Consider the following 230,686-nt stretch of genomic DNA (forward strand, 5'->3'; position numbering starts at 1 on the left):
TTTCTTAATCCCTGATGTTCCGTTTACCTTTGAAACACTGCAAATTATTTTTCCTTATTCAATTGCTTTAGCGTTTGTCGGGTTGCTTGAATCTTTGCTGACAGCGCAGATTATTGATGAAATGACGGATACGGACAGTGATAAAAATAAAGAGAGCCGCGGACAAGGAATTGCGAATATCGTGACTGGATTCTTTGGCGGAATGGCAGGCTGCGCTATGATCGGACAATCTGTCATTAATACAAAAGCGGGCGGTCGCGGACGTTTGTCAGCATTTGTTGCCGGTGCTTTTCTGATGTTTTTAATTGCGGTGTTAAGTCATGTCGTGGTGAAAATCCCAATGGCGGCGTTAGTAGCTGTAATGGTTATGGTGTCTGTCGGCACTTTTGATTGGTCTTCTTTAAAAGGTCTCAAAAAAGCGCCGCTCACGGACTCGATTGTCATGGTTGTGACTGTGGTTACGGTTGTTGTGACGGATGACTTATCTAAGGGTGTATTTGTCGGTGTTCTTTTAAGTGCCGTGTTCTTTGTAGCAAAAATCTCGAAGCTGAAAATCGTTTCTCATGCAGAGGATCAAAAGCTTAGAACGTATCAAGTGAAGGGGCAAATCTTTTTTGCGTCAGTGACTGATCTTACGAATGCGTTTATATATCAAGAGGATATTGAGCGGGTTGTGATTGACTTAACTGAAGCTCACGTATGGGACGATTCTGGTGCGGCCGCACTTGATAAGATTGTTGCGAAGTTTAAGGAACAAGGCATTGAAGCTGAGTTAAAAGGTTTGAATAAAGCGAGTAAATCTCTAATGAAACAGATGGCATAAAATAGAGAAGCCCAGATGAATGAGATCTGGGCTTTTTTATATAACATACACTTAAGCAGCATTGATATAATAGAGAGAAGAGAAATTTTAAATAGGGGACTTGCATATGATGCTTCAGAAGCTGAACCGTGTATTGGGGAGAGTGATGCCGCTGTTAACGCCGACTAGTGTGGTGCTGGGCGTGCTGCTGTCTCAGTTTTTAAATGGGTATGAATGGGCTGTGCCTTGGATCTTTGCTTTTATTACGTTTGCAGGCAGTTTGAGCGCGAACTTTCAATCTTTGAGACATGCATTGTCTCACCCTCTCCCTATGATTCTTGCACTATTCGTTCTTCATATTTTCATGCCGCTTTTTGCTTGGGGCAGCGGCCATCTTATATTTAAAGGTGATCCTTTGACGATTACCGGTTTAACATTGGCTGTTGTGATTCCTACGGGGATTACAAGCTTGATTTGGGCAGCGATGTACAAAGGGAATGTCGGTTTGACACTTTCGATTATTTTAATTGATACTGTGCTGTCACCGCTAATCGTACCGCTGAGTCTTTCATTGCTGGCCGGCGCTCAGGTTCATATGGATGTGTGGGGAATGATGAAAGGTCTGATTGTAATGGTCGTGATTCCTTCTTTTCTGGGCATGCTGTTTAATCAGATGTCATCTCCAGAAAGAACTGCGTCTGTGAGCAGTGCGCTGTCGCCTCTTTCAAAGCTTTGCTTGATGGCAGTGATTGCGATTAACAGTTTCAGCGATTGCTCCTTATTTCAAAGCCATTGATTTGAGATTTGCAGGAATAGCTGTAACAGTATTCTTTATCGCGTTAACAGGCTATGCCGCTGCTTGGCTGATCGGAAAAATGATGAAAAGGCGCCAAGAGGAAATAGTCTCTCTTATTTTTACGGGAGGCATGAGGAATATAAGTGCCGGCGCAGTTCTTGCCGTTACGTTCTTCCCGTCTCAGGTTGCCGTTCCTGTTGTGATCGGCATGCTGTTTCAGCAGATATTGGCTGCTTTGTTTGGCTATATGCTGAATCGTTTTGAATTAAAACCAATGTTGCAGAAGGCATAAAAAAACCGCTCATAGGGTTGAGCGGTTTTTTCCGTATAGCCATTCGAGCGCGTTGATGAACTGTTTGCAGAAATACTTGTGGTGGTGCACCGCTCCTTTTTCAATTGAAAGACACAACTGGTCTTCAGTGAAGCCTTTTTCTTTTAGACTTTGATGAACTTGCTTTGTTTTTTTCAGCATATGTCGCTGAATGGATTGTTTTTCACGGCCTTCTTCACTCCCGATAGACATGAAAACACGTGCAGTGCCGGGCTTTAAAGAAGATATATGAATGGTTTCCGCTGCGTTCTCGTACCAGTATGAACCTGATATAGAGCCTATTTTCCCGAACATTGACGGATATTTTAATATGGCGAACATTGAGATGAGGCCGCCTAATGAGGCACCGATCATTCCTCTTGACTGCGGTTCCCTGGTGACGTTCCAGTTTTCTTCGATTAGCGGAATGAACTGGTTCGTTATATCAGACAGATAGTGATATCCCATTCCGCCGAAGTCCGTGAACCGATCACTGAGTGATGCAGCCGGCCATGGGGTGTATTCATCAAGCCGGTTTTCGGGTTCGATACCGATCAGCACGAGTTCAGGGAGCCTTTGCTGTTGAAAGGCGCTTTCTAGTAATTCGATTTGGTTTTGGAACAAAGAACTGCCATCCTGCACGTAAACAGCAGGAAATCCCCCGCTGTCTGTGCTGTAGGAAGGAGGGAGGTACAGCGTGAACCTCCTGTTGCCGGCTTTGTGTTCTGAAAGAGATCCTTTCAAGCATTCTCCCCCTTTTTTTGCTTGAAAAGCAGATATAAGAAATAAGGAACTCCGAGGATCGCCAAAATGATGCCTGCGGGCACTTCTGCGGGCTGAAAAAACAGTTTTCCGGCAAAGTCTGCGCTTATCACAAGAAGCATCCCGATTAAACCGCTCAGTGGCAGGATATAGCGATGTTCGACGCCAGCCAGTCTCCGTGAGATATGGGGAGCAATTAAGCCGACAAACGCCATACTTCCCGCTACGGAGACACAGGCGCTGATGATTGCTACACAGGCAACGAGAAGGATGGTTTTTTCTTTATTTGATGAAATGCCGAGGCTTCTGACTGTGTCTTCATCAAAACGAATGGTGTCGAGCAGGCGGGATTTGCCGATAAGAATCGGTATAAACAGCAGCATCCATGGGAGTACAGCTGTAATATACGTCCAGTTGGCAGACCAGATGCTTCCGTTTTTCCACACCATGGCCATTTGATAGTCTTGCGGGTCCATTTTTAAAGATAAAAACAAAGACAGGGCGCTGAATCCTGAATTGATCGCAATCCCTACCAAAATAATTCTTCCTGAATCTAAATTGCCTCTGTGCCATGCAAATATGTAAATCAGGATCGCCGCGATGAGCCCGCCTATCAATCCAAAGAGCGGCATTCCCATCGCTGCAGCTATGGATGTCACTTCCTTCTGGCCTTGGAATAAGAGCATAAACGCTACAATGCCAGCTCCTGCCCCTGCGTTGATTCCGAGAATTCCAGGGTCAGCAAGCCCGTTTCTCGTGATGGCCTGGATAACAGCGCCTGCAATGCCAAGACCGAGTCCAATAATAGCAGCCATGACAACCCGCGGCAGTCTTAAATCGAACAGCAAAATTTCATACTGCGGATTCGGGTCGATTTGAAAAAGAGTGGAGAGCAGCTCAGCAGGACGAACAGAAAATGATCCGCTCGTTAAGCTGAAATAGCTGACAACAAGAATCAAAGCGATGAACAATGCATATTTTTTAGCCATTTTGCTCCCCTCCTTTTCGTTTAATTAAATAAAGGAAGAAAGGTACGCCGATAATGGATGTTACGACCTCAATCGGTGTTTCAAACGGATAGTTGATAAATCTGCTTGCGAGATCACACAGGGTTAAAAAGATTCCGCCCAAAATACAGGAACACGGAATCAGCCTGCTGTAATCAGAGCCGACGAGAAATCTCGTGATATGCGGAACAACCAACCCGACAAACGCAATTTTTCCGGCCAGCGCTACGGCACTGCCGGTTAAAATGATGACGGAAAGCATCGCCATGATTTTAATGGTTTTTTTCTTTTGCCCCAGGCTTTTAGAAATGTCGTCCCCTAATGATACAGCGGTTACCTTTTTGCTGAGAGAAATGGCCATTATAATGCCAATCAGGAAAAACGGAGCGGCAAGCTTCAGGAAATCCGGACTCATTTGATGAAGTCTGGCACTGTACCAGAAACTGAGATCCTGAGAAATTTGAAAATAAATCGACATGGCCGCTGATAAGCTGCTGAGCAGCATGCTTGTGACTGTGCCGATGATGGCGAGCTGCACGGGGGTAAATCCGTTTGGCATCATGGCGGCAAGGCCGAATACTAACACCGCTCCTAACGCTGAGCCGATAAAAGAGTATATCATCATTTCAATCGAAGATGATTGCGGGAGCAGAACCATGCAAAGCGTAATGATAAACGCTGAACCATCTGAAACACCCATAATGGATGGCGAAGCTAAATAATTGCGCGTAATGCCCTGCATAAGCGCTCCAGAAACAGCAAGGGCTGCCCCTATGAGCAGAGCGCCGGCAGCCCTTGGAATCCGGGAATGCCATATAATTTGATGGTCTGTGTTTCCCGGATCGAAATGAATAAGAGATGTAAAAACAATATCTGTGCTGAGATGCTTTGCCCCATAAAGGATTGAAAGCAAAAGTGACAGCGCTATAGCAAATGGAGAAGTAATCAATATGATACGTGTCCACTGTTTTGAATACATACAAAAACCTACTCTGAATTAGTTTTGTGTCAATTTTTCAGCAGCCGCTTTCAGGAAACGGACTTTGCTCCAAGCTGTGCCGCCTTGTGCGAGAGGGTCCACTGAGTTGACATACACATGGTCTTCTTTGACTGCTTTAAGGCTTTTCCAGATTGGATTTTTCTCTAAATCTTTTAAGGCATCAGGTTTGTCTGCATTTTCATCATCAGAAAATTGGACGAAAATATGGTCCGGGTTCATTTCACTTAATTTTTCTAATGAAATCAGCTCTTGCGCTTTTGCAGCCTTTACTTCGTTCGGCGCCTTAAGGCCTAAATCACCGTATAGTGTGGAGTTGAAATACACCTGTTCAGGGTAAATGTAAATGTTGCCTTGTCTGATTCTGATGACAAGCGCTTTTGAATCTTTCGCTTTATCGTTGATTTTTGTTTTTGTTTCTTTTAGATCCTGTTCATAGTCTGCAATAATTTTCTTTGCTTTTTTCTCTTTTCCAGTCAGCTGGGCAAGAAGCATCATGTTTTCCTTCCAGTTTGAAGAGATATGAGAAACTGGGATCGTCGTGCCTGCTGTGCTGATTTTTTGCAGCGTTTTTTCCGGAAACTTTGTTGAAGCAAGGATAACATCTGGCTTCATTTCAAGAATCTTTTCAATATTTGGCTCCATTTTTTCTCCGGTTGGTTCGGCTTTATCAGTGATGTCTTTGAACATATCAGGGAATTTGCCGGAGAATGAAATTGCGCCTTGCGGATGAACGTCAAGCAATTTCGCGTCTTCCATTGATTCAACGCTTCCCGTAATGGCAATTTTGTCTGTCGGTACAGTTACTTCATATGTTTTATCAAGGTATTCAATTTTCTTCTTCTCAGATGCTGTGCCGCTTGCCTTGCTGGCAGTTGATTCATTTTTGCTGCCGCAAGCTGCCGCCGTCAGCGCGAGAAGTAAGATTAATAAGGTAAGAGATATCTTTTTCATCTATAGAGCCTCCTGTTCAATTGATAACTATTATCAATTGGAATTATAGAGAATGAACAGATATAACACCATGGACAAATTCCTGATTTATCATGGACAATCTCCGGATAGTAAAGAAACAGTTTGCTGAACGATGCGTTCGTGCCCGCAAGCTGAGTATTCATTCCACGGGTCAAGGGATAGAAGATAAACACGGTTATCTCGTACCGCGCTTAGGTTTTGCCATGCTTCTGTCTGCTGTAATTGCTGGTAGTAAGCTATGGTCTCCGGCTCTTTAAAAAGAAAAAGCATCATACAGTCAGCTTGGTAATTTGCGATATTTTCTAACGAAATCGCTTGTTCTGAAGGTGTGTCAGCCGTTGTTGCCGAGCTGAATCCTAAATCCCCAAAGAAAACTTCGCGGACACTTCGGTTATGAGCCAGATAGAAGTTTTGCTTATGCAGCCTCAAAAAGAGAAAACGCAGCCCTTGAACGTGCTGAAGTGTTTTTTTGGCGGCCGTTGTCTGCTGGTCATAATCCGCTAGCCACTTTTCTGCTTCGGACTCCTCCTTTAAAAATGAGGCAGTTTGCAGAAAGTGGGTTCTCCAGCTTTCTTCTGAAGGAAGGTACATGACTTCTGCGATGCGATTCAGGCGATCTTGTTCTTCTGGAGAAATAGAATCCATGCTGACAATCACATCTGGTTCTGCCTGTGATAACGTGTACAGGTTTTCTTCCCACTTTTCATTAAACCGGTATGCACTGAGCTGGACGGGTATATCTGTCGAATAATGCTGATAGTAGTAAGACGTCCATTTCGGATGCAGAGCGGCCGCAAAAGGTATGTGGTGAAGAGGGATGAGATGGCCCATTGTGCCCCTTCCGTATGCGGCGATTTTCTTTCGGCGTTTTTTCATATAGCTTGTAGGTGAACAGCCTGTATATTTTTTAAAGATTCTGCTGAAATAAAATTCATCTTGATAACCGGTTTGGTGTGCGATTTCTTTCAATTTGCAGTTTGATTTTGCCATGAGCCGTTTTGCCTTTGTGATTCGTGTTTTCGTAATAAATTCTGTTACGCTCTGTCCTGTCCATTTTTTAAAGCTTTCACTGTAGTGTTTGGCACTGATTCCTGCCATTTGCGACAGCTGGGCAAGCGTGATTTTTGTATCGGCATGGGTTTCGATATAGTGTTTTGTTTTTTCGATTGCTGAATGTGTATCCGTTTGATCAGATAAACTGGCAGTAAAGAGGTCATAAATCAGGCTTTGTACTTCAATCACACATTTAAGCTGAGAAAGCTGAGACGATTCATTCCATAGTGCGGCAAGCTCTTGAAGCCGGACTGCAAGATTCTCGATATGCGAAACATTCATAAGCTTCAGGTTGGCTAATTCCGATTCTGTGCACGGTGTGTAAATATCTTGGCCGGCTTCCTTGATATAGCTTTGAAGCCTGATCAGACAGGCATCTATATGTCCATCGGCTGCTGGCGTAAAGCCAAAGGTCTCGTTAGGCGGACAAACATAAAGTGTCTTTTTTTGCAAAGGATTGGTGTTTGTTCCGATCGAAATATAGCCGTTTCCTTTTAAATGAAAAATCAGCACGAATGAATCGGCTAATTGCTGTTCTGAGAAGAGATCACTTGTCTTTTTTAGATATTCAATTTGTACCGGTTGATAAATCACTGCATTTTGCACGAGTAGACCACCTTTTCAGAAACTTTCAATTGATAATCATTTTCAATAAAAATTGTACCAAATAAATGAAAGTTTTCCTATATAAAGCGGGTGGGTTTTTAGCATGAAAAAAACCCTTACTTATGTGTAAAAGTAAGGGTCTTTCGTTCAGTAAGAATATGTTACACGTGTAACATACGATGCTTACGTTCTAATAAATGAGATATTTTTTTCTTGTTTTGCTGAATTGTTGGAGTGTTTTTTCATAGCTGTTTATGATGTCCTCAACCGAAGTTCCATTTTCAATTTTTGTCCTGATCCAGCCGTTGCCTGCCAGTTTATCAAATGAACCTGTTGACAGGAACTCAAAATCCTCAGGATAGAGATCGTGTATGGTTTTAATGACTGAAAGACCTGTTTTAACGGCTTCAAACTTATCTCTGTCTGTCACATAGAGCTGCACACCGTGGCAAAGCGTTCCTTGATGTTTAGAAAACGTCGGTGTGAAGGATGCTGCCCTAAATGTAACGCCCGGCAAATGGAGGCTGTTTAATGTTTCTTCAAGTTCTGTGCTTTTGATAAAGGGAGCTCCGATCAATTCGAATGGTTTTGTTGTCCCTCGCCCTTCGGATATATTTGTTCCTTCAATCAGCCCGGTTGCAGGATAAACAAATGTGCTTTCCACCGTCGGCATGTTAGGCGAAGGGAGGACGAAAGGCAATCGGGTATCGTCAAAATCCATTTTTCGTTTCCAGTGTTTCATTTTTACCACTGTAAGATCGGCATCAATATCAAATTCTTTGTTGAACAGTAAAGCCAATTCGCCTATCGTCATCCCATGCTTCAATGGAATGGGATACAATCCGACAAATGAGGCGTATTCAGGTTCTAAGATTGGTCCTTCAATATGATTCCCGCCTTGAGGATTCGGACGGTCCAGCACCATAAATGGAATGCCGTTTTCTTTAGCGGCTTCCATTGCGTATGCCATTGTATAAATGTACGTGTAGAAACGGGTCCCGACATCCTGAATGTCAAACATTAGAATATCGACATTTTTCAGCATTTCTGGAGTCGGTTTTTTCGTTTTTCCGTAGAGGCTGTATACGGGAACCCCGGTTTTTTCGTCAATGTAAGAGCCTACTTCGTCTCCAGCCTGGGCGTCACCGCGGACGCCGTGTTCAGGGCCGAATAAAGCTGTCAGTTTGATATCTGGGTTCTCGTAAAGAATATCGACACTGCTTTTCAGAGATGCGTCTACTCCGGTTGGATTGGTGATCAGTCCGATGCGTTTTCCCTTGAGCTGTTTTTTATAGTTTGGCAAGAGCGTGTCTATACCAGTCTGGACTTTAGGCTTTTTAGCCGTTTGATTCTTTGAATCGGGTGAAGCAGAGGCAGCGGTTATCGTTCCGAACATCATGAGCCCTGTCAGAAAAGCGAATATTGTTTTTCTCATGTGTCCCTCCTTATTAAAGCGGTCTTCCCGTTTTGATATTTAATCCGTAGCCAAATGGGTAAAGGGTGTTCCCTGGTTTCGTGGCTGACGGAATGTCAACTGGAAGTGTGCCTTTAGGTTTTGCCTGGCCGAATATCGCCATCACTCCGGCCGGAATATTAGGTTGAAGATAACGGCCATTTGCGTATCCTTTAAAGCCATAGACTGCAATCAGTGCCTTTGCTTCTTCGAAATTGGCTGCGTCATAGGGGTTGCGCAGACTCATTAAGACAAATGGTTTGTTGTGCTGCAGTGCGGCTTTCATGACAGCTCTCGGAAACACGGTGGCCCATTTGCTTGAATCTGATATTGTGTCGTCGATGACACCGTCGTTGACGACAGGGTCATTTTTGACGACATAGGAGCCGGTTATGATATAATCAGCCTCTTTTACTTGTTTTTCATGCTCGGCCTTAAATACTTGGTTGGCAAAGTTCATTTTGCTGAGGGATACGGGTTTGATTTTCTTTCGCTTGATGAGATCGTGAATGGTTTGTTCGATTGAAGCAGTTTGTTCTTCGTAAGGTGCCACAATTAAGATTCGGCTGCCTTTTTTAGGCTTGAATGGCAAAGTGTGCTGTTCATTTTTTAATACAGTTACTGCTTTTTCAGCTATTTTTTTCTCTGCTTTCAGGTGCTGCTTGCTTCCTACGATTTTTTTGGCTTTGGCTATTTTTTCTTTTGTACTGTCGCTGTTTCGCGCTGGATACATGCCGCGTTTTATTTTCAGGGAAATGATTCTTTCAACTGAATTGTTGATTTGTTGTTCAGGAATATCCCCGTTTTTCACGGCTTCTTTCAAAGCTTGAATAACACGTGCGAATTTCTGTTCTTCTTTCAATGAAGTGACTGAGGCTGGCATTAATGCAATATCGACACCAGCTTTTACGGCCATGACCACAGCCTCTTCCTGTCCGAAATGATCTGCGATTGCCTTCATATTGAGCGCATCGGTAACGATGACCCCATTAAAGCCCATTTCCTGACGAAGAAGACCTGTCATCACTTTTTTTGAAAGTGTAGCTGGAACCAGAATGTCCGATCCATCGAGTTTGCTTTTGTAAGTGGTGTCATCAAAGGCGGGAAACTGAACATGGGCTGTCATCACCATATCAGCACCAGCATCAATTGCTTTTTGAAAAGGATAAAGCTCGACCTCACGAAGCCGTTCTTGGCCATGGGAAACGAGCGGCAGTCCATAATGGCTGTCAACGTCCGTGTCTCCATGTCCCGGGAAATGTTTGAGGGCAGACGCGATATCCTGCCGCTGCAACCCTTTCATCGTATATAGACCGAGGCGTGATGTCAGTTCTCGATTGGAGCTGAATGACCGTACGCCGATTACAGGATTATCAGGATTATTGTTAATGTCCACGACAGGGCTGAAATCTGTATTGATGCCTAAGGCAGAGAGCTCTTTCCCGATGATGCTGCCGGTCTGATACCCATTGATTCTGCTTCTGGCTGCGCCCAGCGCCATATTCCCTGGGAAATTAGTGCCCTCCCCTAACCTCGTTACAATGCCGCCTTCCTGATCAATACTCAGCATGAGCGGGATTTTTGGACTTGCCTTTTGGTAATCGTCTGTCAGCTGGACAGTTTGTTTTGTTGTTTTTACATTTTCTGCAAAAAGGATGATGCCTCCGAATTGATATTTCTTGACGAGGCTGGCGACTTCATCATTCATTTCTGTAAGGGCTTGCGGAGAGGACTCGCCTTCCTTTTGCCAATTTCTAAAATCAGGCATCAGCATCTGGCCGAGTTTTTCATCTAACGACATACGATTGACAATCTGATTGGCATCGATTGAACGTTTGGATGCAGAGGCTTCTGTCTGTCTGGCCCCGAAAAAGCATGAAAGAAAGAGAACGGCTGAAAGGATAAGCGGAAAGACAGGTCTCATAGAAACTTCCTCCTATCGTCTAATTATTCACTCCATCGCTTCATAAATCGCGGTTATGACACTTTCATAACTGCCTGTTGCAAATTGATCACCCTCAAAGACGTTTGGATTTTCTTCCGGATCAATAACTGGTGTATGCTTTTTATTTGTTAACAATGCGATGCCTAAATTGTATGCTGGATCAATAATTGTAACTGTCCCTGTCCAGCCGGTATGCCCGTAAGCATTTTCACTGGCATGAGGGCCAAACATCCATTCCATGCTTTTACTTCCGTTCCGCCTCCAGCCAAGAGCGAATGTCGGGTCTGTTGCTGAAGGTGCTGTAAACAGGTCGGCTGTTTTCTGATCAAATAAAGAAATGTTTCGGTATGAACCTTTGTTTAACATGACTTGCAGCAGTATGGCCATATTATCTGCATTTGAGAACAATCCGGCATGCCCAGACACGCCATCCATTGAGTAAAACGCTTTTTCGTCATGCACCTCTCCTTGCAGCGTGTTTGTGCGGATGTTAGGGAATTGAATAACGCCGTCACGTGTATTGCCCATTCGTTCAGTAGCTGCGAACTGTTTCGGTTTAAAGCCCTTTTGCAGCGGATTGTACAAGGTATGCTTCAGCCTGAGCGGTTTGTAAAGCTCTTGCTCCGTGTAGACATCAAGCGGTTTGCCGGTGAGTTTTTCGACAATACACCCAAGTAGCATATATCCAATGTCACTGTATACGTGTTTTGTCCCGGTTTGATAATCGAGCGGAATTTTCGTCAAATATTCAATCGTTTTGTCCCGTTCTTGGGAATAGTACTTGCCGGCTTTTTCCGGCGTGTAAAAGTAAAAGCTTGATGGGAGCCCTGATTGGTGCTGGAGGACATCAATGACACGTATCTTGTCTTTTCCTTTTATGAGGTCACCCGGCTGATCCTTGAAACCCGGCAAATATGCAGAAACTTTTTCATAGACGTCAAGTTTTCCTTGGCTGACTAAGCGCTGCAATGCAAAATTTGTTGCGTACATTTTTGTATTTGAGGCTAAGTCAAACATCGTGCGGGTTTTCATTTTGGCCGGACGGCGCAGCAGTTCTGACCCTTCGTACTTTTTACTGTAGCCGTATGCTGCTTTTTTTATGATGCGTCCATCCTTCACCACCACAAGAACGGCGCCTGGAAATCCTGCTGCAATATCCCGTTCTATCATCTGATCTACCTTCCTTAGCTTCTTCGGCGAGAATTGTGCAGTTTCTGCATTTATGGTTTTCGGCTCAACCAAGTTGTCTGCTGTTTGTGCGAAGGTTTCATTTGGCGCGAATATCGATAGGGTTAAAATGGCACTGAATATGAACAGTGTCTTTGTTTTCACAGGCTAGCCCCTTTCTGTGCTTCTATCCCGTTTACTATCCCTAAAACAGAAACAATTTAATCGAACTGAGAAGCCATTTCATCTTTATATCCGAATGCATAGGTCAATAAAAAACCGGCCGCGTAGGAAATAAAGAGCCCAACGATATACAGGATGATTTGCGAAGGCAGGACTAGAAAAGAAAGCGGCAGTCCGGAGACACCAATCGCAATGGTGGCTACTTGAAAATACGCTTGAAAGGCGCCGCCGATTCCAGCTCCTAAACATGCTGTTAAAAACGGACGGCCAAGCGGCAGCGTGACTCCGAAAATAAGCGGTTCACCAATGCCGAGCAGTCCCGATGGAAGCCCGCCGGCGATTGCTTTCCTCAGTGTTGTTTTTTTCGTCTTCACGAAAACGGCAAAGGCCGCGCCTACCTGTCCTGCACCTCCCATAGCCAAAATAGGGAGCAGAGGATCATTGCCAATTGAATTGATCAGTTCCATGTGCACAGGCGTCAAGCCTTGATGCAGTCCGGTTACGACGAGAGGAAGGAAGGTTGCGCCCAGAATAAAGCCTGCAGCGATGCCGCCGATGTCCAGGATGGACAGAAGGCCGGATGTAATGGCATCAGAAATGAATCCGCCTAAAGGCATAAATACGACATACGTTACGATTCCGGTGATTAACAGTGAAACGGTGGGTGTGACAATGATATCGAGTGATTGAGGGATAAAACGGCGAATAAATTGTTCAGTGTAAGCAATGAATATGGCTGCGAAAAGGACGCCGATCAGACCTCCCCTGCCCGGGAGAAGCTCTTCTCCAAATAAACTGATTTTTGCGATCTCCGGATTGATAATCAAGATCCCGGCCAAAGCCCCGAGTGCGGGTGTCCCGCCAAATTCTTTCGAAGCGTTAATACCGACGAGAATGCCGAGATAAGTGAAAAGCCCTGATCCGATGACTGTCAGGATAACCGCAATTTGTGAGTCTGCAGAGAGCCAGCCTGCTTGAATAATTGCTTTGGTAATCCCAGTAATTAAACCGGAAGCGACTAGAGCGGGAATAAGAGGGATAAAAATGCTGGCAATTTTACGTAAGAAAAGTTTAAAAGGAGTGGCGTTTTTTCGATTGATATCGGCTTTCTTTTTGGCCGCTGCTTCTTTGACATCGGCACCTTCTTCTGCTGACACGAGCTTTGAGAAAGCAGCTGTAACATGATTGACAACTCCTGTGCCGAGGATAATTTGTAAGGTTTCAGCTTCAACGACCCCCAATACGCCGTCAAGCTTTCTTAAAGCCTGAGCATCCGCTTTGCTTTCATCGTAAGGCGTAATGCGCAGGCGTGTCATGCAATGCGTATATGAAGAAATATTGGATTTTCCTCCGCATAGCTCAAGGATTTTCTGTGCGAGATGATGGTAGTTATTTTCTTTGCTCATTAAAACCCCTCCCCTTCAAGATGCCTTATTTTTTTCTCATAGATTGGATGGCTGCTCTTGTTTTATCGATATAACCGGTTGTCATTTCATACTGCTCAGCCGCCATGCCTAAAAACAAAACATCAATTATAAAAAGCTGGGCGAGGCGGGAGGAAGTGGCTGCACTTCGAATCAAGGCTTCATTGGAATGGGCTGTATACAAATGGACATCAGCCAGTGCGGAGACGGATGTCTGACTGAATTGTGTGAGGCTGATCGTTGTGATGCCTTTTTCCTTGGCCATGGCAAACAGTTCAATGATTTCCTGTGTCTCTCCTGAAAACGAAATGGCGAATACGATATCGTCTTTATCTGCATTTGCGATTAAAGATGCCACAAGATGAGTGTCTGTAAACGCGGTTGCTTGTTTATGAATGCGAAGCCACTTTTGCTGGGCGTCCTTGGCGACAATGCCGGAAGCCCCGAGGCCGATAAAATGCACGGTATGAGCTTTGAGAAGCAGAGAAACCGCTCGTTCAAGCTCTTTGTAGTCCATCAGGTCTGAAGTATCCTGAATGGCTTGAATGGCATTGCCGGCCGTTTTTTCGGAAATGGAGGGCAGCGGCTCGTGGGGAACAATATCCCGGTAGCCCTGAGACGTAGGCTTTGCCAGATCGCCCGCTACTCTCATTTTTAAATCTTTAAATCCTTTTAAACCGAGTGATTTGCAGAGCCTGATGACGGCAGCGTCACTTGAATTGGCTAAGGCGCTGATTTCGTTGACCGTGCTTTCGATTGCTTTGTGGGGATGGGCTAGGATATAATCTGCAAGTTTGCGCTCGGATGGAGGGAGCTTATGCTTCATTGATTGGATGATCGCTAAACCGCCTGTGGCCATTCTAGTTCTCTCCTTATCATGGATGGTAATGTTCGATTGCTTTGTCAATGAAACCGTTTGCTTCATCGAGTAATGTCTTTGCTTGTTTCTGATCTGTGCTTGTTTTGAGCATGACGATTGCTGTTTTGACGTGATGATCGGCTTGTTCCAGAGTGTATCTGGCTGTGTCGTATGAAGCGTTTGTAAGGCTTTGGATGATGCTGATGGCGCGTTCTTTTAGTTTTTTGTTGCTGACGTTGACGTCTACCATCAAGTTTTCGTAAACCTTGCCGATTTTGACCATTACAGCGGTAGATATCATGTTTAGAATCATTTTATGAGCGGTTGCGGCTTTCATACGTGTTGATCCTGTAATGGCCTCAGGCCCGACGACAACCTCAATGCTGTGATCCGCATCCTTGCTGATGGCGGAATTTTCATTGCAAGTAAGGGCGATGGTGTGTGCTCCGACTTTGCGGGCGTATCTTAGGGCGCCTGCGGCGTACGGTGTGCGGCCGCTTGCTGCGATGGCAATGACGGTGTCATTTGAAGTGAGCTGTATGTTTCTTAAATCTTCAGCTCCTGCTTCTTCACTGTCTTCAATGCCCTCTGCTGCCTGTAAAAAGGCTTCGGGGCCTCCAGCCATGATTCCGATGACCTGATCTGGGCTTACGCTGTAGGTGGGAGGACATTCAACAGCATCCATGACGCCGAGTCTGCCGCTTGTGCCGGCGCCTGTATATATGAGCCGGCCTCCATTTTGAAACGATTCATATGCGCAGTCTACAGCTGTTTTGATGTCGGGGAGAACCTCCTGAACGGCTGCAGCGACTTTCATATCTTCGTTGTTGATCATTTTGAGGATGCCGAGAGTGTTTGCTTTGTGGATTTCAACTGTTTGGCTATTGCGTGATTCCGTTGTAAGACGGTGAAGGTTTAATGGTTCTGACATGAGGATGCCCCCTGTTTTAAAATGATATATCTCAATATTCAGTATATTCATCTCTGTTATGATATTTCAACTATGTTTTTAAATTTTTGAAATTTTATTTCACTCAAGACTATAAGAAATGATGAAGGATCAACTGTTCTCCAAGCGGGCCGAATCTTCGCCGTCCTTTATCAAGGAACCCGCTTTTCATATAAAGGTGTTTTGCGCGTATGTTCAGATGATTGACGGCCAAGATGATTTCGTCGCACCATGGAAAATATCCGCTCACAAAAGCGGGAAGCAAAAGCATGGCTTTTTTCGCATAGCCTTTTCCGTGATGCACAGAGTTTAAAGACAGGGAGCTGAGCAGTAAAGCAAATCGATTGTTAGAATAAGAAGCAAGCGTTTCTTTTGATGCATGTAAATGAAAAAACCGACTGGAAGGTCGTCTTTTAAGATGACAACCGGGTATCGGTCCTGTATGCCCAGAGCCTGAGACAGCACCTCTTTCGGGAGGGAGGTAAAGCGTTTGTCATCGTTGGTGAGCGTGAATGATTGAAGCTCGGGCAAGTGTTCAGGCTTATAGAAGGATAAAGAAATGTCTTGAGTCATGGGGTGGCCTCCTTACAATATGTCGTCAAGCTCGTTTTCCGAAATGACGCGGTAGCCCGCTTGTTTTAACAGTGCGGCGGTTACTCCGCTGCCGGTGATTTTTTTGCCAGAGAATGTGCCGTTATAGATAAAACCGCTTCCGCAAGATGGACTGTTTTCTTTTAATATGACGGCAGAAGCGTTGATTTCTTCTGCGTAAGCCAATGTTTTCGCGGCGCCTTCCATATATAGTTCTGTGACGTCTTCTCCTGAAGCTGTCACGATTTTCGCTGTTCCATTGAGGACATCCTCGCCGGTGCCTCCTATGATTTCTGCGGGTTCGCGTGGGGTAGAGAAGCCGCCGAGAAGTTCAGGGCAAGCCATGACTGCTTTCTTTTCATCGACGAGTTTTCTGATTTTCTCCGACGCTGCGTGAGAGCCGTTATATCTGCATTCAATGCCTCCAAGGCAAGAACTGACTAGAATCATATTGGTTTCTCCTCTCTTGCTTTGCTTGTCTCTATCATAAAATAAATGGCTTTAGTTGGGAGGCTTTTTCAGTTAAAAAAGGAGTTAAAAAGTTTGAAAATAAAAAATTTAATTTTCCTCTTTACAAACAGGGGGTGACCTGTATATAATAACTTTTGTCAGCTCGACGAGAACACAACGGCCCGTTGGTCAAGCGGTTAAGACACCGCCCTTTCACGGCGGTAACACGGGTTCGAATCCCGTACGGGTCACCATTTGGAGGATTAGCTCAGCTGGGAGAGCATCTGCCTTACAAGCAGAGGGTCGGCGGTTCGAGCCCGTCATCCTCCACCATCTTGCCGGTGTAGCTCAATTGGTAGAGCAACTGACTTGTAATCAGTAGGTTGGGGGTTCAAGTCCTCTTGCCGGCACTGTTTTTTCAAAATTTTATGTGGAGGGGTAGCGAAGTGGCTAAACGCGGCGGACTGTAAATCCGCTCCCTCAGGGTTCGGCAGTTCGAATCTGCCCCCCTCCACCATTATTGGGCTATAGCCAAGCGGTAAGGCAACGGACTTTGACTCCGTCATGCGTTGGTTCGAATCCAGCTAGCCCAGTCACAGACACCTTTGATCAAAAGGTGTCTTTTTTCTTTTCGGGAGAATCATTCCAACTTCTAACTGTTCAGTCTGTATAATAATTTTAAAAATATGTTAAGGTAGTTTATTCACGAATTACCATCTACACCCTGCCAAAAATTTGATAAACTTATTTTATAAAAAAATTGAAACCTTTTGAAACGAAGCTCGTATACATACAGACCGGTGAAGGCAGAGGTTAGATAAATATGGAAATGATGATTAAAAAAAGAATTAAACAAGTCAAAAAAGGCGACCAGAATGCATTTGCGGACATCGTAGATATTTACAAAGATAAAATTTATCAGCTTTGCTACCGTATGCTTGGCAATGTGCATGAGGCGGAGGATATTGCACAGGAAGCTTTCATCAGAGCGTACGTTAATATCGACAGTTTTGATATTAACCGGAAATTTTCAACTTGGCTTTATCGAATCGCGACCAATTTGACCATTGACCGCATTCGCAAAAAGAAGCCGGATTATTACCTCGATGCAGAGGTGGCTGGTACGGAAGGCTTGACCATGTATTCTCAAATCGCCGCAGATGGTGTTTTGCCTGAAGATGCAGTTGTGTCGCTGGAGCTCTCAAACACGATACAGCAGAAAATTTTAAAGCTTCCTGACAAATACAGAACAGTCATCGTATTAAAGTATATTGACGAACTCTCATTAATTGAAATCGGAGAGATTCTAAACATTCCTGTGGGGACTGTGAAAACGCGGATTCACAGAGGCAGAGAGGCTCTTAGAAAACAATTAAGGGATCTTTAAGTGGGGTGATGAAATGAGCTGTCCTGAACAAATTGTGCAGCTTATGCATATGCATCTTGATGGAGATATCCTTCCAAAAGATGAACACGTATTAAATGAACATCTGGAGACATGCGAGAAATGCAGAAAGCATTTTTACGAGATGGAGAAATCCATAGCGCTTGTACGGAGCACATCGCATGTCGAAGCCCCCGCGGATTTTACCGCTAATGTCATGGCAAAATTGCCTAAGGAGAAGAAAAGAGCTTCTGTAAAAAGATGGTTCAGAACCCATCCCGTTATCGCAGCTGCTGCGGTATTCATCATTTTGATGGGCGGGGGTTTTTTTAACAGCTGGCATAATGACCACAATTTCAGCGTGTCCAAGCAGCCGAATCTTGTGGTTCATAACCATACTGTGACCGTGCCAGAAGGTGAGACGGTCAAAGGTGATGTCACTGTCAAAAACGGCAAGCTGATTATTAAAGGCAAAATAGACGGGGATGTAACCGTCGTAAACGGCGAAAAGTATATGGCCTCTGCTGGACAAGTCACCGGTCAGATTGAAGAAATCAATCAATTATTCGACTGGACATGGTACAAGATGAAGTCTGCGGGGAAAAGTGTACTCGATGCATTCAATCCGAACGGAGAAGAGTAAAGCGCGTTAGCCGCTTTGCTCTTTTTTTGCGGGCTGAGAGGGCTGGCACATTTCACTTGCTAAATCGAAATGTGGTATAATGGGCTCGCTATGTAAAGTACATATGCGTAACACGTAAAACACAAAATACGAAATGACTGAAATCTTGGAGGACGAGGAAATGGCTTTTGAGGATATCCCTTTTTTGCAGTACCTCGGCAATGCCGTTGATATTCTCCTTGTTTGGTATGTGATATATAAATTGATTATGGTGATACGCGGCACGAAAGCGGTTCAGCTGTTAAAAGGAATTGTAGTCATCGTGCTTGTTCGTATGGCCAGCCAATATTTGGGCCTCAGCACACTTCAATGGCTGATGGACCAAGCGATAACATGGGGATTTTTAGCAATTATTATTATTTTTCAGCCTGAGCTGAGAAGAGCGCTTGAACAGCTAGGCCGCGGCCGCTTTTTTTCGAGGAGCGGCACGCCTGTTGAAGAAGCGCAGCAGAAAACGATTGAGGCCATTACAAAAGCGATCAATTATATGGCGAAACGCCGTATAGGCGCCCTGCTGACCATTGAGCGGGATACTGGAATGGGGGATTATATTGAGACCGGCATACCACTGAATGCCAAAGTCAGCTCTGAGCTGCTGATCAATATTTTTATTCCAAACACCCCGCTTCATGACGGTGCGGTGATTATGAAAAATAATGAAATTGCCGCAGCCGCCTGTTATCTGCCGCTTTCTGAGAGCCCGTTTATTTCAAAAGAACTGGGCACGCGGCACAGAGCGGCTGTCGGTATCAGTGAAGTAACAGACAGTTTGACGATTATTGTGTCTGAAGAGACCGGCGGCGTCAGTGTGGCAAAGAACGGCGACCTTCACAGAGAGCTTACGGAAGAAGCGCTGAAAGAAATGCTTGAAGCCGAGTTTAAGAAAAACACCAGAGACACTTCTTCTAACCGCTGGTATTGGAGGGGCAAGAAAAATGGATAAATTCTTAAACAACCGCTGGGCTGTGAAAATCATTGCTCTGCTTTTCGCGCTCTTGCTTTATGTGGCGGTTAACAGCAACCAAGCACCGACTCCGAAAAAACCGGGTGAATCTTTCTTTCCGACATCAACAACTGATGAAGCAACTCTGACTGATATTCCGGTTAAAGCGTATTATGATGATGAAAATTACGTCGTGACGGGTGTTCCGCAAACAGTTAATGTCACGATAAAAGGCTCGACAAGCGCCGTGAAAAAGGCTCGGCAGACCAAAAACTTTGAAATATATGCTGATATGGAACATTTGAAAACCGGCACACATAAGGTTGAGCTTAAGGCCAAAAACGTGTCGGATGGGCTGACAATCTCAATTAATCCGTCTGTTACGACAGTGACCATTCAGGAACGGACGACCAAAAGTTTTCCCGTAGAAGTGGAGTACTACAATAAAAGCAAGATGAAAAAAGGCTATTCTCCGGAGCAGCCGATTGTCAGTCCGAAAAATGTGCAGATTACCGGATCGAAAAATGTCATCGATAATATTTCTCTTGTAAAAGCTTCAGTGAATTTGGAAAACGCAGATGAAACGATTGAAAAGGAAGCGAAAGTGACTGTCTATGATAAAGACGGAAACGCGCTTCCTGTCGACGTGGAGCCCTCGGTCATCAAGATTACCGTTCCGGTGACAAGCCCGAGTAAAAAAGTGCCCTTTAAAATTGAACGGACAGGAAGCCTTCCTGACGGTGTCAGCATAGCGAATATTGAATCCAGCCCCAGTGAGGTAACGGTTTACGGCTCACAGGATGTGTTGGATTCTCTTGAATTTATTGACGGCGTCAGCCTAGATTTAAGTAAAATTAACAAGGATTCCGATATCGAGGCAGATATTCCGCTTCCTGACGGTGTCAAAAAAATCTCACCGTCAAAGGTGACTTTGCATATAGAAGTCGATAGTGAAGCGGATCAGAAGTTCGAGAATGTCCCTATCAAGACTGTAGGGCTGAGCAGCTCACAAAACATTGAATATCTTGATCCTGAATCACAAGCGATAGACGTAACGGCTAAAGGCTCTCCCGCGAATATAAAAAAACTGAAAAAATCAGATATTGAATTGTATGTGAATGTTTCAGATTTAGAGGACGGGGAGCATAGCGTGAAGCTTGAAGTGAACGGGCCACAGAATGTAACCTGGTCCTTGGGGCGGAAAAACGCCAAAATCAAGCTGACGTCTAAGAAAAGCAATACATCAACGAATGATAACAGCAGCAATACATCAGGGAACCAGGATGACACAGATAAACAAACAAATGATCAAAAGAACAATCAGCAAGAAGATACAAAGAACACTGATAAAAACAACAACGATCAAAACCAAGACGAAAATAAAGATCAAAACCAAGATCAGGATGAGGATGAATCCACTGCGAATTCACAATCCTCATCGGAATAAAAAAGGAGCGATTATAAAATGGGCAAGTATTTTGGAACAGACGGTGTAAGAGGTGTCGCCAATAGTGAGCTTACACCTGAGCTGGCCTTTAAAGTCGGACGTTTCGGCGGTTATGTGCTGACAAAAGACAAACAACGTCCAAAAGTGCTGATAGGCCGCGATACACGCATCTCCGGCCATATGCTGGAGGGAGCCCTTGTCGCCGGACTTTTATCCATTGGCGCAGAAGTCATGCGCCTGGGTGTCATTTCTACACCAGGTGTATCTTATTTGACAAAAGCGATGGATGCAGAGGCGGGCGTCATGATTTCCGCTTCTCATAACCCAGTGCAGGATAACGGCATCAAATTCTTTGGGGGAGATGGATTTAAGCTTTCTGATGAACAAGAGGCTGAAATTGAGCGCCTGATGGACGAACCTGAAGATAAGCTGCCAAGACCTGTCGGAGCAGACCTTGGACTTGTAAACGATTATTTTGAAGGCGGACAAAAATATCTGCAATTCTTAAAACAGACAGCTGATGAAGATTTCACAGGCATTCATGTGGCATTGGACTGTGCCCATGGCGCAACATCATCCTTGGCGACACACCTGTTTGCTGATTTAGATGCAGATGTTTCTACAATGGGGACTTCCCCGAACGGATTAAACATTAATGACGGCGTTGGTTCGACTCATCCCGAAGCGCTCAGCGCGTTTGTCAAAGAGAAAAACGCGGATCTCGGTCTTGCGTTCGACGGTGACGGCGACCGCCTGATTGCTGTCGATGAAAAAGGAAATATTGTAGACGGCGACCAAATCATGTACATATGCTCAAAACATCTGAAATCAGAGGGCCGTTTAAAGGATGATACTTTGGTTTCAACCGTGATGAGCAACCTCGGCTTCTATAAGGCGCTCGAAAAAGAAGGCATCAAAAGCGTACAGACAGCTGTCGGCGACCGCTACGTAGTAGAAGCAATGAAAAAAGACGGCTACAACGTCGGCGGAGAGCAGTCAGGACATCTTATTTTCCTTGATTACAACACGACAGGGGACGGTTTATTGTCTGCTATTATGCTGATGAACACTTTGAAAGCAACAGGCAAGCCGCTGTCAGAGCTTGCAGCTGAAATGCAGAAGTTCCCGCAGCTGTTAGTCAATGTGAGAGTGACTGATAAATATAAAGTTGAAGAAAATGAAAAAGTAAAAGCAGTTATTTCTGAAGTTGAAAAAGAAATGAACGGCGACGGCCGGATTTTGGTGCGCCCTTCAGGAACTGAACCGCTCGTCCGTGTCATGGCTGAAGCGAAGACGAAAGAGCTGTGCGATGAGTATGTCAATCGCATTGTTGAAGTCGTCCGGTCAGAAATGGGATTAGAGTAACGAAGTCTATTATCAGAGAGTGAACAAGACAAGCGAGGATTACATAAGATAATTGTGAGACATACGGCAAAGTTGTTTAAAAAACAATTGACCGTTTATGCCACATGTTGTAAAATCAAGCTTGTCTTGTTCTTATTTTCTCAATAGGAAAAGAAGACGGGATTATTGCTTTACCTATAATTATAGCGCCCGAACTAAGCGCCCGGAAAAAGGCTTAGTTGACGAGGATGGAGGTTATCGAATTTTCGGCGGATGCCTCCCGGCTGAGTGTGCAGATCACAGCCGTAAGGATTTCTTCAAACCAAGGGGGTGACTCCTTGAACAAAGAGAAATCACATGATCTTCCAAAAACATGTAGGAGGGGACGATTGAAAGTCCCCTTGAAATTTGACTTTCTTCGTCTCCTTTTACAATCTTAGGAGGAAGAAAAATATGTGTGGAATCGTAGGTTATATCGGTCAGCTTGATGCGAAGGAAATTTTATTAAAAGGGTTAGAGAAGCTTGAGTATCGCGGTTATGACTCTGCTGGTATTGCTGTTGCCAACGAACAGGGAATCCATGTGTTCAAAGAAAAAGGACGCATTGCAGATCTTCGTGAAGTTGTGGATGCCAATGTAGAGGCGAAAGCCGGAATTGGGCATACTCGCTGGGCTACACACGGCGAACCAAGCTATCTGAACGCTCACCCGCATCAAAGCGCACTGGGCCGCTTTACACTTGTTCATAACGGCGTGATCGAGAACTATGTTCAGCTGAAGCAAGAGTATTTGCAAGATGTAGAGCTCAAAAGTGACACCGATACAGAAGTAGTCGTTCAAGTAATCGAGCAATTCGTCAATGGAGGACTTGAGACAGAAGAAGCGTTCCGTAAAACACTTACACTGTTAAAAGGCTCTTATGCAATTGCTTTATTCGATAACGACAACAGAGAAACGATTTTTGTAGCGAAAAACAAAAGCCCTCTATTAGTAGGTCTTGGAAATACATTCAACGTCGTAGCCTCTGATGCAATGGCGATGCTTCAAGTAACCAACGAATATGTTGAGCTGATGGATAAAGAAATGGTTATCGTCACTGATGACCAAGTTGTCATCAAAAACCTTGATGGTGACGTGATTACACGTGCGTCTTATATTGCTGAGCTTGATGCCAGTGATATCGAAAAAGGCACGTACCCTCACTACATGTTGAAAGAAACGGATGAGCAGCCTGTTGTTATGCGCAAAATCATCCAAACGTATCAAGATGAAAACGGCAAGCTGTCTGTGCCTGGTGATATCGCTGCCGCTGTAGCGGAAGCGGACCGCATCTATATCATTGGCTGCGGAACAAGCTACCATGCAGGACTTGTCGGTAAACAATATATTGAAATGTGGGCAAACGTGCCGGTTGAAGTGCATGTAGCGAGTGAATTCTCCTACAACATGCCGCTTCTGTCTAAGAAACCGCTCTTCATTTTCCTTTCTCAAAGCGGAGAAACAGCAGACAGCCGCGCGGTTCTCGTTCAAGTCAAAGCACTCGGACACAAAGCCCTGACAATCACAAACGTACCTGGATCAACGCTTTCTCGTGAAGCTGACTATACATTGCTGCTTCATGCAGGCCCTGAGATCGCTGTTGCGTCAACGAAAGCATACACTGCACAAATTGCAGTTCTTGCGGTTCTTGCTTCTGTGGCTGCTGACAAAAACGGCATTGATATCGGATTTGACCTCGTCAAAGAACTCGGTATCGCTGCAAACGCAATGGAAGCTCTATGCGACCAGAAAGACGAAATGGAAATGATCGCCCGTGAATACCTGACTGTATCCAGAAACGCTTTCTTCATCGGACGCGGCCTTGACTACTTCGTATGTGTCGAAGGCGCACTGAAGCTGAAAGAGATTTCTTACATCCAGGCAGAAGGCTTTGCCGGCGGTGAGCTGAAGCACGGAACGATTGCCTTGATCGAACAAGGAACACCAGTATTCGCACTGGCAACTCAAGAGCACGTAAACCTAAGCATCCGCGGAAACGTCAAAGAAGTTGCCGCTCGCGGAGCCAACACATGCATCATCTCACTGAAAGGCCTAGACGATGCGGATGACAGATTCGTACTGCCTGAAGTAAACCCAGCGCTTGCTCCGTTGGTATCTGTTGTTCCATTGCAGCTGATCGCTTACTATGCTGCACTGCATCGCGGCTGTGATGTTGATAAACCGCGTAACCTTGCGAAGAGTGTTACTGTGGAGTAATAAATGTTTAACCCCTTTGGATAAGATTATCTAAAGGGGTGTTTTTATGTCCAAAAGAGAAAGAACGTCTACAGTGGAAAAATGGATTAAAGAAGTTGATGGTACAGGATCCGACTATCGATCGGCCATGGCTATAGATTTAAGATGTTTCCTCATTAGGTCGGTTAACGAGGTTAAAAGGCATTAAAACTTGGAGAGAAACTGCTTTTGCCTAACTGAGTTTTCTGATGTTAATACAGATATTAGAGAGCAGTTCCTCATTATGATACGCTTTTGATAGCAGTTGGAATAAAGCATGCTAGAAATCCGAAAACCGGAGAGCCTATTGGAATGATAACGTGTTTTTTTTAATGTCAATTAATAAAGGCAAAGAATTCTAGAAGTCGCACTTACAATGTACTTGTGGGATTAGGTTTTAAAGCTCATTCTTTTTTTATTGAGTACATTCCGGTTTAAGTTGAAATGATTCAGTAAAGGACACGCCATAAATAAAAGGTAGCGTATGACTCCCATGTTTTCCATGGAACCGATATTTCTAAGATTTCATCTTTCGTAGGCGTTCGATTCATATTACGTAATATTTTTATCGAACGAATTAGACCCACATCATCGATCGGAAAAGCTGTCGGGAACCTAAGGCAGCGCATTAGAACATAATTGGCTGTCCAAGGACCGATTCCTCGTATTTTAATTAAGTTTTTTTCAGCATCTTTAAAGTTCATTTTCATTAATTTTTCCTTCGATAATTTTCCACTTGCCATTAACCTGGCTATTCCAATGATATATTCACTTTTTTTTACTGTCATTTTAATATCTGCCAGATCGGTAGGGGTTAACCGTGCAATTCGCTCATACGGTGGGAACACCCAATACTTTTTACCATTCCATTCAATAGAATCGCCAAATGCTTCTACAAATTGCTTCTTTAAGGAGTACGCGAAGGCTAAGTTAATTTGTTGCCCTAAAACTCCCCAATATAAAGCTTCAAATAAATCGGGAATGCCGATCACTCGCAACCCATAAAATTTTCGGGCAGGCATTTTAAGTAATGGATCTGCTTTCGCCATTTCATAAAATGGTGTTAAATCGTTATCAAGATCAAACCATTCATGAATATATTTTACAATCTCTTCCCGTTTCCACTGCTCAACAGGTCTAGATTCATTTAGGAATTGAACAACCATTTGTTTATTATTGATTACGCTTACCTGCACTAAGGACTGAATTTCCCCAATGGCCATAACTTTTGTAATGATATTGTTCTCTATTTCATACATGCATTCATTTTTATCCCTGGTTAGATAGCCTAGGTTAGCATTCATGTCGAATATTTCAGGTAATGTAATGACGATAACATCATTGACTTCATGCCATGCCACTTTTTCATTCTCCTTATCTTAAATAATTATAAGAAAACTCACGCTGGTTGAAATTTAGTTTATCACATAATCATCTTTACTCATTTTGTTATCTTGCTATTACATTCTAACCACCTTATTTTTTTCTATTTATGAGGTTATAGTGTAGTTATCAAGAATGCTAAACGGGAGTAGATAAAAATGGCCCAAGATATAAAAAAAGCGTGTCAAAAATTTAAATTGGGATTCAATTCAAAATGAATTAGATGAGCCATGTAAGGAGAGATGAGATAAATGCCGGATAGTATCAATAACGGATATAAAGAGAGCCATGATCATAGAATTTCGAATGATGCAGAAATGATAACAGATGAAAAGTGGCAAGCCATTATAAATAATGATGCAGCGTACAATAATCAATTTTTCTACGCTGTAAAATCGACAGGGATATTCTGTAAACCATCCTGTAAATCTCGCGTTCCGAAAAAAGAAAATGTATGCATTTTTCCAAACAAGCTCTCCGCGCAAATTTTCGACCTTGTAAACGTTGCAAGCCTACTAATGAAAAAATGCCTGATAGCGAGTGGGTTGATCTAATTACTGAATACATTGATAAAAATTTCACAGAAAAATTAACGCTAGAATCGTTAGCAGATATTTGTCATGGGAGTCCGTATCATATGCATCGAACATTTAAAAAGATTAAAGGCATTACCCTGGTTGAGTATATACAACAAGTTAGAGTACACGCGGCTAAAAAGTATTTGATTCAGACAAATAAATCGATTGGAGATATCGCTATATGTGTGGGTATAGCTAACGCGCCTTATTTTATTACTTTATTTAAAAAGAAAACTGGACAGACACCAGCACAATTTCGTCAAATGAGTAAAATGGAGGAAACGTACAATGGAAACAAATAAACCAACCCTTTATTGGTCTTTACTAATGTTCAAGGATTGGAATTTTTATATTGCTTCAACTTTAAAGGGGCTTGTGTTTGTAGGTTCACAGAACAAACCAATCGAGGAATTGTTCGAATGGGCTAGGAAACGCTTTCCGGGAAGTCTTCTTGTTGAAGATGATGATAAGCTTGAACCCTATGCCGTTGAAATCACTCAATATCTAGAAGGAAAGCGGAAAAACTTTACTGTTCCAGTTGAGTACGCCGGTACGCAATTTCAGCTAGCAGTCTGGAATGCACTTTGTGAAATTCCTTATGGACAGACGAAATCCTATTCCGACATTGCAAATGAAATAAATAAACCAGCAGCTGTTCGTGCTGTAGGTGCGGCTATTGGGGCTAATCCGGTATTAATTACTGTACCGTGCCATCGTGTAATAGGGAAGAATGGCTCATTAACTGGCTATCGGGGCGGATTCGAAATGAAGACACTGCTCCTCGATCTGGAAAAGCGAGCTTCATCTGAAATGGATGTTCCTCATTGAAAGTGAATCATCTATAATGGGTTGGATTCTTTTAGAGGAAAGTAAAGACCAGTTTACTGATAAACTTGACAACTTTTAAAATTTAGCATATCTTATACGTAACTTAATAATCGATGCAGATGTTTATTTTTCCTTTTAAAATATGTAGGCCTTTAGCATTCTTTTCATATTTAATTTTAAATATTGATAGGATGAAAAAGTATCCTAATAAAAAAGGAAGAGAACATGAGTCGATTTATTTGATAATCAGGACTATATTAAAGGAAATGAAAACATAGCATAAAGTAAAGACCAATAATAAGGTAGCTCTTCAAAAAACTTCGCTGAAGTTAGTTGAAGTGAAGCCGACAATTTTCAGGATTCAATGATCTAACATAATCATTGAAATTTTGAAGTTGTCGGCTTTTTTGTTGGAAAAAAATAGAGATAAATAAAAATTGAAATAAATAATAGACAAATATGATCTGATTGAAAGATCTTTTGACCAATAATGAGTTTTAAAAAAGGGAGAATTTAGAATGTTAGTTTCGCTGAGTTTGTCATCATTATTAACATTATTTTTTATTATGCTTATGGCTTCTGGGATTAGTGGACTATTGTTTTTACATCCGCGAGTACCCTTGAGTTTTGTTCGCATTCATATTGGGATCTTGGCTTTACCACTTTTGGTTTCCTTACTGATTCTTGCCGATAGTGGTGTGAGCGGAAATGTTGGCCCTTGGCACTTAGATTCCTTAGCTTGTTTAATGACTTTCTTTGTTCTTGCAATTGGATTCATCATTCAGCGTTTTTCTGTACGTTACTTAATGGGGGATCGATCTTATCGAAAATATTTTACGCTTTTTACTTTCACAACAGGTGCTGCTTCAATGACATGGTTAAGTGGCGATCTCCGCTTGATGCTTCTATTTTGGGGAGCAACTCTTGTTGGTTTAACCTTACTTATTAGGTTAAACAGTGCTTGGCAAGTGGCTAGTGAAGCAGCCAAGGTTTCTGGCCGCTTATTTTTGTTAAGTTGGTTTTCTTTGTTTTTTGCGATGATGTGGCTTTTTCATGCCACAGGTCAATGGCAGTTATCATTGGTTGTAACAAATGAAAGTTTAGCTGGGCTGGGAGAATGGGAGAGAACAGGGATTCAGCTATTGATTGTACTGGCGGTGATCATTCCTGCAGCTCAATGGCCATTCCAAAGATGGTTGGTTGAGTCTATTGTTGCTCCAACCCCTGTTTCTGCAATTATGCATGCAGGTTTAGTAAATGCTGGAGGAATAATACTAACTCGATTTTCACCTCTATTTCATGGTGGTATCGCTTCGATTATCTTACTTCTGCTTGCTGGCATTTCTGTAATGATTGGAACTGGAATTAGTTTAGTCCAGGTTGATTATAAACGCCAGTTAGTAGGCTCCACGATTGGACAAATGGGGTTTATGCTCATTCAGTGTGCATTAGGCGCCTATATAGCAGCCATTATTCATCTTATTTTACATGGTTTATTCAAAGCTACGTTGTTTCTACGAGCTGGTTCAGCAGTAGGGCGTCATGAAGTATCGGCTCGCACTAATGAAAGAACATCCTATTTATGGGTCATGGCTGGTCGGATTTTATCCTTAGTAATAGGCGTTGCTTTTTGGCTCGCTGCTCCTGGAGAGGGATATCAATTCATTAGTGCGCTGATCTTAGGGTGGTCATTGTCCGTTTCTTGGACTCAGCTTGTCGCTTTTGGAGAGGGCCGAATTGGCCGAATTGCCGGCTTAACTGTTTTAGGAGGAGCAGCCCTCGTATATTTTATTATTCATAACCTTTTCTATAAGTGGCTGCATACAACCATTTTTCAAAGTGTTCAACCTCCAATGTCAGCTGTCATGATTGTCGTATGTCTCTTACTCTTTGGCAGTGCTTTAGGTACGTGGGTTGCTCGTCATCGTTCTTCCGTTTTTTTCGCGGTACTCTATCTTTGGTTAGTCCGATTAGGTGAAGCAAAACCAAAGTCAGTAGAGAGTCACCCAGACTACCTTAAACAATATATTTCATAAGGAGCTAATCTGAGATGGGCATTACATCCGTATTAACGAAAGATAATGTAAAAAAGATAGATACAGATATTGATGTTCAAGAAAGGGATCTTAACGTATTCATTACATCTGCCAGCCGAGTGATTGCGCCACTTTGGCCTATTTCTACATTTGCTGCACGTAATCCGTGGATGGGACTTGAAAACCAATCTTTTGATCAGGTTGCAAGTTGGTTGAAAAACACTCGTGATGTTGATATATACCCTAGTGCGTCTATGATCCGTTCAGCAAAGAATAAAGGTGAGATTGATGAAGATTTTGTGGAAATGGGGCTGCAGCGTTGGCTTGATTCACATTCCTATCACATCCCACGGGACGTGGCAGAGCGATTTTGTCATGCTGCATTAAAGTTAGATCCTCTGCCTTCCGACCTTTTATCATCACATAAGCTGGAGAAATTAGTAAGTGAATGTAGTGGATTGGATCATATCGAGAATGTGTTTATGCAGCCACTAAGTTCGCATATAGAGAATCAAGATGGTGAAAGGCTAGTCAATATATTAGATCATCATGTCATTAAGTGGAGTAAATTATATCTTGATGACTCTCAAGCAGGCTGGACAATGCCTAATCGTGAGGAAGGTTTCTATCGTGCTTGGCAGCATCTCATTCAATATGATCCAGCACTTAGCAAAAAGCAGCGAGAAAGGGTAAAGGGTTGGCCGAAAGAGGCACATTTGGCTTTACAGAAAGCTTTATTCGCACTAGAAATCCCAGAGTCAGAAATCCAGACTTATCTTGAAGGTCATTTACTTTCATTACCTGGATGGGCAGGGATGATGCTTTGGCGCTCCCAGCAATCGAGCCACGAACATGCACTCCTAACAGAATATTTAGCGGTTCGAATATCCATGGAGTGGGCTCTTATAAAGCCATACTTATCTTTGACTAATGAACGATCTAAGAAAAAAATTTCAATTGCTCCCCTTATAGCAGCTTGGATTCATTGGGGTGGGCTTATATTAGAAGAATGGTCACAGATGACGGCCGTTGAACAAAACGAATATTTATCATTTGCCTACAGCTTTGATGAGAAACTTCGCAAGAAACTTTGGTTAGAAGCTTGGGAGCAAACGTACACTGATCGATTAAGCCAGAAGATCATCTCGAAACAACGTGAAACCGGCGGTAAAAAATCTGCATTAGCTCAATTAGCATTCTGCATCGATGTACGATCAGAACCTTTTCGTCGTCAACTAGAAAAAGAAGGCCCGTTTGAAACGATTGGTATTGCTGGTTTCTTCGGGGTGCCGATTGCAACTTGTGAACTTGGCAGTAAACACAGTCATGCTTCCTTGCCGATCATACAAAAACCGCAAAATAAAATAAAAGAGTTCGCAGATGAGGATGTATTCAAAAAATACAATCAACGGAAGCAAGCAATTTATTCTTTAAGCCATACCTTTAAAACGATGAAGCAGAATGCGCTTTCGAGCTTACTACTGCCTGAGCTAAGCGGACCTTGGCTTACTCTGCAAATGGCAGCCCGTAGCTTTGTGCCAAGAAAGGCGGGTCGTTTCATTCGTAATCTCCGTGAGGCTTGGCTGCGCAAACCTGATACAAAACTCTCGCTTCATCATGATACTACAGAGGCAGAAATACCTGTGGGTTTTACTGATGAAGAAAAAGTGAACTATGCTCGCCAAGCATTAAAAATGATGGGGTTAACAGAAAACATCGCACCCTTGGTCGTGATTTGCGGGCATGGCAGTCAAAGTACTAATAATCCTTATTCTGCAGCCCTTGATTGTGGTGCCTGCGGTGGAGCGGCTGGTGGATTCAATGCAAGAGTTTTAGCTGCTTTATGTAATCTTTCAGAGGTACGAGAAACTCTTTTAGCTGAAGGAATTAAAATCCCTGAGGATACGGTTTTTGCGGCAGCTGAACATAATACAACGGTGGATGAATTACATTGGCTTTATGTACCAGAGCTTTCCGAAGCTGCACAAGAAGCATTTGAACAAATTGAAGCTGTTATGCCGAAAGTGAGACATCATGTAAACGCAGAACGTCTGGCCCAATTACCGAATTTCCAATCGAAGCTAAAAAATCCGAAGGCTGAGGCAGACCGATTTGCGGAAGATTGGAGTGAGATACGTCCGGAATGGGGACTGGCTCGTAATGCCGTTTTTATTATCGGTAAACGTGAACTAACTCAGGATTGTGATTTGGAAGGCAGAGCCTTTCTCCATAATTATGATTGGAAGCAGGATGAAAGCGGTGAACTCCTAGCAAATATTATTGCAGGACCTGGAACTGTAGCCCAATGGATTAATTTACAATATTACGCATCAACGGTAGCACCTCATTATTATGGCAGCGGAAATAAAGCAACTCAAACCGTTACTTCAGGTCTCGGCGTTATGCAGGGGAATGCAAGCGACTTGTTAGCCGGACTGCCTTGGCAATCCGTCATGGAATCAGATCACGAGGCCTATCATTCTCCTCTTCGTTTATTGATACTCATCCAAGCACCTAGAGAATATGTAGAACGGTTATTAAATCATGACTCAGCATTTCTGCAAAAAGTTCAAAATGGATGGGTCCGACTGGCTAATATTGATCCAGAAGGATGTTGGGAAAGCTGGTAATGATGAATGTAAGCATTTATCAAATGGATTTGTTATTCAAAATAAAAATGATAAACATAGGGAAGAGGTGTGCTGTATGAATGTAATCCAAAATAAAAAAGTATTGTTTTTGACGGATATTGAAAACGGTTTGGAGCCTATTTTACAAGAAGCGACTAACACTTCTGCAGAGAATATGTTGACTATACAAAGCTATGGTGCCAGTATTTCACATCCTTATGGAGAAATCATGAGGTCTGTTATTTTTGCGATTTACCAGGAAAATGTTGAGGAGATTTTTGTAGTAGGAACAAAAGACAAGAAGACTTCCGCAGGTAATGGACTAACTCAACTTGAAACAATGAAAGATAAAATACAAACATTGGATTATCTCTTTCAAAATTGCAAGCCTGAATTTTTAGGTGGTACGGTCGATGAATGGCTAAATGAAAATAGCAGTGACACCATTGAAAAAAGTGTTGATATGATTCGACATCATCCCCTAGTGCCGTCATATGTTAAAGTTAGAGGTTTATTCGTTCATCATAAGGATGGAAAACCCTCAATCGCGGAGGTTCCTGATGTTAAAACAGGTCAAGCCTTACCTGATCATTGCTTGTCACGATGAAATACAGGTTCAACTTCTAAACGCACCTATATATGGAGAAAGCAGTTCTAAGGAGATTGTATGAGCGCTAATTTAACTGATTTTGTCACGAAAACAATAGAGGAAATGAACTCGTTTGATCGTGAAAATATGGAATGTATGAAAAAACTAATTAGAAAAGCAATTGATTTTTATCATCTTAAATCTTATGAAGAAGTTGAGGAAACCCATTCAGGAAATGTTCGATTTTTGCATGTCCACTCTATGATGGAAGAAAATATGTTATCCAAAATGATAGTGGTCACAAGAAACGGTAAAACTGATTTGGATATTGAAGGTGTATATGAAGGATATGTTGTAAGAGAATATTAATGAGACGAAATCACAAATAGAATATGCCAATTTTTTTGCTCAGGAGATGTATTAGATATGAAAAAGTCGAAGGGTTCTATTGAATCAGAGATCAGTAAGTCCATTACTAAATGGGAGAAGGATTATCTTGGGCGGGGGTCTGTATCTGTTAAGACTGATATACTGCGGGACATGATCATCGTCAATTTAAAAGGGATTTTAACACCGGCCGAATATGTAGTTTGTGGATCAAAAGAGGGTATGTTATCTATCAAACAAACTCGTTCGGAGTTAGTCGAATCAGGTATAGAAGGCCTTAAGGATATTATCTTAAAAATAACCGGAGAAAAAGTGAAAAGTTTTCATACTGATTTAAGCTCCCGGACAGGTGAACGAGTGATGGTGTTTAAATTATGTAATGATCTAGAGAAAAATTTGGAAAAGATCTTATAATCTAAAGAAAATAAATGTTTTGACGGTATGGAATTTGTTATGAATTGAACATATTGAACTGCCGATTCTTTTGTTTTACAATTATGGCATCATTGATAACTTTTATTCATATACGCAAATCAAACATTTCTATATTGATGCAGTAACGAAAAAAGTGTTCAATGAAAGCCTGCATGATGAGGTATTGTTTACTGCGATTGAGCGGAAAATTTTCTTTTATTTATATGAAAATAGAGACAGTATCCTGACAAAGGAACATTTCTTTGAATATCTATGGCAGCTCGAAGATAGAAACCCGAATATTGTCAATGTGCATATTAAAAAAATCAGAGCTAAAATCAATGATCAAGCGGGTGAGATGATTGAAAATATATATGGAGAAGGGTATCGGCTGAATACCGTTGTGAAGAAATGAAGCTCAAGACAAAATATCAGTTGTTATTGTTTACGGCCGTCATTAGTGTTCCGATGCTATTGCTGGCGGTCAGTGTTTTGATGTCTGTGATTTATGACAGCATGTTTAAACCGATGAATCATGGTATGCCCTTTCACAGGTCGTTTGCGTACCCGGCAATGATCGTTGTATTTTTGATATCGCTCTTATTGTTAGCTTTTTTATTTTCAAAGTCGATTCATTCTCTGTTGCATAAAATCAATCTATTAAATCAGACCATTCGGGATTTGGCGAGTGATCAAAGGCTGCCCGATAAAATTGAAGTGAAGCGTGCTGATGAAATCGGGGAACTGATCAAGTCGGTCAATTTGTTAATTGAACGGACGATATATCGTGAACTGGAGCTGAGACAGCAGGAGGAAATCAAAAAGGAGCTTTTGCAAAAACTGCGGCATGACATTAATACACCTTTAACGGCTCTCAGGCTGCAGTTATTTTATTTGGAAGACCAATGTCATGATCAGGCTGTATTCGAATCATTGTATCAGCAAATCGAATATATCTCGGAATTAACCAATGAATTCAATCTATATTCCGCTGAGACGCTGGAAAGCTCTTATATTGTAAATGAAGAAGTGCGTCTAAACGAGCTATTAGAAACAGCGGTGAAAAAGTGGGATTATTTATACAGTATGAGTGGGATTGAGCTGCACTATAAGCCGGCAGATCAAGATGTGATATGGATGAGCAACGCGTTATGGATGCAAAGGCTGTTTGATAATATTTTTCAAAATACGTTAAAGCATTCAAAAGCTGAGAAGATGGAAGTCACGATTGAACATGGCGATGTTTTTATTCGTGATGACGGTATTGGATTTGATCGGAATGAGAGCAGTGAGGGACTTGGGTTAAAGATTATTGAGGATACATGCAGGCTGCTTGCGATTACTTATGAGCTGCATACAAATGATAACGGAACGGGGTTCTTGTTTTCAAAAGAGTGATCCTGCTGATGTTTTTCTTTCTCCTATAAAATTTATATAATAGGGAGAAAGAAATGGGGTGAACATCATATGTTTAAAAAAATCATCAAAACGATTAAGTACCTCTCTAGCAGTTCTAGTGACCGATATCGCAGACATTACAGCAGCAGCCGGCGCAGACATTATCGCAGCTACAGCAGCAGCTCGGGCAAAAGAAGACACTACGACCGTTATGGCGGGAGTCATCGTTACAAACGCCGGAGCTACAGCAGCAGTTAATCCAAAAAAAGTTCTTGTTCCGCTTTTGGGACAAGGGTTTTTTTATGTGACCGATTGAATGGCCCGGTTTAGATCCTCGCGAATGGAAGCGGTGTGCTGATACTCTTCCTCAATGCCCAATAATCTTTTCAGCAGCAAGGTTACTTCCTTTGTCAGTGTTAATTCCTCCATCCAGGTGCCGTTTTTCTTCTTTTTTCCTTTATATTGAGAGTACAGCAGGAATAACAGCGTTTCTCCGAGATCGAAGAAGTCATCCTGTTTTCGTACCGTTATTTCCTCCATTTCTTCAAGAGTCAATTGTTTGGCAAGGCCGAAATCGAGGAGGCAGAGCCTGCCGTCATTGATGATGATATTAGGCGTTCTGATGTCGCTGTGGAAGATAAGGCGATCATGCAGGTATTCTATAATCTCAAGCAGCTGCGAAATCAGTTGTAATGCCATAAGCTCTGTGAACGGCTGTTTTCGAAAAAATAATAATTCTTCTATATTCTCTCCCTCAATGAACTGCATGACATAATAAGCCTGTCCGTCTATGATGAACTCATCTATGAAGCCCGGAATTTGCGGGTGGTGAATGCTTTTGAGCAGTTTTATTTCCTGTTGGAATCGGACTTTCTCTTTTTCCTTTTTCGCTTTTGTCGGCCGAAGCTGTTTTAAGACATAAGGTGTTTGAGTTAGGATATCGGTGCACAAATAAACCAAACCGTAGCCTCCCATACCGAGGCACTCTTCGATTTTGTATTGATGATTTAAGATAACGCCGTTCTTTAGAGGGCGGTCAAATAGCAGTTTTTTTAGAAGTTTTAATGCCATGTCTGCACTTCCCTTGGTTGTACTGACTATAGTTTACCTTCTAGACTGAGAATAAAAAAGAGCCGGATAACCGGCTCGGTATAAGTTAAAACTGCTTTGTCACGTCGTATTCATAATCTATTTTTGCTTTTACGTTGCTCATCGTCGATCTGGCTGTCGCTAATGTATTATATTTAAAACTCCATACCTTTGCCACACTGAGTTGATCCGACAAAGAGATATCATAAGACCCTGAAGTCGAGCTGTTTACAAGGGCACGGCGCCATTCGTTGTTTTCGCTTGTCATGATCAGATGGCGTGTATTTCCCTGGCTTGGTGTTTGAGTGGCGGTTGTCTGAACTCTGGTTACAATGGCATCACGCGGTATCCCGGATTGGTTTGTTATATCAACCTTGATCACGCTGGAATCAGAACCTGAGGGGCTAAGGCTTGTATTTCCTTTATTTTCAGCAACGCCGCTGAATTGGAATGTTCCGCTGCCTGATTTGATTCGGTCTTCAATTGAAAGTGTAAAATACATGTTTCCGGTATAGGTGCCTCGTGACACTTTCACATAAAAGGTATCCGTCGTGTTTTGGGCGTCTGCATTTGCATAAATAAAAGAAGAAAACGTAATAGGGTTAATGACTTCTGTCCCTTGAGAAACAGGTATTCTATTCTTATCATAAATTTCAATTTTCATCCCTGTATACGCGCTCTGGTATGTACTCCTCACGTATACTTTTTCTCCCTTATTAGCCGTAAAAGTGAAATAGGCTTCATCTTGACCAGCTTCCAGTATTGTTGTATCGATATTTTTATATTTCCAATAACCGATCGGCATTGCGGTATCAAATGAATTGTTTCCTGTGATAGCAGTGACTCCGGCAGCTGATGCCGAATACGTAAAGGTGAATAAGACAGACAGCATAACAGCGAATGGAATAAGCCATTTTTTCACCATGCAAACAACCTCCTTTTATTTCCATCCATCATACATATTAACGATTTATGTGTAAATAAATGTTTTTTGAGGTTAATATATACATTATCTTTGCCGATAAAAAAGAATAAGAGAGAATACTCGGGAGGGAATTCAATGCGTCTGAATCGCCAATTTATCCGCACTCAGCTGATGGCACAGAACATATTGAGCAAGAATGCGCCTGCCAAACGGGAGAATGCGACTGAAAATCCAGCGGCAGTTCTGGAAAAGGCATACAGCAGGCTTAAGTCACAATCTTCAACTGGGGGAATCAATCAGTTCAATTATTCTAAAACCAGCGTGTCGGGAAACAGCGGGACGTTCAGCAAAGTGTATCAATCAGCGAATGATCGAACAGTGACAGACACAGGGGAAGAAACAGTGATTCAATCCCAAAACCCCTATGAATCTGAGAGTGATATCAGAATCAAAATACTAGATGAAAAATACAGCAGGATGAATGCGATTAATAAAACAAAGTCTGATCCATTAGGCTATATTAAGGATAAGTACCAAAATTCAAAGTCTCCTTATTTCAGAAGTGATCTGTCAGCTGCAGAAAGACAGGCCGCTTACGATAATGAAACAGAATGGCTATTCAAAGGGAAGGCGCAAAACTATAACCTCCAGGATGCTGCGTTTCGGAATGTCACATTTCATGGGGAAGTGGAAGCTGAGAATGAAAAGGTGTATCAGCGGGGACAGGTTAACCAGCAGCTGCAAGTGCTGTTGAATCGAAACCATATTCATATTCCAGAGGGGACAGAGCTGACGTTTACGATTACGCCTATTGACTATCAGGTGCGGGTGAGCGGGACAGACGACCAGGATCTGATCAACCAAATTGAGCAAGTGCTGCAATCTGGAGACAACAGCAAAGAACTATTTTTGCACATCATGAAAAGCCAAAGCAGTGATTCCACACAATTTTCCGAAGAGGCCTATCAAAAGTATCAGGCAGCTCGTGAGATTTACGAAGTTACAGGCTATCAATTGAAGGATTTAGAAGTCATTGATGGGCGGTACGTCACGCCTGAGGGACGTGACTTAATAGATGTATATAAGGAAGAGCTTGAAAAAGATCCAGTGCAGAAGCAATCGGCTTCTTATGCTATATCTTACTATCGTTCAGAGCTCAGTAAAATCGCTGAAGCCGGGTATAATGCCATTCCGGATTTCATCCTATCAATTGATTACAGCAATGGATCTCTGAGAGATGTGGGACAAAGCAAGAGCTATGGGACCGGAGATACCGGGTGGCTTGAAGCATTAAAGAGTCAAACGGGTGTGAATTATTAGGTAAGCTGTTCATGTAGGACAGCTTATTTTTTATGAGAATCTAAGAGGTGTATTAATTTCAATATTCAAATAATTTTATTATTTTTATATAAAAGATTTTAAAAGAAGTGAACGATTCAAAACTCTGAACAAAGGTGTTTGCCTGAAAAAAACAATTGTATTTTCCAGAGAAATTTATTATGATGAAATAAGTAATTTAGGAGATTATATAACAATTTTAAGTTTGAATTTTCTGATTGTTATCACTGATTCATGTGAAGGCAAGCAGGTCTGCTGTTTTCTCATTTATGAGTATTTTGTTAGGAGGAGGAAGAGGAGTGGCAAATAAAGAATTAAAGAGGGGCCTGGGCGCGCGCCATATTCAGATGATCGCCTTGGGCGGTACAATCGGTGTTGGCTTGTTTATGGGTTCTGCCAGCACGATTTCATGGACTGGCCCATCTGTCCTTCTGGCTTATGCAATATGCGGAATTTTTATCTTTTTTATTATGCGTGCGATGGGTGAAATGCTGTATGTCGAGCCGAGCACAGGTTCTTTTGCGACGTTCGGCCATCAATATATTCATCCGATGGCAGGTTATATAACAGCATGGAGCAACTGGTTCCAGTGGATTATCGTCGGCATGTCAGAAATTATCGCTGTCGGTTCTTATATGAAGTATTGGTTCCCGGATTTGCCTGCTTGGATACCTGGTATCGTGGCAATGGTGATTCTTGGTGCGGCGAATTTAATTTCTGTTAAGTCGTTTGGCGAATTTGAGTTTTGGTTTGCGATGATTAAAATCGTGACGATTATCTTGATGATTATTGCGGGAATCGGAATTATTTTCTTCGGTTTTGGCAATGGCGGAGATGCGATCGGTTTGTCGAACCTGTGGTCTCACGGGGGCTTCTTTGCAGGAGGTTTCTCAGGTTTCTTCTTTGCACTGTCTCTTGTCATTGCAGCCTATCAAGGAGTTGAGCTGATCGGGATTACAGCGGGTGAAGCGAAGGACCCGCAAAACACGCTAAGAAATGCGATTCAAAGTATTATCTGGCGTATTTTGATTTTCTACATTGGCGCTATTTTTGTGATCGTGACGGTGTATCCTTGGGATGAGCTCAACTCACTCGGAAGTCCGTTTGTGTCTACGTTCTCGAAAATCGGGATTACGGCAGCGGCCGGCATTATTAACTTTGTCGTGATTACTGCGGCAATGTCCGGCTGTAACAGCGGTATTTTCAGCGCGGGCCGCATGCTGTATACACTGGGTGTCAATGGACAAGCACCGAAATTCTTTAAGAAGATTTCACGCAATGGTGTGCCGCTGTATGGCACAATTGCGGTGCTGATCGGTTTGGCTGTCGGTGTTGTACTGAACTATATCGCGCCGCCGAAGATCTTTGTCTATGTATACAGCGCAAGCGTGCTCCCAGGGATGATTCCTTGGTTTATCATTTTGATCAGCCATATCGGATTCAGAAAAGCGAAGGGTGCTGCATTAGATAAACATCCATTCAAAATGCCGTTTGCTCCTTTTACTAACTATTTGACGATTGCTTTCTTGCTGATGGTTCTGGTTGGCATGTGGTTTAACGATGATACTCGTATCTCCCTGATTGTAGGCGTGATTTTCTTAGCGCTTGTGGTCATTAGTTATTATGTGTTTGGGATTGGCAAACGCACGCAGGCCAATTTGACAAAAAGCGAACAAGCAGCTGAATAACGATAAAAAAGAGACATTCGCGGATGTCTCTTTTTTTATTTTTTGCGTATGGATTTTCCCTATTTTAGCAAGCTATAGGGTAAAGATAGCAGAAGGAAAGGTGTTCATAAAATGGATGTTACACTCGGTTATTTGCGCGAATCACTTTCGAATCATCTAGAAAATGAAGTCTGCCAGCGTATTTGCAAGAAGATGCTGGCGAAGCGTTATGCAAATGAAGAGGAATTTGTAAAAGACTTAGATGATAATGAAATGTCTTTTTTGAACAATGTATTAGAAAAAGAAATTAAGTATGCCCAGAATGAACAGGATCAAAAACGGGCCAAGGAATTAAACGAGGTGTATGAATTACTGCTTTGAGAAAGGCGGGTAAGAAATGGGAGCAATTGAACGAAGCGGATATACATTTCAGCCGGAGTTTAGCGTTGTCCGTCAAAACGGAGCCATCCATGTGTACCATCAAGGAGAATTTGTGGAAGAAATCGAATTTGAATTTAACGGGGAATATCCCGATCATGATTTGATTGAAGAGCTTGTGAATCATTATTGTTTTGAGCATGAGATTTAGAGCCCTGCCGTGCAGGGCTCTCAGGCTGTCGAGAAAATCTCGTCAGCCTTTATTTTTCCTTAAAATATCCATTCTTCTGTAATAAAATAAAAGAAAGACTTAAAAGGACGGTGTCTTTCTCATGTTCCACACAAGAAACTCTTCTCAAAACACAGCCGAATTTGTTCTGCTTGACCAACTCGTTGAAGAGGATCACCTGCTTCGGAAAATTGATAAACACATAGACTTCTCTTTCATCATTGAAAAGGTGAAACCTTACTACAGTGAAAACAAAGGCCGCCCCTCACTTGATCCGCTTATTTTATTTAAAATGATGTTTATCGGATACCTCTATGGTATCCGTTCAGAAAGACAGCTTGAAAAAGAAATTTACTACAATATGGCGTACAGATGGTTTCTCGGATTGAACATAAACGACCCGGTTCCACACCACTCCACCATCAGCTGGAACAGACGCACACGCTTTAAAGATACAACCATCTTCCAAGACATTTTTGATGAGATCGTTCTTCAGGCCATCAATCATGACATGGTGGGCGGACGAGTGCTATTCACCGACTCCACACACCTTAAAGCCAATGCCAACATTTCTGCATCTGAAACCTGGTGAATATCTAAAGAAACAGTATAAAACAAAAAAGCTTGTAGAAAAAACATCGTTTTCTCTACAAGCTGAGAGCCCTGCCGTGCAGGGCTCTTTTATTTAGGATGTGATCAGGCCATACTTTTTCAGGATATCCACGGTGATGTTTTTGGCTTTTGTGCCGGAATCATCGACATTGGTGACAAAGACATAAGAGCCATGCTCTGTTTTGATGAATCCGACAAACCATCCTAATCCCATATCAGTCAGGCGAGTTCCGGTTTTCCCGTAGAGCGTGTAATGATCGCCTTCCTCTTGAATCATCATGCGCTTGACGGTTTTCATCACCGGTTTGTCAAATGGAAGCTCCTCTTTAAATAGTTTCTCCAAAAAGGTTTCTTGTTCCAGCGGAGATATTGTGAGCGAGCTTTGCAGCCAAAACTGGTCGATTCCCCCGCTGATATCCTCGTTGCCGTAAGATAGTGTATGAAGCCATGATTTCATCCTTTCCTCGCCGATATCTCTCGCTAATGCCTGATAATACCAGATTGCGGATTCGCGCATGGCCGAGCCAAGCGTATGGTCGCGGTTCCATGATTCGAATTCACGCTTGACCCCGTCCCATCGTTTAACATCGTATTCATCTCTTACAGCTTTGACCTGCAAACCGATTAAAGCGTTCACGACTTTAAAGGTGGATTGCGGAGTTTGTCTTTGATTTGCCCGTTTTCTGTTATAGACAAATGTCTGCTCCTTTTGTAAATCGTGAAGAATGAAGGTTCCATCCGTATCCTTGAATTCATCATCGACATTCATTCTGCTGACATTCAAGTGTTTTTCATGAGCAGATGACGCTGCGTGGACGGAGAAGCCGCCGATTCCTGCAATACCCAGCACAAGCACAACATATATCCATTTTTTCATTTTGTTCTCCCCTTTGTTTTGATTAACTACCTTTTCTCTCTTTCGTTTGTTCTTCCTTTAAAAAATAATCAAAAAGCGCTTAAATTTGGTTTTACAAACAAATACTGTTACTGGGTTTATAGTCGGAAGATAACGTGAAAATAGAGGGTAAAAAGGAAGGCAGGGTAAGCGGATGAATGAGCAGATTCCACATGACAAAAGTCTCGATAACAGTCTGACACTGCTGAAGGAAGGGTATTTATTTATTAAAAACAGAACAGAGCGCTACAATTCAGATCTGTTTCAGGCCCGTTTGTTGGGAAAAAACTTTATTTGCATGACTGGCGCTGAGGCGGCGAAGGTGTTTTATGATACGGATCGATTCCAGCGGCAGAACGCTTTGCCTAAGCGGGTGCAGAAATCGCTGTTTGGTGTTAATGCGATTCAGGGAATGGATGGCAGCGCGCATATCCATCGGAAGATGCTTTTTCTATCATTAATGACACCGCCGCATCAAAAACGTTTGGCTGAGTTGATGACAGAGGAGTGGAGAGCAGCAGTCACAAGATGGGAGAAAGCAGATGAGGTTGTGTTATTTGAAGAAGCAAAAGAAATCCTATGCCGGGTAGCGTGCTATTGGGCAGGTGTTCCGTTGAAGGAAACGGAAGTCAAAGAGAGAGCGGCTGACTTCATTGACATGGTCGATGCGTTCGGTGCTGTGGGACCGCGGCATTGGAAGGGAAGAAGAGCAAGGCCACGTGCGGAAGAGTGGATTGAAGTCATGATTGAAGATGCTCGTGCCGGCTTGCTGAAAACGACTCCCGGAACAGCGCTGCATGAAATGGCTTTTCACACACAAGAAGATGGAAGCCAGCTGGATTCCCGCATGGCAGCCATTGAGCTGATTAATGTATTGCGGCCTATTGTCGCCATTTCTTACTTTCTGGTGTTTTCAGCTTTGGCGCTTCATGAGCATCCGAAATATAAGGAATGGCTGCGGTCTGGAAACAGCCAGAAAAGAGAAATGTTTGTGCAGGAGGTCCGCAGATATTATCCGTTCGGCCCGTTTTTAGGGGCGCTTGTCAAAAAAGATTTTGTATGGAATAACTGTGAGTTTAAGAAGGGCACATCGGTGCTGCTTGATGTATATGGAACGAACCACGACCCTCGTCTATGGGATCATCCCGATGAATTCCGGCCTGAACGATTTGCGGAGCGGGAAGAAAATCCGTTTGATATGATTCCTCAAGGCGGGGGGCACGCCGAGAAAGGCCACCGCTGTCCAGGGGAAGGCATTACAATTGAAGTCATGAAAGCGAGCCTGGATTTCCTCGTCCATCAGATTGAATACGATGTTCCGGAACAATCACTGCATTACAGTCTCGCCAGAATGCCGTCATTGCCTGAAAGCGGCTTTGTAATGAGCGGAATTAGACGAAAAAGTTAAATTAAAAAGCTCTCTTCCTTTATCGAAGAGAGCTTTTTGATTACTTCTTTTTTTTATCGTAGTATTGGACGGGATACATGGAGCCTTCTGATACCATTTTGTTGTCCTCGATATCTTGCGGGTCCGGGTGGCCGGCTTTATCAACTGGGAACGTTTCCATGTCTGGCTGTTTTGTTATTTTCATCTTCATGCTGTGAATGAATTCTCTTGCCTTTTGGCGATTTGACGGGTCCTTTAATAGATAAGAAGTGATGCCGACAGTTGAAACAGCGAGACCTGAAAGTAACAGCTTTTGTTTCATGGTGATACTCCTTTCTATTTTAAGAATAGTGTTTCCTGTATCATTACCGTTTTGGAAATAGCTAAACCTATTGTGTTTTTATCATTTGGATTAACAGTAAATCCCATTTAAGAAGAAACTAGTGACTTCATTCCTGTATTGGAAGGTAATATACATTGACTTATTATCGTTTCAGTCAAAATTCGATAAATATTGACAAAGTAAAGTAATCAGAATAATAATATAATTAGCAAGAGAATGTCATCATACATGAAAGGTGTTTACGATATGAATCAATTGCATCGAAGAATGGGAACGTTTTCCCTCATGATGGTCGGGCTCGGATCGATGATCGGTTCAGGCTGGCTGTTCGGGGCTTGGCGTGCGGCTCAAATAGCAGGACCAGCTGCTATTATTTCATGGGTTATTGGAATGGTCGTCATTTTATTTATTGCTCTTTCTTATAGTGAACTAGGTTCTATGTTCCCTGAAGCGGGGGGAATGGTAAAATATACGCAATATTCACACGGTTCGTTTATCGGTTTTATTGCGGGCTGGGCCAACTGGATTGCGATTGTGTCCGTCATTCCGGTTGAAGCGGTGGCCTCCGTTCAATATATGAGTTCTTGGCCTTGGGAATGGGCGAAATGGACAAGCGGTTTGGTGAAGAATGGAACGCTGACTGGGGAAGGACTAGCGTTTGCCTCTGTATTGCTTCTCATTTATTTTCTGCTGAACTACTGGACAGTCAATCTATTTTCGAAAGCGAATTCATTAATTACGATTTTTAAAATTATTATTCCGGGTCTTACGATTGGAGCTTTGCTGTTTGTCGGATTCCACGGAGAAAACTTTACTGGCGGTCAAAGCATTGCGCCGAATGGCTGGGCAAGTGTGCTGACGGCGGTTGCCACTTCATGTATCGTTTTTGCGTTTAATGGTTTCCAAAGCCCGATTAATATGGCGGGTGAAGCAAAAAATCCGGGGAAATCAATCCCGATTGCGGTTGTTGGCTCTCTTTTCGTTGCGACAGTGATTTATGTCCTGCTGCAGACGCCTTCATCGGAGCGGTGAATCCTTCTGATATTGCTCACGGCTGGAGCCATTTGAATTTTAATTCTCCTTTTGCTGATCTGGCGATTGCGCTGAATATTAACTGGCTAGTTATTGTGTTATATGCGGATGCATTTGTATCACCGTCTGGAACAGGGATTACGTATACGGCGACAACGTCCCGAATGATTTACGGAATGGAAAAAAACAAATACATGCCGAGTATATTCGGGAAGCTTCATCCGATTTACGGCGTTCCGCGACAAGCAATGATCTTTAACTTGATTGTGTCGTTCATCTTTTTGTTCCTGTTCAGAGGGTGGGGCGTATTAGCGGAAATTATTTCCGTTGCTACGTTAATTTCTTATATCACCGGCCCGATCACAGTTATGACATTGAGACGGACGGGGAAAGACCTGTACAGGCCTCTTCGTTTAAAAGGCTTAAACGTGATTGCGCCGCTTGGATTTATCTTTGCGTCACTGGTGCTGTATTGGGCGCGCTGGCCGTTAACAGGGCAGGTTCTGTTTATTATCCTGATCGGTCTTCCGATTTATTTCTATTATCAGGCGAAGGCGAAATGGAAAGGGTTTGGCCGGAACTTTAAAGCCGGCGTCTGGATGGTGTTTTATCTGCTGGCCATGATGGTCATTTCTTATTTGGGCAGTGATAAATTCGGCGGCCTGAATGTCATTCATTATGGCTGGGATATGGTTCTGATTGCGATGGTATCACTTGTATTCTATGTGTGGGCGCTGAAGAGCGGCTACCAGACAGAATACTTAAAGGATGCGAAAAAGATAAATTCTCAGCTGCTTAATGGACAGTCAGAAGCTGCTGCCGGAAAAGAATAAAATAAATAAGAAAACCTTGCGATAGTTGGGACTGACCCCATAAGATGAGACAAATAAAAACACCTTCAAGTTTGAATACGGATGATTGTTATCCGAAATTAGACTTGGAGGTGTTTTTTCTATGGGGACAAGAGTGAGTTATCCGGTTGAAGTGAAACAGAAGGCTGTAGAAATGAGATTGGCAGGCGTACCTATGAAAGAGATCATGCAGGAGTTGAATATCAAAAATAATACGCAGATTAAGACATGGGTCAGATGGTATAAGGCTGGTGATACACATCGATTTGAACAGCCTGTTGGTAAGCAATACACTTATGGAAAAGGTCCGGAGTATTCTTCCGAATTAGAGAAACTGCAGGCAGAGAATCGATATCTGAGACAACAGAATGAAGTGTTAAAAAAGTACAACGAATTGGAAAGGAAGTTGATAGCCAAACGTCAGTCGAACTTGTAGAAGAATTGCACAGCACAATGACCGTGCAGGATATCTGTATTCATTTAGGTATCTCTCGCTCGTCTTATTATCGTTGGAAGAAGAATCTGAAGAAAGATCATCCCAAGCGCCATTTAGAAAAACAAATCGGCACGTTGTGCCGAGAGCACCAGTATCGATATGGATATCGAAAAATCACAGCTATATTAAAAAAGAGAATGTGTATTAACCATAAAACGGTTCAGCGTATTATGCAGAAAAATCAGTGGCAGTGCCGGGTTAAGGTGAAAAAGCGCAAGAAGAATGGGCAGCCATATGCCGTGGTCGACAATATATTAGATAGGAACTTTCAGTCTGATCATCCTCTTGAAAAACTAGTAACAGACATCACGTATTTGCCTTATGGACAGAAACAATTGTACCTTTCCAGTATATTGGATGTATATAATGGAGAAGTGATTGCTTTTACGATTGGAGATAAGCAGGACACAGACTTTGTCTTACACACACTTGATCAACTGCCAACACTGCCTGAGAACTGCGTGTTACATAGTGACCAAGGATCTGTGTATACATCTTACGAGTATCAGAAAGCTGTTAAAACAAAAGGCATTACCATGAGCATGTCCCGCAAAGGGACACCCGCTGATAATGCCTCCATCGAATCGTTTCATTCCTCACTAAAGTCTGAAACGTTCTATCTTAACAGCATTGATCGAACCACGACCGCCATCGTAGAACGCACTGTCATAGAATACATTCATTATTATAACAATATTCGTATTCAAACGAAACTAAACAACCAATCACCGATAAATTATCGGCAATTGGCTGTTTAAAAGGTGTTTTGATCCCTGTCTCAAAAACGGGGGTCAGTCCCAGTTGTCGCAAGGTTTTTTGCTTTTATTAACCCTTTTTTACTTTGTGGAAAAGATCAGGATAGTTGGTGAACACTCCTGTTACGCCCCAATCAAGCAGGCGATGCATATCAGCTTCATTATTGACTGTGTAAGGGTGAAGCAGGAGGCCGTGGCTGCGGATCATACGGACGTTTTCTTGATTTAAAGCTTTATAATCCGGGCCCGCACCGACAGCGTATGTTTTGATTTCTTCCAGGGCAGCATCTGTCATTGACGCCATTTGTTTTGCTTCCAGCAATTGAACGGTCGGCAGGTTTGGCTGTAATTGATGGACTTTTACCAGACTTTCTTTGCTGTACGATTGAATGATCACCTGCCCTGGCTTAGAATGCTTCCCCAGTAATTTATGTTTCTGCAAAGAAGCGATCAGTTTTTCTTCCATACCTGGGTAGGTGTCAGGCGATTTTGTTTCAATGTAGTAGTTCGCGTGCTTTCCGAAACGGTCTAATACCTCTTCTAATGTAGGAACTTTAAGGCCGACGTACTGCGGCTTTGCTTTTTCCGGATAGGCTTCATTAAACCAAGAACCGGCGTCAAGCTTCTTAATGTCTGCGAGCGTATGGTCTTTCACCCAGCCCGTTCCGTTTGTGGTACGGTCCAGTTTTTCATCGTGCATGACAATCAATTTCCCGTCTTTTGTCATTTGCAGATCTAATTCAATATAATCTGCTTTCATTTTCTGAGCGGTTTCGTAAGACAGAATCGTGTGCTCAGGCACATATCCAGAAGCCCCTCTGTGCGCGACGGTCAGGATACGGTCAGGTGACAGCAGGTTTCCTTTTGACGCTGCCGACACTGGCGTTACCATAAATAAGAGTAAGCCCAGCGACAGAACAAACAAGGCCAGTATTTTATTTTTTCTCATGATTTCTCCTCCTTATAGATAAGCACTACCTGTCTTTCATATTAAAAAACGGATGTAAACGGCGTGTTGGAAAACTATTAATCTTTTATGTGTCTTTCTTAAACATGCTCTGCCCGTTTTCCTGTATTCCACGTCAAAGCCAAGAAGACGATGGCAAGAATGCAGGATGAGATCAGCATGATAAAGCCGCCGTTCCAGTTAAAACGGTCCACGACAAAGCCCATAATGGCGTTTGCGAAGGCGGATCCGCCGATGTATCCGAAAAATCCGGTCAAACCGGCTGCAGTTCCGGCTGCTTTTTTCGGTGCTAGATCAATTGCTTGAAGGCCGATCAGCATAACAGGTCCGTAGATTAAGAAGCCAATGCTGATCAGGGCGATATTGTCTACGAGCGGATTGCCGGCCGGATTCAGCCAGTACACCAATACGGCAATGAAAACACCCGCCATAAACAAAACGCCTGCCGGTGCCCGGCGGCTTTTGAAGAATCGGTCACTGATCCAGCCGCACAAGATCGTTCCCGGTATGCCTGCGTATTCGTAAAGAAAATACGACCAGCGCGAGTCTTCAGGAGAAAAGCCTTTGGCTTCTGTTAAGTAAGTAGGCGCCCAGTCAACCACGCCGTACCGCACGAAATAAACAAATACATTGGCAAAAGCGATGTACCAAAGAAATTTGTTGTTCAGCACATATTGAAAAAGAATTTCTTTTGTTGTTAATTCTTTTTCCTGATTTTTAAAAGCGTGTTTTGGATAGTCATTCCGATACTCTTCAATTGGCGGGAGTCCGCAGGATTGAGGCGTATCACGAACCAATAAAACAATTAAAAATGAAATGATAATGGCGATGATGGCAGGGAAGAAAAACACGCTTTTCCAAGTGACGAACATCGCGATCCCAAGAGTGACAAGCGGAGCAAGAATACCGCCGCCTATGTTATGAGCGACATTCCAGATCGACATTTTTGTGCCGCGTTCACTTATGGAGAACCAATGGGCCATCGTCCTGCCGCATGGCGGCCAGCCCATTCCTTGAAACCATCCGTTGATAAACATAAAAATAAACATGATGGTGACGCTCGAAGTCACCCAAGGCATTGAAACGAATAGAATATTAACGATTGCTGATAAAAATAGGCCTGTCGCCAGAAAATATCTCGGATTACAGCGGTCAGACACCATTCCCATGATGAATTTGCTGAAGCCGTACGCAATGGACACAGCGGCCAGCACCAAACCCAGTTCTGTTTTCGAAAATCCCTGTTCCTGCAGATAAGGAATGGCAAAGGCAAAGTTTTTCCGCAGCAGGTAGTAGCCTGCGTAGCCAATGAAAATACCAATGAATACTTGCAGCCTGAGCCGTTTGTATGCCGCATCCATCTTTGAATCATCCAGTCTCTCAATGTGAGGAGCCGGTTTAAATATATTAAGCATTAACAATTATCCCCCTTTGCTGTTTGTGCTGGATGTGTGGCGTGCCTCCTTTCCCGAAAAACAAAAAGAGCCAGAAAACACCCCTTGTCAAAAGGGGTTGGATTCCTGGCTCTCCTCATCTCCATCCAAGCTATTAACTTATAATGATAGCGCTTTCTTAAATTATCATAGTCCGGAGCGAATGTAAACGGGTAATTTTCAAATTGGGTCTTAGGAAAGTAAATATTATCCTTTTACTAAATGCAGTTATGTTTTTTTACTAGTAACATAAAAATCTGGAGGGAGGCTGTTTAAAGGTGGATGAATTAGATATCGCATTCTTTATTTTACCGTTAGGAATTATGCTGCTATCGATTGTCGGGACCTGTATTTGTAAAAACTCGTATCTGATGCCAATGCTTAGTTTGGTGATTTCTCTTGTGCTCACCTTTACCATTTTTAATGAATCATTTTTGGGATGGGCTGTTGTCTATAGCTTGGTTTCTCTGGCTTTATCCTATATCACATTGATTGTGGTAAGGAAAAGGAAGGAATCAGGAAATTAAAAAGACCTCACTTTCTAACATATCGTTGACTAAGGCAACTATATGTGATTATAATTGGCTTAGTCAACAATATTAGAAAGTGGGGATTGATTTGAAAACAAGAGAATCATCTGTCGGATTAAAATTCAGAAAGTTCAATCGATTTTATACAAACGTCCTTGGTTTCCTTAATGAGCACATTTACGACAGCCCGTTTTCCTTAACAGAAACACGGATTTTATTTGAGATTTATAATACGCCTAATTGTACGGCAAAAGCTCTTCAGGATAAGCTGGGGCTTGACCGAGGATATGTCAGCAGGATTGTGAAGCAGTTTGAAAAAGAAGATTTGATCTATAAACAGAGGAGCAAAGATGACGCCCGCCACCATTATATTTTTGTCACAGAAACAGGAAAAACGATTTATAAAAAGCTGGAGGAGAAAGCCAACGAACAAGTAGAACTGATGCTGAATGAAATCAACCAAAAGGAGCAGCACAAGCTTGTCGAGGCGATGGCAGAGATTGAAGCGATCCTTTCACAGTCGCTTTCTGCCAGATCATCAGAAATATCGATTAGAGATTATTTTCTTTCGGAGGATCTTCAACTCCTTATTGAGAAACAAAGACAATTTTACGCGGAGGCTCACGGTTGGGATGACACGTTTTTAGCTTATCTTCAGGAGACATTTGACGCTGACATCGAAAAAATATGGATTGCGGAAAGCGGCGGGAAATTTGCCGGCTCTGTCGGGTTGGTCAAGCACGATGAAAAGACAGTCCAGCTCAGATGGTTTCTGGTTGATGCGGATTTTCGGGGCAGGGGGCTCGGCACGCAATTGCTGGAGCATCTGGTTGCATACTGCCAAGACATGAAGTTTGACCGCATTTTCCTTTGGACGGTGAGCACGATGGCTGAGGCTCGTCCGCTCTATGAAAAATTTGGATTCAGGATAAGTGAAGTGAAACAAGAAGCGCCATTATGGGGACAGCAGCTGACAGAAGAACGGTGGGATTTGGAGCTGTCATGAAAAGACTGCATTATGCGTGGATTATCGTCTCCGTCACCTTCTTGATCTTATTGGCGGTTCAGGGGGTGCGGCTGTCGTTTGGTGCGTTTGTGGAGCCGTGGGAACGGCAATTTTCAATGGATAGAAGCACCATCTCGCTGATTTCGACGATGAGTTTTATTGTTTATGGCATATCACAGCCTGTGATTGGGCGGCTTGTGGACAAATGGGGTGCTCGGGCTGTTTTGTCAGGGAGTGCGTTACTGACAGGAGTCAGCATTTTCTTAACATACCTTGTGACTTCGCCTTGGCAGTTGTTTTTGCTTTATGGGCTGGGTGTCTCACTTGGAGTGGGCGGAGCATCGAATGTGGCGGCAAGTGTATTGGTCGTCAATTGGTTCAGCAAAAAGCGGGGACTAGCCTTTGGGATCATGGAAGCAGGCTTTGGCGCGGGGCAAATGCTTCTCGTTCCCGGCTCACTCATGTTGATCCATTGGTTTAGCTGGAAGCTGACGGTTGTGGTGTTGGGACTGCTATTAATCGTGATTGTCTTTCCGGCTGCGCTGCTGATGCTGCGGAACAATCCTTCAGAAAAGAATACAGAGCCGATAGGCGGACTGGCTGCATCAGAAAAAGAAACAGCACCCAAAACAACAGCTCTTTCAGTGGCCGGGATGTTTCGTATGAGGCAATTCTGGTTCTTGATTTTTCCGTTTTTGATCTGTGGTTTTACGACCGTGGGGCTGATGGATACCCATTTGATTCCGTTTTCTCATGATCATGGCTTTTCAACGACAGTCACGAGTGCTGCTGTCAGTCTTCTGGCAGGCTTTAATATTGCTGGCATCTTGCTGTCCGGAATTGTAGCGGATCGGTGGAGCAGCCGGAAAATCCTGTGCTTTTTATATGCGGTGCGGGCGCTGTCGATCGTAATTCTTATTTACAGCCACGAGCCCTACTTGCTTTTAGCCTTTGCGATTCTGTTTGGATTAGTGGACTTTGCAACGGTAGCACCGACTCAAATGCTCGCCACCCAGTACTTTCAAAACTACTCGATCGGCCTCATGATTGGCTGGCTGTCACTCGCCCATCAGATCGGATCGGCACTAGGTGCGTATGTGCCCGGCGTCATCTACACGGTAACGGGTGAGTATACACTGGCTTTTTATTTGTCGATTGGAATGCTCGTGCTTGCGAGCGTAATGAATGTGATGCTGAGGGAGCCAGCGGCGGTTACGCGTGACAGTGCGGCTGTGGTAGACAAGTGATGAGAGCAGAGGATAAGCATCTCTGATTTGGGATTATTCAGAGATGCTTTTTTTGTATTTTTGTTCTAATACGAAGTCGATCATACCGACTATGCGGGCGTTTTCGGATTTTTGTTTGAAGTTTTGGGAGACTTGAATGGCTTTTGCGTTTTTAAAACAAGAGGCAAGCCAGATAAACCCGACAACAACAAAAAATAATCTAGCAAGTAAACTCCCTGCATGGGGTAATTCATTAGTTGTAAAATATAAAAATAGAGTAACTAATGTACCGTAGATTACTGTTTTTATACTATGTATAAGAGTTAGCTGAGGCTCACTAAAGAATACTTTTAGTTGATTCAGCATGATAGAATCCTGCTTGGTTAGAAAAGTCAGGATTTCTTTATCATTTTCCTTGTACTGTTTAATAGTTTCGGCCATTTTTACTGTCTCTTTAAATGTTTGTTGATTTAGAGTCATCCAGTATCCTCCTTAAAAGTAAAGCACTACATGAGGAATGATATAGATCCATAGACCCATGTAGTGCTGATATATTATTTATTTGCAGAAGGGAATAAAGCTAAAAACGCACTTATAAAAGCTACAGCTCCACCTACTGCTAAGGTTTCAGGTATAGCTGTTAGCAAGGCAGCAATTCCTAATACAGCAGCCACTCCAAATGTAATATGAGTGAGAGTAGATTCCCAATCTGGTGAGTATACTTCCTCAGTATCTGGTAAAGTAAAGTGCTTCTGTTTTATTTTAAACGTAATCGTAGTCGTTAGTCCAGTTGTGACATTGTCACCTACTGGAATATCAGGTGTATAGATTTTAATTTGAATGTTTAAAGATTCAGCTGTTGGATTTACATAAACCTCCAAATAACCGTTGCGTACTGATAAGCTCAGACTATTTAAAAGGTTTTGATAAGAGTCGATTTGTGACGCAGTGAGAGACGTTTGAGTGTCGCCCAATAAACCCGTGATATAGGCACCTGGTTTACCATTTGTAATGGTAATTGTGTTTGGTGAACCTTCACTTGGTATGGTTGCCAGAAGTGAAGTTGATAGAATAATATCCAACTCAGGTGATGTGAAAATGGTTTCTGTCGTATCAAATTCAAACATCGCGTTTGCCAGACTTGTTAGATTTTCTAAAGCTGGAATGGTAGATAAAATGTCTGTCAGTGTACGCAGTCTTGCATCATATACCGGATCAGACGGCGGATTTACATTGCTTGCACCTGAGTCTCTTCCTGAATACCCGTCTTTATCAATCCCGATGCTTCCAGAGCCGCTTCCGATGGTTCCTTCATAAAATTGATCAAAGGCCCAATTGTTTGGCATCGGATAGCCGAGATTGCCGCTAAATCCTGTTGACATATTTGCCACAAAACTATACTTTGTCATTCCTGCTTCTGATGTACGGATACAAATGTTTCTTGGTCCGTAAACCCCTATTTCATACTTAGGTGCGGTTGAAAATGTCTGCATTTTTGTAAATGCTGACTTAATCTCTTGGAAATAAGGAATGATTTTATCGGTCACTTCATAATCGTATGCATCAAAATCGACAGCGAAATAAATGGTCGTGCCTGACGGAAAACCTAATCTTCTAGCAGCAGAAGCGGCACTATATGCATCTCTTGTGCCTTGGTCTTTGACAAAATAAGAAGATTCATAGCCGCCGTCTTGATAAATTGGGAAAACCTTCAATCCGGCATCAAGAATAACTGCAAGCTCTTTAGATGTCAGGGCTTTTGATGTGAGGCCGCTGCTTGTCCGCACATTTCCGGTCAAATATCTGCCAACCGTTTTATAACCGTTATTCCGCAGTGTTTGAGCTTTTTCTGCGGTTATAATTGTAGCAGTGTCACAAGCAGAAGCGGCGCGAGTTGTGTCTCCTGAGCTTGATAATAAAGCTTTAATGGTTGGCATATCTGCATAACCTGTTTGCGGCAGGCACATGAACTCTTGAAATGCTTTAACAGCTGAAACAACACCCACACCATATTTGCCGTCAAACTCACCAGGATCGAACGATTTTCCGTTACAATAGAGGGCGTACTGAACAATTAAGACAAATCCTGTTCTTGAATCGCCGGGAGTTAAAGTAGGGCATAAACTTGTGGTGCCGTTTCCGAAAAATCCATTGGCAACACTTGTGCTCATGCCTTCTTCTTTTTGCAGGGCATAAATAAGAGCTTTATTTGTATCGCGGCCATACAGTCCGTCACAAGGCATTAACCCGATATAGTCATTGTAGTCCCGATTTAAGTTTTGTTGAATCTGGCGAATTCTTGAATCACCCCCAGACACCAGCTTAAAAGCGCTCATGTCTAATAAGGCTTTCATAATTAACGTGGTGACAATCCCATCCTGTGTTGTCAGTCCGGCAGCTTTTTGAAATTCTTTTACCGCATTTTCTGTTTTTTCGTAAAAGACGCCTGTAAAACCGCCGGGATTAAAGCCTTTACACCATAAAGCCCCTTGTAAAATAAAATTCATGTTGCTTGGTTTTGAATCTGGAGCTTGGCGCTTAAGAGGCTTAAATAAACGCTGTGTTGTCGGCCCGAAGTTATCGGCTGGCTCTGAGATACCCAATTCAATTTGAAGCGCCCGAGTCAGACCGTAGATCGTATCCCACCCAGTTTTCCCGCTTTCTTCTACAGGGTTATACCCATGTTTGCCGCTGTACGTATCGTTCAGCCATTGCTGTGTGATTAAGACCATTTCATCAACCATTTCGATTCCTCCTTTGTTAGATTGCGTTCATTTATAGGTGGCAAACGTAGGACAAAATAAAAAAATGGATGCCGTTAAGCATCCATTTTACATCCATTCTCCAACAGCTTCGCTTTCGGTTTCATCTCCGAGATGTAGAGGCCTAAAAGCGTAAGGGCGCCTCCTAGAAGAGCGATCCATGTCATGTTTTCATGCAGGATCAGGACGGAGGCGGCGATTGTGATAACCGGGACCAGGTATATATAAGCACTGGATTTGACGGCTCCGAGCACGCCAACTGAATAATTCCAAGTGGCGAAGCACAGGGCAGAAGCGCCAATCCCTAAGAAAAGCATGTTGAGTATATTTGAAGCAGATGAAAATCGGCTTAGGTCAAAATGGAAGTCGAACAAAAATAAAGCGGGAACCATAAACAATAAGCCGTACAAAAATACTCTCTGTGTCAGCTCGATGATGTGGTATTCGTAAGCGCTTAATTTTTTCATGAATATCGAGTATCCGCCAAACACGAGAGCAGCCCCGGCTGCCATGATGTCTCCGAGCGGATTTAGACGCAGTACCACATTGCCGTTAAACGTAATCAATAAAAGCCCGATCAGTGCCGAGACAAATCCAATCAAAAAAGTCAGACGCAGTTTTTCGCCTTCGAGCAGAAAATGGGCCAAAACCGCAGTGATCATCGGTATAATGGACACGATCATGCCGACATTGGATGCGTATGTATAGGTGAGAGCTATATTTTCTAATAGAAAGTATAAGGTTACGCCAAATAAACCAGCTCCGGCAAACAACAGCTCCTGCCGCCAATTTCTGAACGGAATCATGTTGGGACGGACGAGGATAAGAGCGATAAAGCCCATCAAAAACCGATAAAATAATATTTCCATTGGAGAGAAGTCAGCCAGCAGAACTTTTGTCGAAATAAAGGTCGTCCCCCAAATCAGAATGGTCACAATGGCTGCGATATGCCCCGAAGTTTCTCTTTGTATGTTCATCTGTGAAGCTCCTTTTCAAAAATCTTCATGTATTGCTTCGGCGTCAGCCCCACCTGCCGTTTAAAAAACTTCGTCATATGACTCTGATCGCTGAATCCTGTCTGAAATGCCGCATCAATCGGCCTTACCCCTTGTTCAAGGAGTTTTTTGGCTTGATTAATCCGGATTGTTTCCATGTAGCTATTAGGGGTAATGCCTTTTTGTTTTGTAAATGAACGCAATAAATGATACTTGCTCCAGCCTGTTAATTCACTCAAATCATTGAGTGTGACATTTTCGGCATAATGCTCTTCTAAAAATTCACAAACCATTTTGACTTCGTCTGATGGTTCTGGAACGCTGCTAAGGAACGTGACATCTGAATAATGGCGGATCAGCTCCTCTAATAGATGAAGAAACAGCTCCTCCTTACGCAAAGCTTGTTTTTCCTCGGATATCAAAATATGCAATTCCTGCAGGCTGGCTGTCAGCTCATGGCGGAATAACACATGCTGGGAGAAATAAGGGAGATGCCCGGCGCCAGTAATCTCTTTCACCGCCTTCTCCATGATATCCGGCATGACATTGATACACCGATAATCAAGCGTCCGGCCGTCAATCTGTTCACAGCTATGCGTGTCACGGGGGTTAAAGAGGAGAAGATCACCTGGGTTGATGATATATTCTTGATCCTGACAGGCCAGATACCGTAGCCCTTTTTCAATAAATCCAATCACATAATAATCGTGAAAGTGGTTCGGGAATTTTTGCATAATTCCCTTGAAACGGTAGGCTTCTATATGAAGGTGTGGGTCAAGCTGCAGTGTGCGGGTTTCGTTTTGCATGGGATGCCTCCTGTCGGTGTGGTGGTCTTGGATTAAGTGTAGCATGATTTAGGGGGATTTCTTGTATGATGTTGCTGTTTAGGAATAGAGAAAGCAGACCGTTATTGCTGCTTTCGTTTAAGAATTTAAAAGATTTTAACCCTCAATATTAATTTTATCTTTTTTAATAAAAATTTATTTTTCAAATATTTCAGTTATAATGGTTTGGAACAGATAGGAGGGGCAAAGATGTATCAATCAAAGAAGGTTTTATTGTTAGGTTCAGGTGAGTTAGGTAAAGAGGTAGTGATTGAAGCCCAGCGTCTTGGGGTACAGACGGTGGCAGTTGACAGTTACGAGCATGCTCCGGCGATGCAGGTTGCGCATAATAGCTATGTCGTTGATATGCTGGATCACGAGCAGATCAGAGCCATCATTGAGAAAGAAAAGCCGGATTTGATTGTGCCTGAGGTGGAGGCGATCGCGACGGATGAATTGCTGAAGCTTGAAGAGGAAGGATTTCACGTCATCCCGAATGCCCGTGCGGCCAAGCTGACGATGGATCGGGAAGGCATCAGACGGCTTGCGGCAGAAACGCTTGGACTTGCGACGGCTGGCTATGAATTTGCGAATACATATGATGAATTTATACAAGCGGCAGCACAGATCGGTTTTCCTTGTGTCGTTAAACCATTGATGAGTTCTTCTGGAAAAGGCCAAAGTATCTGCCGCTCTGAAGCGGATTTAGAGAGCTGCTGGGAGACGGCGATGGAAGGCGGACGGGTGAAAAACGGCCGCGTGATCGTTGAGGAGTTTATCCCATTCGAATCAGAAATCACACTCTTAACCGTACGTGCGGTTAACGGTACGGCATTTTGCGAGCCGATCGGTCATGTGCAAAAGGACGGGGATTATATCGAATCATGGCAGCCGCATGATATGACAGAGCAGCAAATAGAAGAAGCGAAGCATATTGCGAAAACGATCACGGATGAGCTTGGGGGATACGGCCTGTTTGGTGTTGAGCTGTTTCTTGCGAAAGATAGGGTATATTTCAGTGAGGTATCTCCCCGTCCGCATGATACGGGTCTTGTCACGCTGGTAACGCAAAATTTGTCAGAATTTGCACTGCATGTCCGGGCGATTCTCGGCTTTCCGATTACAGAAATCACACAGCTTTCTCCTGGCGCCAGCAGGCCCCTCAAAGCGCCGGAAGAATTAGCGGATTACACTGTTGAAGGATTGGAAAATGCACTGGCAGTCCCAAAGACTCAAGTGCGAGTCTTTGGAAAGCCGATAACGAAAGCCGGACGTCGTATGGCAGTTGCGCTTTCTGCTGCTGATACAGTTGAAACGGCAAGAGAGAATGCAAAGAAAGCGTTGGACCAGCTAACGATAAAATAGAGTTTGAGCAGGCCTTGTCATCGTACAAGGCCTGTTTTTTTCTTCCTCCGTAAAAGTTTTATCATAAGAATCAGAAACCTGATTATAATGTAAAAGTCTTTCATCAATACGGGTGGTTGACACTAAAGTAGGGAGATGACAAAATGAAATTAGTTCCAAGATTCAGAAAACAACGGTTCGCTTACTTAACGGTTTTGTGTTTGGCTTTGGCAGCAGCGGTTTCTTTTGGCGTACCGGCAAAAGCAGCAGAGAACCCGCAAACTTCTGTATCGAATACCGGTAAAGAAGCTGATGCTACGAAGAACCAAACGTCAAAAGCAGAACAGGTTTCTGCCCCTTATGAGGGAACCGGAAAAACAAGTAAATCGTTATACGGCGGCCAAACGGAACTGGAGAAAAACATTCAAACCTTACAGCCTTCGAGCATTATCGGAACTGATGAACGCACCAGAATCTCCAGCACTACATCTTTTCCATATAGAGCAACCGTTCAACTGTCAATCAAGTATCCCAACACTTCAAGCACTTATGGATGTACCGGATTTTTAATCAATCCAAATACAGTCGTCACGGCTGGACATTGTGTGTACAGCCAGGATCATGGATGGGCTTCGACGATAACCGCCGCGCCGGGCCGCAATGGCTCGTCATATCCGTACGGTACTTATTCAGGCACGATGTTTTACTCCGTCAAAGGATGGACGGAAAGCAAAGACACCAATTATGATTACGGAGCTATTAAATTAAACGGTTCTCCTGGAAACACGGTTGGCTGGTACGGCTACCGGACTACAAACAGCAGCAGTCCCGTGGGCCTTTCCTCGTCAGTGACAGGATTCCCGTGTGACAAAACCTTTGGCACGATGTGGTCTGATACAAAGCCGATTCGCTCCGCTGAAACGTATAAGCTGACCTATACAACCGATACGTACGGCTGCCAAAGCGGCTCGCCTGTTTATCGAAACTACAGTGATACAGGGCAGACAGCTATTGCCATTCACACGAACGGAGGATCGTCATATAACTTGGGAACAAGGGTGACGAACGATGTATTCAACAATATTCAATATTGGGCAAATCAATAAATACAGCAAACTAGCCATATTCATGTCTATTTTGTTTTTATGCGGGTGCAGTTCGCAGACGCATTCTTCTCAAAAAGAAACGACTATTCCTGTCACTCTTCATGTGGAGGATGCTAAGGGGCTGCCGGTCGAAGGGGTTCAAGTGACGATTGTCAAAGCGCCCTCTTCAGATGAGGAGCCGAGTACAGAGATTGGTGAGATACTCGGTAAAACAGACAAAAACGGAGATATCAAATGGGATACTGGCAGAAAAGGCGATTACTCAGTCGCATTGACGAAGGGTGAAACATCAGTAACCCATCAGATCTCGTTAACAGAGGATAAAAAAAATCATGCCATTCTATTAGTCTTCAAAGAATAGCAGTTTCCTTGATTTTAAGGGAACTGCCTTTTTTATTTATTGCAGGAAACCAAACTATATACTGGAAATTTATTATGTGAGATAATAAGAAATAGGTATTTTTTCTTACGAGACAAAAGGGGCGTTATCCTTTATTTTATATCAATCAAACCCGGAGGAAAAAGAAGAAAATGATACAAGATTCAATGCAGTTTGCCGCGGTTGAAAGTGGTCTGCGCTTTTACCAGGCATATGATCAAAGCCTTTCTTTGTGGCCGATTGAGTCGGAAGCATTCTATGTTTCTACTCGTTTTGGAAAAACACATATCATTGCAAGTGGGCCAAAGGACGCACCTTCGCTTATTTTGCTTCACGGGGGCCTTTTCAGCTCTGCGATGTGGTATCCGAATATCGCGGCGTTGAGCCGTCAATTTCGTACATATGCGGTCGATATAATAGGAGACAAAAATAAAAGTATACCATCAGCAGCCATGGAAACGAGAGCTGATTTTGCAGAATGGATGAAAGATGTCTTTGATTCTCTTGGACTTGAGACAGCACACCTGGCCGGCTTTTCGCTTGGCGGGTCCCATATCGTGAATTTCTTACTCCGCGCGCCTGAAAGAGTAGAGCGGGCGGTTGTTATGAGTCCCGCTGAAGCGTTTATTTCATTTCATCCGGATGTCTATAAATACGCTGCAGAACTTACAGGGGCAAGTGGAGCTGAATCATATATCAAGTGGATCACAGGCAACAGTTATGATCTGCATCCTTTACTGCAAAGACAAATTGTGGCGGGCGTGGAATGGCAGGATGAACTAAGGAGCCTGAAGCCGACAGAAAACGGCTTTCCGTACGTGTTCACAGACCAGGAATTGAAATCGATACAAGTCCCGGTACTGCTGATGTTCGGTGAGCACGAGGTCATGTACCATCAGCAAATGGCCTTTGAGCGGGCTTCGGTATTGGTGCCGGGAATTCAGGCTGAAATCGTAAAGAACGCAGGACATCTGTTATCTCTGGAGCAGCCAGAGTACGTCAATCAACGCGTCTTGTCCTTTTTATGCGGGGGGATAAAATAGTAAGGAACATGAAAAGATTGGCATTCATTTTTCAAAAGGTAACAAATGTTGTATAATAATAGAATTTGAATGCTGCTTTTTTTGGGAGCATTCTATGTTATCATGCTTATTGGAGAAAAATTTTTCCTGTAACGCTATTCGATCACTATCGTCAAATAATATAGATGGTTTTACAATTGGAGGTTTGATTACACTGTGAATTACATCCCCTGTATGATTACGATAGGAAACTTCATTTGCGGATTGCTGGCGATTCATTCCTTGCTATATCACAACATTCATTCAGCAGTGCTTTTTATTTTTACAGGCATGTTCCTTGATTTCTTTGACGGGATGGCTGCTCGTAAGCTGAATGCCGTTTCTGATATGGGGAGAGAACTGGATTCGTTTGCCGATCTGGTTACGTTTGGGGTGGCTCCTTCTATGCTTGCTTACAGTGTCGCGTTGTATACCCTGCCATTTATCGGGATCTTATGCGCATTGACGTACAGCATTTGCGGAATGCTTCGCCTCTCTAAATTTAACATTGAACAAAGCAAGCTCCCGACGTTTATCGGTATGCCGATTCCGTTTGCGGGCATGTGTCTCGTTATTCTAAGCTACACCTATAACCCGATCCTTCTGGCAATCGGCACTTGCGGACTCTCATATTTGATGGTGAGTAAAATAAAATTCCCTCATTTTAAAAAACATGCGGCAGAAAACCTGGAGTCCGGGAGATGGAATTAGTTCAGCAGCTCATAGCGGATTACGGTTATCTCGCTATTTTTTTGATGCTGGTATTAGGGATTGTAGGATTGCCGATTCCAGATGAAGTGATGATGACCGTTGTTGGCTATTTCACGCATACCGATGTATTGAATTATGAGCTTTCGATATTGATTAGTTTTGTCGGGGCTTTGTTAGGTATGCTGATCAGCTACATGATTGGCAGAAAAGCCGGACGCCCGTTTATCGACAAGTACGGCAAGTGGGTCGGCTTAAAAGAAAAAAGAATGATGAAAGTGGAAAAATGGATGAAGAAATACGGTCCATATTCTCTTATTTTAGGTTATTTTATTCCCGGCGTCAGACATGTGACGTGCTACTTTTCGGGGATCGGCAAAATGGATCTGAAAACGTATGTTGCGTTTGCGGCAATCGGCGCCTTTTTATGGTGCTTTGTTTTTATTACAATCGGAAGGGTTATAGGGATTATTCATGTTTAATACGGCTGTAAAGATTCTGTATCGATCATTGATAGAGCTGACGAATCATCGTCTGTCATCCTATCTGATTAAAGGATTTTGCGAGTCGAAAATCAGCAAACCGGTCATTCCGCTTTTCTCAAAACATTTTCGGCTGAATTGGGATGATGTGGACGGTACGGCTGCTGATTACGGATCGCTGTCCGAATTGTTCATTCGACAAATAAATCTGGAGCGGCGCCCTGTGTCAAAAGAGGCGCATGCGGTGGTCAGCCCTGTTGATGGTGTGGTTCAGACGGTAGGAATCATCAACCCGAATCAAACCTTTACGGTGAAGGGAAAAGATTACTCATTCGCTGAGCTGACCGGCTGTAAAAGCGCAGACCATCAATACAACGGCGGTTACTTCGTCGTGCTGTATCTAAGCCCGAGGCATTATCACCGTTTCCATTCTCCGATCAGCTGCAGGTATCAAAAGCTGGCCGAGCTCGGAAATCGCTCATACCCGGTAAATCAACTAGGCTTAAAATACGGGAAAGATGTTCTGTCGAAAAATTATCGATTTGTGTACGAGCTGAATAGCGGCAGCCGAAATGTCCTGATGATTCCTGTCGGCGCGATGAATATTAATTCTATCGTGCAGACGAATACCCGTACTAAATTGGAGATCGGCGAAGAGCTGGGATACTTTTCATTTGGCTCAACCGTCATTTTGATTTTTGAAAAAGACGCGTTCCAGCCGTCCGCCCATTTAGCAGAAGGCCAAGAAGTTCAAGTCGGAGAACTGATAGGTTACGAAGAGTAAGAAGAGGAGCTTGCATAAACGCAGCGCCTCTTTTTTTGAAGAAAGGTGAGACTTATGGAGAAACAAATCATCAGCTGGATTACAGATTATCAGAACACCGGAGATGAAGCCGTCCTCCGGCAAGTGCGAGAAGTGTGCTGGCCGATCGTTGAAGCGGTTTTGCAAGAGAAAGCAATAGATGATGAACAAGCGAACAATTTGCGCGAAAAAGGAATCGAGCGGTTTCCATTCATCATCAGCAAATACCAAGCGGATGTGCAGCTTCCAGTTGAGACATTTTTACAAAATACGTATCGGTTTTACTTTCATCAGGTGATGAGAGAATCCAGCTAAAGCTTCTTTCAACAGAGAAGCTTTTTTTGTTGGCAGGAAAAGGAAACTTTTTCTATATCTATCTCGTAATGACTAGAGAACCTAATTGGGGATTCACAGAAGAGCAGATGATCCTTAAGGAACAATATGACGGTGTCATTTGGCTGGAGCATATCACGCCCTCTGTCATTATCAAGTGAGCGGCGACCTCCTGTGCTATAACAGATAGAGTTCACCTTTTGTTTGATAGTTTTCAGATAACTACCTTGATTAGTGAATGAATGGAAAATACTTGTTTGCCATGAGAAACCCTTGTGGTGCTTAGGTTTGTAAGAGCTTGGATATTTTTATCAGTCTGGGCGGATCTGTTCATCTTTGCGGCATTTTCCTGTATGATATAGTAAGAGTGTGTGCATAGCAACTAACTATAATTGAACAGGGTGTTTAAACATGGAAAAACAATACAGAGTATTACTTTACTATAAATATGTTCCGATTGAAGATCCAGAGGCGTTTAGAGAGCAGCATCTGGCTTTTTGTAAGGAGCTTGGTTTGTTAGGCCGTATCCTTGTTTCTTCTGAAGGAATTAACGGTACGGTATCAGGTACGGTTGAACAGACTGAAAAATATATGGAAACAATGAAAGCTGATCCTCGTTTTGCGGACATGGTATTTAAAATTGATGAAGCAGAAGGCCATGCCTTCAAAAAAATCTTCGTCCGCCATAAAAAAGAGCTTGTAACGCTTCGTCTTGAAGATGATGTCGATCCGAACGAAACAACAGGCCAGCATTTGAAGCCTGCAGAATTTTATGAGAAGATGCAGGATCCAAACACAATTGTCATCGACGCGCGTAACGATTACGAGTATGACCTTGGCCATTTCAGAGGTGCGGTCCGTCCTGACATCGAAGCCTTCCGCGAATTACCTGAATGGATCGAAGAACACAAAGATATGCTTGAAGGCAAAAAGATTTTAACGTACTGTACAGGCGGCGTGCGCTGTGAAAAGTTCTCAGGATGGCTGGTGAAGCAAGGCTTTGAAGATGTAGCACAGCTTGACGGCGGAATCGTGACATACGGAAAAGATCCTGAAGTGCAAGGCAAGCTTTGGGATGGCCAGTGCTACGTATTTGATGAAAGAATCAGCGTGCCTGTCAACCGTGTCGAGCATGTGATTGTCGGCAAGGACTACTTTACAGGAGAACCGTGTGAGCGTTATGTGAACTGCGCAAATCCATCTTGCAATAAAAAAATGATATGCACACCGGAAAATGAGTATAAATATATGCGCAGCTGCAGCCACGAATGCCGCACGAACCCAAGAAACCTGTATGTGAAAGAGCATAATATGACAGTAGAAGAAGTAAACGCAAGACTGGCAGCGATTGAAACAGAAGATCACGCTGCTGCTGAATAAAAAAAGAACACCTCGGATTGAGGTGTTCTCAGTTTGTCGACAAAAGGGGTTCGGAATGGTCTCATTCCGAACCCCTTTTTAGCTTTTTATGGGATTTTAAGCTATTTAATAAAAAGACAGACCTCTTCGAGTTCATCATTTAGGCCATTTTTGGACCTTGCCACGTCCAGTTGGCCATCTTCTTCAGGTTCATGGCAGCGAAAGTAAGCATCGCCTGCATCGACAATTTTTTAAGTCCCCTTAACGTTGTCCAACGCATGCCATGCTTTTCTTTTCCATCTGCGAATACACGCTCAATGGTTTCTTTACGTTTGGCATAAATCTCTTTCACCTCTGCGTGATAGCGAAGATGGTCTGCCTCTTCTACGTATTCCTGCCAAATATGACGCGTCACCACTTTCTGGTGGTCTTTACTCTCCGTACATCTGGCTAAAAATGGGCATGTCGCACAAATCTGTTTTGGCGATTTGTACTCCCGATATCCTTCTTTATTCGTTGTCGAGTAGGCCAAGATCTCACCTGCCGGGCAAAGATAACAGTCAAAGTATTCGTCATACACATAGTCATGTTTTCGGAAAAAACCTTTTTTCGTACGTGGTCGTGTGTATGGCAAGGCAGGGGTCATCCCCTGTTCCAATAAGTAACGGGTAATCGCAGGAGTTTTGTACGCGGCATCTGCGGCGACCGCTTCAGGCTTTCCGACTCTCTCTATGACCTTTCCGACCAATGGCTCTAAAATCTGACTATCATGTGTGTTGCCAGGTGTGACCATGGTGCCAAGCACAAAACCGTTACGATCCGCGGCTGCGTGAAAAGAATAGGCGAACTGCTTCGTCCGTTCATCCTTCACATAGTAACCACTCTCTGGATCGGTGGTGCTTTCTTTGATTTCTTTCTTCTCTTCCTTCTCAAACTTGTCCGGAGGAAATGTTTTTTTTCCGTGATCTTCCCGGTCCTGGTTAATCTCTTCTTGAAGGCGTTCCTGATACGCGCGTGTCTCTTTGCGAACGACTTTCTTTTCAAATTTGCGTTTGTTCGCACTCGCTTTAACATGGGTCGAATCCACGAAAACGTGCTCGGCACTGATTAGCTTTTTCTCGGCAGCTTCCTTTAAGATGCGATAGAAAATCTGTTCAAACAGATCGGTATCTTTAAAACGGCGTTCATAGTTTTTTCCGAACGTAGAGAAATGAGGCACTTTATCGTGAAAACCATACCCAAGGAACCAGCGATAGGCCATATTGGTTTCCACTTGTTCAATCGTTTGGCGCATGGACCGGATTCCAAACGTGTATTGAAGGAAGGTCAATTTAATTAAGATGACAGGATCAATACTGGGACGACCGATTTCTGAATACATGTCCTTCACCAAGTCATAGATGAACGAAAAATCAAGTGCTGCCTCTATTTTACGAACCAAGTGGCTGGCCGGTACCAATTGATTTAACGTAATCATTTCTAATTGATCTCGTTGAATGGGATTATGTTTCGAAAGCATGTCAATCACCTCAAGTTATGTAGTACTTCCATTGTAAAATAAAAAAGACTGTAGGCAAACTGGATTTCTTCCAGTTTGTCTACAGTCTGAGAACACCTCGGATTGAGGTGTTCTTTTTTCTATATGCTTTCAGTTTGGCTGTTTGCGGAAACCCATTCTTTTTGGCGGAAGGCCTTTTCCCATTTTGATACCACGATACAGGCGATCGCATGTCCCGGTACGTTCACGCCCGTTCTCGCCATGTCCATGACGCGGTCAACACCCGCGATAATGGCAACGCCTTCAGCCGGCAGTCCTACAGCATTGGCAGTCGCCAGAAGAACTACAAGCGATCCTGAGGGTACAGCTGCAATGCCTTTACTGGTCATCACAAGCACAAGCATCATGAGCAGCTGCTGGGACAATGTCATGTCTACTTGAAAGGCCTGTGCGAGAAAAATACAAGAAACCGATAAATATAAGCTGGAGCCGTCACAGTTCAATGACAAGCCGGAGGGAACGACAAATGATACCACTCGTTTGGGACAGCCGTATTTCTCCATTCTATCCATCAGCTGAGGGAGAATGGTTTCAGTGCTGGTGGTGGAAAATGCAATTAAAAACAGATCCCATATCATTTTCAATACTTCGAAATACTTAATCTGAAAGATGAGACCGACAAGCGGAAAGAGGACAAAGAGGATCAGGAACAGGCCAAGGAATACGGTGCCAACCAGCTTAAACATAGGGAGGAGGAGTTCAATGCCATATTGGCCCACAGAAGCTGCCATCAGGGCCAACACGCCGATAGGAGCAGTGACCATGACGATTTGCGTGAGCTTGAACATAATCTGAGCGGTAGATTCAAAAAACTTCATTACTGGTTCAGAAGCTTTGCCGATACCAGCTGCGGTGACACCAAATAAAATGGCGAAGAAAATAACGGCAAGCAAATCATTTCTGGCCATGACATCAATAATGTTTGTAGGGATAATATCCAGGATCATTTGCTTGAAATCAACAACTTTGTCTGTGTAGCCGGAAAGTTCATGAATATTTTTTTTTGCCAAATGGGAGAGGTCAAGCCCGACACCTGGTTTTAAGACATTCGCTAATAAAAGTCCAAGCCCTAATACCAACGTTGTAATCACTTCGAACCAAATGATCGTCTTGATGCCGAGACTGCCCATTTTTTTCATGCTTCCGCTTCCTGCGGCTCCAATGACAATGGTAGAAAACACAATCGGCACAACAATCATTTTAATCAGGCGGATAAATCCATCTCCGACAGGCCTCAGTGCCATCCCGAAATCAGGAAAAAAGTGGCCGATCACCGCGCCGACAGCCAAAGCGATTAAAATTTGAAACGCGATTAATTTTTTCAAATGAATCCCCCTTTAGAACGATAGAATGTAGGCATATTCATATCATTCGTGATTCAAATGCAAACACCTTTTTCAAGTTATTTTATTTTGACAGCGCTTTCATTATGTTGGCGAAAAAGTCCCCCGCAGCAGGGGGGACTTTTTTACTTCATTTGAATGTGCTTTAGGTCTTCTTAAGAGGTATTTGTGAAAATAACCGGTGTTATGGCTGAAGCGGCATGCTGCTTGATGTAATTGAGATCAAAGGTGAGAAGCAGTTCGCCTTGTTTGACGGCTTGTCCGCTTGTGACATGTGCTTCAAAGCCTTCCCCATTCAGTTTGACGGTATCGATGCCGACATGAATCAGGATTTCAGTGCCACTGGCGCTCATAAAGCCGATGGCGTGTTTTGTCGGAAAAATCGAGACGATCTCGCCGTCCGCAGATGCAACGACTTTTCCTTCTGATGGTATAATCGCAAATCCCTCGCCCATCATTTTTTCTGAAAAGACTTGATCAGGCACATCCCCTAAAGAGACTGTTTCTCCTTTAATCGGATAGATAAAGGTCTCACCGGAATCGGGCTTCTGCTGTTTGTCAGTTAACGTGTCAAGCGTGGCGGCGGTGGAAGGGACGCCTCCGGCCATGATTGTTTTGATGTCGTCTTTTAAGGCATCGGACTTGGTTCCGAATATTGCCTGGAAGTTGTTGTTGACCTCCAGCACACCTACTGCACCAAGCCGTTTTAATTCATCCTTGCTGACTTGGCTTGGCTGATGAACGGTCACACGAAGCCTAGTGATACACGCATCCAGGTTAGCGATATTTTGCTGTCCGCCCAAGGCCTGCAGCACGTGAAAGGCAAGCTGGTCTTTTGCAACTGGAGTTTTCTCCTCATTCTGACCGTCTTCATCTGTCTCACGGCCGGGCGTTTTCAAATTCCATTTCAGAATCGCAAATCGGAACAAATAATAATAAATGAAAGCAAACACGATCCCGACAGGAATGACAACCCAGCCGTTTGTAGACAGTCCGTAGTTCAAGACGTAGTCAATTCCGCCGCCTGAGAACGTATAGCCGTGGCGGACATGGAATAAATCACAAACGACAAAGATGACGCCGGCAAGAATAGAGTTAATCAAATAGAGCACGGGCGCAACGAACAAGAAAGAAAACTCAACCGGTTCTGTAATTCCGGTCAGCATAGATGTGAGCGCCGCAGAAATCATCACGCCGGAGATCATTTTTTTCTTTTCCGGACGCGCGGTATGGATAATGGCAAGTGCAACTGCCGGCAGACAGAAAATCATGTAAGGGAAATCCCCCATCATAAAGCGCCCGGCTGTCGGGTCTCCCGCGAAAAACCTTGTCAGGTCTCCGGTTACGGTGTTGCCTGTTGATGGGTCTGTGTATTCTCCCATCATAAAATAGAAAGGCGTATAAAAAATATGATGCAGGCCAAAAGGAATCAGCAAACGATAGATCGTTGCATAAAAGAACAGGCCGACTGTTGAATCGGCAATTAAACTGCTGGCTGCGTTAATTCCGTTTTGGATCAGCGGCCAAACGAATGAGAAAATGACGCCGATCACCAATGAACTGACGGAAGTAATAATCGGGACAAAGCGTTTTCCAGAGAAAAATCCAAGGACCGGATGCAGCTCGATTGATGAAAATCGCTTATATAAATAGGCGGCGAGAAGCCCGATGATGATTCCTCCGAAAACCCCCATATCAATCAGGTGCTCGGCTCCTTCATACGGAGGCTGAAGGCCGAGTAATTTTCCCATATTGTCGAGGGTGACGGTTAAAATTAAGTATCCGATGACAGCGGCAAGTCCGGCTACACCTTCTCCGCCGGCTAATCCGATCGCGACCCCCACGGCGAAAATCAGCGGGAGATTATCGAATACAACGCCGCCCGCATCCCTTATAATAGGGATGTTCAGTAAATCCTTGTCTCCGAAACGGAGCAAAAGACCTGCTGCCGGCAGGACGGCAACCGGAGTCATCAACGCGCGGCCAAGCTGCTGCAGAATTTGAAATGCCTTTTTAAACATGACAGTCTCCTTTTATTGTGTTATGAGAATGATGCACTCTTTAATTTTTGAGCTGCTTTATAATCGGCGATAACGGTTACATGATTGTGTTTTTGAAGAATGGAGGCTGGTACTTCTGTCGTGACAGGACCTTCAGCCATCTTTTGAATGGCGTCTGCTTTTTCCTCGCCGCTTGCTAAAAGCACAATATGTTTGCTGAATTCCATGATGGTTTTAATGCCCATTGAAATCGCGAGTCTCGGCACCATCACCGGATCACTGCCGAAGAATCTGGCATTTGCCTGTATCGTGCTTTCCGAGAGCTTCACAACACGTGTCCGGTCTTCAAAATCAGATCCCGGTTCATTGAAACCGATATGGCCATTGGCGCCGATGCCGAGAATTTGGACATCAATGCCTCCCGCCTGGCGGATGAGATCCTCGTATACTTTGCATTCCGCCTCAAGCTGCGGGTTGTCTCCTTGCGGGATATGAATATGATCAGGCTGCATATTGATATGCTGAAATAGATGCTCATGCATAAAGTGGTTATAACTTTGCGGATGAGATGGAGAGAGACCAGCGTATTCATCCAAATTAAATGTAGTAACCTTTAAAAAATCAATTTTGCCTGCCTGATAGTCTGAAATCAACTGCTTATACAAGCCGACCGGTGTGCTTCCTGTTGCCAGGCCGAGAACGGCATCTTTCTTAGTTTGTATTTGTTCTTTAATAATGGCAGCGCTTAACTTACAGAGTTCTTCGTAGTGCTCGGCGATCAGAATCTTCATGTGACACCCCCTCAAAGAGATAGACAAGCACCATATTTGTTATGACCAATTTATGATACTTGTCATTACGAATTTAGCACCGCCCTTATCAAACTGTCAATATTAATTTCAGAAAATTTGTTATAAAAGAAGGATACAAATCTTTCATATTGGGATGGCAAATGGTATCATGGTCTCAATGAAAAAGAACGGATTGCATACAGAATGGGGAGAATGAAATGACAGCTTTATATTCTGTTATCAAGTTTAAAATCATTGAGTTAATTAAATCAGGCAAATATCAGGCGAATGATCAGCTGCCGACGGAGAGTGAGTTTTGCGAACAATATGATGTTAGCAGAACAACTGTGAGACTGGCCCTTCAGCAGCTGGAGCTTGAGGGATATATTAAAAGAATTCAAGGAAAAGGGACATTTGTATCGGCGGCAAAAATACAAACGCCGATTCCGCATAAGATTACGAGCTTTGCAGAACAAATGAGAGGCCTTCGTTCTGAATCAAAAGTGCTTGAGCTTGTGGTGATTCCTGCCGATCACTCCATTGCCGAGCTTTTGAAAATGAAAGAGAATGAACCTGTCAACAAGCTTGTCAGAGTCAGATACGCCGAGGGGGAACCTTTGCAGTATCATACCTCATATATTCCCTGGAAGGCGGCACCGGGGCTGGCACAGGAGGAATGCACCGGCTCGCTGTTTGAATTGTTAAGGACAAAATACAATATTGAAATCAGCAGGGGCACGGAATCGATCGAACCGATTTTAACGGATGAAACGATCAGCGGCCACTTATTAACCAATGTCGGAGCGCCTGCGTTTTTATCAGAATCCCTTACCTATGATAAAAATGAAGAAGTGGTGGAATATGCGCAAATTATTACCCGGGGAGACCGAACGAAATTCACCGTAGAACAGTCATATCATTCATAAAGCAATGTGTTTTAAGAAGGGAATGGTGGTTCTATGTTTTTATTGACGAATGGAAAAGTGCTGTGGGGAGCAGTGATTGCTGCATTCATCCTTTCAATTGTATTTTACCCTTTTCTGCCGACGCAGATGCCGATTCATTATGATGTTGCGAACAGTCCGGATCTGACGGTTAACAAGCTGGCGGGGACTGTGATGCTGCCTGTTTTGATGGTGGTGTTTGCATGGGCGCGGAAGATCAATTGGCAATTTGTATTCGCAGTGTATATTTTGCTGATTTGCCACATTGTCGTCCTTTGTTTAGCGCTCTAAATCAAACAGCCAGAATAAAACTGGCTGTTTTTCTTTAATTTCAGCTTCATCTGACAATGAATGTGGTGTATAATAGCTGATGATCCTAAAGAATATTCTGAAATTTATAGGTGTGAAGCGGCGTATTATTAAAGGAAAGGCTGTATACTTTTTGCAGCTTTAAAAAGACTGAATATTTAAACAACTATGCGAAAGGTGTGCTGATTAGATTGAATAAGCTTATTGAACGAGAAAAAACTGTATTTCATAAAGAAAAGCCCGACCCGTCATCCTTGGGATTTGGTCAATATTTTACAGATTATATGTTTGTGATGGACTACGAAGAGGGGATTGGATGGCATCATCCGAGAATTGCGCCGTACGCACCGCTTACGCTTGATCCGTCTGCATCTGTTTTTCATTACGGCCAGGCTGTTTTTGAAGGATTAAAAGCATACAGAACAGACGATGGCAGGGTGCTCCTGTTCCGTCCGGATCAAAATATCAAACGGCTGAACAGATCGTGTGAGCGCATGAGCATGCCCCCTTTAGACGAAGAGCTGGTGCTTGAGGCATTGACACAATTAGTTGAGCTGGAGAAAGATTGGGTTCCAAAGAAAAAAGGAACGTCACTGTATATTCGTCCTTTTGTCATTGCCACAGAACCGAGTCTCGGTGTGAAGGCATCCAGGAGCTATACATTTATGATCGTGCTTTCGCCTGTCGGCTCCTATTATGGCGACGATCAGCTGAAGCCGGTTAGAATCTATGTCGAAGATGAGTATGTGAGGGCGGTCAACGGAGGAGTCGGGTTTGCAAAAACGGCTGGAAACTATGCCGCCAGTCTTCAGGCACAGCGGAAAGCGAATGAACTGGGCTATGACCAGGTACTGTGGCTGGACGCCATCGAAAAGAAATATGTGGAAGAAGTAGGGAGCATGAACATCTTTTTCGTCATAAACGGGGAAGCTGTCACACCTGCTTTAAGCGGAAGCATTTTAAGCGGGGTTACACGTGCGTCTGCGATTGAATTGATTCGAAGCTGGGGCATTCCGGTTCGTGAAGAGAGAATATCGATTGATGAGGTGTATGCGGCCTCTGCACGCGGAGAATTGACAGAGGTCTTCGGCACAGGCACGGCAGCCGTCGTTACGCCTGTCGGTGAACTCAACATTCATGGAAAAACGGTGATTGTAGGAGACGGGCAAATCGGGGACCTCTCGAAAAAGCTGTATGAAACGATAACAGATATTCAGCTTGGCAAGGTGAAAGGCCCGTTTAACTGGACAGTGGAAGTGTGAAAATCGAAAAAGAACCTGCCCGGAGGCAGGTTCTTTTTATTTTGAATGAGTCATATCAGCAGCCGGCAGGCTTTTGCGGTTTTTCACATAATACATTGCATAGCAAATGGCCATAAATGGAACGCCGCAATACAGTGCGATTCTTTGATTCGGATCAAAGGCAATGCCAACAACGGAAGCCAGGCATAACAGGAACGCGGCAATCGGCACGAACGGATACAAAGGGGTTCTGTATTTCAAATCAGTAACCTTGTTTCCCGCTTCGATATAACGTTTTCTGAACATGAATTGAGAAGCAGCGATTCCCATCCACACGACAACGACGGCAAAACCGGAAATCGACACGAGCACAACGTATACAGTGTCTGGCGCAAATACGCTGGACAGCAACGACAGAATGCCGCCGATCATGCTGAACACCAGCGCGTTAAAAGGGGTTCCTTTTGACGTCAGCTTTGCAAATGTCGGATGAAGCGTTTTTTCTTTTGATAAAGACCACAGCATCCGGGAAGAAGCGTAGAGTCCGGAATTAGCCGCTGACAGGATCGCTGTCAGGATAACAAAGTTCATGATATCGGCTGCGTATGGTACACCGACTCTGTCAAAGACAGCGACAAACGGGCTTTTGATGACACCTGCATCTTGAATCGGAATCAGCCCTGACAGCACAAAAATTGTTCCGACAAAGAAGAGTGAGAGACGCCAGACCGTTGTTTTAATCGCTTTTGGTATTGTCTTGTCAGGATCAACGCTTTCACCGGCTGCGATTCCGATTAGTTCCGTTCCCGAAAAGGCAAAATTGACGGACAGCATCGTCATCAAAATCGGGATAAATCCATTTGGAAAAAGCCCGCCTTCCGCCATGAAGTTGGACAGCATCGGAGCGGCTTCTCCGCCTTTGATCGGGATGATGCCGAACATGGCAGAGCCGCCTAAAAGAATAAATAATACAATGGCTAATACTTTGATGCTGGAAAACCAAAATTCTGATTCAGCGAAAAACTTGACCGAAAATGCGTTAAGCAAGAAAATGAACAGCGCAAAGACGGCACTCCACATCCAAACCGATGTATGGGGGAACCAGCGCTGCATTAACAGGCCGGCTGCTGTGAATTCTGATCCCAATGCCACGGTCCATGTCAGCCAGTACAGCCAAGCGACCGTAAATCCGGTGCCCGGCCCTATGTATTTGGCTGCATAGGTGTGAAAGGCGCCGGTCACAGGCATGGCGACTGACAGCTCACCGAGGCACAGCATGACCAAATAAACGATGCCGGCCCCGACTAGGTAGGCGAGTATGGTTCCGGCCGGGCCTGCTTGCTGAATGGTATAACCTGAGCTTAAAAACAGCCCGGTTCCGATGACACCTCCCAAGGAAAGCATAAAGAGGTGCCGGCTTTTCATACTTCTCTGAAAGGTTGTCTCATTCTTGTTGTGGGCAGAGTTCATCTTTTTCCAACTTTCTATCAGCGATTTATTTCCTCCTAATAAAAAATCTCATGTCAGAAAGTGACACGAGACTCCGGCGAACCGGCTTTAAGTTAGAATATACAAACTATTCCGATAAGTCAAGTTGTTTTTAAAGAGCGGGCCCAAGCCGCAATTTCTTGAATATTTTCGGGTTTTGTCCGGCAGCAGCCGCCAATCAGCCTCGCTCCTTTTTCATGCCAGGTGCGGGCGCTCGCCCCGTAAGATTCTGCGCATGCTGCGCCGTTCCACGTTTTTGTTTCCGGATCATATTGCTCACCTGAATTCGGGTAGACAATGATCGGTTTTGACGTGTTCTTTTTTAACTCCTCTATCAAGGAAGGGATATGCTGAAGCGGCGTGCAGTTGATGCCGAGTGCTGCAATTTGGCGGTGTTCATCAAGCCACGATGCGCAGTCAGCTGCAGGTGTTCCGTCACTGATATGCAAGCCGTCTTTAGCACTGAAGCTGATCCATGCATACGTTTCAGGAAATTCCTTCAACAGCCGAACAATCGCTTTGGCTTCAGTCAGACACGGAATCGTTTCGCATGCCAATACATCAGCTCCGGCTTCAATCAGCGCCTTCATCCGGGGGCGATGAAATTCAATCAGTTCATCTTCTGATATTGCGTAGTTGCCGCGATACTCAGACCCGTCTGCAAGATAAGCGCCATAAGGGCCTACAGAAGCCGCAATGATCGGTTTTGGCCGATTAAAACGGTTCTCTTCAAGCGACCAAAATTCATCACGTGCTTCAGCTGCGATGCTGACGGACAACTCGATGAGCCGGCGTGCTTCCGCTTCGCTCAGCCCGCGTGCGGCAAAGCCTTCAAATGTAGACTGATAGCTGGCGGTGATTGCACAATCGGCGCCTGCTGCGAAATAATCAGTATGAACTTGTTTAATCAGCTCCGGCTCTTCCATCAGGATTTTTGCCGACCACAGACTGTCGTTCAAATCACAGCCCTTGCGTTCAAGCTCGGTCGCCATGGCGCCGTCTAGCACAATAAGCGGGTATGTATCTAATATGTGTTGGATAGGATTCATAGAATGTACCGATGCCTTCTTTCAGATTTTTTTGAAAAAGATATGAAAATCGTAATGGAGGCTTACGTGTTTGTCAATAAACGCAAAAAGAGAAAGGTGTTCAGCCCATATGTCTGAACACCCTTTTCTTATGATATTTGTTTGTTGTGCGTGTCAGTCTTTGTGTCTGAAACCGGCCAGCACTCAATGCCATTATGGTTTTTGAGCACATCTTTATAAAAGACCGGATCCTTGCCTGCTTTTTTCTGGCGTGTATAGTCTTTCAGCGCAGTAAAAACGATCTTTGATAGTAAGAAAATCGCGATTAAATTCACGACGACCATCAAACCCATGAACAAATCAGCAAGATCCCAGACGAGCTGGACTTTGGCAACACAGCCAAACACGATCATTGCCAGCACGCCGATACGGTAGACAAAAATCAGTTTTTTGCTTTTGTTCAAAAAGCCGATATTGGTTTCGCCATAATAATAGTTTCCAATTAAAGCACAGAATCCGAATAACAAAATCAGAATGGCGAGAAAGCCTGATGCCCATGATCCGACATGGGAGCTGAGAGAGGCTTGTGTCAAGGCGATTCCGCTCAGACCCGGAGTATGATAGGCATCCGAAAACAGGATGATAAAGGCGGTGCTTGTACAAATGACCAGTGTATCCGTCAGTACACCAAAAGCTTGGATCAGCCCCTGTTTGACGGGATGGCTTGTTGTGGCGGTGGCAGCGGCATTCGGTGCACTTCCCATTCCCGCTTCGTTTGAAAAAATTCCCCGTCTGACGCCTTGCATGAGTGCCGCGCCCAAAGCCCCGCCAGCGGCCTGATCAAAACCAAACGCATTTTTCACGATTAGCGCAAGCACACTTGGCAGCTGCGTAATGTTGGTGAAAATGACGAAAAACGCAACTCCGATATACAGGACAGCCAATACGACGACAATGGATTCAGCCAGCTTTGCAATGCGCTTGACTCCGCCAAAAATAATCGTGCCGAATACAGCAATTAAAATGAGTCCCAATGTCAGGCGGTTTGTGCCAAACGCGTTTTCAAAGGCAAGGCTGACTGTATTGGATTGAACCGAGTTGAAGACGATACCGAACGATAAGGTGATTAACACAGCGAACAGCGCGCCCATCCACCTTTTGTTCAGCCCTTTTTCCATGTAATACGCCGGCCCGCCGCGGAAGCCGTTTACATCTTTTACTTTATAAATCTGAGCCAGTGTGCTTTCCACAAAGCTGGATGCTGATCCGATAATGGCGATAATCCACATCCAGAAGATTGCCCCGGGCCCGCCGAGTGCAATGGCGATGGCAATGCCCGTAATATTTCCCGTTCCGACACGGGCCGCCATGCTGATGCAAAAGGCTTGAAACGGAGAAATGCTGTTTTTTGACCGGGAAGCAGCACCTTCTCTTAATACCCTGACCATTTCTTTCAGCATGCGAACCTGTAAAAACTTAAGCCTGAACGTAAAATAGATTCCCAGAGAAAGGAGCAAAACAATCAATAGCTTTGACCACAAAAGATCATTTGCAATACCGACGATATGTTCCAGGATTTGCTGCATACAATCACCTCTTTTTTCATATTTAAAAAATGCTGAGCTCCCACTCCTGCGCCATATGCTTCAGCAGCATACCGCCAGTGAGGCTGTTGCCGTATTCATCAATGGCAGGCCCGTAAATGCCGATGCCGCATCCGGATTGAAAAGGCTGTTCTCTTCTGGCGCTTGGAGGCACCAGCGCCATGATGCCGCCGGAGACGCCGCTTTTGGCCGGCACGCCGACAAACGCCGCATATTTGCCTGAAGCGTTGTACATGCCGCACGTCAGCATTAATGCCTTGGCCAATTTTGCCACATCTTTTGGAATCACCTGCTCGTGTCGAATCGGATGATACCCGTCATGAGCAAGGATCAGGCCGATCAACGCAATATCTTCTGTGGTGCTCTCCATAGCGCATTGCTTCAAGTACACCTCAAGTGTTTCTTCTACTTCAGCTTCTAAAAAGTTTGTTTCTTTTAAATAGTAGGCCAGCGCTCTGTTGCGGTGGGCGGTTTCCCATTCAGAACGGAATACTTCCTCATGAATTCTCGGCCGTTTTCCTATCAAAGTTTCCATCACCGAGTAAAGAAACTCGAGCTTTTCGTATGCCGATTCTCCGGGAAGGATCGAAGCGATGGTGAGGGCACCCGCGTTGATCATGGGATTGAAGGGCTTTCCCGGCTTGTTGATTTCGAGCCGAATGATTGAATTAAAGGCGTCGCCTGTCGGCTCGACATCTACGCGGTCAAGCACATAGGGAATGCCGCGGCTCATGCAGGCGGCAATAAAGCTAATCACTTTTGAAATGCTTTGCAGGGTAAAAGAGACGTTCCAGTCGCCGGCGTGTATCATCGTTCCATCAGGCTCCAATACACAGATGCCGAGCTGTGAATCATTGACTTTTCCTAATGCGGGGATATAGTTTGCGCTTTGTCCATTGGCGGCAAAAGGGCGATAGTATTCAACCCAATCATGAAGCTGTAACGCCGGGTTTATGTCTTTCTGGTGCTCTTTTATCAATTCTTTCATCGAATTCCTCCTCACTGATTTTTTTCTTAAAGGACTGAGGTGTATCAAAACGAAGGCTAAAGGGGCGTTAAACGCTTTCATAATAGCGGAAGGTATAATTACTGTATAATGGAGACTACAGAATCATACAAAATACGACAAAAACATTTTGAAAATAAGCAGTAAGATTTATAAAAACCTCATGTTCTGGGTCAAAAGCAATTTGCAGGTTTTCTCCCGATTCCCCAAAATAAAAAGCGAGGATGTGATCAACATAAAACTGGAACGGTTTATTGAAAAAGACGGATATATATTGGCCCTGATGCTGATTACGGTGCCGCTGGCCGGTGAACTGAAATTTTATCCCCTCAATGAAGAATTCCGGGTCAGCTTTGGGGCACCGGTTTTTTTCTTCTTTTTATCATTGTTGCGGCATGTGCCCGCTGTGCTGCCGGGTTTTCTGACTGGAGCGGCTGTTTTCATCTTTCGCGTCTTTCTGGAATTATGGGGCGGAGGACACAATGGACTGACTCCGATTCTGTATGATCAAGCGTCTGGCTTTTTCTTTTATATGACTTACGCCTGTCTGTTTTCCATATTAAAGGCCAATCGTTTCCGTGAACGGCCGATTATGCTCGGTTTCATTGGGTTTATGATTGAAGTTGTGTCAGATTGTGTCGAGCTGGCTGTGCAATTTCTCATTTTTCATACGGTTGTCACGCCTGAGAAAATCACTGACATTGCGGTGATTGCGATTTCTCACACATTTATTGTGATGAGCTTTTATAGTGTGCTGAAGCTGTATGAAACACAATCGAGAGAAAAACAGACAAGGCAGCAGCACGAGCACATGCTGATGATCGTTTCCAATTTATATGAAGAAACGGTGCACCTAAAAAAGACATTGAAAACGACAGAGAAAGTGACAAACGATTCGTATCAGTTCTATCGGGAAATGAAGGGCAAGGATGTTCAGCTGAGCGGCAGAATCCTGAGACTGGCCGGAGAGATTCATGAAGTGAAAAAGGACAACCAGCGGATATTCGCAGGGCTTTCAAAACTGATTTCGAATGAGAGTTTGAGAGATTATATGAGGGCTTCTGATTTGCTGCAGCTCGTGATTCGAATGAATGAAAAGTACGCTGAAGCACTAGGGAAGCAGATTGATTTTTACTGCTCGATCGAGGGAGAGCATGACGAATATCACGTATTTATCGTGCTTTCGATCATTAATAATCTAACAGCAAATGCGGTAGAGGCTATGGATGAAGAGGGAATGGTCAGCCTGAGGCTCCGTAAGCCAAATGAGAGTATGGTAGAATTCCAGGTGGAAGACAATGGCCCCGGGATTTCCGAGAAAATCGGAGACATTGTGTTTGACCCGGGCTTTACTTCAAAATATGACGAATTTGGCACGCCTTCTACGGGTATCGGACTTTCCTACGTAAAGGAAATCGTGACTGAGCTAGAAGGGGATATCACGTTTGATAATCAGCAGCGGGGAGTGGTGTTTGCCATCAGGCTGCCTGTCCGGCATTTGATTCAGAAAGGGTGAACCGAAAGCTATGCGTTTTTTTATTGCAGATGATGACCGTGCGGTGCGGTCAATTTTAAGGCAGATCATTGAGGACGAAGATCTCGGGGAAGCTGTTGGTGAAGCTGACGACGGAAGCCAAGTGGAAGGGCATATGCTGCAATTTAAGCAGATTGATATTTTATTAATCGATCTGTTAATGCCCGGAAGAGACGGCATTGAGACGATTCGTCAGATCCAGAATACGTACTCCGGCAAAATCATAATGATCTCTCAAGTGGAGGCGAAGGAAATGGTCGGGGAAGCGTACTCGCTCGGCATCGAATATTTTATCCATAAGCCGATTAACCGCATTGAAATTGTCACGGTTCTCCAAAAGGTGAAGGAGCGGATCGAGCTTGAACACTCGATTGGAGCCATTCAGCATTCTCTAAGCCGGCTTGTCAATCGGACTGAACGGAAAGCGCGTCCCCAGCAGAAGAGTGACAGCGGTTTAAAAGAGGCAGGAACATTCCTGTTGTCCGAGCTGGGCATGATGGGAGAAGGCGGCGCACATGATCTCATGGCGGTCCTGCAGTATTTAGCAGAACACGAGCAATCCGAGCCGCACGAAAAACAAAGCCCTTCGCTAAAACAAATATTCACCCAAGTAGCGGTACGGAAGCTGGGGACAGGGGCCTCACAGACGGAAGTCAATCGCGAAATGAAAGCCTCGGAGCAGCGTATCCGCAGAGCGATTATTCATTCGCTGCACCATTTTGCTTCATTGGGCACAACTGATTTTTCGAATCCAAAATTTGAAACCTATGCATCGAAATTCTTTGATTTTCCGGTTGTCAGCCAGAAAATAAAAGAACTCCAATCCAAGGATGCAAAACCCCTTGCACCTGCTAGAATAAATATGAAAAAATTCATCCACGTGTTTTTTTTGGAAGCAAAGCTTTTGCATGAGACGATGAAACAAAGAAGGATATAAACCAAACAGCCGGCTGACCAGGCTGTTTTTTTGCTGCGCAGAATCCCGGACGGACAGTGATTTACCGCTTTTTTATAAATTATCAGAAAATAAAGATATTGACTTATTGTTTATTTGTCTTACAATTAAACAAAAGGATATATGGGAAGGAGCGGATGTGAAAGAAAAATTAATAATAGCGCTTACAGATAGAGGCTGTATACACAAATAACAGGAGGTTATGTTGATGAGCCGTATCAGAAAAGCACCCGCTGGAATTTTAGGTTTTCCGGTTGCTCCTTTTAACACACAAGGAAAACTGGAGGAAGAAGCTCTTTTTCAAAACATTGAGTTTTTGCTGAATGAGGGCTTGGAAGCGATATTTATCGCTTGCGGGTCTGGTGAATTCCAATCTCTCAGCCAGAAGGAATATGAGCAAATGGTGGAAGTCGCAGTCTCGGCAGCCGGAGGAAAGGTGCCGGTCTACACGGGGGTGGGCGGCAACCTCAGCACAGCGCTTGATTGGGCGCAGCTGTCGGAGAAAAAAGGCGCCGACGGCTACTTGATCCTGCCTCCGTATTTGGTGCATGGCGAACAGGAGGGGCTGTACCAGTATGCGAAAATGATTATTGAAAGCACTGACTTGAACGCGATTCTTTATCAGCGCGATAACGCCGTTCTCTCTGTTGAACAGATCAAACGTCTGACCGAATGTGAACAGCTTGTCGGTGTCAAAGACGGGGTAGGAAATATGGATTTGAATATCAACCTCGTCTATACGATCGGCGACCGCTTAGGATGGCTCAACGGAATGCCGATGGCTGAAGTGACGATGCCGGCTTATCTGCCGATCGGGTTCCACTCTTACTCTTCAGCGATTTCAAATTATATCCCGCATATTTCGCGAATGTTCTATGATGCATTGAAAAACGGAAATGACGAGCTTGTGAAGGAACTCTATCGGCATGTGATTCTGCCGATCAACGACATTCGCAAACAACGAAAAGGCTACGCCGTATCCTTGATTAAAGCCGGTATGGAAATCATGGGTTTGAATGTAAGGAATACAGCCAGACCGCCTGTCGGCCCGGTTGAAAAAGATCATTATCAGCAATTGGAAGCAATTTTGAAGCAGGCGGCTGACCGTTTTCCGAAAAAAGCCGCGACGGTTTGACCAGAAAAAACACGAAAGGGGCAATGGGCATGTCTGTGATCACGGAACAAAACACGTATCTCAATTTTATTAACGGAGAGTGGGTTAAGTCTCAATCAGGCGATATGGTCAAGGTCGAAAACCCTGCCGATGTGAATGACATTGTCGGATATGTACAGAATTCAACGGCTGAAGATGTGGAACGTGCCGTCGCCGCCGCCAATGAAGCCAAAACGGCTTGGAGAAAGCTGACGGGTGCCGAGCGCGGCCAATACTTATACAAAACAGCGGATATCATGGAGCAGCGCTTAGAGGAAATCGCCGCCTGTGCAACGCGTGAAATGGGTAAAACATTGCCGGAAGCGAAGGGAGAAACAGCCCGGGGGATTGCCATTCTGCGCTATTACGCCGGAGAGGGCATGCGAAAAACGGGTGACGTCATTCCGTCTACTGACAAAGACGCGCTCATGTTTACCAACCGTGTTCCGCTCGGTGTGGTCGGTGTGATTTCTCCGTGGAACTTCCCAGTGGCGATTCCGATTTGGAAAATGGCGCCGGCATTGGTATACGGCAATACCGTTGTCATCAAACCGGCGACAGAAACAGCTGTGACATGCGCGAAGATCATTGCCTGCTTTGAGGAAGCGGGGCTCCCGGCAGGGGTCATCAATTTGGTGACAGGCCCGGGTTCTGTTGTCGGGCAGGGGCTTGCTGAGCATGACGGTGTAAACGCCGTTACGTTTACCGGTTCAAATCAAGTCGGAAAAATCATCGGGCAAGCCGCTTTAGCGAGGGGAGCCAAATATCAGCTTGAGATGGGCGGCAAAAACCCTGTCATCGTAGCTGATGACGCTGACCTTGAAGCTGCGGCAGAAGCTGTCATAACGGGGGCCTTCCGTTCAACCGGCCAGAAATGCACCGCGACAAGCCGTGTCATCGTACAAAGCGGAATTTACGAGCGCTTTAAAGAAAAACTGCTCCAGCGCACAAAAGATATTACAATCGGAGACAGCTTAAAAGAGGATGTCTGGATGGGGCCGATTGCCAGCAAGAATCAGCTTGATAACTGCCTGTCATACATTGAGAAAGGCAAACAGGAGGGGGCTTCCCTTTTAATAGGAGGAGAAAAGCTGGAGAACGGAAAGTATCAAAACGGCTATTATGTTCAGCCTGCCATCTTTGACAATGTGACATCTGAGATGACAATTGCCCAGGAGGAAATTTTCGGTCCGGTGATCGCCTTGATCAAGGTGGGCTCGATGGAGGAGGCGCTGAACATCGCCAATGATGTGAAGTTTGGTTTAAGTGCATCCATCTTTACGGAAAACATCGGCCGAATGCTTTCTTTCATTGATAAAATCGATGCCGGACTGGTTCGGATCAATGCAGAAAGCGCAGGTGTTGAGCTGCAGGCTCCCTTTGGCGGCATGAAGCAGTCGAGCTCCCACTCCCGAGAACAGGGTGAGGCAGCGAAGGACTTTTTCACAGCGATCAAAACCGTTTTTGTGAAGCCGTAATGGTGCTGGAAAGAGGCATGCGTCTCTTTCCCAGCTTTATCACAGCCAGCATATGATTCTCTACTTTGAAAAGGAGAAGATACTATGAAAAAAGACTTTGCGAATGTTACACCGGCGGGCAAAAAAACGTCCGTGCGCTGGTTCATCGTGTTTATGCTGTTTCTTGTGACCTCTATTAACTACGCGGATCGAGCGACGCTTTCCATCACCGGCGATTCCGTCCAGCACGATTTGGGATTGGACTCGGTCGCCATGGGATATGTCTTTTCTGCCTTTGGCTGGGCCTATGTCATCGGACAGCTTCCGGGCGGCTGGCTGCTGGACCGTTTTGGTTCAAAGACTATCATTGCGTTAAGCATCTTTTTCTGGTCGTTTTTTACGCTGCTGCAAGGGGCGATTGGCTTTTTCTCCGCCGGCACAGCGATTATCCTGCTGTTTGCACTGCGTTTTCTGGTTGGTTTATCAGAAGCGCCTTCATTTCCCGGAAACGGCAGAGTTGTTGCTTCATGGTTTCCAAGCTCCGAGCGCGGGACAGCTTCAGCCTTTTTTAATTCAGCACAATACTTCGCAATCGTCATTTTTTCTCCTTTAATGGGCTGGCTTACCCACTCTTTCGGCTGGCATTCCGTCTTCGTTGTCATGGGTATTGCGGGCATTCTTCTGGCTGTCATCTGGCTAAAAACGGTGTATGAACCGAAAAAACACCCAAAGGTTAATGAAGCTGAGCTTGCGTACATCGAACAGGGCGGCGGGCTGATTTCCATGGATGACAGTAAAAGCAAACAAGAAACAGAATCGAAATGGCCGTATATCAAACAGCTGTTAACGAACCGCATGCTGATTGGCGTGTACATCGCGCAATACTGTATTACGACTCTCACCTATTTCTTTCTCACATGGTTTCCGGTATATTTGGTTCAGGCCCGCGGCATGTCTATTCTTGAAGCTGGGTTTGTCGCTTCCCTGCCGGCGCTGTGCGGATTTGCCGGCGGCGTCCTTGGGGGCATTGTGTCAGACATCTTACTCAAAAAAGGCCGTTCACTGACCTTTGCAAGAAAAGTGCCAATCATTGCCGGCATGCTGCTGTCTTGCAGTATGATTGTCTGTAACTACACAGATTCAGCATGGCTCGTCGTTGTCATTATGTCGCTCGCGTTTTTCGGAAAAGGCTTCGGCGCATTGGGTTGGGCTGTCGTGTCGGACACGTCTCCGAAAGAATGTGCAGGATTAAGCGGCGGTTTGTTCAACACTTTCGGGAATATTGCCTCAATTACAACACCGATTATTATCGGATACATTGTCAATGCCACTGGATCTTTCAATGGCGCGCTTGTGTTTGTCGGCGCTAACGCGATTGCGGCGATCCTCAGCTATTTGCTGCTGGTCGGGCCGATCAAACGGGTCGTGTTAAAGAAACAAGAACAAGACCCCGATCAATCGTTGCCTGTCTAATATTTATGAAAGCGCTTTATAAAGGGAGGAAAATGCATGAGTTCACCGATACAAGAGCAGGTTCAAAAAGAAAAAAGATCGAATATTCCCTCAATTTCTGAAATGAAGGTGATTCCTGTTGCGGGACATGACAGCATGCTGCTGAATCTAAGCGGAGCACACAGCCCGTTTTTTACCCGGAATATCGTAATCTTAACAGACAGCAGCGGAAATCAGGGAGTCGGCGAGGTGCCTGGCGGAGAGCATATTCGCCGCACACTGGAGCTGTCAGAGCCGCTTGTTGTCGGAAAATCTATCGGTGCGTACCAGGCGATATTGCAAACGGTCAGAAAGCAGTTTGGCGATCAGGACAGGGGAGGGCGAGGAAACCAGACGTTTGATTTGCGCACCACTGTGCACGCCGTCACCGCACTGGAAGCGGCTTTGTTGGATTTGCTTGGAAAGTTTCTTCAGGAACCGGTCGCGGCTTTGCTGGGCGAAGGGAAGCAGCGTGATGAAGTAAAAATGCTCGGTTACCTCTTTTACATCGGCGACCGAAAGCGGACGACCTTGCCGTATCAAAGCGATGAGCAGTCAGATTGTGCGTGGTTCCGTCTGCGCCATGAGGAAGCGCTGACGCCGGAGGCCATTGTGCGTCTTGCCGAATCCGCACAGGAGCGCTATGGCTTTCAGGATTTCAAGTTGAAAGGCGGGGTGCTGCGGGGAGAAGAGGAAATCGAAGCTGTTACCGCATTATCGAAACGTTTTCCAGAGGCAAGGATCACTCTTGATCCGAACGGAGCATGGTCATTAGAGGAAGCTATTGCATTATGCAAAGGAAAGCAAGATGTGCTCGCGTATGCGGAAGATCCGTGCGGGGATGAGAATGGCTACTCTGCTCGTGAAGTAATGGCTGAATTCCGCCGCGCGACAGGGCTTCCGACTGCGACAAATATGATTGCGACTGACTGGCGGGAAATGGATCACGCGATTCAGCTCCATGCGGTCGATATACCGCTGGCTGATCCGCATTTTTGGACGATGCAAGGGTCGGTGCGGGTTGCGCAAATGTGCCATGATTGGGGTTTGACATGGGGCTCGCACTCCAACAACCACTTTGATATTTCCCTTGCGATGTTTACCCATGTGGCAGCAGCGGCTCCGGGGCGGATCACGGCGATTGATACCCATTGGATCTGGCAGGACGGGCAGCGATTAACGAAACAGCCTTTTGAGATTTCTTCTGGCTGTGTCAAGGTGCCGGATAAGCCTGGACTAGGCGTCGATATTGATATGGAACAAGTGGAAAAAGCGCATGAGATCTACCGGAAAATGAATTTAGGCGCACGGAATGACGCGATCCCAATGCAGTTCCTGATCAGCAACTGGGAATTTGACCGGAAGCGCCCGTGTCTTGTGCGATAAGTTTGATTGTAAATATTGTCATATCCGCTATTTTGTCTTACAATTGAACAACTGAAGGGAGAGTTGTTCGTGTACGAAGGTTTAGAGGATTTGAAAGTCGATACAGTCAATCGGAAAACATTAGCCAAGCAGGTCATCGAACGGATTGTCCATTTATTATCGAGCGGACAGTTGAGGGCCGGAGACAAATTGCCGACAGAAATGGAACTGATGGACATTTTGCATGTCAGCAGACCGGTGCTACGGGAAGCACTCAGTTCACTTGAAACGCTGGGCGTCATTACGAGAAAAACACGAGGGGGCACATATTTCAACGATAAAATCGGCATGCAGCCATTTTCCGTCATGCTTGCCTTGGCCACTGATAATCTTCCGGCTATCATTGAAGCGCGGATGGCGCTAGAACTCGGACTCGTGACAATTGCCGCGGAAAAAATCAATGAGGAAGAGCTTCAGCGTTTGCAGAAGACGATCGACGATATTGCCAACAGCACTGACAATCATTATGGTGAAGCGGATAAAGAGTTCCATCGAATTATTGCGTTAAGCGCCAATAACCCCGTCGTTGAAGGGATGATTCAGTCCCTGCTGATCACCCATGCGAAAATTGACAGCCAAATTCCGTACAGGGAGAGAGATGTAACGGTCGAATATCACAAAAAAATCTACGACGCCCTTGCCAAAAGAGATCCGTACAAAGCACATTACCACATGTATGAACATCTGAAATTTGTCCGTGACAAAATTCTAAAAGGAATGGATGAAAAATAATGGTGAGCAACCGCAGTTGAAACGTAAGAGCTGCGGTTTTTTTAAAACCAATTTAGAAAACGCTTACTAAGTTATGAGGAGTGATTTTCATATGGCGATGAACCTCAGGAAGAACCAAGCGCCCCTTTACATCAAAGTGCATGAAATAGATAACACCGCGATTATTGTAAATGATGGAGGACTGCCAAAGGGCACTGTTTTCTCATGCGGGCTCGTACTTGAAGAGGATGTTCCTCAAGGCCATAAGGTGGCCCTCACCGATCTTAATCAAGGGGACGAGATCGTGCGTTACGGAGAGGTGATTGGATTTGCTGATGAGACGATCAAACGCGGGAGCTGGATACGGGAAGCCCTCGTGAGAATGCCCGCTCCTCCGGCGTTAGACGATCTTCCTCTCGCAAACAGGGTGCCGCAGCCGCGGCCGCCTCTTGAAGGCTACACGTTTGAAGGATACCGGAATGCGGATGGCAGTGCGGGGACAAAAAATATCCTCGGCATCACGACAAGTGTTCAATGTGTTGTTGGCGTTTTAAATTATGCAGTCAAACGAATAAAAGAAGAGCTGCTGCCGAAATACCCAAATGTCGATGACGTTGTGCCGCTGCATCATCAATACGGATGCGGCGTGGCGATCAATGCGCCCGACGCTGTCATTCCGATCCGCACGATTCAAAATCTTGCGAAGCATCCGAACTTCGGCGGAGAAGTAATGGTCATCGGATTGGGATGTGAAAAGCTCCTCCCGGAAAGAATTGCCTCCGAAAATGATGATGACATTCTATCGCTCCAGGATCACCGGGGTTTTGCGGCGATGATCCAATCCATTTTGGAAATGGCGGAGGAACGGTTAATCAGGCTGAACAGCAGAACCCGGGTGTCATGCCCTGTTTCGGATCTGGTTATCGGTCTGCAATGCGGCGGCAGTGATGCGTTTTCCGGCGTAACGGCGAACCCTGCCGTGGGGTATGCGGCTGATTTATTGGTTCGCGCAGGTGCAACGGTTTTGTTTTCTGAAGTGACAGAGGTGCGGGATGCCATTCATTTATTAACGCCGCGGGCTGTCAGTGAAGAGGTCGGACAATCACTGATCAAAGAGATGAAGTGGTATGACAGCTATCTTCTGCGGGGAGACGCAGACCGAAGCGCAAACCCGTCACCAGGCAATAAAAAAGGCGGATTATCCAATGTGGTGGAAAAAGCGTTAGGTTCGGTAGCGAAATCAGGCACAAGCCCCATCTCCGGCGTGCTCGGCCCTGGTGAAAGAGCAGAACAAAAAGGCCTGCTGTTCGCGGCGACACCGGCAAGCGATTTTGTGTGCGGCACCCTGCAGCTGGCTGCGGGCATGAATCTGCAGGTGTTTACGACAGGGAGGGGAACACCGTACGGCCTGGCTGCTGCGCCGGTGCTGAAAGTATCGACGCGGCATTCCTTATCAGAGCATTGGGCTGATTTAATCGATATCAATGCCGGCCGAATCGCGACAGGAGAGGCCAGTATCGAAGACGTAGGCTGGGAAATCTTCAGGACGATTTTGGATGTGGCAAGCGGCCGCAAACAAACGTGGGCTGACCGTTGGGGCCTTCATAATGATTTGTGCTTGTTTAATCCTGCTCCAGTGACTTGATTCATGTTTTTATAGCGGAAATATGGAATATGCTGTAAAGTGAAAATCAGCGTATAGGAAACGGAGGGGTTACAGCATGGCATTCATTAGATTCCGAGTGACACGAATTCAATAGTGAACAACTCTCGCCTGAATGCGGGAGAATCAGGATGAATCCGCCTATGTATGAGCCCTTATATGGTTATCAAAAAAGAGGGTGGCGTGCCTGCCCTTTTTTGTGCCTTCAAGCATCTCTTCTCTCTACTGGAGGCCGGAGCATGAGAAAGGGGAAATGGGATGACAAACCTTAACGAAAAACAGCTTATCACTGAGATTGTCGGGCTTGCACGCAGCCAAGGTTTGACGGTTCATTCTGAGAACGCGCAATTGAATGAAACCGGAATGGACTTTCAAGTTGTATTTGCCAAGGACGACACAGGTATGCCATGGGTGCTGCGAAAACCGCGGCGAAGTGATGTTGTGGAAAGAGCATCTGCAGAAGGCATAACGCTTGCCTTTCTCAGCGCGAATCTGACTGCTGATGTGCCGGATTGGAGAATTCATACACCGGAATTGATCGCTTACCCCATGTTAAAAGGAATGCCGGCTGCTGGAATTGATTTGGAACAAAAGCAATATGTATGGAATATGGATCATCAGCCGCCGTCAGACGACTTTGTCCGCACACTTGCTGGCATACTGGCTGAATTACATGGCACGGATCAAATATCTGCTGGGCAATCCGGAATAGAAGTGATAAGGCCAGAAGATTTCAGGCAAATGACAGCAGACTCTATGGTTGATGTGAAGAATAAGCTTGGCGTATCTACGACGCTTTGGGAAAGATGGCAAAAGTGGATAGATGATGATGCATACTGGCCGGGTTTCTCTTCTTTGATACACGGCGATCTCCACCCCCCGCATATTCTTATCGACCAAAATGAACGTGTCACAGGACTTCTGGATTGGACAGAAGCGAAGGTTGCTGACCCAGCTAAGGATTTTGTTCTTTATCAAACCATTTTCGGAGAAAAAGAAACTGCCCGTTTGCTTGAATACTATGATCAAGCAGGCGGCCGAATATGGGCAAAAATGCAGGAACACATTTCAGAGATGCAAGCGGCATATCCGTTGGAAATAGCTAAATTCGCTCTGCAAACACAGCAGGAGGAGCACGTCAATATGGCGCTGGAAGCACTCGGTGTAACATCGGATTAAGAATTGACTTCGTTTCATGAACCGAGTATTATAAACTCTACAAATAATAGAACGGATCAACAATCGTGAGGAAGAGCAAGTACGCATCAGAATGGAGGTTCAGAGAGTCGGTGGCAGGTGTGAACCGATCCTCCCCTGATGCCGAATGGGCTTCTGAATTGCTTTGCTGAACGAATAGTAGGCGATGCCGGGTTTCTCTCCCCGTTACCAAGAGAGGAGTATCGAAACATAGGTTTTCTGTACTTAGAGTGAACGGCTGTATAGCTGTTAATAAAGGTGGTACCGCGAGACCCTCGTCCTTTGCATAGGACGGGGGTTTTTGTGTTTCTTAAAGGAGGTGACGGCCAATGGACGATGGCTGGTGGTGGCATAGCAGATGAGTTAGAAAGGAGGATATCAAACGGTCATTGCAACTGATGATCTTGAGGTCGCATGTCCTAAATGTGAAAGAGCGGGAGAAATCGAAGGAACACCTTGCCCGGCCTGCAGCGGAAAAGGTGTTATTCTGACTGCTCAAGGATATACGCTTCTGGATTTTATCCAAAAGCATTTGAATAAGTAAAGGAGAAAAGCTGAGCTGAGATGAGAGCAGAAGAGCAGAGTAAGATTCGTGAGGCCGCAGCAGGTACGATTTTTTTGCTGATCGGAACAGTTTGTTTTGCGTCTAAATCGATTTGGATAAAATGGGCATACCAAATGGGTGCTGAGCCAGATGCCGTGCTGCTATACAGGCAGCTGCTGGCTGTTCCGCTGTTTTGGCTGATTTTTTTAATATACCGTCCTCCAATGCCAGACGGTAAGAAAAAAGGAGACCTATGGAAGGCTTGTGGCGCGGGAGTGCTTTGTTTTTTTCTGTCTCCCTTGCTTGATTTTATCGGGCTGAACCATGTATCCGCAATGGTTGAACGTATATTGCTGATGAGCTATCCGTTGTTTGTGTTTGGATTCACCGCGTGTCGTGACCGGAAAATGTCCTCAATTCAGGACCTTTTCGCAGTTCTGGCGGTCATGTTTGGGCTTTTCTTGGCGCTGGGCGGCTGGAATGCTGAGCTTTTCCAGGCGAATAGGATTGGAGCTGTATTCATTTTGTTATCTTCGGCCGTCTATGCTGGTTATCTTGTCCTTTCCGGGCATCTCGTCCATCAAATCGGGGGGATCTGTCTCAATGCATACGGGATGACAGCTGCTGGAGCTGCCATGATGCTTTACACAGGGATAAAATCGGCGGCTGGCATGAATACGCCAATGGCAGCATATCCGCTTTCTATGTATGGTTTGTTCGCGGTAATTGCAGTCGTGACCACTGTGATTCCATTTGTGCTAATGCTTGAGGGCATAAAACGAATCGGGGCACAGCGAGCCGCCGCCATTTCAATGGCAGGGCCTATCCTGACGATTTTCTATGGAGCTTTATTTCTCGGTGAACGGCTTCGGCTTATTCAAGTCATTGGATGCGCTGCCGTATTCTTTGTCATTACGGGCATGGAATACAGGAAGCTGAAAACAGGAAAAAATGAATAATTTTTATAAAACACACACGTTTTTCAATTACAATAAGTGTAATTACGTGTGTGTTTTTTGATTTTGTAAAGGTTAGGTGAGAAGATGCAGCGCATATTGCTTGTAGAAGACGACCACTCAATCAGTGAAATGGTGGATCATTATTTAACAAAAGAAGGCTTTGGAATTGTGCATGCCTTCGACGGAGAAGAGGGCATCCGGCTGTTTCAGCAGGGTTCATACGATTTGGTCCTCCTTGATATCATGCTCCCGAAGCTGAACGGCATGGATTTTCTGAAAATCATCCGGGAAAAAAGCAATATACCGGTCTTAATGATTTCGGCAAAAGACGGAGAGGTGGACAAGGCATTGGGACTGGGCTTTGGGGCGGACGATTATATCGCCAAACCGTTTTCGATGATTGAGCTGACAGCCAGAGTAAAAGCCGCGATACGGCGGGCGACGCAATATTCGGCAGAGGAGCCGGCTGTGAATAAGGTGATCCGGATTCACCAGCTTGCGATAGATATAGACAATGTTTCCGTTTTGAAAAACGGAGAGCCGCTCCAGCTGACGTCAACAGAATGGCAGCTGCTGTGCTTATTCGCATCAAATCCTAAAAAAGTGTTTACGAAAGAACAAATCTACCGTTCCGTTTGGAATGAAGAGTACTTTGATGATCAGAACATCATTAACGTACATATGCGGCGGCTCAGAGAAAAGATTGAAGATGACCCCTCCTCCCCTCAATATATTAAAACGCTATGGGGCATCGGTTATAAATTAGGAGAGTTTTAGAATGACAGTGCTATGGGTCATCGCTCTGGCGTGTCTGAATGTGATTCAATTCATAATGAAAAAGAAGCGGGACGGGAATCTGGCTTACACGGCTGACCAGCTTAGCTACATGCTCAGCCGGGATTCGGCAGGACAAATTTTGCTTCCTACAGACGATCATGCGCTCAAAGGCTTGCTTGTTAACATCAATCTTATCGTTGAGAATCGTCAGCAGATCAGCGCCCAATTTGCCAAAACAGAGCAATCCATGAAGCGGATGCTGACCAATATGTCGCACGACCTGAAAACGCCGTTAACGGTCATTCTCGGTTATATCGAAGCCATTCAAAGTGACCCGAACATGCCGGACGAAGAGCGGGAAAGATTGCTGGGGAAGCTCCGCCAGAAAACAAATGAACTTATTCAGATGATCAATTCCTTTTTTGATTTAGCGAAATTAGAATCTGAAGATAAAGACATCCCGATCACCAAAGTACATATGAACGACATATGCAAACGAAATATCCTGCACTATTATGACGCTGTTCAGTCAAAAGGCTTTCAAGCAGCCATCGATATCCCGGATACGCCGGTGTATGCGCAGGCGAATGAAGAGGCACTGGACAGAATCCTGCAAAACCTATTGTCCAATGCGATTCAATATGGCGCGGCTGGCAAGTTAATCGGCATGACGCTGTCTTATGATGAGAGGAACATCGCCATCACCGTTTGGGATCGCGGAAAAGGGATTAGTGAAACCGATCAGCAGCGGGTGTTTGAGAGGCTGTACACACTTGAAGAATCCAGAAATAAAGCATTTCAAGGAAGCGGCCTGGGTTTAACCATCACAAAACGGCTTACAGAAAAAATGGGAGGCACCATATCCGTCCAAAGCAAGCCGTACGAACGGACTGCATTTACGATCACATTGAAACGAATGACATATTAATCGTAAGAATTTCTTAAGGTTTGAGAAATAAAAATGACAGGGCTCGCCGCTACAATAGAAAACAGGAAAAGAGAGGGAAGGAGAAACAAAGTTGACTTATATCGTACAAACAAACGGGCTGACCAAAACATATCAGGGCAAAGAGGTCGTATCCAATGTCAGCATGCATATTAAAAAAGGTGAAATCTACGGCTTTCTCGGCCCGAACGGCGCGGGGAAAACAACCATTATGAAAATGCTGACGAGCCTTGTCAAACCGACAAGCGGTGAAATCATCATTCTTGGGAACAAGTTCACCCACACGTCATATGAGGTGCTGGGGAACATCGGCAGCATGATTGAATATCCGATTTTTTATGAAAACCTGACAGCTGAAGAAAATTTAGATCTGCATTGTGAATATATGGGATATCACAATAAAAAAGCCATACAAGAAGTGCTGGATATGGTGAATTTAAAACAAATCGACAAAAAACCCGTCAAAACCTTTTCCCTCGGGATGAAGCAGCGCCTTGGAATTGCGCGTGCCATCCTCACGAAGCCGGACCTGCTCATTTTGGATGAGCCGGTGAATGGTCTTGACCCTCTCGGCATTAAAAAGATCAGGCAATTGTTTCAAGTGCTGAGCAAAGAGTACGGGATGACACTGCTGATCTCAAGCCACCTGCTTGGTGAAATCGAACAAATCGCGGACACAATCGGCGTCATTCTGGACGGCAGGCTGCTAGAAGAGGTGTCAATGGAAGATGTCAGAGGCCAGAACACTGAATACATCGAGCTTGTCACGCCGAATCAGACAAGGGCCTGCTTTGTGCTGGAGAAAGAGCTGCAATTAACCAACTTTAAAATATTAAATGAGAAAACGATTCGAATTTACGAGGCTGAAGCCTCTCAGGCTGCCATATCCAAAGCATTGATTTTAAATGATGTAGACATTGAATCAATGAACAAAAAGTATACGTCGCTGGAGGATTATTTTATCAAATTGATCAACGGCAATAGCATCAGTGCGTAAAGGAGGAGAGACACGTTGATGAATTTGATCAGAATCGAATTAAGAAAAATGAAAATGGGCTGGTATATCAGAGGTGCCCTTATTGCCAACGTGATCATTATGGGTTTTATGTGGCTGATCAGTTATTCCGAAAAAGCCGATGGCGGGGTTTCGTTCCAAAGCACGGATGAAGCATTCCTCATCATCGGCACCTTCGTCAGAGCGGTATTTATCGTATTTGGCGCTGTGCTGATCGTAAAATTGGTGATTTCGGAATATAAAAACAAAACCATTCTTGTGATGTTCACGTACCCGATCAGCCGTAAAAAGCTGCTCACCGCTAAGCTCATGATCGCGGGCGGACTGACGTTTATCACGATTTTACTTTCAAATATACTCATAGCCGCCGGTTTCTTTTGGCTAAACTCGATCTACCATTTCATACCGGGAGAGCTTACTTCCGAGATCATTTCTCAACAGGCGGTCAAAATGGCGGTTTTCGCTTTTGGCGCCGCTGGAACCAGTTTAGTTCCCATCTTTTTTGGAATGCGTAAACACTCGGTTCCGGCAACCATCATTTCATCTGTAGTGATTGTGATGCTCATCAGTTCAACAAGTCCGGGCTTCTCGATTTCATCTGTTGTGTATATCCCGTTATCGTTAGCGGCATTCGGATTGCTCTTTTCCTACATGGCGATCAGGAATGCGGACAAGCAGGATGCGTAAACAAAGGCGCCCAATATGTATAAAAGGCCGATGCTGTCAGCACCGGCCTTTCTATTATGAGTCTGTTCTTGTTTCAAGATAATGCTTCTTGCCAATCTCTTTTCTCATCATATAGAAATGGAAGCAATATTCACTGATTGCCATGACGGTCGCGCCGAATAAAGCCGCCAATGCAACTTTACCGCCAGTCATCCCCATAGAAAGCGGCATGCCCATCAGCCAGATCACGAGAAAGGCCAAGCCAAAATCAGCCAAAGTTGCAATCATATTATTCCATTTCGGCAATACATAAAGATCGCCCAGCAAATAAGAAATAACCCCTAACACAATCGTCATTAGCAGCGTATCACCAAACGTGAAACCAAAGCCCAGACCAAGCACCAGATACAACACAATAATCGTCATAATACCTTTAATAGCGAGCGCTTTCACATGTGTCATTACAATTCCTCCTTTTGTCATTTGATTTGTTATGTATAATTCCTCAAATGTAAAAAGTTAAACCTTATTTCTTTTCGGAGACGGGTGCAAATCTGCTGGGGAGGGGTCAATGATGTGAATCCAGAAATTGAGGCTGCGGCGCTTCGACAGCGGAAATGTGAAGCTTGTACTGCACCGGACGCTGCTTTGATGCCCAACAGCCCATTATGTTTGCTGTTTTTAGATGAATAAATTTAAAAACTCTCCTGTCCCTCCGTCATCACTTCTGAAGTAATGAAATATGATGAAAAGAGATCAAGAGGAGGTGACGTGATGGCGGTCGTGAAAGCAACGAGTGCGGATGTCGATTTGATGGCAAGGCTGCTCAGAGCGGAAGCGGAAGGTGAAGGCAAGAAGGGGATGCTGCTTGTCGGCAACGTTGGAATTAATCGGCTGCGGGCGAATTGCTCAGATTTTAAAGGCCTCCGCACCATCAGGCAGATGATCTATCAGCCACACGCGTTTGAGGCTGTGAGTCATGGATATTTTTATCAAAGGGCGCGAGATAGCGAGCGTGCCCTTGCACGCCGGTCGATTAATGGTGAAAGGCACTGGCCTGCAAAATTTAGTTTATGGTACTTCAGGCCGCAGGGGGACTGTCCAGCCCAGTGGTATAACCAGCCGTTTGTGGGCAGATTTAAGTCACACTGCTTTTATGAGCCGACGGCGGAGACGTGTGAAAATGTATATAACACATTTTAGAGACAGGACACCGTTCAAATTGAACGGTGTTTTTCTTTGAAAAGATGCAATGCAAAATATTCCTGTGAGATAATCGAAAAAAAAGAGCTGACGGAGATGACAGAATGGCAACAATTGACCTGCAAAAGAAAAGTGTAAAGATCGTACTGGAGAAAAAGCAGTTAACGAAGGTGACGGCTCGTGTTGGACTGGTTCTTGATATTACGGGATCGATGAGACCGCTCTACAAAAACGGGACGGTTCAAAATGTGGTGGAGCGGATTTTGGCAGTGGCTGATCAGTTTGATGATAACGGTTTGCTGGATGTATGGGTGTATGATAATGAATTTTCCCGATTAAAGCCAGTTTCAGAAAAGGATTTTTCGGGCTATGTCGATCGTGAAATTTTAAATAATGACCGCTTGCATAAATTCGGCAGAAATGATGAGCCGCCAGTCATGAAGGACGTGCTGCGCAAATATATTGCGGAGGAACCGAGCTCGTATCCTGCTTTCATTGTTTTTATCAATGACGGGGGCTGTAAAAAGTCAATCAAACCGATAATTGAAGCTTCTTCTGATAAACCGGTGTTCTGGCAGTTTGTCGGCATCGGAAACGGAAACTTTGATTTTCTCAATAAACTGGATACGTTAGAAGGGCGTGTCATTGATAACACGAACTTCCTGCATATCGAAGAGATTGACCGCATTTCTGATGATGAGCTTTATGATGCTCTGCTTGCTGAATTTCCATTTTGGCTAAAAGAAGCGAAGGAAAAAGGGATTGTAAGAGAACAAGAGCCTCCTGCTGAAAAGCCGAAAAAGAAGGGCTTTTTCAGCAGATTGTTTTCGAAATAACTGATAAAGCACTGAGTCATTCTGCGAAATGGCTCGGTGTTTTTGTTTTTTTAAGATCATGTGAAGAAAAATAGTTCGAATGGGCGGCTTGCAAACGACAGGATATGCAGAAAACGCGTCATTCAGCCAGATTTCGGCATGTTTCAGCGGCAGTCTTGTGAGGGAAGAACTGTTTTTGATGTTCAACGCTTACAATCGGTTCACACTTCTTCACAGTCGTTTAACAATGATTTCCTATAATGGAGACGATCAATGAGGAGAGAGGGGATCTTGAATGGCATACTACGACAGTCGTTTTGATGAATGGGTACAGAAACTGAAAGAGGAAAGCTTTCAAAACAATACGTTTGACCGCCGCAAATTTATTCAAGGAGCGGGGAAGATTGCAGGACTTTCTCTTGGATTAACGATTGCCCAGTCGGTTGGGGCCTTTGAAGTAAATGCTGCGCCTAAATTCTCAAGCTATCCGTTTACATTAGGGGTAGCGTCAGGTGATCCGCTTTCTGACAGTGTCGTGCTTTGGACACGCCTGGCACCAGATCCGCTGAATGGCGGGGGAATGCCGAAGCAAGCAGTGCCTGTCAAATGGGAGGTCGCAAAGGATGAGCATTTCCGTAAAATCGTAAGAAAAGGCACTGAAATGGCTAAACCGAGTCTTGCCCATTCCGTTCATGTGGAAGCGGACGGGCTTGAGCCAAACAAAGTGTACTATTACCGTTTCAAAACCGGCCATGAACTAAGCCCTGTCGGAAAAACAAAAACACTGCCTGCCCCTGGCGCCAATGTGCCGCAAATGACCTTTGCATTTGCTTCCTGCCAGCAATATGAGCACGGATATTATACGGCCTACAAGCATATGGCAAAGGAAAAGCTTGATCTTGTCTTCCATCTCGGTGATTACATATATGAATACGGCCCAAATGAGTATGTATCAAAAACAGGCAATGTCCGCACGCACAACAGCGCGGAAATCTATACGCTGCAAGACTATCGGAACCGTCACGCTCAATACCGATCTGACGCCAATCTTAAAGCTGCACATGCGGCATTCCCTTGGGTTGTAACCTGGGATGACCATGAAGTTGAAAACAACTATGCCAATAAAATACCTGAAAAAGGACAGTCGGTTGAAGCCTTCGTGCTCCGCCGCACGGCAGCATACCAGGCATACTATGAACATATGCCGCTCCGCATTTCCTCTTTGCCGAATGGCCCAGATATGCAGCTGTACCGGCACTTTACGTACGGAAACCTGGCGTCCTTCAATGTGCTTGATACCCGCCAGTACAGGGACGACCAAGCCAATAACGACGGCAATAAGCCGCCTTCTGATGAATCGCGCAATCCGAATCGGACTCTGCTTGGAAAAGAACAGGAGCAGTGGCTCTTCAACAATTTGGGCAGCTCGACAGCCCACTGGAATGTGCTGGCGCAGCAGATTTTCTTTGCCAAGTGGAATTTCGGGACAAGCGCAAGCCCGATCTACAGCATGGATTCGTGGGACGGCTACCCGGCTCAGCGCGAACGGGTTATCAATTTCATTAAAAGCAAAAATCTGAATAATGTTGTCGTACTGACAGGTGATGTACACGCAAGCTGGGCATCGAATTTGCATGTCGATTTCGAGAAAACAAGTTCAAAAATATTCGGAGCCGAATTTGTCGGAACCTCGATCACTTCCGGAGGAAACGGAGCGGATAAGCGGGCGGATACGGACCAAATTTTAAAAGAAAATCCGCACATCAAGTTCTTTAACGACTATCGCGGATATGTCCGCTGTACAGTGACGCCTCACCAGTGGAAAGCCGATTATCGGGTCATGCCGTTTGTGACCGAGCCGGGCGCAGCCATTTTCACGCGGGCTTCATTCGTTTACCAGAAAGACCAAACTGGGTTGAGAAAGGTATCATCCACAACAATCCAAGGCGGGGTGAAGCAATCCGATGAGGTCGAAGAGGATCGTTTCTTTGCGCACAACAAAGCCCACGAAAAACAAATGATTAAGAAGCGGGCAAAAATCACGAATTAAGGAGTGGAAATTATGTTTTCAAATATTGGAATACCGGGCTTGATTCTGATCTTCGTCATCGCCCTCATTATTTTTGGCCCTTCCAAGCTGCCGGAAATCGGGCGTGCCGCCGGACGGACACTGCTGGAATTTAAAAGCGCCACAAAATCACTTGTGTCTGGTGATGAAAAAGAAGAGAAATCAGCTGAGCTGACAGCGGTAAAGCAGGACAAAAACGCGGGCTGAATGCTGATGAGGCAGACACCGGGTCTGCCTCTTTTTTTATGAAAGGGAGGGCTTTTTTGAATGGATAAAAAAGAAACCCATTTGATCGGGCATTTAGAAGAGCTTCGCCGCCGGATTATCGTAACCCTCGCGGTATTTTTTCTATTTCTCATCACGGCTTTTTTGTTCGTACAGGACATTTATGACTGGCTAATCAGGGATTTGGATGGAAAGCTGGCTGTGCTTGGCCCGAGTGAAATCCTCTGGGTGTATATGATGCTTTCCGGCATTTGTGCCATTGCGGCTTCTATCCCTGTTGCCGCGTACCAGCTGTGGCGTTTCGTTGCACCGGCGCTGACGAAAACGGAGCGCAAGGTGACGCTCATGTACATACCAGGTTTATTTGCGTTGTTTTTGGCGGGCATCTCCTTCGGATACTTTGTCTTGTTTCCGATCGTGCTCAGCTTTTTGACTCATTTATCCTCCGGCCACTTTGAAACGATGTTTACGGCTGACCGCTACTTTCGGTTTATGGTGAATTTGAGCCTGCCGTTCGGCTTCTTGTTTGAGATGCCCTTGGTGGTGATGTTTTTAACAAGGCTGGGCATCTTAAATCCTTACAGACTGGCCAAAGCGAGAAAGCTGTCCTATTTTCTGCTGATTGTCGTATCTATATTGATTACACCGCCTGATTTTATTTCTGATTTTCTCGTGATGATCCCGCTTCTTGTCCTGTTTGAAGTGAGTGTCACCCTATCGGCGTTTGTCTACAAATAGAGGCTGAGGGAAGAAACAGCGGCGGCCGCTTAGTGCAGCGTACCGCCCGGTGACTTCACATCCTCATCATATTGTGCGGCCGTAACAGCGGCGATTCTCAATGCCCGGACAATCGTGTCCAGGCTGAGGCTCGGCGCTGTTTTGTCGATTGTTTGCTGCGGAATGTAAGGAATATGAATAAAACCGCCGCGAATGTGCGGGGATGTCCGGCTAATGTGATCCATTAACCCGTAGAACAAATAGTTGCATACAAAGGTCCCCGCTGTGTAGGAAACCGCAGCTGGAATGCCGTGTTCCTTCATCTTAGCAGTTATTCGTTTCACGGGAAGCCCTGTCCAGTAAGCGGCGGGCCCATCTGGAGAAATCTCTTCATCAATCGGCTGATGTCCTTCGTTATCGGGGATTCGCGCATCTGCAAGGTTGATCGCCACTCGTTCCGGTGTAATCTGCATCCGTCCTCCTGCTTGGCCGACACAAATTACGATATCCGGCTGATGTGTTTGAATGGCTTGGCGCAGAATCCCCAGAGCGGATCTAAAGACAGTAGGAATTTGTTCCGCTGTAATAATGGCTTCTTCCGTCTCGAAGCCATTAAGCCGTTTCGCCGCTTCCCATGATGGATTGACGGTTTCTTTGTCAAAAGGGTCAAAACCAGTGATCAGCACTTTTTTTCTCATTCTCCCATCTCCTTTTTCTTTTATTCTATTGTTTATTTATGGGTTTTTCATCAAAATAATGTAAAGGAGTGAATCATAATGGAGCATTTACCGCAGCAGTATCGTCATTTATTCCCAACCTTGCAGACGCATACGATGCTTGCCAGCTGTTCTCAGAGCGCATTGGCAGAGCCTGTATCAAGGGCGATCCAGGATTATCATGATAGCCTGCTGTATAAAGGGACGAACTGGAAAGAAGCGATTGAAAAAACAGAGTTTGCGAGAAACGAGTTTGCAAAGCTGATCGGGGCTGAACCGGATGAAGTGGCGATTGTGCCGTCAGTTTCTGATGCACTGGTTTCTGTAGCATCGTCCTTAACTGCATTTGGAAAGAAGCACGTTGTATATACAGATATGGATTTTCCGGCGGTGCCTCATGTTTGGCAGGCACACTCCGATTATACCGTATCCGTCATTCCATCAATAGACGGCGTGCTGCCGCTTGAACAATATGAAACGCATATTTCGGATGAAACAGTACTGACGTGTGTTCCTCACGTTCATTATCGTGACGGCTATGTTCAGGATATAAAAGCGATTGCCGAGATTTCTCAGAGAAAGGGCTCTTTATTGTTTGTAGATGCTTATCAATCAGCCGGGCATATTCCCATTGATGTGAAGGAATGGGGCGTAGATATGCTGGCAGCAGGCACCCGGAAGTATTTGCTCGGCATACCGGGTGTGGCGTTTCTTTATGTGAGAAAGGAGCTGGCTGACGCACTGAAGCCGAAAGCATCAGCTTGGTTCGGAAGAGAGAGCGGATTTGATGGGGCTTATGCAAAAGACGCGCGCCGTTTTCAAACGGGCACCCCAGCTTTTATCAGCGTATCCGCAGCTGCAGCGGCTTTATCGCTGCTGAATCATATTGGGGTTTCTCATATCAGGGATCATGTGAAAACGATCTGTGTCGATGCAGTTCAATATGCCGCTGAAAAAGGCCTGCAGCTGGCGGCGGCACAAGGTGGGGATCAGCCGGGCATGGTTGCGATCCGGGATGAGCGGGCATCGGAAACGGCGGCGTTGCTGAAGAAGAAAAAAGTGATTTGCGCGCCGCGGGAAAATGTTATCCGTCTCGCTCCCCATTTTTATAATACGAAGGAGGACATGCGGCACGCGATTGATGAAATCGCGGCGAAAACGATCCACAAGTAAACATGAAAAAGCCCCTGAAAACTAGTCAGGGGCTTTTCATATTAATGATCTACCTTCACGCGCTTCATAAAGAAAGCGCCAATTAAACCGATAATGGCAACAATCATTGCAAACACAAATGCGTGCTGTACGCCTGCTGTCAAAGCTTGCGGGATGACTGCCGGATCGGCAGGGTTTTTAACTGTACTCATATAATCATGCTGGCCTGCAGCCATAATGCTGACCGCAACCGCTGTTCCGATAGCGCCGGCCATTTGCTGCAGCGTGTTCATAATGGCGGTGCCGTCTGGATAAAATTCGCGCGGCAGTTGGTTTAAACCGTTTGTTTGCGCAGGCATCATGATCATAGAAATCCCGATCATCAAGCAGGTGTGCAGGATGATAATCAGCACAGCCGTTGAAGCGGTCGTAACATTTGAGAAGAACCATAGTACAACAGTGACAATCACAAATCCCGGAATGACAAGCCATTTCGGCCCGTATTTATCGAACAAGCGGCCTGTAACAGGGGACATAAATCCATTTAAAATACCGCCCGGCAAGAGAACAAGACCAGATGCAAATGCAGTCAGGACTAAGCCGCCTTGCAGATACATCGGCAGAAGCAGCATAGATGACAGAATGACCATCATACAAATGAACACCATGATCACACCCAAAATAAACATCGGGTATTTGAACGCACGGAGGTTCATCATCGGCTGCTTCATTGTCAGCTGGCGGATTGAAAATAGGATAAGGCCGACAACGCCGACAATCAGCGACACGATAACAGTCGGGCTGGACCATCCCCCGGAGCCTTCACCCGCGTTGCTGAATCCGAACACAATGCCGCCGAAACCAATCGTCGAGAGGATGATAGACAATACATCGATTTTCGGCTTTGTCGTTTCAGATACATTCTGCATATATGCGATACCGAACACAAGCGCCAGCACAAGGAATGGAAGAGAGATCCAGAAAATCCAGTGCCAGTTGAGATGCTCCAGAACCAATCCTGAGAAAGTTGGGCCGATGGCGGGCGCGAACATAATGACAAGACCGATCGTTCCCATTGCGGCACCCCGTTTATGAGGCGGGAAAATCACCAAGATTGTGTTAAACATTAGGGGCAGTAAAAGACCGGTTCCAAGTGCCTGAACGATCCTTGCCGCCAATAAAAACGGGAAGCTTGGCGCAAGCGCCGCGATCAAGGTTCCTATAATTGAAAAGATTAGTGACACGGTAAAAAGCTGTCTTGTTGTGAACCACTGCAACAGCAGTCCTGAAACAGGAACAAGAATACCGAGTACAAGCAGGTAGCCCGTCGTTAACCATTGGACGGTTGCCGCTGTAATGTGCAATTCCTTCATAAGGTCGGTTAACGCAATATTCAGTGCTGTTTCACTGAACATGCCGATAAAACCGGCCAACAGCAAGGAAATCATAATCGGCATCACTTTGTATTGCTGAGATGCTTTAGCTGTTGTTTCCAAAATCATTTCCCCTCTCTATCAACTGCATGTAGGATGTCGTTTTTTTATCTCTTCAGCAGGTCAGGAATGCAGCTGGAGATATGAATGAGCGGCGTACTGTTTTTTGCCGTCAAAGATAAAAGAATGCCGCCTTCAATCATCGCGTTAACCACAGTGCTGGCTTCTTTTGCACGGCTCTCGCTGCAGCCAGCCTGCCGCAGTTTCTCCTCATACACAGAGGCCCATTCTTTGTAGGCTTCATGACAGGCTTCGCGCAACGGTTCGCTTTTCAATGACGTCTCAGCCGCTAGCAAGCCCACAGGCAAGCCTTCAATGTCTTCCGTACATGAAAACTGGCAGGAGAGCTCCTTCAAAAAGGCTTGAATGCCTTCCGCTGGATCGGTGCAGGCTTCCATGCAGTCCGCGATTTTCTGACGGATATACTCCTTCATCTCATTTACGGCTTCGATCGCAAGCTGTTCTTTACCCCCGGGAAAGTGGTAGTAAAGAGAGCCTTTAGGCGCGCCGCTTTCCTTTATAATCTGGTTCAGCCCCGTGCCGTAATACCCTTGCAGCTGAAAAAGCCGGGTAGCTGCCGAAAGGATTTTCTCACGGGAATCTCCATAACTCATAACATTCCCACCTTACTGAATTGCAATCAAAAATATAGTGACTGGTCTATTATCTTGATTCAATCATCAATTGTCAAGAAAAATTCATTGTATGAAAAGACAAAAAAAGAAGGATATGACAACAAAAAATACTGAGAGAAAAGCTGACTGATCTTTTGACTGAATAGATAAAATATTCAATGATTAATCATTATATGGATGTAAGGAGAGAAATAGATGAAAAAACAACGAATGCTCGTACTTTTTACCGCACTATTGTTTGTTTTTACCGGATGTTCACTTTCTCCTGAAACAAAAGAATCCCCGAAAGAAAAAACGCAGACACAAAAAGTCTCTTCGGCTTCTGCCTCTGAAAAAAAGGATCTGCCGAATATTAGAATTTTAGCGACAGGAGGCACGATAGCTGGTGCCGATCAATCGAAAACCTCAACAACTGAATATAAAGCAGGTGTTGTCGGCGTTGAATCACTGATCGAGGCAGTTCCAGAAATGAAGGACATTGCAAACGTCAGCGGCGAGCAGATTGTTAACGTCGGCAGCACAAATATTGATAATAAAATATTGCTGAAGCTGGCGAAACGCATCAACGACTTGCTCGCTTCAGATGATGTAGACGGAATCGTCGTGACTCATGGAACAGATACATTGGAGGAAACCGCTTATTTTTTGAATCTCACCGTGAAAAGTGATAAACCGGTTGTTATTGTCGGTTCGATGAGGCCTTCCACAGCCATCAGCGCTGATGGGCCTTCTAACCTGTACAATGCAGTGAAAGTGGCAGGTGCCCCTGAGGCAAAAGGGAAAGGGACGCTTGTTGTTCTTAACGACCGGATTGCCTCAGCCCGATATGTCACCAAAACAAACACAACCACAACAGATACATTTAAATCAGAAGAAATGGGCTTCGTCGGAACAATTGCAGATGATATCTATTTTAATAATGAGATTACCCGTAAGCATACGAAGGACACGGATTTCTCGGTTTCTAATCTTGATGAGCTGCCGCAGGTTGACATTATCTATGGATACCAAAATGACGGAAGCTACCTGTTTGACGCTGCTGTAAAAGCCGGAGCAAAGGGGATTGTATTTGCCGGTTCTGGGAACGGGTCTTTATCTGACGCAGCCGAAAAAGGGGCGGACAGCGCAGTCAAAAAAGACGTCACAGTGGTGCGCTCTACCCGCACGGGAAATGGTGTCGTCACACCAAACCAAGACTATGCGGAAAAGGACCTGCTGGCATCGAACTCTTTAAACCCCCAAAAAGCACGGATGTTGCTGATGCTTGCGCTTACCAAAACAAATGATCCTCAAAAAATCCAAGCTTATTTCAATGAGTATTGAAGAAAAGAAGGTGAATAAGCCTTCTTTTTTTTGGCTTTTTAGGACCAATAATGACCTCTGAATCTTAAAATTTCTTTAAAAATAAGCCAAAATTACCCTTTACTTAATTAATTTGGTAACGTAATATAATTGGAGAATTTGTTACAAAAAAAGGAAGATATTATGAAATTTGTAAAAAGAAGGATCATTGCGCTTGTAACAATTTTGATGCTGTCTGTTACATCACTGTTTGCGCTGCAGCCGTCAGCAAAAGCCGCTGAACACAATCCAGTCGTTATGGTTCACGGTATGGGAGGGGCATCATTCAATTTTGCGGGAATTAAGAGCTATCTCGTATCTCAGGGCTGGTCGCGGGACAAGCTGTATGCAGTTGATTTTTGGGACAAGACAGGGACAAATTATAACAATGGCCCGGTATTATCACGATTTGTGCAAAAGGTTTTAGATGAAACGGGTGCGAAAAAAGTGGATATTGTCGCTCACAGCATGGGGGGCGCGAACACACTTTACTACATAAAAAATCTGGACGGCGGAAATAAAGTTGCAAACGTCGTGACGCTTGGCGGCGCGAACCGTTTGACGACAGGCAAGGCGCTTCCGGGAACAGATCCAAATCAAAAGATTTTATACACATCCATTTACAGCAGTGCCGATATGATTGTCATGAATTACTTATCAAGATTAGACGGTGCTAGAAACGTTCAAATCCATGGCGTTGGACACATCGGCCTTCTGTACAGCAGCCAAGTCAACAGCCTGATTAAAGAAGGGCTGAACGGCGGGGGCCAGAATACGAATTAATGAAAAACAAAACCTTGAAGAATTCTATTCTTCAAGGTTATTCTGCTTTCAGCACAATGGTTTTCGCAGCCATATCATGAACGGTTTGTTTTTTCTTCGTAAATGCGGCAGTCAAATAGATCAGGCGGGAGAACACATGCACCCACGCTATGATGTAGCGGACAATCGCCTGTAGGAGAGAAATTTTCTCGTGTGTTTCGTCCCTCACGATTTGCAGCCCGATGATTTTTTTGCCCAGTGTGCCTTTCCAATTTGTCAGCGGCATCAGCAAAGGGTACACAATCAGCATCAATATGGCGACGATAATGACACCGGCGGACCCATCGCCAAACGTAAATCCGGCTGCCAAAATCACTGCTGCGGCAATGATTACATCAAGTAAAAGAGCGCAGGCGCGCAGCATGAAACCAGCTAGTTCCAATAGAAACACTCCTTAAAATGTTAAATAAATACCTAATGATTGTAAAAAAGAAGGGCCTAAAGTGGGAATAGGTGATAAGCCTTAAATCACAAAAGTTGGTGAAAATGTCATGGGTAAATTGGCATAATCAGCCAGCTTATTACATTACCAAATTCTTTTTTAGCCCGAAACCAAGCCCTCAGAAGTTATTTTTGTTAAAATAGAAAAGTTACAACAGAATTCGGAGGGTTTATTGTGGGAAAAGTGAAACGAAATGCCCCTTGCCCATGCGGCAGCGGCAAGAAATATAAAAAATGCTGCGGAAGTAAAGTTGTCGACTTCCCGTCGGAACTAGCGGCAAAAGAAGCGAAACAAATTCAGGAAGACTTAGTGGAGTATGCCTTCACAGTACATAGAGAAAGCATTTCAGGCTTTATCAACCAGCATGATTTTCTTTCTGCTATGGACAGACAGACGAAAGACATCAGCGTATTTAACTTAGGAATCTGGGGAATCTTCTTCCACCCGCTTGCTGGTGAGAAGACAATCTTCGAAGAGTACCTTCAGAAAAAAGGCGATTCGATCACTCGTCCGAAAACGCGTGAGATCGTAGAATCATGGCAGAGCATGACGCCTGCTTTATTGCTGCTGAAGGACCTGAAGGAAGGCATCATTCACTTTGAAGATGTGATTACGGCAAAACAATTCGAAGTGGAAATGGACGCCAGCAATCAAGACCTTCCTCCAGTGGGAAGCCTGATTCTTGGATACCCAATCCACGAAGCGGAAAAAGCAGAATTCTTCATGCAGTTCACGATCTTTCCGGTGAAGAGAACAGAAGCGCTGATCAGCAAGGTGAAGAAATATGCGGATGCCGCTGTGAAGGACGGCAAAACGCCGGAGGACTTCATGAAGCAGGAATTCAACAACGTTCTGTTCGCGTTGTTAGCTGAGAAAGATGAAGAGCCACAAGCAGAGAAAGCGGAAGTAAGCACTGTTGAGTGGGCAAACGACTTGGAGAAAGAAACCGCTGCGGCTATTGAAGAAGGCATGAGCGGGGAAGAGTATCCGACTGAATTGATCCCAGCTGTTATTGCCATCTGGAAAACATTCTGCGAGAAAAAATCACCTGTCATCAGAAAGCCGGAAGCTTTTGCGGCGGCAGTTGAATATTATGTAAACGCGATTTCTCTTAACGGCGCGTCCGTTTCCCAGGCTAAACTGGCGAAAAAATACGGCGTCAGTGCATCAACGATTTCCAGCCGTTACAAAGAAATTGAAAGCACGCTGCAAGATGAAGCAGATCGTTTTGCACAAGCGTTATCCTCATAATGAAAAAAACCTTGAAAAGCCGGGGACTGACCCCCGTTTTTGAGACAGGGATCAAAACACCTTTTAAACAGCCAATTGCCGATAATTTATCGGTGATTGGTTGTTTAGTTTCGTTTGAATACGAATATTGTTATAATAATGAATGTATTCTATGACAGTGCGTTCTACGATGGCGGTCGTGGTTCGATCAATGCTGTTAAGATAGAACGTTTCAGACTTTAGTGAGGAATGAAACGATTCGATGGAGGCATTATCAGCGGGTGTCCCTTTGCGGGACATGCTCATGGTAATGCCTTTTGTTTTAACAGCTTTCTGATACTCGTAAGATGTATACACAGATCCTTGGTCACTATGTAACACGCAGTTCTCAGGCAGTGTTGGCAGTTGATCAAGTGTGTGTAAGACAAAGTCTGTGTCCTGCTTATCTCCAATCGTAAAAGCAATCACTTCTCCATTATATACATCCAATATACTGGAAAGGTACAATTGTTTCTGTCCATAAGGCAAATACGTGATGTCTGTTACTAGTTTTTCAAGAGGATGATCAGACTGAAAGTTCCGATCTAATATATTGTCGACCACGGCATATGGCTGCCCATTCTTCTTGCGCTTTTTCACCTTAACCCGGCACTGCCACTGATTTTTCTGCATAATACGCTGAACCGTTTTATGGTTAATACACATTCTCTTTTTTAATATAGCTGTGATTTTTCGATATCCATATCGATACTGGTGCTCTCGGCACAACGTGCCGATTTGTTTTTCTAAATGGCGCTTGGGATGATCTTTCTTCAGATTCTTCTTCCAACGATAATAAGACGAGCGAGAGATACCTAAATGAATACAGATATCCTGCACGGTCATTGTGCTGTGCAATTCTTCTACAAGTTCGACTGACGTTTGGCTATCAACTTCCTTTCCAATTCGTTGTACTTTTTTAACACTTCATTCTGTTGTCTCAGATATCGATTCTCTGCCTGCAGTTTCTCTAATTCGGAAGAATACTCCGGACCTTTTCCATAAGTGTATTGCTTACCAACAGGCTGTTCAAATCGATGTGTATCACCAGCCTTATACCATCTGACCCATGTCTTAATCTGCGTATTATTTTTGATATTCAACTCCTGCATGATCTCTTTCATAGGTACGCCTGCCAATCTCATTTCTACAGCCTTCTGTTTCACTTCAACCGGATAACTCACTCTTGTCCCCATAGAAAAAACACCTCCAAGTCTAATTTCGGATAACAATCATCCGTATTCAAACTTGAAGGTGTTTTTATTTGTCTCATCTTATGGGGTCAGTCCCGCCGGGCTTTTCAAGGTTTTTTTATTTCTGAAACGGAATTTTGATTTCTAACCGGAAGACGGGGTGGCGGTAGGTAAAATCCAGCCTGCCAAAAGCGCTCTTCACCAGTTTTTGAATGATATATGTGCCCATGCCTTCATGAGCGCCGTTTTTCGTTGAGCGGCCAAACTTTTGGGTCCATCCCGGGAGTGCTGTTTTCACAAGTCAGTACATAAAGCCCGCTGCGCAGTGAAGTCTCCAGTTTAATCTCTGCTTTTTCTCGGGCCTCCGCCGCGCTGTCGAGCGCATTTTCTAATATGTTGCCGACCAAGCTGACCTGATCAGCAGGCGAAAACGGAAGGGAAGAAAGCGGTGTATGCATATGCAGCGAAACACTCACATTCGAGGCGCGGGCTTTTTCTAAAAAATCATAAAGCACCCCTGCAATGTACGCGTTCTCTCCTTTCAAAAAACAGTCATATTGGCTGTATTGATCCGCCCAGTTTTGAATATATGCTTGTGTATCTGCCTTGGGCTGAGCTGATTTGATTGCAGTGATATGTTTCATTGTGTCATGATTCCGGCTTCTGACATCAATCAGCATTTGATTGGCGTGCTGTTCAGCTTGAGTCAGCTTATCAATTTGATCAGAAAGCCTTGCCTGCAAAGCAGACTGTCCGATACGGAGCCCTTCACACCCTGCAAATATCGCGATTACACATAATACCGGCATGATGTCTGTGCCAATCAACACTACTCCCGCCGACATCACTTGAATCACCGCAATCCACGCACAAAGCCCTGAGGAACAGTGTTTCCACACTCGCTTCGTATTCCAAATGTACAATCCTGCAGCAGCTGCGCCTAAAGCAGCGGCGAGCCAAGAGGCGGCTGTGCTGTGTGAAAAAGCAGCAGCTCCCTGATAACATATGAAACTAAATAAAATCAGATAAAGACATTGAAAAAGGGTAATCACGTACTAAACTCCTCAAAAATAGTAGTTTTGAAAATAATCAAGCTGCTGCTTAGTGATCATCGCTTTTTTAGACGTTCCCTCAAAGGAAACTGTGAATGAATGCTTGGTATAAGCGGAAAAATGCTTTATGTAATGAATGTTGATAATAAAGGAACGATGCGAACGAAGAAAATCTTTTTCGGGCAGGTCGCCTTTAATATCATTTAATGTTTGATACGTTTGCACCTCTTCGGCGGTTGTCACAATCGTCGTCGAACGTCCCGTCCGTTCTGCGAAAATAATATCCTTCTTTTGCAGGACGTGCATTTCAGACTTTTGCTTTATCAATATACGCCCATTCAAACTCGTTTCCGTTTTCTTTTTCAAGTACCGGTCGAAGGAAGCGGCCAGACGGTCGGCATAGTACGGCTTCATAATATAATCATGGACGTTCAGGTCAAAGGCGTGAACCGCATAACCGCCGTGGCCGGTAACAAAAATCACATCCACATCAAGTGAATGGGATTTGATCAAATCAGCAAGCTCGTAGCCAGACATATGGGGCATCTCGATATCGGCAAGCAGCAGATCAATGTCTCCGTGAGTAAAATCGTTTTTCTGTCGCGCAAAGCGTCGATCATTTCTTTTTTATAAATATGGCGCCTTGTCTTTTTTTATGAAAGCATGCTGTCCGACAAAGGGGAGCAGTACACGCTGGCTGTCGGCCATTTGCTGCCGCCCGCACTGGAAAGCAAGCTTAATGAGATTGACGAAATCAGCGTAAAAACATTTGCGAAGCCTGAAGAGGCAGTTGATGAAGGAAAAGCAGATGCCTATCTGAACGTCCCGAAAGAGTTCGACTCATATGTCAACAGCATGACACCTTTTAAGGTTGATGTTTACGGCAATTCAATCGATCAAGGGTCTTCAAATGCCATGCAGCTTGTGCAGTCTGCCTTAGATCAGTACAAAAATGAAATTGTGCAGCAACGTTTAACAAATAAGCGTATTGATCAATCGGTCATCCAGCCATTTACGATTCAGCAAAAGGAAGCGGATGAGGAGAAAGGGACTTCCGCTATTATGCTTTCCGCCATTCTGCCCATGCTGATTCTGACTTCCATTGTTTCCGGCGCAATGCCGATAGCTCTTGATATCATGGCCGGTGAAAAGGACCGGAAGTCAATCGAGGCGCTGCTATTAACGCCAGTCAGCAGAAACAAAATGCTGGTCGGCAAGTGGCTTGCGGTTTCCACTTTTGGCGTGGCTTCAGGTGTATTGGCTTTGGTGTTTTTGATTTTGTCCACCGTGTTATTTACCGAAAATTTGAAAACGGCCTTCCAGCTGGGAGATCATATGTGGAGTGTAATCGGCGCTTCAGCCTTAATCATTGTGCTCTCTGCATTGCTGATATCTGCGATGGAGCTTTTCATCAGCATCATGTCCAGCTCGGTAAAAGAAGCGCAAAGTTATATGTCTCTCGTTGTCTTTCTGCCTGTGTTCCCGATGTTTTTCATCTTCAGCAAGGCACCGAACCAATTTGACTTATCATACTTTCTCATCCCGTTTCTGAACCTGCATGCGTTATTTAAACAGCTTTTATTCGGGATGGTTGACCCGGCTGCCATTTTGTCTACGTCAGGAACCATCGCTGTGCTGATCGCCATCTTCTTTTTACTAGCCAGAGCCTGCTTCCTGAAAGACAAATGGGTTCTTCCAAAATAAACTTGCAAAAGGAGAAATACACTTTCTCCTTTTTGTATATCCTGAAAAAAGAAGGAAAATAGAAAAAGGATATCTAATACAAAAAGTGACCCTGCACTATTTTTCATCAAAATTGGTTTCAAAGGAGACGGAACAATGGATCAAACACGTACACTCGGCAAAACGAAGCTGAAGGTGAAGCGGATCGGATTCGGCGCGAATGCGGTCGGCGGGCATAATCTATTTCCAAATCTACATGATGAAACAGGGAAGGATTTAGTGCGCACGGCATTGGATGGCGGCGTCAATTTTATCGATACCGCTTTTATATATGGATTGGGGCGATCTGAAGAATTAATCGGCGAAGTCGTACAGGAACGCGGCGTGCGGAATGAGCTCATCATCGCCACCAAAGGAGCTCATAAAGAAGTGAACGGCAGCATTGAATTAGACAACAGCCGGGTGTTTCTTCGCAGCGAGGTCGAGAAGAGTCTGAAGAGGCTGAGAACAGATTACATTGATTTGTACCTCTCGCTGAAGTGGCGGGCACTTTGAAAGAGCTGAAGGATGAGGGGAAAATCAAAGCGATCGGCGCTTCGAACCTCGATTATCAGCAATTGCAGGAATTTAATGCTGACGGCTATTTGGAGGTCTTCCAGGCCGAATATTCTCTCATACAGCGTGATGCCGAGAAAGAGCTTATTCCATACTGTGAAAAACAAGGCATCTCCTTTATTCCTTACTTTCCGCTTGCGTCCGGACTGCTGACAGGAAAATTCACGCAAGACACAGTCTTTGATGATTTCAGAAAGGATAAACCTCAATTTCAGGGTGAAACGTTTATCCACAATCTCAAAAAAGTAGATAAGCTGAAAGCAGTAGCGGAGGAAAAACAAGCGGATACGGCACATGTCGCCTTGGCGTGGCTGTTAACGAGACCGGCGATTGATGCCATTATTCCAGGAGCTAAACGACCTGAGCAATTACAGGATAATCTGAAAACCTTGAACATTGAACTCACCGAAGACGAAGTGAATTTCATCAGCGCCATTTTTAAATAAAAAGGAAATAGCCGTCATGGCTATTTCCTTTTGGTGTTTTATTCTTTGATGAATGCTTCGACTAATTCTGCTGCTCTGTAATCATCCATATCAAGCTGCCATTGGTCGATGTCATTTTTCTTCATTTTCACTTCAACTGTTTTTTCAGATGAAGCAGGTCCAAGCTTTTTGAATTCCTCAGGATAGACTTGAAGCGCGTATTTCACTGCCTCCTCATAGCTGGCACTAGAGTTTTTACTGTAGTAGTCTTTCACTTTGTCTTCAATGCGGTCTGAAAGAGAAGATGCATCTACAGGTTTAACTGTGGCTTCAACAATTGCTTCGTCTTTAGAGATTGAAGTCGTTTTTGCTTGAATGGAAGAGTTTTTGCTTAATCCCTCTTTAATGCCATTCACGATATTATCAAGCGCTTTGCTGTCCGCATATGTGCTGGAAAGGCCGGAAGCTGAGAGATAACCGTCTTTGGCTGATTCATTGAAATCATTTACAATTTCATTTTTGTTAGCGCCGGTGATTTTTTCGAAATCGGCGTTATCTTTGCCGAAAAGAAGGACATCAACATAAGCTGATAACGCTTTTGCAGAATCTTGGAGCTTATCTGCCGTCGCCAGGATTTTTTTGTCTTTTCCGTCAATTTTAAAAGTAACTGATTTTGGCTTTTTATCACCGTAAGATTCCGGCGTATAGTTAAGCTCGTATTGCTTGCCTTTATCTACAACGATGAAAAGATTTCCTTCAACGGATTTGTCAGCGTTAATGGTGCTGCCTTGAAGCTTTTCGCTATAGTCTTCAGGGTCTGTGTCAGACATTTTGGTATCACCTTGATACAATGTGAAATCCATACTGTCTACATTCAGCGGGTCTTTTCCTGTGTTTTTCACCGCGACATTGACTTTTAACACGAGCTGGTCATCTGAAGTGGACTTATCATATTTAGACGGAAGTGTGTAAGAGACATCCTTGATTTTGACTTGAGCTATATCTGAGCTTTTTTCTGTTTCTGATTCTTTCTTCTCCGCGCTTGTTTTGCTGCCGGAACAAGCAGCTGTAAACATCATCAGCAGAAGAATTAGGAAAACAGCGTACGTTTTTTTCTGAAACATTCATTTTTCCTCCTCAAATGGTTTAGGAAAGGGGAGTCTTTTGTCTTTGAGAAATGGATCTTTTTGAATGGATTAGCATCATATAACCAAAAAAATCAGTTCTTTTCTCACGGTTTTCACCGGATTTTCTGGAAACTCCGCCCTCCTTTGTCATGAATAGACCTATAAAAAGTTACAACGGAATTAATTTTAAGATTATTAGCTTTTATATTGAATAGGTTCATCATCCTATTTTTGGTGAAAAATGTTCTGGTAAAACTGGTAAACTCAGAAAACTGTGTATTTTAGACTATTACTTTTTGATTAGTTGGAGGGAACTTAAGAAGGATGAAAGGGGCTGCCTTTGTGAAGAAAGAGGGACTGAAACAAAAAGCACTGGAAATCGGCCGGGTGCCGACACACTTAAAACTGGAAATTGAAGATTATGGCGGTGATGATAAAAGAGCTCATTTTTGTTGGGCAGATCCTCAGGATGAGAATACCGGCATTATCGTGGAGCTTGGACCGGACGGAGAGCTGGAATCCCTTTCCCGTGATATTGAGCCTGAAAGCGGAGAAAGGCTGTCTGAGGAGAAACTAGAGGATATCATGCGCCAATTTGTCGAGACTCATCATCCGGGGTCACTCTCTGCCTTTGTTCGTGATGAAAATGACCGTGCATACGGCGATAAAGTGAGATTTTCATATGTTCAAATGGAGGCTGGGCTTCCTCTCCCCATGAGCGGATTTATGGCTGATGTTTCCTTATCAGGTGAGATTGTTTACTTCCGTTATTACGGCGAAGCGGGCAGCATCATCAAGCCAAAGCGGGTCGCGGATGTTGAAGAGGCACTTGCCTTTATCAAGAAGGACGTGGAGTTCGACCTTTTGTTTCAGGTTCTCCATCGTTCTGTTTACAAAAACGGAGATGATCAGCCGCATTTGGTGTATGAGCCTGAATGCAGGGCGATTACCGTACCTGCGGATTTGGTTCAAGAAGAACAAGGAGGAGTTGATGATGACGATGATTACAGGGAGCCGGAGAGCTTTCCTCTCCCTTTATTCGAGGGCATCCGCGAAAAGGCCGATCCTGACAGCATGATTGGTATTGAAAATGGGTTTGTCAAAGAGCGGGAAGCGAATTTGGGAGATGGGAGAATCGGAATCGTTTGGCGGAATCCGGTTGACCCTGTGTATCAGCCGGCGGATAAAAGCATGGACAGCTGGTTTAAGGGACGGACTCATCAAGTGCTGAAAACCATCTATAACAAAGAAACCGGAAAACTCGAAGGCGTCATGTCATTTATGGAGAAAAAAGGGCCGCTGACAGTAACCTTGGCAGAGTGTGAAAAAATCGCGCTTCGCTTTCTGTTTGCTTTATTTCCGAATGCCGATCAATATTTTAGGATCAGATACGACGAAAAGGATGAAGAAGAAAACGCAGTCGCTGGTTTTACGTTTGAAGCGCATTGTCACGGAGTTCCGATCCGATTTGGGCAGATCAGAATTTGTGTCAGCCGCCAGACAGGGGATATCACCGTTTATATGGGACCGGATATTGACCCAAATAAGCTGGCAGCCATTGATCCCATTCCGGCCATTTCAGTTGAACAAGCCAAGGCTATCTTTTGGCAGCATTTTAAAGTTGAGCTTGGCTGGGAGAGAGAATATCATGATAATGAAGAACACAGCTACCGGCTCGTCTATAAGCCGGTGTATCCGCGTTTTATCGATGCACATACAGGAGAGCCTGTCTTCAGCTCATGGTAAAACAGCCAAAAGTCACGCAATTGCCTCAGGTATAGAAGAGAGTATGTGATGAAAGTAACAGAAAGAATCTCGAAAAACAATGACAATAATAGAAAAGGACCTTTCTTCACTTTAAATGAAGAAAGGTCTTTTTATATAATAAACAGGATTCTCTTTGTCGTAGACTCTTTGAAAGGGATGACTTCATTGGTTAATAAACAGCTGAAAAAGAAGGCGCAGGAGATCGGAAATGTACCGACGCATTATGAGCTTGAGATAGAAGATTACGACCAAAAGCAAAAGAAGAACGGGCAGGCATATTTTATCTGGAAGGACCCTAAAGATCCGGAAAAGCACATTACAGTTGAACTTAGAAATGACGGCGCTTTGCTCACCTTTTCAACAACTGTCCGCTCCGAGACAGACAAACAACTTCCAGATGCCGAGCTGAAGCTGACGGCTCTTCAGTTTGCCGCTGCCCATCATCCCGGCACATTTATGAATTTTCATTTTCAAGGCAAGGAAGAACGGAGGGAGCACATCCGGTTTGTCTATACCAAAATGGAGCTGGGGCTTCCGATTCCCAATTCAGGCTTTTTAATTGATATGACACGCAGCGGTCAGGTTGTCCACTTTCTATATTACGGGGAAGGGCATAAAGCCGAAGTTCCGACGGAATTTGTAGCAAAAGAGAAGGTTGTGTCCCATTACTTAAACACAATGTCTTTTGAGCTGATGTACGATGTCATTGATGGCGAACAGGAACCAAGGCTTGTATATGAACCGATTCTCCCGGGATACAGCTATCCCGCAGATGTAGACGAAATTGTGCCCGACCAGCATATCGCAGATGAAAGAATAGAAAACACGGCGCCACTGCCGCCGCTTCAGAACAAGGAAGAAGTTGATATATTTGCCTTGCTGGGTTTTACCTCTGATATGCAGAAAGTCAGTGAAAGAGACTTTGGAGAACAAATTGGAAGCACATGGCGCAGAGGCGCTGCGCCGGAGCGTAAGGATTTAAGCATAAGAAGCTATTTTGAAACGAGAAATAAAAACACAATCAAAATGAAGACGGATAAAAGAACCGGAAAATTAAGGGACTGACCCCATAAGATGAGACAAATAAAAACACCTTCAAGTTTGAATACGGATGATTGTTATCCGAAATTAGACTTGGAGGTGTTTTTTCTATGGGGACAAGAGTGAGTTATCCGGTTGAAGTGAAACAGAAGGCTGTAGAAATGAGATTGGCAGGCGTACCTATGAAAGAGATCATGCAGGAGTTGAATATCAAAAATAATACGCAGATTAAGACATGGGTCAGATGGTATAAGGCTGGTGATACACATCGATTTGAACAGCCTGTTGGTAAGCAATACACTTATGGAAAAGGTCCGGAGTATTCTTCCGAATTAGAGAAACTGCAGGCAGAGAATCGATATCTGAGACAACAGAATGAAGTGTTAAAAAAGTACAACGAATTGGAAAGGAAGTTGATAGCCAAACGTCAGTCGAACTTGTAGAAGAATTGCACAGCACAATGACCGTGCAGGATATCTGTATTCATTTAGGTATCTCTCGCTCGTCTTATTATCGTTGGAAGAAGAATCTGAAGAAAGATCATCCCAAGCGCCATTTAGAAAAACAAATCGGCACGTTGTGCCGAGAGCACCAGTATCGATATGGATATCGAAAAATCACAGCTATATTAAAAAAGAGAATGTGTATTAACCATAAAACGGTTCAGCGTATTATGCAGAAAAATCAGTGGCAGTGCCGGGTTAAGGTGAAAAAGCGCAAGAAGAATGGGCAGCCATATGCCGTGGTCGACAATATATTAGATCGGAACTTTCAGTCTGATCATCCTCTTGAAAAACTAGTAACAGACATCACGTATTTGCCTTATGGACAGAAACAATTGTACCTTTCCAGTATATTGGATGTATATAATGGAGAAGTGATTGCTTTTACGATTGGAGATAAGCAGGACACAGACTTTGTCTTACACACACTTGATCAACTGCCAACACTGCCTGAGAACTGCGTGTTACATAGTGACCAAGGATCTGTGTATACATCTTACGAGTATCAGAAAGCTGTTAAAACAAAAGGCATTACCATGAGCATGTCCCGCAAAGGGACACCCGCTGATAATGCCTCCATCGAATCGTTTCATTCCTCACTAAAGTCTGAAACGTTCTATCTTAACAGCATTGATCGAACCACGACCGCCATCGTAGAACGCACTGTCATAGAATACATTCATTATTATAACAATATTCGTATTCAAACGAAACTAAACAACCAATCACCGATAAATTATCGGCAATTGGCTGTTTAAAAGGTGTTTTGATCCCTGTCTCAAAAACGGGGGTCAGTCCCTTAAAAGCAGCGCTTTCTTTTATGGAGCGGCCGAACAACCGCCAATGCTCCACGGAAGAATGCCAAGAGATAGCGCTTCAATTTTTGTATGCCCTCTATCCGAGAGCGGCTGAGTTTTTCAGGGTGAATCCCGTCCGAATTGATGAAAGAGGGAGAGTCCGCAACCATTTTTCTGTCTGGTATAAAGGAGTGCCGCTGCGGTTCGGCGCTGCCCGCATCATTGTCAATCCGGAAACTGGGTTGATTGACGCTTTTATGGCGCCTGATATTGAACCTGAACAATTGGAAGCGATAAATCACAGGCCGGATGTTTCCGCTGAAGAAGCGAGAGAAGCGTTTTTAGCCGCTTTTGATGTGAAGCTGGAATGGCAGCCTGACTTTACTGCAGGCAGTGACCAGCACTACAAACTTGTCTATAAGCCGGTTTACCCTTCCTATATTGATGCGCACATAAGGAAAAAGAAAAGGCTGTGAGGGGTGTCTAGTTAGGAATCATCTCCAAGTGGGGGTAGTCCTTGAATCGTTTCCAATCCCCGCCCCATTCAAAACCGAGTGTCTTAGCGATCTCGACAACCTCCAGCCAATCTGATTTTCCGTTTTGATTGCCGTCATATTCCATATCCCATATGATGCTTCCATCCTTTTTTTGAAGGGCGAAATCAATCGCTAAACCATAGTTATGATACGATTCCCCTCCTCTTGCATAGGTGACAATATTCCCTTTTTTTGTACGTCCCTGTTTATATAATTCATCTTGTTCCTTAAAGGACCTGAATCCTTCAGTAATGACGACGGTAATGCCTTTATTCGCTGCAGCGGCTTTGAGTGCATCGGCATTCTGCTTCACAATCGGATGAAGATCCGAGGGGACAGGCATGTCCTGCAGGGCGTTTTGAGAATGCCATTCATGCCGAATATAACTAAAACAAAGATCTAGAAGAAATAGAATACATAAGATAACAAATGTTTTTGCGGGTAACTTCATATCGGTCTCACTTTCTCAAGATGTGCTGAATGTTAACGCTTTTAAGTGATTGACTCTCTCTAAAAGCGAACAGCTATGATAAAATATAACATAAATAGTAGCAGGAGGAAGGAGGCAGACCGATGAGAGCAAAGATTCCATCAGAAGAAGTAGCAGTAAAGCTGAATGAATGGTACAAGCTCATTCGCGCATTTGAAGCAGATCAAGCAGAAGCGTTAAAGCAGGAGATTGAATACGATTTAGAAGATATGGAAGAGAACCAGGACTTGCTTTTATATTTTTCTTTGATGGAATTCCGGCATCGAATCATGCTTGATAAGCTGATGCCGGTGAAAGACAGCGACACCAAGCCTCCGTTCTCTGATATGCTGAACGAAATTGAAAGCAATCAGCAAAAACTCACGGGCTTATTGGAATACTACTTTTATTATTTCAGAGGAATGTACGAATTCAAGCAGAAAAATTTCATATTAGCGATCGACCATTATAAACATGCCGAGGAAAAGCTCGAGTATGTCGAGGATGAGATCGAAAAAGCTGAGTTTCTATTTAAAGTCGCAGAAGTGTATTATCACATCAAACAAACGTATTTTTCCATGAATTATGCGAGCCAGGCGCTTGATATCTATACGAAATATGAACTGTACGGTCGCCGCCGGGTTCAGTGTGAATTTATCATCGCCGGAAATTTGACCGATGTGTATCATCATGAAAAAGCACTGACCCACTTGTACAGCGCTTTAGATCATGCCAGGCAGCTTGAAGAAGCGTACATGATTGCCGCTGCCTATTATAATGTCGGACACTGTAAGTACAGTCTGGGTGATTACAAAGAAGCGGAGGGCTATTTCAAAACAGCCGCCGCCATTTTTGAGGAGCACAACTTTCAGCAAGCTGTTCAAGCTGTATTTTCACTGACCCATATCTACTGTAAAGAGGGAAAATACGACAAGGCAGTAGAGGCGTATGACCGCGGGATAAAGAGCGCGGCTGAATGGGAGGATGACATGTACTTGACGAAATTCCGCCTCATTCATGAGCTGTATCTTGGAAGCGGCGACCTGAACGTGCTTACAGAATGCTTTGACCTGCTGGAATCAAGGCAGCTTCTTGCCGACGCCGAAGATCTGTTGCATGATACAGCGGAACGTTTCAATCAGCTGGAACATTACGAGTCCGCCGCTTTCTTTTACCGCAGGCTGCTGAATATTAAAAAGAAGCTTGCCGAGCAGCGTTTTCAATAGGAAATGGCAGAGAACTACAGGTTCTCTGCTTTTTTTGTGCTGTTTTCAACTCGGAAAAACAGGGTATTTTCCACTGCATAGTGAGAAACAGAGGAGGATATCAAGTATGTACAAAGATTTAACCGGAAAAACAGCGATTGTGACAGGGTCTTCAAAAGGAATCGGGAAAGCCATTGCGGAACGGTTCGGACAGGAGAAAATGAATGTTGTTGTAAATTACCACAGCGACCCGTCTGGAGCAGATGAAACTCTGGAAATCATTAAGCAGAACGGAGGGAAAGCCGTCGCAGTTGAGGCGGACGTGTCAAAAGAAGAGGGGATTCAGGCGCTCTTGGACACAGCTTTAGAGCATTTCGGCACGCTCGATGTGATGGTAAACAACTCCGGTTTTAACGGTGTTGAGGCGATGCCGCATGAGATGAGTCTTGAAGATTGGCAGAGAGTGATTGATGTCAATGTTACCGGAACCTTTCTGGGAGCGAAAGCAGCACTTAACCACATGATGAAAAACAATATCAAGGGCAATGTGCTGAATATTTCAAGTGTTCATCAGCAGATTCCACGCCCTGTAAACGTTCAGTATTCCACATCCAAAGGCGGCATCAAGATGATGACGGAAACGCTGGCGCTCAATTATGCGGATAAGGGAATCCGCGTCAATGCGATAGCGCCCGGCACCATTGCCACAGAATCAAATGTTGATACGAAAAAGGAAGAGAGCAGGCAAAAACAATTGAAAAAAATCCCGATGAAAGCCTTCGGAAAGCCTGAAGAAGTGGCGGCAGCAGCGGCTTGGCTCGTATCTGAGGAAGCAAGCTATGTGACCGGCACAACACTTTTCGTCGATGGCGGGATGACACTTTATCCGTCTCAGCTTGAATAGAAGACAAAACAGGGGGATTGCGGGATGAAAACGGACTGGTGGAAGGATGCAGTGGTGTACCAAATTTACCCGAGAAGCTTTCAGGACAGCAATGGAGACGGAATTGGGGATTTGCGGGGGGTTATTTCCCGTCTTGACTACATAAAGGAACTCGGGGCAGATGTGATTTGGATTTGCCCGATCTATCCTTCTCCGAATGTTGATTACGGGTATGATGTGACAGACCATAAGGCGATTATGGATTCTTACGGAACAATGGACGATTTTCACGAGCTGCTGGACCAGGTGCATCAGCGGGGATTAAAGCTGGTGATGGACTTTGTGTTAAATCACACCTCGGTCGAGCATCCGTGGTTTAAAGAAGCGGAGCTGGACAAAAACAGCAAATACCGCAGCTATTATTATTGGCGTCCCGGCACAAAGAACGGCCCGCCGACGGACTGGCTCTCAAACTATGGGTGCCCGGTCTGGCAATACGAGGAGCACACCGGAGAATACTATCTCCATATGAATGCCGTCAAACAAGCTGATTTAAACTGGGAAAATCCCGAAGTTCGCCAGGCGGTGTATGACATGATGAAATTTTGGCTCGATAAAGGGGTCGACGGTTTGCGAATTGATCAGCTCCATCTCATTTCTAAGAAAGAATATCTTCCTTCGTATGAGGACTATATCAATCAGCAGGCAGAGCCGAAGCCCTTTCAGCCAAATGGCGAACGAATCCATGACTATTTTAAAGAAATGACAGATGGTGTGTTTTCCCAATATGATGTCATGTCTGTCGGAGAGGTCGGCAGTGTCACACCGGAAGAAGGCCTGAAATATACGGGAACAGATAAGCATGAGCTGAATATGATTTTTCACTTTCAGCATATGGAGCTTGATCAGCAGCCCGGAAAAGAACATTGGGATTTGAAGCCCCTCGAGCTTTCTGATTTAAAATCGGTTTTGACAAAATGGCAAAAGAAGCTTGAACATCAAGGCTGGAATACATTGTTTTGGTGCAACCACGACCAGCCCCGGATTGTGTCCAGATTCGGAGACGATGGGGAATACCGCAAAACATCAGCGAAAATGCTGGCAACCGTACTTTATTTAATGAAGGGCACGCCGTATATTTATCAGGGAGAAGAAATCGGGATGACAAACGCGCCGTTTACCCGGATTGAAGACTACAAAGATATCCAAACGATCAATATGTATCATAAACGGGTGTTTGAAAAAGGCTATGATCCAAATGATGTGATGAGATCGATCTTAGCCAAAAGCCGGGATCACGCCCGGACCCCGATGCAGTGGAACAGCGGCAAAAATGCCGGATTTACTGACGGCACGCCTTGGCTGAAGGTCAATCCGAACTTCACCGCAATCAATGTGGAGGAAGCGCAGGGAGATCCTGATTCGGTCTTAATCTATTACAAAAAGCTGATCAGCCTGAGAAAGCAGTACTCTGACCTCATGTAAGGGAGCTTTGATCTTTTGCTTCCGGACGATCCGCAGTTGTTTGTATACATGAGAGAAAACAGTAAACAGCAGCTTTTGTCAGTCAGTCAATAATTTTTCAAAAGAGCAGGCTGTTTTTCAGTGGCCTAAGAACTGCGGCAAAGCTCAGGCCTCTCTGCTTCTCAGCAATTATAACAACGATGATCTTGCTGACGAAATGGTGTTCCGGCCTTATGAGAGCAGGGTCTATCTTTTGGACAAAACAAACTAATGATTGAAGTAGCCCGGCATTCTTAGCCGGGTTTTTTAGTACATATATTCGCTCTGCAGGCGGGAAGAATAAATGAAAATGAAATTTATTCTTGCAAAACGTAATGACTTCGGTTTATTATGATATAGGATTACAAAATCGTTATCATTTTGATTTAAAGTTACTGAAAAAGAGGGGATATACGATATGTTTAAAAAATGGAGCGGTTTGTTTGTGATTGCAGCGTGCTTTTTATTAGTTGCAGCATGCGGCAACTCATCAACAAAAGGGTCGGCGGATTCAAAGGATGATAAACTGCACGTTGTCACAACGTTCTACCCGATGTATGAATTCACAAAACAAATTGTAAAAGACAAAGGCGATGTGGATCTGTTAATCCCATCTTCCGTTGAACCGCATGATTGGGAACCGACGCCGAAAGACATTGCCAACATTCAGGATGCTGATTTGTTCGTTTATAATAGTGAATACATGGAGACATGGGTTCCGTCAGCTGAAAAAAGCATGGGCCAAGGCCATGCCGTTTTCGTTAATGCAAGCAAAGGCATTGATTTAATGGAAGGCTCTGAAGAAGAACACGAAGAGCATGATCATGGGGAGCATGAGCACAGTCATGCAATGGACCCTCACGTATGGCTCAGCCCTGTTCTGGCACAGAAGGAAGTTAAAAATATTACGGCGCAAATCGTGAAGCAGGACCCGGATAACAAAGAATACTATGAGAAAAATAGTAAAGAATATATTGCAAAACTGCAGGATCTTGATAAACTATATCGTACAACCGCAAAAAAAGCGGAGAAAAAAGAATTTATCACGCAGCATACAGCTTTTGGCTATCTGGCAAAAGAATACGGCTTGAAGCAGGTTCCGATTGCAGGGCTTTCACCTGACCAAGAACCGAGTGCAGCCAGCTTGGCAAAGCTGAAAACATATGCCAAAGAACATAATGTAAAAGTCATTTACTTTGAAGAAATTGCATCCTCAAAGGTCGCAGATACGCTCGCCAGTGAAATCGGCGCGAAGACAGAAGTGCTGAATACACTGGAAGGCTTGAGCAAAGAAGAACAGGATAAAGGTTTAGGGTATATCGACATTATGAAACAAAACCTCGATGCCCTGAAAGATTCACTATTGGTTAAATCATAAGATAGTGTGCGCCGGAGGGTGCACACTATTTCTTTGTGAGAAAGGAAGATTAACATGAATCTCGTCTCATTGAAAGATATCGTTTTCGGCTATTCCCATACGCCTGTTTTAGATAAAGTATCACTTGATATTGAAAGCGGTGAGTTCGTCGGCATCACTGGACCAAACGGCGCCTCTAAATCGACGCTCATAAAGGTAATGCTCGGCATGCTGAAACCGTGGGAAGGCACAGTGACGATCAGTAAAAGGAATACAGAAGGGAAACGCCTGACCATAGGGTACGTCCCGCAGCAAATTTCTTCATTTAATGCCGGCTTTCCGAGCACGGTGCTGGAGCTTGTTCAGTCAGGCCGCTATACAAAAGGGAAATGGTTTAAACGTTTAAATGAAGAAGATCATCTTGAAGTAGAAAAAGCACTGAAAATGGTGGAAATGTGGGAGCTCCGCCATCGTAAAATCGGTGATTTATCAGGCGGACAGAAACAGAAAATCTGTATCGCCAGAATGCTCGCCAGCAACCCGGATCTGCTGATGCTGGACGAACCGACGACAGCTGTTGATTACGACAGCAGAAAAGGATTTTACGAATTTATGCATCACCTTGTGAAAAATCACAACCGCACAGTTGTGATGGTTACTCACGAACAAAACGAAGTACAGCAATTTTTAGATAAAGTGATTCGATTAGAGAGAGGAGAAAAAGGCGGATGGAAATGTTTGACTTGGAATTCATGCGACGAGCTTTTCTAGCAGGCGGCATGATCGCCGTTATGGCTCCGATACTAGGAGTGTATCTCGTTCTCAGAAGACAGGCCTTAATGGCTGACACACTTTCACATATCTCATTGTCAGGTGTTGCCATCGGCTTTTTTCTCAGCACCAATATAACCGCAGCAAGCATAGTCGTCGTGACCATTGGCGCGATCGGAATTGAATACATGCGGCGGGCGTATCGGACTTATTCAGAAGTGTCCATTGCCATCTTAATGGCAGCTGGTTTGTCCTTCGCGATGTTTTTAATCAGCCTTTCCAAAGGCACAGCCAATATGAGCATTGATCAATACCTATTTGGATCGCTTGTGACAGTAAACCAGCAGCAGGTCTATATTATCAGTATTATCACACTGCTGATCCTGCTTTATTTTATCGTACTGAGAAGGCCGCTCTACCTGCTGACGTTTGATGAAGCAACAGCCAAAACATCGGGAATCAATACAAACGTTCTCTCGTTGTCATTCAGTATTGTCACAGGCCTTGCGATTTCAGTCATTATTCCGATCATCGGGGTCCTTCTTGTATCAGCCCTGCTCGTATTGCCGGCAGCATTCGCCATCAGAATTGCAAAAGGCTTTAACATGGTTTTCATTACAGCCATACTCATTTCGTTATTCAGCGTATTTACGGGACTGACATCATCCTATCAGCTCGGGACGCCGCCAGGTCCGTCTATTACCCTGCTATTGATTGTTTTGCAATTAATCGGATTTGCAGTTCAGGGAGTTTGGACGTTTATCAAAAAAGAAGCTCAGCGCAAAAAAAGGCACCGATAACATGAAAAGCAGTTTTCCCTAGGGAAAACTGCTTTTTTTATAGAACCAATCCGGCAAGGCGCTCATACGATTCTTTTTTCGCCTCAAAATTAAACACATTGCACAGAACCATGATTTCATTTGTTTCATAGCGGTCTGTGAGGTCTAACAGCTGCTGTTTGACAGTGGTTGGAGAACCGATCACCATCCGCTTTCTGTTTTCTTCTATGAGTTTTTTATCGGACGCTGTATAGGGATGGGCTTTAGCCTCCTCGATGCTTGGCACGCGGCTGTCCAAGCCTTTCCCGACGCGAAGAAGCCACAAATCCTGGCTTAATGCGAGTTCTTCTGCCTCTTCATCTGTTTTCGCGCAAATGACAAAAATCGTAAAAAGTGCGGACGGATTCGAAAAATGGGCTGAGGGCCGAAAGCTTTCCCGGTAGATGCGGAATGCATTTTCTCCTCGCGCGGGATTAATGAAATGCCCAAACACATATCCAATCCCCTGGTGCGCCGCGCGTCTTGCGCTGTTTTCACCAAGACCGAGCACCCATAGCTCGGGTGCCGTGCCAATAAGGGGCGCCGCTTTGATTCCGGCATACGGATGGTCGGGAGGAAGGGAATCTGTTAGAAAATAAGAGACATCCTGCAGCTGTCTGTTAAATTCGGTTAAGCTTTTTTTCACCCCGTCCGTTAACGCAATCCTGGTTTTTGTCGTGCCGCCGGGGGAACGGCCGACGCCGAGGTCAATCCGGTTTGGATACAGGGCCTCAAGCTGGCGAAAGGTTTCAGCCACTTTAAATGGGCTGTATTGGGGCAGAAGCACGCCGCCTGATCCGACACGAATGGTGTTTGTCTGTGCTGCGATGCGGGCGATCATGATTTCAGGCGCTGTGCTTGCCAGTCCTTTCGTGCTGTGATGCTCGGCAAACCAATAACGCTTATAGCCCCACTCTTCGCTTAATTGGGCAAGCTCAACCGAATGCTGAAGAGTTGTCACAGGGCTCTCTCCTTTAGAAACAGGTGCCTGATCAAGTATGCTTAAATGAATCAAAAGGCCGCTTCCTTTCTGTCTGTTTTTAGATGGTGACACCAGAATAGGCAAAATGACTTGCCCGCGTCAAATGGTTTGTTTAAGAAGCGCACTTTATAGCATTTGCAAATCATATATCAAATATGGAAGTTTTTTTTCGAGGTTTTTCGTCAATTATTCTTAACTTTTACGAAACTTTGATATAATAACAAACGTATATATTAGTAATTTACGGCTTATTTTCCTTGTGAGCGTAAAAATAAATGTGACTATCTTCACATTTTGATGAGTAGGAGTGAATCGTGTGGCAATTTCTTTAGAAAAAGGTCAACGAATTGATTTAACAAAAGGAAAAGCCGGTCTGTCAAAATTGATGGTCGGTCTCGGCTGGGACCCAGTGTCCTCAGGCGGAGGGTTCTTCAGCAAACTGCTTGGCGGAGGCGGTCCGAATATCGACTGTGACGCTTCAGTGCTGATGCTGGAAAACGGAAAATTCACCGATAAGAAAAACCTGATTTATTTCGGCAACCTGAAAAGCCGCTGCGGCGGTGTACAGCATACAGGCGACAACCTGACGGGTGACGGTGCGGGCGATGACGAGCAAATTATGATAGATTTAGATAAAGTGCCTGCAAACATCGATAAGCTTGTATTTGTAGTAAACATTTACGATTGTGTCAGAAGAAAACAAGATTTCGGCATGATTCAAAATGCGTTTATCCGAGTAGTTGATCAATCTAATCATGAAGAAATGCTCAAGTACAATTTGAGAGACAATTACGCCGGCAGAACAAGCCTGATTACAGCAGAAATCTACCGCAGCGACAGTGAGTGGAAGTTTGCTGCGGTCGGTGAAGGCACAAACGATACGAGATTAGAAGATATTATCAGCAGATACGTATAAAAGAAAAGGAGTGGATGAAACATGACAATTTCATTGGCAAAAGGACAAAAAGTAGATTTAACAAAAACAAATCCGGGTCTTTCAAAGGTTGTTGTCGGTTTAGGCTGGGATACGAACAAGTATGACGGCGGGCACGACTTTGATCTTGACTCAAGTGTGTTTCTGTTAGACGCTGCAGGCAAATGCGCATCTCCAAACGACTTTATTTTCTACAACCAGCTTGAAGGCGGCAACGGTTCAGTCGTTCATTCAGGCGATAACCTGACTGGCGCTGGCGAAGGCGATGATGAGAATGTAAAAGTAAATCTCAGCGCTGTACCGGCAAACATTGATAAAATCTCATTTGTTATTACCATTCACGATGCAGAGGCGCGCAGCCAAAACTTTGGACAAGTATCAAACGCGTTTGTCCGCATCGTAAATGAAGAAACAAATGAAGAGCTCATCCGTTACGATCTTGCAGAAGATTTCTCTATTGAAACGGCAATCATTGCAGGGGAGCTTTACAGACATAACGGCGAGTGGAAATTCTCAGCAATCGGCTCAGGCTACCAAGGCGGCCTTGCCCGCATTGCAACAGACTACGGTTTGCAAGTCGGTTAAGACAAATACGAAGAGCAGAAAGGAGAGAGGCAGTATGGCCATTCAATTATCAAAAGGACAGCGCATTGATTTAACAAAAACAAATCCGGGACTGACTAAAGCGGTGATCGGCTTAGGCTGGGATACAAACAAGTACTCCGGCGGACACGATTTTGACCTGGATGCTTCGGCCTTTTTAGTTGATGCGCATGATAACTGCGTAAATGATCTCGATTTCGTCTTCTATAATAACCTTGAACATCCGAGCGGCGGTGTCATCCATACGGGTGACAACCGCACGGGTGAGGGCGACGGAGATGATGAGCAGATTATCGTTGATTTCTCAAAAATCCCTGCTCACATTGAGAAAATCGGCATCACAGTGACCATTCACGACGCTGAAGCACGCAGCCAAAACTTTGGACAAGTTTCCAATGCATTTGTCCGCGTTGTGGATGAAGAAACGCAGAATGAGCTTCTTCGCTTCGATTTGGGAGAAGACTTCTCCATTGAAACAGCTGTTGTCGTTTGTGAGCTTTACAGACACGGCGGCGAGTGGAAATTCAATGCAATCGGCAGCGGATTTTCCGGCGGGCTGGCTGCATTGTGCCGGAATTACGGTTTGCAAGTGTAAGCGAGTGACAAATAGAGAAGTCACCGTTTCAAATTAATAGGAGGAAAAAACTTGGACTTTTTACATCATATTTTGTCTACGTATGCTTCATTTTTCGATTGGAAAATGTGGGGGGAAGTTCTGACTGATCCTGTTTCCTGGGGTTTGATCGGTTCCCTTGTTGTTCTGGAAGGCCTTTTATCGGCCGATAACGCGCTTGTTCTTGCGGTCATGGTTAAACACCTGCCGGAAAAACAGCGGAAAAAAGCGTTAACGTATGGTTTGTTTGGAGCTTATATTTTCAGGTTTATTTTCATCGGGCTCGGTATGCTTCTCATTAAATTCTGGTGGATCAAGGTGCTTGGCGCGCTTTACCTGGCTTGGCTCGTCATTAAGCACTTCTGGATAGGCGAAAAAGAAGAGGAAGCGGACGGCATGAAGAAAAACTCTTGGATGGTCCGTACGTTCGGGATCTTCTGGGCGACTGTCATTTCAGTAGAATTAATGGATCTTGCCTTCTCTGTGGACAGCATCCTGGCCGCGTTTGCAGTATCTGAAAAAGTATGGGTGCTTCTGATCGGCGGTATGCTTGGTATTTTAATGATGCGTACAGTGGCAAAAGTGTTCCTTGTGCTGATTGATAAAATTCCTGAGCTGGAAAACACAGCATTCGTCTTAATCGGCATTATCGCGCTGAAAATGGCGGGGAGCGCTTTCCATTACGAAATGCCGCACTCTGTATTCTTCATCATCATTATCGCTGCATTTGCGGTAACATTGATCATTCACTACATCAATAAACAAAAGCAGGTGCGCGAACAAACAGCCGCTTCAAAAGAAGAATAAAACAAAACAAGGAGGGAGGTTCAATGTCCTTCCTTTTTTGTTACCGAAATATCGTTCAATGACAAACCGGAAAGGAGGATATGATGAGACAAGAAGAACTAACCATTCATAAAGCACTTCCGGCTGATGGCGATTGGAAAAGCCTGCTGTTTCAGCCATTGCCGGAGCGGGATCACTATGAAACTGCACAAGGCCTTTCTTTTTCTCGTCTTGCCGGTCAGATATTGGGCACGCCTATTGATGAGACGGACTACTATAACGAGTTGTATGAGCTGTCTGTAAACGACCGCATAACGATTTTGAGTGAAACGCTTGATAAAACAATCGAACCGGAAACATTTCAAAAGCTTCAGCATATTCATTCCATCAATCAGAAAGAAAAAGGGCTGTCAGTCAGCCGCTTTGTTGCCTTTCTGGACGGGGAAAAGCTGATTGCGAAGCACTCAAATCCCTTGATGCACCGCCATTTAAGAAAAGCGCTGATGACGCTTTTACATACCTTTGCGGACAGTCATGAAAAGGGGCTGAATCATCCTGATTTTCGCAGAGTGCTGCTTGATGTCTCGAAGTTTTCCTTAAACCATCTGAACCCTTGGCTGGAAAAAACCGATATAGAGCGGGAGATGCCGAAGGTTGTTTGGTATGGAGATGCGACGAAAAGCCAGCTCTATTTCTTATATTATCTGATGCTGGTCGGCTGTGATGTACTACTGTTCCATCCGGCGGGAACGGATCAGCTGGCGCTTGTCGACCCGAAGCAGGAGCTCGGTTTTACGGAAAAGCTCCCGGATGTTTCGGAGCTTCAGCCGTTTCCGAAAGAAAAACCTGACCGGAAATCAACAGTGGCTTACCGCTCAACAAAGGAAATTGAACATGTGCTGAATCACGAGGAATCCATGCTGTATAAGCCGTGGCAGTTCAGAGATCACACACCGGTGTCCGTTACGCTGAAAACGACCTATGATGAATTGTTTTTAATCACGAAAGAACGCGCCTTTATTCGGCCGAATTTCAAAGCAGATAAATATTCCATTGAGATTCCGAATGTATTCGCCAAAATTATGGGCGTGTCGAAAGACAATAAGGAATATTGGAACAGGCTTCATACTCTAGCGGATTATCAGGAAACAGAAATGGTCAGAAGCTTTCCATTTACAGAAGAAATAAAGTCGAACTATCAATTTCACTACAGCCACGCACTTGATCAAGAAGGGAACATTGATCCGGACAAGTTGATGGCAAGCAATGTGTGGCAGTATAAACAGCTGCCGGCGGGCGTTCAGACTGCCATTGCCAAAACGATTTCGAGAATGTGCAGACACCCGCGGCTTAAAGCTTTGCATCAGGAACAAGTCAAGGATGTTCAAATCTATTTGTTTAAACAAACAACAAACCTGCCTGCTAATCTGCTGAAATTGATTCAAATGTTCGACTATGCGCAAACCGTTCCGAAACTCGTTTTATATCATACGGAAATGAGCGGCGGACTCACGCGTTCGGATGCTGCCGCCCTGCTGTTCCTGAATGAAATCGGAATCGATATCATCATTTATAATCCGCCCGGACACCAGGATATTGAGCAGTTTATTGAAGAGGATCAGTATGATATCCATTGGCTGGATGACATGGTGTTTCAGCAGGACTACAAAGAGCCTTCGCTTGTGAAAAGGCTCTTCAGAACCATTACCCAAAAATAAGGAGAGAAGAAAAGCATGACAACAGAAAATCAAAATCCGCTTGTTCTCGATAAAAATGAAGAGATTTCTCAGCAAAAAGCTGACGATATCCGTCTTCAGCTCCGTCAGGAACCAGAAGTGAAGCGGCTTGCTCAACAAATTGACGTTAAAAACCAAATGGAGCTGCTTGAGTACGGCAAGGAGCCGGCCGTTGAAATATCCAAGTTCTCTGACCGCATCTTGGGGATGATGAAAACAACAAGTGTGACAGACTCCGGCACAATGCTGACTCAGCTTGGGAAAATCATGGACCGCTTTGACAAAAATGATTTTGATGAGCCAAAGGGATTAATGGCGAAAATTTTCAAACGCGGCGGCAGCATGATTGAAAAAATCTTTAAAAAGTATCAGACGCTTGGCGGAGAGATTGAAAAAATCCACGTTGAGATTTCAAAATACAAAGATGAGATGACGAAGACGAACTACACGCTCGATGAAATGTATGAAAACAATATCAAATACTATATGGAGCTTGAAAAATACGTCGTTGCCGGGCAGATGAAACTGGAAGAGATGCAGTCGATCCTTCCTTCATATGAGGAAAAAGCGGCAAGCGGAAACCAGCTGGCGCAAATGCAGCTAGATACATTGCGCAACGGCATTCAGGCGCTTGAGGAACGGGTGTATGATCTGGATATGGCAAGGATGGTGGCGCTTCAAACCGCACCACAAATCCGTCTCCTGCAGCGCGGAAATGCAAAGCTGATCGGGAAAATCAACTCCGCGTTTATCATTACCATTCCGATTTTCAAAAACGGCATTATTCAGGCTGTTACGGTAAAGCGGCAAAAGCTTGTGGCTGATTCCATGAGCGAGCTTGACCGCCGGACAAACGAGATGCTGAAACGAAATGCTGAAAACATCTCAAGCCAAAGTGTTGAAATTGCCAGAATGGCCGGCAGACCGAGCATAGATATTGAAACGATCGAATCGTCTTGGAACACGATTGTCAGCGGCATGCAGGAAACAAAACAAATCGAGGAAGAAAACAAACGCCTCCGCGAAGACGGCGCGAGACGAATTGCACAGCTTCAGGATAATATTAAAAAAGCAGCATTGCAGCAATAATAAAAACCCCGCTTGTGGAACATAAGCGGGGTTTTTCAATTACATCATTTAGTTAATGACAATGTGTAAAGACAGGTGTAAACTTAAACGGTAATCATTTTGCATATCAGAGGTGTTGGCAATGGGAAAACAACAGCCTATATCCCAGCGTAAACTGCTGGGCGTCGCCGGTTTGGGGTGGCTGTTTGATGCAATGGATGTCGGAATATTATCGTTTATTATCGCCGCGCTCCATGTAGAGTGGAATCTGTCGCCCGAAGAAATGAAATGGATCGGAAGCGTCAATTCCATCGGCATGGCTGCGGGTGCGTTTTTGTTTGGTTTGCTTGCTGATCGAATCGGCCGCAAAAAAGTGTTCATCATCACCCTTTTATGCTTTTCCATCGGAAGCGGCATTTCCGCTTTTGTGACGAGCTTATCGGCATTTCTAATCCTTCGTTTCGTGATTGGTATGGGACTTGGCGGCGAGCTTCCAGTCGCTTCAACACTCGTTTCGGAAGCGGTTGTGCCTGAAAAGCGGGGCAGAGTGATTGTGCTTTTGGAAAGCTTTTGGGCCGTGGGCTGGCTCGCAGCGGCCTTGATTTCTTACTTTGTGATACCAAGCTTCGGCTGGCAGGCCGCCCTTCTATTAACTGCGCTGACTGCTTTTTATGCGCTGTACCTGCGGACGAGTCTGCCTGATTCGCCGAAATATGAATCGATTTCTGCCAAAAAGAGGTCGGTGTGGGAGAATGTAAAAAGCGTCTGGGCAAGACAGTATATACGGCCGACCGTGATGCTGTCGATCGTTTGGTTCTGTGTGGTGTTTTCTTATTACGGGATGTTCCTATGGCTGCCGAGTGTCATGCTGCTGAAAGGCTTCAGCATGATTCAAAGCTTTGAATATGTCCTGCTGATGACGCTTGCTCAGCTACCGGGCTATTTCTCTGCCGCATGGCTGATTGAAAAAGCGGGCCGGAAGTGGATACTTGTCATTTACTTGATTGGCACAGCAGGAAGCGCCTATTTCTTCGGAACGGCGGATTCCTTAAGTCTTCTGCTTACGGCTGGGATGCTGTTATCGTTTTTCAACCTCGGTGCATGGGGCGTGCTGTATGCGTATACCCCGGAGCAATACCCGACTGCGATTCGAGCAACAGGTTCAGGAACGACAGCAGCGTTTGGAAGAATCGGCGGCATCTTCGGGCCTTTGCTCGTCGGAACGCTCGCAGCCCGTCATATTTCGTTTTCGGTCATCTTTTCAATCTTTTGCATTGCAATCTTACTCGCGGTTGCTTGTATTTTGATTATGGGGAAAGAAACGAAACAAACTGAGCTAGAATAGGAAAAGCACCTCTTGAAAGAGGTGCTTTCAGCGTGTCGACAAACCCTCGCATTCGTTGTCAGGACTGCGCTTCGGTGCTCAATGCGAAGTGGATCAACGGCTAAATTCTCAGGCGTCCTGCCTAAACGCCGTCGTCATCACATCCTGTGAATGTCCGCTCCTATGCTCGTCCTTCCTAGACTTCAAGGGTTTTCAATCACGCTGAAAAGATGACAAAATCCTAAAATGAAAACCATTTTAGGATTTTGTCAACAATCTGAGGCACCTCTTGAATGAGGTGCTTTTTTTACATTTGCGCCCGGGCTGCGGATTGGCGTTTCCCGGATGTTTGATAGAGCGTCATAGAAAGTATGAATAGTATGGCAGTAAATCCTGTGACAGCTCCGAAATGCTGTGTGCTTTGATATAAAAAACCTGCAATACTTGTACCGACAGTGGTTCCGGCATACATAGCGGCATTGGAAAGGGAAGCGATGGTTCCTCGCGCATTTGGTGCAATGGATTGAAAGACACCCATCATTAACGGAAAGATGATGCCAGCTGTAAAGAACGTGAGAAAAAAGCCGGCTTCTACTAAAAACAAGTTTGGAAAGAACGGAAGAGCGAAATAGAGAGCGCCCATTAGCAGCATCCCGCTGATCAGTGTTTTAAACATGCCCAGCTTTTCTGAAACCCGGCTGCCGATAAGGCTCCCGAGCATATTTCCCAGTCCGAGTACAAGCATAGCTGCGCCAATTTGTGACACGGTTAAATGATAATCCGCGGAAAGCCAAGTACTTAGAAAGCTGAACGATGCGAAGTTTCCGGTTTGAAACAGAAAATAGGCAAGCAGAATGACCGATGTTTTCGGCAATGAAAAAAGCTCCCGATAGGGGTTGACAATTGATGGGCGCGCCAATGGTTCAGAAGGCCGGATATCAGGCATGACCGCCGCCAGGATCAATAGAAGAATAAGCGAGCACGCTGACAAAACGAAAAATGGCGTATGCCATGTAAAGGAAGCGAGAAACCCTCCAAAAGGAAGTCCGAGCATTTGTGAAGCGGCCAAACCTGCTGTCGCAATCCCCATGCCTTTTATGATCTGAGAAGGCTGGACAATGACTGGGATGGACGCCCAAATTTGAGGCGTCACAAACGCAGCACTAACGCCTGCGGCAAAACGGAACAGGCACATGGCGGCAAAAGAGGGAGCGATGCCGCATAAAAACGTGGATACGATAAAGCCTGCAAGTCCCCACAGCATGACTGTTTTCCTGTTCAGCCGGTCTGAGATTGGGCCTGCAATGAAAGCGAAGAGCGCATAACCGAGTGCATAGGCACTGACCATCCAGCCTGACAAATCAGTAGAGACATGAAACTGATCCTGTAAAAGGGGGAGAAGCGGCGAAAGCAAAAAGGTATCCGTGCCAATGACAAACATGACACTGAAGAAAAGCCAAATGCGATTCAAATTTTATCACTCCTATTGTTTTATAACTTTGAAACTATGGAACAGATATGTATAGAGAAAACCCTTTGTTAGAGGGTTTCCAAAAAGCCAGGCAGGTATGTTTGAAATGTGTCTTCACGCAGACTGACGTATTTTGTCCGCGAATCTTTCCGGGTTGCCGTCAATCCCGCTTCACGCAGCGTTTTAAAATGATAAGATGCCGTGGTTTTGACAATATTGCACTTTTCACCTACTTCACCGCAGCTGAGTTCTTTTCCGCTGACATAAAGCGTACGAATAATGGCAAGCCTTGATTCATCAGACAGTGCTTTAAAAATTTGCGCTCTGATTTGATCATCTGATTGTTTCATAGTCATAAAACTATAATACATAATTGATGTTGAAAAAGCAACTTATTTTTCCAGTAAAGGAGAGGGAAGTCATAAGAGGAAGGAGGAATTCAATTCCAATAAAAGCGTTTTCAACTAAAGATAGGCGAAAAATCACCCGTAAAATACAATCATATAGGAGGATTACAGAGCATTTAGAAGCATAAATAAGATCATGTGGTCACATGGATGTTTATAAAGAAATGGTACAGAATAAAAGAGAATATGCTGTTTGTGTGGGAAGTTACATAAATGTTACGGTAATAAAGATTGCTTAATATGGAGGGAAAATATGAGTGTAGATGAGAAACCAATTAAGATAAAAGTCGAGAAAGTCTCTAAGATTTTTGGGAAACAAACAAAGAAGGCAGTTCAAATGCTTGCCAACGGAAAGACAAAAAAAGAGATCCTGAAAGCAACCGGATCAACCGTTGGTGTTAATCAGGCAGATTTTGAAGTATATGATGGTGAGATATTTGTCATCATGGGTCTATCAGGGAGCGGTAAATCAACTTTAGTACGGATGTTAAACCGGCTTATTGAACCGACTGCCGGAAATATTTACATTGATGGTGACATGATAACAAATATGTCAAAAGACCAGCTCCGGGAAGTCCGCCGGAAAAAAATCAGCATGGTCTTCCAAAAGTTCGCTCTGTTTCCGCACAGAACGATACTTGAAAACACAGAATACGGACTGGAGCTTCAAGGCGTAGACAAACAAGAGCGGCAGCAAAAAGCGCTTGAGTCTCTTAAGCTCGTTGGGCTCGAAGGGTTTGAACATCAATATCCTGACCAGCTTTCCGGCGGGATGCAGCAGCGTGTCGGCCTTGCCCGCGCGTTGACGAATGACCCGGACATCCTTCTGATGGACGAAGCGTTCAGTGCGCTTGATCCATTGATTCGTAAAGATATGCAGGATGAGCTTCTTGATCTTCACGATAATGTCGGAAAAACGATTATCTTTATTACGCATGACCTGGACGAAGCGTTGCGGATTGGCGACAGAATTGTCCTAATGAAGGACGGCAACATCGTTCAAATCGGCACGCCTGAAGAAATCCTGATGAATCCATCTAATGAATATGTTGAAAAATTCGTCGAAGATGTTGATTTGTCTAAAGTCCTCACAGCAGGCCACATTATGAAACGCGCTGAAACAGTGCGGATTGATAAAGGGCCTCGCGTAGCATTGACACTGATGAAAAACCTTGGAATTTCTTCAATTTATGCAGTGGATAAACAAAAGAAATTATTAGGTGTTATCTATGCGTCTGATGCGAAAAAAGCGGCTGAGTCTGATTTGTCACTTCAAGACATCTTGAATACAGAATTTACGACTGTACCAGAGAATACGTATCTGACTGAGATTTTTGACGTTGTGTCCGATGCGAATATTCCAATTGCGGTTGTGGATGAGAAGCAAAGAATGAAAGGAATTGTCGTAAGAGGCGCGCTGATTGGCGCACTTGCCGGCAATAACGAGTATATCAATGCTGAAGGCACTAACGAACAAACACAAGATCCTTCTGCACAGGAGGTGAAATAAGATGGATAGACTGCCTAGAATACCTTTAGCAGATATTATTGACCGTTTTGTTGACTGGATTACGATGACGTTTGGCGGATTCTTCGACGGAATCGCTAACGGATTGGCCGCTTTTGTAAATGGAATTGTCACCGGTCTTGGATTTATTCCATCTATTTTGTTAACGATTATTTTCGCCGCACTTGCGTGGTGGATCAGTACAAGGGGAATTGCGTTATTTACGTTGATTGGATTCCTCCTGATCGATTATTTAGGATATTGGGACCCAATGCTGCAAACATTGGCGCTTGTGTTGACATCTGTGATTATTTCGATTGTGGTCGGGGTTCCGATCGGAATTTGGGCTTCTCAGAAAGAAACGGTTCGCCGTATTGTAACGCCAATTCTTGATTTAATGCAGACAATGCCTGCTTTCGTATATCTATTGCCGGCGATTTTCTTCTTTAACATCGGTGTTGTGCCGGGTGTTGTTGCATCTGTTATCTTCGCGATGCCGCCGACAATCCGCATGACTGTTCTCGGTATAAAACAAGTGCCGGCGGATTTGATTGAAGCGACTGAGGCATTCGGTTCTACAACAGCTCAGCGTTTGTTTAAAGTTCAGCTTCCGCTTGCGACAAAAACGATTTTGGCCGGGATCAACCAGAGCATCATGCTTGCATTATCAATGGTTGTTATCGCCGCAATGGTCGGTGCACCGGGACTTGGTTCTGAAGTATACAGTGCCGTTACACAGCTGAAAACCGGGGTCGGAGTAGAGGCCGGTATCGCCATCGTTATCGTTGCCATTACCCTGGACCGTATTACTCAAAATATTAAAGTGAAGAAGAAAAGCAGGGGGAATGCCTGATGCTTAAAAAAATCATCGGCATCGGCGTTTCCGCCATGCTGGCGCTCTCACTTGCGGCTTGCGGTTCAGAAAACGATGAAAATGCATCCGCAGCAGAACAGGTGAATAAGACCATCATCGGGATTGACCCCGGTTCAGGGATTATGTCCCTGACTGACAAAGCGATGAAGGATTATGACCTGAATGACTGGACATTGATTTCAGCGTCAAGTGCTGCGATGACCGCTACGCTTAAAAAGTCATACGACCGTAAGAAACCGATTATCATTACAGGATGGACACCGCACTGGATGTTCTCCAGATATAAGCTGAAATATCTCGATGATCCGAAACAATCTTATGGCAGCGCAGAGGAAATCCATACGATCACACGCAAAGGCTTCAGCAAAGAGCAGCCGAATGCCGCAAAGCTTCTGAGCCAGTTTAAATGGACGCAAGACGAAATGGGCGAAATCATGATCAAGGTGGAAGAAGGCGAGAAACCTGCCAAAGTTGCTGCTGAGTACGTCAATAAACACAAGGATCAGATAGCCGAATGGACAAAAGGCGTTCAAAAGGTGAAGGGAGACAAAATCAACCTTGCCTATGTGGCGTGGGACAGTGAGATTGCAAGTACAAACGTCATAGGCAAAGTCTTAGAAGACTTGGGCTATGAGGTAACACTTACTCAGGTAGAGGCTGGGCCGATGTGGACTGCAATTGCAACGGGAAGTGCGGATGCATCACTTTCCGCATGGCTGCCGAATACCCATAAAGCATACGCTGCTAAATATAAAGGCAAATATGATGATATTGGCACCAGTATGACTGGTGTGAAAATGGGGCTTGTTGTTCCTCAATATATGAAAAATGTCAACTCAATTGAAGATTTGAAGAAGTAATGAAGAAAGCAGCCTGTAGCCAGGCTGCTTTTTTGCGTTAAGAAGCGTTAGCGGCAGCAAGTGATTCCGCCTTCTGAAATGTTTTGAGCACGGCATTCGCTAAAATGTGAATGCCGTTGAACATCGCATTTCTGTCAAAGGTCATGTGCGGATGATGGAGCCCCGGCTGGAGCCCGCAGCCTAGGCCAAGCATCGTTGTTTTCAGATTCGGCACCTTCACGGCGTAAAAATGGAAATCCTCTCCGCCGGTAGTGACAAGCGGGTCATCAAGCCGCTCAGCCCCGATGATATCTGTAATGGCTTCTGCCATGATCGCTTCAGCTTCTTTGTTTTGTGTTGCCGCAGGAAGGCTGTGTTCTTTTTGCAGCTCGATTTTTGCGCCGAATGCAGCGGCGGCCGCTTCACAGGCTCTTTCTGTTTCGGCGATTAACGCCTCCATGGCTTCATTGGTCTGTGCGCGCAAATCAAGGCTGAACGATGCTTTTCCTGGAATGATGTTAGAGCTTTCACCGCCGGCTTGAAGTTTTGTCATTTTGACGGTATGCGGGATTTGCGGGTCAATATGAATGAGTCCGAGCTTATGTACAAGAAATGCCGCAATTTCAATGCTGTTTTTCCCGAGGTGCGGACGGGCGCCGTGAGCCTCTTCCCCGATGATCGTTCCCTCAATGTGCTGGCTTGATCCGTGCAGAATAGACGGAGCGCAGCGGCCGTTCTGTGTTTCCTGGATCGGACGGACGTGAACGCCATACAAATAGTTGATATCATCAAGCACGCCTTCTTCTATCATTTTCAAGGCGCCGCCGCCTTTTTCTTCTGCCGGCTGAAAGATAAAACGGATTGTGCCCTTCGGAAGCTCAGGTTGTTTTTTGAGCAGCATTAACGTGCCCAATGCCATTGTCATATGTGAATCGTGTCCGCAGGAATGGTTGGCGCGAAATGTGCCGTTAACCTCCTGCCACAGCGCGTCAATATCAGCGCGTACCGCTACAACAGGTGAGCCTGAGCCAATTTCGCCGACAACCCCGGTGCAGTCTGAAAACGTGCGCGTCCGGCACCCTAAATCCTCAAGCTTTTGTTTCAAAAATGAAGTTGTCTCATATTCCTTCCAGCTGACTTCAGGGTTCGCATGCAGATGCTCGAAGATGTCCATAATGGTTTGTTTCATGTCTTCTGAAAGCTTTTGCATGGTAAGAAATACCTCCTTCTATCAGAATGAATTTTTACCTTCTTTACTTTATTTATATTGAAACAGGAAGATAGGCTGTATATAATATAGCACATATTGCTACTATTCAGAATAATTAATATTTTCAAACAGAGGGGATGGATCGAAATATGAGTATGCCAGCAGCCGAAACACAGCCTAAGAAAAAACGAATGACATTTAAAATGCCTGACGCCTATGTCCTCTTATTTATGATTGCTTTCATTTGCGCAATAGCTTCATATATTGTGCCGGCAGGTGAATTTGACCGCGTGACAAAGGGGGATGTCACGACCGCTGTTCCGGGAAGCTATCATTCAATTGAACAGTCTCCGGTCAGCTTGATCAGCTTTTTTACTTCTCTACAGGATGGAATGGTTGGATCAGCACCCATCATCTTTCTGATCTTATTCACAGGCGGCACCATTGCTATTCTAGAAAAAACGGGTGCCATTAATGGCCTGATTTACAATGTCATCAGCAAATTCCGCACAAAGCAATTATTATTTATTTGTATTGTCGGCGCATTGTTCTCCATTCTCGGAACAACCGGGATTGTCGTGAATTCAGTTATCGGTTTTATCCCCATCGGCCTCATTGTGGCACGATCCTTAAAATGGGACGCAGTCGCGGGAGCCGCTGTTATATACATCGGTTGCTACGCTGGATTTAACTCCACCATATTATCACCGTCACCGCTCGGTTTATCACAATCAATCGCGGAGCTCCCTCTTTTTTCTGGAATCGGCCTGCGAGTTGTGATATACATATGCTTTTTGCTGTCTTCTATTATTTATATCTATTTGTATACGAGAAAATTAAAAAAATCAAAAGATGCCAGTGTGTTAGGAACAGATTGGTTCCCTGCGGCAGGAATGGGCGAAGCCGGTAAAGAAGAAGATCAGCCAGTGCCGTTTACCGTTCGCCATAAGCTGATTTTGGCTGTGGCGGGACTCTCACTTGTCGGATTTTTATACGGCGCTTTGAAGCTTGGCTGGTCAGATTCCCAAATGGCTGCGACATTTATTTTTATTTCTGTCCTTGCCGGTTTAATAGGCAGACTTGCGGCGAACGATATTGCCAAAACCTTCATTACGGGCTGCCAAAGCCTTGTATATGGGGCGCTGATTGTCGGGATGGCACGAAGCATTTCCGTTATCCTTGAAAATGGAAAGCTTCTCGATACTGTCGTCAATGCTTTGGCTTCACTTTTGGACGGATTCAGCCCGATTGCCGGGGCAATCGGCATGTATATCGCCAGTGCGCTGCTTCATTTTCTCATCTCTTCAGGGTCTGGCGAAGCCGTTGTATTTATTCCAATCCTGGCGCCGCTCGCTGATTTGATGGGAATCACGAGACAGGTTGCGGTGGAGGCGGTTATGCTTGGAGAAGGGGTCGTCAACTGTGTGAACCCGACATCCGGCGTTCTCATGGCAGTGCTTGCCGCCAGCGGTATTCCGTATGTCAAGTGGCTGCGGTTTATGGTGCCGCTTGCTCTGATTTGGTTCTTGATCGGGCTTGTCTTTATCGTGATCGGCGTCATGATCAATTGGGGGCCGTTTTAACGATTGCTGCCCGCCGGCTTGTACGGCGGGCTTTTGAGTTATTCATTGCAGAAGCGCAGGCTGTTATTGTAACATGTAAGCCATAAGCCATTCGTAAAAGTGCGGGAGGAAGGTCATGAATAATCTGCATAATAGACTTTCAGGCGTGAATGGGAAAAATAAGAGGGTAAAAGAAAAACAAAAAATCTGGTCGGAGATTGGGATGATAGCGGGAGCATTTGCGCTGCTTGATGTGATCATCCGCGGCATTATGTTTGAATTTCCGTTTAAAGAATGGGCTGCAAGCCTTGTGTTTTTGTTCATCATTATCTTATATTACTGCATCAGGGCTGCGGCATCCGGAATGCTCATGCCGAGAATAGACACCAAAGAAGAACTGCAAAAACGGGTGAAGCAGCAGCGAATAGAATCAATTGCGGTCGCCTTTGCGGTAGTGGTGCTTACGATGTACGACAGGGGGATTCCCCATACATTCTTCGCTTGGCTGAAAATGATTCTTCTTTTTATCGTCTGCGGCGGCGTTCTGTTTCTGCTTCGGTATGTGATTGTGAAGCTGGCTTACAGAAGAGCGGTAAAAGAAGAAATAAAAAAGAAATCATCTTGAAAAATAGATGGTTTCTTTTTTTGTTTGGAAAGCGAGGGAAACAGTCTCGGGCAGTTTTTTATAGGAACATTGATTTGTATTCACTCTGCCAAGTTGTTTTGATAGAGTGATTGTGATAATTTAAAATGTAAGCGTGAACAAAATTCTCCAGTCTTCACATCAGTTTGAAAGGAGGAAGCGGAAGAATGAAGTAAGAGGGATTTTTGACTCCGAAGTAAGTCTTCAAAAAATCAAATAAGGAGTGTCAAGAATGTTTGCAAAACGATTCAAAACCTCTTTACTGCCGTTATTCGCTGGATTTTTATTGCTGTTTTATTTGGTTCTGGCAGGACCGGCGGCTGCGAGTGCTGAAACGGCGAACAAATCGAATGAGCTTACAGCACCGTCGATCAAAAGCGGAACCATTCTTCATGCATGGAATTGGTCGTTCAATACGTTAAAACACAATATGAAGGATATTCATGATGCAGGATATACAGCCATTCAGACATCTCCGATTAACCAAGTAAAGGAAGGGAATCAAGGAGATAAAAGCATGTTGAACTGGTACTGGCTGTATCACCCGACATCGTATCAAATTGGCAACCGTTACTTAGGTACTGAACAAGAATTTAAAGAAATGTGTGCAGCCGCTGAAGAATATGGCATAAAGGTCATTGTTGACGCGGTCATCAATCATACCACCAGTGATTATGCCGCGATTTCCAATGAGGTTAAGAGTATTCCAAACTGGACACATGGAAACACACAAATTAAAAACTGGTCTGATCGATGGGATGTCACGCAGAATTCATTGCTCGGGCTGTATGACTGGAATACACAAAATACACAAGTACAGTCCTATCTGAAACGGTTCTTAGAAAGGGCATTGAATGACGGGGCAGACGGTTTTCGATTTGATGCCGCCAAACATATAGAGCTTCCGGATGATGGGAGTTACGGCAGTCAATTTTGGCCGAATATCACAAATACATCTGCAGAGTTCCAATACGGAGAAATCCTGCAGGATAGTGCCTCCAGAGATGCTGCATATGCGAATTATATGGATGTGACAGCGTCTAACTATGGGCATTCCATAAGGTCCGCTTTAAAGAATCGTAATCTGGGCGTGTCGAATATCTCCCACTATGCATCTGATGTGTCTGCGGACAAGCTGGTGACATGGGTGGAGTCGCATGATACGTATGCCAATGATGATGAAGAGTCGACATGGATGAGCGATGATGATATCCGTTTAGGCTGGGCGGTGATAGCTTCTCGTTCAGGCAGTACGCCTCTTTTCTTTTCCAGACCTGAGGGAGGCGGAAATGGTGTGAGATTCCCGGGGAAAAGCCAAATAGGCGATCGCGGGAGTGCTTTATTTGAAGATCAGGCTATCACTGCGGTCAATAGATTTCACAATGTGATGGCTGGACAGCATGAGGAACTCTCGAACCCGAATGGAAACAACCAGATATTTATGAATCAGCGCGGCTCACATGGCGTTGTGCTGGCAAATGCAGGTTCATCCTCTGTCTCTATCAATACGGCAACAAAATTGCCTGATGGCAGGTATGACAATAAAGCTGGAGCGGGTTCATTTCAAGTGAACGATGGTAAACTGACAGGCACGATCAATGCCAGGTCTGTAGCTGTGCTTTATCCTGATGATATTGAAATCAGGTGTAACACATTCTTTCAATGATCAACTGACGATTACCTTGCGTGCAAATGCGAATACAACAAAAGCCGTTTATCAAATCAATAATGGACCAGAGACGGCGTTTAAGGATGGAGATCAATTCACAATCGGAAAAGGAGATCCATTTGGCAAAACATACACCATCATGTTAAAAGGAACGAACAGTGATGGTGTAACGAGGGCCGAGGAATACAGCTTTGTTAAAAGAGATCCAGCTTCGGCCAAAACCATCGGCTATCAAAATCCGAATCATTGGAGCCAGGTAAATGCTTATATCTATAAACATGATGGGGGCCAGGCAATTGAATTGACCGGATCTTGGCCTGGAAAACCAATGACTAAAAATGCAGATGGAATTTACACGCTGACACTGCCTGCGGACACGGATACAACCAACGCCAAAGTGATTTTTAATAATGGCAGCGCCCAAGTGCCCGGCCAGAATCAGCCTGGCTTTGATTACGTGCAAAATGGTTTATATAATGACTCGGGCTTAAGCGGTTCTCTTCCCCATTGAGGACAAGGCTAGACGGGACTTACCGAAAGAAACCATCTATGATGGTTTCTTTTTTGTTCATAAATCAGACAAAACTTTTCCCTTGCAAAAGTTTGTGAAGCGTTGCACAATATAAATGTGAAATACTTCACAAAGAAAAAGACATCAAAGAGAAACATACCCTGGAAGGATGATTAATGATGAACAAACATGTAAATAAAGTAGCTTTAATCGGAGCGGGTTTTGTTGGAAGCAGTTATGCATTTGCGTTAATTAACCAAGGGATCACAGATGAGCTTGTGGTCATTGATGTAAATAAAGAAAAAGCAATGGGCGATGTGATGGATTTAAACCACGGAAAGGCGTTTGCGCCACAACCGGTCAAAACATCTTACGGAACATATGAAGACTGCAAGGATGCTGATATTGTCTGCATTTGCGCCGGAGCAAACCAAAAACCTGGTGAGACACGCCTTGAATTAGTAGAAAAGAACTTGAAGATTTTCAAAGGCATCGTCAGTGAGGTCATGGCGAGCGGATTTGACGGCATTTTCTTAATCGCGACAAATCCGGTTGATATCCTGACTTACGCAACATGGAAATTTAGCGGCCTGCCAAAAGAGCGGGTGATCGGAAGCGGCACAACACTAGATTCTGCGAGATTCCGTTTCATGCTGAGCGAATACTTTGGCGCAGCGCCTCAAAACGTACACGCGCATATTATCGGAGAGCACGGCGACACAGAGCTTCCTGTTTGGAGCCACGCGAATGTCGGCGGTGTGCCGGTCAGTGAACTCGTTGAGAAAAACGATGCGTACAAACAAGAGGAGCTGGACCAAATTGTAGATGATGTGAAAAACGCAGCTTATCATATCATTGAGAAAAAAGGCGCGACTTATTATGGGGTTGCGATGAGTCTTGCTCGCATTACAAAAGCCATTCTTCATAATGAAAACAGCATATTAACTGTCAGCACATATTTGGACGGGCAATACGGTGCAGATGACGTGTACATCGGTGTGCCGGCTGTCGTGAACCGCGGAGGGATCGCAGGTATCACTGAGCTGAACTTAAATGAGAAAGAAAAAGAACAGTTCCTTCACAGCGCCGGCGTCCTTAAAAACATTTTAAAACCTCATTTTGCAGAACAAAAAGTCAACTAACCGCAACTTTAGAGTAAAGGGCTGATTGTCAATGTGGGAGCAGTTGTATGATCCGTTTGGAAACGAGTATGTGAGCGCACTTGTGGCGCTCACTCCGATTCTCTTTTTTCTTTTGGCTTTAACTGTTTTGAAAATGAAAGGCATTCTTGCGGCATTTCTTACCCTAGCCGTCAGTTTCTTCGTTTCCGTTTTGGCATTTCATATGCCGGTTGAAAAAGCGATTTCTTCTGTTTTGTTAGGAATCGGGAGCGGGCTGTGGCCTATTGGCTACATCGTCCTGATGGCGGTGTGGCTGTATAAAATCGCAGTGAAAACCGGGAAATTTACCATTATTCGGTCCAGCATTGCCGGCATTTCGCCTGACCAACGATTACAGCTATTATTAATTGGTTTTTGTTTTAACGCATTTTTAGAAGGCGCGGCCGGTTTTGGTGTTCCGATTGCGATTAGTGCGGCGCTGCTCGTCGAACTTGGTTTTAAACCGTTAAAAGCGGCAGCGCTCTGCTTGATTGCAAACGCAGCCTCCGGAGCCTTTGGGGCGATCGGAATTCCTGTCATCACAGGGGCACAGATTGGTAATTTGTCTGCTCTTGAGCTGTCACGGACATTAATGTGGACACTGCCGATGATCTCATTTTTAATACCATTCCTGCTTGTATTCTTATTAGACCGAATGAAAGGAATCAAACAGACATGGCCCGCTCTTCTGGTTGTGAGCGGTGGGTATACAGCGGTTCAGACACTGACAATGGCGGTGCTCGGGCCGGAATTAGCAAACATTTTGGCGGCCTTATTCAGCATGGGCGGGCTTGCCCTCTTCCTCCGCAAATGGCAGCCGAAAGAGATTTACCGCGAGGAAGGGGCCGGCGATGCTGGTGAGAAAAAGGCATACCGTGCTGCTGATATTGCGAAAGCGTGGTCTCCTTTCTACATTTTAACTGCGGCGATCACCATCTGGAGCCTTCCTGCCTTCAAAGCGCTTTTCCAAGAAGGCGGGCTGTTATATCAATCAACGCTCCTGTTCAAAATGCCTTTTCTGCATCAGCAAATTATGAAAATGCCGCCGATTGCGCCATCTGCCATGCCGTTAGATGCAGTCTTTAAAGTTGATCTGCTGTCAGCGACTGGAACAGCGATTTTAGCGGCGGTCATCGTGACAGGGCTGTTCAGCAAAAATTTCTCTTGTCGGGATGCCTTTGCTTCCTTGAAGGAGACAGGAAAAGAGCTGTGGGTGCCGATTATGACGATCTGCTTCGTGATGGGGTTTGCCAATCTGGCCAACTTCGCAGGGCTCAGCTCTTCAATTGGGTTAGCATTGGCGAAAACAGGAGACCTGTTCCCGTTTGTCAGTCCTGTTCTCGGCTGGATTGGCGTGTTCATCACCGGTTCTGTTGTCAGCAATAATGCTTTGTTCGGCCATTTGCAGGTTGTCACGGGAGCGCAGATCGGTGCGGGTTCAGATTTGCTGTTAGCCGCAAATACGGCGGGCGGTGTCATGGCGAAACTTGTTTCTCCTCAATCTATCGCCATCGCTGCCGCAGCGGTCGGCCAAACAGGCAAGGAATCTAAACTGTTTAAAAGGACAGTGGCGTACAGCCTGATTCTGTTATTGATCATTTGTATATGGACGTTTATTCTTGCAAGATTAGGAGTGTAATAGAAAAAAGCAGTACATGCCCAGCATGTACTGCTTTTTTTATGTTAATTTGCTTTCTTTGTCATTTCGGCTGTTGTTTTCACTCTGGTTTTCCCCATAAACAAAATGGTAACCGCCGCGAGGACAATTGGAATCAAAGCGAGCAAAAAGACATACGTAATACTTGATGACATCGCGTCAATAATGCGATTCAGGATCGCATCAGGAATCTGGGAACGTGTTCCCGCTTGGAATATCTCCTGCGGGTCAGGGCATCAAACAGTTATTGGGCTGATTCATGAAGGACAGTCACCTGCCGCTTCCAGTTTTAATATAGTATCCAGATGATACTTGAGGTGGATCAATGGTGAATGGGATTTACACCAAAAGTTTTCTAGAACGTATTCAGGAAGAGCTTCCTGAATGGCAAAGAATCGCTTTTGAGCTGCTGGCAGAAACTCTGGGGGACGACGCGGATACGTTTCCGTGCATTCCCAGACGCCAGGCGTTTCTGACTGATCAGCTTCGGATTGCTTTTGCCGGAGATCCGCGGGAAAACCGCACAGCGGAGGAACTGGCTCCGTTGCTTGCGGAGTACGGCAAGATATCGCGGGACACGGGAAAATACGCATCCCTCGTTGTGTTGTTTGATACACCGGAAGATTTGGCGGAGCATTATTCGATTGAAGCGTATGAAGAGCTGTTTTGGCGCTTTTTAAATAGACTGAGTCATCAAGACGAAAAAGAATGGCCGGAAGACATTCCGGCCGATCCCGAGCATTATAAATGGGAGTTTTGTTTTGACGGCGAGCCGTACTTTCTTCTCTGCGCTACACCGGCGCACGAGGCGAGAAAAAGCCGAAGCTTTCCTTTTTTTATGATCACGTTTCAGCCAAGGTGGGTGTTTGAGGACCTAAATGGATCAACTGCATTTGGCCGTAACATGAGCAGGCTGATCCGATCTCGTTTAGAGGCCTATGATCAGGCTCCGATTCACCCGCAATTAGGCTGGTACGGAGGAAAAGATAATCGTGAATGGAAGCAGTATTTCCTCCGTGATGACGAAAAACAGGTATCGAAGTGCCCGTTTTCTTATTTAAAGAACATGTTCAACAAAATGAAATAAATCAAGGACTGGCAGGGCGATCTTTATGACCCTGCTTTTTTTGATAGATCATGGTAACGATGGCGATGATCACGAGAAAACCTATGCTGACGAAAAAACCGGGCCGGCTTGATTTTTCAAACAATGTACCGGACACAGCCGCAGCAATCAGAACCATCGCTAAATAAATTTGCGTTTTTCCCATGCCCTCGGGATCAGTCAGCTTTTTGCTGGAGAACATGATAAACAGCCAAGTGTATAAAAGCATAAGCCCCGCAGCTGTTGTCATATGCTCATAAATGTTTTTAGGCAGCACTAACGACAGAATAATGGAGAGGACAAGCCCCGCAAACGTCAGCCCAAGTGCCGGCCAGCATATTTTTTTGCCTTCCTTTAGAGTAAAGCATTTCGGTGCGTCGCCGTCATCAGCCATTGTACAAAGCAATGTCGTAACGGCAAAAAGCGAAGCGACAAGGGTCGAGAACCCGGCGATGATGAAAATACCGTTAAATATATCAAGGATGATCTCAAGGTTATATCCTTTTAATGATGTAATGAACGGACTGTCCTGTTCAGTAAACGCGTGTAACGGAACCAAAAGCAGAGCAAGCCCGATTGAAATGATATAAATAATCGCCAGCGTCGCCAGCATCAGTTTCCCTTTTTTAGACGCTTCCTCAGGTTTTTTTAAGTGAACCGCCATCAGCCCCATGACCTCAATTCCGCCAAAAGCGTAAAACGCGTAGATTAAACCTGTCCACAGCCCCATGGCGCCGTATGGGAAAAACTCACTCGTCTTATTTGGAACATGTACGCCATGATTTCCGCCGGACAGGATACCGCATAAAATCAGGATGGCAATGACAATAAACATAAAAATAAGCAGCTGTTTTAATCACTGCCAGCACGTTTTCTGTTTATTCAAAGACGGACAGGCCGGTGAAAATAATAAGGAGCCCAAGTACTGCGTAGATTGAGGCAAACACCCATAGCGGCACTTGAGGAAACCAATGCTTCGTAAAGAGCGAAATGGCTGTCAGCTGGCTTCTGGTAATCAGCATTTCTGATGTCCACTACACCCAGCCGTTGCTGAAGCCTGCCCATTTGCCGAATGCTTTTCGGGCATACGCACAAAACGAGCCCTTTTCCGGCTGCTTCGCCGATAGCTTGGCGAGCTGTTCAAAGACAAAATACGTACCGATCCCTGCGATCAGAAATGAAAGGAGAACGGAAAAACCGCTTTTTACAATTGCGATGCTGGAACCGAGAAAGAAGCCTGTTCAAATCGTGCAGCCGACTCCGATCAGTGACAGCTGCCACCAAGCCAGATTCCCTTTTGGCTGGTCTTTTTTTGTTTGGCTCATTATTTATTCAACCCCTTTTATCTAAGGTTAGATTGTGATCTGTCCGAAGCTTATATACATCGGATTTTTGTCTCTTTTTACATGGAGAAGGAAGCGGACGCTCATACTAATGAAAAAAGGAGCAAACCAATGACACAGCAATATATTGTGGAGCCGAAAAAAGGCTTGGGCTGAAGCTGAAAAAGGGTCAGATTTTAAAGGTGGTTGATGTAGAAGGGCAGCAGGTGGCTGATTTTGTCGTATACCATGCCAAGGATTTTTATGAACACCTTGATCAGGGAGCGACGATAGACGCCAATCACTCCATTCATGTGAAGGTCAACGACCATCTCTACTCCAACCTGTATAAGCCGATGTTAACCCTGATTGAAGATACGGTCGGCAAGCATGATCTGCTGCTGCCCGCCTGCCGTCCTGATATGAACAGGCTCTTATATGGGAAGCAAAAGGATGAGTTTCAGGATACGTGCTATGACAATATGAACCGTGCGCTTGAGCAGTTTGGCGTACCGAAGCCCCACATGCATTACCCATTTGCGATTTTTATGAATACTGTCCTTGATGAGAAAGGGAATCTGTCTGTGGAAACGCCGCTTTCGAATGCCGGAGATTATGTAAGGCTCAGGGCGGAGATGGATTTAATTGTCGCGTTTTCTTCCTGCCCGATTGAAAAAGGGAAATGCAATGGCGACAGTGTGACATCCATACGGGTTGAAGTCAGCTGATCTCTCTTGTTCACTGTGAATGAAGACCTGTGCTATATTTAATAGGGATACATAACAGTCATGATTCATTTTCATTGATTTGGGGAAATGATCAGTAATAAGGGAAAATGTACAGGAGGAATGATTGGGATGAGCATGCAGGAAAAGATTATGCGTGAGTTACATGTGAAGCCCTCAATTGATCCAAAGCAAGAAATTGAGGACCGAGTCAATTTTTTAAAACAATATGTAAAGAAAACCGGTGCTAAAGGCTTTGTATTGGGAATCAGCGGGGGCCAGGATTCAACACTTGCGGGAAGACTCGCTCAGCTTGCGGTGGAGAGCATTCGCGAGGAGGGCGGAGACGCTCAATTTATCGCGGTCCGTCTTCCGCATGGCACACAGCAGGATGAAGACGATGCCCAGCTTGCTTTGAAGTTTATTAAGCCGGATAAATCATGGAAGTTTGATATTAAATCGGCAGTCAGCGCTTTTTCTGAACAGTATCAGCAGGAAACAGGCGATCAGCTGACGGACTTTAATAAAGGAAACGTAAAAGCAAGAACAAGAATGATCGCGCAATACGCGATCGGCGGCCAGGAAGGTCTTCTTGTGTTAGGAACAGACCATGCTGCTGAAGCAGTGACTGGTTTCTTTACGAAGTACGGTGACGGCGGAGCAGACCTCCTGCCGCTGACAGGCTTGACGAAGCGCCAGGGAAGAACCCTGCTGAAAGAGCTGGGTGCACCGGAACGCTTATACTTAAAAGAACCGACTGCCGATCTGCTCGACGAAAAACCGCAGCAGTCGGATGAAACAGAGCTTGGCATTTCCTACGACGAGATTGACGATTACCTCGAAGGAAAAGAAGTATCAGCGAAAGTATCAGAAGCGCTGGAAAAACGCTACAGCATGACTGAACATAAACGCCAGGTTCCGGCGTCTATGTTTGATGACTGGTGGAAATAAGTTGACAAAAGCCCGCTCTCGGAGCGGGCTTTTGTCGTGTACAGAAGCTTTATTTGATGCGGATATGATTCAGCTTTACCATTAATCTGTCGGCGAACCTTCGGAGGCTGCCTCTTGTATCAGGATCTAATGGGAGTTCGGCTCTCGCGGCAATGTCTCTGCCACATCCTGAATCGACAGGTTGTCTGTTTGAATGTGGTCCTCAAAAATGGGTAATGATAAACCTTCAACGCAGCGGTCAATTTGTTTGGCGGCCCATGAGTTTTTTCCTTCTGCTCTGGTGCGAAGCCTTTTTAACAAGGTTTCCTTTGAAGCCATTAGTGTAAAGTGGTGAACGATCCTGCCTTCATGTCTGAGCCTGCCGATGATCTCATTGAAGTATTCAGGATGTACAATCGTCATAGGCACAATAATGATGCCGCGGTATGTATCTGTCAGAGAAGCTAGCAAACTGTAATTGAACGCCCGCCATAAAGGATAGCTTTGAAAATCGTCCTTTGCGATCTCCTGCGGCACCATGGAGCGCAGCGCAAAACCCATTTTCTCGGGATCATACACGTAAGATGATTTCAGCCTTCTGTGCAGTTCGAAGGCTGTTTGTGTTTTTCCGGAACCGAATGCCCCGTTTATCCAAATGATCATCGCCATTTCTCCCTTCCTATTTATCATACAGAAAAAGACCCTTCCATCGAAGAGTCAGCTGTAAAAACAATAAAGGCGGAAGGTTTTAATGCTTTTTTGCGTCGAAGTATTAAAATAACTATTGAAATGTTGTACAATGAATGTCATTCAGGCAAAATGGCTAAACAACAAAGCGCACTATAAGCTTGACCGGTAAAGCCGGTATCTATATAAATATTCGCTAAATAAGCATATAATGAAGATAAAATTTCATTCCTTAGGAGGATTTCGCCGAAGATGAACGCTAAACGAGCCATCCCAGTAAGAGAAAGAAATATCGTCCTGATCGGATTCATGGGTGTAGGAAAAACAACAATCGGCCAATTGGTCGCTAAAAAATTATATAGAGATTTTATTGATATTGACCAAGAGATCGAAAAGGATTTCAATATGTCAATTCCTGAGATATTTGAGAAAAAGGGAGAAGACTTTTTCCGGAAAACGGAGAAGGAATATATTTTAGACATCTGCCATCATAAACGATTCAAAATCGTATCTCTGGGCGGGGGATCTTTTAAACAAGAAGAAATCAGAAATTGCTGTCTGGAAAACTGTCTCGTGCTTCATCTGGACCTGTCATGGGAGAACTGGAAGCAGCGCGCGGATTTATTGATCGAAAGCCGCCCTGTACTGCATAACCGTTCAATGGATGAAATGGAACAGCTGTTTAACGAAAGAAAAGTCATTTATGACAAGCACAATTCAAAAGTGGCAACAGACAACCTTTCCCCGGAAGAGGTTGCCGATTACATTGTTGAGACATTAAAAATTGGCTGGGATCTTTATCAGCCGATGTAAAAAGCCGTGCGCAGCGCACGGCTTTTTTTATCGTTTTATCCCTTGTATCAAAATCGCTTTTAAACAAAAGGAGATGGACTGTCCGTTTTGGTTCAATGTAATACAGAACGTGTCGCGTGCTTCGTCTGATGCGTGGTTCAAGTGGGCAATGATTTGTTTTTCTCGGTCAGCTGGGGTTCCGCCTCGTTTGATCCAGCTATCGTATTGAATCGGCAAGTTCCACTTTTGGATATCTTGATAGGCCAGTTGATTGGCGCTGAACATCGACTGCCATTCTGATAATGAGCTTTCTCGAACATGGGAAGGGTCTCGAAGCCGGTTCAAATGATTGACAAACTCATCAAGAATGGGATCTTCAGGCGCGTAATGATCAACTAAGAGAAAACGTCCGTCCTGTTTTAGTACGCGTGCAACCTCTCTGACAGCTTTGCGGACATCTGAAAAATGGTGGGCTGCGTATCGGCAGGTGATGATGTCAAATGAATCGTCGGGGAAGGGGAGTGACTCTGCCGTTCCTTGCTGAAAGCGTACGTTTTCAGCTCCTTTTTCTTGCGCGAAGGAGGACGCAACCTCAACCATCTCTTTCGTTGCATCAACACCGATGCACTCCTGTACATAAGGAGAAAATGCCAGGGCCGTATGGCCGGCGCCCGCTCCTATATCCAGCACTCGATGCTCTGCCCGGCATTCCGCTGTTTTGATCATCAACCCCAAATCTTCCCCCTCGGCAAATACCTTTTCATCCCGATACATCTCGGCGTTTTTAGAAAACGGTGTTTCATTTGTCATTTGAACCAGCTCCTTCTTTTCGTAAATGATGATATGGATTATGTTAGCAATTTCTGTTATGATTCGTCCAAGATATAAAAATGATGAAAATGATAGGTTCAACCTATGGAGGCTGAAATGGATATTAAAGTGATGGAATATGCAGCGGAAATTGCCCGGCGCCAAAGCTTTACAAAGGCGGCGGAACATCTTCATATCGCACAGCCGTCTCTCAGCCAGCAAATCAAAAAGCTTGAGGCTGAGCTGGGGCTTACCCTTTTTCACAGATCCCATGGCTCTGTTACACTGACACCTCACGGCAGGCGTTTCATTGAAAAAGCCGAGGACATCATTCGTTCCAGAGATGATTTGCTTCGGGAAATGCAGGAGCGATCACAGGGAATCGGTCATAAATTATCCATCGGGATTCCTGCTGTAACAGGGAGATATCTCTTTCCTCCGCTGCTGAAGCAGTTTTTGGCGCGCTATCCTCATGTGGAGGTTCAGCTTGTTGAAAAAGATCCGGTTTCATTAGAGAAGATGACGGCAAAGGGAGAAGTTGACCTTTCTGTTTTATCCTTGCCCATCGAGGATGAACGGCTCTCCATTACACCCTTGCTCACGGAACCGGTTGTTCTCGCGGTGCCGAAGGAAAAACAAAGGTGGATGCCGCCGGAATTGGTCGCGCTGATTGAGAAAGCGCTGGAAGAAGATGAGGGACGCCAGCCGTGTGTGCCGATTGACATGGTAAGGAACGTGCCCTTTATTCTGTTAAAAGAAGGCTTCGGCTTTCGCAGGACAGTTCTCGATCTCTGTGCGGAAAGCGGCTTTAAGCCGAATGCTGCCTTTAAGACGAGCCATATTGAAACCGCCCAATCTCTTGTGGCTAACGGATTAGGTGTGACAATGGCACCGAATATGGTCAGAAGGGATAAAGATCCGGGTGTGATCTATTTATCGATTCAATCCGCGCCATCACGAACCCTCGTCTTTGTCTTTTTAAAGAACCGCTATGTCAGTCTGACGGCCCAGGCCTTTATGGAACTAAGCCGGGAAAGTCTTAAACAAACGTTTGATGAAGGCTGTCTGGGAAACAAAGATGAAAATATTTAGAAAACAAAGACGAAACGTGGTAGTATAGGAATACAAACTAAATCTTATAAAACAAAGGGGAATAATCGGAAATGCAACTATTCGATCTGCCGCTCGACCAATTGCAAACATATAAGCCTGAAAAAACAGCACCGAAAGATTTTTCTGAGTTTTGGAAATTGTCTTTGGAGGAACTTGCAAAAGTCCAAGCAGAACCTGATTTACAGCCGGTTGACTATCCTGCTGACGGAGTAAAAGTGTACCGTCTCACATATAAAAGCTTCGGAAACGCCCGCATTACCGGATGGTACGCGGTGCCTGACAAGGAAGGCCCGCATCCGGCGATCGTGAAATATCATGGCTACAATGCAAGCTATGATGGTGAGATTCATGAAATGGTAAACTGGGCACTCCATGGCTACGCCGCATTCGGCATGCTTGTCCGCGGCCAGCAGAGCAGCGAGGATACGAGTATTTCACCGCACGGTCACGCTTTGGGCTGGATGACGAAAGGAATTCTTGATAAAGATACATACTATTACCGCGGTGTTTATTTGGACGCCGTCCGCGCGCTTGAGGTCATCAGCAGCTTCGACGAGGTTGACGAAACAAGGATCGGTGTGACAGGAGGAAGCCAAGGCGGAGGTTTAACCATTGCCGCAGCAGCGCTGTCAGACATTCCAAAAGCCGCGGTTGCCGATTATCCTTATTTAAGCAACTTCGAACGGGCCATTGATGTGGCGCTTGAACAGCCGTACCTTGAAATCAATTCCTTCTTCAGAAGAAATGGCAGCCCGGAAACAGAAGTGCAGGCGATGAAGACACTTTCATATTTCGATATTATGAATCTCGCTGACCGAGTGAAGGTGCCTGTCCTGATGTCAATCGGCCTGATTGACAAGGTCACGCCGCCGTCCACCGTGTTTGCCGCCTACAATCATTTGGAAACAAAGAAAGAGCTGAAGGTGTACCGCTACTTCGGACATGAGTATATCCCTGCTTTTCAAACTGAAAAACTTGCTTTCTTTAAGCAGCATCTTAAAGGCTGATAAATGTGAAAAGCCGCCGCATATCATCAGGCGGTTTTTTTCTGCAAACTGCCGGAATGAGAACAGACTGGAGACGAATAGATATGAAACAAAGAATCATTGATGAATTAAAACGGATCGAGCAGTCATACGGAGTCAAAATCGTGTATGCCGTCGAGTCAGGAAGCCGCGCATGGGGATTTCCCTCGCAGGATAGTGATTACGACGTCCGCTTTATTTATGTTCCGAAAAAGGAGTGGTACTTTTCAATTGAGCAGGAGCGTGATGTCATTGAGGAACCGATTCACGATTTGCTGGATATCAGCGGCTGGGAGCTGAGAAAAACGCTTCGGCTTTTCAAAAAGTCAAACCCTCCGCTACTCGAATGGCTGTCCTCAGACATTGTGTATTATGAAGCATTTACGACCGCAGAGCAGTTAAGAAAACTCCGCACGGAGGCATTTAAGCCTGAAGCAAGCGTGTATCACTATATCAATATGGCGAGAAGGAACGTCAAGGATTATCTACAAGGACAAGAGGTCAAAATTAAAAAGTACTTCTACGTTCTTCGGCCTATTTTGGCCTGCCAATGGATTGAAAAGCACGGAACCATACCGCCAATGGACTTTACTGTTTTGATGAATGAACTTGTTGCTGAACCCGAGCTGAAGGCTGAAATGGAAACCTTGCTTGAACGGAAAAGAAGAGGGGAAGAGCTTGACCTCGAAGCAAGAATCGATGTTATTCACCAATTCATTGAAACGGAAATCGAAAGAATCATGGAAGCGGCAAAAGAACTGAAGGCAGAGAAAAAAGATATGACATCTGAATTGAACCGTTTGCTTTTGAATACGGTTGAAGAAGTGTGGAAGGATGGAGGAAGCTGATGTTTTTTGTCGCTTCCTTTTCTCCTTTATTCGACAGAATCCCCCCCCGACTTTCTAACTATCTGATTGTGGCAAACCCACAAAAATAATCAGAATCTTTGTATTTTGAGAATATTGTGAACGCTGGTTTTGTCCATTTACAATAAACTCATACAAATACTTCTTAGATTGCGGGGTGTTGAGGTTGGAAGTGATCACAAGAGATTTTTTCTTATTTTTATCCAAAAGCGGCTTTCTCAATAAAATGGCGAGGAACTGGGGAAGTCGGGTAGCAGCGGGTAAAATTATCGGCGGGAATGACTTTAACAGTTCAATCCCGACCATTCGACAGCTTAACAGCCAAGGCTTGTCAGTTACTGTCGATCATTTAGGCGAGTTTGTGAACAGCGCCGAGGTCGCACGGGAGCGTACGGAAGAGTGCATTCAAACCATTGCGACCATCGCGGATCAGGAGCTGAACTCACACGTTTCTTTAAAAATGACGTCTTTAGGTTTGGATATAGATATGGATTTGGTGTATGAAAATATGACAAAAATCCTTCAGACGGCCGAGAAACATAAAATCATGGTCACCATTGACATGGAGGACGAAGTCAGATGCCAGAAAACGCTTGATATTTTCAAAGATTTCAGAAAGAAATACGAGCATGTGAGCACAGTGCTGCAAGCCTATCTGTACCGGACGGAAAAAGACATTGACGATTTGGATTCTTTAAACCCGTTCCTTCGCCTTGTAAAAGGAGCTTATAAAGAATCAGAAAAAGTAGCTTTCCCGGAGAAAAGCGATGTCGATGAAAATTACAAAAAAATCATCCGAAAGCAGCTCTTAAACGGTCACTATACAGCGATTGCCACACATGACGACAAAATGATCGACTTTACAAAGCAGCTTGCCAAGGAACATGGCATTGCCAATGACAAGTTTGAATTTCAGATGCTGTACGGCATGCGGTCGCAAACCCAGCTCAGCCTCGTAAAAGAAGGTTATAACATGAGAGTCTACCTGCCATACGGCGAGGATTGGTACGGCTACTTTATGAGACGCCTTGCAGAACGTCCGTCAAACATTGCATTTGCTTTCAAAGGAATGACAAAGAAGTAAAAAAGGAGAGATTATCATGACAACACCTTACAAACACGAGCCATTCACAAATTTCCAAGATCAAAACAACGTGGAAGCGTTTAAAAAAGCGCTTGCGACAGTAAGCGAATATTTAGGAAAAGACTATCCGCTTGTCATTAACGGCGAGAGAGTGGAAACGGAAGCGAAAATCGTTTCAATCAACCCGGCTGATAAAGAAGAAGTCGTCGGCCGAGTGTCAAAAGCGTCTCAAGAGCACGCTGAGCAAGCGATTCAAGCGGCTGCAAAAGCATTTGAAGAGTGGAGATACACGTCTCCTGAAGAGAGAGCGGCTGTCCTGTTCCGCGCTGCTGCCAAAGTCCGCAGAAGAAAACATGAATTCTCAGCTTTGCTTGTGAAAGAAGCAGGAAAGCCTTGGAACGAGGCGGATGCCGATACGGCTGAAGCGATTGACTTCATGGAGTATTATGCACGCCAAATGATCGAACTGGCAAAAGGCAAACCGGTCAACAGCGTGAAGGCGAGAAAAACCAATATGTATACACGCCGACTGGAGTGACAGTCGTTATCCCGCCTTGGAACTTCTTGTTTGCGATCATGGCAGGCACAACAGTGGCGCCGATCGTTACTGGAAACACAGTGGTTCTGAAACCTGCGAGTGCTACACCTGTTATTGCAGCAAAATTTGTTGAGGTGCTTGAAGAGTCCGGATTGCCAAAAGGCGTAGTCAACTTTGTTCCGGGAAGCGGAGCGGAAGTAGGCGACTATCTTGTTGACCATCCGAAAACAAGCCTTATCACATTTACGGGATCAAGAGAAGTTGGTACGAGAATTTTCGAACGCGCGGCGAAGGTTCAGCCGGGCCAGCAGCATTTAAAGCGTGTCATCGCTGAAATGGGCGGTAAAGATACGGTTGTTGTTGATGAGGATGCGGACATTGAATTAGCGGCTCAATCGATCTTTACTTCAGCATTCGGCTTTGCGGGACAAAAATGCTCTGCAGGTTCACGTGCAGTAGTTCATGAAAAAGTGTATGATCAAGTATTAGAGCGTGTCATTGAAATTACGGAATCAAAAGTGACAGCTAAACCTGACAGTGCAGATGTTTATATGGGACCTGTCATTGACCAAGGTTCTTATGATAAAATTATGAGCTATATTGAGATCGGAAAACAGGAAGGGCGTTTAGTAAGCGGCGGTACTGGTGATGATTCGAAAGGATACTTCATCAAACCGACGATCTTCGCTGACCTTGATCCGAAAGCAAGACTCATGCAGGAAGAAATTTTCGGACCTGTCGTTGCATTTTGTAAAGTGTCAGACTTTGATGAAGCTTTAGAAGTGGCAAACAATACTGAATATGGTTTGACAGGCGCGGTTATCACAAACAACCGCAAGCACATCGAGCGTGCGAAACAGGAATTCCATGTCGGAAACCTATACTTCAACCGCAACTGTACAGGTGCTATCGTCGGCTACCATCCGTTTGGCGGCTTCAAAATGTCGGGAACGGATTCAAAAGCAGGCGGGCCGGATTACTTGGCTCTGCATATGCAAGCAAAAACAATCAGTGAAATGTTCTAAGCGGGACTAAATGGGCATCCTCCCTGCGGGGGTGTCCATTTCATCCATATACTATAAAAAAGAGGAGGAAGTGCCATAGAAAACACACAGCTGATTATTTCGATTTGTATTTATATGGCGGGAATGCTGCTAATCGGCTACTTTGCTTACAAGCGTACGTCGAATCTGACGGATTACATGCTGGGAGGACGCTCTTTGGGTCCGGCAGTAACCGCTCTCAGTGCCGGCGCTGCCGATATGAACGGCTGGCTGCTGATGGGGCTTCCGGGCGCCATGTTTTCTACTGGTCTGAGCGGCGCTTGGATCGTCATCGGACTTTGCCTTGGAGCGTGGGCGAACTGGCTTTACGTCGCACCGCGGCTGAGAACCTATACTGAAAAAGCGGGGAATTCCATTACAATTCCCGGATTCCTGGAAAATCGCTTCGGAGATCAAACAAAGCTTCTCAGACTGTTTTCAGGAATTGTCATTTTAGTCTTTTTCACGTTTTATGTATCGTCCGGAATGGTGTCCGGCGGCGTCTTATTCAACAGCATCTTGGGGATGGATTATCACACCGGCCTGTGGATTGTGACGGGTGTTGTTGTGGCATACACCCTGTTTGGCGGCTTTTTGGCAGTCAGCTGGACAGATTTTGTTCAGGGGATTATTATGTTTGCCGCACTCATTCTTGTGCCGATCGTTACGTTTTTCCACACGGGAGGAGCAGGTGATACAGTTGCTGAAATCCGCTCTGTAGATCCTGATATGTTTAATATTTTCAAAGGAACGAGCGTCCTTGGCATTATTTCTTTGTTTGCCTGGGGGCTGGGATACTTTGGCCAGCCGCATATTATTGTGCGTTTTATGGCGATCAACTCTGTCAAAGAGATCAAAAGAGCGCGCAGAATCGGGATGGGCTGGATGATTTTGTCTGCAGTAGGCGCAGTGCTGACCGGTTTGGGCGGAATCGCTTATTACCATCAGCGCGGCATGACACTGAAGGACCCAGAGACGATTTTTATTCAATTAGGGAATATCTTGTTTCATCCGATTATCACGGGTTTTCTGATTTCAGCGATTTTGGCCGCGATTATGAGTACCATTTCTTCTCAGCTGCTTGTGACATCAAGCTCTCTGGTAGAAGATTTGTATAAGTCGATGTTCAGACGCTCAGCTTCAGATAAAGAGCTGGTGTTTTTAGGCCGTCTGGCTGTTCTGGCTGTTTCAATTGTCGCGTTGGTTCTGGCTTGGGAGAAAAATAACACTATCCTTGGATTGGTCAGCTACGCGTGGGCGGGCTTCGGTGCATCATTCGGGCCGGTTGTACTGCTCAGTCTGTTTTGGAAACGAATGACCAAATGGGGGGCACTCGCCGGCATGATTGTGGGAGCAGCGACTGTAATCATTTGGGCGAATGCCGGTCTTTCGGACTTTCTGTATGAAATGATACCTGGTTTTGCTGCGAGTCTATTATCTGTGTTTTTTGTCAGCATATTGACGCAGGCTCCGTCACAGGCTGTCACAGACCAGTTCAACGACTACCAAGATACAATGTCACAATAAAGATCGAAAGGAGGAGGAAGGGGCTGTCCCTTTTTCCTCTTTTCTCCTTTTAAGTGGCCATTTTTTTCTTTTGGAAACAAACGTATTTTTTTCTATACAAAAAGACCCCGTATGGATATGATTAAAGTAAAAAAAGTATAGGAGAAAAAGGTATGGAAGAGCTTTTAGAGAGAGTTTTTTCATTTTCAGATGTTGATAAGCTGATTGATTTTATTAGCTATGAGCTGCAAAAGCCAGTGATACTGGAAAGCGCGGATTTCTTTTTGTTAGCCTATAATTCTTACTATATTAACCATTTTGATTCTGCCAACCAGCAGACTATTTTTTCGAAAAAGTGTCCGGTCCAGATTTTTGAGAGGTTTCTGAAGGACGGAATTATTGAAAAATTGAAAACAGAGCCTGAGCCTTTTCGCGTCAATAAAATTGAAAGCATTGGGTTAAACCAGAGGGTGGTCGTGAGTGCAAAGCACAAAGGGAAAGTCATGGGCTACATCTGGATTCAGGAGCTGGACCAAAATCTGACGGATGAAGAGCTCGACTTTTTGTACGAGACCTCCTTCCATGTCGGGAAAATCATTTATAAAACGAATAAATTGAAACAGGAAAAGGAAGAAAAAGCAGAGGATCTCATCAAACGGGCGATCTATCAGCAATTTACCTCTGAGAAGGAACTCAGACGAGAAGCTGAAAGGATCAACACCGTGCTGCCTTCCATGTTTTCAGTTGTGATCCTGCACGCCGCAAATGGGGATGGGGAAGCGGTTGAGGATTTAAAGGAAAATATCAGGTCGTACCTGAATTTACGGGATAAGGTCAGTCATGTCTTAACGATCGAATCAAACATTGTCATCGTCGTAGCGAGTTTTTCCCAAAAAAGCTCCGTCTCCTCAGCAGCTTCTGAATTTATTAACAAGCTGTTAACACATTTTCACTTTCAAAAAATACCTACCCCTATTTATATCGGTATCGGAAACGAATATAATCACCTATTAAAACTTGGCAAGAGCTACACAGAAGCACTTGAAGTCATCAAAGCCGCAGAAATCACCGGCAATCAGGAAAACATTCCATATGAATATGCCAAACTCGGCATTTACCGTTATTTAGAAAGCATCGAACAGAAAAATGAATTTTTAGAATACGAGAATAAAGATTTAGCTTTATTAAAAGCGAAAGACGAAGAAAGCAGCACTGAGCTGCTCAAAACCTTGGAAATCTATCTCCTCAACAACTGCAAAACAAAACCAGCGGCAGAACAGCTGTTTATTCACCAAAATACATTGAATTACCGCATCAAACAAATTACTGAGATGACGTCGATCGATTTAAGCGATTTCAGAACGCGGTGCCAGCTCTATCTCGATTTGATGCTGATGAAAAAGAAATAAAAAAGAAACCAGTACTTGTACTGGTTTCGTCTTCACTTAAAATCCTCTGTAAACATACGGATCATCAGGTTTTTTAATGGTATTCCAGTCAGTTACTTTGACGACAGGGAGAGTTGACTTGAATGGCTGGTAATATTCTGAGGCCAGAGTGCCCTTAATGTGAATCCATTCATCATCCTTGATGTCCATGTCCTTCGGAAATTCCACAAGCATCCCGTACACGCCGGAATCAGCGATACAGTGAATGATGCCAAACCTTAATACGAACAGCTGATTTTTGTTAATAGCGTTTCCTTTGTAAGCAAATCCATGAAATTCTATCGTCCGTCCGAGAAATTCACCCGGATAGTTATAGATGGTTTCCATTCCTTTTAGGAAATCGTCATCGGTCAGAGAAATCTCTTTTTTGCTGGAATACTTATTAAACAGCTGTTTCATTTGTTTGTCATAGCTGTCTTGCGCGTAATAAAGGCTGGCATCAGGCCGCAAATACTGTGTTTGGGAGTAGTGATCTCCGCTCTCCATCGCCTTAAATGAGAACCCTTTTGTTTTGACAATGGATGAGTCAAGCGTTGCAATCGGGAAGAAGATGCCTGACACCAAAGGAAAAAGAAAAACAACATATATCAAATAACGCTGGTAAAATGGCTTGTTTTGTTCATGGTCATGCTCGTGATCATGGCCGCACCCGCAATCATGGTCATGGTGATGCCCGCTTTTTTCAGGCGACTTGATAAATAGGTACGCTTGGACGGCGGTCAGAATAGCCAGCAGGAAGATCGCAATAAAGGAAAGATAGGCATATTTCATATTGATATATTTTGTTAGATTTCCTGAGGCATGCAGATGATAAAAGAAAAACGTAAATCCCATCAGCACCAATAAACGAAACATCCAATCACCCCTTTACCAGTAGTGATCCCGCTAAAACAATCACGACAATGTATGTAATCAGCAGGAAAACAAATCGTTTTTTGAAGGCCGCAAGCATCATCAATAGATTCTTAATATCCACCATTGCGCCAAAGACGAGAAAGGCGATTAACGATCCTAATGAAAACGTGCTGCTGAAGGAAGACGCGATGAACGCATCAACTTCTGAACAAAGCGACAGGACAAACGCCAGACCCATCATCACGAGGGAAGAGGATACATCATTCTGCCCGATCGCAAGCAGAGTGGATGTTTTGACATACGTCTGCATAGCGGCTGCGATAAAGGCGCCGATGATTAAATATTTCCCCACGGAGAAAAATTCATCAATGGCATGCCGCAAGGTCCCGCCCAGTTTTTGGAGCAAGGTGCCGTGATGATGATGGTGCCCGGGTTCATCAGGCTTTAAAAGCTGGGTATCCTTAAATTGATAGGATAAGATGACCCCGATGATCAGCGAAACGGCGAGAGCCAGTCCGCCTCTGTAAAAGACCACGCTCCATCTATTCCCGAACGCAATATAAGTAGAAAATAAAACGATAGGATTAATGATAGGCGCGGTCAGCATGAAAGCAACGCCCGCATGCAGAGGAACTCCCTTTAACAGAAGCCGCCTCGTAATCGGGATGATGCCGCATTCGCAGGCGGGAAATAAAACGCCGGCCAGCGCACCGAATAAAACGGCGAGAAAACGGTTTTTCGGCATGATTCTTGCAATCATTTCTTCAGAAACAAACATTTGAATGATTCCGGAAAGTATGACGCCAATCAGAATAAACGGAATGGCTTCTATTAAAATGCTGATAAAAATAGAATTCAGCTGAAGAAAAGATGATTGTGCTGTCACAATAAAACCTCCGCTCATGTTAAGCTGCCTTTCTTATGATACCAGAAAAAAAGGCACTGCTTGTTTGACGGAGGAAGGGAAAGGATCGTTTCACTTTGGTTAGGATTCCAAAAAACCGAGTAGGATACTGTCTGTTTCTGCAGCTTCTTTTCCGAGCCAAATCAGGTGTCCCCATGAGTGAAGCAAACAGAGAACAGCGCCACGAATGTGCTCTTTTGCATGATGTGCATGTGACAAGTCAACCAATCCATCATAAACACTTTGCATAATCAGCACGGGACATATGATGGCTTGCAGGTCTTTTAAAGAGACAGCGGCGGTTTGTGACAAGTCAATCAGAAATCCTTCACCCGAGCGCTGCCGGCTGTTCATTTTCCGAAATGCTTCTATGTCTTTTTCATTCATCAAGGACTTGATTCGCTGAAACGGAAGCGTGCTGAATTGGGGGCTCATAGATCGAAACATCAAACGCGGGAAAGCGTTATTCAAAGAAGAAATCAGCTTACATATCCACTTTTCCACCGGCGGGCGGAAGAGAATTCTCCCCAATTTATATTCAGTGTCTTTTGGGGTGAGCCACTCTTTGGTGACCGCGGATTGCAGAGTCAATGTATTTACTCTTTCTGGATAATGTGAGGCAAAGCATATGCCGCTCGGCCCTCCTGCTGAGATGGCGATCACATGGACACTGTCGATTTGTAAATGATCTAATAATTTCACATAGAAACGGCAGGCGTTGGCAAGACTTTTTCCAATTTCTTTTGACGTTCGTCCATAGCCGGGCCTTGAAGGCGTAATGATGGAATACCCTTGTTCAATCAACGCTGTGTATCCGAATTCCTCGTAACAATTTGAATGCCCGCCATGCATGACAAGGATCGGAGTTCCCTTGCCTGTCACAGAATATTCTAGTGTACTGCCATCGAAGGTGATCGTTTCGACTCGTCTTTTCATCTGTTTCACCCAATTGGTTTTTGCCTATTATAGAGTTTTCAGCAATTGACCACAAGGTAGAAGAAATGAATAAACAAAGGCCCTTGAAATATGATATACTTTGTATTGATATTCATTCTCAATTAAAACTTTGATATAGATGTGAACGGGAGGCAGGACGGATGGCTGAGAATCAAGAGGTATATGACGTTACGATTATAGGCGGGGGGCCGATTGGGCTGTTTACTGCTTTTTACTGCGGGATGCGGGAGCTAAAAACAAAGGTAATCGAATTTTTGCCGAAGCTCGGAGGGAAGGTGTCTTTATTCTTTCCTGAGAAAATCATTCGCGATATCGGCGGCATACCGGGGATTGCGGGAAAGCAGCTGATCGAGCAGCTGAAGGAGCAGGCGGCAACGTTTGATCCTGATATCGTATTGAATCAGCGTGTGACCGGGTTTGAACGCCTGAATGACGGCACCATTGTACTGACGGGTTCTGAAGGGGAAAAGCACTATACAAGAACTGTGATTTTGGCTTGCGGCATGGGTACACTTGAGGTCAATGAGTTTGACAGCGAGGATGCGGCCCGATATGCGGGCAAAAATCTTCATTATGGAGTGGAGAAGCTCGATGCGTTTAAAGATAAGCGCGTGGTGATATCAGGCGGCGGAGATACTGCGGTCGATTGGGCTAATGAGCTTGAACCGATTGCGGCGTCTGTGACTGTCGTTCATCGGCGTGAGGAATTCGGCGGAATGGAAAGCAGCGTGACGAAAATGAAGCAATCATCGGTGCGGGTGCTTACTCCTTATCGGCTGGAGCAGTTGAACGGAGATGAAGAGCGCATCAAAAGCGTGACCGTTTGTCATACTGAGTCTAGCCAGAGGGAAGACATAGAAATTGATGAGCTGATCATCAATCATGGGTTCAAAATTGATCTCGGGCCGATGAAGGAGTGGGGACTGGAGATTGAAGAAGGCAGGGTGAAAGCTGACAGACATATGCGAACGAATCTTCCGGGCGTGTTTGTGGCGGGCGACGCGGCTTTTTATGAAAGCAAGCTGAGATTAATTGCCGGCGGCTTTACCGAAGGCCCGACAGCAGTTAACAGCGCTAAGGCTTATTTGGATCCTAAGGCTGAGAATATGGCGATGTATTCCACCCATCATAAAAAATTGGTACATAAATAAAACAGCCCTTGGGGGAAAGGGCTGTTTGCCATCAGCTGTGAAGGAGTTTTTTTTCCGCTTGTTGATTTTGGATGAAAGCAAATAATTCATCCTGTTCTTGGATGGCTGTGAATCCATAAGCCCCGGCAGCTGAGTCATCGCCTATACAGACGATAGGAGGCCGGCTTGCTGACGGTTCCGGCAAAATGCCAATTTGTTCGCCACCATTGATCAATTGCTGCACGGACAGCTTGTTCGGGCAAATGACCATGTGCAGCGGGGATTCACTGATGGTACGCTGAATCATGTGGGTGAAACGGTCATCTATGACGTTTTCATGAGTGATATAAAACGAACAGGATTCATGCTTTTGTATGAATTCCACTGCATGGCGGCTCCCGACAACAAGACGTTTCTCTGAATCAGGTTGAATGGCGGTGACAAGAAAGCCCCGTTTCTCAAGCTCTGTCTTTGCTTGCTCAGATGCTGCACTCAGTTTGGCTGTCAGCTGGCGGATGTCGATTTTCTGAGAAGCCAGTGCTCTGAAAAATTCACAAACCGCTCGGCGCGATGTGAAAAAAACGTCTTCAAAGGTGCCAATCTTTCGAAGAATGTCTTCATTGACTGGCATGTTTTCGGTCCGCCATTTCGGCCACTCGATGACATCGGCGCCGGAATCGAGCAGCTTGTCTGCAAGCGGGTCTTCATCTTCGCCATGAGTCACAACCATCAAATGCCGTCCGATGAGCGGTTTGCTTTCAAACCAGCTATGTGTTTGAAAGTTGACGATATCTCCGATGACGATAATCGCAGGGTTTGTAATCTGGTGTTCCTGCACTTTTTGCTGAATGTTCTCAAGTGTTCCTTTCACACTCCGCTGGCGGCCCCACGTTCCCCATTGGATGACAATGACAGGGACAGAAGGCGATTTCCCGTATGAAATAAGCTGCTGGCAAATATAAGACAAGTTCTTGACACCCATGTAAAAAACAAGGGTTTGTACGCTTCGTGCAAGCCCTTCCCAGTCAAGGTTCGGCGTGCCTTTTAATGATTTATCATGCGCTGTAATCATGGCAAAAGACGATGCGAAATCCCGATGCGTGACGGGGATGCCCGCATATAGCGGCGCTGCAATTCCAGAGGTGATTCCCGGCACCATTTCATAGCGAATGCCGTGCTCATGAAGAGCATCTGCTTCCTCGCCGACTCTGCCGAATACGCTCGGATCTCCGCCCTTCAAGCGAACGACGGTTAACCCATTTAATGCTTTTTCAACCAGCAGGGCGTTAATTTCTTTTTGTTTCATAAAATGGCGGTTTGGCAGTTTTCCGCAATAAATAAACTGGCAGTCCGGTGATGCAAATTCGAGCAGCTTCGGGTTGGCGAGCCGGTCATATAAAATCACATCTGCTTCCTTGAGCGCCTGTTTTCCTTTGATGGTGAGCAGGCCTGGGTCGCCGGGTCCGGCTCCCACGAAATATACGATTCCGTTCTTCATGATCATGTCATCCTTCCGTCACTGTAAAAAATGAAGGACCACTAGAAAAGTGATCCGGTCTTTTGATCAATATACGAGATAAACATGTTCTCCTTCGATCAGCGTTTCATATGTTTTGACGCATCCGTGGTCAGGTTCTTGGACGATTCCGTCTTCTAAGGAAATTTTCCAGTCGTGCATCGGGCAGAAAACATATTGACCGCTGACGATGCCTTCTGCCAGGACGCCGCCCTTATGCGGACAGCGGTTTTCGATGGCGCGGATGCTTCCGTCTGAAAGCTTGAAAACCGCGAGCTCCTTATCTTCAATATACACTGTTTTGCCTAATTGTTCAGGCAATTCTTCAATTTTTCCGATACATACTTTTGTTACGTCTTTGTTTACCATGTCCATTCCTCCTCAATGATAGTTTTTGTCATTATGATGTGGTCACGACATTTTCAAATAATTCTTTAGAGGTTTGTTTATCCTCTAAAAAGTCTTTCCACGGATCCTTGTGGACAGAGAGTGTTTCATTCATTCGGTGGTTCAGCTCCTGCCGCTTTTCCGGATCGTTTAACACGGATTGGACATGGGATAAACCGACGCGCTCAAGCCATGCGGACGTACGCTCCAGATAGTTTGCGGTTTCCCTGTAATATTGCAGGTAAGCGCCCGCGTATTCTAAGACTTCTTCATTTGTTTTCACCTTCATCAGCAAATCGCCGGCACGCAAATGGGTTCCGCCGTTTCCGCCGACATAAAGCTCCCAGCCTCCGTCGATGCCGACAACGCCAAGGTCCTTAATGCCGGATTCCGCACAGTTTCGCGGGCAGGCAGACACGGCCATTTTGACTTTGTGAGGCGTGTTCAGCCCTTCGAATTTTTTCTCAAGCGCAATGCCCAGTGCCATGGAGTCTTGTGTGCCGAAGCGGCAGAATTGCTTGCCTACACATGTTTTCACTGTGCGGAGCGTTTTTCCGTACGCGTAGCCCGATGGCATATCAAGATCTTCCCATACCTTCGGAAGGTCTTCTTTTTTCACGCCGATAAGATCAATTCGCTGGCCGCCTGTCATTTTCACGAGCGGGATCTCATATTTGTCAACGACATCGGCGATCTTGCGCAAATCTGTGGAGTTGGTCACGCCGCCGTACATCCGAGGAACGACTGAGTATGTTCCGTCTTTTTGAATATTGGCGTGCATTCGTTCATTAACAAAGCGGGATGTCCGGTCATCCTCGTATTTGGTTGGATTGATCATGCCTAAGTAGTAGTTCAGAGCGGGTCGGCATTTAGAACAGCCTTCTGGCGTTTTCCAGCCGAGCACATTCATGACTTCTCTTGTATGTGACAGCCCTTTGGCTTTGATTTCTTCTACGACTTCATCTCTCGACAATGTGGTGCAGCCGCAAATGGCTTCTTTTTGCGCTGACGCATCAAAGTCTGATCCGAGCGTATGCTGGAGGATTTCTTCTACGAGCGGCTTACAGCCTCCGCATGAGCGGGATGCGCCGGTGCATGCTTTGATTTCGTCCGTTGACGAGCAGCCCTTTTCCTGTATGGCTTGAATAATCGCACCTTTTGACACGCCGTTACAGCCGCAGATGATTTCATCGTCGCTCATCGCTGCGGTTATGCTTGTGCCTGCTTCCTGGCTGAGGGGCTGTAAGATTGATATTTTAGAGGTTTCAGAGATATCGGCTTCTTTTTGAATCATAGAAAACAGGCGATTGCCTTCGCTGCTGTCGCCGAATAAAACAGCACCGACAATTTGATTGCCTCTCAGGACTATTTTTTTATAGATGCCGTCCTGCTCATCGAAGACTTTAATCGCTTTTTTCTCCTCTGATTCGTTAAAGTCACCGGCAGAGAAGACCTCGACGCCTGATACCTTTAACTGTGTGGAGAGAACGGAGCCCTCATACGGTTTTGTTTCGATGCCGCACATATGCTTTGCCAGCACTTTTGCCTGTTCATACAGCGGCGCCACAAGCCCGTAGGCGATTCCTCGGTGCTCGGCACATTCGCCGACCGCGTAAATGTGCGGGATTTCAGTCTGCATATAATCGTTGACGATGATGCCGCGGTTAACCGGAATGCCGCTCTCGGCCCCGAGCGTTGTATTTGGGCGGATGCCGACAGCCATGACGACTAAATCAGCTTCAATGCTTGTGCCATCCTTGAATCGGAGGCCTTCGACACGGTCGTCACCGACAATTTCTTCTGTTTGCTTTTCAAGTAAAAAGGTCATACCTTGTTTTTCTAACTCGTTTTGCAGCAGGCGTCCTGCCGTTGCATCAAGCTGGCGCTCCATCAGGAATGGGGCAAGGTGGATGACGGACACGTCCATGCCGAGATTCAGCAGTCCGCGAGCTGCTTCCAAACCAAGTAGTCCTCCGCCGATGACGGCAGCTTTTTTATATTGTTTTGACGCGGCGAGCATTGTGTCTGTATCTTTTATGTCCCGGAAAGCTGTGACGCCTTTTTTGTCTGCGCCCGGAATCGGAAGGATAAAAGGGACCGATCCTGTCGCCAGGATCAATTCATCGTAAGGCTGGATTCTGTCTGCATCTGTGATGACTGTTTTGTTTTCCGTGTCCACTTTGATGACTGTTTCATTTGTATACAATTGAATGTTGTTTTCTTCGTACCAGTCCCAATCGTTTAACGTAATATCTTTAATATCTGTATCGCCTTGAAGCACTTTTGACAAAAGGATTCGGTTGTAATTGGGATGCGGTTCGGCACCGAAAATTGTGATCTGAAACTCGTCTTTAGCAACACTCAGTATCTCTTCAATGGCCCTTACCCCGGCCATTCCATTACCAACAAGAACTAGCTGTTTTTTTCCCATCAGATGATCCGCTCCTTATCAAATGTTTTTTCCAGCGTAGCACAGCAAAAAGGAATATTTAAGATACATGTTATAAAATGTAACAAAATATACGAAAAGTTCTAAAAATTTTATGAAAAATTTAAATAGGTCTGATTCGGACGGCGCATACCTTAAAACCGGGCATTTTACAGGCTGGATCTAAGGCTTCCCCGATTAAATCATTCACATTTTGAGCGTCTGCCCAATGGATGGGAACAAAAACGGTATCTTTTCTGATTTGTTCTGATAATTTGCTGCGGACGGTGATGCTTCCCCGCGGCGATTCTATTTTTACCAGTACACGGTCCTCGATATTGTAGGTCGCTGCTGTTTGCGGATGGATTTCCATAAACGATTCAAAATGTCTCGCGGCAAGGGCGGCGCTTTTTCTTGTTTGGACGCCTGTTAAGTAGTGAGACATGACTCTGCCTGTCGTTAAATAAAGCGGATAATCGGCTGTCGGCTTCTCTTTTGGAACAGGTGGTTCGTTTGGAATCACACTTAATGCCGCTTTTTGATCCGGATGAGCAAATGATTCTGTAAACAAGCGCCCAGTTCCGGGATGATCAGATTCCGGACACGGCCAATGAATGCCGCCTTCACGTCTGAGCCTGCCGTATGAGATGCCTGAATAATCGGCAATCCCGCCTCGGCTCGCTTCTCTCAATTCATTAAAAATATCCTCCGCTGACGTATAAGAAAAGTAGCGGCCCTTGCCGAGAGCGGATGCGAGATCACAAATGATCTGCCAATCATGCTTTGCTTCGCCGGGGCATGGCCGGCTTGCTTCTCTTAATGTCACGCGTCCTTCTACATTTGTCATGGTGCCTTCATCTTCTAAGTAAGAGGAGGCGGGTAAAATCACATCTGCGTATTTCGCAGTCTCAGAAATAAACAAATCGATTGCAACAAAGAATGTCAGTTTCCTTAAAGCCTTTTTCACGAGATTCGCATTTGGGCTGGAGACAGCAGGATTGGAGCACATGAGGAACAATCCTTTGATGTCGCCGTCGTTGATTTTTTCCATCATTTCATAGGCTGAGACACCTTTTCGCGGCAGATCATCCTGATGGATTCCCCACACTTTCGCAACATGTGCCCGGTGTTGTTCGTTTTCAATAGATCGATAGCCCGGAAGCTGATCGGCTTTTTGGCCATGCTCTCTTGCACCTTGCCCGTTGCCTTGTCCGGTGATCGCCCCGTAACCTGAGTAAGGCTTGCCGATTTTTCCTGTGATCAGCACCATGTTTAAGAAGCCTTTCACAGCCGCTGTTCCATCGGTTTGCTGTTCAATCCCGCGGGCTGTAAACAGCATGCCGGACGTTTCCTTGGCAAACTTTACAGCAGCTTTTCTTATATCCGCCAGCGGGACACTCGTCTGTTCGGCGATGTCATTCAGCTCCAACGAGTCAGTATGCTGCTTCAGCTCTTCGAATCCATTTGTTCGTGATTGAATGAAATCCTCGTTTATAAGCTGTTCGTCAATGATGATTTTGACGAGACCGTTGGCGAGGGCGGCGTCTGTGCCGGGTTTGATTTTCAGATGAAGATCGGAGATTTTTGTTGTTGCTGTTTCACGCGGATCAATGGCAATGATGTAAGCTCCGTTTTCTTTCGCTTTTTCAAAATACGGCATAATCGTAGGCTGGCATTCCGCGATATTGGTGCCGGCCAGAATGATCACACGGGTGTGGGGAATGTCTGATAAGGGATTCGTTAAGCCTCTGTCTGCGCCGAATGTTTGGTTGGCTGCGGTTGCTGCGGCGGACATACAAAGCCTCCCGTTGTAGTCGATGTATTTTGTCTGTAAGCCCACCCGCGCGAATTTCCCTAACAAATATGCCTCTTCATTTGTAATCGAGGCGCTTCCGTATACCGCCATGGCGTCATGGCCGTGTTCTGCTTGTATCATTGTCACTTGGTCTTTGATATGATTCAGTGCTTCTTCCCAGGAAACAGGCATAAACTCGCCGTTTTTCTTCAGCAGCGGCCGGGTGATGCGGGAGGAGTTCAGGGCATGCTGGTGGGCGTTCATGCCCTTCATGCATAACCTGCCCTGTGTCGTAGGATTATCAATCCCGATCGCAGTGTACTTTTTGCGCGTGACGATGGTTTGTTCCACGAGCTGCATTTTGCACTGCATGCTGCAAAAGGGGCATTGAGTGTCATATGTTTTTTCTGATTGGACGTCTTGCTGTTTATCACGGAAATATCTAAGCAGTCGTTCAGTCAAAATGCCTCATCCTTTCTTATATGCGCCCGTCTCTACAGTCGGGTTTTGAATCAGTGACAGATCTGTTTGGAGGCTTTCCAGCAGCTGTGCCCTTAGGTCTTCTTCGAATAGCACTTCTCTGATATGAACGATCCCGAGACGGTCTATCCACTGATGAACAGCTTCTGAGTAATGAGCCGTTTCCCGATAATACTGGATCAGTCCTTTGATCATGCCGGCAGTGCTGTCTTCGTTCTCAGTCACGCAAAACAGAGCTCCTGAACGGGCATGAGTTCCCCGGACGCCGCCGATGTAAATGTCCCAGCCACCTTGTGTCCGAATTGCGCCGACATCTTGCAGGGCGGCATCGGTGCAGTTTGTTTCACATGATAAGCTGATAGAAATGGGAGCGGGTAAGGGAAGCGTCTCAAGTTGTCTTTCGATTTGGGCTGCCAGCTGCTGAATCGATCGATTTTGCCCGCATGTACATGCTTTGATGCTTTGCAGCGCGTGTCGGGGTTCATTGGTGTAAACGGGCATTTTCAGGTCTTTTTTCATGTTCGGGAGATCCGCAGGCTTGATCCCGGAAAGCTTCAGCCTTTGGCCGTGAGTGATGGATACGTCGGAAATGCTGTATGCCTCAATGATGTTGGCGATGGTTCTTAGCTGCTCCGCGTTTGTCCGCCCGCCGTACATTTGCGGAATCAGGATGCATGTCTCTTCAGTGGCTGGCTCAGGCTGGACAAACCCAGGGTACAGCATTTCCAGATAGTATTGAATCGCAGGAACACAAGTACTGCATCCGTTTTTTGTTTTCCAGTCAAGCTGGTTCATCACTTCTGCCGGATTAGTGAATGGCCTGCGCTGAAGCTCAGCGATGATGTCGTCTTCTGTAAAATCAGTACAGCTGCAAAACGAAGGTGTGCCGGCGGGCTTCGTATATTCGCTGTTGGTCATGTACCTCAAAAGGTCCTCAACGAGCGGTTTGCATCCTCCGCAGGACCCAGTGGCTTTGGTGCAGTGCTTGACTTCCTCAACAGTTGTTAAGCTATTCGTGTGCACCGCGTCTTCAATCGCGCCTTTCGTCACTGTGTTGCATTGGCAAATCGTTTCACTGGAAGGCATGGATTCAAATAAAGGGCCGCTTGTCTCCGGTTCGATGATCTGCTTTTTGACAATGGAGATGTCTCGTTGTTTAAGCAGGCTGTCGAGAAGCCGCTGCTTGTCACGGGTGTTTCCGAATGAAATAACGCCGGCCAGTTTGTCATCTGCAAAAAGTGCTTTTTTATAAACGCCTGCTTGTTCGTCGTAGATTTTGATGCTCGTTGTGTGTTCATCCTCTTGGATCTTTCCTGCTGACCACACATCGATTCCAGCTATTTTTAACGCCGCAGATGGTGCTGAGCCTTGATATTCCTCACATGGAACGCCGCAAATATGACTGGCGAGCGCTTTTCCCTGCTCATAAAGCGGTGCCACCAATCCGTACACCGTTCCGTTATGCTCGGCGCATTCACCAACGGCGTAGATATTCGGTTCGCTTGTCTGCATGAAGTCATTCACGATGATCCCGCGGTTCACTTTGATTCCAGCGGATACAGCCAATTCAATATTCGGTCTGACGCCGGCCGCCATCACAATCAAGTCTGCTTTTAATGAAGAGCCATCTTTAAAATGGATTCGGTCTGCTTTCGTGGTGCCGGAAATGGAGACGGTGTCTTTCTCCAAAAGAAAGGTTAGGCCTTTTTGTTCCAGCTCTGTTTGCAGCAGCCGCGCCGCTGTTTGATCGAGCTGTTTTTGCATAATGCCGGCGGAGTGGTGAATGACACTGACATCCATACCGAGATGCTGTAAACCGACTGCAGCTTCCAGTCCTAATAAGCCGGCTCCGATTACCGCAGCCTTTTGAAAGTGCTGGGCCATGTTTATCAGCGCTTGGCAGTCTTCTATTGTCCGAAATCCATAGACACCTTTTTTGTCTGCCCCGGGGATAGGGAGAATATGAGGGGAGGAACCTGTTGCCACAATGAATTTGTCATAAGACAGGATGCGCTTGCGATCCGTTATGACCTGCTGCTGATCTGTATCAATTTGAATAACCGTTTCGCCTGTGTAAAGCGTGATCCCGTGCTTGTCGTACCAATCCTTGCTGTTCAGTGTAATATCATCGAGTGACGCTTCACCCTGCAATACAGAGGATAAGAGAATGCGATTGTAATTGGGATGCGGCTCGCTTCCGAAAATGACAATCTCAAACATGTGGCGATTCAGCTTTAATACTTCTTCAATACAGCGGATTCCGACCATGCCGTTTCCCGCTAACACCAATCTTTGTTTCTTCATGTATCAGACCTCCTTTGGCGAAGCTCGTAAGTTTTCTCCTATTAAAAATTATGTCACAATGCACTGTTAACGCATTAAACGTGTCACAAAAACTTACACATGTCTTTTCCAGAAAATAATGGTCCTATATCCTTGATTCAGAAAATGTAAAATAATGAGGGTCTAGAAAGGGGAATCTTATGAAGCTGTCGGAACTGAAAACTAGCGGTCATCCACTCACGTTGCTCTGTTCCTTTTTATACTTTGATGTCAGTTTTATGATATGGGTTATGCTAGGGGCGCTGGGTGTTTATATTTCTCAGGATTTTGGCCTGTCTCCTTTTGAGAAAGGGCTTGTCGTAGCTGTGCCGATTTTATCTGGATCAGTGTTTCGTATCATTCTTGGTATTTTAACGGACAGAATCGGACCGAAAAAAACGGCAGTGATCGGGATGCTGGTGACGATGATTCCGCTCCTTTGGGGGACATTCGGCGGCCGTTCCCTGACTGAGCTGTATGCCATCGGGATTCTGCTTGGCGTGGCGGGGGCAAGCTTTGCCGTTGCGCTGCCTATGGCCAGCCGCTGGTATCCGCCTCATTTGCAGGGGCTTGCGATGGGGATTGCCGGAGCGGGGAACAGCGGCACGTTGTTTGCAACCCTGTTTGGCCCTCGTCTGGCAGAGCAGTTCGGCTGGCACATTGTCATGGGAATTGCGCTAATTCCATTATTGATCGTCTTTATTCTTTTTGTATCCATGGCAAAGGATTCCCCTGCACAGCCGTCTCCCCAGCCGCTCAAAAGCTATCTGCATGTGTTCGGGCAAAAGGAAACATGGTTTTTCTGCCTGCTGTACAGCGTCACATTTGGCGGATTTGTCGGGCTCTCAAGCTTTTTATCTATTTTCTTTGTTGATCAATACCAGCTGTCAAAAATTCACGCAGGGGACTTCGTTACATTATGTGTGGCGGCGGGGAGCTTTTTCCGGCCTGTCGGGGGCTTGATTTCGGATCGTGTCGGCGGCACGAAAGTTCTTTCTGTATTGTTTGTCATCGTGGCACTGTGTATGGCCGGAGTCAGCAGCCTGCCATCTCTCTCAATGGTTATTGTTCTATTGTTTGTCGGAATGATGGGGCTCGGAATGGGAAACGGCGCAGTATTCCAGCTCGTGCCGCAGCGTTTTCGCAAAGAAATTGGCATGGTGACGGGAATTGTCGGTGCGGCCGGAGGAATCGGTGGGTTTTTCCTGCCGAACATCTTAGGATCTCTCAAACAGATGACAGGCACATATGCTATCGGTTTTATCACGTTTTCCTGTATCGCGCTGCTGGCGTTTGCACTTGTGCTTGCCGCAGGCTATTACTGGAGAAAAAGCTGGAGCGCGGAAAGCAGCCCGGCGGATGTGTAGGTTTTTGACGGACACGCGTTTGTGCGTGTCTTTTTTATTTTCTCTTGATTTTCAACAGTGAACCGATCAAAATAAATAGTAATTATTACGATTTGTTAGTGAGAGGAGTTTTCTGAATGAATCAACATACGCTGCTCCCGAAAAAAACGGAGCGTCTTCAATACTTTGGATCGGTCAGTCCGATCAAAGGCGAGAAACCAGTGGAAAAAGAGAAAATGAAGGACCTGCAAAATATCAGGAAGGATTATTTTTTTGATATTCAGCATGTAGGTGTCGCTAATGTGTCCCAACCAGTCACAATCACTTCTGCCATGATGCCTGCCGAGCAAACAACGGCTGCGAACTTTACAATGACTTGTAATTTGCCGAGAAATCAGAAAGGGATTAACATGAGCCGGTTAACAGAGCTGCTGCAAGTCTATCATCAAAATGGCTGGGTTCTCTCATTTTCCTCTCTTCAGCAATTTACGAAAGAGCTTGCAGAAAACATGGACATATCATCTGCCACAGTTGAAGTGAGGTTTCCGTGGTTTTTCGAACGGAAAAGCCCGAAGCTTGAGAAAGCGGGTTTGATGCATGCTGATATATTCATGTCTGTCACCTATCGCAAAGATCAGCCGTTTAAACAGCGTGCCGGCATCTCAGCAAAAGTAACGACTCTGTGCCCTTGCTCCAAGGAAATCAGCGAATACAGCGCCCATAATCAGAGGGGAACGGTCAGCATTTGGGCGGATATTCATCCGGCCGCATCGCTGCCAAGCGATTTTAAAGCCGATTTGCTTCACGCCGCAGAATCAAATGCTTCTGCGAGACTGCATCCGGTATTGAAGCGGCCTGATGAAAAAGCCGTGACAGAAACGGCCTATGAAAACCCGAGATTTGTTGAGGATCTCGTCCGGCTGATTGCTGCTGATTTGTTTGAGCTTGAATGGGTGTCAGCCTTTGAGATTGAATGCCGAAATGAAGAATCGATCCATCTCCACGATGCCTATGCGAAGCTGTGTTTTTCGAAGGAAGTGGATAGAATATGAAACTCTCATTATTCATTGTTGCAGTTCTTATGCCAGCCAGCCTGCTGTCAGCCTGCTCCGATCATGCAGAAGAACACGCAAGTATCAATACAAAGAAAACGGTCGAAAACATAACGGACGTTCGAAAAACAGCAAAAACAAGCATTGATTGGACGAAGCCTTCGGGCGGAGAATACCCGGATATTAAACAGAAGCATGTCTGGATTGATGTGAATGTGAAGGAGCAGAAGGCTTACATCAAGGAAGGAAGCAACACTATCTATACAATGATGATCTCTTCTGGTCTTGATCAAACAAAAGATGATGCTACGCCAAAGGGCACCTTTTATGTAGAGCCTGAACGGGGAGAATGGTTTTTCTCCGAAGGATACCAGGAAGGCGCAGAATACTGGGTATCATGGAAAAACCACGGCGAATTTCTATTTCATAGTGTGCCAATGACAAAGGATCAAAAAGTCATCAAAACGGAAGCAGAAAAACTAGGAACGAAAGCATCTCACGGTTGTATCAGGCTGACCATTCCAGATGCGAAATGGATATATGAAAATATCCCTGAACATACAAAAGTGGTGATCAGCTGAATTGAAAACCGTTGACAAAAAGGAAAAAAGACCATACAATTTAAATCGTAACAATTACGTTTTATGATAAAGGGCTTATCATTGGCTGTATCTGTGAAAAGCGGAAAGGCTAAGGATCTTGCTGTCATTGATCCCCATGAAGCGTCTCTTGAAAACTGGAGACGATACACAAGCCGCATTCTGATGAGATATTTGCGCTCTCCATCGGTTCAGCATTTCAAGTAGAGCAATTGCTTTATGCAAGCTGCGGTTTTCCGAATGTCGGCAAGGATTTGCGATGGGGAAAAGGATTAAACGCGGTTGGAGCCTTTACTGATTTATAAATCGGGCGGCAGCGAGAAATGAGCGCGAAAAGCTGCTCTACACCATTGTACATATGGCAAAGTATACAATTTAAATCGTAATCATTCTATTTTAACGGAGGCATTATTATGAAAAAAATTCCGGTTACCGTACTGAGCGGTTATCTAGGTGCGGGAAAAACAACATTGCTGAACAGCATTCTGCAAAATCGCGAAGGCTTGAAAATAGCGGTTATCGTAAACGATATGAGCGAGGTGAACATTGACGCGGGCTTGGTCAAGCAGGAAGGGGGCCTTTCCAGAACAGATGAAAAGCTTGTGGAAATGTCAAACGGCTGCATTTGCTGCACGCTTCGCGAAGACTTATTAATTGAAGTTGAGAAGCTGGCAAAAGACGGACGGTTTGATTATATCGTCATCGAATCAACAGGAATCAGCGAACCGATCCCGGTGGCCCAGACTTTCTCTTATATCGATGAAGAGATGGGAATCGATCTTACAAAATTCTGTCAGCTGGATACGATGGTGACAGTGGTTGATGCCAACCGTTTTTGGCATGATTATCAGTCAGGCGAAAGCCTTCTGGACCGCAAAGAAGCATTGGGGGAAGAGGATGAAAGAGAAATCGCCGACCTCTTGATCGATCAAATTGAGTTTTGCGATGTACTGATCTTAAATAAATGTGATTTGGTCAGCGAGCAAGAGCTCGAACAGCTTGAAAAAGTTCTTCGTAAACTGCAGCCAAGAGCCAAGTTCATTCGTTCCGTCAAAGGAAATGTAAAACCGCAGGAGATTTTGCATACAGGGTTATTTAACTTCGAGGAAGCGAGCGGATCGGCCGGCTGGATTCAAGAGCTGACGGCAGGCCATGCGGAACACACCCCGGAAACAGAAGAATACGGTATCTCTTCATTTGTATATAAGAGACGTTTGCCGTTTCATTCTACACGGTTTTATCAATGGATAGATCAAATGCCAAAGAACGTGGTTCGTGCCAAAGGAATCGTCTGGTGCGCATCTCATAACAACCTCGCTTTGCTGATGTCGCAAGCAGGTCCGTCGGTTACGATTGAGCCTGTATCTTATTGGGTGGCGGCGCTGCCGAAGCTTGAGCAGGAGCAAGTCAAACAGCAGGAGCCGGAAATCCTGGAGGAGTGGGACCCGGAGTTCGGCGACCGCCTAACGCAGCTAGTTTTTATCGGAACTGACCTGGATGAAGAAACGATCACGAAAGAGCTTGATCAATGCCTGTTGACTGAGTATGAATTTGATTCCGACTGGTCGCTGTTTGAGGACCCGTTTAAATGGAAGCTGAATCAATAGAAAAAAAGCCGTCCCATGGGGAACGGCTTTTTTTAATGAAACGTTTGTTTAAACATAATGAGCGTATTTTTTCTCAAGGATATTCTGAAAGACCGCGGCAATGGAGCAGATGGCCCAATAAATGAGAGCGGTCAGAATATACATGGTCATATAATCAAACTCTCTGCCCCCGATGATTTTCGCATGCTGGAGCAATTCCGGCACTGTAATCATCGCAGCGAGAGATGACGCCTTGATTAAGTCGAGCAATACATTGGCAAGCGGAGGCAGCGCAATACGTATCGATTGCGGCAAAATGATGCCCCTCATCGTCTGCCAATAGGAAAGACCCAGCGAGGATGCGGCTTCCCACTGTCCTTTTTCGACGGATGAAATGGCTGAACGGTTAATTTCCGCAATGTAGGCGGCGCTGTTAAGGCTAAAACCGATTAAAGCAGCCGTGACAGCGGAAAATTGAATGCTGATATAAGGAAACCCGAAATAAAGGATAAACAAAATCACTAAAATCGGAACGCCCCGCATAAATGAGATATAGAGCTTCGCCGGCCATCTTAACAAAGCAAGCTTAGACATTCTGGCGAGTGATATGAACAGGCCGATCACAGTTCCCGCAAACATGCTTACAAAAGAGATGAGCAGTGTATACCCAATGCCTTTTATGACATAAGGGAACGATTCAATAGCCAGCTTCGTGTTGAAAATATATTCCCATTGAATGCTATTGATCATGGCGTCCGATTACAAATCAACGTCCTGAACGTCGGCATCAATTTTTTTTGATACATCTGCTTTATTGAAGAATTGTTTCGACAGTTTAGTCAAAGAGCCATCCTTGCTCATCTCTTTCAATGCTTCGTTCATCTTTTTCTGAAGTGCCGCATTGCTTTTTTTCATGACAAGGGCCTGTTTGTTCGGCATGTACTTGATGTCAGGATGAATTGTAATGTTGAGATCCGGGAATGCCGCGAGCGCAAGTGTCTGCAGGTAATAGTCGTTTAAAATGACGTCAGTGCGTCCGTTGGCAACATCTTTTAAATATTGCTCATTCGTCGCATTATCATAAATCACTTCTTTGGCGCCGTATTTTCTCGCGACCTCCATGTAGACGGTTGTAGCCGCGCCAGCCGCTTTCTTCCCTTTTAAATCCTTGAGCGTTTTAATCCCTGATAAATTGTCTTTTCGGACAATTGCTGTACCGTATGAATATTTATATGGAGTAGAAAATGCGAACTTCTTCTCGCGGTCCTTCGTCACATCGATGTCATTCGCGGCTGCGTCAACCTGTCCGCTGTTCACCGCTGTCAGCATCCCGTCAATGCCCATCTCCTTGAACTCAACCTTCAATCCCAGGCGTTTTGCCGCTTCACGAACAACTTCAACCTCGTAGCCCGTCAGCTTATCGGAGCCAGAGTCGGTATCATGATAAGAAGTGGGATAAAGCGTGCCTGATGTAGCGACTACGATTTTCCCTTTATCCTTAATCTGCTCCCAGCCTGTATCCTTGGAATCGGCTTCATTTTTGCCGGAACAGGCTGCCAATATAAGAAAGAAAGCCATTGTGAAACTGAATATAACGGCTTTGGAATGCATGAATGATTTCACCTATAGTTCCCCCAATCTGTTAATCAACTAAAAAGATAGCATTGAACATAAGGGGTTGCAATATGTTGATCGCGTTTTCAAAAAGTTCGAATTGTGTATACAAAAGGCATGGGTGGGTGTTTAAAAGCGTCTATGAAGGGAAGAGGTGATGAAAAAAAGGAATTGTCCAAGGATGAATGCCAGACGTACCAAGGAAACGCATGTGAAAGTGAAGGATGCAGCAGACCCGTCACTCATCTATGCCAATACCGGAAGAAATGGTCAAGAGACATGAAACCGATAAAATTTAAGCCCTTGCTGATGCCCCTAAGGCATATGATATATTCGATGAGAAAGAAAATGGAAACATTTAAACCATAATGGGGAGTCAAATGAATATTTACAAACCATCCGGATTGTACTGCTGTACTCTATTTTGCTGCCGGTGTTTTGGCGCGGCTACCTTATCGGAAAAAGAATCTGCGGAATCAGAATCGTAAAAAAAGACGGATCACAAGTCAGCCTGTTAACAATGTTTTTACGGGTTATTGTAGCCGGCCTGGTTTACGCTATAACCTTCGGACTCGGCTTGATCGCCAGCCTGATTCTGATTGCCGTACGAGAAGACAAACGGACCCTGCATGATTTAATCGCGGGAACATATGTCACTTATGCGACACCAGGTGAAGAAGAACTTAATACTGACGAAGAGATTAGAAAGAGCGAATAATGGTTCGCTCTTTTTATTTTTATGCATAAAAAATACAAGGCAGCAAACCATATGAAAAATAGGATTGGAGGAATAAATTGGATGAAACGAATAACCATCAACATCATCACAATGTTCATTGCAGCGGCTGTCATTTCTCTGACCGGTACAGCAGAGGCCGCTGAAAAACAGCAGCAGCCTCCCGCAAATGTTACACTGACAGATCAGCAAAAGAAAGAGATTGAACAACTGGAAGCAGAGATTCTTAAAAAGCGCAAAGACGTGATCTCAAAGTATGTACAATACGGTATCCTGCCTAAAGAAAGAGGAGAACACATCAAAAATCACTTGGACAAACACTTTGAAATGATGAAACAAAACGGCTTTGTTCCAAAGCACCATCCTCATCCGCATAAATTTGAAAAAAGACATTAAAATGGAAAGCATCCAATGGGAATTGGGTGCTTTTGCGTTATTTACAGGTAGGCAATATTAGCTGAGCTGTTCCGCGACTAACATCGAGTTGATCTGAAACGCGTTTCATAGCCTATGATAGGTTTATCAAATAATTCAGGAGTGATAAACACTATGATCCACCAGCATCCAGAATCTTTTCCGAAACATTTTTTGTGGGGCTCTGCTTCTGCAGCGTACCAGATTGAAGGCGCTTGGAATGAAGATGGCAAAGGCCCCTCTGTTTGGGATGTGTTTACGAAAATACCGGGCAAAACGTTTAAAGGAACCAATGGCGACATTGCGGTTGACCATTATCACCGATTTAAAGAAGATGTCGCTCTGATGGCTGAGATGGGGTTAAAAGCGTATCGATTTTCCGTCAGCTGGCCACGGGTTTTTCCAAAAGGAAAAGGAGAGATCAATGAAGCAGGTCTAGCGTTTTACGATAGTCTGATTGATGAATTGCTTTCTCATCACATCGAGCCGGTTCTGACTTTATATCACTGGGATTTGCCTCAAGCGCTTATGGACGAATACGGCGGGTTTGAATCCAGAAACATCATAGAGGATTTTAATCACTACTGTATTACTCTTTATAAACGTTTTGGAGACAGGGTGAAATATTGGGTTACATTAAACGAACAGAACTACAATTTTAATCATGGATTTATTACAGCCATGCATCCGCCTGGAGTGAAAGACAGAAAACGATTTTACGAAGCAAATCATATTGCGTTTCTGGCTAATGCAAAAGCCATCGAATCATTTAGAGAATATGTGCCTGAAGGCAAAATAGGTCCTAGCTTTGCTTATTCTCCGGCTTACCCTTTATCAAGCCATCCAGAGGATATACTGGCATTTGAAAACGCCGAAGAATTTATGAACAATTGGTGGCTTGACATGTATTGCTGGGGAACCTACCCGCAAATTCCATTCCGCTACTTGGAAAAACAGGGATGGGCGCCGACAATCGAAGCAGGAGATATGGAGCTGCTTGCCAAAGGGAAGCCTGATTTTGTAGGTGTCAATTATTATCAGACGATCACCTATGAACGAAATCCGCTTGATGGTGTGTCTGAAGGGAAAATGAATACGACAGGCCAAAAGGGAACCAATCAGGAGACGGGGATACCCGGAGTGTTCAAAACGAAAAAAAATCCGTATCTGACAACGAGCAACTGGGATTGGACAATTGACCCAATTGGGCTGCGTATCGGTCTTCGCCGAATTACAAGCCGCTATCAGCTTCCAGTGTTTATAACAGAGAACGGTTTGGGTGAATTTGATAAAGTTGAGGACGGCTCTGTACAGGATGATTATCGAATTGATTATTTACGTTCGCATCTTGAGCAATGCAGACAAGCCATCAGTGACGGTGTCGATTTAATCGGCTATTGCAGCTGGTCGTTTACTGATTTGTTAAGCTGGCTGAACGGCTACCAAAAAAGATACGGATTTGTATATGTCAATCGTGATGAAGAAAGCACATACGATTTAAAACGCTTGAAGAAAAAAAGCTTTTATTGGTATCAAGATGTCATCAAGACGAACGGAGAAAGTTTATAAAGAGTCCCTGAGAGTTATTCTCTCAGGGGTTTTTCATTACACAGAAACAGCATCAATAATATAAGTGTCGGCGTGCAAATCTGACATTTCAGCCGGCACAGTCCAGCATGTCAATTGATAGTCTCCTTTAGGCAGATCAAAGGATAGTCTTTTAGACATGATGCTTTCAATATGAATTCCGTTTTCTGTGATATGAAAAGGAACAGTCACTTTTTTTTCATACGAGCTTACTGTTTCTGAACTGTTCAGGCGCAAAAGAATAAAGGCCTTTGTATTTCGCTGTGCCTCAAAGGAAATGGCTCCGTCTGCCGCAGCATATCCTTTTTCAATCGCTTCGTCAGTCCAATCCATTACAGGAGGTGTAGAATCCTTTTGAAATACAGTAAATTGGTGATATGAAATCGAAAGTTCTTGCGGCTTCCATGATTTGATCAATGTGCTGTTCCTCCTCTATGTACTGTTTACTGAATTGTGAATAAAACCTTTGTGCCGTCTGGGTAATCGGTAAGCTGATGCCCGACCCAAGAGCCTGCTCCGCGGTTGTCAGCGGGAGAAATGTATTCTACAGAAGCTCCCTCACCGCCTTCTTTGCACATGGCCATTGGCCATTCATCTCTGTCATACCCCTTTTTGGAAGGTACGTCCTTTAATGATTGCTCGCGGCGTTCCTCAGCTCCGTCTCTGTCGATAGTGCACACCTCTGAGTGCCCCTCATTTATCGCATCCTTAATATGCTTGGCAGTTTCGGGATACCGGTCAGATGGGAAGGCGATTGTTTCATCATATTCTTTCGTTTGAGACGTTTTTTGATCAGCTGAGAAAAAGTCTCCTTTTATCAGGCCGGCAGCTGCAGCTGCTATGATGACGATGACGAGAAGTATCGTTTTTATGATGTCCGTCGTGATGTTCACCTCCCGCTTTTAAAACTGACACAAGAGTAATCCAGAAAGCATTTGGTGTAAAGGTTTAAATTTTATGTTTTACGCTCAGTTTATTGCAGAAATCGTAATTTTAGCAGATCGAAATATTTGTTTTCAGCAAAATACGATTGCCAATTTACAATAATGATAGTAAGTCATCAGCCGTTTTCGGCTTGATTAATCATTTTAAATTGGCTTATGATACCGGTAAGCTCCTCAGCTAATTGAGAAAGTGTTTCAGAAGCTGCGGTAATCTCCTCCATTGCAGCAAATTGCTCCTCTGTTAATGCAGCCGCTTGCCGGGTATTTTTAGTAGATTCTTTAATGTCGGCCGTATTGGCTGCAAAGGAATCATTTATTTGATGTGCACTGGCTGAAATGTTTGTTACAGATGCTGATAAATCACTAATCTCGGCGCTGATTTCACCTGTTGCAGCTGCAATTTCCTTAAATGCATCTCTGGTGTGCTGGATCATGGTGACTCCTTCTGCAGCTTCTGTTTTCACATGCTCAACAGATCTTGCAGACCGGTTCATATCCTTTTGTATTTCTATGATCAGTTTTGAAATCTGCCCCGCGGACTGTTGAGACTCTTCTGCTAATTTCCGTACTTCATCAGCAACAACAGCAAAGCCTTTTCCTTGTTCACCGGCTCTGGCAGCTTCAATAGCTGCATTCAGCGCAAGCAGGTTTGTCTGATCGGCAATTTGGGTGATGACCGATAAAATTTGCTCAATTTGTTTAGAGCGGCCGTCTAACTGGTGTATGATTTCTCCGCTTTTCTGAATTGACTGGTGAATCGCATCCATTTGCGCCTGTACATTTGCAATTTCCTTTTGTCCAATGTCTGCTTTTGATTGAGCGAGCTGCCCTTTGTCAGCGATAGCGGCAGTATTTGCAGAAATATCCCGGATGTCTGCTGAAGCTTGTTTTAATGAGCTTTCACTATTTTCAATTCGGATGATCTGATCTTGGGCTCCATTTGCAATCTGCTGTACAGCTTCTGTGATTTTTTCTGAAGCTTGATTTGTTTCCTCTGCTCCGGCTGAGAGCTGCTGAGAGGCTGACGCAAGCTGAAGGGCTGATTGTTGTACGGTTTGTATGGTATCGTTCAGCTTCATTCTCATCTTATTATAATAGACGCTTAGTTCTGATAGCTCGTCACCGGTTTTGTCTGACACCTCTATTGTCATATCTCCGTTTCCGGCACTTTCAAAGGCGCTTTTTAAAGCGTTCAGGCGCTTGTTGATTTTTCTGGTGAAAACCAAGACAAGGATGACTGATAGCATAATGACGATAACAAGAACGATAGCGAATTGAGTGAAAAGTGATTGTGTAAGTGATGCTAAAATACTTTGATTAGCTCCGGTATACAGCATGCCGATGATGCTCCCGTTTTGATCTTTTAACGGCATGTATGCAGTCTGATAAGAAGAACCTGCTACATCTGCTTGTCCGTAAAAACGCTTTCCTTTCTTTAAAACAGCGGCAATAACTTCAGAAGAAGCCTGGGTGCCGACAGCTCTTTCGCCATTCTTCATGACATTGGTTGCAACACGAGTATCGCCTTGGAAAATGGTAATGGTATCACCTGTCTTTTCACCAAGCAGATCAACAATATCTTCATTTCCATTGATTTGTGTTTGCCCTTTATAGAGCTTATTGTTTTTCACCTGCCAGTCGCCTGACATGACATCATCAATATAAGTGCTGCTTAAAGCGAGATCACCTTTCGCTTTTTCAGTTGCCATTTGTTTCATGTTTTCTGTAATTTCCTTAAGCATCACAGTGCCAACTGATGCCGAAAACAAAAGAATCACCACGAAAACGAGGCAAAGAATTTTAGTTCCTAGCTTCATCTTAAATCGTTTTATCAACATAATTCCTCCTTTTAGGATTTGTAGGTCATATTACTTATCGGGTTTTCGGGTTTAAAGTTTTATTTTAGAAAAAATAAAACCGGCCTGATCTTCAGGCCGGTTGTGTGATGCTATTCAAGGTTTGCGTGGTGAGTGAACATAGTTTCAGAATCGAGTCCTTTTTTCTCCATGAGTTTTAAAATCACTGCATCATAGAAGAGCAGCAAAGTTTGTTCAAATAATGATCCCATTGGCTGAATGGTTTTATAGCTTCCGTTTGACTGGTCTTTAGGAGAACCAGGCATTCTGATGATGAGGTCCGCTTGTTTTCCGATGCTTGATTCCGGATTGATGGTTAAAGCGGCAACAATTCCGTGTAAGCTTTTTGCTTTTGCTGCGGTATGAATCAAGCTTTTTGTCTCGCCTGATCCTGAGCCGATAATAACTAGATCTCCTTCGGCGAGCGGCGGAGTGAGAATCTCACCTACAATATGGGCGTTGAAGCCCATGTGCATCAGTCTCATCGCGAAGGATTTTGCCATCAGGCCAGACCGCCCCGCACCCGCGGTGAAAATTTGGTGGGATGAAAGAATGTGATCGGCAAGCTGGTCAGCCTCTTCATTAGAAATATAAGCTGCTGAACGGTGTAACTCATTGAGAATTTCCGCTACGTATTCAGTCGTTTTCATAGGAGTTATCCTTGGACAATCAGCTGCTTCATTTTTGAAGCTGTTTCCGCCTTATCAGCTGCGCTTGTAATTCCGCCCCCAACAATGACAAGGTCAGGGTTTTGCTTGATCACTTCTGGCAGTGTATCAAGTTTGATGCCGCCCGCGATTGCGGTTTTTGCGTTTTTTACGGTATTTTTGATTGTCGTTAATTCTTCGAAAGAGTTTTTGCCCTCTGCTTGAAGATCATAGCCAGTGTGGACGCAGATGTAGTCAACACCGAGTGCGTCAATTTCTTTCGCACGGGATTCGATATCTTTCACGTTAATCATGTCCACTAAGATTTTCTTCTTTTGTTTTTTGGCTTCTTCTACTGCGCCTTTAATCGTTGCATCGTCTGTAGCCCCTAAAACGGTGATGATGTCAGCGCCTGCTTCCGACGCTTTCATAATTTCGTAGCCTCCGGCATCCATGATTTTCAGGTCTGCAAGAACCTTCAATTGAGGAAATGCTTCTTTTATTTCTTTAACGGCTCTTAGGCCTTCATTGATGACGACCGGTGTTCCAATTTCAACTACGTCGATGTATTGTTCTACCTCTTTGACGAGCTCAATGGCTTCTGGAATGTTGACGAGGTCTAATGCAAGCTGTAATTCCATTGTTGATCAACTCCCTTTCTTGAATTATTGTTCATTCTATAGGTTCCCTCTTTTGTTGAGAAGTAGGCACTTTGAAGTCAACAAGTTACTTGGAGGATACTGTGAGGAGAGACAATCAGATTTCTTTCGCTTGATTTTATGAGTGAGTATAATGAAAAAAGAGTCTGCAAAAAAAGTAAGTAAGTGATGATACGTATCTAACATACAAAAAGGTTACTAAGGGGGGATTCTATTGAGCCGGATGGACGACAAAAGGTTTAATTGTGAGAAGGAATTAACGCTTGCAGTGATTGGCGGTAAATGGAAGATGCTCATTTTATGGCATTTAGGAAAAGAAGGCACAAAGCGGTTCAATGAATTAAAAACATTGATTCCTGATATTACGCAGAAGATCCTCGTGAATCAGCTGAGAGAGCTTGAGCAGGATATGATTGTTCACAGGGAAGTGTATCCGGTTGTCCCGCCGAAGGTTGAGTATTCTCTGACCCTGCATGGAGAAAGCCTCATGCCTATTCTTGAAGCCATGTATGAGTGGGGGAAAGGCTATATGGAATTGATTGATATCGACAAAAATGTCATGAAAGAATCGTTGTAAGACGCTCTTCGCAAGGGTGTCTTTTTTTTGCCTGTTTTTCGGTTTTTGCGCGGTACACATAGTCATGTAAAGATTGTAAATTGCATTCAGCAATAAAAAAAGATTGAACGCAGCAGTTTGGTTTGAAAATTTTTATTTTTCTGTAAATAATGTTTAGTGGAAATGATTTCGGCATCCCGCAAAAATATCCCTGTAAATAAACTGGAATATTTCGGCATCCCGCATGAAACTTTTCACCCATTTTTCGGTGATAAAAACATTTTTTTCATTTAAAGTGAACGGTAGAAAGATAAAAAATATTGAAAACAATGAATAAATAGCCGAAATTGGTTTCTTATTAGGATGGGGTCTTGCGGTCTTTATCCGCTTGTGTTAAACGCCGCAATACTGACTGACGGCAGCCTGCTTTAATAGCGGCCATCTGTTTTTTGATTGGAAGCACTGCTTTTTAAGTACTTTGGGCTATTTCGTCTGTTAGTTCATAAGAATTAAAAGCTGATATGGATAAGAAAGAGAAAATGCGTTGCACATGTTCACTGCTTATAAAGATTAGGGGAGGTATGACAATATGGAAATAACTTTTTACCCTTTAACGGATGCACAAAAACGAATTTGGTACACAGAAAAATTTTATCCTCACACGAGCATTTCAAATCTTGCGGGGATTGGTAAGCTGGTTTCAGCTGATGCGATTGATTATGTGCTTGTTGAGCAGGCGATTCAAGAGTTTATTCGCAGAAATGACGCCATGCGCCTTCGGTTGCGGCTAGATGAAAACGGGGAGCCTGTTCAATATATTAGCGAGTATCGGCCTGTTGATATAAAACATACTGACACTACTGAAGATCCGAATGCGATAGAGTTTATTTCACAATGGAGCCGGGAGGAAACGAAAAAACCGTTGCCGTTGTACGATTGTGATTTGTTCCGTTTTTCCTTGTTCACCATAAAGGAAAATGAAGTGTGGTTTTACGCAAATGTTCATCACGTGATTTCTGATGGTATCTCCATGAATATTCTCGGGAATGCGATCATGCACATTTATTTAGAATTAGCCAGCGGCTCAGAGACAAAAGAAGGTATCTCGCATTCATTTATCGATCATGTTTTATCTGAACAGGACTATGCTCAATCGAAGCGGTTTGAAAAGGACAAGGCGTTTTGGAACAAACAATTTGAATCGGTGCCTGAACTTGTTTCCTTGAAACGGAACGCTTCCGCAGGAGGAAGTTTAGATGCTGAGAGGTTCTCTAAAGATGTGCCTGAAGCGCTTCATCAGCAGATTCTGTCGTTTTGTGAAGCGAATAAAGTCAGTGTTCTTTCGGTATTTCAATCGTTGCTCGCCGCCTACTTGTACAGGGTCAGCGGCCAGAATGATGTTGTGACGGGAACCTTTATGGGCAACCGGACAAATGCGAAAGAGAAGCAGATGCTTGGCATGTTTGTTTCTACGGTTCCGCTTCGGACAAACATTGACGGCGGGCAGGCGTTTTTAGAATTTGTCAAAGACCGGATGAAGGATCTCATGAAGACACTCCGCCACCAAAAGTACCCGTATAATCTCCTGATCAACGATTTGCGTGAAACAAAGAGCTCTCTGACCAAGCTGTTTACTGTTTCTCTTGAATATCAGGTGATGCAGTGGCAAAAAGAAGAGGACCTTGCCTTTTTGACTGAGGCGATTTTCAGCGGCAGCGGATTAAATGATGTCTCGATCCATGTGAAGGATCGATGGGATACTGGGAAACTCACCATAGATTTTGATTACCGCACTGCTTTATTTACAAGTGAAGAAATCAACATGATTTGTGAGCGCATGATTACAATGCTGGAGAACGCGTTAACGCATCCAGAACATACAATTGATGAATTAACGATGATTTCTGATGCGGAGAAAGAGAAGCTGCTTGCGAGGGCCGGCGGTAAATCTGTGAGCTACCGTAAGGACATGACGATCCCGAAACTGTTCCAAGAAAAGGCTGAGCAGCTTTCAGATCATCCAGCGGTTGTATTTGAAGATCGTACATTGTCTTATCGAATGTTACATGAACAATCCGCACGCATCGCCAATGTGCTGAAACAGAAAGGGGTTGGCCCGGACAGTCCTGTCGCGGTTTTGATTGAACGCTCTGAACGGATGATTACAGCTATCATGGGGATTTTAAAAGCCGGCGGGGCCTATGTGCCGATTGATCCGGGTTTTCCTGCTGAGCGCATTCAATATATTTTGGAGGACTGCGGGGCGGACTTCATCCTGACTGAATCGAAGGTTGCGGCACCTGAAGCCGATGCTGAGCTGATTGACTTAGATCAGGCAATTGCAGAAGGTGCAGAAGAAAGCCTGAATGCAGATGTGAACGCACGGAACCTTGCCTACATTATTTATACATCGGGAACAACCGGACGCCCGAAAGGAGTTATGATCGAGCATCGCCAGGTTCATCATTTGGTTGAATCTCTGCAGCAGACGATTTATCAAAGCGGCAGCCAAACCCTGCGGATGGCATTGCTTGCGCCGTTCCACTTCGATGCGTCAGTGAAGCAGATCTTCGCGTCGCTTCTTTTGGGACAAACCCTTTATATCGTACCGAAGAAAACTGTGACGAACGGGGCCGCCCTTGCTGCATATTATCGGAGAAACAGCATTGAGGCGACGGATGGAACACCGGCTCATTTGCAAATGCTGGTAGCAGCGGGCGATTTTGAAGGCCTAAAACTGAAGCACATGCTGATCGGAGGAGAAGGCCTGTCATCTGTTGTTGCGGACAAGCTGCTCAAGCTGTTTAAAGAAGCCGGCACAGCGCCGCGGTTGACCAATGTGTACGGGCCGACTGAAACATGCGTTGACGCGTCTGTTCATCCGGTTATCCCTGAGAATGCAGTTCAATCAGCGTATGTGCCGATCGGGAAAGCGCTGGGGAATAACCGCTTATATATTTTGGATCAAAAAGGCCGGCTGCAGCCTGAAGGCGTGGCGGGCGAGCTTTATATCGCGGGAGACGGTGTGGGCCGAGGCTATTTACATTTGCCTGAATTAACGGAAGAGAAGTTTTTACAAGATCCATTCGTGCCGGGCGATCGCATGTACCGGACCGGAGACGTGGTGCGCTGGCTTCCAGATGGAACAATCGAATATTTAGGCAGAGAGGATGACCAGGTCAAAGTCCGCGGATACCGGATTGAGCTTGGGGAAATTGAAGCCGTGATTCAGCAGGCGCCAGACGTTGCAAAAGCCGTTGTTTTGGCACGCCCTGACGAACAGGGAAATCTTGAGGTTTGCACATATGTTGTGCAGAAGCCTGAAAGCGAATTTGCGCCAGCCGGCTTGAGGGCGCATGCGGCCAGACAGCTTCCTGACTATATGGTGCCGGCTTACTTTACAGAAGTGACAGAAATTCCGCTTACGCCAAGCGGCAAAGTCGACCGCCGCAAGCTGTTTGCACTAGAGGTGAAGGCTGTCAGCGGCACTGCCTATACACCGCCGCGAAATGAGACTGAAAAAGCAATCGCAGCCATTTGGCAGGACGTACTGAACGTTGAGAAGGCGGGGATCTTTGACAATTTCTTTGAAACTGGCGGGCATTCATTGAAAGCCATGACCCTTTTAACAAAGATTCATAAGGAAACAGGCGTCGAGATTCCGCTTCAATATTTGTTTGAGCATCCGACGATTGCGGCTCTTGCAGAGGAGGCTGATCACAGAGAAAGCCGGGAGTTTTCGGTGATTGAACCTGCTGAAAAACAGGAGCATTACCCGCTTTCCCTGGCACAGCAGCGAACATATATCGTCAGCCAGTTCGAGGATGCGGGAGTCGGCTACAACATGCCGGCAGCAGCAATATTAGAAGGGCCTTTAGATATTCAAAAGCTGGAGCGCGCATTTCAGGGATTAATCCGACGCCACGAGTCATTGAGAACATCATTTGTTCTTGAAAACAGCACGCCGAGACAGAAAATTCACAATAGCGTTGATTTCAACATCGAAATGATTGAAAGAGGCGGCCGCTCAGATGAGGCAATTATGGCTTCATTCGTTCGGAAATTTGATTTGGCGAAAGCTCCGCTGTTCAGAATCGGTTTGCTGGGGCTTGAAGAGAACCGTCATATGCTGCTGTTTGACATGCACCATTTGATTTCTGACGGTGTATCCATTGGCATTATGCTGGAGGAGTTAGCACGCATTTATAAAGGCGAACAGCTTCCAGAGCTTCGTCTCCAGTATAAGGACTACGCTGTATGGCAAAGCAGGCAGGCTGCTGAAGGGTACAAGAAGGACCAGACTTATTGGAAGGAAGTCTTTGCAGGCGAGCTCCCGGTGCTTCAGCTTCTGTCCGATTACCCAAGACCGCCTGTTCAAAGCTTTGAAGGGGATCGGGTGTCAATCAAGCTGGATGCGGGGGTAAAGGATCGCCTCAATCGTTTGGCTGAACAAAACGGCGCCACTTTATATATGGTGATGCTTTCCGCTTACTATACGCTTTTGTCAAAGTATACGGGGCAGGATGACATCATTGTCGGGACACCGTCAGCGGGCAGAAATCACTCCGATACAGAGGGCATTATCGGGATGTTCGTCAATACGCTTGCGATTCGCAGTGAGGTGAAGCAGGATGAGACGTTTATCCAATTGATCTCGCGTGTCCGCAAACGGGTGCTGAATGCCTTTTCTCATCAGGACTATCCGTTTGAGTGGCTTGTTGAAGAATTGAACATCCCGCGTGATGTTAGCAGGCATCCGCTGTTTGACAAGATGTTCAGCCTTCAAAACGCGACAGAGGGCATTCCGGCTGTCGACGATCTGTCCTTGTCTGTTCATGAGACCAATTTCAAGATTGCCAAATTTGATTTGACGGTGCAGGCGAGAGAAACCGATGAAGGCATTGAGCTTGATTTGGATTACAGCACGAAGCTGTTTAAACAAAGCACGGCAGACAGGCTGCTTACGCATTTTGCGCGTTTGCTTGAAGAGGCTGCGGTTGATTCGGAGAAGCGGATTTCCGAGTATAAGCTTCTTTCTGAAGAGGAGGCTGCTTCGCAAATTCAGCAGTTTAACCCGGGCAGAACACCTTATCCTAAAGATAAAACAATTGTTCAGCTGTTTGAGGAGCAAGCGGCGAATACGCCAGACCACACTGCGCTTCAATATGAAGGCGAATCACTTACTTATCGTGAACTGAATGAACGGGCCAATCGTTTAGCCCGCGGCATTCTTTCTCTTGGAGCTGGCGAAGGAAGAACTGCGGCTGTCTTATGCGAGCGGTCAATGGATATGATTGTGTCGATCTTGGCAGTATTAAAATCAGGTTCGGCTTATGTTCCGATTGATCCGGAACATCCGATTCAGCGGATGCAGCATTTCTTCCGTGACAGCGGAGCAAAGGTGCTTCTCACTCAGAGAAAATTAAAGGCTTTGGCGGAAGAAGCGGAATTTAAGGGCGTTATCGTGCTAGCCGATGAGGAAGAAAGCTATCATGCCGATGCGCGCAATCTCGCACTGCCTCTTGATTCTGAAGCAATGGCCAACCTGACGTATACTTCCGGAACGACTGGAACACCTAAGGGGAATATCGTGACACATGCCAATATTCTCCGCACGGTGAAGGAAACGAATTATCTCAGCATTACAGAACAGGATACGATTCTCGGTCTTTCCAATTACGTGTTTGACGCGTTTATGTTCGATATGTTCGGCTCTTTGTTAAACGGAGCCAAGCTGGTGCTGATACCGAAGGAAACCGTTTTGGACATGGCTCGCCTGTCCCGCGTCATTGAACGGGAGAACATCAGCATTCTCATGATTACAACCGCTTTGTTCCACTTGCTTGTGGACTTGAATCCGGCGTGCTTGTCAACGCTTCGCAAGATTATGTTTGGCGGGGAACGGGCTTCGGTTGAGCATGTCAGAAAAGCTTTGCAAACGGTTGGAAAGGGCAAGCTCCTTCACATGTATGGGCCGTCTGAAAGCACGGTTTTCGCGACGTATCATCCGGTTGATGAATTGGAGGAGCACACGCTGTCTGTTCCGATTGGAAAACCGGTCAGCAATACGGAAGTATACATTCTTGACCGTACGGGACACGTGCAGCCTGCCGGGATTGCCGGAGAGCTTTGCGTCAGCGGCGAAGGACTCGTGAAAGGCTATTACAACCGTCCGGAACTGACTGAGGAGAAATTTGTTCCCCATCCGTTTACATCCGGCGAACGCATGTATAAAACGGGAGACCTTGCGAGATGGCTGCCGAATGGCGACATCGAATTTATCGGGCGAATCGACCATCAGGTGAAGATTCGCGGACAGCGCATCGAGCTTGGAGAAATCGAACATCAGCTGCAAACCCATGATCGTGTTCAGGAAAGTGTTGTGCTTGCCGTTGATCAAGGAGCGGGAGATAAACTGTTGTGTGCTTACTGTGTCGGAGAGGGAGACATCTCATCACAGGAGATGAGAGAGCATGCTGCGAAGGACTTGCCGGCATATATGGTTCCTGCGGTGTTTATCCAAATGGACGAGCTGCCGCTGACAGGGAACGGAAAAATTGACCGGAGAGCGCTGCCGATTCCTGATGCCAACGTTTCAAGAGGTGTTTCATATGTTGCGCCACGCAATGGAACGGAACAAAAAGTCGCAGACATTTGGGCACATGTGCTTCAGGCAGAACAAGTCGGCGTTTATGACCACTTCTTTGACATTGGCGGACATTCATTAGCAGGCATGAAGATGCTTGCCTTGGTTCATCAGGAACTGGGCGTTGAGCTGTCACTCAAGGATCTCTTCCAGTCACCGACGGTTGAGGGCTTGGCACAGGTGATTGCCTCTGCTGAAAAAGGGACAGCCGCAAGTATCAGCCCGGCAGAGAAACAAGATACGTATCCTGTTTCTTCACCGCAAAAACGGATGTACGTGCTTCAGCAGCTTGAGGATGCGCAAACGAGCTATAACATGCCGGCGGTTCTGCGCCTGACAGGTGAGCTTGATGTTGAAAGGCTTAACAGCGTCATGCAGCAGTTAATGCAGCGTCATGAAGCCTTGAGAACCACGTTTGAAATAAAAGATGGAGAAACGGTGCAGCGGATCTGGGAAGAGGCTGAGTGCGAGATAGCCTATTTCGAAGCCCCGGAAGAAGAGACAGAGCGGATCGTTTCTGAGTTTATTAAGCCTTTCAAAATCGACCAACTTCCACTGTTCAGAATAGGGCTTATCAAGCATTCAGACACTGAGCATGTGCTGCTGTTCGATATGCATCACATTATTTCTGATGGTGCGTCTGTCGGTGTGCTGATTGAAGAACTTTCAAAGCTGTATGACGGAGAAAACCTTGAGCCGCTCCGTATTCAATATAAGGATTATGCCGTGTGGCAGCAGCAGTTCATTCAGTCTGAGCTTTACAAGAAGCAAGAAGAGCATTGGCTGAAGGAGCTGGACGGAGAGCTGCCGGTGCTGACGCTTCCGACTGATTACAGTCGGCCTGCCGTTCAAACATTTGAGGGAGACCGCATTGCATTTTCATTAGATGCAGGCAAAGCCGATGCTCTGCGCAGGCTTGCAAAAGAAACGGATTCCACGCTTTACATGGTGCTTTTGGCTTCATACAGTGCATTTTTATCAAAACTTAGCGGGCAAGACGATATCATCGTCGGTTCACCTGTGGCCGGACGAACTCAAGCGGACGTCAGCCGCGTCATCGGAATGTTCGTCAATACATTGGCGCTGCGCACGTATCCGAAGGGTGAAAAGACGTTTGCTGACTATCTTAACGAAGTGAAAGAAACGGCACTCAGCGCTTTTGATGCGCAGGATTACCCGCTTGAGGATTTGATCGGAAATGTTCAGGTTCAGCGTGACACAAGCAGAAATCCGTTATTCGATGCAGTTTTTTCAATGCAAAATGCGAATATAAAGGATTTAACAATGAAAGGGATTCAGCTTGAGCCGCATCCTTTTGAACGGAAAACAGCCAAGTTTGACCTCACGCTGACGGCTGACGAAACCGACGGAGGGCTTACATTCGTACTCGAATACAATACAGCTTTGTTTAAGCAGGAAACGATTGAACGATGGAAGCAATATTGGATGGAGCTTTTAGATGCAGTTACTGGGAACCCGAACCAGCCGCTTTCCAGCCTGTCACTGGTCACTGAAACAGAAAAACAAGCGCTTCTTGAGGCATGGAAGGGCAAAGCGCTGCCTGTGCCGACAGACAAAACGGTTCATCAGCTATTCGAAGAGACTGTCCAGCGCCACAAAGACCGCCCGGCTGTCACATACAACGGCCAATCTTGGACGTACGGCGAGCTGAATGCGAAGGCAAACCGTCTCGCACGGATTCTGATGGACTGCGGCATCAGCCCGGATGACCGCGTCGGCGTTCTCACGAAGCCGTCGCTTGAAATGTCCGCCGCGGTGCTCGGCGTCTTGAAAGCCGGAGCGGCGTTTGTGCCGATTGATCCTGACTACCCGGATCAGCGGATTGAGTATATTTTACAGGACAGCGGCGCGAAGCTTCTCTTGAAGCAAGAAGGCATTTCAGTGCCGGATAGCTTCTCAGGAGACGTTATTCTTCTCGACGGAAGCCGCACGATTCTAAGCCTGCCGCTTGATGAAAACGACGAGGAAAATCCAGAGACGGCTGTAACCGCGGAGAACTTGGCGTACATGATTTACACATCTGGAACGACCGGACAGCCGAAGGGTGTCATGGTCGAGCACCATGCGCTTGTGAACCTGTGCTTCTGGCACCACGACGCGTTCAGCATGACAGCGGAGGACCGCAGTGCGAAATACGCGGGCTTTGGGTTCGACGCTTCCATTTGGGAGATGTTCCCGACCTGGACGATCGGCGCGGAGCTTCACGTCATTGATGAAGCGATCCGCCTCGATATCGTCCGCCTGAACGATTATTTTGAAACGAACGGCGTAACGATCACGTTCCTGCCGACACAGCTTGCGGAACAGTTCATGGAGCTTGAGAACACATCACTTCGCGTCCTCTTGACTGGAGGAGACAAGCTGAAGCGGGCAGTGAAAAAGCCGTACACACTTGTCAACAACTACGGGCCGACAGAAAATACGGTCGTTGCCACAAGCGCAGAAATCCATCCGGAGGAAGGCTCGCTTTCCATCGGACGGGCCATTGCCAATACGAGAGTATACATTCTCGGCGAGGGCAATCAGGTGCAGCCGGAAGGCGTAGCCGGAGAGCTTTGCGTGGCGGGGCGCGGACTGGCGCGAGGCTATCTGAATAAAGAAGACGAAACCGCGAAGCGGTTTGTCGCTGATCCGTTTGTGCCGGGTGAGCGCATGTACCGCACCGGCGACTTGGTGAAGTGGGTGAACGGCGGCATCGAATACATCGGCCGGATCGACCAGCAGGTCAAGGTCCGCGGCTACCGGATCGAGCTCTCAGAAATTGAAGTCCAGCTCGCCCAGCTTTCTGAGGTGCAGGATGCGGCGGTGACAGCTGTCAAAGATAAAGGCGGCAACACAGCGATCGCGGCGTATGTCACACCGGAATCAGCTGACATAGAAGCACTGAAATCAGCACTGAAGGAAACCCTGCCGGATTACATGATTCCGGCGTTCTGGGTGACGCTGAACGAGCTTCCGGTTACGGCAAACGGCAAAGTGGACCGCAAAGCCTTGCCTGAGCCGGACATCGAAGCGGGAAGCGGAGAATACAAAGCGCCAACGACCGATATGGAAGAGCTGCTTGCCGGCATCTGGCAGGACGTGCTTGGAATGTCTGAAGTCGGTGTCACCGACAATTTCTTCTCGCTTGGCGGAGATTCCATCAAAGGAATTCAAATGGCGAGCCGCTTGAATCAGCACGGCTGGAAGCTGGAAATGAAAGATCTCTTCCAGCATCCGACGATCGAGGAGCTTACCCAATATGTAGAGCGTGCCGAAGGCAAACAGGCAGACCAAGGCCCGGTGGAGGGCGAAGTCATCCTGACGCCGATCCAGCGCTGGTTCTTTGAAAAGAACTTCACGAACAAGCACCACTGGAACCAATCGGTAATGCTTCACGCCGCGAAGGGCTTTGATCCTGAACGGGTGGAGAAAACATTGCAGGCGCTAATCGAGCATCATGACGCGCTCCGTATGGTCTACCGTGAGGGACAGGAAGACGTCATTCAATACAACAGAGGTCTTGAAGCTGCTTCCGCTCAATTGGAGGTCATCCAGATTGAGGGCCAAGCTGCAGATTACGAAGACCGTATAGAGAGAGAAGCGGAGCGTTTGCAAAGCAGCATCGACTTGCAGGAAGGCGGCTTGTTAAAAGCAGGCTTGTTTCAAGCGGAAGACGGAGACCACTTGCTTCTTGCCATTCATCACTTAGTGGTTGACGGCGTGTCGTGGCGGATTCTACTGGAGGATTTCGCCGCAGTATATACACAGCTTGAGCAAGGCAATGAACCGGTTCTCCCGCAGAAAACACATTCATTTGCAGAGTATGCAGAGAGATTGCAAGACTTCGCGAACTCCAAAGCCTTTTTGAAAGAAAAAGAGTATTGGAGACAGCTTGAAGAACAAGCAGTCGCGGCAAAACTTCCGAAAGACCGCGAATCTGGTGATCAGCGAATGAAACATACAAAGACAATTGAATTCTCGCTGACTGCTGAAGAGACAGAACAGCTCACCACAAAGGTGCATGAGGCATATCACACAGAAATGAATGATATTTTGCTGACGGCATTCGGATTGGCAATGAAGGAGTGGACGGGTCAGGATCGAGTAAATGTTCATTTAGAGGGGCACGGACGTGAAGAAATCATAGAAGACCTGACCATTTCCCGCACAGTCGGCTGGTTTACAAGTATGTACCCAATGGTGCTCGATATGAAGCATGCGGATGATCTGGGCTACCAGCTGAAGCAAATGAAAGAAGATATCAGACATGTGCCGAATAAGGGAGTCGGATACGGCATTCTGCGCTATCTGACGGCACCGGAACATAAAGAAGATGTGGCGTTCTCGATTCAGCCGGATGTCAGCTTCAACTATTTAGGTCAGTTTGACGAAATGTCGGATGCAGGTTTGTTTACGAGATCAGAGCTGCCATCAGGACAGTCATTAAGCCCTGAAACAGAAAAACCGAATGCGCTGGATGTTGTCGGATATATCGAAAACGGAAAACTGACGATGTCACTGGCCTATCATTCTCTTGAATTTCATGAAAAAACAGTACAAACATTCAGTGACAGCTTTAAAGCGCATCTTCTCAGAATCATTGAACATTGCCTATCTCAAGACGGTACGGAACTGACCCCGAGTGATCTTGGTGACGACGATTTGACGCTGGATGAGCTGGATAAATTAATGGAAATTTTCTAATAGAGGTGGCATATGAGCAAAAAATCGATTCAAAAGGTGTACGCACTGACACCAATGCAGGAGGGAATGCTGTATCATGCGATGCTTGATCCGCATTCTTCCTCGTACTTCACACAATTAGAGCTTGGGATTCACGGCGCTTTTGATCTTGAAATCTTTGAGAAAAGCGTCAATGAACTGATTCGGTCCTACGATATTCTCCGTACGGTATTTGTGCATCAGCAGCTGCAAAAACCGCGTCAGGTCGTGTTAGCGGAACGCAAAACAAAGGTGCATTATGAGGATATCAGTCATGCAGACGAGAACCGCCAGAAAGAGCACATTGAGCGTTACAAACAAGATGTTCAGCGCCAAGGCTTTAACCTGGCAAAAGACATATTGTTCAAGGTAGCGGTTTTCCGCCTTGCTGCAGATCAGCTGTATCTTGTCTGGAGCAATCATCATATTATGATGGACGGCTGGAGCATGGGCGTCCTCATGAAAAGCCTGTTCCAAAACTATGAAGCGCTCAGAGCAGGAAGGACACCTGCAAACGGTCAAGGCAAGCCTTACTCCGACTACATCAAATGGCTTGGAAAACAGGACAATGAAGAAGCGGAGAGCTACTGGAGCGAGCGCTTGGCGGGTTTTGAACAGCCAAGCGTGCTCCCGGGCCGCCTGCCTGTGAAAAAAGACGAATACGTCAATAAAGAATATTCCTTTACATGGGACGAAACATTGGTTGCCCGTATTCAGCAAACCGCAAATCTCCATCAAGTGACAGGGCCTAACCTATTTCAGGCCGTTTGGGGCATTGTTCTCAGCAAATACAACTTTACGGATGATGTTGTCTTCGGAACGGTCGTCTCAGGAAGGCCGTCTGAAATCAACGGAATCGAAACGATGGCGGGGCTGTTTATCAACACCATTCCAGTGCGGGTGAAAGTTGAACGAGATGCTGCATTCGCTGATATTTTCACAGCTGTTCAGCAGCATGCAGTAGAGGCAGAGCGTTACGATTACGTGCCGCTCTATGAGATTCAAAAACGCTCAGCCCTTGATGGCAATCTCTTAAACCATCTGGTCGCGTTTGAAAATTATCCGCTTGATCAAGAGCTTGAAAACGGCAGCATGGAAGACCGCCTCGGGTTTTCGATTAAGGTAGAAAGCGCATTTGAACAAACGAGCTTCGATTTCAACCTGATTGTGTATCCGGGCAAAACGTGGACCGTCAAAATTAAATATAACGGAGCCGCCTTTGATTCCGCTTTTATCGAACGGACAGCGGAGCACCTTACCCGCATGATGGAAGCAGCTGTCGATCAGCCGGCCGCTTTTGTGCGTGAGTACGGGCTTGTGGGAGACCAAGAGCAGCGGCAAATTGTCGAGGTGTTTAACAGCACGAAAGCCGAACTCCCTGAAGGAATGGCTGTTCACCAAGTGTTTGAAGAGCAAGCGAAAGGGACGCCGGCGAGCACCGCCGTCGTATATGAAGGAACCGAGCTGACGTACCGCGAGCTGAATGCAGCGGCTAACCGTCTGGCGAGAAAGCTTGTCGAACAAGGGCTTCAAAAAGGGGAAACAGCAGCGATTATGAACGATCGCTCAGTAGAAACCGTTGTCGGCATGCTGGCTGTGTTAAAAGCAGGTGCCGCATATGTGCCGCTTGATCCAGCGCTTCCTGGGGATCGTCTTCGTTTCATGGCAGAGGATAGCTCCGTTCGAATGGTTTTGGCCGGAAATTCTTATACAGGTCAGGCACATCAGCTGCAGGTGCCGGTTCTTACACTGGACATAGGCTTTGAAGAGAGTGAAGCGGCTGACAATCTCAACCTGCCATCCGCCCCGTCTGATTTGGCGTACATCATGTACACATCCGGTTCAACGGGCAAACCGAAAGGCGTCATGATCGAACATAAAAGCATTTTGCGCCTCGTCAAAAATGCCGGGTACGTTCCTGTTACTGAAGAGGACCGCCTGGCGCAAACGGGAGCTGTCAGCTTTGATGCCGGAACGTTTGAGGTATTCGGCGCACTGCTGAATGGCGCAGCGCTTTATCCAGTCAAAAAAGAAACGCTGCTTGATGCAAAACAATTTGCTGCATTCCTGCGTGAGCAAAGAATCTCGACGATGTGGCTGACATCACCTTTATTCAACCAGCTTGCAGCAAAGGATGCGGGTATGTTCGGCACACTGCGCCATTTAATCATCGGCGGAGACGCCCTTGTCCCGCATATTGTCAGCAAAGTAAAACAGGCATCGCCGTCGCTTTCATTGTGGAACGGATACGGCCCGACAGAAAATACGACGTTTTCAACCAGTTTTCTGATCGACCGCGAGTATGGCGGCTCTATCCCGATCGGGAAGCCGATCGGAAATTCCACTGCCTACATCCTGGATGAGCAGCAATGCCTGCAGCCAATCGGCGCGCCTGGTGAGCTTTGCGTAGGCGGAATCGGTGTAGCGCGAGGATATGTCAATCTCCCTGAGCTGACGGAGAAGCAATTTCTCGAAGACCCGTTCAGACCGGGTGAGAGAATTTATCGCACAGGTGACTTGGCAAGATGGCTGCCGGACGGCAATATCGAGTTTTTAGGAAGAATCGACAATCAAGTGAAGGTGCGCGGCTTCCGAATTGAGCTTGGCGAAATTGAAACAAAACTGAACATGGCTGCGCATGTGACAGAGGCTGCGGTGATCATCCGCAAGAACAAAGCGGATGAAAATGAAATTTGCGCGTACTTTACGGCGGACCGTGAAGTGGCTGTGAGCGAGCTGAGAAAAACACTGTCTCAGTCTTTGCCTGACTATATGGTCCCTGTCCACCTGATTCAAATGGACAGTCTGCCGCTCACGCCAAACGGGAAAATCAACAAAAAGGAACTGCCTGCACCGCAATCAGAAGCCGTGCAGCCGGAATACGCAGCACCAGAAACAGAGAGTGAAAAGAAATTAGCGGAGATCTGGGAAGGAATACTCGGCGTCAAAGCAGACGTTACCGATAACTTCTTTATGATCGGCGGCCATTCTTTGAAAGCGATGATGATGACGGCGAAAATTCAAGAGCATTTTCATAAGGAAGTTCCGATAAAAGTGCTTTTTGAAAAGCCGACTATTCAAGAACTGGCACTGTATTTGGAAGAGAACGAAAGCAAGGAGGAGCAGACGTTTGAACCGATCAGGCAAGCATCTTATCAGCTGCATTATCCTGTATCCCCGGCCCAGCGGAGAATGTATATCCTCAATCAGCTTGGACAAGCAAACACAAGCTACAACGTCCCCGCTGTACTTCTGCTGGAGGGAGAAGTAGATAAAGACCGGCTTGAAAACGCGATTCAGCAATTAATCAACCGGCACGAAATCCTCCGTACATCGTTTGACATGATCGACGGAGAGGTTGTGCAAACCGTTCATAAAAACATATCGTTCCAGCTGGAGGCTGCCAAGGGACGGGAAGAAGACGCGGAAGAGATAATCAAATCATTTGTTCAGCCGTTTGAATTAAACCGCGCGCCGCTCGTCCGTTCGAAGCTTGTCCAGCTGGAAGAAAAACGCCACCTGCTGCTCATTGATATGCATCATATTATTACTGACGGCAGTTCAACAGGCATTCTAATCGGTGATCTTGCCAAAATATATCAAGGCGCAGATCTGGAACTGCCACAAATTCACTATAAAGATTACGCAGTTTGGCACAAAGAACAAACTGATTATCAAAAAGATGAGGAATACTGGCTCGATGTCTTTAAAGGCGAACTGCCAATACTGGATCTTCCCGCGGATTTCGAGCGGCCTGCTGAACGGAGCTTTGCGGGAGAGCGCGTGATGTTTGGGCTTGATAAGCAAATCACGGCTCAAATCAAATCGCTCATGGCAGAAACAGATACGACAATGTACATGTTTTTGCTGGCGGCGTTCAATGTACTCCTTTCCAAGTACGCGTCACAGGATGATATCATTGTCGGCTCGCCGACAGCTGGCAGAACACATCCTGATCTGCAAGGTGTGCCGGGTATGTTTGTCAACACGGTGGCACTCAGAACGGCACCAGCGGGAGATAAAACCTTCGCGCAATTTCTTGAAGAGGTCAAAACAGCCAGTCTTCAAGCATTCGAGCACCAGAGCTATCCGCTTGAGGAACTGATTGAAAAGCTTCCGCTTACAAGGGATACAAGCAGAAGTCCGCTGTTCAGCGTGATGTTCAACATGCAGAATATGGAGATTCCTTCATTAAGATTAGGAGATTTGAAGATTTCCTCGTATTCCATGCTTCATCATGTTGCGAAATTTGATCTTTCCTTGGAAGCGGTCGAGCGTGAAGAGGATATCGGCCTAAGCTTTGACTATGCGACTGCCTTGTTTAAGGACGAGACGATCCGCCGCTGGAGCCGCCACTTTGTCAATATCATCAAAGCGGCCGCGGCTAATCCGAACGTTCGGCTGTCTGATGTAGATCTGCTTTCATCTGCAGAAACGGCTGCTTTGCTAGAAGAAAGACATATGACTCAAATTACCGAAGCAACCTTTGCAGCACTTTTTGAAAAACAGGCCCAGCAAACACCTGACCATCCTGCGGTGAAGGCTGGCGGAAATCTGCTGACCTATCGCGAGCTTGATGAACAGGCGAACCAGCTGGCGCATCATCTTCGTGCCCAAGGGGCAGGAAATGAAGACATCGTCGCGATTGTTATGGACCGGTCAGCTGAAGTCATGGTATCGATTCTCGGTGTCATGAAGGCGGGGGCAGCTTTCCTTCCGATTGATCCTGATACACCCGAAGAACGAATCCGTTATTCATTAGAGGACAGCGGAGCAAAAATTGCGGTCGTGAATGAAAGAAACATGACGGCTATTGGGCAATATGAAGGGACAATCGTCAGCCTTGATGACGGTAAATGGAGAAATGAAAGCAAGGAGCGCCCATCATCCATTTCCGGGTCTCGCAATCTTGCATACGTCATTTATACGTCCGGTACGACCGGAAAGCCAAAGGGCGTGCAGATTGAGCATCGCAATCTGACAAACTATGTCTCTTGGTTTAGTGAAGAGGCGAGCCTGACGGAAAATGATAAGACTGTATTGCTTTCATCTTACGCATTTGACCTTGGCTATACGAGCATGTTCCCCGTGCTTCTGGGCGGGGGCGAGCTCCATATCGTACAGAAGGAAACCTATACGGCGCCGGATGAAATAGCGCACTATATCAAGGAGCATGGGATCACATATATCAAACTGACACCGTCTCTGTTCCATATAATAGTGAACACCGCCAGTTTTGCAAAAGATGCGAACTTTGAATCCTTGCGCTTGATCGTCTTGGGAGGAGAAAAAATCATCCCGACTGATGTTCTCGCCTTCCGCAAGATGTATGGACATACCGAATTTATCAATCACTATGGCCCGACAGAAGCAACGGTCGGCGCCATCGCCGGGCGGGTTGATCTGTCTGAGCCGGATGCATTTGCGAAACGCCCGACAATCGGACGCCCGATTGCGAATGCCGGCGCGCTTGTCTTAAATGAAGCATTGAAGTTTGTGCCGCCGGGAGCGAGCGGACAGCTCTATATCACGGGACAGGGGCTCGCGAGAGGGTATTTCAACAGGCCTCAGCTGACAGCCGAGAGATTTGTAGAAAATCCATATTCGCCGGGAAGCCTCATGTACAAAACCGGAGATGTCGTACGAAGACTTTCTGACGGTACGCTTGCATTTATCGGCCGGGCTGATGATCAGGTGAAAATCCGCGGCTACCGCATTGAGCCGAAAGAAATTGAAACGGTCATGCTCAGCCTCAGCGGAATTCAAGAAGCGGTTGTGCTGGCGGTTTCCGAGGGCGGTCTTCAAGAGCTTTGCGCGTATTATACGTCGGATCAAGCTATTGAAAAAGCAGAACTCCGGTACCAGCTTTCACAAACATTGCCGTCTCATATGATTCCTGCTTTCTTTGTGCAGGTTGACGCGATTCCGCTGACGGCAAACGGGAAAACCGACAGAAACGCTTTGCCGAAGCCGAACGCTGCACAATCCGCTGGCAAAACCTTGGCCGCACCGGAAACAGCGCTTGAAGAAAACTTATGCCGCATTTGGCAGAAAACGCTTGGCATAGAAGCCATCGGCATTGACGACAATTTTTTCGATTTAGGCGGCCATTCATTAAAAGGGATGATGCTGATTGCCAACATTCAGGCGGAATTGGAGAAAAGCGTACCGCTTAAAGCACTGTTCGAGCAGCCGACTGTTCGACAGCTGGCGGCTTATATGGAGGCGTCTGCCGTTTCAGGCGGCCATCAAGTACTCAAGCCGGCTGACAAGCAGGATATGTATCCATTGTCATCCGCACAGAAACGGATGTACGTGCTCAATCAGCTTGACCGCCAGACGATAAGCTACAACATGCCATCTGTTCTTCTAATGGAAGGAGAGCTTGATATTTCGCGCCTGCGCGACTCACTCAATCAGCTCGTGAACCGTCACGAATCATTGCGGACGTCATTTATGGAAGCTAATGGTGAGCCTGTTCAGCGCATCATTGAGAAGGCGGAGGTTGATCTTCATGTGTTTGAAGCCAAAGAAGACGAAGCGGACCAAAAGATTAAGGAATTTATCCGGCCATTCGACTTAAACGACGCACCGCTCATTCGCGCAGCTTTGCTTCGAATAGAAGCGAAAAAACATTTGTTGCTTTTAGATATGCATCATATCATCGCAGACGGCGTCTCAAGAGGCATCTTTGTAAAAGAATTGGCGCTGCTTTACAAAGGAGAGCAGCTTCCGGAGCCGGCGCTTCATTATAAAGATTTCGCCGTTTGGCAAAATGAAGCTCAGCAAAAAGAACGGATGAAGGAGCATGAGGCGTACTGGATGTCAGTTCTTTCAGGCGATCTGCCAGAGCTTGATCTCCCGCTCGATTACGCCCGTCCGCCTGTGCAAAGCTTTAAAGGAGATACGATCCGTTTCCGTACGGGAAGTGAGACGGCAAAGGCGGTAGAAAAGCTGCTTGCGGAAACCGGAACGACCTTGCACATGGTGCTCCATGCTGTTTTCCACGTCTTTTTAAACAAAATTTCCGGACAGCGGGATATCGTCATCGGCTCCGTTACTGCCGGCCGGACGAATGCTGATGTTCAGGACATGCCGGGAATGTTTGTCAATACACTTGCCCTGAGAATGGAAGTGAAAGAACAGCAAACATTTGCGGAGCTTTTGGAGCAAGCAAAGCAGACGAACCTGTCAGCGCTTGAGCATCAGGAGTATCCGTTTGAAGATCTGGTTAATCAGCTTGATCTCCCTCGGGATATGAGCCGAAACCCATTGTTTAATGTGATGGTGACGACAGAAAACCCTGATAAAGAACAGCTTACATTGCAAAATCTGAGCATTTCACCTTATGAGGCTCATCAGGGAACCTCTAAGTTTGATCTGACACTGGGCGGATTTACTGATGAAAATGGCATTGGCTTGCAGCTCGAATATGCGACAGATCTGTTCGCAAAAGAAACAGCTGAAAAATGGAGCGAATACGTTCTGCGGCTACTAAAGGCTGTTGCGGATAACCCGAACCAGCCGCTTTCCAGCCTGTCACTGGTCACTGAAACAGAAAAACAAGCGCTTCTTGAGGCATGGAAGGGCAAAGCGCTGCCTGTGCCGACAGACAAAACGGTTCATCAGCTATTCGAAGAGACTGTCCAGCGCCACAAAGACCGCCCGGCTGTCACATACAACGGCCAATCTTGGACGTACGGCGAGCTGAATGCGAAGGCAAACCGTCTCGCACGGATTCTGATGGACTGCGGCATCAGCCCGGATGACCGCGTCGGCGTTCTCACGAAGCCGTCGCTTGAAATGTCCGCCGCGGTGCTCGGCGTCTTGAAAGCCGGAGCGGCGTTTGTGCCGATTGATCCTGACTACCCGGATCAGCGGATTGAGTATATTTTACAGGACAGCGGCGCGAAGCTTCTCTTGAAGCAAGAAGGCATTTCAGTGCCGGATAGCTTCTCAGGAGACGTTATTCTTCTCGACGGAAGCCGCACGATTCTAAGCCTGCCGCTTGATGAAAACGACGAGGAAAATCCAGAGACGGCTGTAACCGCGGAGAACTTGGCGTACATGATTTACACATCTGGAACGACCGGACAGCCGAAGGGTGTCATGGTCGAGCACCATGCGCTTGTGAACCTGTGCTTCTGGCACCACGACGCGTTCAGCATGACAGCGGAGGACCGCAGTGCGAAATACGCGGGCTTTGGGTTCGACGCTTCCATTTGGGAGATGTTCCCGACCTGGACGATCGGCGCGGAGCTTCACGTCATTGATGAAGCGATCCGCCTCGATATCGTCCGCCTGAACGATTATTTTGAAACGAACGGCGTAACGATCACGTTCCTGCCGACACAGCTTGCGGAACAGTTCATGGAGCTTGAGAACACATCACTTCGCGTCCTCTTGACTGGAGGAGACAAGCTGAAGCGGGCAGTGAAAAAGCCGTACACACTTGTCAACAACTACGGGCCGACAGAAAATACGGTCGTTGCCACAAGCGCAGAAATCCATCCGGAGGAAGGCTCGCTTTCCATCGGACGGGCCATTGCCAATACGAGAGTATACATTCTCGGCGAGGGCAATCAGGTGCAGCCGGAAGGCGTAGCCGGAGAGCTTTGCGTGGCGGGGCGCGGACTGGCGCGAGGCTATCTGAATAAAGAAGACGAAACCGCGAAGCGGTTTGTCGCTGATCCGTTTGTGCCGGGTGAGCGCATGTACCGCACCGGCGATTTGGTGAAGTGGACAGGCGGCGGCATCGAATACATCGGCCGGATCGACCAGCAGGTCAAGGTCCGCGGCTACCGGATCGAGCTCTCAGAAATTGAAGTCCAGCTCGCCCAGCTTTCTGAGGTGCAGGATGCGGCGGTGACAGCTGTCAAAGATAAAGGCGGCAACACAGCGATCGCGGCGTATGTCACACCGGAATCAGCTGACATAGAAGCACTGAAATCAGCACTGAAGGAAACCCTGCCGGATTACATGATTCCGGCGTTCTGGGTGACGCTGAACGAGCTTCCGGTTACGGCAAACGGCAAAGTGGACCGCAAAGCCTTGCCTGAGCCGGACATCGAAGCGGGAAGCGGAGAATACAAAGCGCCGACGACCGACATGGAAGAGCTGCTTGCCGGCATCTGGCAGGACGTGCTTGGAATGTCTGAAGTCGGTGTCACCGACAATTTCTTCTCGCTTGGCGGAGATTCCATCAAAGGAATTCAAATGGCGAGCCGCTTGAACCAGCACGGCTGGAAGCTGGAAATGAAAGATCTCTTCCAGCACCCGACGATCGAAGAGCTCACCCAATATGTAGAGCGTGCCGAAGGCAAACAGGCAGACCAAGGCCCGGTGGAGGGCGAAGTCATCCTGACGCCGATCCAGCGCTGGTTCTTTGAAAAGAACTTCACGAACAAGCACCACTGGAACCAATCGGTGATGCTTCACGCCAAAAAGGGCTTTGATCCTGAACGGGTGGAGAAAACATTGCAGGCGCTGATCGAGCATCATGACGCGCTCCGTATGGTCTATCGTGAGGAAAACGGGGACATCGTTCAGGCGTATCAACCGATCAGTGAGAGCAAGGTCAGCTTCGAAATCGTGGATCTGTACGGCTCCGATGAAGAGATGCTGAGAAGCCAGATTAAGATTCTCGCGAACAAGCTGCAAAGCAGTCTCGATCTGAGAACCGGGCCGCTTTTAAAGGCGGAGCAATATCGCACAGAAGCTGGGGATCACCTGCTCATTGCTGTACACCATCTCGTGGTCGACGGTGTGTCATGGCGGATTTTGCTTGAAGACTTTGCTTCAGGCTACATGCAGGTTGAGAAAGAAGAGAGCCTTGTCTTCCCGCAAAAAACAAACTCCTTCAAGGACTGGGCGGAAGAACTGGCGGCATTCAGCCAATCAGCGCATCTTTTACAGCAGGCTGAATACTGGTCGCAAATTGCCGCTGAACAGGTTTCTCCTTTACCAAAGGATTGTGAAACAGAGCAGCGGATCGTCAAGGATACATCATCCGTCCTATGTGAATTAACGGAAGAAGACACTAAGCATCTTTTAACAGATGTTCATCAGCCATATGGAACTGAAATCAACGATATTCTTCTCAGCGCGCTCGGTTTGACAATGAAAGAATGGACAAAGGGGGCCAAAATTGGCATTAACCTTGAGGGACACGGCCGGGAGGACATCATCCCGAATGTGAATATCTCCAGAACGGTCGGCTGGTTTACGGCACAATACCCTGTTGTGCTCGACATATCTGACGCAGATGCCTCAGCTGTGATCAAAACAGTCAAAGAAAACCTGCGCCGCATTCCGGACAAAGGTGTTGGCTACGGCATTCTTCGTTATTTCACAGAAACAGCGGAAACAAAGGGCTTCACACCGGAGATCAGCTTCAACTATTTGGGCCAATTCGACAGTGAAGTCAAAACCGATTTCTTTGAACCGTCCGCTTTCGATATGGGGCGCCAAGTAAGCGGAGAATCAGAGGCGCTGTACGCATTAAGCTTCAGCGGCATGATCAGAAACGGCCGGTTTGTGCTTTCCTGCTCCTACAATGAGAAGGAGTTTGAAAGAGCTACAGTCGAGGAGCAAATGGAACGGTTTAAAGAAAACCTCCTGATGCTAATCCGCCATTGCACGGAAAAAGAAGACAAGGAATTCACACCAAGCGACTTCAGCGCCGAAGACCTTGAAATGGACGAGATGGGAGATATCTTTGACATGCTTGAGGAGAATTTAAAATAAAACGCAAGGGAATTACAGAAGGCGGGAGCGAAACATATGAGTCAATTTAGCAAGGATCAGGTTCAAGATATGTATTACCTATCGCCGATGCAGGAAGGGATGCTTTTTCATGCCATCCTGAATCCCGGCCAAAGCTTTTACCTTGAACAAATCACGATGAAAGTAAAAGGCAGCTTGAATATCAAATGTCTTGAAGAAAGCATGAATGTGATCATGGACCGGTACGATGTATTTCGTACCGTGTTCATTCACGAAAAAGTAAAAAGGCCTGTCCAAGTCGTATTGAAAAAACGGCAGTTCCATATAGAAGAAATCGATCTGACACACTTAACGGGCAGCGAGCAAACAGCCAAAATCAATGAGTACAAAGAACAGGATAAGATCAGAGGTTTTGATTTGACGCGGGATATTCCGATGCGGGCAGCCATTTTCAAGAAAGCTGAAGAAAGCTTTGAATGGGTGTGGAGCTACCACCACATTATTTTGGACGGATGGTGCTTCGGCATCGTCGTACAGGATCTATTTAAGGTATACAATGCTCTGCGCGAACAAAAGCCGTACAGCCTGCCCCCCGTCAAACCGTATAAAGACTACATCAAGTGGCTTGAAAAGCAGGATAAACAAGCATCACTGCGTTACTGGCGCGAGTATTTAGAGGACTTTGAAGGACAAACGACGTTTGCGGAGCAAAGAAAGAAACAAAAGGACGGCTATGAGCCGAAAGAGCTGCTCTTTTCACTGCCGGAGGCGGAAACAAAGGCCTTTACCGAGCTTGCAAAATCGCAGCATACCACTTTAAGTACGGCGCTGCAGGCAGTCTGGAGCGTATTGATCAGCCGCTATCAGCAGTCTGGCGATTTGGCCTTCGGTACAGTTGTTTCAGGGCGTCCCGCGGAAATCAAAGGCGTTGAACATATGGTCGGGCTGTTTATCAACGTTGTCCCGAGACGTGTGAAGCTGTCTGAGGGTATCACATTTAACGGCTTGCTCAAGCAGCTGCAGGAGCAAGCGTTGCAGTCTGAGCCGCATCAATATGTGCCGCTTTATGACATCCAAAGCCAGGCCGATCAGCCGAAACTGATTGACCACATCATTGTTTTTGAGAACTATCCGCTTCAGGATGCGAAAAATGAAGAAAGCAGTGAAAACGGCTTTGATATGGTGGATGTTCATGTTTTTGAGAAGTCGAATTATGATCTCAACCTGATGGCTTCCCCGGGAGATGAGATGCTGATTAAGCTTGCTTATAACGAGAATGTGTTTGATGAGGCGTTTATCCTGCGCTTGAAATCTCAGCTTCTCACAGCAATTCAGCAGCTCATCCAGAATCCGGATCAGCCTGTCAGCACGATCAACCTCGTTGACGACAGGGAGAGAGAATTTTTGCTAATCGGCTTAAACCCGCCGGCTCAAGCTCATGAAACAAAGCCTCTGACGGATTGGTTCAAGGAAGCAGTGAACGTCAATCCGGATGCACCTGCGCTTACGTATTCCGGCCAGACCCTGTCTTATCGCGAATTAGATGAGGAAGCGAACCGCCTTGCACGCCGGCTGCAAAAACACGGTGCGGGCAAAGGCTCTGTTGTAGCGCTGTACACGAAGCGCTCACTTGAATTGGTGATCGGCATTCTCGGTGTATTAAAGGCGGGAGCAGCCTATCTGCCGGTTGATCCGAAGCTGCCAGAGGACCGAATCTCGTATATGCTGGCTGACAGTGCGGCAGCCTGTCTTCTGACGCATCAGGAGATGAAAGAACAAGCGGCTGAGCTGCCGTATACAGGCACAACGCTCTTCATTGATGATCAAACACGGTTTGAAGAACAGGCAAGCGATCCTGCAACCGCGATTGATCCTAATGATCCGGCATATATCATGTACACGTCCGGCACAACCGGAAAGCCAAAGGGCAATATGACCACTCATGCCAATATTCAGGGTTTGGTCAAGCATGTAGACTACATGGCATTTTCTGATCAGGATACGTTCTTGTCTGTTTCGAATTACGCCTTTGACGCATTTACCTTTGATTTCTATGCTTCTATGCTGAATGCGGCACGGCTCATTATCGCAGATGAACATACGCTGCTTGATACAGAACGGCTCACAGATCTGATCCTGCAAGAGAATGTCAATGTCATGTTTGCGACAACCGCACTATTTAATCTTCTCACAGATGCGGGAGAGGATTGGATGAAGGGGCTTCGCTGCGTGTTATTCGGCGGAGAGCGCGCGTCTGTGCCTCACGTCAGAAAAGCGCTGCGGGTCATGGGGCCGGGCAAGCTGATTAACTGCTACGGGCCGACTGAGGGAACAGTGTTTGCGACAGCTCACGTCGTGCATGATCTGCCGGATTCCATCTCCTCATTGCCGATTGGAAAGCCGATCAGCAATGCCAGTGTTTATATTCTGAACGAGCAAAGCCAGCTCCAGCCATTCGGGGCGATCGGTGAACTGTGCATCAGCGGAATGGGCGTGTCAAAAGGGTATGTAAATCGTGCTGACCTCACGAAGGAAAAGTTTATTAAGAACCCGTTCAAGCCGGGAGAAACGCTTTACCGCACAGGGGATTTAGCGCGCTGGCTGCCGGATGGAACGATTGAATACGCCGGCCGTATTGACGACCAGGTCAAAATACGCGGACACCGGATTGAGCTTGAAGAAATCGAAAAGCAGCTGCAGGAATACCCAGGTGTGAAAGATGCGGTCGTTGTGGCGGACCGCCCTGAGTCTGGCGATGCATCAATCAATGCCTACCTTGTGAACCGAACGCAGCTTTCAGCTGAAGACGTGAAGGCGCACCTGAAAAAACAGCTTCCTGCTTACATGGTGCCGCAAACCTTTACCTTCTTGGATGAGCTTCCTTTAACGACGAACGGGAAAGTCAATAAACGGCTGCTCCCAAAACCTGATCAGGATCAGCTGGCGGAAGAATGGATCGGACCGCGGAACGAGATGGAAGAAACAATCGCACAAATATGGTCTGAGGTTCTCGGCAGAAAGCAAATTGGCATTCATGACGATTTCTTTGCGCTCGGAGGGCATTCCTTGAAGGCCATGACCGCCGCTTCCCGCATCAAGAAAGAGCTCGGGATTGATCTTCCAGTAAAGCTTTTGTTTGAAGCGCCGACGATCGCCGGCATTTCAGCGTATTTGAAAAACGGGGGCCCTGATGGCTTGCAGGATGTAACGATAATGAATCAGGATCAGGAGCAGATCATTTTCGCATTCCCGCCGGTCTTGGGCTATGGCCTTATGTACCAAAATCTCTCCAGCCGCTTGCCGTCATACAAGCTGTGCGCCTTTGATTTTATTGAGGAGGAAGACCGGCTTGACCGCTATGCGGATTTGATTCAGAAGCTGCAGCCGGAAGGGCCTTTAACATTGTTTGGATATTCAGCGGGATGCAGCCTGGCGTTTGAAGCTGCGAAAAAGCTTGAGGAACAAGGCCGTATTGTTCAGCGGATCATCATGGTGGATTCCTATAAAAAACAAGGTGTCAGTGATCTGGACGGACGCACGGTTGAAAGTGATGTCGAAGCGTTGATGAATGTCAATCGGGACAATGAAGCGCTCAACAGCGAAGCCGTCAAACAAGGCCTCAAGCAAAAAACACATGCCTTTTACTCATACTACGTCAGCCTGATCAGCACAGGCCAGGTGAAAGCAGATATTGATCTGTTGACTTCCGGCACTGATTTTGACATGCCGGAATGGCTTGCATCATGGGAAGAAGCTACAACAGGTGCTTACCGTGTGAAAAGAGGCTTCGGAACACACGCAGAAATGCTGCAGGGCGAAACGCTAGATAGGAATGCCGGGATTTTGCTCGAATTTCTTAATACACAAACCGTAACGGTTTCATAAATGAAGTGATGAAAGGAGGAGACGGCCAATGAGCAAACTCTTCAAATCATTTGATGCGTCGGAAAAAACGCAGCTCATCTGTTTTCCGTTTGCCGGCGGCTATTCGGCGTCGTTTCGCCCTCTCCATGCTTTTTTGCAGGGGGAGTGCGAGATGCTCGCTGCCGAGCCGCCGGGACACGGCACGAATCAAACGTCAGCCATTGAGGATCTCGAAGAGCTGACGGATTTGTACAAGCAAGAACTGAACCTTCGCCCTGATCGGCCGTTTGTGCTGTTCGGACACAGTATGGGCGGAATGATCACCTTCAGGCTGGCGCAAAAGCTTGAGCGTGAAGGCATCTTTCCGCAGGCGGTTATCATTTCTGCAATCCAGCCGCCTCATATTCAGCGGAAGAAAGTGTCCCACCTGCCTGATGATCAGTTTCTCGATCATATTATCCAATTAGGCGGAATGCCCGCAGAGCTTGTTGAAAATAAGGAGGTCATGTCCTTTTTCCTGCCTTCTTTCCGATCAGATTACCGGGCTCTTGAACAATTTGAGCTTTTCGATCTGGCCCAGATCCAGTCGCCTGTTCATGTCTTTAACGGGCTTGATGATAAAAAATGCATACGAGATGCGGAAGGCTGGAAGAAATGGGCAAAAGACATCACATTCCATCAATTTGACGGCGGGCACATGTTCCTGCTGTCACAAACGGAAGAAGTCGCAGAACGGATTTTTGCGATCTTGAATCAGCATCCGATCATTCAACCGTGATCAAAAGCGGACAGCTTCGGCTGTTCCGCTTTTTTTGTGTTGAATGCCAATTTTTGCATGGTATAATAGTCGAAATACTCAAATAAAGGCAGGTTGAAACATGCGCACGTCTCCCAAGATAAAATGGTTTGTATTGCTGTTTACGTTTGTTTTCGCCATCGGAATGAACTCATTCAGAAATTCCTTTCAATTTTTTATGCTGCCAATGGCAGACGCCTTCCATGCCGACAGGTCGCTGATTTCGGTTTCTGTCAGCATTTTTATGATCACAACCGGCATCGTCCAGTTTTTTGTCGGTTTTTTTATCGACCGTTTCAGTGTCAGAAAAATTATGGCGCTTGGAGCTGTCTGCATCAGCGCAAGCTTTTTGGTGCTTCCTTATTCACCGAATGTTCATGTGTTTTCCGCCATTTACGGTGTGCTTGGCGGAATCGGGTATTCCTGCGCGGTCGGCGTGACGACCCAATATTTCATCAGCCGTTGGTTTGACACGCATAAAGGTCTGGCGCTTGCTATTTTGACCAATGCCAACTCTGCGGGCCTGCTGCTTCTCTCACCCATTTGGGCTGCAGCTCCGTATCATGCCGGCTGGCAGAGTACCTATACCATTTTGGGAATCGTCATGGCGGCTGTTCTGCTGCCGCTCCTCGTCTTTGGGATGAAGCACCCGCCACATGCGCAAGCGGAGTCTGTGAAAAAATCTTATGATTGGCGGGGGTTTTGGAATGTGATGAAGCAATCCCGCCTCATTCATATCCTGTACTTCGGCGTGTTTACTTGCGGATTTACAATGGGAATTATTGATGCTCACCTCGTCCCGATACTGAAGGATGCGCATGTCTCTCATGTCAACGGAATGATGGCCGCGTTTGGGGCGTTTATCATCATTGGCGGATTATTGGCGGGCTGGCTGTCCGATCTCCTCGGGAGCAGAAGCGTCATGCTATCCATCTTATTTTTCATTCGGCTGCTCAGCCTCATTTGCCTGCTCATTCCCATTCTCGGAATTCATCACAGCGACCTTTGGTACTTCGGGTTTATCCTGTTATTCGGGTTCAGTTACACAGGCGTGATCCCGCTGACCGCGGCGTCAATTTCGGAAAGCTATCAAACAGGATTGATCGGATCGCTGTTAGGCATCAATTTCTTTATCCATCAGGTTGCCGGAGCTCTTAGCGTGTATGCGGGCGGTTTGTTTTTTGACATGACTCATGGTTATTTGCTGATTGTCGCTGTGTGCATCGTGTTTGTGGGTTTATCGGCTGTAATAGAGCTGGTGCCGTTTTTAGATAAACAGAAGGCAAAAGAAACCCACCATTCAATATAAAAGGATCAGCACTGTCAATGCTGATCCTTTTTAAATTTGAGTTTTTTTGTTCCGGTATTTTTAAGCATAATCTTCTTGAATCTGTTCATCTCCACTTCGGAATGAAAAAAACGTTTTGGGATCGCAATATATTGGCCACTTGATGTATTGACCCTGAAGATATTTTTATATTCGAAAACAGCTGTGATTTCATCCCAATTGAAAATGAGGTCATATTTTTTAGAACATATACGAATTCCTTCTTGGTTCAGAGTATATGTTCTTTTCAATTTCATCCGTTCGTTCTTCTTGTATGCTCTGGAAAACTTCACATATAGAAGAAGGAGGAGCAGAAGTGTAAACAGAACGGACATCACGATAATCAACATACTGTTCATAAACAAGTTAAGCGCGTCACTGCCATAAATGATACGGGGCCATCCGTTAGTGAAGTTAACTGCAGCAAATATGGCGCAAAACAACAGAAAGTAAAAGCATGATATTTTTGCGATTTGATAAAAAAAGATTTCTCTTACATCCTTAAAAGCGATTTCTCCTGGAAGATTGATACTTTCACTAGTATATTGAATCATACGGTAAACCTACACCTCTAACCATGTTTTTCCTTTCAGTCTAGCATAATTTCTCATTTTTTTGCAGGCATACCAGGGCGCTTTGTTTTTTTCTCCAGATTGATATTGCTCCCCACCACGCCAATCATAATACAAACAGCCCCGGCAAGATGATACCAGGCCAGGCTTTCGTTGAGAATCACAACTCCTGCAATCATCGTCACAATGGTAGATACATGATTAAAAGCGCTCATTTTAAACGCCTCAATTCGCGACAGCGTATAGTTAGACAGAAATGAAGTGACAAGTGAAGACAGCACGCCCAAATACACAATGGCGAGAACGAAGCCGGGCTCCCGGAACGGCAGAAAATAAGTGCCGACTGTTCCCGCCGCTCCGTGACGCACAAGGGCGATGGCGTTGAAGACGACAAAGCCGATGGCTGACATGATGTAGGTGAGCTCTGTCAGCTTGAACCGCTGCGTCATTTTTCTGGCAGCAGTATTGTACATCGCTGAAGACAAAGCGGACAAAAGGATCAGCAAAGACCCTTTTAAGCTGGCTGATTCCACGTCAACGCCTTTCATCACAAAAATAAACATGACGCCGGCAACGGATAAAACTGTGAATCCCTTTTGCGTCCACGTTGGGCGTTCCTTTAAAACATAAGCGGCAAAGACCATCGTGAAAATCGGAATGGCTGCCTGAATAATTCCCGCTTCAGAGGAGGACGAGTACACAAGGCCGAATGCCTGAAAGCTGAAAAATAACGCGGGATACAGCAGGGCGAGCGGCAAAATGGCAATGACGTCCTTTACGCGGATTGATAGCTTTACCCAGCCGAATAAGATCGGTACAGTGGCCGCAGCAAACGCAATGGTGAACCGATGCGCCAAAATATCAAACGGCTCTGCTGTTTGCAGTGCGATTTTTACGAATAGAAAGGATAAACCGATAATGAACGAATATAAAATAGCCGCTATATAAGCGGGGGCTTGCTGATGTTTAACCATAATGGGAATGGCTCCTTTACCTGAATTGCAGCGCCGGTCGCTCCCTTTATTGTATGGCCGCGGTCAGAACGGTACAATGAGAAAAACAATGAACTGTACCGGTACAAAACAGGGGGAGAAGGCATGGAGAAATATATGAGTCTAGTAACGAGGATAGAGGAGATGATGCAAAGCACCGCCTATCAAGAAGGAGACAGGCTTCCATCTATCCGTCAGATGTCCGCCCGCTACCAAGTCAGCAAAAGCACAGTGATCCGCGCGCTGCAGGAGCTGGAAAAGCGCCACCTTATCTATTCTGTTCCGAAAAGCGGCTATTATATTGTGAAAAAGACAGGGAAATCAAAAAGCGGGCAGCCTGGCCCCATCGACTTTGCCACATCTGCGCCGGATCCAGATGTGTTTCCGTATCTTGATTTTCAGCACTGTATCAACAAAGCGATTGATACATACAAAAACGATTTGTTTATTTATGGGACGCCAAAGGGGCTTCCATCACTCATCCGTGTACTCCGAAAGCTCTTGGCCAATCAACAGGTATTTGCGGATGAACGGCATATTTTCATTACATCAGGTGTCCAGCAGGCGTTATCTCTGCTTTGTGCCATGCCGTTCCCAAATGGGAAAGAGAAGATCGCCATTGAACAGCCGGGCTACCATTTGATGGTCGAACAGCTTGAGACGCTTGGGATTCCCGCCATCGGGGTGAAACGAACGGAAGAGGGACTTGATATAGCCGAGGTTGAGCGGTTATTTCAAACAGAATCGATTAAATTTTTTTATACGATGCCGCGCTTCCATAACCCGCTTGGCTACTCATTGTCAGAGCGTGATAAACAGGAGCTTGTGAGACTGGCAGAAGCGTATGATGTCTATCTCGTTGAGGATGATTACCTCGGTGATCTGGAGGAAAATAAAAAGGCAGATCCGCTGTACGCATATGATCTGTCCTCACATGTCATCTATTTGAAAAGCTTCTCGAAAATGATGTTCCCCGGCCTTCGCGTGGGGGCGGCTGTTTTGCCCGAAGCGCTGACTGACACGTTCTATGCGTACAAAAAGCTGAACGACATCGACTGTTCGATGATTTCTCAAGCGGCATTGGAGATTTACCTGAAAAGCGGTATGTACGGCAGGCATAAGGAGAAAATCAGAGATTCTTATAAAGAGCGGTCGCTGAAGCTTCATCAAGCCATTCAAACACACAGGCAGCTGGGAAGCGGCCGCTTTACGTTCTCCAGCGGGCAGGCACCCTGCATGCACACCCACCTGGTGCTTCCTCAGGATCTGCCCGCCTCAAGGGTGATTCATAGGCTGAAAAAACAAGGGGTTCTCCTTGAGGCGATAGACCGTCATTATTTATCAGATTATCAGAAAGAAAATCTATTAAAAATCAATATTTCCAATGTGAAAACGGAAGATATTGAGCGCGGTGTCAAGCTGTTGATGAGCCATTTATAAAAGCTCTTCGTACGAGACTATTGTGATATCCTCGGGGAAATCAGGGTGTGCGGCGCATACAGCCATTTTGTAGCCGGGATCGACCTCATACGTTTTGATATAGCATGGGGAATGGCTGTCCGGAAGCTCAATGGATACTTGTCCGTCCTGGTGCAGGCGCACTGAAAAGGAATCAAGCGGAAGCGATAAGCCTTTGCCTTCCTGTTTGATAAAGCTTTCTTTCATTGACCATAGATGATAAAAATAGTCTGTCTGCTCGTCCTTGTCTTTTGCTAAAAGGTCGCTGTACTCTGTTTTTGAAAAGAAGCGCTTGGCGATCTCAAGGCTGATCGGTTTCGTTTTTTCGATATCTATGCCGATCGGCTGTGAATCAAACGCGCAAATGACCCAGCGGCCGGAGTGAGAAATGTTGAAATGAGCGTCGGGAAGATCAGGGATGCACGGCTTCCCGTATTCCTGCGTGCTGAAGCGGATATCGGATTTGTCAAACTGATACTGCCTGCTTATGACTGAGCGAACGAGCACATCTCCCAGCAGGGTGCGGTGAGCATCTTCTTTATGATAAAATCTCCGGCATTTCTCCCGTTTTTCAGGTGATATGAAAGACATGAACCGTTCATTTTCTTCCTGTGAAAGCGGGCGGTCCATATAAATTCCGTAAATCTTCATTCTAGATCCTCCGTCTGCAAAAGATTGTCAAAACCATCCTATCATACTTCCACAAGACTCATATAGAGGAGAAAATAAAAAAACAAAGCCAAGGCGGCTTTGTTTTAGTGTACAGGCGGAGATGCTTTCACAGCGGCTGTCCGCCTTGCCACAGCATAATTCAGCAGCTGGATTGACTGCGGCAATGAAAAACGCAGAATGAGTCCGGTGAGGATGGCGGTCAAAATGGTGCCAAAACCGATCGGCCCACCCATACCCCATGCCGCAAACAAAATGGTTATTTCCATGCCGTTCCGCACCCATTGCACATTCCAGCCGGTTTTTTCTGTAATCAGCATCATCAGTGAATCACGCGGCCCCGCGCCAAGGCCTGCTGATACATAAACACCGACGCCGTAACCGATTAGCACCACGCCGAGAGAGAAGACGATGATCGAGCCTGTGTAGGTCGAGGGGGCAGGCAGAATGAAATTGAAAAAATCTATAAATACACCAATGAGCACCATATTCAGGAGGGCCCCAATTTTCGGCCAAGCCCTCGTAAACAATGACGTGAATCCGACGATGAGCGCTCCAATAATGATGGACCACTGGCCGACGGTAAGCCCGAAGTGCTGAAACAGGCTGTAATGAAATGCATCCCACGGACTAATGCCGAGTGCTTTTCCTTCTATCGTCAGGGATACACCAAAAGCCAAAATGATCAAACCGGCAAAATAAAATGTCCAGCGCAGAACAAGTTCTTGCTTCACGTGAGGTCCCTTCTTTCGTAAAAATCAGTCGATTGTCATTGTAGCACATCTGACAGAAGGGCGGAATAGGCGAAAGGGGCTCAACAAAAAAACAGGGCCGCCGCCGGCGCCCTGTTTCAGCGTGTTGGCAAACCCTTGCATTCGTTGTCAGGCCTGCGCTTCGGTGCTCACGAATTTAACATTCGATGTGCTCCAATGCTCGCCCTTCCTAGACTTCAAAGGTTTTCAATCACGCTGAAAATGACAAAATCCTAAAACGAAAATCGTTTTAGGATTTTGTCAATAATCTGAAACAGGGCGCTGACGCCCTGTTTTTCTTATTACAGCGGGTTCAAAATCCGGTTCAAGAACCGCTGTGTCCGCTCTTCTTTTGGTGCGGAGAAAATTTGCTCCGGCGGTCCCTGCTCCACGATAACGCCGCCGTCGATGAAGATGACTTCATCCGCAACTTCCTGCGCGAACTTGATTTCGTGGGTCACGACGACCATGGTCCAGCCTTCATTGGCCAAGTCCTTGATAACCTTCAGCACCTCTCCGACAAGCTCGGGATCAAGCGCTGAGGTCGGTTCGTCAAACAGCATGAGCTCAGGCTGAATCGCCAGTGCGCGGGCGATGCCGACGCGCTGCTGCTGTCCGCCGGAAAGCTGGAATGGATATAAATCCATTTTGTCCTTCAATCCGACTCTATCAAGAAGCTGAATCGCTTCTTTTCTGACTTCCTCTTTGTTCCGTTTTTGCACCTGAACAGGGCCCTCCATCACGTTTTCGAGGGCTGTGCGGTGCGGGAACAGGTGATACGCCTGAAACACCATTCCGGATTTTCGGCGAAGCTTTAGGATATCCGCCTGTTTCACCTTTTTGGAGAAATCGATGGAGAAATCATCAAATGCAAGCTCTCCGCGATTTGGGATCTCCAGAGCGTTCAGGCAGCGGAGCAGCGTCGTTTTCCCTGAACCTGAAGGCCCAAGTATGGCGATGACTTTTCCTTTTTCAATCTTCATATCTATCTTTTTTAAAATTTCATTTTCACCGAATGATTTGTTTAATCCTTTAACGGTAAGCATACTCGGAACCTCCTTATTTGGCCACGTAGCGGTCAAGACGCCGTTCGATGACATGCTGGACGAGTGAAAGCAGGAAGCAGATAATCCAATAAATAAAGGCTGCTTCAATATAGATCACTAAAATTTGATCAAGATTCCGCGCGCCGATTTCCTGGGCTTTTCTGAACAGCTCAGCGACCAGAATTTGAGAGGCGAGGGATGTATCTTTAATCAGGCTGATAAAGGTATTGGATAATGGCGGGATCGACACACGAAACGCCTGCGGCAAAATGACGCGGAACAGCGTTTTTTGATGTGTCATGCCAATTGTGTAGCCGGCTTCCCATTGCCCTTTCGGCACGGATAAAATAGATGCCCGAATGATTTCAGATGCATAGGCGCCGACGTTTAATGAAAAGGCGATAACTGCGCTTGGAAATGGATCTAATGTGACGTTAAAGGCCGGGAACAGATAGAAAATGATGAACAATTGAACGAGAAGAGGAGTGCCGCGTATTGCGGATACGTATACGCTGAACACCCATCTCAAAGGTCTCACTTTCGACATTCTGGCAAGCGCCGTAATCAGCGCCAGGATCATTCCGAATATAAAGGAAAGAATCGTAAGGGGAATCGTATAGTAGATTCCCCCTGAAAGTATCGGCCAGAATGACTGCTGCACCAGATCCCACGGGATCGCCGTGCCAAGCGTCAATGCCGGCAGATTATTTAGAAACATCTTCGCCGAACCATTTTTTAGAAATTTTAGAAAGAGTCCCGTCCTCTTTCATTTCTTTTAATGCTTTGTTGACTTGATCAACAACCTCGCCGCTTCCTTTGCGGAACGTGAAATATGTTGATTGCGGATCGCCTGTTTCAAACGCGATTTTCACGTTTTTGTTGCCTGATGTTTTTAAGTAGTTCAATACGGCAAGTTTATCGTTGTATGTCATATCGACGCGGCCTTGCTGGATCATTTGAAGGGCCTGCGCCATACCTTCAACGCCTTCTACTTTAGCGCCGGCATTTGTAGCTAATTTGTTGTAGTTGCTTGTCAGTGATTGAGCTGATGTTTTTCCTTTTACATCTGCTTCTGACTTAATATCGTTGTTGTCTTTTTTCGTAACGACAACGGCTCTTGATGTTGTGTATTTATCTGAGAAATCATATTTGTCTTCACGATCTGTTTTTCCGACTTGGTTGGCAATGACGTCAAACCGTTTGGAATTCAGGCCGGCAAACATGCTGTCCCATTGTGTTTCCTTAAAGTCGACTTTAAGCCCGAGGCGTTTTGCGACTTCTGTGATAACTTCGACATCATAGCCAGTCAGTTTATCAGTGTCTTTGTCGTGGTAAGTGAACGGCTCATATGTTCCTTCCGTTCCGACTGTGAGCACACCTTTTTTCTTAATTGAAGCCCAAAGATCGCCATCTTTGGCATTATCTTTTGACTGATTGTCATTTCCTGCTCCGCAAGCTGCAAGAGCTGCAATACTTACGACCATGAATAAAGCCAATAATGCTTTTTTCATCTTATTCCCCACTTTTCTGGTTGATTTTATTGAAATAAAAAAATAGCTTACAAATCTAAAGGATAACTTTTTTTTAGTATGAGTCAAGTAATTGGTTTTCATAAGGCAAAATCTTTTAAAATAAATCCAAAAATTGCTGTGCCGGTTTAGGCAAATAACTGTCCGTTCTCCACATGACAGCCGGTGTCATAATGAAGGGATTATTTTCGATATGGACGGTGTGAACGTGATTTCTCATATGAACGGGAATCATTGTGACAGGCAAAATAGACGCGCCGAATCCGGATGACACGAGGCTGAGCAAAGTTGCAGAGTCGTGGCATTCACAAACAATGCGCGGCTCCAGGTTCAAACGATGAAATTCATTCATGACCTGATTATAGACGCCTTTTCCGTTGACAGGCCGCAGCAGGATCAGCGGAAATGAAGGAATGTCCTCCATCTTAATGGTGTCTCCGCACGGATATCCGGCTTCATCTGAAAGCACGAGCACACATGGAATGTCATCAAGCTGCTTGAATTGTACTGTGTCACTTTTGATCAGTGTTGTCGTGACCGCCGCATCGATTTGCCGGCTTTCCAGCAGCTCTAACAGCGTCGCGGGTTCATTTTCCCAAATATTAAAGGTGAGATGGGGGTATCTCTCTTTGATCTGTGTTACTTTTTCAAGCATCAGAGCCGCGCAATAAATCGTTGATCCCACGGCAAGTGTACCGGCTACTTCCTCCTTCAGCTCCTGTACCTCAATGACTGCATCTTCAAACCTATGCAGAATCTCTTTTGCTCTTTTTAGAAAAACAGCTCCTTCATATGTAAGAGTCATTTGTTTTTTCTTGTTCCGGTCAAACAGAACAACACCAAGCTCGTCCTCCAGCTGTTTGAGCTGCCTGCTTAAAGGCGGCTGCGCCATGTGAAGCTTTTTGGCTGCGGACGTAATTTTCTGTTCTTGGGCAATGGTAATGAAGTATCGAGGCTGGCGAATATCCAAAAGAAAGCGCCTCCTTATCATACCTTTTAGGTATTAAATATAGATTTAATAGATATTTTTCATATGGATATATCAGGAGTATGATTGGAATGAAAGCAGAATTCAAGCGTAAAGGAGGGGGCAAAGTGAAACTCGTTGTCGGAATGACAGGGGCAACAGGGGCCATTTTTGGGGTCAGGCTGCTGCAGTGGCTGAAGGCCGCCGGAGTGGAAACCCATCTCGTTGTGTCTCCTTGGGCAAACGTCACGATCAAACACGAAACAGGCTATACCTTACAAGAAGTAGAACAACTGGCCACATACACTTACTCACATAAGGATCAGGCGGCAGCCATTTCAAGCGGGTCGTTTGATACCGATGGAATGATTGTTGCGCCGTGCAGCATGAAATCTCTCGCAAGCATTCGCACCGGCATGGCGGATAATCTGCTGACACGTGCGGCGGATGTCATGCTCAAGGAGAGAAAAAAACTCGTCCTCTTAACGAGAGAGACGCCTTTGAACCAAATTCATCTCGAAAATATGCTAGCGCTTACGAAAATGGGTACAATCATTCTTCCTCCGATGCCGGCATTTTATAATCAGCCGAGCAGCTTAGAGGAAATGGTTGACCATATTGTTTTTAGAACGTTGGACCAATTCGGCATTCGGCTTCCTGAAGCGAAGCGCTGGAATGGGATTGAAAAACAAAAAGGAGGAGCTTGATCATGGCTTATCAAGATTTCAGAGAATTTCTCGCTGCCCTTGAAAAAGAAGGACAGCTGCTTACAGTGAATGAAGAGGTAAAGCCGGAACCGGATTTAGGGGCCGCCGCACGGGCAGCCAGCAATCTTGGCGATAAAAGCCCCGCGCTCTTATTTAACAACATTTACGGCTATCATAACGCCCAAATTGCGATGAATGTCATCGGCTCTTGGCCAAACCATGCCATGATGCTGGGCATGCCGAAAGACACACCGGTAAAAGAACAGTTTTTTGAATTCGCAAAGCGTTATGACCAGTTTCCGATGCCGGTCAAACGTGAGGAAACAGCGCCATTTCATGAAAATGAAATCACAGAAGATATCAATTTGTTCGATATACTGCCTCTTTTCAGAATTAACCAAGGTGATAGAGGCTACTATTTAGACAAAGCGTGTGTCATCTCCCGTGATCTTGAAGACCCTGACAACTTCGGCAAACAAAATGTCGGCATTTACAGAATGCAGGTCAAAGGAAAAGACCGCCTCGGCATTCAGCCTGTCCCGCAGCACGATATTGCAATCCATCTGCGCCAAGCTGAAGAACGCGGCATCAATCTTCCGGTCACCATTGCGCTCGGCTGTGAGCCGGTCATTACAACGGCGGCATCGACTCCGCTTCTCTATGATCAATCAGAATACGAAATGGCAGGCGCGATTCAAGGCGAACCATATCGCATCGTCAAATCAAAGCTGTCTGATCTTGATGTTCCTTGGGGTGCTGAAGTGGTGCTTGAAGGTGAGATTATTGCCGGAGAGCGCGAATATGAAGGGCCGTTCGGTGAATTCACAGGCCATTATTCCGGCGGACGCAGCATGCCGATTATCAAAATTAAACGCGTCTATCACAGAAACAATCCGATCTTTGAACATTTATACTTAGGCATGCCTTGGACAGAATGCGATTACATGATTGGCATTAACACATGCGTGCCGCTTTATCAGCAGTTAAAAGAAGCGTACCCGAACGAAATTGTGGCAGTGAACGCCATGTACACACACGGTTTAATCGCGATTGTTTCCACAAAAACCCGCTATGGCGGATTTGCGAAAGCGGTCGGCATGCGCGCACTCACAACGCCGCACGGACTCGGCTACTGCAAAATGGTCATTGTCGTTGATGAGGATGTCGATCCATTCAACCTTCCGCAGGTCATGTGGGCGCTTTCGACCAAAATGCATCCGAAACACGATGCGGTCATCATTCCGGACTTATCTGTCCTGCCGCTTGATCCGGGATCCAATCCATCAGGAATCACTCACAAAATGATTCTCGACGCCACTACACCGGTTGCGCCGGAAACAAGAGGCCATTATTCACAGCCGCTTGATTCTCCGCTAACAACGAAAGAATGGGAACAAAAACTAATGGATTTAATGAATAAATAAGGAAAGGATGTTCGAAATGCATACATGTCCTCGATGCGACTCAAAAAAGGGAGAAGTCATGAGCAAATCGCCTGTAGAAGGCGCATGGGAAGTTTATCAGTGCCAAACATGCTTTTTTACATGGAGATCCTGTGAACCGGAAAGCATTACAAATCCCAAAAAATACAATCCAGCGTTTAAAATTGATCCAAAGGAAACAGAAACAGCAATTGAAGTTCCGGCGGTGCCGGAACGAAAGGCTTGATCCGCGTGAACAGTATGTCAGACCGTCTCTTTGAGCTGCTTGACGGGAGCTGCCTGAATGAGAAGCAGCATGAGGCCTTCGTTCTGCAAACAGTATCAGAGGATGGCTGGCCGCATGCCGCTATGATCAGTGCAGGTGAAATTATCGCGCTGAGCCGAACTGATATCCGAATCGCTCTGTGGAAAAACACAATGACTTCGGCCAACATCCTTCGCACAGGAACAGCACAGTTCACGGCATGGTGGAAGGGAGCAGCTATTATGTAAAGCTTGAATGCGCGCCTTTACCGCCTTTGAAAGATGCCGAATATGAAAGAGACCGTTTTTCCTGCCGCATTGTTTCAGTGAAGGAGGACGTTGCGAAATACGCTGATTTGACTTCAGGTGTCCGTATACAGCTTCACAGCGCTGAAGAGGTGCTGGGCAGATGGGAAAAGACCCTGGAAGATTTAAAACGGTAATATCGATAGCCTGACGCCATGCGTCAGGCTTTTTTTATATAATGAAAACAAAGGGGGCGTGAGAAATGGAACGTGCGGGGATCTGTCACTCGGACGGCTTTGATTTAGCTTATCGAATTGAGGGCAAGGGCGCACCCATCCTTGTGATCGGGAGTGCGGTTTACTATCCGCGCCTTTTTTCCTCAGATATCAAACAGAAATATCAATGGGTCTTTATCGATCGACCATAGGGGATTTGCTAAGCCTAAGCGGGAGCTACGTGCGGAGGATTCGAGGCTTGATGCCGTCTTGGCTGATATCGAAAGGATGAGAACATTTCTTCAGCTTGAGGATGTTACTATCCTGGGACATTCCGGACACGCTTTTATGGCTTTAGAGTATGCCAGGACATATCCCAAACAAGTTCGGAAGGTGGCGCTCTTCAATACTGCGCTTGATAACAGTGAAGAAAGACCGCGAAAAAGCGAATCATTTTTCATGGAAACAGCCAGCCTTGAGAGAAAGAAACGCTTTGAAAAAGACATCGCCAATTTGCCGCAGGACATCGACAAAGATCCTGAAAGGCGCTTTGTGCACATGTGTATTCGCGCTGAAGCAAAAAGCTTTTATCAAGAGCGGCCGCATGCAGCTGCCTTATGGGATGGCGTATTCACGAATATGCCGATCATTGATGAATTATGGGGCAATACATTTGCCCAGATTGATCTTATTCAGCGGTTAGCTGATGTTCGTATGCCGGTGTATATCGGATTAGGGAGATATGATTATTTGGTTGCGCCCGTTTCGCGGATGCTGTTGACGGTTTATATCCCCATATGGATAAGGTTATTTTTGAAAGGAGCGGCCATCAGCTGATGCTGGAAGAACCGGAAGCCTTTGATCAAAGCTTCAGCAAATGGCTGGATCAATAAAAAAACAGCCCGCAGATCAAAATCCGCGGGCTGTTTCTGATTATAAGACCCCTTTCATCGCGCGTTTGATCATCGGCGAGAGCAGCAGGAGAATGCCGCCAAGAACGATAGAAATCAAACCGATGGTGCCGAAGTACATTGTTTCAGGAATTTTATCAAACAATCCGGCTACTTGGGCATTGATCGCTTGGGCTGCTGCGTTCGTCAGAAACCACATACTCATTGTCTGTGCAGAGAAGGCAGCTGGTGCCAGTTTCGTTGTCACGGATAAACCGACTGGAGACAGGCACAGCTCTCCAAGCACGACAAGCAGGAAGCTGAGAACAAGCCAAAGCGGGCTTACGAGTGCTTCTTTTCCTTGCATAGCAGGGAATACCATAATGATAAATGACAATCCGGCTAAAATAATTCCGATTGAGAATTTAACTGGTGTAGACGGCTGGCGTTTGCCAAGCTTCATCCAGAGCCATGCGAATATTGGCGCAAAAATGACGACAAACAATGGATTTAATGATTGGAACCAAGATGACTGAAGTTCGAATCCGCCCAATGAAAGTTTTATGCGTTCATCAGCGTATACCGCAAGAATGGTCGCTCCCTGTTCCTGAATGGCCCAGAACATGACAGCACCGATAAACAAAGGAACGTAAGCGGCAAGACGGGATTTTTCTGTTTTGTCCGCTTTTTTGCTTGTAAACATGATGATGAAATAAATGACAGGAATCAAAATACCGAGAATACTTACAAGGTCGATAAAACGATTGATCGTCAGCACGCCTGTTTGTACAGAGATCATCACTGCGATCGCCACAATGATAACACCGATTCCGGTGCCAATCGCAGATTTTTTAGACAGCGGATTCGGCACATTGGAACCTGCAAACCCGAGGTTTTTCTTTCTTGTCAAAGCAAATACGATAAGTCCGAGAAGCATTCCGACCGCGGCAGCTCCGAAGCCGAGATGATAGTTGTACTTCTGTCCGAGTGTTCCGATAATTAACGGCGCAAGTAAACCACCGAGGTTAATCCCCATGTAGAAAATACTGAAACCTGAGTCGCGGCGCGGGTCTTCTTTCGTGTAAAGATCCCCAACCACGCTTGAAACGTTTGGTTTTAATAAGCCTGTTCCGACAATAATAAGCGCCATGCTGATATAGAATGCAATCGCGCTGCCCGGATAGGCGAGTGCAATGTGGCCGAACATAATGAATATGCCGCCGTAAAACACGGTGTTTGCGGTACCGAATACCCGGTCAGCGAGCCATCCGCCAATAATGGTGGACATGTATACGAGTGATCCGTAAATCGACATAATGGCAACCGCAGTGCCCTTGTCAAAGCCGAGCCCTCCGTTTACCGTCTCTGTATACAAATAGTAAAGTAAGATTGCTCTCATTCCATAGTAAGAGAAACGCTCCCAAAATTCGGTGAAAAATAGTGTAAATAGTCCTCGCGGGTGACCAAAGAACCCTTTTTGCGGGACGCTTTTAATGATACTTTCGTTATCAATCGAAGCCATGTCAGCCAAACCCTTTCTAAAAAAAGTGTATTATAAAAATCATATTCTTATATAATACTTGTGTCAATATAATTTATACTCATTTCAAATAGTTCCATAATGGAAAAATTATAAATACCTAAAAATAGTGATTTCCTCCTAATTTTTAAACTTTTTATCGTGAGATTTTCTTACACAACTATTCCTTTATATTTTTTTAATAAAATTTTAGAGAAATGTGCAAGCAGAACGGGCCTTTGTGAGTAACATGATAGTAATCAAAGAGAAGGAGGCTCGCAATTGGCTGAATTCATATTAAATGCAGCGGATTTCGGTGTTCCTGGAGATGGTCAAACGGATTCGACAGAACGGATTAATCAGTGTCTTAGTACAGCTGTTTCGAAAGGCTATCATACTGTCTGGTTTCCAAAGGGAACATATTTAATAGACGCAACGCTTGGCGGAGATCTTAATCAGAGGTTTCGAAACGCGGGGATCATTGTTCCCGGCAACCTTGAGATTATGATGGACCCCGAATGTATCATGAAAGTGATACCGAATAGTTCGTGGGGTTATTCCGCATTTTATGTAGGCAAGCAAGAGAATATAACCATTTCCGGGGGACAAATTATCGGCGAACGGGATGAGCATACGTATGCCTCGGCAGGGATAAGGTCAACCCATGAATGGGGCTTTGGCATATGTATTGAAGGATGCTCGAATGTTCTCATTGATGATGTGAAAATTTCCGATTTTACCGGCGATGGGATCATAGTCAGCCCAAGGGGATTAAAGACCAATCAAGATTATCGAACGTCAGAGCAAATTATCATCCGCCGCTGTGAGGTTCGGCGGTCGAGGAGAAATAACATTTCCATTACCGGATGTGACATGCTCACGGTGGAGGAATGCTTGATTGAAGATGCCGGAACGGGGAATGGAACAGCCCCGAAATTCGGAATTGACATTGAAGGATATGGCGAAGGTGACGTTGATTATGAGGAACCGATTAATGTATCAATTCGCAATAACCACTTTGTTGGAAACGTTTCAAGTTCTGTGACCAATTTTAACGGGTATGGCATTTTAATAGAAGGAAATCACTCAGACAATACAATCAGCTACGGATATGGGACGCAAACGGTGATCAAGGGAAATATTCTGAGGCGCCCTGAAGACGCGGCGGCTGCGCCGAGAGTCGGGATAACCGGACTCGGTGTATCACAAGGAAAAGAGACCAGTGATGCAGTGATCGCTGGCAACCTCATTACCGGATTTTCAACAGGAATTGATGTCAGGGGAAAGAGCGTTCTTGTGACGAACAACAAAATCAGCAACTTTGAAAACACAGGGATATTGGTTTATCAGTCCTCTGACGTAAAGGTAGATGGAAACCAAATTCAAAACGGACTGTCTGAAACAAGGCGCAGCATCGGACTTCGCGCAGTGCTGTCAGATGACATCGCTTTTCTGAATAACTGTCTCATTCAAGTCGTTGACGGTGTGAACGTTTCCGGCGGAAATATGATCATTAAAGATAATCTCCTGAGAAAATTCAGCCGGGGCATCTGGATTGCTCAAGGGAACGCGGTGATTGAAGGGAATACACTGAATCCTGACTCGTTTGAAGTAGTGCCGGAATCATATTCTGTTTCCGTCACAAACAATGCCGGCGCCATCATCAAAAACAATACATTTAAAGAGTTTAAAAATTACCCCATTTACTGCTCCACAAGTGCAAAAACCTCAATTATCGGCAACCACTTAGAGAGATCTCCGCTTTTGGTCACCATCTATATCAGCGCCGGTGTGCATGAGATTTTTGATAATACCATTTCAGTCAACAGAACAGCCGGGAATCCGATTGTGATTTATCTCAATGGCTCTGCAGGCTCTATCATCTCAGGAAACACCATCAATAACCTCTCCGCGGGCACTGCGATAGCTATTCAAACAAACACATCAACCAATACCAAAATCATCGGCAACCGCATTTTTAAAGGGACAATCAACAAACACAGCAGTGATACAATAGACGGCAATATG

The 230,686-nt window shown here is 45.4% G+C and carries 180 protein-coding genes, 5 tRNA genes, 26 pseudogenes and 1 other annotated feature (2 of these 212 only partly in view); of the genes and pseudogenes, 135 read left to right on the forward strand and 76 right to left on the reverse strand.

Features of this window, described 5'->3' with window-relative positions:
- Together NSQ09_RS06890 and NSQ09_RS06895 are read left to right on the forward strand one after the other, a co-directional pair.
- A protein-coding gene (locus tag NSQ09_RS06890) for a SulP family inorganic anion transporter (RefSeq protein WP_341030726.1) crosses the window boundary here: on the forward strand, positions 1-823 show its 3' portion. 614 nt of this gene lie to the left of the window's left edge; 823 of the gene's 1,437 nt are visible here — the last part of the coding sequence; its start codon lies beyond the left edge, outside the window; its stop codon occupies positions 821-823.
- 145 nt (positions 824-968) lie between these two features.
- Positions 969-1,890: pseudogene (locus NSQ09_RS06895) on the forward strand (bile acid:sodium symporter family protein).
- A 9-nt stretch (positions 1,891-1,899) separates the two neighbouring features.
- Here the strand turns inward: NSQ09_RS06895 and NSQ09_RS06900 are convergent.
- From NSQ09_RS06900 to NSQ09_RS06960, 13 genes and pseudogenes are all read right to left on the reverse strand, one after another.
- Positions 1,900-2,652, reverse strand: coding sequence for an alpha/beta hydrolase (locus NSQ09_RS06900; protein WP_003234982.1), 753 nt, complete (start codon positions 2,650-2,652; stop codon positions 1,900-1,902).
- Positions 2,649-3,659 (reverse strand): iron ABC transporter permease FeuC, encoded by a 1,011-nt coding sequence (feuC, locus tag NSQ09_RS06905; protein WP_003234980.1) that lies wholly within the window; start codon positions 3,657-3,659, stop codon positions 2,649-2,651. The genes NSQ09_RS06900 and feuC overlap by 4 nt, the downstream gene beginning before the upstream one ends.
- Positions 3,652-4,656 carry a FecCD family ABC transporter permease gene (locus tag NSQ09_RS06910; RefSeq protein ID WP_003234979.1) on the reverse strand — a complete coding sequence of 335 codons (1,005 nt, stop codon included), beginning with the start codon at positions 4,654-4,656 and terminating at the stop codon, positions 3,652-3,654. The genes feuC and NSQ09_RS06910 overlap by 8 nt, the downstream gene beginning before the upstream one ends.
- An 18-nt stretch (positions 4,657-4,674) precedes the next feature.
- The gene (gene feuA, locus NSQ09_RS06915) at positions 4,675-5,628 is read right to left on the reverse strand and encodes an iron ABC transporter substrate-binding protein FeuA (protein ID WP_014475620.1); all 954 of its coding nucleotides are present in this window, start codon (positions 5,626-5,628) and stop codon (positions 4,675-4,677) included.
- 90 nt (positions 5,629-5,718) lie between these two features.
- On the reverse strand, positions 5,719-7,308 hold the full coding sequence (gene btr / locus NSQ09_RS06920) for a bacillibactin transport transcriptional regulator Btr (protein ID WP_341030728.1): 1,590 nt from the start codon (positions 7,306-7,308) through the stop codon (positions 5,719-5,721).
- Between the two features lie 190 nt (positions 7,309-7,498).
- On the reverse strand, positions 7,499-8,743 hold the full coding sequence (locus NSQ09_RS06925) for an exo-beta-N-acetylmuramidase NamZ family protein (protein WP_017694924.1): 1,245 nt from the start codon (positions 8,741-8,743) through the stop codon (positions 7,499-7,501).
- 13 nt (positions 8,744-8,756) lie between these two features.
- Positions 8,757-10,685, reverse strand: a complete 1,929-nt coding sequence (gene nagZ, locus NSQ09_RS06930) for a beta-N-acetylhexosaminidase (RefSeq protein WP_017694925.1) — start codon at positions 10,683-10,685, stop codon at positions 8,757-8,759.
- A 27-nt stretch (positions 10,686-10,712) separates the two neighbouring features.
- Positions 10,713-12,038: an N-acetylmuramoyl-L-alanine amidase gene (amiE, locus tag NSQ09_RS06935; RefSeq protein ID WP_017694926.1), complete on the reverse strand. Its 1,326-nt coding sequence runs from the start codon at positions 12,036-12,038 to the stop codon at positions 10,713-10,715.
- A 56-nt stretch (positions 12,039-12,094) separates the two neighbouring features.
- The gene (locus NSQ09_RS06940; RefSeq protein ID WP_014475625.1) at positions 12,095-13,462 is read right to left on the reverse strand and encodes a PTS transporter subunit EIIC; all 1,368 of its coding nucleotides are present in this window, start codon (positions 13,460-13,462) and stop codon (positions 12,095-12,097) included.
- Positions 13,463-13,487: 25 nt separating this feature from the next.
- Positions 13,488-14,339, reverse strand: coding sequence for a MurR/RpiR family transcriptional regulator (locus NSQ09_RS06945; protein ID WP_341030729.1), 852 nt, complete (start codon positions 14,337-14,339; stop codon positions 13,488-13,490).
- Positions 14,340-14,355: 16 nt separating this feature from the next.
- Positions 14,356-15,270 carry an N-acetylmuramic acid 6-phosphate etherase gene (gene murQ, locus NSQ09_RS06950; RefSeq protein WP_017694928.1) on the reverse strand — a complete coding sequence of 305 codons (915 nt, stop codon included), beginning with the start codon at positions 15,268-15,270 and terminating at the stop codon, positions 14,356-14,358.
- A 109-nt stretch (positions 15,271-15,379) separates the two neighbouring features.
- Positions 15,380-15,861 (reverse strand): annotated as a pseudogene (locus NSQ09_RS06955) (GNAT family N-acetyltransferase).
- 12 nt (positions 15,862-15,873) lie between these two features.
- Positions 15,874-16,329 (reverse strand): DUF523 domain-containing protein, encoded by a 456-nt coding sequence (locus tag NSQ09_RS06960; RefSeq protein ID WP_041339965.1) that lies wholly within the window; start codon positions 16,327-16,329, stop codon positions 15,874-15,876.
- Positions 16,330-16,508: 179 nt separating this feature from the next.
- Here NSQ09_RS06960 and NSQ09_RS06965 point away from each other — a divergent pair.
- From NSQ09_RS06965 to NSQ09_RS07020, 12 genes are all read left to right on the forward strand, one after another.
- Positions 16,509-16,583, forward strand: a tRNA-Glu gene (locus NSQ09_RS06965).
- Positions 16,584-16,586: 3 nt separating this feature from the next.
- Positions 16,587-16,662, forward strand: a tRNA-Val gene (locus tag NSQ09_RS06970).
- Between the two features lie 4 nt (positions 16,663-16,666).
- Positions 16,667-16,739: transfer RNA gene (locus tag NSQ09_RS06975), tRNA-Thr, on the forward strand.
- A 22-nt stretch (positions 16,740-16,761) separates the two neighbouring features.
- Positions 16,762-16,846, forward strand: a tRNA-Tyr gene (locus NSQ09_RS06980).
- 4 nt (positions 16,847-16,850) lie between these two features.
- Positions 16,851-16,922 (forward strand) — tRNA-Gln (locus NSQ09_RS06985).
- Positions 16,923-17,152: 230 nt separating this feature from the next.
- Positions 17,153-17,716 carry an RNA polymerase sigma factor SigW gene (gene sigW, locus NSQ09_RS06990; RefSeq protein ID WP_014478649.1) on the forward strand — a complete coding sequence of 188 codons (564 nt, stop codon included), beginning with the start codon at positions 17,153-17,155 and terminating at the stop codon, positions 17,714-17,716.
- 13 nt (positions 17,717-17,729) lie between these two features.
- Positions 17,730-18,356: an anti-sigma-W factor RsiW gene (gene rsiW, locus NSQ09_RS06995; RefSeq protein ID WP_003234951.1), complete on the forward strand. Its 627-nt coding sequence runs from the start codon at positions 17,730-17,732 to the stop codon at positions 18,354-18,356.
- Between the two features lie 160 nt (positions 18,357-18,516).
- Positions 18,517-19,338 carry a diadenylate cyclase CdaA gene (gene cdaA, locus NSQ09_RS07000; RefSeq protein WP_003223651.1) on the forward strand — a complete coding sequence of 274 codons (822 nt, stop codon included), beginning with the start codon at positions 18,517-18,519 and terminating at the stop codon, positions 19,336-19,338.
- The gene (cdaR, locus tag NSQ09_RS07005; protein WP_144458985.1) at positions 19,331-20,785 is read left to right on the forward strand and encodes a CdaA regulatory protein CdaR; all 1,455 of its coding nucleotides are present in this window, start codon (positions 19,331-19,333) and stop codon (positions 20,783-20,785) included. The genes cdaA and cdaR overlap by 8 nt, the downstream gene beginning before the upstream one ends.
- A gap of 18 nt (positions 20,786-20,803) precedes the next feature.
- The gene (gene glmM, locus NSQ09_RS07010; RefSeq protein WP_014478651.1) at positions 20,804-22,150 is read left to right on the forward strand and encodes a phosphoglucosamine mutase; all 1,347 of its coding nucleotides are present in this window, start codon (positions 20,804-20,806) and stop codon (positions 22,148-22,150) included.
- A gap of 432 nt (positions 22,151-22,582) precedes the next feature.
- Positions 22,583-24,385 carry a glutamine--fructose-6-phosphate transaminase (isomerizing) gene (glmS, locus tag NSQ09_RS07015; RefSeq protein ID WP_041339973.1) on the forward strand — a complete coding sequence of 601 codons (1,803 nt, stop codon included), beginning with the start codon at positions 22,583-22,585 and terminating at the stop codon, positions 24,383-24,385.
- Positions 24,386-24,431: 46 nt separating this feature from the next.
- Positions 24,432-24,572 carry a hypothetical protein gene (locus NSQ09_RS07020; RefSeq protein WP_141556142.1) on the forward strand — a complete coding sequence of 47 codons (141 nt, stop codon included), beginning with the start codon at positions 24,432-24,434 and terminating at the stop codon, positions 24,570-24,572.
- Positions 24,573-24,852: 280 nt separating this feature from the next.
- On the opposite strand, the gene alkA is transcribed toward NSQ09_RS07020, so the two are convergent.
- Positions 24,853-25,764, reverse strand: a complete 912-nt coding sequence (alkA, locus tag NSQ09_RS07025; RefSeq protein WP_041352198.1) for a DNA-3-methyladenine glycosidase II — start codon at positions 25,762-25,764, stop codon at positions 24,853-24,855.
- Positions 25,765-26,037: 273 nt separating this feature from the next.
- Here alkA and adaA point away from each other — a divergent pair.
- From adaA to NSQ09_RS07075, 10 genes and pseudogenes are all read left to right on the forward strand, one after another.
- Positions 26,038-26,666 (forward strand): annotated as a pseudogene (adaA, locus tag NSQ09_RS07030) (bifunctional transcriptional activator/DNA repair enzyme AdaA).
- Positions 26,653-27,192 (forward strand): methylated-DNA--[protein]-cysteine S-methyltransferase, encoded by a 540-nt coding sequence (gene adaB / locus NSQ09_RS07035; RefSeq protein ID WP_041352200.1) that lies wholly within the window; start codon positions 26,653-26,655, stop codon positions 27,190-27,192. The pseudogene adaA and the gene adaB overlap by 14 nt, the downstream one beginning before the upstream one ends.
- 518 nt (positions 27,193-27,710) lie before the next feature.
- On the forward strand, positions 27,711-29,228 hold the full coding sequence (locus NSQ09_RS07040; RefSeq protein WP_341030736.1) for an NADH dehydrogenase subunit 5: 1,518 nt from the start codon (positions 27,711-27,713) through the stop codon (positions 29,226-29,228).
- Positions 29,229-29,242: 14 nt separating this feature from the next.
- Positions 29,243-31,858, forward strand: coding sequence for a DUF2309 domain-containing protein (locus tag NSQ09_RS07045; protein WP_341030738.1), 2,616 nt, complete (start codon positions 29,243-29,245; stop codon positions 31,856-31,858).
- A gap of 76 nt (positions 31,859-31,934) precedes the next feature.
- Positions 31,935-32,465 carry a carbonic anhydrase gene (locus NSQ09_RS07050; RefSeq protein ID WP_144458992.1) on the forward strand — a complete coding sequence of 177 codons (531 nt, stop codon included), beginning with the start codon at positions 31,935-31,937 and terminating at the stop codon, positions 32,463-32,465.
- 60 nt (positions 32,466-32,525) lie between these two features.
- Positions 32,526-32,816 (forward strand): DUF6407 family protein, encoded by a 291-nt coding sequence (locus tag NSQ09_RS07055; RefSeq protein WP_014475635.1) that lies wholly within the window; start codon positions 32,526-32,528, stop codon positions 32,814-32,816.
- A gap of 57 nt (positions 32,817-32,873) precedes the next feature.
- A complete protein-coding gene (locus tag NSQ09_RS07060; RefSeq protein WP_017694955.1) occupies positions 32,874-33,248 on the forward strand; it encodes a DUF2294 domain-containing protein in 375 nt (124 codons plus the stop codon).
- A gap of 109 nt (positions 33,249-33,357) precedes the next feature.
- Positions 33,358-33,663 (forward strand): annotated as a pseudogene (gene ybdJ, locus NSQ09_RS07065) (two-component system response regulator YbdJ); the annotation flags it as partial.
- Positions 33,660-34,646, forward strand: a complete 987-nt coding sequence (ybdK, locus tag NSQ09_RS07070) for a two-component system sensor histidine kinase YbdK (RefSeq protein WP_186304614.1) — start codon at positions 33,660-33,662, stop codon at positions 34,644-34,646. The pseudogene ybdJ and the gene ybdK, both read left to right, overlap by 4 nt.
- A 58-nt stretch (positions 34,647-34,704) precedes the next feature.
- On the forward strand, positions 34,705-34,962 hold the full coding sequence (locus NSQ09_RS07075) for a hypothetical protein (RefSeq protein WP_144458993.1): 258 nt from the start codon (positions 34,705-34,707) through the stop codon (positions 34,960-34,962).
- Here the strand turns inward: NSQ09_RS07075 and NSQ09_RS07080 are convergent.
- Both NSQ09_RS07080 and NSQ09_RS07085 read right to left on the reverse strand, forming a co-directional pair.
- Complete coding sequence (locus tag NSQ09_RS07080) at positions 34,947-35,717, reverse strand: serine/threonine protein kinase (protein WP_144458995.1); 771 nt, start codon at positions 35,715-35,717, stop codon at positions 34,947-34,949. The two genes, NSQ09_RS07075 and NSQ09_RS07080, sit on opposite strands and share 16 nt — an antisense overlap.
- A gap of 85 nt (positions 35,718-35,802) precedes the next feature.
- Positions 35,803-36,660 carry a hypothetical protein gene (locus NSQ09_RS07085; RefSeq protein ID WP_144458997.1) on the reverse strand — a complete coding sequence of 286 codons (858 nt, stop codon included), beginning with the start codon at positions 36,658-36,660 and terminating at the stop codon, positions 35,803-35,805.
- Between the two features lie 135 nt (positions 36,661-36,795).
- On the opposite strand from NSQ09_RS07085, the gene NSQ09_RS07090 reads away from it, so the two are divergent.
- From NSQ09_RS07090 to NSQ09_RS07110, 5 genes and pseudogenes are all read left to right on the forward strand, one after another.
- On the forward strand, positions 36,796-37,980 hold the full coding sequence (locus NSQ09_RS07090; RefSeq protein ID WP_341030747.1) for a DUF4885 domain-containing protein: 1,185 nt from the start codon (positions 36,796-36,798) through the stop codon (positions 37,978-37,980).
- A gap of 317 nt (positions 37,981-38,297) precedes the next feature.
- Positions 38,298-39,686 (forward strand): amino acid permease, encoded by a 1,389-nt coding sequence (locus NSQ09_RS07095; protein ID WP_015252942.1) that lies wholly within the window; start codon positions 38,298-38,300, stop codon positions 39,684-39,686.
- Positions 39,687-39,797: 111 nt separating this feature from the next.
- The gene (gene csgA / locus NSQ09_RS07100; protein ID WP_144454096.1) at positions 39,798-40,046 is read left to right on the forward strand and encodes a sigma-G-dependent sporulation-specific acid-soluble spore protein CsgA; all 249 of its coding nucleotides are present in this window, start codon (positions 39,798-39,800) and stop codon (positions 40,044-40,046) included.
- A 16-nt stretch (positions 40,047-40,062) separates the two neighbouring features.
- On the forward strand, positions 40,063-40,254 hold the full coding sequence (locus NSQ09_RS07105) for a DUF5370 family protein (RefSeq protein ID WP_003234886.1): 192 nt from the start codon (positions 40,063-40,065) through the stop codon (positions 40,252-40,254).
- A gap of 121 nt (positions 40,255-40,375) precedes the next feature.
- A pseudogene (locus tag NSQ09_RS07110) lies at positions 40,376-40,840 on the forward strand (transposase); the annotation flags it as partial.
- Between the two features lie 117 nt (positions 40,841-40,957).
- Here the strand turns inward: NSQ09_RS07110 and blaOXA are convergent.
- Positions 40,958-41,761 carry a class D beta-lactamase gene (gene blaOXA / locus NSQ09_RS07115; RefSeq protein WP_017694966.1) on the reverse strand — a complete coding sequence of 268 codons (804 nt, stop codon included), beginning with the start codon at positions 41,759-41,761 and terminating at the stop codon, positions 40,958-40,960.
- Positions 41,762-41,933: 172 nt separating this feature from the next.
- Between blaOXA and cypC the strand changes: the two genes are divergently transcribed.
- Entirely contained in the window at positions 41,934-43,187 is a 1,254-nt protein-coding gene (gene cypC, locus NSQ09_RS07120) for a fatty-acid peroxygenase (RefSeq protein WP_017694967.1), read from the forward strand.
- Between the two features lie 40 nt (positions 43,188-43,227).
- Here cypC and NSQ09_RS07125 read toward each other — a convergent pair whose 3' ends face one another.
- Positions 43,228-43,488 carry a hypothetical protein gene (locus NSQ09_RS07125; protein ID WP_017694968.1) on the reverse strand — a complete coding sequence of 87 codons (261 nt, stop codon included), beginning with the start codon at positions 43,486-43,488 and terminating at the stop codon, positions 43,228-43,230.
- Positions 43,489-43,755: 267 nt separating this feature from the next.
- Here NSQ09_RS07125 and NSQ09_RS07130 point away from each other — a divergent pair.
- Positions 43,756-45,374: pseudogene (locus tag NSQ09_RS07130) on the forward strand (APC family permease).
- A 121-nt stretch (positions 45,375-45,495) separates the two neighbouring features.
- A protein-coding gene (locus NSQ09_RS07135) for an IS3 family transposase (protein ID WP_087614160.1) occupies positions 45,496-46,646 on the forward strand; the annotation gives its coding sequence in 2 pieces (ribosomal slippage) (positions 45,496-45,769 and positions 45,769-46,646; 1,152 coding nt in all).
- A gap of 67 nt (positions 46,647-46,713) precedes the next feature.
- On the opposite strand, the gene NSQ09_RS07140 is transcribed toward NSQ09_RS07135, so the two are convergent.
- Both NSQ09_RS07140 and glpT read right to left on the reverse strand, forming a co-directional pair.
- Complete coding sequence (locus NSQ09_RS07140) at positions 46,714-47,592, reverse strand: glycerophosphodiester phosphodiesterase (protein ID WP_210216784.1); 879 nt, start codon at positions 47,590-47,592, stop codon at positions 46,714-46,716.
- Between the two features lie 98 nt (positions 47,593-47,690).
- Positions 47,691-49,025, reverse strand: coding sequence for a glycerol-3-phosphate transporter (gene glpT, locus NSQ09_RS07145; RefSeq protein ID WP_003246460.1), 1,335 nt, complete (start codon positions 49,023-49,025; stop codon positions 47,691-47,693).
- A gap of 296 nt (positions 49,026-49,321) precedes the next feature.
- Here glpT and NSQ09_RS07150 point away from each other — a divergent pair, with 296 nt between their 5' ends.
- The 3 genes from NSQ09_RS07150 (at position 49,322) to NSQ09_RS07160 (ending at position 51,826) form a co-directional block, all read left to right on the forward strand.
- The gene (locus NSQ09_RS07150; protein ID WP_041335199.1) at positions 49,322-49,570 is read left to right on the forward strand and encodes a YbeF family protein; all 249 of its coding nucleotides are present in this window, start codon (positions 49,322-49,324) and stop codon (positions 49,568-49,570) included.
- Between the two features lie 91 nt (positions 49,571-49,661).
- Positions 49,662-50,579, forward strand: a complete 918-nt coding sequence (locus NSQ09_RS07155; RefSeq protein ID WP_341030753.1) for a bifunctional helix-turn-helix transcriptional regulator/GNAT family N-acetyltransferase — start codon at positions 49,662-49,664, stop codon at positions 50,577-50,579.
- A complete protein-coding gene (locus NSQ09_RS07160) occupies positions 50,576-51,826 on the forward strand; it encodes an MFS transporter (RefSeq protein WP_041335293.1) in 1,251 nt (416 codons plus the stop codon). Before NSQ09_RS07155 ends, NSQ09_RS07160 begins: the two co-directional genes overlap by 4 nt.
- Before the next feature lie 33 nt (positions 51,827-51,859).
- On the opposite strand, the gene NSQ09_RS07165 is transcribed toward NSQ09_RS07160, so the two are convergent.
- The 4 genes from NSQ09_RS07165 to NSQ09_RS07180 form a co-directional block, all read right to left on the reverse strand.
- Positions 51,860-52,285, reverse strand: a complete 426-nt coding sequence (locus NSQ09_RS07165) for a hypothetical protein (protein WP_017694975.1) — start codon at positions 52,283-52,285, stop codon at positions 51,860-51,862.
- A 74-nt stretch (positions 52,286-52,359) separates the two neighbouring features.
- Positions 52,360-54,549, reverse strand: a complete 2,190-nt coding sequence (locus tag NSQ09_RS07170; protein ID WP_017694976.1) for a glycoside hydrolase domain-containing protein — start codon at positions 54,547-54,549, stop codon at positions 52,360-52,362.
- A 74-nt stretch (positions 54,550-54,623) separates the two neighbouring features.
- Positions 54,624-55,544: a DMT family transporter gene (locus NSQ09_RS07175; protein WP_042977350.1), complete on the reverse strand. Its 921-nt coding sequence runs from the start codon at positions 55,542-55,544 to the stop codon at positions 54,624-54,626.
- Positions 55,541-56,368 carry an AraC family ligand binding domain-containing protein gene (locus NSQ09_RS07180; RefSeq protein WP_041335207.1) on the reverse strand — a complete coding sequence of 276 codons (828 nt, stop codon included), beginning with the start codon at positions 56,366-56,368 and terminating at the stop codon, positions 55,541-55,543. The genes NSQ09_RS07175 and NSQ09_RS07180 overlap by 4 nt, the downstream gene beginning before the upstream one ends.
- A gap of 213 nt (positions 56,369-56,581) precedes the next feature.
- On the opposite strand from NSQ09_RS07180, the gene purT reads away from it, so the two are divergent.
- From purT to trhO, 10 genes and pseudogenes are all read left to right on the forward strand, one after another.
- Positions 56,582-57,751 carry a phosphoribosylglycinamide formyltransferase 2 gene (purT, locus tag NSQ09_RS07185; protein ID WP_260849747.1) on the forward strand — a complete coding sequence of 390 codons (1,170 nt, stop codon included), beginning with the start codon at positions 56,582-56,584 and terminating at the stop codon, positions 57,749-57,751.
- A 143-nt stretch (positions 57,752-57,894) separates the two neighbouring features.
- Positions 57,895-58,836 (forward strand): extracellular metalloprotease Mpr, encoded by a 942-nt coding sequence (gene mpr / locus NSQ09_RS07190; RefSeq protein ID WP_041335212.1) that lies wholly within the window; start codon positions 57,895-57,897, stop codon positions 58,834-58,836.
- On the forward strand, positions 58,799-59,197 hold the full coding sequence (locus NSQ09_RS07195; RefSeq protein ID WP_017694980.1) for a YbfJ family protein: 399 nt from the start codon (positions 58,799-58,801) through the stop codon (positions 59,195-59,197). Before mpr ends, NSQ09_RS07195 begins: the two co-directional genes overlap by 38 nt.
- Positions 59,198-59,367: 170 nt before the next feature.
- Positions 59,368-60,258 (forward strand): enantioselective carboxylesterase CesB, encoded by an 891-nt coding sequence (gene cesB / locus NSQ09_RS07200; protein ID WP_088272151.1) that lies wholly within the window; start codon positions 59,368-59,370, stop codon positions 60,256-60,258.
- A gap of 195 nt (positions 60,259-60,453) precedes the next feature.
- The gene (gene pssA / locus NSQ09_RS07205; protein WP_017694982.1) at positions 60,454-60,987 is read left to right on the forward strand and encodes a CDP-diacylglycerol--serine O-phosphatidyltransferase; all 534 of its coding nucleotides are present in this window, start codon (positions 60,454-60,456) and stop codon (positions 60,985-60,987) included.
- A complete protein-coding gene (locus NSQ09_RS07210; protein ID WP_003234861.1) occupies positions 60,978-61,466 on the forward strand; it encodes a DedA family protein in 489 nt (162 codons plus the stop codon). The genes pssA and NSQ09_RS07210 overlap by 10 nt, the downstream gene beginning before the upstream one ends.
- On the forward strand, positions 61,459-62,250 hold the full coding sequence (locus tag NSQ09_RS07215) for a phosphatidylserine decarboxylase (RefSeq protein ID WP_041335218.1): 792 nt from the start codon (positions 61,459-61,461) through the stop codon (positions 62,248-62,250). Before NSQ09_RS07210 ends, NSQ09_RS07215 begins: the two co-directional genes overlap by 8 nt.
- Before the next feature lie 54 nt (positions 62,251-62,304).
- Positions 62,305-62,583 carry a hypothetical protein gene (locus NSQ09_RS07220; protein WP_017694984.1) on the forward strand — a complete coding sequence of 93 codons (279 nt, stop codon included), beginning with the start codon at positions 62,305-62,307 and terminating at the stop codon, positions 62,581-62,583.
- Positions 62,584-62,669: 86 nt separating this feature from the next.
- Positions 62,670-62,762 (forward strand): annotated as a pseudogene (locus NSQ09_RS07225) (hypothetical protein); the annotation flags it as partial.
- Between the two features lie 250 nt (positions 62,763-63,012).
- A complete protein-coding gene (trhO, locus tag NSQ09_RS07230; protein WP_017694986.1) occupies positions 63,013-63,981 on the forward strand; it encodes an oxygen-dependent tRNA uridine(34) hydroxylase TrhO in 969 nt (322 codons plus the stop codon).
- 139 nt (positions 63,982-64,120) lie between these two features.
- Here the strand turns inward: trhO and NSQ09_RS07235 are convergent, their stop codons facing one another.
- From NSQ09_RS07235 to nagB, 4 genes are all read right to left on the reverse strand, one after another.
- Positions 64,121-65,479 (reverse strand): IS1182 family transposase, encoded by a 1,359-nt coding sequence (locus NSQ09_RS07235; RefSeq protein WP_041339714.1) that lies wholly within the window; start codon positions 65,477-65,479, stop codon positions 64,121-64,123.
- A 119-nt stretch (positions 65,480-65,598) separates the two neighbouring features.
- Positions 65,599-66,843, reverse strand: a complete 1,245-nt coding sequence (gene gltP, locus NSQ09_RS07240) for a glutamate-aspartate/proton symporter GltP (RefSeq protein ID WP_341030757.1) — start codon at positions 66,841-66,843, stop codon at positions 65,599-65,601.
- Positions 66,844-67,016: 173 nt separating this feature from the next.
- The gene (gene ptsG, locus NSQ09_RS07245; RefSeq protein WP_341030759.1) at positions 67,017-68,882 is read right to left on the reverse strand and encodes a glucose-specific PTS transporter subunit IIBC; all 1,866 of its coding nucleotides are present in this window, start codon (positions 68,880-68,882) and stop codon (positions 67,017-67,019) included.
- A gap of 20 nt (positions 68,883-68,902) precedes the next feature.
- Positions 68,903-69,652, reverse strand: coding sequence for a glucosamine-6-phosphate deaminase (nagB, locus tag NSQ09_RS07250; protein WP_341030761.1), 750 nt, complete (start codon positions 69,650-69,652; stop codon positions 68,903-68,905).
- A 218-nt stretch (positions 69,653-69,870) separates the two neighbouring features.
- Between nagB and gamR the strand changes: the two genes are divergently transcribed.
- From gamR to NSQ09_RS07265, 3 genes are all read left to right on the forward strand, one after another.
- Positions 69,871-70,578 carry a transcriptional regulator GamR gene (gamR, locus tag NSQ09_RS07255; RefSeq protein ID WP_003234841.1) on the forward strand — a complete coding sequence of 236 codons (708 nt, stop codon included), beginning with the start codon at positions 69,871-69,873 and terminating at the stop codon, positions 70,576-70,578.
- A 33-nt stretch (positions 70,579-70,611) separates the two neighbouring features.
- Entirely contained in the window at positions 70,612-70,887 is a 276-nt protein-coding gene (locus NSQ09_RS07260) for a DUF1648 domain-containing protein (protein WP_014478698.1), read from the forward strand.
- A gap of 209 nt (positions 70,888-71,096) precedes the next feature.
- Positions 71,097-72,167, forward strand: a complete 1,071-nt coding sequence (locus tag NSQ09_RS07265) for a branched-chain amino acid aminotransferase (protein WP_041340020.1) — start codon at positions 71,097-71,099, stop codon at positions 72,165-72,167.
- Between the two features lie 36 nt (positions 72,168-72,203).
- On the opposite strand, the gene mmuP is transcribed toward NSQ09_RS07265, so the two are convergent.
- The 4 genes from mmuP to NSQ09_RS07285 form a co-directional block, all read right to left on the reverse strand.
- Entirely contained in the window at positions 72,204-73,616 is a 1,413-nt protein-coding gene (mmuP, locus tag NSQ09_RS07270) for an S-methylmethionine permease (RefSeq protein ID WP_041340023.1), read from the reverse strand.
- A gap of 119 nt (positions 73,617-73,735) precedes the next feature.
- Positions 73,736-74,683 carry a homocysteine S-methyltransferase gene (gene mmuM / locus NSQ09_RS07275; protein WP_341030764.1) on the reverse strand — a complete coding sequence of 316 codons (948 nt, stop codon included), beginning with the start codon at positions 74,681-74,683 and terminating at the stop codon, positions 73,736-73,738.
- A gap of 128 nt (positions 74,684-74,811) precedes the next feature.
- The gene (locus NSQ09_RS07280) at positions 74,812-76,248 is read right to left on the reverse strand and encodes an alanine/glycine:cation symporter family protein (protein ID WP_144459013.1); all 1,437 of its coding nucleotides are present in this window, start codon (positions 76,246-76,248) and stop codon (positions 74,812-74,814) included.
- Positions 76,249-76,270: 22 nt separating this feature from the next.
- Positions 76,271-77,254: a glutaminase gene (locus NSQ09_RS07285; protein ID WP_076458359.1), complete on the reverse strand. Its 984-nt coding sequence runs from the start codon at positions 77,252-77,254 to the stop codon at positions 76,271-76,273.
- A gap of 301 nt (positions 77,255-77,555) precedes the next feature.
- On the opposite strand from NSQ09_RS07285, the gene glnK reads away from it, so the two are divergent.
- From glnK to NSQ09_RS07360, 15 genes are all read left to right on the forward strand, one after another.
- Positions 77,556-78,788 (forward strand): two-component system sensor histidine kinase GlnK, encoded by a 1,233-nt coding sequence (glnK, locus tag NSQ09_RS07290; protein ID WP_072592621.1) that lies wholly within the window; start codon positions 77,556-77,558, stop codon positions 78,786-78,788.
- Between the two features lie 10 nt (positions 78,789-78,798).
- Positions 78,799-79,743: a glutamine utilization two-component system response regulator GlnL gene (gene glnL / locus NSQ09_RS07295; RefSeq protein WP_014478705.1), complete on the forward strand. Its 945-nt coding sequence runs from the start codon at positions 78,799-78,801 to the stop codon at positions 79,741-79,743.
- A 226-nt stretch (positions 79,744-79,969) separates the two neighbouring features.
- The gene (gene kdgD, locus NSQ09_RS07300) at positions 79,970-80,896 is read left to right on the forward strand and encodes a 5-dehydro-4-deoxyglucarate dehydratase (RefSeq protein WP_017694996.1); all 927 of its coding nucleotides are present in this window, start codon (positions 79,970-79,972) and stop codon (positions 80,894-80,896) included.
- A 29-nt stretch (positions 80,897-80,925) separates the two neighbouring features.
- The gene (gene gucD / locus NSQ09_RS07305) at positions 80,926-82,392 is read left to right on the forward strand and encodes an alpha-ketoglutaric semialdehyde dehydrogenase GucD (protein WP_017694997.1); all 1,467 of its coding nucleotides are present in this window, start codon (positions 80,926-80,928) and stop codon (positions 82,390-82,392) included.
- Between the two features lie 84 nt (positions 82,393-82,476).
- Entirely contained in the window at positions 82,477-83,844 is a 1,368-nt protein-coding gene (gudP, locus tag NSQ09_RS07310; protein WP_014475680.1) for a glucarate transporter GudP, read from the forward strand.
- Positions 83,845-83,880: 36 nt separating this feature from the next.
- Complete coding sequence (gudD, locus tag NSQ09_RS07315; RefSeq protein WP_144459015.1) at positions 83,881-85,248, forward strand: glucarate dehydratase; 1,368 nt, start codon at positions 83,881-83,883, stop codon at positions 85,246-85,248.
- Between the two features lie 69 nt (positions 85,249-85,317).
- Positions 85,318-86,019 (forward strand): FadR/GntR family transcriptional regulator, encoded by a 702-nt coding sequence (locus tag NSQ09_RS07320; RefSeq protein ID WP_003246338.1) that lies wholly within the window; start codon positions 85,318-85,320, stop codon positions 86,017-86,019.
- A gap of 91 nt (positions 86,020-86,110) precedes the next feature.
- A complete protein-coding gene (garD, locus tag NSQ09_RS07325; RefSeq protein ID WP_144459017.1) occupies positions 86,111-87,643 on the forward strand; it encodes a galactarate dehydratase in 1,533 nt (510 codons plus the stop codon).
- A gap of 276 nt (positions 87,644-87,919) precedes the next feature.
- Positions 87,920-88,840: a macrolide 2'-phosphotransferase MphK gene (mphK, locus tag NSQ09_RS07330; protein ID WP_144459019.1), complete on the forward strand. Its 921-nt coding sequence runs from the start codon at positions 87,920-87,922 to the stop codon at positions 88,838-88,840.
- A gap of 56 nt (positions 88,841-88,896) precedes the next feature.
- Positions 88,897-89,144 (forward strand) — a binding site (T-box leader).
- A gap of 102 nt (positions 89,145-89,246) precedes the next feature.
- Positions 89,247-89,402 carry an anti-TRAP regulator gene (gene rtpA, locus NSQ09_RS07335; protein ID WP_144459033.1) on the forward strand — a complete coding sequence of 52 codons (156 nt, stop codon included), beginning with the start codon at positions 89,247-89,249 and terminating at the stop codon, positions 89,400-89,402.
- Between the two features lie 20 nt (positions 89,403-89,422).
- Positions 89,423-90,361, forward strand: coding sequence for a DMT family transporter (locus tag NSQ09_RS07340; RefSeq protein ID WP_144459021.1), 939 nt, complete (start codon positions 89,423-89,425; stop codon positions 90,359-90,361).
- 96 nt (positions 90,362-90,457) lie between these two features.
- A complete protein-coding gene (ycbL, locus tag NSQ09_RS07345; RefSeq protein ID WP_080031038.1) occupies positions 90,458-91,138 on the forward strand; it encodes a two-component system response regulator YcbL in 681 nt (226 codons plus the stop codon).
- Position 91,139: 1 nt separating this feature from the next.
- Positions 91,140-92,066, forward strand: coding sequence for a two-component system sensor histidine kinase YcbM (ycbM, locus tag NSQ09_RS07350; RefSeq protein ID WP_017695002.1), 927 nt, complete (start codon positions 91,140-91,142; stop codon positions 92,064-92,066).
- Between the two features lie 91 nt (positions 92,067-92,157).
- On the forward strand, positions 92,158-93,081 hold the full coding sequence (locus tag NSQ09_RS07355) for an ABC transporter ATP-binding protein (protein WP_017695003.1): 924 nt from the start codon (positions 92,158-92,160) through the stop codon (positions 93,079-93,081).
- Between the two features lie 18 nt (positions 93,082-93,099).
- On the forward strand, positions 93,100-93,786 hold the full coding sequence (locus NSQ09_RS07360) for an ABC transporter permease (protein ID WP_072557083.1): 687 nt from the start codon (positions 93,100-93,102) through the stop codon (positions 93,784-93,786).
- Here the strand turns inward: NSQ09_RS07360 and NSQ09_RS07365 are convergent.
- Both NSQ09_RS07365 and NSQ09_RS07370 read right to left on the reverse strand, forming a co-directional pair.
- On the reverse strand, positions 93,747-93,881 hold the full coding sequence (locus NSQ09_RS07365; protein WP_121591398.1) for a hypothetical protein: 135 nt from the start codon (positions 93,879-93,881) through the stop codon (positions 93,747-93,749). The genes NSQ09_RS07360 and NSQ09_RS07365 overlap by 40 nt on opposite strands.
- Positions 93,841-94,227 (reverse strand): YndM family protein, encoded by a 387-nt coding sequence (locus NSQ09_RS07370; RefSeq protein ID WP_017695005.1) that lies wholly within the window; start codon positions 94,225-94,227, stop codon positions 93,841-93,843. The genes NSQ09_RS07365 and NSQ09_RS07370 overlap by 41 nt, the downstream gene beginning before the upstream one ends.
- Before the next feature lie 312 nt (positions 94,228-94,539).
- Between NSQ09_RS07370 and cwlJ the strand changes: the two genes are divergently transcribed.
- From cwlJ to tatC, 6 genes are all read left to right on the forward strand, one after another.
- The gene (gene cwlJ, locus NSQ09_RS07375) at positions 94,540-94,968 is read left to right on the forward strand and encodes a cell wall hydrolase CwlJ (RefSeq protein ID WP_017695007.1); all 429 of its coding nucleotides are present in this window, start codon (positions 94,540-94,542) and stop codon (positions 94,966-94,968) included.
- Positions 94,969-95,072: 104 nt separating this feature from the next.
- Entirely contained in the window at positions 95,073-95,804 is a 732-nt protein-coding gene (locus NSQ09_RS07380) for a vWA domain-containing protein (protein WP_041053098.1), read from the forward strand.
- A 79-nt stretch (positions 95,805-95,883) separates the two neighbouring features.
- Positions 95,884-96,060 carry a hypothetical protein gene (locus tag NSQ09_RS07385; protein ID WP_041053096.1) on the forward strand — a complete coding sequence of 59 codons (177 nt, stop codon included), beginning with the start codon at positions 95,884-95,886 and terminating at the stop codon, positions 96,058-96,060.
- Positions 96,061-96,078: 18 nt separating this feature from the next.
- Positions 96,079-97,833, forward strand: a complete 1,755-nt coding sequence (gene phoD, locus NSQ09_RS07390; protein WP_041053094.1) for an alkaline phosphatase PhoD — start codon at positions 96,079-96,081, stop codon at positions 97,831-97,833.
- 12 nt (positions 97,834-97,845) lie between these two features.
- Positions 97,846-98,058 (forward strand): sec-independent protein translocase protein TatAD, encoded by a 213-nt coding sequence (tatAD, locus tag NSQ09_RS07395; protein ID WP_003223835.1) that lies wholly within the window; start codon positions 97,846-97,848, stop codon positions 98,056-98,058.
- A 60-nt stretch (positions 98,059-98,118) separates the two neighbouring features.
- A complete protein-coding gene (gene tatC, locus NSQ09_RS07400; RefSeq protein WP_129137435.1) occupies positions 98,119-98,814 on the forward strand; it encodes a twin-arginine translocase subunit TatC in 696 nt (231 codons plus the stop codon).
- 29 nt (positions 98,815-98,843) lie between these two features.
- Here tatC and pcp read toward each other — a convergent pair whose 3' ends face one another.
- The gene (gene pcp, locus NSQ09_RS07405; protein ID WP_041053090.1) at positions 98,844-99,491 is read right to left on the reverse strand and encodes a pyroglutamyl-peptidase I; all 648 of its coding nucleotides are present in this window, start codon (positions 99,489-99,491) and stop codon (positions 98,844-98,846) included.
- A gap of 78 nt (positions 99,492-99,569) precedes the next feature.
- On the opposite strand from pcp, the gene NSQ09_RS07410 reads away from it, so the two are divergent.
- Positions 99,570-100,682, forward strand: coding sequence for an aminotransferase class V-fold PLP-dependent enzyme (locus tag NSQ09_RS07410; protein ID WP_041053088.1), 1,113 nt, complete (start codon positions 99,570-99,572; stop codon positions 100,680-100,682).
- A gap of 41 nt (positions 100,683-100,723) precedes the next feature.
- Here NSQ09_RS07410 and lmr(B) read toward each other — a convergent pair whose 3' ends face one another.
- Positions 100,724-102,163, reverse strand: coding sequence for a lincomycin efflux MFS transporter Lmr(B) (gene lmr(B) / locus NSQ09_RS07415; RefSeq protein ID WP_033880397.1), 1,440 nt, complete (start codon positions 102,161-102,163; stop codon positions 100,724-100,726).
- A 38-nt stretch (positions 102,164-102,201) separates the two neighbouring features.
- Positions 102,202-102,768, reverse strand: coding sequence for a transcriptional regulator LmrA (gene lmrA, locus NSQ09_RS07420; RefSeq protein ID WP_017695027.1), 567 nt, complete (start codon positions 102,766-102,768; stop codon positions 102,202-102,204).
- A 216-nt stretch (positions 102,769-102,984) separates the two neighbouring features.
- Between lmrA and ansZ the strand changes: the two genes are divergently transcribed.
- Both ansZ and lipA read left to right on the forward strand, forming a co-directional pair.
- Positions 102,985-104,112 (forward strand): asparaginase AnsZ, encoded by a 1,128-nt coding sequence (gene ansZ / locus NSQ09_RS07425; RefSeq protein WP_017695028.1) that lies wholly within the window; start codon positions 102,985-102,987, stop codon positions 104,110-104,112.
- Between the two features lie 162 nt (positions 104,113-104,274).
- Positions 104,275-104,913, forward strand: a complete 639-nt coding sequence (lipA, locus tag NSQ09_RS07430) for a lipase LipA (protein ID WP_017695029.1) — start codon at positions 104,275-104,277, stop codon at positions 104,911-104,913.
- A 37-nt stretch (positions 104,914-104,950) separates the two neighbouring features.
- Here lipA and NSQ09_RS07435 read toward each other — a convergent pair whose 3' ends face one another.
- Positions 104,951-105,334 (reverse strand): RDD family protein, encoded by a 384-nt coding sequence (locus tag NSQ09_RS07435; RefSeq protein ID WP_017695030.1) that lies wholly within the window; start codon positions 105,332-105,334, stop codon positions 104,951-104,953.
- Positions 105,335-105,568: 234 nt separating this feature from the next.
- On the opposite strand from NSQ09_RS07435, the gene NSQ09_RS07440 reads away from it, so the two are divergent.
- Positions 105,569-106,645 carry a helix-turn-helix domain-containing protein gene (locus NSQ09_RS07440; RefSeq protein ID WP_017695031.1) on the forward strand — a complete coding sequence of 359 codons (1,077 nt, stop codon included), beginning with the start codon at positions 105,569-105,571 and terminating at the stop codon, positions 106,643-106,645.
- A 63-nt stretch (positions 106,646-106,708) separates the two neighbouring features.
- On the opposite strand, the gene NSQ09_RS07445 is transcribed toward NSQ09_RS07440, so the two are convergent.
- The 3 genes and pseudogenes from NSQ09_RS07445 to natR all read right to left on the reverse strand — a co-directional run.
- Positions 106,709-107,859 (reverse strand): IS3 family transposase gene (locus NSQ09_RS07445; RefSeq protein WP_087614160.1). Its coding sequence is split into 2 segments (ribosomal slippage): positions 106,709-107,586 and positions 107,586-107,859, totalling 1,152 coding nucleotides; the frame shifts between segments, so codons are not numbered across the junction.
- A 115-nt stretch (positions 107,860-107,974) separates the two neighbouring features.
- Positions 107,975-108,908, reverse strand: a pseudogene (gene natK / locus NSQ09_RS07450) (two-component system sensor histidine kinase NatK).
- 12 nt (positions 108,909-108,920) lie between these two features.
- Positions 108,921-109,490 (reverse strand): annotated as a pseudogene (natR, locus tag NSQ09_RS07455) (two-component system response regulator NatR); the annotation flags it as partial.
- A gap of 60 nt (positions 109,491-109,550) precedes the next feature.
- Here natR and natB point away from each other — a divergent pair.
- Both natB and NSQ09_RS07465 read left to right on the forward strand, forming a co-directional pair.
- A pseudogene (natB, locus tag NSQ09_RS07460) lies at positions 109,551-110,612 on the forward strand (sodium ABC transporter permease NatB); the annotation flags it as partial.
- A 135-nt stretch (positions 110,613-110,747) separates the two neighbouring features.
- Positions 110,748-111,652, forward strand: a pseudogene (locus NSQ09_RS07465) (aldo/keto reductase).
- Between the two features lie 38 nt (positions 111,653-111,690).
- Here the strand turns inward: NSQ09_RS07465 and NSQ09_RS07470 are convergent.
- Both NSQ09_RS07470 and NSQ09_RS07475 read right to left on the reverse strand, forming a co-directional pair.
- Positions 111,691-112,755, reverse strand: coding sequence for a DUF4352 domain-containing protein (locus NSQ09_RS07470; RefSeq protein WP_041352224.1), 1,065 nt, complete (start codon positions 112,753-112,755; stop codon positions 111,691-111,693).
- A gap of 22 nt (positions 112,756-112,777) precedes the next feature.
- Positions 112,778-112,909: a hypothetical protein gene (locus NSQ09_RS07475; protein WP_003246334.1), complete on the reverse strand. Its 132-nt coding sequence runs from the start codon at positions 112,907-112,909 to the stop codon at positions 112,778-112,780.
- Between the two features lie 173 nt (positions 112,910-113,082).
- Between NSQ09_RS07475 and NSQ09_RS07480 the strand changes: the two genes are divergently transcribed.
- The 4 genes and pseudogenes from NSQ09_RS07480 to NSQ09_RS07495 all read left to right on the forward strand — a co-directional run.
- Positions 113,083-114,504, forward strand: coding sequence for a YcdB/YcdC domain-containing protein (locus NSQ09_RS07480; RefSeq protein WP_341030789.1), 1,422 nt, complete (start codon positions 113,083-113,085; stop codon positions 114,502-114,504).
- A gap of 186 nt (positions 114,505-114,690) precedes the next feature.
- A pseudogene (locus NSQ09_RS07485) lies at positions 114,691-115,584 on the forward strand (YcdB/YcdC domain-containing protein); the annotation flags it as partial.
- Between the two features lie 92 nt (positions 115,585-115,676).
- Positions 115,677-116,827, forward strand: a protein-coding gene (locus tag NSQ09_RS07490) for an IS3 family transposase (RefSeq protein WP_087614160.1) whose coding sequence is annotated in 2 segments (ribosomal slippage) — positions 115,677-115,950 and positions 115,950-116,827 — 1,152 coding nt in all. Because the reading frame shifts where the segments join, the coding sequence is not laid out codon by codon here.
- A 41-nt stretch (positions 116,828-116,868) separates the two neighbouring features.
- Positions 116,869-117,342, forward strand: a pseudogene (locus NSQ09_RS07495) (YcdB/YcdC domain-containing protein); the annotation flags it as partial.
- Between the two features lie 7 nt (positions 117,343-117,349).
- Here the strand turns inward: NSQ09_RS07495 and cwlK are convergent.
- The gene (cwlK, locus tag NSQ09_RS07500) at positions 117,350-117,853 is read right to left on the reverse strand and encodes a peptidoglycan L-alanyl-D-glutamate endopeptidase CwlK (protein WP_017695036.1); all 504 of its coding nucleotides are present in this window, start codon (positions 117,851-117,853) and stop codon (positions 117,350-117,352) included.
- A gap of 122 nt (positions 117,854-117,975) precedes the next feature.
- Between cwlK and rapJ the strand changes: the two genes are divergently transcribed.
- The 6 genes and pseudogenes from rapJ (at position 117,976) to znuB (ending at position 124,390) form a co-directional block, all read left to right on the forward strand.
- A complete protein-coding gene (gene rapJ / locus NSQ09_RS07505) occupies positions 117,976-119,097 on the forward strand; it encodes a response regulator aspartate phosphatase RapJ (protein ID WP_041335266.1) in 1,122 nt (373 codons plus the stop codon).
- A gap of 106 nt (positions 119,098-119,203) precedes the next feature.
- Positions 119,204-119,980 (forward strand): SDR family oxidoreductase, encoded by a 777-nt coding sequence (locus NSQ09_RS07510; protein WP_015382686.1) that lies wholly within the window; start codon positions 119,204-119,206, stop codon positions 119,978-119,980.
- 24 nt (positions 119,981-120,004) lie between these two features.
- Positions 120,005-121,694, forward strand: a pseudogene (locus NSQ09_RS07515) (glycoside hydrolase family 13 protein).
- A gap of 186 nt (positions 121,695-121,880) precedes the next feature.
- Positions 121,881-122,840 (forward strand): metal ABC transporter substrate-binding protein, encoded by a 960-nt coding sequence (locus tag NSQ09_RS07520; protein ID WP_029317219.1) that lies wholly within the window; start codon positions 121,881-121,883, stop codon positions 122,838-122,840.
- 54 nt (positions 122,841-122,894) lie between these two features.
- Entirely contained in the window at positions 122,895-123,590 is a 696-nt protein-coding gene (gene znuC, locus NSQ09_RS07525) for a zinc ABC transporter ATP-binding protein ZnuC (protein WP_014475714.1), read from the forward strand.
- Positions 123,548-124,390: a zinc ABC transporter permease ZnuB gene (znuB, locus tag NSQ09_RS07530; protein ID WP_341030793.1), complete on the forward strand. Its 843-nt coding sequence runs from the start codon at positions 123,548-123,550 to the stop codon at positions 124,388-124,390. The genes znuC and znuB overlap by 43 nt, the downstream gene beginning before the upstream one ends.
- A gap of 37 nt (positions 124,391-124,427) precedes the next feature.
- On the opposite strand, the gene NSQ09_RS07535 is transcribed toward znuB, so the two are convergent.
- On the reverse strand, positions 124,428-125,423 hold the full coding sequence (locus NSQ09_RS07535) for an LLM class flavin-dependent oxidoreductase (RefSeq protein ID WP_041352236.1): 996 nt from the start codon (positions 125,421-125,423) through the stop codon (positions 124,428-124,430).
- A 283-nt stretch (positions 125,424-125,706) separates the two neighbouring features.
- Here NSQ09_RS07535 and NSQ09_RS07540 point away from each other — a divergent pair, with 283 nt between their 5' ends.
- The 7 genes from NSQ09_RS07540 to niaP all read left to right on the forward strand — a co-directional run bounded on the left by NSQ09_RS07540 (position 125,707) and on the right by niaP (position 132,475).
- Complete coding sequence (locus NSQ09_RS07540) at positions 125,707-126,306, forward strand: TerD family protein (protein WP_341030797.1); 600 nt, start codon at positions 125,707-125,709, stop codon at positions 126,304-126,306.
- 21 nt (positions 126,307-126,327) lie between these two features.
- Positions 126,328-126,909: a TerD family protein gene (locus NSQ09_RS07545; RefSeq protein ID WP_003234723.1), complete on the forward strand. Its 582-nt coding sequence runs from the start codon at positions 126,328-126,330 to the stop codon at positions 126,907-126,909.
- A 34-nt stretch (positions 126,910-126,943) separates the two neighbouring features.
- Positions 126,944-127,522 (forward strand): TerD family protein, encoded by a 579-nt coding sequence (locus NSQ09_RS07550; RefSeq protein ID WP_003241242.1) that lies wholly within the window; start codon positions 126,944-126,946, stop codon positions 127,520-127,522.
- Positions 127,523-127,573: 51 nt separating this feature from the next.
- Positions 127,574-128,347: a TerC family protein gene (locus NSQ09_RS07555; RefSeq protein WP_003246458.1), complete on the forward strand. Its 774-nt coding sequence runs from the start codon at positions 127,574-127,576 to the stop codon at positions 128,345-128,347.
- Positions 128,348-128,430: 83 nt separating this feature from the next.
- Positions 128,431-130,044: a YceG family protein gene (locus NSQ09_RS07560; RefSeq protein WP_041335276.1), complete on the forward strand. Its 1,614-nt coding sequence runs from the start codon at positions 128,431-128,433 to the stop codon at positions 130,042-130,044.
- Positions 130,045-130,059: 15 nt separating this feature from the next.
- Positions 130,060-131,151 (forward strand): toxic anion resistance protein, encoded by a 1,092-nt coding sequence (locus NSQ09_RS07565; RefSeq protein WP_003234715.1) that lies wholly within the window; start codon positions 130,060-130,062, stop codon positions 131,149-131,151.
- 121 nt (positions 131,152-131,272) lie between these two features.
- Positions 131,273-132,475, forward strand: coding sequence for a niacin permease NiaP (niaP, locus tag NSQ09_RS07570; RefSeq protein WP_017695041.1), 1,203 nt, complete (start codon positions 131,273-131,275; stop codon positions 132,473-132,475).
- Between the two features lie 286 nt (positions 132,476-132,761).
- On the opposite strand, the gene NSQ09_RS07575 is transcribed toward niaP, so the two are convergent.
- Positions 132,762-133,925, reverse strand: coding sequence for an MFS transporter (locus NSQ09_RS07575; RefSeq protein WP_026113617.1), 1,164 nt, complete (start codon positions 133,923-133,925; stop codon positions 132,762-132,764).
- Between the two features lie 68 nt (positions 133,926-133,993).
- On the reverse strand, positions 133,994-134,296 hold the full coding sequence (locus NSQ09_RS07580; protein WP_010886398.1) for an ArsR/SmtB family transcription factor: 303 nt from the start codon (positions 134,294-134,296) through the stop codon (positions 133,994-133,996).
- Between the two features lie 289 nt (positions 134,297-134,585).
- Here NSQ09_RS07580 and opuAA point away from each other — a divergent pair, with 289 nt between their 5' ends.
- Genes opuAA through opuAC form a run of 3 tightly spaced genes read left to right on the forward strand, consistent with a single transcriptional unit; the run spans position 134,586 to position 137,573 of the window.
- Complete coding sequence (gene opuAA, locus NSQ09_RS07585) at positions 134,586-135,842, forward strand: glycine/proline betaine ABC transporter ATP-binding protein OpuAA (protein WP_003246301.1); 1,257 nt, start codon at positions 134,586-134,588, stop codon at positions 135,840-135,842.
- A gap of 1 nt (position 135,843) precedes the next feature.
- On the forward strand, positions 135,844-136,692 hold the full coding sequence (gene opuAB, locus NSQ09_RS07590; protein ID WP_003234703.1) for a glycine/proline betaine ABC transporter permease subunit OpuAB: 849 nt from the start codon (positions 135,844-135,846) through the stop codon (positions 136,690-136,692).
- On the forward strand, positions 136,692-137,573 hold the full coding sequence (opuAC, locus tag NSQ09_RS07595) for a glycine/proline betaine ABC transporter substrate-binding protein OpuAC (protein WP_003246462.1): 882 nt from the start codon (positions 136,692-136,694) through the stop codon (positions 137,571-137,573). Before opuAB ends, opuAC begins: the two co-directional genes overlap by 1 nt.
- Positions 137,574-137,610: 37 nt before the next feature.
- Here the strand turns inward: opuAC and NSQ09_RS07600 are convergent, their stop codons facing one another.
- Positions 137,611-138,762: a M20 peptidase aminoacylase family protein gene (locus NSQ09_RS07600; protein WP_017695043.1), complete on the reverse strand. Its 1,152-nt coding sequence runs from the start codon at positions 138,760-138,762 to the stop codon at positions 137,611-137,613.
- Between the two features lie 149 nt (positions 138,763-138,911).
- Here NSQ09_RS07600 and NSQ09_RS07605 point away from each other — a divergent pair, with 149 nt between their 5' ends.
- From NSQ09_RS07605 to NSQ09_RS07625, 5 genes and pseudogenes are all read left to right on the forward strand, one after another.
- Complete coding sequence (locus NSQ09_RS07605) at positions 138,912-140,345, forward strand: YfcC family protein (RefSeq protein ID WP_041335289.1); 1,434 nt, start codon at positions 138,912-138,914, stop codon at positions 140,343-140,345.
- 115 nt (positions 140,346-140,460) lie between these two features.
- Positions 140,461-141,051: pseudogene (locus tag NSQ09_RS07610) on the forward strand (DUF6773 family protein).
- A 148-nt stretch (positions 141,052-141,199) separates the two neighbouring features.
- A pseudogene (amyE, locus tag NSQ09_RS07615) lies at positions 141,200-143,147 on the forward strand (alpha-amylase).
- A 176-nt stretch (positions 143,148-143,323) separates the two neighbouring features.
- The gene (locus tag NSQ09_RS07620) at positions 143,324-144,289 is read left to right on the forward strand and encodes an L-lactate dehydrogenase (RefSeq protein WP_014478761.1); all 966 of its coding nucleotides are present in this window, start codon (positions 143,324-143,326) and stop codon (positions 144,287-144,289) included.
- 31 nt (positions 144,290-144,320) lie between these two features.
- Positions 144,321-145,946, forward strand: a complete 1,626-nt coding sequence (locus NSQ09_RS07625; RefSeq protein ID WP_041057832.1) for an L-lactate permease — start codon at positions 144,321-144,323, stop codon at positions 145,944-145,946.
- Between the two features lie 44 nt (positions 145,947-145,990).
- Here the strand turns inward: NSQ09_RS07625 and NSQ09_RS07630 are convergent.
- A pseudogene (locus NSQ09_RS07630) lies at positions 145,991-146,194 on the reverse strand (MFS transporter); the annotation flags it as partial.
- A gap of 95 nt (positions 146,195-146,289) precedes the next feature.
- Here NSQ09_RS07630 and NSQ09_RS07635 point away from each other — a divergent pair.
- Complete coding sequence (locus NSQ09_RS07635; protein WP_017696105.1) at positions 146,290-147,051, forward strand: YqcI/YcgG family protein; 762 nt, start codon at positions 146,290-146,292, stop codon at positions 147,049-147,051.
- A gap of 1 nt (position 147,052) precedes the next feature.
- Here the strand turns inward: NSQ09_RS07635 and NSQ09_RS07640 are convergent.
- Positions 147,053-148,394, reverse strand: a pseudogene (locus NSQ09_RS07640) (amino acid permease).
- A 129-nt stretch (positions 148,395-148,523) separates the two neighbouring features.
- On the opposite strand from NSQ09_RS07640, the pseudogene NSQ09_RS07645 reads away from it, so the two are divergent.
- Together NSQ09_RS07645 and nadE are read left to right on the forward strand one after the other, a co-directional pair.
- Positions 148,524-149,119 (forward strand): annotated as a pseudogene (locus NSQ09_RS07645) (DUF1989 domain-containing protein).
- A gap of 129 nt (positions 149,120-149,248) precedes the next feature.
- The gene (gene nadE, locus NSQ09_RS07650) at positions 149,249-150,067 is read left to right on the forward strand and encodes an ammonia-dependent NAD(+) synthetase (protein ID WP_017696106.1); all 819 of its coding nucleotides are present in this window, start codon (positions 149,249-149,251) and stop codon (positions 150,065-150,067) included.
- Between the two features lie 49 nt (positions 150,068-150,116).
- Here nadE and tmrB read toward each other — a convergent pair.
- Positions 150,117-150,709 (reverse strand): annotated as a pseudogene (tmrB, locus tag NSQ09_RS07655) (tunicamycin resistance ATP-binding TmrB).
- A gap of 276 nt (positions 150,710-150,985) precedes the next feature.
- On the opposite strand from tmrB, the gene NSQ09_RS07660 reads away from it, so the two are divergent.
- On the forward strand, positions 150,986-151,546 hold the full coding sequence (locus NSQ09_RS07660; RefSeq protein ID WP_014475740.1) for a shikimate kinase: 561 nt from the start codon (positions 150,986-150,988) through the stop codon (positions 151,544-151,546).
- A 27-nt stretch (positions 151,547-151,573) separates the two neighbouring features.
- Here NSQ09_RS07660 and NSQ09_RS07665 read toward each other — a convergent pair whose 3' ends face one another.
- Positions 151,574-152,335, reverse strand: a complete 762-nt coding sequence (locus tag NSQ09_RS07665) for a class I SAM-dependent methyltransferase (RefSeq protein ID WP_017696107.1) — start codon at positions 152,333-152,335, stop codon at positions 151,574-151,576.
- A 117-nt stretch (positions 152,336-152,452) separates the two neighbouring features.
- On the opposite strand from NSQ09_RS07665, the gene NSQ09_RS07670 reads away from it, so the two are divergent.
- From NSQ09_RS07670 to putR, 7 genes and pseudogenes are all read left to right on the forward strand, one after another.
- The gene (locus tag NSQ09_RS07670; protein WP_003246430.1) at positions 152,453-153,427 is read left to right on the forward strand and encodes a LysR family transcriptional regulator; all 975 of its coding nucleotides are present in this window, start codon (positions 152,453-152,455) and stop codon (positions 153,425-153,427) included.
- Positions 153,428-153,498: 71 nt separating this feature from the next.
- Positions 153,499-154,455 (forward strand): cephalosporin C deacetylase, encoded by a 957-nt coding sequence (gene cah / locus NSQ09_RS07675; RefSeq protein WP_017696109.1) that lies wholly within the window; start codon positions 153,499-153,501, stop codon positions 154,453-154,455.
- Between the two features lie 83 nt (positions 154,456-154,538).
- Positions 154,539-155,321 (forward strand): nucleotidyltransferase domain-containing protein, encoded by a 783-nt coding sequence (locus NSQ09_RS07680; protein ID WP_003246492.1) that lies wholly within the window; start codon positions 154,539-154,541, stop codon positions 155,319-155,321.
- Positions 155,322-155,511: 190 nt separating this feature from the next.
- A complete protein-coding gene (gene putB, locus NSQ09_RS07685; RefSeq protein WP_003246421.1) occupies positions 155,512-156,423 on the forward strand; it encodes a proline dehydrogenase PutB in 912 nt (303 codons plus the stop codon).
- A 16-nt stretch (positions 156,424-156,439) separates the two neighbouring features.
- Positions 156,440-157,986: pseudogene (gene pruA, locus NSQ09_RS07690) on the forward strand (L-glutamate gamma-semialdehyde dehydrogenase).
- A gap of 90 nt (positions 157,987-158,076) precedes the next feature.
- Positions 158,077-159,531 (forward strand): sodium/proline symporter PutP, encoded by a 1,455-nt coding sequence (gene putP / locus NSQ09_RS07695; RefSeq protein WP_445291720.1) that lies wholly within the window; start codon positions 158,077-158,079, stop codon positions 159,529-159,531.
- A gap of 152 nt (positions 159,532-159,683) precedes the next feature.
- A complete protein-coding gene (gene putR / locus NSQ09_RS07700; protein WP_341030812.1) occupies positions 159,684-160,919 on the forward strand; it encodes a proline utilization transcriptional regulator PutR in 1,236 nt (411 codons plus the stop codon).
- Between the two features lie 36 nt (positions 160,920-160,955).
- Here putR and NSQ09_RS07705 read toward each other — a convergent pair whose 3' ends face one another.
- The 3 genes from NSQ09_RS07705 to NSQ09_RS07715 all read right to left on the reverse strand — a co-directional run bounded on the left by NSQ09_RS07705 (position 160,956) and on the right by NSQ09_RS07715 (position 163,653).
- The gene (locus tag NSQ09_RS07705; RefSeq protein WP_003234649.1) at positions 160,956-161,813 is read right to left on the reverse strand and encodes a TIGR03943 family putative permease subunit; all 858 of its coding nucleotides are present in this window, start codon (positions 161,811-161,813) and stop codon (positions 160,956-160,958) included.
- Positions 161,814-161,817: 4 nt separating this feature from the next.
- Complete coding sequence (locus NSQ09_RS07710; RefSeq protein WP_072557077.1) at positions 161,818-162,699, reverse strand: permease; 882 nt, start codon at positions 162,697-162,699, stop codon at positions 161,818-161,820.
- 99 nt (positions 162,700-162,798) lie between these two features.
- Positions 162,799-163,653 carry an alpha/beta fold hydrolase gene (locus NSQ09_RS07715; protein ID WP_017696112.1) on the reverse strand — a complete coding sequence of 285 codons (855 nt, stop codon included), beginning with the start codon at positions 163,651-163,653 and terminating at the stop codon, positions 162,799-162,801.
- Positions 163,654-163,814: 161 nt separating this feature from the next.
- On the opposite strand from NSQ09_RS07715, the gene ffoR reads away from it, so the two are divergent.
- Positions 163,815-164,825 carry a ferredoxin--NADP(+) reductase gene (gene ffoR / locus NSQ09_RS07720; RefSeq protein WP_144459252.1) on the forward strand — a complete coding sequence of 337 codons (1,011 nt, stop codon included), beginning with the start codon at positions 163,815-163,817 and terminating at the stop codon, positions 164,823-164,825.
- Between the two features lie 31 nt (positions 164,826-164,856).
- Here ffoR and cobA read toward each other — a convergent pair whose 3' ends face one another.
- The 5 genes from cobA to nasB all read right to left on the reverse strand — a co-directional run bounded on the left by cobA (position 164,857) and on the right by nasB (position 173,714).
- Positions 164,857-166,308: a uroporphyrinogen-III C-methyltransferase gene (gene cobA, locus NSQ09_RS07725; protein WP_144459254.1), complete on the reverse strand. Its 1,452-nt coding sequence runs from the start codon at positions 166,306-166,308 to the stop codon at positions 164,857-164,859.
- Between the two features lie 60 nt (positions 166,309-166,368).
- Positions 166,369-166,689 (reverse strand): nitrite reductase small subunit NirD, encoded by a 321-nt coding sequence (gene nirD / locus NSQ09_RS07730; RefSeq protein WP_003246252.1) that lies wholly within the window; start codon positions 166,687-166,689, stop codon positions 166,369-166,371.
- A 31-nt stretch (positions 166,690-166,720) separates the two neighbouring features.
- Complete coding sequence (gene nasD, locus NSQ09_RS07735; RefSeq protein WP_041336895.1) at positions 166,721-169,138, reverse strand: NADPH-nitrite reductase; 2,418 nt, start codon at positions 169,136-169,138, stop codon at positions 166,721-166,723.
- Positions 169,139-169,259: 121 nt separating this feature from the next.
- A complete protein-coding gene (gene nasC, locus NSQ09_RS07740; protein ID WP_041351893.1) occupies positions 169,260-171,392 on the reverse strand; it encodes an assimilatory nitrate reductase catalytic subunit NasC in 2,133 nt (710 codons plus the stop codon).
- Between the two features lie 6 nt (positions 171,393-171,398).
- The gene (nasB, locus tag NSQ09_RS07745; RefSeq protein WP_341030817.1) at positions 171,399-173,714 is read right to left on the reverse strand and encodes an assimilatory nitrate reductase electron transfer subunit NasB; all 2,316 of its coding nucleotides are present in this window, start codon (positions 173,712-173,714) and stop codon (positions 171,399-171,401) included.
- Between the two features lie 179 nt (positions 173,715-173,893).
- Here nasB and NSQ09_RS07750 point away from each other — a divergent pair, with 179 nt between their 5' ends.
- From NSQ09_RS07750 to zinU, 6 genes and pseudogenes are all read left to right on the forward strand, one after another.
- A complete protein-coding gene (locus NSQ09_RS07750) occupies positions 173,894-175,099 on the forward strand; it encodes an MFS transporter (RefSeq protein ID WP_003246358.1) in 1,206 nt (401 codons plus the stop codon).
- Positions 175,100-175,215: 116 nt separating this feature from the next.
- Positions 175,216-176,130 carry a GTP cyclohydrolase FolE2 gene (gene folE2 / locus NSQ09_RS07755; protein ID WP_129137447.1) on the forward strand — a complete coding sequence of 305 codons (915 nt, stop codon included), beginning with the start codon at positions 175,216-175,218 and terminating at the stop codon, positions 176,128-176,130.
- The gene (locus NSQ09_RS07760) at positions 176,127-176,711 is read left to right on the forward strand and encodes a L,D-transpeptidase (protein ID WP_129137448.1); all 585 of its coding nucleotides are present in this window, start codon (positions 176,127-176,129) and stop codon (positions 176,709-176,711) included. Before folE2 ends, NSQ09_RS07760 begins: the two co-directional genes overlap by 4 nt.
- Before the next feature lie 81 nt (positions 176,712-176,792).
- Positions 176,793-176,936, forward strand: coding sequence for a hypothetical protein (locus NSQ09_RS07765; protein ID WP_250621604.1), 144 nt, complete (start codon positions 176,793-176,795; stop codon positions 176,934-176,936).
- A 5-nt stretch (positions 176,937-176,941) separates the two neighbouring features.
- Positions 176,942-177,115: pseudogene (locus tag NSQ09_RS07770) on the forward strand (hypothetical protein).
- 27 nt (positions 177,116-177,142) lie between these two features.
- Positions 177,143-178,336: a zinc metallochaperone ZinU gene (zinU, locus tag NSQ09_RS07775; protein ID WP_024572175.1), complete on the forward strand. Its 1,194-nt coding sequence runs from the start codon at positions 177,143-177,145 to the stop codon at positions 178,334-178,336.
- A 48-nt stretch (positions 178,337-178,384) separates the two neighbouring features.
- On the opposite strand, the gene NSQ09_RS07780 is transcribed toward zinU, so the two are convergent.
- Entirely contained in the window at positions 178,385-179,065 is a 681-nt protein-coding gene (locus NSQ09_RS07780; protein ID WP_129137449.1) for an amino acid ABC transporter permease, read from the reverse strand.
- Positions 179,066-179,074: 9 nt separating this feature from the next.
- Positions 179,075-179,938 carry a transporter substrate-binding domain-containing protein gene (locus NSQ09_RS07785; RefSeq protein ID WP_072557073.1) on the reverse strand — a complete coding sequence of 288 codons (864 nt, stop codon included), beginning with the start codon at positions 179,936-179,938 and terminating at the stop codon, positions 179,075-179,077.
- 162 nt (positions 179,939-180,100) lie between these two features.
- On the opposite strand from NSQ09_RS07785, the pseudogene NSQ09_RS07790 reads away from it, so the two are divergent.
- From NSQ09_RS07790 to bglC, 4 genes and pseudogenes are all read left to right on the forward strand, one after another.
- Positions 180,101-180,291: pseudogene (locus NSQ09_RS07790) on the forward strand (hypothetical protein).
- Between the two features lie 41 nt (positions 180,292-180,332).
- Positions 180,333-180,647, forward strand: a pseudogene (locus tag NSQ09_RS07795) (RDD family protein); the annotation flags it as partial.
- 21 nt (positions 180,648-180,668) lie between these two features.
- The gene (locus NSQ09_RS07800; protein ID WP_015382734.1) at positions 180,669-181,061 is read left to right on the forward strand and encodes a YckD family protein; all 393 of its coding nucleotides are present in this window, start codon (positions 180,669-180,671) and stop codon (positions 181,059-181,061) included.
- Positions 181,062-181,214: 153 nt separating this feature from the next.
- Entirely contained in the window at positions 181,215-182,648 is a 1,434-nt protein-coding gene (gene bglC, locus NSQ09_RS07805) for a 6-phospho-beta-glucosidase (protein WP_017696125.1), read from the forward strand.
- 36 nt (positions 182,649-182,684) lie between these two features.
- Here the strand turns inward: bglC and nin are convergent, their stop codons facing one another.
- The 5 genes from nin to hxlA all read right to left on the reverse strand — a co-directional run bounded on the left by nin (position 182,685) and on the right by hxlA (position 186,754).
- Positions 182,685-183,083 carry a DNA-entry nuclease inhibitor gene (gene nin / locus NSQ09_RS07810; protein ID WP_017696126.1) on the reverse strand — a complete coding sequence of 133 codons (399 nt, stop codon included), beginning with the start codon at positions 183,081-183,083 and terminating at the stop codon, positions 182,685-182,687.
- Between the two features lie 26 nt (positions 183,084-183,109).
- Positions 183,110-183,559, reverse strand: coding sequence for a DNA-entry nuclease (nucA, locus tag NSQ09_RS07815; RefSeq protein WP_017696127.1), 450 nt, complete (start codon positions 183,557-183,559; stop codon positions 183,110-183,112).
- Positions 183,560-183,726: 167 nt separating this feature from the next.
- On the reverse strand, positions 183,727-185,448 hold the full coding sequence (gene tlpC, locus NSQ09_RS07820; RefSeq protein WP_328207008.1) for a methyl-accepting chemotaxis protein TlpC: 1,722 nt from the start codon (positions 185,446-185,448) through the stop codon (positions 183,727-183,729).
- Positions 185,449-185,558: 110 nt separating this feature from the next.
- Positions 185,559-186,116, reverse strand: a complete 558-nt coding sequence (hxlB, locus tag NSQ09_RS07825; RefSeq protein WP_003234605.1) for a 6-phospho-3-hexuloisomerase — start codon at positions 186,114-186,116, stop codon at positions 185,559-185,561.
- 5 nt (positions 186,117-186,121) lie between these two features.
- Positions 186,122-186,754, reverse strand: coding sequence for a 3-hexulose-6-phosphate synthase (gene hxlA / locus NSQ09_RS07830; RefSeq protein ID WP_003234604.1), 633 nt, complete (start codon positions 186,752-186,754; stop codon positions 186,122-186,124).
- A 232-nt stretch (positions 186,755-186,986) separates the two neighbouring features.
- On the opposite strand from hxlA, the gene hxlR reads away from it, so the two are divergent.
- The 6 genes from hxlR to NSQ09_RS07870 all read left to right on the forward strand — a co-directional run bounded on the left by hxlR (position 186,987) and on the right by NSQ09_RS07870 (position 215,393).
- On the forward strand, positions 186,987-187,349 hold the full coding sequence (gene hxlR / locus NSQ09_RS07835; RefSeq protein WP_257986416.1) for a transcriptional activator HxlR: 363 nt from the start codon (positions 186,987-186,989) through the stop codon (positions 187,347-187,349).
- Positions 187,350-187,917: 568 nt separating this feature from the next.
- Positions 187,918-198,681 carry a surfactin non-ribosomal peptide synthetase SrfAA gene (gene srfAA, locus NSQ09_RS07840; RefSeq protein ID WP_341030830.1) on the forward strand — a complete coding sequence of 3,588 codons (10,764 nt, stop codon included), beginning with the start codon at positions 187,918-187,920 and terminating at the stop codon, positions 198,679-198,681.
- Positions 198,682-198,693: 12 nt separating this feature from the next.
- The gene (gene srfAB / locus NSQ09_RS07855) at positions 198,694-209,445 is read left to right on the forward strand and encodes a surfactin non-ribosomal peptide synthetase SrfAB (RefSeq protein WP_445291714.1); all 10,752 of its coding nucleotides are present in this window, start codon (positions 198,694-198,696) and stop codon (positions 209,443-209,445) included.
- Positions 209,446-209,481: 36 nt separating this feature from the next.
- On the forward strand, positions 209,482-213,309 hold the full coding sequence (gene srfAC / locus NSQ09_RS07860) for a surfactin non-ribosomal peptide synthetase SrfAC (RefSeq protein ID WP_341030832.1): 3,828 nt from the start codon (positions 209,482-209,484) through the stop codon (positions 213,307-213,309).
- 28 nt (positions 213,310-213,337) lie between these two features.
- Positions 213,338-214,066 carry a surfactin biosynthesis thioesterase SrfAD gene (gene srfAD, locus NSQ09_RS07865; RefSeq protein ID WP_041336879.1) on the forward strand — a complete coding sequence of 243 codons (729 nt, stop codon included), beginning with the start codon at positions 213,338-213,340 and terminating at the stop codon, positions 214,064-214,066.
- A 100-nt stretch (positions 214,067-214,166) separates the two neighbouring features.
- Positions 214,167-215,393, forward strand: a complete 1,227-nt coding sequence (locus NSQ09_RS07870; RefSeq protein ID WP_152425343.1) for an MFS transporter — start codon at positions 214,167-214,169, stop codon at positions 215,391-215,393.
- A gap of 14 nt (positions 215,394-215,407) precedes the next feature.
- On the opposite strand, the gene NSQ09_RS07875 is transcribed toward NSQ09_RS07870, so the two are convergent.
- Both NSQ09_RS07875 and NSQ09_RS07880 read right to left on the reverse strand, forming a co-directional pair.
- Positions 215,408-215,965 carry a YcxB family protein gene (locus NSQ09_RS07875; RefSeq protein WP_152425344.1) on the reverse strand — a complete coding sequence of 186 codons (558 nt, stop codon included), beginning with the start codon at positions 215,963-215,965 and terminating at the stop codon, positions 215,408-215,410.
- Between the two features lie 53 nt (positions 215,966-216,018).
- Positions 216,019-216,957 (reverse strand): DMT family transporter, encoded by a 939-nt coding sequence (locus NSQ09_RS07880; RefSeq protein ID WP_041336873.1) that lies wholly within the window; start codon positions 216,955-216,957, stop codon positions 216,019-216,021.
- 123 nt (positions 216,958-217,080) lie between these two features.
- Here NSQ09_RS07880 and NSQ09_RS07885 point away from each other — a divergent pair, with 123 nt between their 5' ends.
- Positions 217,081-218,415 (forward strand): aminotransferase-like domain-containing protein, encoded by a 1,335-nt coding sequence (locus tag NSQ09_RS07885; protein WP_095843477.1) that lies wholly within the window; start codon positions 217,081-217,083, stop codon positions 218,413-218,415.
- Here the strand turns inward: NSQ09_RS07885 and NSQ09_RS07890 are convergent.
- From NSQ09_RS07890 to bsdA, 6 genes are all read right to left on the reverse strand, one after another.
- Positions 218,410-219,084 carry a 4'-phosphopantetheinyl transferase gene (locus NSQ09_RS07890; protein ID WP_017696140.1) on the reverse strand — a complete coding sequence of 225 codons (675 nt, stop codon included), beginning with the start codon at positions 219,082-219,084 and terminating at the stop codon, positions 218,410-218,412. The two genes, NSQ09_RS07885 and NSQ09_RS07890, sit on opposite strands and share 6 nt — an antisense overlap.
- A 104-nt stretch (positions 219,085-219,188) precedes the next feature.
- Positions 219,189-219,836 carry a YczE/YyaS/YitT family protein gene (locus tag NSQ09_RS07895; RefSeq protein ID WP_014475783.1) on the reverse strand — a complete coding sequence of 216 codons (648 nt, stop codon included), beginning with the start codon at positions 219,834-219,836 and terminating at the stop codon, positions 219,189-219,191.
- 320 nt (positions 219,837-220,156) lie between these two features.
- On the reverse strand, positions 220,157-220,900 hold the full coding sequence (gene tcyC, locus NSQ09_RS07900) for a cystine ABC transporter ATP-binding protein TcyC (protein ID WP_144453692.1): 744 nt from the start codon (positions 220,898-220,900) through the stop codon (positions 220,157-220,159).
- A gap of 13 nt (positions 220,901-220,913) precedes the next feature.
- Positions 220,914-221,618 carry a cystine ABC transporter permease TcyB gene (gene tcyB / locus NSQ09_RS07905; protein WP_003234541.1) on the reverse strand — a complete coding sequence of 235 codons (705 nt, stop codon included), beginning with the start codon at positions 221,616-221,618 and terminating at the stop codon, positions 220,914-220,916.
- Positions 221,605-222,411 carry a cystine ABC transporter substrate-binding lipoprotein TcyA gene (tcyA, locus tag NSQ09_RS07910; protein WP_014478813.1) on the reverse strand — a complete coding sequence of 269 codons (807 nt, stop codon included), beginning with the start codon at positions 222,409-222,411 and terminating at the stop codon, positions 221,605-221,607. The genes tcyB and tcyA overlap by 14 nt, the downstream gene beginning before the upstream one ends.
- Positions 222,412-222,526: 115 nt before the next feature.
- A complete protein-coding gene (bsdA, locus tag NSQ09_RS07915) occupies positions 222,527-223,399 on the reverse strand; it encodes a transcriptional regulator BsdA (protein WP_014478814.1) in 873 nt (290 codons plus the stop codon).
- 89 nt (positions 223,400-223,488) lie between these two features.
- Here bsdA and NSQ09_RS07920 point away from each other — a divergent pair, with 89 nt between their 5' ends.
- The 5 genes and pseudogenes from NSQ09_RS07920 (at position 223,489) to NSQ09_RS07940 (ending at position 227,142) form a co-directional block, all read left to right on the forward strand.
- A complete protein-coding gene (locus tag NSQ09_RS07920) occupies positions 223,489-224,103 on the forward strand; it encodes a non-oxidative hydroxyarylic acid decarboxylases subunit B (protein WP_014478815.1) in 615 nt (204 codons plus the stop codon).
- Between the two features lie 2 nt (positions 224,104-224,105).
- Positions 224,106-225,527 carry a phenolic acid decarboxylase BsdC gene (gene bsdC / locus NSQ09_RS07925; protein ID WP_341030845.1) on the forward strand — a complete coding sequence of 474 codons (1,422 nt, stop codon included), beginning with the start codon at positions 224,106-224,108 and terminating at the stop codon, positions 225,525-225,527.
- 16 nt (positions 225,528-225,543) lie between these two features.
- Complete coding sequence (gene bsdD / locus NSQ09_RS07930; protein WP_024571634.1) at positions 225,544-225,771, forward strand: phenolic acid decarboxylase subunit BsdD; 228 nt, start codon at positions 225,544-225,546, stop codon at positions 225,769-225,771.
- Positions 225,768-226,231 (forward strand): annotated as a pseudogene (locus NSQ09_RS07935) (pyridoxamine 5'-phosphate oxidase family protein). Before bsdD ends, NSQ09_RS07935 begins: the two are co-directional and overlap by 4 nt.
- A 65-nt stretch (positions 226,232-226,296) precedes the next feature.
- Positions 226,297-227,142 (forward strand): annotated as a pseudogene (locus NSQ09_RS07940) (alpha/beta fold hydrolase).
- 40 nt (positions 227,143-227,182) lie between these two features.
- On the opposite strand, the gene NSQ09_RS07945 reads toward NSQ09_RS07940, so the two are convergent.
- A complete protein-coding gene (locus tag NSQ09_RS07945; RefSeq protein WP_341030848.1) occupies positions 227,183-228,661 on the reverse strand; it encodes a peptide MFS transporter in 1,479 nt (492 codons plus the stop codon).
- Between the two features lie 279 nt (positions 228,662-228,940).
- Here NSQ09_RS07945 and NSQ09_RS07950 point away from each other — a divergent pair, with 279 nt between their 5' ends.
- Positions 228,941-230,686, forward strand: the 5' portion of a protein-coding gene (locus tag NSQ09_RS07950; RefSeq protein WP_213382662.1) for a right-handed parallel beta-helix repeat-containing protein. The gene runs 9 nt beyond the window's last position; the window shows 1,746 of its 1,755 coding nt (coding positions 1-1,746); the start codon lies at positions 228,941-228,943; its stop codon lies off the right edge, out of view.

It is taken from the genome of Bacillus sp. FSL W8-1202, from assembly GCF_038006165.1.
GTDB lineage: Bacteria > Bacillota > Bacilli > Bacillales > Bacillaceae > Bacillus > Bacillus subtilis.

Bases quoted from the DNA above. Each gene is read 5' to 3' on its own strand.
- feuA (WP_014475620.1), bottom strand. From the start codon at position 5,628: ATGAAAAAGATATCTCTTACCTTATTAATCTTACTTCTCGCGCTGACG.
- putR (WP_341030812.1), top strand. From the start codon at position 159,684: ATGGAAGAGCTTTTAGAGAGAGTTTTTTCATTTTCAGATGTTGATAAG.
- NSQ09_RS07670 (WP_003246430.1), top strand. From the start codon at position 152,453: ATGGATATTAAAGTGATGGAATATGCAGCGGAAATTGCCCGGCGCCAA.
- opuAA (WP_003246301.1), top strand. From the start codon at position 134,586: ATGAGTGTAGATGAGAAACCAATTAAGATAAAAGTCGAGAAAGTCTCT.
- NSQ09_RS07180 (WP_041335207.1), bottom strand. From the start codon at position 56,368: ATGCAAAACGAAACCCGCACACTGCAGCTTGACCCACACCTTCATATA.
- NSQ09_RS06910 (WP_003234979.1), bottom strand. From the start codon at position 4,656: ATGTATTCAAAACAGTGGACACGTATCATATTGATTACTTCTCCATTT.
- cypC (WP_017694967.1), top strand. From the start codon at position 41,934: ATGAATGAGCAGATTCCACATGACAAAAGTCTCGATAACAGTCTGACA.
- ansZ (WP_017695028.1), top strand. From the start codon at position 102,985: ATGAAAAAACAACGAATGCTCGTACTTTTTACCGCACTATTGTTTGTT.
- gudD (WP_144459015.1), top strand. From the start codon at position 83,881: ATGAGTTCACCGATACAAGAGCAGGTTCAAAAAGAAAAAAGATCGAAT.
- NSQ09_RS07800 (WP_015382734.1), top strand. From the start codon at position 180,669: ATGCATAAAAAATACAAGGCAGCAAACCATATGAAAAATAGGATTGGA.
- NSQ09_RS07600 (WP_017695043.1), bottom strand. From the start codon at position 138,762: ATGCAAAAGCTTTCAGAAGACATGAAACAAACCATTATGGACATCTTC.
- gudP (WP_014475680.1), top strand. From the start codon at position 82,477: ATGAAAAAAGACTTTGCGAATGTTACACCGGCGGGCAAAAAAACGTCC.
- hxlA (WP_003234604.1), bottom strand. From the start codon at position 186,754: ATGGAATTACAGCTTGCATTAGACCTCGTCAACATTCCAGAAGCCATT.
- nadE (WP_017696106.1), top strand. From the start codon at position 149,249: ATGAGCATGCAGGAAAAGATTATGCGTGAGTTACATGTGAAGCCCTCA.
- cwlK (WP_017695036.1), bottom strand. From the start codon at position 117,853: ATGAAGTTACCCGCAAAAACATTTGTTATCTTATGTATTCTATTTCTT.
- cwlJ (WP_017695007.1), top strand. From the start codon at position 94,540: ATGGCGGTCGTGAAAGCAACGAGTGCGGATGTCGATTTGATGGCAAGG.
- NSQ09_RS07370 (WP_017695005.1), bottom strand. From the start codon at position 94,227: ATGACACATGTGAAAGCGCTCGCTATTAAAGGTATTATGACGATTATT.
- opuAC (WP_003246462.1), top strand. From the start codon at position 136,692: ATGCTTAAAAAAATCATCGGCATCGGCGTTTCCGCCATGCTGGCGCTC.
- NSQ09_RS07560 (WP_041335276.1), top strand. From the start codon at position 128,431: ATGAGACAAGAAGAACTAACCATTCATAAAGCACTTCCGGCTGATGGC.
- adaB (WP_041352200.1), top strand. From the start codon at position 26,653: ATGGAAACAAATAAACCAACCCTTTATTGGTCTTTACTAATGTTCAAG.
- cah (WP_017696109.1), top strand. From the start codon at position 153,499: ATGCAACTATTCGATCTGCCGCTCGACCAATTGCAAACATATAAGCCT.
- lipA (WP_017695029.1), top strand. From the start codon at position 104,275: ATGAAATTTGTAAAAAGAAGGATCATTGCGCTTGTAACAATTTTGATG.
- ffoR (WP_144459252.1), top strand. From the start codon at position 163,815: ATGGCTGAGAATCAAGAGGTATATGACGTTACGATTATAGGCGGGGGG.
- NSQ09_RS07280 (WP_144459013.1), bottom strand. From the start codon at position 76,248: ATGCAGCAAATCCTGGAACATATCGTCGGTATTGCAAATGATCTTTTG.
- NSQ09_RS07055 (WP_014475635.1), top strand. From the start codon at position 32,526: ATGAGCGCTAATTTAACTGATTTTGTCACGAAAACAATAGAGGAAATG.
- bglC (WP_017696125.1), top strand. From the start codon at position 181,215: ATGATCCACCAGCATCCAGAATCTTTTCCGAAACATTTTTTGTGGGGC.
- srfAD (WP_041336879.1), top strand. From the start codon at position 213,338: ATGAGCAAACTCTTCAAATCATTTGATGCGTCGGAAAAAACGCAGCTC.
- nasB (WP_341030817.1), bottom strand. From the start codon at position 173,714: ATGAAGAAACAAAGATTGGTGTTAGCGGGAAACGGCATGGTCGGAATC.
- cdaR (WP_144458985.1), top strand. From the start codon at position 19,331: ATGGATAAATTCTTAAACAACCGCTGGGCTGTGAAAATCATTGCTCTG.
- NSQ09_RS07040 (WP_341030736.1), top strand. From the start codon at position 27,711: ATGTTAGTTTCGCTGAGTTTGTCATCATTATTAACATTATTTTTTATT.
- NSQ09_RS07665 (WP_017696107.1), bottom strand. From the start codon at position 152,335: ATGACAAATGAAACACCGTTTTCTAAAAACGCCGAGATGTATCGGGAT.
- glnK (WP_072592621.1), top strand. From the start codon at position 77,556: ATGCTGATTACGGTGCCGCTGGCCGGTGAACTGAAATTTTATCCCCTC.
- NSQ09_RS07020 (WP_141556142.1), top strand. From the start codon at position 24,432: ATGTCCAAAAGAGAAAGAACGTCTACAGTGGAAAAATGGATTAAAGAA.
- NSQ09_RS07340 (WP_144459021.1), top strand. From the start codon at position 89,423: ATGAGAGCAGAAGAGCAGAGTAAGATTCGTGAGGCCGCAGCAGGTACG.
- bsdC (WP_341030845.1), top strand. From the start codon at position 224,106: ATGGCTTATCAAGATTTCAGAGAATTTCTCGCTGCCCTTGAAAAAGAA.
- NSQ09_RS07545 (WP_003234723.1), top strand. From the start codon at position 126,328: ATGACAATTTCATTGGCAAAAGGACAAAAAGTAGATTTAACAAAAACA.
- phoD (WP_041053094.1), top strand. From the start codon at position 96,079: ATGGCATACTACGACAGTCGTTTTGATGAATGGGTACAGAAACTGAAA.
- NSQ09_RS07480 (WP_341030789.1), top strand. From the start codon at position 113,083: ATGAAAGGGGCTGCCTTTGTGAAGAAAGAGGGACTGAAACAAAAAGCA.
- gucD (WP_017694997.1), top strand. From the start codon at position 80,926: ATGTCTGTGATCACGGAACAAAACACGTATCTCAATTTTATTAACGGA.
- glmS (WP_041339973.1), top strand. From the start codon at position 22,583: ATGTGTGGAATCGTAGGTTATATCGGTCAGCTTGATGCGAAGGAAATT.
- niaP (WP_017695041.1), top strand. From the start codon at position 131,273: ATGGGAAAACAACAGCCTATATCCCAGCGTAAACTGCTGGGCGTCGCC.
- NSQ09_RS07050 (WP_144458992.1), top strand. From the start codon at position 31,935: ATGAATGTAATCCAAAATAAAAAAGTATTGTTTTTGACGGATATTGAA.
- glmM (WP_014478651.1), top strand. From the start codon at position 20,804: ATGGGCAAGTATTTTGGAACAGACGGTGTAAGAGGTGTCGCCAATAGT.
- NSQ09_RS07885 (WP_095843477.1), top strand. From the start codon at position 217,081: ATGGAGAAATATATGAGTCTAGTAACGAGGATAGAGGAGATGATGCAA.
- NSQ09_RS07080 (WP_144458995.1), bottom strand. From the start codon at position 35,717: ATGGCATTAAAACTTCTAAAAAAACTGCTATTTGACCGCCCTCTAAAG.
- lmrA (WP_017695027.1), bottom strand. From the start codon at position 102,768: ATGAGTTATGGAGATTCCCGTGAGAAAATCCTTTCGGCAGCTACCCGG.
- mphK (WP_144459019.1), top strand. From the start codon at position 87,920: ATGACAAACCTTAACGAAAAACAGCTTATCACTGAGATTGTCGGGCTT.
- mmuP (WP_041340023.1), bottom strand. From the start codon at position 73,616: ATGAACTCTGCCCACAACAAGAATGAGACAACCTTTCAGAGAAGTATG.
- tcyB (WP_003234541.1), bottom strand. From the start codon at position 221,618: ATGTTTCTAAATAATCTGCCGGCATTGACGCTTGGCACGGCGATCCCG.
- srfAA (WP_341030830.1), top strand. From the start codon at position 187,918: ATGGAAATAACTTTTTACCCTTTAACGGATGCACAAAAACGAATTTGG.
- srfAC (WP_341030832.1), top strand. From the start codon at position 209,482: ATGAGTCAATTTAGCAAGGATCAGGTTCAAGATATGTATTACCTATCG.
- tatC (WP_129137435.1), top strand. From the start codon at position 98,119: ATGGATAAAAAAGAAACCCATTTGATCGGGCATTTAGAAGAGCTTCGC.
- NSQ09_RS07175 (WP_042977350.1), bottom strand. From the start codon at position 55,544: ATGAACATACAAAGAGAAACTTCGGGGCATATCGCAGCCATTGTGACC.
- NSQ09_RS07580 (WP_010886398.1), bottom strand. From the start codon at position 134,296: ATGTATTATAGTTTTATGACTATGAAACAATCAGATGATCAAATCAGA.
- zinU (WP_024572175.1), top strand. From the start codon at position 177,143: ATGAAAAAAATTCCGGTTACCGTACTGAGCGGTTATCTAGGTGCGGGA.
- NSQ09_RS07235 (WP_041339714.1), bottom strand. From the start codon at position 65,479: ATGCTTTCGAAACATAATCCCATTCAACGAGATCAATTAGAAATGATT.
- garD (WP_144459017.1), top strand. From the start codon at position 86,111: ATGGCGATGAACCTCAGGAAGAACCAAGCGCCCCTTTACATCAAAGTG.
- bsdD (WP_024571634.1), top strand. From the start codon at position 225,544: ATGCATACATGTCCTCGATGCGACTCAAAAAAGGGAGAAGTCATGAGC.
- NSQ09_RS07360 (WP_072557083.1), top strand. From the start codon at position 93,100: ATGAATTTGATCAGAATCGAATTAAGAAAAATGAAAATGGGCTGGTAT.
- opuAB (WP_003234703.1), top strand. From the start codon at position 135,844: ATGGATAGACTGCCTAGAATACCTTTAGCAGATATTATTGACCGTTTT.
- NSQ09_RS07660 (WP_014475740.1), top strand. From the start codon at position 150,986: ATGAACGCTAAACGAGCCATCCCAGTAAGAGAAAGAAATATCGTCCTG.
- NSQ09_RS07890 (WP_017696140.1), bottom strand. From the start codon at position 219,084: ATGAAGATTTACGGAATTTATATGGACCGCCCGCTTTCACAGGAAGAA.
- NSQ09_RS07160 (WP_041335293.1), top strand. From the start codon at position 50,576: ATGAAAAGACTGCATTATGCGTGGATTATCGTCTCCGTCACCTTCTTG.
- srfAB (WP_445291714.1), top strand. From the start codon at position 198,694: ATGAGCAAAAAATCGATTCAAAAGGTGTACGCACTGACACCAATGCAG.
- NSQ09_RS07215 (WP_041335218.1), top strand. From the start codon at position 61,459: ATGTTTAATACGGCTGTAAAGATTCTGTATCGATCATTGATAGAGCTG.
- NSQ09_RS07170 (WP_017694976.1), bottom strand. From the start codon at position 54,549: ATGGTTGATGAAATGGTCTTAATCACACAGCAATGGCTGAACGATACG.
- hxlB (WP_003234605.1), bottom strand. From the start codon at position 186,116: ATGAAAACGACTGAATACGTAGCGGAAATTCTCAATGAGTTACACCGT.
- csgA (WP_144454096.1), top strand. From the start codon at position 39,798: ATGGATGTTACACTCGGTTATTTGCGCGAATCACTTTCGAATCATCTA.
- NSQ09_RS07045 (WP_341030738.1), top strand. From the start codon at position 29,243: ATGGGCATTACATCCGTATTAACGAAAGATAATGTAAAAAAGATAGAT.
- NSQ09_RS07750 (WP_003246358.1), top strand. From the start codon at position 173,894: ATGAAGCTGTCGGAACTGAAAACTAGCGGTCATCCACTCACGTTGCTC.
- NSQ09_RS07410 (WP_041053088.1), top strand. From the start codon at position 99,570: ATGGAGCATTTACCGCAGCAGTATCGTCATTTATTCCCAACCTTGCAG.
- NSQ09_RS07125 (WP_017694968.1), bottom strand. From the start codon at position 43,488: ATGAAACAAAAGCTGTTACTTTCAGGTCTCGCTGTTTCAACTGTCGGC.
- NSQ09_RS07870 (WP_152425343.1), top strand. From the start codon at position 214,167: ATGCGCACGTCTCCCAAGATAAAATGGTTTGTATTGCTGTTTACGTTT.
- NSQ09_RS07090 (WP_341030747.1), top strand. From the start codon at position 36,796: ATGCGTCTGAATCGCCAATTTATCCGCACTCAGCTGATGGCACAGAAC.
- pcp (WP_041053090.1), bottom strand. From the start codon at position 99,491: ATGAGAAAAAAAGTGCTGATCACTGGTTTTGACCCTTTTGACAAAGAA.
- rapJ (WP_041335266.1), top strand. From the start codon at position 117,976: ATGAGAGCAAAGATTCCATCAGAAGAAGTAGCAGTAAAGCTGAATGAA.
- NSQ09_RS07210 (WP_003234861.1), top strand. From the start codon at position 60,978: ATGGAATTAGTTCAGCAGCTCATAGCGGATTACGGTTATCTCGCTATT.
- NSQ09_RS07285 (WP_076458359.1), bottom strand. From the start codon at position 77,254: ATGAAAGAATTGATAAAAGAGCACCAGAAAGACATAAACCCGGCGTTA.
- NSQ09_RS07760 (WP_129137448.1), top strand. From the start codon at position 176,127: ATGAAACTCTCATTATTCATTGTTGCAGTTCTTATGCCAGCCAGCCTG.
- NSQ09_RS07680 (WP_003246492.1), top strand. From the start codon at position 154,539: ATGAAACAAAGAATCATTGATGAATTAAAACGGATCGAGCAGTCATAC.
- NSQ09_RS07470 (WP_041352224.1), bottom strand. From the start codon at position 112,755: ATGTTTCAGAAAAAAACGTACGCTGTTTTCCTAATTCTTCTGCTGATG.
- NSQ09_RS07875 (WP_152425344.1), bottom strand. From the start codon at position 215,965: ATGATTCAATATACTAGTGAAAGTATCAATCTTCCAGGAGAAATCGCT.
- NSQ09_RS07140 (WP_210216784.1), bottom strand. From the start codon at position 47,592: ATGAGAAAAAATAAAATACTGGCCTTGTTTGTTCTGTCGCTGGGCTTA.
- NSQ09_RS06940 (WP_014475625.1), bottom strand. From the start codon at position 13,462: ATGAGCAAAGAAAATAACTACCATCATCTCGCACAGAAAATCCTTGAG.
- NSQ09_RS07635 (WP_017696105.1), top strand. From the start codon at position 146,290: ATGGTGAATGGGATTTACACCAAAAGTTTTCTAGAACGTATTCAGGAA.
- blaOXA (WP_017694966.1), bottom strand. From the start codon at position 41,761: ATGAAAAAATGGATATATGTTGTGCTTGTGCTGGGTATTGCAGGAATC.
- NSQ09_RS07620 (WP_014478761.1), top strand. From the start codon at position 143,324: ATGATGAACAAACATGTAAATAAAGTAGCTTTAATCGGAGCGGGTTTT.
- ycbM (WP_017695002.1), top strand. From the start codon at position 91,140: ATGACAGTGCTATGGGTCATCGCTCTGGCGTGTCTGAATGTGATTCAA.
- mpr (WP_041335212.1), top strand. From the start codon at position 57,895: ATGAAATTAGTTCCAAGATTCAGAAAACAACGGTTCGCTTACTTAACG.
- folE2 (WP_129137447.1), top strand. From the start codon at position 175,216: ATGAATCAACATACGCTGCTCCCGAAAAAAACGGAGCGTCTTCAATAC.
- znuC (WP_014475714.1), top strand. From the start codon at position 122,895: ATGAATCTCGTCTCATTGAAAGATATCGTTTTCGGCTATTCCCATACG.
- NSQ09_RS07195 (WP_017694980.1), top strand. From the start codon at position 58,799: ATGTATTCAACAATATTCAATATTGGGCAAATCAATAAATACAGCAAA.
- NSQ09_RS07920 (WP_014478815.1), top strand. From the start codon at position 223,489: ATGAAAGCAGAATTCAAGCGTAAAGGAGGGGGCAAAGTGAAACTCGTT.
- trhO (WP_017694986.1), top strand. From the start codon at position 63,013: ATGGAAAAACAATACAGAGTATTACTTTACTATAAATATGTTCCGATT.
- NSQ09_RS07880 (WP_041336873.1), bottom strand. From the start codon at position 216,957: ATGGTTAAACATCAGCAAGCCCCCGCTTATATAGCGGCTATTTTATAT.
- murQ (WP_017694928.1), bottom strand. From the start codon at position 15,270: ATGTCAGAACCATTAAACCTTCACCGTCTTACAACGGAATCACGCAAT.
- gamR (WP_003234841.1), top strand. From the start codon at position 69,871: ATGACAGCTTTATATTCTGTTATCAAGTTTAAAATCATTGAGTTAATT.
- cesB (WP_088272151.1), top strand. From the start codon at position 59,368: ATGATACAAGATTCAATGCAGTTTGCCGCGGTTGAAAGTGGTCTGCGC.
- NSQ09_RS07380 (WP_041053098.1), top strand. From the start codon at position 95,073: ATGGCAACAATTGACCTGCAAAAGAAAAGTGTAAAGATCGTACTGGAG.
- cobA (WP_144459254.1), bottom strand. From the start codon at position 166,308: ATGATCATGAAGAACGGAATCGTATATTTCGTGGGAGCCGGACCCGGC.
- NSQ09_RS07510 (WP_015382686.1), top strand. From the start codon at position 119,204: ATGTACAAAGATTTAACCGGAAAAACAGCGATTGTGACAGGGTCTTCA.
- tlpC (WP_328207008.1), bottom strand. From the start codon at position 185,448: ATGTTGATAAAACGATTTAAGATGAAGCTAGGAACTAAAATTCTTTGC.
- NSQ09_RS07220 (WP_017694984.1), top strand. From the start codon at position 62,305: ATGGAGAAACAAATCATCAGCTGGATTACAGATTATCAGAACACCGGA.
- NSQ09_RS07475 (WP_003246334.1), bottom strand. From the start codon at position 112,909: ATGACAAAGGAGGGCGGAGTTTCCAGAAAATCCGGTGAAAACCGTGAG.
- kdgD (WP_017694996.1), top strand. From the start codon at position 79,970: ATGAGCCGTATCAGAAAAGCACCCGCTGGAATTTTAGGTTTTCCGGTT.
- NSQ09_RS07385 (WP_041053096.1), top strand. From the start codon at position 95,884: ATGGGCGGCTTGCAAACGACAGGATATGCAGAAAACGCGTCATTCAGC.
- nagZ (WP_017694925.1), bottom strand. From the start codon at position 10,685: ATGAGACCTGTCTTTCCGCTTATCCTTTCAGCCGTTCTCTTTCTTTCA.
- NSQ09_RS07085 (WP_144458997.1), bottom strand. From the start codon at position 36,660: ATGGTGAAAAAATGGCTTATTCCATTCGCTGTTATGCTGTCTGTCTTA.
- NSQ09_RS07715 (WP_017696112.1), bottom strand. From the start codon at position 163,653: ATGAAAAGACGAGTCGAAACGATCACCTTCGATGGCAGTACACTAGAA.
- NSQ09_RS07565 (WP_003234715.1), top strand. From the start codon at position 130,060: ATGACAACAGAAAATCAAAATCCGCTTGTTCTCGATAAAAATGAAGAG.
- NSQ09_RS07705 (WP_003234649.1), bottom strand. From the start codon at position 161,813: ATGTTTCGTTTATTGGTGCTGATGGGATTTACGTTTTTCTTTTATCAT.
- NSQ09_RS07060 (WP_017694955.1), top strand. From the start codon at position 32,874: ATGAAAAAGTCGAAGGGTTCTATTGAATCAGAGATCAGTAAGTCCATT.
- NSQ09_RS07780 (WP_129137449.1), bottom strand. From the start codon at position 179,065: ATGATCAATAGCATTCAATGGGAATATATTTTCAACACGAAGCTGGCT.
- rsiW (WP_003234951.1), top strand. From the start codon at position 17,730: ATGAGCTGTCCTGAACAAATTGTGCAGCTTATGCATATGCATCTTGAT.
- nirD (WP_003246252.1), bottom strand. From the start codon at position 166,689: ATGGTAAACAAAGACGTAACAAAAGTATGTATCGGAAAAATTGAAGAA.
- feuC (WP_003234980.1), bottom strand. From the start codon at position 3,659: ATGGCTAAAAAATATGCATTGTTCATCGCTTTGATTCTTGTTGTCAGC.
- NSQ09_RS06925 (WP_017694924.1), bottom strand. From the start codon at position 8,743: ATGAGAAAAACAATATTCGCTTTTCTGACAGGGCTCATGATGTTCGGA.
- NSQ09_RS07165 (WP_017694975.1), bottom strand. From the start codon at position 52,285: ATGACTCTAAATCAACAAACATTTAAAGAGACAGTAAAAATGGCCGAA.
- NSQ09_RS07260 (WP_014478698.1), top strand. From the start codon at position 70,612: ATGTTTTTATTGACGAATGGAAAAGTGCTGTGGGGAGCAGTGATTGCT.
- sigW (WP_014478649.1), top strand. From the start codon at position 17,153: ATGGAAATGATGATTAAAAAAAGAATTAAACAAGTCAAAAAAGGCGAC.
- NSQ09_RS07945 (WP_341030848.1), bottom strand. From the start codon at position 228,661: ATGGCTTCGATTGATAACGAAAGTATCATTAAAAGCGTCCCGCAAAAA.
- NSQ09_RS07550 (WP_003241242.1), top strand. From the start codon at position 126,944: ATGGCCATTCAATTATCAAAAGGACAGCGCATTGATTTAACAAAAACA.
- ptsG (WP_341030759.1), bottom strand. From the start codon at position 68,882: ATGTTTAAAAAGGCATTTCAAATTCTGCAGCAGCTTGGCCGCGCGTTG.
- NSQ09_RS06945 (WP_341030729.1), bottom strand. From the start codon at position 14,339: ATGGCCACAGGCGGTTTAGCGATCATCCAATCAATGAAGCATAAGCTC.
- NSQ09_RS06960 (WP_041339965.1), bottom strand. From the start codon at position 16,329: ATGATTCTAGTCAGTTCTTGCCTTGGAGGCATTGAATGCAGATATAAC.
- ybdK (WP_186304614.1), top strand. From the start codon at position 33,660: ATGAAGCTCAAGACAAAATATCAGTTGTTATTGTTTACGGCCGTCATT.
- nasD (WP_041336895.1), bottom strand. From the start codon at position 169,138: ATGGGAAAAAAACAGCTAGTTCTTGTTGGTAATGGAATGGCCGGGGTA.
- NSQ09_RS07105 (WP_003234886.1), top strand. From the start codon at position 40,063: ATGGGAGCAATTGAACGAAGCGGATATACATTTCAGCCGGAGTTTAGC.
- nagB (WP_341030761.1), bottom strand. From the start codon at position 69,652: ATGAAGATTCTGATCGCCGAGCACTACGAAGAACTCTGTAAGTTAAGC.
- mmuM (WP_341030764.1), bottom strand. From the start codon at position 74,683: ATGAATCCTATCCAACACATATTAGATACATACCCGCTTATTGTGCTA.
- tcyA (WP_014478813.1), bottom strand. From the start codon at position 222,411: ATGAAAAAAGCATTATTGGCTTTATTCATGGTCGTAAGTATTGCAGCT.
- glnL (WP_014478705.1), top strand. From the start codon at position 78,799: ATGCGTTTTTTTATTGCAGATGATGACCGTGCGGTGCGGTCAATTTTA.
- znuB (WP_341030793.1), top strand. From the start codon at position 123,548: ATGGAAATGTTTGACTTGGAATTCATGCGACGAGCTTTTCTAGCAGGC.
- NSQ09_RS07625 (WP_041057832.1), top strand. From the start codon at position 144,321: ATGTGGGAGCAGTTGTATGATCCGTTTGGAAACGAGTATGTGAGCGCA.
- glpT (WP_003246460.1), bottom strand. From the start codon at position 49,025: ATGCTTAATATATTTAAACCGGCTCCTCACATTGAGAGACTGGATGAT.
- NSQ09_RS07605 (WP_041335289.1), top strand. From the start codon at position 138,912: ATGAGTATGCCAGCAGCCGAAACACAGCCTAAGAAAAAACGAATGACA.
- cdaA (WP_003223651.1), top strand. From the start codon at position 18,517: ATGGCTTTTGAGGATATCCCTTTTTTGCAGTACCTCGGCAATGCCGTT.
- NSQ09_RS07520 (WP_029317219.1), top strand. From the start codon at position 121,881: ATGTTTAAAAAATGGAGCGGTTTGTTTGTGATTGCAGCGTGCTTTTTA.
- tatAD (WP_003223835.1), top strand. From the start codon at position 97,846: ATGTTTTCAAATATTGGAATACCGGGCTTGATTCTGATCTTCGTCATC.
- tcyC (WP_144453692.1), bottom strand. From the start codon at position 220,900: ATGCTTACCGTTAAAGGATTAAACAAATCATTCGGTGAAAATGAAATT.